Source organism: Haloferax elongans ATCC BAA-1513 (assembly GCF_000336755.1).
GTDB lineage: Archaea > Halobacteriota > Halobacteria > Halobacteriales > Haloferacaceae > Haloferax > Haloferax elongans.
On the sequence record NZ_AOLK01000015.1, the window covers coordinates 169,513 to 393,078 of the forward strand.

Below are 223,566 nucleotides of genomic sequence, written 5' to 3' on the forward strand. Positions count from 1 at the left end.
CGCCGATGACGAACCACACGAGCGCGGCGAGCATGAGTACGACGATGACTACTTGGAGGCGACCAGTCTGCTTCGCGCCGACGAGATTGACGAGCACCAAGAGTGCTGCGAGCGCCAGCGCGACCGGCGTGACGACGCTCGGAGAGACATCGAACAGCAACAGGAGATACGGAACGCCACCGACGAGGGCGAGGGCACCTTTGAACGACAGCGAGAACCACGTCCCGATGCCAGCGACGGTGCCGAGGAGCGGTCCCATACCGCGCTCGATAAAGAGATACGTCCCACCGGATTCGGGCATCGCGGTCGCCATCTCGGACTTCGAGAGCGCCGCCGGAAGGACGAGAATGCCTGCGATGACGTACGCGAGAATGACTGCGGGACCAGCGATGTCGATGGCGAGCGCCGGGAGGATGAAGATGCCGCTCCCGACCATCGCACCGATGCTGATAGCGAGTACTGAGTAGATTCCCAAGTCGCGTTCGAGTGTCTTTCCCATCTGTTATCCACCTGCCGAGTAGACCGCGGACTGCTCGGAGTGAGTCGCATGTAGCGTGTCGAGCGGTTCGACCCCAAACCGACCGAGCGTGGGGGTCGAAACGTCGTGTTCAGCGGTCGAATCGCGGCAGCCATCGAGTATCAGCGTTCGTTCGAGCATGGTTGGTAAGACGGCCGTTGACTATCGGGCCGAGTTGCTTGTCCACGTCTATAGGACGATTCAACATAATATGCTCGGTTATTTTGCGGATTCGTTTATTGTAATGGTTCTTTATGTCGGTTTGTCCTAATAGTCCGAATTCTGCGGGCAGGAGTAGTCTCTCGGCAAATTAATCTCTCGGACGAATTCGTCGAAATCTCTCGCTTCGATAACGAATCGGCAGATTGTGATCGATAAATTCGCGCACCACTATCTGATCGTCTCCCTCGGCAACTTCTATATTTGTGAAATTTCGAACAATTAGCGCCCCCGATCACTTCGAGAGCGAGTTCGTGATGAACGCGACTCGCGGAACATCGAGGTGGATTTCTAAAGATACCTTCTGCAATTCACGAAAGTGAGATGAGGGTGAAATTTATATTCTCAGACCACTACTATACGTATTAGAGCGCGACTCGCGCGTCGGGTATTATTCTGGCCCGGGACAGGGAGTCCACGAGTCACCCAGCCGGGGGCGCGCTCAGGAGTCACGTATACCGCGGCCGCGAGTCCTCACGGACCACTGGTCGGCTGTGGTGGTGGTGGTACAGTGGCTCTCGAACCTACCAGACGACCACTTCACTATCGGTGAAGCGGTCAGTTGCCATCTAGTATTGGTGTTGCAGCCAACGGCGTCCCCTCGCTTCGGTCCTCAGTGGCGGTTGTGATTGTCCTCGCGTGCGGTGCCCTCCTCGAAGCGCCCCAGGTGGACGACTTTAGGGGCGTAACTAATTTATATGCACTCTCGGAGAAATGAATCACGATGGACGGACCCGTGTCGAGCGACGACCTACTCGACATCCTCGGTGACACCGAAGGGAGGGCACTTCTCACTGCGCTCCGCCGCGAACCACAGTCAGCGAAAGAACTCGCATCGACCACTGACCTGTCTCTTCCGACCGTCTACCGCCGGCTCGACAAACTGACCACACGCGGACTCGTCGACTCGACGACCGAGGTGGAAGCAGACGGGACGCATTACCAGCGATACGAGTGTTCGTTCGACGAGGCGGTCATCACACTAACGACAGACGGGTTTTCGACCGAACTCTCGCGTGATGGTGAGGCCATCGATTCGGGAGACGTAGGCGGACAGTCCAACTAAATACGTGGACAGTCGGTGGGATTGGACAATTCTAACGCGGCCGCTGAGAGGTTTGTTCAACAGATTGAAGCAAATTTGGCCGATTCTCAGTCAGAGAAATTCCACCTCTACATTTATACTGGTTACTGACTATCAGAAATCCATGAATGGTCCAGGCGCGCGCTCCGGGCAGGGAGACGCGCAGCGTCAGGGCACGGGGGTTGAGTTATGATAATCGATCCGGCGCGGATGGCATCCGTGAACGGACCGGGACCAGACAGCGATGTCGCAATGGATGCGATTAACGAGACAGCACAAGGGGATGTCTCGTTGGTCGCCATCTATGGCGCGACGTCGTTCAACCTCTTCCACGTGGGAGAGGCCGTTCGTCAGTCGTTCGGGAGCAAACCCGAACTCATCGACCATCTGAGCGAGCTCGCCGAAGAGACACGGCGAGAGTTCATGGAGCGCGGCCTGTTCTCCGGGCTCAGTCCGGTGCAAAACAGCGTCGAGTACCAGTTTGACGAGGAGGACAGCCACGGAGTCCTCCAAGTGTACTGTGGCGGCCGCGGAATGCTACTGTTCGTAGACCCAGACGAGGAGGTCGAACCCCTCGTTCGGACGGCGTCTCAGTTGCTCGGCGGAATGTAACCCCACTGGGACCGTTTCGGTCCCAACCCAAGTTATCCTTCTGAGAGTGACAACTCTCACGTCGGCCGTCTTGTGAGAGACACGCCGCGGTTTGAGTGCCTCTAACCTCATATCTCACCGCCGGGGTGTGCGTGAGTCGATACCGTCCATCGTGGGTCGGCCTCTCCGTGACACCGCGAACCGCCACATTTTATGCCGAACACCGGGAACGGGCGTCATGGACCAGTTGCGTCAGTCCCTTCTCGACGCGCCGATCATCGAAAAAGGCGATTACGAGTACTTCGTGCATCCCATCAGCGACGGGGTTCCGATGCTCAAGCCCGGACTCCTCCGTGAAATCGTCATCAAGATTATCCGCAAGGCCAACCTCGAAGACGTCGACAAAATCGTCACGCCCGCAGCGATGGGGATTCACATCTCCACGGCCGTGTCGCTCATGACCGACATCCCGCTTGTCGTCATCCGAAAGCGCGAGTACGGTCTCGACGGTGAGGTCTCGCTCCACCAGCAGACCGGGTACTCCGAGGGTGACATGTTCATCAACGACGTCAACGAGGGCGACCGCGTCCTCGTCCTCGACGACGTGCTCTCGACGGGTGGCACGATGAAGGCCGTCCTCGACGCACTCGACCACATCGGTGCGGACGTCGTCGACACCGTGGCAATCATCAAGAAAGCCGGTCCGAACGAACTCGACGACTCCGGCCACCACGTCAAGACGCTCATCAACGTCACCGTCGAAGACGGCGAAGTCGTCATCGTCGACCAGCACGGCGACGACTGAAGCGCAGACTTTTTCCTCACTTTGTAATTACGGAATATAGATACATCTCCGATTGAAACATCGTTGTTCCGGTTGAATCGAGTTTATCACTTCTTCGGCCCCAATTAAATAGTTCATTCGTTTTCGAAGACAGCTCTGGGGTATCGTTGTCATACCATAAATAATCGAAGGATATTTACATTATTGTCTGCCAGTGACGATATGGCATCACGTAACAATGTCAGTTTAGATAGACGTTCACTCCTTCGGACGCTTGGTGCGGGCGGAATTGTTGGTCTTGCAGGATGTACTGGTGGGAACGATGACACCACGACCACTGCGAGTGATAGTGGCGAGGGTGGTGGCGGCGATTCGACCGCGACGCCCGCCGAGGACCTCGGCAACACGCTTGTCGGACCCGATGGCGAACAGGTCTCGCTGAGCATGGTCTACAGCACGGGCAGCGAGACGACCAAGACCATCGCCCAGTTCATGAAACAGGAGTACGGGAAGATGGGTATCGGCGTCGAGTTGACGGGTGTTCCGTTCAACACGATGCTGTCGAAGTACGCCCAGAACACGTACAAACCGGAAGACGGCGAAGAGCGCTCCTCGTTCAACGCTGGGCCGCGAGACAAGGCCACGAGCCAAGAGCAGTGGGACCTCATGCTCGGTATCGGCTTCAACTCCTATCCCCGAACGCCGACCTCGATTCGACCCTTCTGGACGAGCGAGAAGAAACGAAAACAATCTACGGTCAACTTCTACGGCTACCGCCCGAGCGAGGACATCGCGGGCATGCTCGACGAAGCGTCCCAAGAGACTGACGAGGCAAAGCGTCAGGAACTCCTCGCGAACGTCTTCGGCGTCCTCAGCCACGACCAGCCGGTGAACTTCTACGAGTTCTCCGTCGACCTCAACGGCTTCCAGAAGGACGTTCAAGGTATCAAGCCCGGGCAAAGCATCGGCTACAACTACCAGCAGTACTTCCGCGGCGACTCCGGCGGCTCGGGGTCGATGTCGGGCGGTTACAGTTACGGTGCGGGTACGGACGCCAAGACGCTCAATCCGATTCGAATCAACGACGAGTCGTCTTCGGACCGGCTCGCGCTCACGCTCGACGGAGCGTACTCGTTCGACAACAACAACGAAATCGTCTACCGGTGGGTCAAGTCCATCGACACCGACGACAAACAGAACTACGAGTTCACCCTCCGCGACAACCTCCAGTGGGGCGGCGACTACGGCCAGATGACCGCCGACGACTGGGTCTACTACATCAAGGAAGTCCACCAGGCCGAGGACAACTGGGCGGGCGACGTGAACCAGTCCGACTGGTTCCGCGGCGAAGAGCCAATCCCGGTCGAAAAGACTGGCAAACTGAGCTTCGAAATCCAACTTCCCGAGGTCGACCCGGCGTTCATCAAGAAGCCGATTATGTGGGGTGCGATGTGTCTGCCGAAGGGCCTCGTCGAGAAGTACCACGACATGGACGACGGCGGCAACAAGCTCAACCAATCGACGGCGATTCAGGAGATTACCTACTCCGGCAACCTCGGGCCGTACACCTTCGAGCGCTGGGACCGAGAGTCGGTGTTCGTCGCCAAGCGCAACGAGAACTACTACCTCCGCGACGCCGAGGACTACGACGGCACGCCGAACTTCGAGGAGTACAAGTTCCAGGTGTTCGGCGAGCAGTCGACTCGACTGTCGGCGTTCGAGACCGGGGAAATCGACCAGCTGATGCTTCCTTCCTCGAAGGCGAAGAAGTTCGAAGACCTCTCGTCGACGAAGGTCATTCAGACGCCCAACGCGTTCTGTTCGATTCTCGCGTACAACCAGCGTGCAAACGGTTGGGACCAACTTCGCACCCGCGAGGTCCGCAAGGCACTCTCGATGGGTGTGAACAAGAAGACCATCGTCGAGAACATCGACCGCGGCTACGCCAAGGTCGCCCACACGCACCAGCCTGAGTACTCCAACTGGTTCGACGACTCGAAGGTCGAAAAGACCGGCATCGGCGAGAACTACAGCGCTGCGAAGGCCAAACAGATGCTCGCCGACAACCTGTCGGGCGACTACAAATTCGAGTGAATCTGGAGGGTCCCCGATGAGCATGCACTGGTACGTCGCCCGCCGCGTCGCGTGGGCAGTGATTGCGACGTATCTCATCTTGAGTATCACGTTCGGCCTCCTCGCCGTCGCCCCCGGCGACGGTCAGACGGCCTTTGCGTTCAAGGCCGCCACCCAAGGTGGCGACGTGGACGAGGCACAGGAGACGTTCGACGAGATTACCGGCCGCGACGAACCGCTGTTGACGCGATACAAGAACTACATGGTGAACATGGCGACGCTCAACTGGGGGTGGTCGTTCACGCGGAACCAACCGGTGTTAGACGCCATCGCCCAGGCGTACCCCTACTCGTTGATGTACGCCCTTCCAGCGACGCTTATCTCCATCATCGCCGGGTACGCTATCGGGCTGTATTCGGCGACACACCAGTACACGCTGACCGATTACTTCGGGACGTTCACTGCCTTCTTCGGCATCAGCATCCCGAACTTCTGGTTCGGAATCATGTTGATACTGGTGTTCGCCGTGGACTTGGGGTGGTTACCCAGCTACTACCAAACAGGACGAGGTGTCTGGACGGTTGCGAACGCCAAACAACTCATCTTGCCAATCATCGTCCTCTCGACTGGAGCCATCGCCGGAAACATGCGTTACTCCCGCGCTGAAGCGCTTGAGTACGTCCACGCCGACTTCGTGAAGACAGCGCGAGCGAAGGGCGCAGACGACTGGCGCGTCCTCGTCAGGCACATCTTCAGACCGGCGCTCGTGCCACTCATGACCATCTTGGTCGCCGACATCCTCGGCCTGCTCTTCGCCGGCGCGTACATCACAGAGGTGGTCTTCCAGATTCCCGGCCTCGGGCTGTTGAGTTACAAAGCGATTATCCAACAGGACACGGCGCTCGTCATGGCGACGACGCTCATTCCGGTGTTCATCGCAATCATCGGGAACCTCGTCCAAGACATCGCCTACACCGTGTTGGACCCACGAATCAGCTACGGTGATCGATAATGGCGGCCGATACGCGCTCCGAGACGGCCGCAACCGAGCGATTCGAGGACGTCGATTGGAACGACGTTGGTGGCCTCGGCTTCACCCGGCGGACGCTGGCACTCGGTGTCTCCTCGCTGGCCTACGCCGTCGCAGTCCTCTACGACGTGTTCCTCACCGAGGATGCGCTCATCTCGGGAACGAACTGGCTGTTCCTCCTCACGCTCCTCGCGGGCGTGTTCTTCGTGGCGTGGCCGCTCGCCGATAACCGACGTCTGACGGCGTACTACTGGCGGCGATTCAAGAAGAATCGCGCGGCAGTCATCAGTGCCATCTACCTGCTCGTGGTGTTCGTCCTCGGGACGTTCGGCCCGATGCTCATCGCGAAACCCGAGTTGAACGTCCTCGCGGCGTATCAACCGCCGGTGTTCCTCAGCGTCGACTCCAGCGTCCCCACGAGTTGTGTCGGACAGGCCGCAGAGGGCCTGTGCCACGGAACGTGGAAGTACCCACTCGGGACGACAAGCGACGGGAAAGGCATCGCCAGACTCGTCGTCTTCGGCATGCGCGTGAGCATGCAGGTCGGCCTCATCACCATGCTCATCGTCATCAGCATCGGAACCGTCGTCGGCACGTCGGCGGCGTACTTCTCCGGTCTCGTCGATGAGCTATTAATGCGCTATGTCGACATCCAGCAGACGTTCCCGACGTTCTTCCTGTTCCTCATCGTGACGTACCTGTTCAAGCCGAGCCTGTTCTTACTCATCACGATTTTCGGCTTCCTCGGATGGGGCGGTATCGCCCGACTGGTTCGCTCCGAAGCGCTCCAGCGACGCGAGGAGTCGTACATTCAGGCCGCCGAAAACGCAGGGGCCTCGGACGGATGGATAATCCGCCGACACCTGATGCCGAACGTGTCGAACACGGTCATCACGGCCGCGACGCTTCTCATCCCGTCGTTCATCCTGTTCGAAGCGACGTTCGCGTTCCTCGGGCTGACCGACCCCTCGACGCCGTCGTGGGGACAGGTCATCTCCTCGGGACGCGGCGACCTCGACAGTGCGTGGTGGATTGCAACGATTCCCGGCGTGTTCCTGTTCTTCACCGTGCTGGCGTTCAACTTCGTCGGCGACGCGTTGCGTGACGCGCTTGACCCACGCTCGGAGGGAGACGCATGACCGACCCGCTTCTCTCCGTCCGCGACCTGCACGTCCAGTTCAACACCGACGAAGGCACTGTCCGCGCCGTCGACGGCGTCTCGTTCGACGTCGCCCGCGGCGAGACGGTGTGTGTCGTCGGTGAGTCCGGTTCGGGGAAGACGGTCGCCTGTGAGTCCATCACGAAACTCATCCCGATGCCGCCGGGAGAAATCGCTGGCGGCGAGATTCTGTTCGACGGTGAAGACCTCACTGAGGCATCCGAAAAGCGCCTCGAAGACATCCGTGGCGGCCGAATCGCCCACGTCTTCCAGAATCCGCAGAGTGCGCTCAACCCGGTCTATCCGGTCGGGGCGCAAATCGTCGAAGCGATTCGACTCCATAGAGACGTGTCGAAAGAGGCAGCGCGCGACCGCGCTATCGACCTCCTCGACCGCGTCGGTATCCCGGAGGCGACCGCCCGCATCGACGACTATCCACACGAGTTCTCCGGCGGCATGAAACAGCGCGTGGTCATCGCCATGGCGCTGGCCGCCGACCCGGACCTTCTTATCGCCGACGAACCGACGACGGCGCTCGACGTGACGATTCAAGCGCAGATTCTCCGACTCCTCCGCGACCTGCAAGACGAGTTCGGAATGAGCATCGTCTTTGTCACCCACGACCTCGGCGTCGTCGCCGAAATCGCAGACCGAGTCGTCGTCATGTACTCGGGCAAGGTGATGGAGACCGGTCCCGTCTACGACGTGTTCGAACAGCCGTCGCACCCATACACGAAGGCCTTGCTCGGGTGTCTCCCGGGACAAGGGAAGTCGATGGAACCCATCGGCGGCACGCTCCCCGACCCGAAGAACCCGCCCGCAGGCTGCCGATTCCACCCGCGATGCCCGCACGCGACAACCGACTGTCGCACGGGCGACCATCCCGAACTGCTCGACGTGGGGACCGACCACGAAGCCGCGTGTGTGTACTACGGGCCGGGATACGACGCCTCGGTCATTCGGGGCGACGCCGTCTCGGAGTCGACTGCGGCAGATGGGGGTTCCGAGGGCGGAACGCCTGGAGACGCAAGCAAATCTGGAGGTGACGACCGATGAGTTCTGACCCACTGTTGTCGGTTCGCGGACTGAAGAAGCACTACCCGATTACGGAGGGCGTCCTCAAGAAGGAAGTCGGCCGGGTGAAAGCGGTCGACGGCATCTCCTTCGACGTCGAATCCGGTGAGACGCTCGGACTAGTCGGCGAGTCCGGCTGTGGCAAGTCCACGGCCGCGACGTCGCTCCTTCGATTAGAAGACCCGACAGACGGTGATATCGTCTTCGACGGCGAGGACATCACCGAGTTCGACGACACGCGACTGAAGTCGTTCCGCCGACGGGCGCAGATGATGTTCCAAGACCCGTCGTCGAGTTTCGACCCGCGGATGAGCGTCGGCGAGTCGGTCGCCGAACCGCTCGAAATCCACGGGATGCGCGACCGAAGTCGTCGCCGTCGCATCGTCGAGAACCTCCTCGAACGCGTCGGACTGTCGGCGTCGGACTTCGACCGATACCCACACGAATTCTCCGGCGGACAGAAACAGCGCATCGCCCTCGCGCGGGCGCTGGTCCTGAATCCGGACATTATCGTCGCCGACGAACCAGTCTCCGCGCTGGACGTGTCCATCCAGGCCGAGATTATCTCGCTGATGCGCGACCTGCAAGACGAGTTCGACCTCGCTATCGTGTTCATCAGCCACGACCTCGGCGTGGTCCGCGAGGTGTGCGACCGCGTGGCCGTGATGTACCTCGGCGAAATCGTCGAGGTTGCGGACACGGAGACGCTGTTTACCGACCCGCAGCATCCCTACACGCGCGCACTCCTCTCGTCGATTCCGACGCCGGACCCGACCCGCCGCAACGAGCAAATAGAACTCACCGGCGACGTGCCGAGCCCGTCGAACCCGCCGTCTGGCTGTCGGTTCCACACGCGCTGTCCCGAGGTCATCCCACCCGCGGAGTTCGACCTCGACCAAGACGAGTGGCGGCACGTCCTCGACCTGCGACTCCGCGTCGATAGTGGTCTCGACGTCGAAGACGTGCGTTCGTTCCTCGTCGCCGAGGGGGTCGCAAACGACCCCGAGGCCGTTCCCGACGACGCCGTCGAGCGCGAACTCCGACGCGAGTTCGACATCCCCGAGACGCTCTCGGACGCGGCGGCGGAAACAGTCCTCTCGGAAGGACTCACGGCACTCGTCTCCGGCGACCACGACCACGCGAAACAGACGCTCGACGAAGCGTTCTCCACCGTGTGCGAACGGGACGCTCCCACTCTCGAAACGTCGGAACGAGGGTCGACCGCTGCCTGTCACCTCGTCGATGAGAGCGTGACTGTCGAATCGCCCGTGACCAACGACTAAGGACGCACTGCGCCGATTCGGCGAGAACCCACAGCGGGTTTCCGCCTCCCGGCCGCCTTTTTATCGCCAGTCCGTACCTCGCGTCGATGACGTCAGCACTCTTTATCGTAAGCGAGCATGGCTACTGGGGCGAGGAGTGTATCGAACCACTGACGACGCTGACCGACGCGGGCGTCGATATCACCGTTGCAACACCGACAGGCGGCGTTCCGGTCGTCGACGAGCGCTCTGTCGACCCCGATGCTGTCGGTGAAGAACTCGCCGAGCACGTCATGGAGGTCCACGAAACCGACGGCCGACTGCAAAATCCCGAGAAACTCGCGGCGGTCGACGCCCGCGAGTACGACGCAGTCGTGTTCCCCGGCGGCCACGGAACCGCCTGGGACATCAATCAGGACCGACACGCTCGACAGGCGCTCTTGCAGGCTGTCGCGGGCGACGAGAGTAAGGCCCTCGTCGTCTGCCACGCGGTCGGTATCCTCGCGTTCACCCGCGAAGCCGACGGCTCGTCCCTCGTCGACGGCCGCGACGTGACTGGCTTCCCGAACGAGTGGGAGGCAGACATCGTCGACGACGACCTGATGCCAGACGGTCGAAAGCTCCCGTACTGGGTCGAAGACGAGGTGAAGGCCGCAGGCGGCAACTGGGACGCTGAACTCGACAGCGAGACGAGTGTCACTGTCGACGGCGACCTGATTACTGCCCGCGGCCCGGGGTCGTCCGCGGCAGGGGCGCAGACGTTGCTGGACGAGTTGGGTCTCGCGTAGGAAAGACGACACCACGACCGGCTGTAGAAGCAATATTCTTTGACAGGTCGGTCGTTAGCGCTCTTGTGAAACTCTCTGAACTCTCGCTCGGGCCGGGTGAGAAACTTGACGGGGCGGAACTCGAGCGCCGGTTCGACCGAGGGATGACCGGCCGCGGAATCGAGATTTGTTACGACGAGGACGACCAGCGGTATCTCCGACTGTTCTCTTCGGAAACCGGTCCGTACGCCGACGACGTTACGGGAGGGCAGTTCACCTATATCGGTGAAGGGCGCACCGGAGACCAAACGCTCACCGCGGGGAACAAATACCTCGCAAATGCAATCGATGCACCGCTCCCAATCTTCTTTTTTCACCGAGGGAGCGGCGATGACAGGTGGGAATACCAAGGAAAAGTCGAAGTCCTTCGCTGCGAAAAGGGACCGTTCGATTCGAGCGACCGGGACGTGTTTCGGTTTACGCTCCAGCGACGCCGGGACGCACGCGAGCAGGTAGACCCAGTCGAAGCAGGAGCGGACTTGGCTTCTCCTGAGCGAATCGAATCGACCCGAAGCAGAATCATTCGGAACACACAGCAGGCCCTCGATTTGAAAGAGCAGTATTCCTACACCTGTCAAGTCTGCGGCGCACGTCGCCGCCGAACGGTCGACCAAGGGTATGCTGAAGCCCATCACCTCAAACCACTCGGAAAACCACACGAGGGGCCAGACGTTCGTGCGAACCTGCTCGTGCTCTGTCCGGACCACCACGCGGACTTCGATTACGGAACGATTGCAGTCGACCCGGACACACTCACAATCTCGCATGCGTACGAACAGTCACTCGACGGAACGACGTTACACCTCCGCGAGGACCACGAACTCGACGGGACGCACCTCGAGTACCACAACAGAAATATCGCGCAGTTCTGAGCGTCGCTACTCGATTTTGAACACGGCTTCTTCGATACCTTCGCTTCGGCACTCGGGACACCGCGAGGGGTAGTTCACCGGGTCGTCGAAGGCGCTGAAGCCGCAGTCTCGGCACTCCGGCGGGGCGACGAGGAATTGTTCGTCGTCGTCGCCGTGAATCGACCGCGCGACGTGCTGGAGATGGCCGTACACCGAGGAGGCAGGAACACCAACCGTCGTCGAAAGCTCGGAGGCTGTGGCGGGGTCAGAACGGAGCGCGTCGGCGATACGCTGTCGAGTCGTCGCAGAAGACTCCCGGTCGGTCATATCGACTCCTTGGGAGGCGAGGGGAAAATCCCTTCTGCCCAATCGGACTGCAAATTGTCAGCAGAATAGAGAAGATGCAAAAAGACCTTGAACTCGTGGCGGGACCTCAATGGTATGAAAGCAGTCGTCCTTGCAGGTGGGTACGCGACGCGTCTGTGGCCGATTACGAAACACCGTCCGAAGATGTTCTTGCCGGTGGGCGAAGACACCGTCATCGACACAATCTTCGAGGATCTCGAGGCCGACGACCGCGTCTCGGAGGTGTTCGTGAGTACGAACGAGCGCTTCGCCGATGCGTTCGAGGAGTATCTCGCCGACTCCCCGTTCCAAAAGCCGACGCTCTCTGTCGAAGACACGAGTGCCGAAGACGAGAAGTTCGGTGTCGTTGGTGCGCTCGCCCAACTCATCGACCGCGAGGAAGTCGACGAAGACCTCGTCGTCATCGCTGGCGACAACCTCATCAGCTTCGACGTTGGCGACTTCGTCGACTTCTTCTACGAGAAGGAAGCGCCGTGTCTAGCCGCCTACGACGTGGGGAGCCGCGAACGCGCGAAATCCTACGGGCTCGTGCAACTCGATGGCGACCGCGTCATCGACTTCCAGGAAAAGCCCGAGGACCCAAAGAGCACGCTCGTCTCGATTGCCTGCTACGCGCTCCCGGCAGACGACCTCCCGAAGTTCGACGAGTACCTCGCGGGAGACAACAACCCCGACGAACCCGGGTGGTTCATGCAGTGGCTCCAGAAGAACGGTGACCTCTTCGCGTACACCTTCGACGACGCGTGGTTCGACATCGGCACTCCCCAGAGCTACCTCGACGCAGTCGCGTGGTATCTCGGCGGCGAGAACTTCGTACACGAGAGTGCGACCGTCGAAAACTCGACACTCGGGACGAATGTCCACGTGATGGCCGACGCAGTCGTCGAGGACTCGCACCTCGAAGAGTCGGTCGTCTTCCCCGGTGCGACCATTCGGAACGCCGAACTCAAGGGCTCTATCGTCGACGAAGAGACTCGAATCGAGAACCTCGACCTCTCGAACGCGCTCATCGGCGCGCACTCGCAGTTGACGAACGGGCACAAAGAGTAAGCTGGTCGGGACTCATTTTCGTCGACGCTGGTACAGTTTTACGATAGAATAGCGCGACTTCTGGACGTAATGGCCGGCTCAGTAGACGAAATCACGTTTCCAGAGGCGCGTTCGGTACGGTTTCTGTTTCGAGGGCAGATGCTTCACGTTGCGGCCGCAGTCATTCTCGCTTCCGTCGCGTGGGCGCTTGCAGTGCCTGCACTGGGCGACGGGTCGTGGCTCGGCGTGACAGACACGGCGTGGTTCTGGGCCGGCCTCGGCATCGGCATCGTCCATCAACTGTACGTGTGGCTCACGTTTCGAGGGCAACTCGGCTGGGGAATTCTCACTCGGTGGTTTGGCGAGCGTGACCTGACTGTCCACGGACTGCTTTTCTTTCCGATGCTGATTGCTCGGCCTGTCGTCGTTGTCGCCGCAGGTCTCGCCGACCCGTTTACCCTCGCGCTTCCCCGGTGGCTCGAACTCGTCTTCGGTGTCGGGCTGCTCGTTCCGGCGCTGTACACTGGCTGGTCAATAGTCCGCTATTTCGGCCTCAAACGTGCACTCGGCGGCGACCATTTCCGAGGCACGTTCCGCGAGACGCCTCTCGTCGACGAGGGAGCGTTTCGCTGGACGCCGAACGCGATGTACACCTTCGCGTTTCTCGGGCTCTGGAGCCTCGCCTTCCTCCTCAGTTCGCACGTGGCACTCGTCGTGGCGCTGTTTCAACACGCGTTCGTGTGGGCGCACTATCTCGGCACGGAGCGACCTGACATGGAACTCATCTACGGCGATAACTGAGCCGTGCTTCGTTAGGTCGGAAACAGTCTGTCGGACTCAGCCGAGGTACGCGTCGGTAATGTCGAGGTGGCCGCGCGTCCGTTCCCACACCGTCTCGTATTCGAGTTCGATTGGGCGGTCCATATGCGGGCCGTCGGTGACGAACGTCTCGAACTCCCCGCCTTCGCCGAGGATGTGGACGCCGTAGTCGTCGTTGAGCTCAGCGAGTTCGTCGAGCGCGTCGGCGTCGAGGGTTCGGCCGAGCCACGACTCGTCGAGGCCGTGCGCCGCGACCTGAATCAGCGTGATTTCGAAGCCGGCGTCGAGCATCGCGTGACCGAGGTCCCACGGGTCTTCCTGCCACAGCGGGGCGAAGAGGTCGATTCCGAGGCGGTCACACATCCCCTGAATCCGGTTCGTCTGGAACTCGCTTTCGATAGCGCCCGCGGTGACGCCCGCAACGTCGAATTCCGACTGGAGGTCCGAGACGGCCGCTTCGAGGGGTTCGAGTTCCGCGTCGCCCTGCGCGCCGGAGTCCTCGGCGGCGGCCGCATCGAGGTCACCGGGATGGACGTTCACCTGCTCGATGCCGATGCTCTCGGCCGCGAGGGCGGTGAGGTCCGTCGCGGGGACGTGGTACATATACGAGTCGTCGCTTGGGTGGACGGTCAGGAGACGGGAGACGTTCAGTCCCTCTTCGAGCGCGCGGTAAAGCGCCCACGAGGAGTCCTTCCCGCCGGAGAAGAGGCTGACCCACTCGGATTCCATGGGGGCGATAGCGGGTTGGAGGAGATAGGCGCTACGGTGTGGAGTTTCGGCTTACTCGGGGACGCACAGAGATGTCAGTCGATTCGACCGGCCCAGTAGCAGAGCCCAACTCCAGTGAAAAAGAGGGCCATTCGGACCATGAACGGTGCGCCTTCCATGCTTCTCCGAGACGTTCTATTGTGGTGGTGGTAATACGTCCCATCGTCGGAGACGATAGCACGCGTTCGTCCCCAGCGGTCGATTCCTGTGAGTTGACGACTCGTGTGAACCGTCCCTTCTCGAACGATTCGCTGCACGCCCTGTGGGAAATCACTGGCCGGAGTGGACGCGAGTTCGAGCGCCGTGGCGTTCGAAACCGGAGTCAGCGCAACACGAACCGTGCTGTTCTCGTAGTGTGTGACGTTCGGTTTGTAGAACGCAGGGTCGGAGTCGGGAAACACGATGAGCGTGTACTCTCTGTCGAACTCCTTGGCATTCCAGTACGTCGAACTCGGGACGACGCGCGGACCACCTTCCTTGACAGTCGATGCGAGACGGCAATGGCTCACACACGAAACGGTCTTCTCCGGCCAATACAGCCACGAATCGAGGTCCGGGTCGGTCGGTTCGATGGTGTCGGCGGTGTACTCGTAAGTCCAAAAGACGGACCCGATGGGCGCGAAGATGGCCGCGAAGAGGACCGCGGCACCGAGTGAGAGGACAATGAGGCGTCGTTGTGGAGGGTCAAGCGAGGGCACGGGTGTGCCTCGTGAGTGTTTTAATGTATATATTTCTACATGTATCCCAAGTCCCGAAGCCGTCCCATCAGGTCTTCTTTGTCCTGCGCTCTGCCCTCACGCTCCTTGCTCGCTCCGAGGTCCTGCACCCACGCCGGGCGGTCTTCCGTCTTCGCCGACCCGGATTCAGTGCCGAGCGAGCGGTAGCCCTCGAAGTATTTCGGCGACACGGGAAGGTCGGAGGGAGTGATTCCCTCCGGGAGGTCGTCTGACGTTTTGGGGACGTGGCCCACCGGATATCCATCGACGGAGTCGGGGACGATGTAGTTCCAGAACGCCGCCCACACGTCCGCCTCCTCAAACTGGAGAATCGAGTGCACGCGGTCGTGTGGCGGGTATTTCTCGGACTCGTGGCGGGGGCTGAAGAACGTCTCGTCGGCGCGGGCTTCCTGTTCGTCCCAGCGGACGCCCGAGAAGATGCCGTCGAACTCGTGGTCCGAAATCACGTCGTTGAGGGCGACGGTCTTCAGGAGGTGATTCCCCTCGAAGGTATCGGCGTCGAGGACGAGCGTGTCACCTTCGTAGCCGAGGCGGTCGAGTTCGCGCCGGGTCTCTTCGCTCAGGTCTGACAGGGCGAGTTCGTCCCCTGGGTCGGCATCGAGGCGGGCGATGTCCTCGTTGCGGGCGACGATGAGGTCGAGGTCCCACTTTTCGGTCCACTCGTGGACGAACGCCTCAGTCTCGTCGAAGTGCTCGAAGTGGTCGATGAAGACGACTGGGGGGACGGGCACGCCCATGTCGGCCGCAACTTCACGGACGACGTAGAGGACGACAGTCGAATCCTTCCCACCAGTCCACATGACGGCGGGGTTTTCGTACTGTTCGAGCGCCGTCGCAGTGACTTCGGCGGCCTTTTCGAGTTTGTCTTCGAGGGTCGGATAGTCGGACGCGGTCTGGTCTCGGCCTGCGCTGTAATCGAGGTCGAGATACTCCGGGAAGGCAACAACCATAGGTCATCCATCGGGTGGAGCGGATATCTATGTTTTCGCGCTAACGAGTCGGTAAGGACCCATTATCGACTGTTAGGCAAGAAGAAACGACCGTCGAAAGAAGACTCGACCGTCGAAGAATGGTCGCCGCGTGTTACATGTAGCCGAGGTCGCGCAGGCGCTCCATCAGGTCTTCTTTGTCCTGGGCGCGGCCCGCGCGCTCGGTCGTGTTCGCCATGTCCTGTTTCCACGCCGGCTCTTCGGCGGACTTGTCCGTCGAAACCTCGCTGCCGAGGCTGCGGAAGCCGGCGAAGTACTTCGGCGAGACCGGGATGTCTTCCTGCTCGACGCCCTCGGGAAGGTCGGTGTCGCTCTCGGGGACGTAGCCGTCGTCGGGGTAGTTCTCGACAGTGTCCGGGACCGCGAAGTACCAGAAGGCGTCCCAAACGGCGCTCTCTTCGAACTGGAGGATGGGTTGAATGCGGTCGTGCGGCGGGTAGATGTCGGGGTCGTGGCGGGGGCTGAAGAACGTCTCGTCGGCACGGGCTTCCTGTTCGTCCCAGCGGACGCCGGAGATGACGCCGTCGATGTCGTACTCTTCGAGCGTGTCGTTGAGCGCGACGGTCTTCAGGAGGTGGTTGCCGACGTAAGTGTCGAGGAGGAACGGGAAGGTGTCCTCTTCGTACTCCAGAATGTTGCGGATGTGGTGCTGGTTGTGCTCGGAGAGTTCCGAGACGTCGATATCGTCGCCGGGTTCGAGACCGTGCTCGTCGACGTACTCGCCGACATCCTCGTTACGCGCCCAGATGACGTCGAGGTCCCACTCCTCGGCCCAGTGCTTGACGAAGTCCATGATTTCGTCGAAGTGCTGGTAGTGGTCGATGAAGACCGCCGGCGGGACTTCGAGGTCGTACTTCTCTGCGACTTCCTTGATGAAGTAGAGCGTAAGCGTCGAGTCCTTCCCACCAGTCCACATGACGGCGGGGTTCTCGTACTGTTCGAGGCCCTGCTTCGTGACTTCGATGGCTTTTTCGATTTTGTCCTCGATACTCGGGTAGTCGTCCGGCGTCTCCCCCTCACCGTCGGTGTAGTCGACGTCGAGGTAGTCTGGGAAGGCTTGCGACATGACTCGTAATTACATATAATTACGCGCCATAAATTCCTTTTGTCCGCGGAGGCCGTTGTCGAGTGCTACCACAAAACAAGGGTCTGGCCGCACACTCAGTTCATCGTCGGGTACGAGACGAGAGACCGAGCGAGGTCAGGAGATGAACTTGTTGTCGCGCCAGTTGACACCGCTGTCACCGGACGAGTTTTGCTGTGGGTTCTCGACGACTTCGACCGAGGCAGCACGCGTCTCGCCCTCGACGATGCGCGTGGCTTGCAGGTCGCCGTCGTCTTCCGTAATCGCGGTTAGCGTCCCCTTCTCGGACAACAGGGCAATCTCCCGAAGAACGAGGAACATGGGGTACTGAAGCGCGGTGTTCTGCAGTACGGTTTCGAGGTCGCCTTTGAAACAGGCGAACTCTACGAGTTCGGACGGAATCTCCTCTTCTTCTTCCCCCCAGGCTGGCGCACCCGCACGGGGTGGCTCCTCCTCGTACACGCGATTCTCGGTCACACTCGCTTTCAGTTGGGCCGTCGGCGTGTACTTGCTGAGGTTGTCGTCGGCGGAGACGGCCTTGATGATGAGAGTGTTGTTGCGGCGCGTGATGTCCACGTCCTCAACCTCCGGTGGGAGGTCGGGGTCGTTCTCGAAGTAATCCATTACCTCTTCGAGTGGCAGTTCCAGCGTCGAATGAAGTCGATATACGCGGCCTGACATTGTTGGCTTCGGTATCGACGATGAGCCACGGTGCGGGCACACGCGGTTTCGATACCTGTGTTGTCTTACGCAGTGAAGGCTTATATTGCCTCCCCTTTCGATTTGATGGCTATCCGTTGGAACAATCCCCCTGCAGTCGGGCGATTAGTTGGCGTTAGTGAGTGTCGCTTCGAGTTCGCCGCGCTCGTCGAGTTCTTCGAGAATGTCGCTCCCGCCAATGAACTCGCCGTCGACGAACGTTTGGGGGATGGTCTCCCAGCCACTCCGGTCGTCGAGTGCCTCACGGAAGTGGGGAAGCGCTGGGAGGACGTCGACTGTCTCGAATTCGTCGACGTACGTCGAGATGAGTTCGAGAGCCTTCGCGGAATAGCCACACTGGGGCATCAGGCGATTCCCCTTCATGAACAGGACGACGTGGTTGTTTTCGATGGCTTCCTCGACGCGGGCGTCGACCTCGTCTGGGTCGAAACTCTCCGGTTGGAACGTCATGGCACCACGTAGCGGCCGCGACGACAAATGGGTTGCGTCGTAGACTGCGTTACGTCACAGAAACCGGTGCATCACAGAAAGCGTCGCGTCACGGGAGGCCCACGTCACAGAAGGCGTTGCGGCACGGGAAGCGTCGCATCGCGGAATACGTCGCGTCGCTGCGGACGTTACTGCTCGCCGACGCGGACGACGTTGATAAGCGAGTGAACGGGGACGCCGTCGATTTCCTCGACGCCCTGTTTGTCGACGATGACGACACAGGCGAGCGGGACGCCACCCTCGGCGCGGATGGCCTCGATGGTCTCTTTCAGCGTCGTACCGCTGGTCACGGTGTCGTCGACGATGAAACACTCGCGACCTTCGACCGGCGCGAAGTTTCGAGAGAAGCCACCGCTGATGTCGTCGATGTCGCCTTCGTCCCACTGGTGCTTGGCGGGGGAGTACGACCCGAGCGAGGTCTCCAGTTCGCGGGAGACGACGGTCGCAAGGGGGACGCCAGCTTTCTCGATACCGACTGTGACCTCGGCAGGGCCGTTGGACTCGGTCAGCAAGTCGGCGAGCGCGCGACCGACGTACGTGAGGCGAGCGCCACCGCTTCCGATGGCGTTCCAGTCGACGTGAATGTCGTGCGGGCCGTCCGGCTCTTCGACGGGTTCGGGTTCGGTCGCGGTACCACTCCGCTCGACCAACCAGCTCGCCGTTTCACGCGAGACGTTGAGTTCGTCTGCAATCTCTCCTTTCGAGAGACCTCGGTCCGCCAGCTCGGCCGCGCTGGCGATGAGGTCGTCGACGTTCTTCATACAGTGCCGAATTCGATGGCCGTTTTTATAGTGGTGTCGTCGTCGTCGAACGCTTCCTCGAACTCCGAAACCGGATAGACGCCAGTGACGAGGTCGTCGAGGAACCACCGCGGAAGCTTCGTGAACGTGACTGTCGCGGCCTCGAAGTGGCGAACGTGGGAGTTGACGCTCCCGACGAGTGCCTTGTTGTGCAGCACCATCTCACGGTGGAACGCCCCGGCGTCGACTTCGAACGACCAGTCGTTCGGGACGCCGAGGAGGGCAGCCACGCCGTTCGGAGCCAGCGCCTGGACCGACTGAATCGGGTGCTTTGGGAAGCCCGTCGCCTCGTAGATGAAGTCCATATGCTCGTGTGTCTCCGGAATCTCGTCGACCGGTGTCTCTCGCGAATCGACGTATGTGCCGCCGAGCTTTTCGATGATGTCGATGGTCGGGTCGGGACGGTCGCGGCGGCCCAGACAGTAGAGCGACTCGTAGGCCTTGTCGTCAGCTTTCAGCATCGCAAGCGTCAGCAGACCGAGACTGCCGTTTCCGAGAACGAGCGCGGACGAGGGGTCCCAGTCGAACGCCGACCGGGTCGCGTAGGCGTGTTCGAGCGCCTTTTCGGTGATAGAGAGAGGTTCGATGAGAAAGCCGAGTTCTGCTTGCGAACGGGGGATACGAATCAGGTACTTCGCGGGACTGGTGAAGTATTCGGACATGTAGCCGTGCGCGCCGACGATGCCGCGTTCGACGTACGCGCCGTCGGGAGCCATGTCGGGTTGGTCCTTCTCGAAGTACTCGTTCGTTCCCGATTCGGGCGGGCGGCGGACCGTGGGCACGACGATGTCGCCTTCTTCTAACTCGGAGTCGTTGGGGTCGACCACGACACCGACTGCTTCGTGACCGATGACGAGGTGGTCTTCCCCCTCAGGAAATCCCCCATGTCCCCCAGCGATGACCTCGTGGTCAGTTCCGTCCACTCCGACACGGAGTGTCCGAACGAGTGCCTCCCCTGCCTCGGGTTCCGGTCTCGGTTTCTCGATGACGACCGGTTTTTCTTTCCCGCGCTTGACGGCGATAGCTTTCATACTCGGACAAACGCACCACCCCACCAAAAGACTTATTCTATGCTGAGTAAATAATTGATAGTACGGTGGACGCCCCGCGTCGTCCTACCAGCCCATGACGCGCCGCCTCGTGCGGACCAACTGTCCAGCCCAACCGTGTCGGCGTTCACCGAATCCCGTGCCAGTACCGCTACCGGCTGACGACCGTGCCCAGTTGGCCGGCATCCGCGGTACGTTTCTGAAGAACTAGATACTCCGCGAGAGCAGTCGCTCGCACCGCAGCATCGTAAAAAGAGGTGCCCAGTTAGTTGTCGATGTCGTCGACGAGTTCGTCGGCGAGTCCGACGTAGGTCGCAGGCGTGAGCGCCAGCAGTTCCTCGCGCGTCTCCTCGCTCACGTCGAGGTCGGCAAACAGGTCGTGGAAGTCGTCGAGGGTCACTTCGCGGCCACGAGTGAGTTCCTTCACCCGCTCGTAGGCCTGCGTGTCGCCCTCGCGTCGGAGAATCGTCTGGACCGCTTCGCCGATGATAGCGGGCGTGTCGTCGAGTTCCTCGCGCATGACGTGTTCGTTCGGGACGACCTTGCCGAGTCCGGCCAGCGTCTTCTTGTAGCCGATAAGCGAGTGGGCGAACGCGGCTCCGATGTTTCGTTTGACGGTCGAATCCGAGAGGTCGCGCTGGAGGCGCGAGGTGGTCACGTAGTCCGCGAGGAACGTGAGGTCCGAGTTCGCCTTCGAGAGGTTGCCCTCGGAGTTCTCGAAGTCGATTGGGTTGACCTTGTGCGGCATGGTCGACGAGCCGGTTTCGCCCTCGACGGCCTCCTGTCCAAGATAGCGGTCCGAGACGTAGAGCCACGCGTCGCGGTCGAGGTCGAGAATAACGTTGTTGACGCCGCGGAAGGCGTCGAACAGGGATGCGAGGTCGTCACAGGGGTTGACCTGTGTCGCCAGCGCGGTGTGTTCGAAGCCGAGCGACGAGACGAACTCGCGGGAGAATGCGCGCCAATCGACCTCGGGGTAGGCGGCGACGTGGGCCGCGTAGGTCCCCGATGCACCGGCGAGCTTGCCCGAAATCGCGTCGTTTGCGGCTTCGATGCGGGCGAGTGCGCGACCAACGCGAGCGGCGTAGACGGCCATCTCCTTGCCGAACGTCGTTGGCGTGGCGGGTTGGCCGTGGGTTCGTGCGAGCATCGGCACGTCGCGGTACTCCTGTGCGAGCGCGACGAGTTCGTCGCGGACTTCGCGGAGTTCGGGCACGAGGACTTCTTCGACGGCTCCCTTGACCATCAAGCGGTGTGAGAGGTTGTTCACGTCCTCGGAGGTCAGCCCGAAGTGAATCCACGGGTGGACCGACTCCGGCGTCTCGGTGCGGATGAAGTACTCGACGGCCTTCACGTCGTGGTTCGTCGCCGAGAACCCTTCTGCGCCCTCGACTTCGAGGCGCTTGACGAGGTCGGCGTCGTCGGCGTCGAACTCCTCGTAGAGCGCTCTGAGGTCCGCGCGCTCGGCGTCCGAAAACGAAAGCGGCGTCTCGTCGAGGTCGGCCAGCGCGAGGAGATATTCGACTTCAACGTGCACGCGAGCACGCATGAGCGCGGCCTCGCTCACGTGCGGTGCCAGCGGTGCTGTTCGGGAGGCGTAGCGCCCGTCGAGCGGCGACACCGCATACAGCGGGTCGTTCCGGTCGGCGTCGGTCATGGCTGACCTGACTCGGTGCGGAGGGTTAAACGGTGGTGGTTCGGCTCCACGCCGGAACACGAATTTAGGCATAGGTGTGAATATTTGTCGCCCATTTTGTCCGAAGTCTCCGAGTACATATACACAAACGAGGATATATTTGCCCGCTCGGACCGCAACCACTTTGAGGACTGCGACACGCCTCTTTCACATGCTCACCATCGCCGGACTCGCCAGCAACCGTGGACGAAACCTCCGCAACATCGCCGACCGCGCTCCGGGCGGGGCCGACCTCGGCGTCGTCGTCTCGAACCGCGCCGAGGCACCCATCCTCGATTGGGCTGCCGAGCACGGTATCCCGACAGAAGTCGTCGAGCGCGGCGACGACGAGTCCCGCGAATCACACGAACAGCGCATCCTCGACGCGCTCGCAGACTACGACTTCGACATCGTCTGTCTGGACGGCTACATGCGCGTTCTCACCGCGACGTTCCTCGAAGAGGCTCCGACGACACTCAACGTCCACCCCTCGCTTCTCCCCGCGTTCCCCGGGATGAACGCCCACGAGCAGGTTCTCGACGCGGGCGTCAAGACGACCGGCTGTACGGTCCACGTCGTCAACGAGGAAGTCGACGGCGGCCCAATCGTCACACAGGAGGCCGTCCCCGTCTACGGCGACGACGACGAAGACGACCTGAAGCACCGTGTCCTCTACGAGGCCGAGTTCAAGGCCTACCCGCGCGCAGTCCGCTGGTTCGCCGAGGGCCGCGTAACGGTCGAAGACGATTCGGTCACCGTCGAGGGCGACGTTGACGCCGGACTTCCCGAGCGCCGCGTTACCTCCGAAGACCGCTACGACACGCTCCGGTACGGTGAGAACCCGCATCAGGACGCCGCTGTCTACGTGGACGAGACGTGCGACGAGGCCTCTGTCGTCGGCGCACCCCAGCTCAACGAGGGCGCGAAGGGCCTGTCGTACAACAACTACAACGACGCCGACGGCGCGCTCAACCTCATCAAGGAGTTCGACGAGCCTGCCGCGGCGGTCATCAAGCACACCAACCCCGCCGGCTGTGCCACGGCCGACACCCTCGCGGAAGCCTACGCCGACGCGCTCGCCACGGACCCGATGAGCGCCTTCGGCGGCATCGTCGCCCTCAACCGCGAGTGCGACGCCGAGACGGCCGAACTCATCATCGACTCGTTCAAGGAAGTCGTCGTCGCGCCGGGCTACACCGACGACGCGCTCGACGTACTCACCGAGAAGAAGAACCTTCGCGTCCTCGATGTGGGCGAACTCGGCGAGCGCACCGAGACCTACACCGAAAAGGCGCTCGTCGGCGGGCGACTCGTTCAGGAGCGCGACATGTGGACGCCGACGCTCGAAGACCTCGAAATCGCCACCGAGAAAGAGCCGACTGACGAGCAGTTAGAGACGATGCTGTTCGCGTGGAAGGTCCTGAAGCACGTGAAGTCAAACGGTATTCTCTTCGCCAAGGGAACGGAGACGGTCGGCGTCGGTATGGGGCAGGTCTCCCGTGTCGACGCTGTCGAACTCGCGTCGATGAAGGCCGAGGAACACGCCGAGGGCAAGGACGCGCAGGGAGCAATCATGGCCTCCGACGCGTTCTTCCCGTTCCCGGACGGCGTCGAGAAGGCGGCCGATGCGGGTATCGAGGCGGTCATCCAGCCCGGTGGGTCGGTAAACGACGACGACGTTATCGAAGCCTGCAACGAGCGCGGGATTGCGATGGTGTTCACCGGACAGAGGTGCTTTAGGCACGACTGAGCGGAGCGAAAGAGGGCCTAAAGCTCGGTGCACGAGCAACGCGAGTGCACCGGTGTTTCAGGCACGATTAGTGTCTGAAACTCGTAGCCGGGTGTAACCCGGATACGGTGTTTTCGTCACGACACCACCACTGACCAACCTCGTTTTCGATACTTGACTCACCGACCACCAACGAGCGCCGCGGAAATCGAACTATAGTACTGGCGATACTGGGAACCTCTGACCCTATCAACGCGTATTCGGACCGTTGTCGCACAGAATGTCAAATTCAAATGCAATTCGAGAGATTGATAATGAGGCCGACAGACACTGTCCTATGGTGTCATTCGACTGGGGGAACGTGACCCACATTACGAAGGTCGATCCAGCGAAGGAATTTCCCGACGATGCGAGCGTGCTCGGTCACACCGACGCCGTCATCGTCGGTGGGTCGGACGGGGTGACCGAGGAGAACTGCCTCGACGCAATCGAACGGGTTCGGTCGGAGTTCCCGAACCTGCCGCTGTTTCAAGAGCCGAATAGTTCGGACCACGTCTCCAAGGAGACTATCGAGGCCGTGGACTACCTCCTCGTTCCGGCAGTCTACAACGGCGACAAGGGGAACTTCGTGGGCAAGCACGTCGACTTTTTCACCGAAATCGGAGCCAAGCCAGATGAGATGATTGGGTCGGGCGTTCCACTCGTCGGCGGACTCGTCGCGTCGAAAGGGCGCGAGGTCGTCGCGGAACTCGCAGAGAAGGTTGTCGGAGAGGGATACGTCATCCAGAATCTCGATTCGAAAGCGGCCGCGGAGACGAACGTCGAGACGACCTTCACGCCGGAAGAGGTCGCGGGCGCTGCACTGGCGACCGAGTCGTTCTATCAATTCCCGATGTTCTACATCGAGTACTCCGGGACCTACGGCGGCCCCGAGGACGTTGCGGCCGCGGCGCAGTATCTCGACGATACGGCGCTGGTCTACGGCGGCGGAATCAAGCGTCGCCAGCAGACCGACGAGATTCTCGACGCCGGTGCCGACGCCGTCATCGTGGGCGACTGCTTCCACGAAGACACAGAGCGGTACCGACAGACGATACCCGCGTGATAGTCGGCGGCCGGTGCCTACCGGTCGACGAAACGCCCTCCCCGTCCGTGAAAATCAACGCGACACTTCAAGTGGCGGCGAGTAGAATTCCGGGGTATGTACGAGGATATCTTGGTTCCGACCGATGGGAGTCCGGGAACGATGAAGGCAGTCGACCACGCGCTCGAACTCGCCGGGCCGGAGTCGACGGTTCACGTCCTCTCGGTCGTCGACCAGCGAGTCTACCTCGCCGCGGGCGGCGACCAGCAGGACGCGGTCATCCAGTCGCTTCGAGACGACGCTATCGAAGCGGTCGAAACGTGCGCCGAAGCCTGCGAAGGCGAGTGCGAGACGAAGACCGGCGTTCGTGAGGGTGTTCCGCACCGCGTTATCCTCGAATACGCAGACGAACACGACATCGACGTGGTCGTGATGGGAACTCACGGACGGACCGGCCGCGACAAACTCACTGCACTTGGAAGCGTCACCGAGCGCGTCGTCGAGAACGCCCACCGGCCGGTCCTCGTCGTCCACATCGACGAGTGACTGCGCCCGGTGTGGAGCGTTAGGCCTAAGCCCGCCCTACGGGATTTTCGCGTATGGAGTACCACGAGGCGGTGAACTTCCTTTTCGACCTCCGGCGCTTCCAAATCAAGCCGGGGACCGAGTCGATACAGCGGCTACTTTCTCACCTCGGCGACCCCCACGAGGACGTTTCGTTCGTGCAGATTGCGGGGTCGAACGGAAAGGGAAGCACCGCCCGGATGCTCGAATCGACGCTCCGCGAGAGCGGTCGCAGCGTCGGTCTGTACACCTCGCCGCACTTCGACGACGTGCGCGAACGCATTCGCGTCGACGGTCGAAAGATATCGAAATCGGCGCTCTCGGACTTTGTCGAGGAGGCGAAACCGTATCTCGTCGAGCAAGCCGCCGACGGAACGCCCCTCACGTTCTTCGAGACGATGACCGCGCTCGGAATCTGGTACTTCGCCCGCACCGACGTGGACGTGGCCGTCCTCGAAGTCGGGATGGGCGGCGAACTCGACGCGACGAGCGTCGTCGACCCCATTGCGAGTACGGTCACGAACGTCTCGCTCGAACACACCGCCATCCTCGGCGACACCGTCGAGGAGATTGCGAAGACGAAGGCCGCGGTCGCTCCGGCTGACGCACCGCTCGTAACCGGCGCGACGGGCGATGCACTGGACGTTATCCGCGATGAAGTCGGCGACGTGGTGACGGTTCATCCCTCGGATGCAGACGACGAAAGCGACGTTCGCGTCGAGTACGGCGGCCGCGTCAACCACCAAGAAGCGGCCGTCGAAATCGAGACCGACGACGACAGTCTGGACGTTCGAGTCCCACTGTTAGGCTCGTACCAAGCCCAAAACGCCGGTATCGCCGTGACCGTCGCTCGGCAGGTCGCCCCCGACATCACCGCCGAGGCGATTCGCCGCGGCCTCCGAAACGCCCACTGGCCCGGTCGATTCGAAGTCATGGGAACCGACCCGTTCGTCGTCCTCGACGGTGCACACAACCCGGCCGCATGCAGGGAACTCGCGACCGTCCTCGACGAATTCGACTACGGCGACCTGCACCTCGTCTACGGTGCGATGCACGACAAGGACCACCGCGGGATGATTTCCGAACTCCCAGATATCGCCTCGGTCGTCACCTGCGAAGCCGATATCTCCCGGGCCGAAGACGCCGACATCCTCGCGTCGGTCTTCGAATCCGCCGGGGTCGAATCGGTCTCGACTCGCGGTGCCGTGGCGTCTGCGCTCGACGCAGCACGCACCCGCGCCGACGAAGACGACCTCGTGCTCGTGGTCGGGTCGCTGTACTGCGTCGCAGAGGCCCGGACGACGTGGACGCGAGCGATAATTCCGAAGCGACATCGAACCCTCGACGACTCCGGCGAGACGCTCGAACGTGCCAACGTCACCTCGGGTGGCATCAAACACATGCGCGGCAAAGGTGTCCATCGCGTCGTCCACACTCGCGTTCAGCGCCGACAGGCGCAGTACCTCAAGGAGGGCTTCCTCGCCGAGGGCGGCGAGTGCGCCACCTCCGGCCACGACTCGGGCGGCGAACTCATCGACATCGTCCTGATGGGGACGATGAGTCAGTTCCTCCGCGTGACCGAGAAACTGCACGACCAGCAGTACGCACTCCCCCAACTGGCCGAGGAGATTCGGACGCAACTCGGCATTCGCGTCTCGTCGGACGACCACGGCTACCCGTGGGAAGACGGCACCTCTGTCATGGGCATCCTGAACGTCACGCCGGACAGCTTCCACGACGGCGGCGACTTCTACGACATCGACGACGCCGTCGAACAGGCACAGGCGATGGTGGACGCGGGCGTCGATATCATCGACGTTGGCGGCGAGAGCACCCGCCCCGGTGCCGACGAGGTTCCGGTGGACGAGGAAATTCGCCGTGTGACGCCTGTCGTCGAAGCTATCTCGGACCTCGACGCGCTCGTCTCCGTGGACACCCGGAAGGCCGCTGTCGCCGAGGCGGCCCTCGACGCCGGTGCCGACATCCTCAACGACGTGACCGGCCTCGAAGACCCCGAGATGCGGTTCCTCGCCGCCGAACGCGACGTGCCGGTTATCGTCATGCACAGCATCGACGCGCCGGTGATTCCCGACAAAGACGTGGACTACGACGACGTGGTCGAAGACGTCATCGACGAACTCACAGAGCGCATTCTCCTCGCCGAAAAAGCGGGCATTCCGCGCCGCAACATCATCGTCGATCCCGGCCTCGGCTTCGGGAAGTCGGCGGCGGAGAGCTTCGAACTCCTCGGCCGAATCGACGAGTTCCGCGCTCTCGGCTGCCCGATTCTCGTCGGCCACTCCCACAAGTCGATGTTCACGCTCGTCGGCGAGGAGACCGGCGACAACCTCGCGGCGACCATCGCCGGGACGGCCATCGCCGCGGACCGCGGGGCCGACATCGTCCGCGTCCACGACGTGCCGGAGAACGTCGCGGCCGTGAACGTCGCGCTCGCGTCGCGGGACGTGAGTCGGTTCGAAGCCGACGAATAGCCATTCTTTTTGACACGTCGTCAGAGTATCACGGGTATGGGCCTCCCCACGCAGTTTCCCGCAGTTCTCGGAATTGCCGTTCCGTTCGTGCTGGTCCTCGTTCTCGTCGGCGGTCTCGCAGTGAAGTCGGTTCTCATGGATGTCGCGACCAGATGACGACCTCGAACAGCGCGTCGAGGAGTTAGAAGCGCGGGTCGAGGAGTTGTCGGACGAGGAGTGACCGCCCCCAACGAGACACGCATTTTTGCACCACGGGACCCTACTCACTCCCGTGTGCACACTCATCCTCGCGTGGCAGGTGTTCGAAGGGACTCCAGTCGTCGTCGCCGCCAACCGCGACGAACTCCTCGACAGGCCCGCCGAACCCCCACAGCACTGGTCTGACGGTGAGGGACCCGCGATAGTCGCCCCCCGAGACGCCGAAGCGGGCGGCACGTGGGTCGGCTACAACGACGAAGGCGTCTTCGTTGGCATCACTAATCGCTGGGTGGATGTCGAGGACGGCGGTGAGCGCTCTCGCGGTCATCTCGTCCGCGACGTGCTGCGCCACGAGTCGGCCGAAGACGCTGCCCGATTCGTCGAGCACGCCATCGACGACCACACCTACGACGGATTCAATCTCGTCGTCGCCGACGAGAACGCCGCGTTCCTCTTCGAGTGGGACGGCAGCGTGTCGGTTCGGAACCTCGACCCCGGCGTCCACGTCGTCGTCAACGTCGGCACCCCAGACTCGTGGTTTATCCCCGAAGAGCGCCCCGAGGTGGGCGAACAGCAGGCCGACAACGCTCGGCGCGTCTGGGAGACGCTGCAACCGGACCCGAGCGAGGAGATGACGGCGTGGCGCGAGCGAGCGCGGTCGGTCCTCGGCGACCACGACTACGGCGTCTGTGTCCACGACCCCGAAGAGCGATTCGGCACGCGTTCGTCGTCGGTCATCACGCTCGGCGACGGCGAGCGGTCGTACGAATTCGCCGACGGGCCGCCGTGTGAGACCGCCTTCGAACCGGTCGAACGTCACCGTTAAACCACTCGCCCCACGTGTAGATTGTATGAGCGTGAGCGAAGCCGAAGCCGACCTCTCTTCTGACGAGCGCGCGGGACTGGAACTCATCCGCGAGTCTGGCGGCATCCACCAGAGCGACTTCTGGAAAGAACTCGACATCTCCTCCCGCAAAGGGAGTCGCATCGCCGAAGTCCTGGAGTCGCTCGACCTCATCAAGCGAACCTCGACCGTCTACAACGGGCACAACACCTACTATCTCGAACCCGCCGCCCGCGACCTCGACTTCTCGATGCTGATGGCCGGAGACATGCTCTCGCCCTTTATCGGCGAAGAGGAAATCAACGCCAATAGCAACGCCTTCTCGCAGTGGTTGATGAACCTCGCCTACGAAGAGTACTGAAACGCTCCGTCCGAGCGCACGACACACTGTCTACTGCGATTTTCTACGTGACGCGACTTCCCGCTGAGTGACGAGTCTGTGTCGGCCTGCAACGCTCAATCGAGGCCGACGGTGAAACAACTCCGTCGAGATGCGTCGTAACTGGTCGAGTAGTACAGAAGAAAGAACGAACCGCGGGATGCGGTCTATTCTTCGGCCGGTTCGTCGTCGTCGTCGCCGTCGTCGTCTTCCTCGGTCGCCAGCAGGTCGTTGGCGACGAGGTGTTCCTCGATGTCGTCGTTCGAGAGTTCGACGAAGCGCTCGGAGTCGGCCGAGACGGTTGCGACGTCGATGCCGTCGGGGCGGATGCCACCTTCGCTGGCGGAGGCGACGGCCTCCAGAGCCAGTGCGACACCCTCGTCGAGGGTTAGCTCGTCGGAGTAGTTCTCTTCGAGGTACTCCTGGAGGTCACCGCGGTCGGCACCGATGGAGACGGCCTTCCACTCGTAGGGCGTCCCCGAGGGATCCGTCTCGTAGAGACGCGGCGTGCCGTTTTCGACGCCGCCGATGAGGAGGGCGACACCGAACGGACGGGCCCCACCGACCTGCGTGTACTGCTGGATGTGGTCGGTGACTTCCTTCGTCAGCGTCTCGATACCGATTGGCTCGCCGTAGCGCAGGCGGTTGACCTGCGACTGGCGGCGAGCGAAGTCGATAAGCTGGCGGGCGTCGGCGACGTGGCCGGCGCTCGCGATACCGATGTGGTCGTCTGCTTTGTGAATCTTTTCGACACTCGTCGGCTCCATCAGCGGCGAGCGAGAACGCTTGTCAGCCGCGAGGACGACACCCTCGGGCGTTCGCACGCCGATACTCGCGGTGCCGCGCTTTACGGCCTCGCGAGCGTACTCGACCTGATAGAGTCGACCGTCCGGCGAGAAGATAGTAATCCCGCGGTCGTACGCCTGTTGTTGCGCTTGTCCCTGCATGGAATATCACTCGAGATCGAGTTGCGTCGCGCCCGTGAACCCGTCCGGGCCGCTCACGTCCAAGAGTGAGTCACGGACAGTTGCGGTCCGGGATTCGTTCTCGAACACGACGTCTCTCTGCTCAGAAAATCCGGCCCGGCCGTGTAAATACCTTTCCGAACAGGCACGCACCGTACCGGAGACGCCTCGCACTCTGACGCCGACTGGGTCGCCACCGATGTCGTCGATGCAGGCGAGCGCGGCCCTCGCCTCGTCGACGTGGCCGCGACGGGCGCGAACGATAGTCTCGGCGACGCAGTCGTCGGAGTCGAATCCGAGAACTGTCAGGTCGGCGTCGGCGCTTCCGGCGTCGCCGAAGAGGTTCTGTGCGGCGTACCACAGCTCTCGCTGGAACGTACCGCGATTGAGGCTCGCGTCCGGCCACGTCTCGACTTCGACCGCGAGATACCGCCAGCGCGGTCGCAGATGTTTGGGCAGGTGTTTCATTGGGTGTGTTCAGGTGCTCGTGTCGCTACTCGTCCACAGGCGGGACGCGTTCAGCGACGAGGACGCCGACCTGCTCGTGGACAGCTTCGACGGCCGTGAGGACGAATCCGGCGTCGGTGAGCGCGTCAGCGAGATAGCCCACCGTCGAGGGGTCGTCGACCTCGGGCGAGTAGAACGGTTCGTCGGGGTTGGGTTCGCCGAAGAACATCACGTCACCGAGGACGAACCGCTCGGGTTCGAGGTCGGCGATGACCTCGATGGCCTCGCGCTTTTCCTCGTCCGAGAGGTGGTGCATGGCGAAGTTCGAGACGACGATGTCGATATCCTCGGCGTCGTCCACGTTCGGGTCGCGGAACCGACCTTCGCCGAACTCGACGTTCTCGATGCCGACTTCGGCTGCTTTCGTCCGCGCTTGTTCGAGCATTCCCTCGCTGATATCGCGGCCGACGACACGCTTCGCATCGGGTGCGAGTGCGAGCGCAATAGCGCCTGTCCCGGTCCCGAGGTCGAGCACGGTGTCGTCCTCGGAGGGGTCGGCGTAGTGGACGACGAGCGAGACGCACGCGCGGTACTCCTCGCTGTCTTGGGAGTCGTCGTAGTCGGAGGCGATGTCCGAAAAGCGGTCGGCGTGTTCCTCAAGTGTCTTCTTCATATCGGCCACGTTCGACACCCGGGGCTATGAACGACTCGGACATCAGTTCGCGATTGCGCTCGGCGAGTCGGCCCCACTCGCGCAGTCCGTCGAGAATCTGCTCGCGGTCGAAGCCGATGACCTCCCCCAGCCCAGCCAACTCGCGGGGCGCGCGAAGTTGGAGGTGCGAACCCGGCCGCGCAGAGACCACGTACGGTGCGTCGTAGTACTCCACGAGTTCCCGAAGCTTTCGGAGTTTTGAGAGCGCACGAACCCGCGTGCCGCCGTCAGACCGCAACACCGGGGCGAGGTCGAACTCGACGCGAACGCCGTTGTCGCGGGCAGCTTTCGCGAGAACGTGATTGAAGTTCCCGTCGTCGGCCATCGGTTGTGTGAGCACGTCGACGCGCGGTTGCTCGACGGCGAACCGATTCAGCCCGTTCGTGCCGCCGCGAATGAGGACCAGTTCCCGCTGTGGTCGGTAGTTTCCGACCGCGCCGCTGGCGTGCTCGGGGTCGGGAGCGACGATTTCGACGCCCTCGACGATGTCTACGTCGAGTTCGTCTCGAAGGCGGTCGTAGTCTGGCGTTGCGTCCACACCCCGGACGACGATGCCATCGTAGTCGTAGCGACGGGCAGCGCTCGCGACGCGACTGGCCGTGCTCTCGCCGTCCGGGTGGGCGTAGACCGCCTCGTACATACGCGACCGAACGGGGTGGTAGAAAAAGGGCGTTGCGTTCCTGTCGCCGGGACGAGTCGGGCGCACAGCACACCCGGGACGCTTGTTGTGCGGCCGCAGCAGTTCAGTCGCGCGTCACTCGGATGATGACTCCCAGCGCGAGTATGGACCCAGCAGCCGCGAGGACTCCGAACCCGGGGATTTCGAAGCCAGATGACGAGGGCGGCGTCGTAGTCGTCGTCTCGGTCGTGGGCTCCGTCGTGGGCTCCGTCGTGGGCCGCTCCGTCGAAGTCGTCGGTGGCGATAGCGTCGACCCGTCGGGCATGTTGTTGGTGACGAGTACTCCTTCTATCGAGTGAATCTCTGATTCGTTGTGCCTTATTGACACTTCTACTGGGCCGCCGCGAAGTGGTGCCAACTCGTCGAGGTCGAACGACACGACGAAGGTTCCGTTTTCACCGACGCGGATAGCCTTCGAGACGAGAAACGGGTGTGTGTCGCCGATGGACTTGACACGAACGCCGACGATGGTTCCTTCTTCAAACGGTGTCGTCCCGTGTATCTGCTGGTCAGTCGCCGCATCGAGGACGAGTTCGTCACCGGAGTATTCGATGACGCTCCCGTTCGCTGCCGTCGCGACACCGGCAGTCACGAGAAAGAGGAGGACAAAGACGACAGTAAACTGTCGTAGCGGGTGCATCGAGCAAATTATTTCCGCCAACAAACAAGTACGTTTTGATTCCCCGACACTTAGTGGACGAGTGAGGCGACCGCTTCGGTGAGTGCGGCCGCCGCGCTCCGAACGTCGGCGGTCTGCACGTACTCGCGTTCTGCGTGTGCGACCGCCCCGTCTTCGTCTGCGAGAACACCGGGGCCGAAGACGACGACCGGCGCTGGTGAGAAGTAGGAGGCTTCGGTCGCCGCGGTAAACGGTCGGACCGCCCCATTTCCACCAGCATTCTGCGATGCGTCGGCGACCGTCGTCACGAGTTCGTGGTCGGGGTCGGTGGCGAACGCTTCGAGGAACGGGGTCGGACGTTCAGTAAGTGCGAACTCGACTTCGACATCGTCAGGAACGGCCGCTTCGAGCGCGGCTTGGAGCGTCGAGCGAAAGTCGTCTGCTGTCTCGGGCGGGACGCTCCGACGGTCGACCACCAGTTGACACTCGGCCGGGACTTGATTGGAGTTGGCTCCGCCGTCGACCAGCGTCGGCGTCAACGTCGGCGCACCGAGGTCCGGGTGAGCGTCCCTGTCGTCGTCGAACGACCGAATCACGTCGAGGACGGGCGCGAGTGCGTCGATTGCGTTGACGCCGGAATCCGGCTCTGCCGCGTGGGCCGCGACGCCGCGGAGCGTGATTGTCCCCTCGAAGCGACCCTTGGCCGCCGTACACACGTCGAGGTTCGTGGGTTCGCCGACGATGTACAGGTCGCCGTCGAGGTCGAGGGCGTCAGCGCCGGTCGAAAGCACCTCCTCGTCGGGTGTCACTGCGAGGGTAACCCGAGCTTCTGGGACTGGGTCGGCAGCGAAAAACGCCGCGAGCAAGGCTGCAAGCGGTCCCTTCGCGTCGCAGGACCCGCGGCCGTGGATGACGCCGTCCTCGCGTTCGTAGGGCACGTGCGGTGAGACGGTGTCGATGTGCGTGTTGAGAACGAGATGTCGCTCCGGGTCGGCCGCGCCCTTCGACGCGAGCGTGTTGCCCGCATCGTCGACAGTGGCTTCGACGCCGTTGGCTTCGAGCGTCTCGACGAGGAACGCCCGCATCTCGCTTACGTCGTCGTTCGACGCGATGGGAACGGCCTGTTCGAGGAACGCGACGGGGTCGAACCCCTCGCCGCTCATCGCTGACGGAAGACGACGTCCGCCTCGCCGTCACCCTCGTGGACGGCTGGACCGCCCAGAAGTGCGGTCCCTTCGTCGGGGACCGTTACGGACAGTTCGCCACCCGGCGGCGACACCGACACCGGGTCGTCGCCCTCGACGAGTCCGAGGCGCTTGGCGACGGCGACGACCGCGACAGCACCGGTTCCGCAGGACTGGGTTTCACCTTCGACACCGCGTTCGAAGGTTCGTTGTCGGAAGCCACCGTTACCGTCTGGAGATGCGATGGTGACGTTCGCTCCCTCGGGGAACAGCGGTGCGTGCCGAATCGACGGAGCGACCGATTCGAGGTCGACACCGTCCACGTCGTCGACGATTGCGACCGCGTGCGGAACGCCGGTGTTGACGGCCGTGACCGTCAGGTCGCCGACCTCGGCCTCGACGAGTTCTTCGCCGCTGTCGAGTGGGACATCTCGCGGGGCGAACGACGGCACACCCATCTCGACGGAGACGTAGTCGTCTTCGACCGTCGCGCGCCGAGTTCCGGCGGGCGTGTCTATCATGACCTCGGTCGTCTCGGCGCGCTCGGCAGCCCACGCGGCGGCGACGCGAGCGCCGTTGCCGCACATCGCGGCGACAGAGCCGTCTGGCTGGACGAGGGTCATCACGACCCGCGGCGGGTCGTAGCGGTCTTCGAGGGCGAGAAACAGGACGCCGTCAGCGCCGCGGCGGTCACTCTCGGTGAGCGAGATGCCTGCGTCTCGGTCACAGTGCGTTCGTGCGAATTCTGGTCGGTCTGGGACCGGGTCTTCGGCGTCGACGACGACGAAGTCGTTTCCGGTGCCGTGGAACTTTTCGAATGGGACGGTGTTGAGTGCGCTCATAGTTGTGTGTGCTTGGTCAGTTTGGGATGGTTTCTGAAGCGGTTCGTTCGAGGAGGGTCACGTCGTCGAGGGTTTCGCGACGGCGGGCGACGCGGGTGTCACTGCCGTCGAGGACGACTTCTGCGGGTCGCGGGCGGGAGTTGTAGGTACTCGCCATCTCGTAGCCGTACGCCCCCGCATTTCCGATTGCGAAGACGTCGCCGCGCTCGGACCGGGCGAGCCGGCGGCCGTCTGCGAACACGTCGCTCGTCTCGCAGACGGGGCCAGCGACGATGGTCGGAACCGCCTCGGCANACGACTTCTGCGGGTCGCGGGCGGGAGTTGTAGGTACTCGCCATCTCGTAGCCGTACGCCCCCGCATTTCCGATTGCGAAGACGTCGCCGCGCTCGGACCGGGCGAGCCGGCGGCCGTCTGCGAACACGTCGCTCGTCTCGCAGACGGGGCCAGCGACGATGGTCGGAACCGCCTCGGCGTCGGGCCGAGAAAGGTTCGAAATCGCGTGGTACGCGTCGTACATCGCCGGTCGGAGCAAAGTCGTCATACCAGCGTCGATGCCGACGACGGTCGTCTCGGGCGTCTCCTTCACGGTGTTGACCCGCGAGAGAAGCACGCCAGCGTCGGCGACGACGTACCGGCCGGGTTCGATGGCCAGTTGGGCGTCGGTCTCGCCGAGCGCCTCGCGGGTCGCGTCGGCGACGGCGTCGAGGTCGAGCGGCGGTTCGTCGTCGCGGTAGGGAACGCCGAAGCCGCCGCCCACGTCCACGAATTCGAGGTCGCCGACTTCGCGGGCGAGGTCGCCCATGCGACGGACGAGTTCGCGGTGCGCCGAGAGGTCGTCGCCCGAGATACCGCTACCCGCGTGGGCGTGGACGCCGACGAGGTCGAACTCGTCGCGTACGTCGGCGGCGATGTCCGGCACGCGGCCGATTGGGATGCCGAACTTCGCGTGGCCGCCAGTCGTGACCTTCTCGTGGTGGCCCGCGCCGACGCCGGGGTTCGCGCGAAGGCAGAGACGCCCGTCGAAGCCGCGTTCTCGGAGACGGTCGATAGTGTCTGCCGCGCCGACCGTGACAGTCATCTCTGGGTGTTCTTCCCAGCGCGAGACAACGTGGTCGAGGTCGGCCGCTGGCGGGTTGACCGCGGTGTACCGGATGCGGTCGCCGGGGAATCCGGCGTCGAGGGCGCGTTCGACCTCACCCGCAGCGGCGCATTCGGCGTCGATGCCGGATTCATGGACGGCTTCGAGGACGGCGCGGCCGGTGTGCGCCTTGACGGCGTAGCTGACGTGGGCGTCAGGGAACGCCGATTGGAGACGGAAACAGTTCTCGCGGACGCGCTGGAGGTCGGTCACGTACAGCGGCGAGCCGAACTCGTCGGCGAGCGACAGGAGGTGCTCGCGGTCCCAGTCGGCCAGTCGCCGAACGGCCGGCCCTCCGTCGCTCATTCGCGGAGTGCCTCCTCCCGACGGGTGGCGTCGAGGGTGTCATCTTCGATGTCGAGAGCGACGACAGCCGGCTTGTACGCGCCGCCGGCGAACAGGTCGTGGTCGCCGAGCGAGGACTCCACGAAGCGGGTGAACGCCCGACGGTTCGCGGGCAGGTGGCCGTAGTAAATCTCCTCGTCGACGAGGTCGTAGACGGGAATACGCGGCGTGAGAAGCGTGTTCTCGCCGACGATAGAGTTCTCGCCGACGACGAAGCCCGAGGTGACGCGACAGCCAGCGCCGAGTGCGGCCCCGTCTTCGACGACGACAGGGGCATCTTCGACGGGTTCGAGGACGCCGCCGATGAGCGTGTTCGCGCCAAGCTTGACGTCCGCGCCGATTTGGGCGCAGGAACCGACGGTGTCACAGGAGTCGACGAGCGTGCCGTCGCCGACGTATGCCCCGATGTTGACGAACGAGGGGCTCATCATGATGCAGTCGGAGCCGAGGTGTGCCCCGCGGCGGATGACAGTCCCGTCGGGCGTGTTGCGGGTGCCGCGCTCGCCCAGGTCGTCGGTGTCGCGGAGGGGAAGCACGTCGTGGTAGCGAACGTCGCCGTACTCGCGCGCCAGGGTCTCGCGCAGGCCGAAGTTGAGGAGAATCCCGCGCTTGACCCACTCGTTGGCCTCCCACGAGGTCACGTCGGAGCCGGTCTTCTCGGCCGCGCGAACCTCGCCCGCTTCGAGGGCGTCGAGAAACGCGTCTAACTGGTCGAGTTCGTCGACGGTCGCCGACTCGGCGTCGAGGTCGCCGTCGTCGTATCGCTGCCACAGTTCTCGTACGTCGGATTCCAGACTCATTCGAGTACCTCGGTGAAGTCGTACCACCCGGCGTCACGGCCCGAGAGCCACGCCGCGGCGTCCAGCGCGCCAGCGGCGAAGACACCTCGCGACCCCGCGCGGTGCGTTAGTGATAGTGACTCGTGATTTCCAGCCAGTAATACCTCGTGCTCACCGGCAATATCCCCCGCCCGGCGAGCGTGGACGCCGACGTCCCCCTCGCTTCGGGGTGCCTCGCCCTCGCGTCCGTGAACGCGCTCGGCCGCACCGCGAACGTCGTCGATGTCTTCGAGGATGGTGAGTGCGGTCCCGCTTGGGGCGTCGCGCTTGGCGTTGTGGTGCGTCTCGGTCAGTTCGATGTCGTAGCCATCCAGTGCGGGGACGGCCTCGCGGACGGCCCGGCGAAGTGCCGCGATACCGCGCGAGAAGTTCGAGGCGTAGAGGACGGGCACGTCCGAAGCCACGTCGCGGAGGGCGTCGAACCCGTCGTCGCCGAGTCCGGTCGTCCCGGAGACGACGGCGACACCCGCTTCGGCGCAGGCGGCCGCGTACTCGACGCAGGATTCCGGCCCCGTGAAGTCCACGAGCACGTCCGGGTCGCGCTCTGCGAGGAGTTCCGGGAGGTCGGCGGCGGCTTCGACAGCGACGCCTTCGACCGTCTCACCGGCCGAGCGACTGACTGCGAGGACGACGTCCACGTCGTCGCGGTCGGCGGCAGCCGCGAGGACCTCGCCACCCATCCTGCCGGTGGCACCGGTGACTGCGACGCGGACTGTCACGCTGTGTTCCCTCCGTCTGCGACTGCCTCTTCGGTGGCGAGTTCGTCGAGGATGCGTCGCATCTCGTCGGCGTTCTCTTCGGTCAGCCGCGTCAGTGGCGGGCGGAGCGCGGCCGGACCGTAGCCCCGAATCTCCATGGCTTCCTTGACCGGGATGGGGTTCGTCTCGACGAACAGATGGCGACACAGCGGCCCGAGTTCGTGGTGGAGGTCGCGGGCGCGCTCGTAGTCACCCTGCAGCGCCGAGTGGACCATCGCGCCCGTGCGCGCCGGTTCGATGTTCGCGACGACCGAGATGGTGCCGACGCCGCCGACCGAGAGGACCGGGAGCGTGAGTCCATCGTCGCCCGAGAGGACTGCGAAGTCCTCGTCGCGAGTGTATTCGACGACCTGCGAAATCTGACCGAGGTCGCCGCTTGCGGCCTTGTAACCGGCGATGTTCGGATGTTCGGCGAGCGTCGCGGCCGTCTCGGGCGAGATGTTGCTCCCGGTGCGACTGGGGACGTTGTAGACGATTTGCGGAACGTCGACCTCGTCGGCGATGGTCTCGTAATGTTCGACGAGTCCCGCCTGTTCGGGCTTGTTGTAGTACGGAGAGATAAGAAGGAGTGCGTCAGCGCCGGCGTCGGCAGAGCGTTGTGAGAGTTCGAGGGCTTCGTGGGTCGAATTCGACCCGGACCCGGCGATGACCGGCACGTCCTCAACGGCCTCGACGACGGCCTCGACGACTTCGATGTGTTCGTCGTGGGTCAGGGTCGCCGATTCACCGGTCGACCCGACCGGGACGAGGCCGTCGACACCTGCTGATTCGAGGCGTCGAACGTCGGACTGGAGTTGGTCGAAGTCGATACTGCCGTCCTCGTGGAACGGTGTCGTCATCGCGGGATAGACGCCGCGTAAGTCGAATGTTGTCATGGGTCGTGAGTTGATGTGGCGTGATGTGTGGTGCTGTGAAACTGGTCGTGTGACCAACAGTGCGTCAGTCGAAGGCCACCCGAAACGGGGTCGCTACCCCCGCGACGAGCGATTCAAAAGACGCGTTTTTTCGAAAAGAAAGCGGCACGCGACGCTGTCGACCGTGTGGCGGTCGCCCAGTACTGCGTCGCGCTGTTCACACAGGAGGAAGGCACTGGAGAGATAATATAACTTGTGTCGCCTGCAGGTCCTGCCACCGTCAGGATTCGACTCTCACACCCGGTCGTCTTCGATTTGGATGCTGCCGTGACAACACATGCGCTGCCCGTGCCCCCACGGTTATTACGCGGCGGCGTCCAACCGAGGGACAATGACAGAGATTCACCCCGACCAGCGCGTCGCGATTCTGGCCGACGCGCAGAACCTCTACCATACTGCTCAGAGTCTCTACTCTCGAAATATCGACTACTCCTCGTTGCTGGAGAAGGGAACCGCAGGCCGAGCGCTCACGCGCGCAATCGCGTACGTCATCCGCGCAGATTCCCCGGACGAAGAACGCTTCTTCGACGCGCTTGTCGATATCGGCTTCGAGACGAAGATAAAGGACATCAAGACCTTCGGCGACGGGTCGAAGAAAGCCGACTGGGACCTCGGAATCGCCCTCGACGCCGTCAGTCTGGCGAACCACGTCGATACCGTCGTGCTCTGTTCTGGCGACGGTGACTTCGAACGCCTCTGTTCGCACTTGCGTCACGAAGGCGTCCGCGTCGAGGTGATGTCGTTCAAAGAATCGACTGCCGAAGAGCTTGTCGACGCGTCAGACGCGTTTATCGACCTCTCCGAGCGAAAAGAGACGTTTCTTCTGTAACTATTCGAACTCAGGGATTACCGAGTCGCCGTCGATATCAGGTCCAGACGCGCCGGGCTGGTGCGCTTCGAAGAACGCCACGGCGTAGGTGAACAGGAACGGCGTGATGAACATCTGCACCGCGATCAAGATTGCCGAAAGCGCCGCGATTTCGGGAATCGAGAAGCCGGCGCCCCCCTGCATCGTCGCTGGTGCTGCTGTACTGCCAGCCTGCTGCATCTGTTGGGCGTTCTGCATCGACCGGAAGAAGATGGTCCCGGAGATAGGTGCCATGACGATGAGGTTCGCGACGAGGACGATGACCGAGTAGCCGAGCGTCGGCACGATGTTCGACCGGGCGAGCCGATAGCTCTGTTTGAACGACTCGATGGCGTCGGCGTCGTTGACGACGACAGCGACCGGGAAGAACTGAATCAGGAACAGGACGATGATGTACGCCAGGAGGAGGAGCGCGCCAGCGCCCAACAGGCCCAACACTCCAGCGCCCATCGCGAGGCCACCGCCGGTGGTGGCAGCACTGAGACCGATGGCAAAGACACCCACGACTGCCAAGATAGCGAAGGCAATGCCAAAGGGAATCATGATGCCGATTGAGACGATTTTCGCTAACAAGAACGGGACGTACTTCTCACGACCCGCGTCTGTCAGCGTCGAGAGCGACGTTTGACCCCTATTTCCTGTGGCCTCGTCGGCCATAGCGTAGAGCCCGGCAGCGAAGAACGGCATGACGAAGAACGTCACGACCTGTAGTCCGAACGGGATGAGCGGTATCTGTGCTAACTGCGTGGTGAGTTGGGGCAGCGTGACGAGTCCGAGAATGAGTCCACCGAGGAACAAGACCGGATTTCGCCTGAGTCCGTGGAGAGCTGTTTTGAGGGAACTGATGGCGGCCATACGACTCAGGTGTGTAAGTGGACATATGTAAATCGGACGGATTTTCACGCAATCGAAAGAGAACGGTGTGTCGCGCAGCGTGGGACGCGACCGAAGAGTGCGGGACGTCAGGCCGTCGGTTCGGCCACACGGAGCACCGCCGCAATCGCACCGAGTGACGCGAGAGCGGCGAGAAGGACCGGCAGACGGCTGTCGATGGCCGTCTGCATGAGGAGCGCGCTGCTGACGAGGAGCAGCGCAGTCCCAGCACCAGCCAGTCGAATATCCGCTGTCATACTCCGACGGGGGTCGTTCCGGCATTTAGGACTTTCTGTCGAGAATGCGCGTGCTACCGAAGCACAAGGCGTCGGACGGGGACCGCGAGCCACTTTACTCGGCAGGAAATAGGAAGGGTATGAGCGATTCCGACGCGGCCGACCTGAAGGACCTTCGGGTCGTCGCCGACTACCAGTTCGGGGCCGGCGCGGGCGACGCGCTGTTCCCCACCGACGCGGAGATAACCATCTCCCGTTCGCGCAGCGGGCGTCCACGACAAGTGTCTGTCGAGGGCGAGCGCGTCGTCACCTACGGAACAGACGGTCGATTCACTCTCGGCGTCGCCGGGGGCCGGCGACTCCGCGACAGCCTCGGCAACGCGGTCTATCACGTGCAGGTCGGCGACGAGTCGATTCCGTTCGTCAGCGACGGGAAGAACGCCTTCGCGAAGTTCGTTACCGACGTTGACCCGGACGTTCGCTCCGGCGACGAGGTGTCTATCGTCGGTCCCGACGGCGAACTCCTCGGCGTCGGCCGTGCCGAACTCTCGGCGGATGCGATGCTCGACTTCCAGACCGGAATGGCAGTTCGCGTCCGTGAGGGCGTCGGCGACGTCGAATAGCGGCGAAAAACAGCGACGAGACGGATTTTACAGGTACGGTGCGAGGCCGAGCGCGGACACCAGCGGGACGCCCGCCAGCACCGACCCGAGGAGATAGCCACCGATAGCGCCGCCGTTGAGTAAGGGAAGACCGGCGTGTGCGCGACCTTTCATCACGGCCCACATTAGCCCGGCAAAGCCGAGGAAGGTCCCGACCATCGCGAGGAGCGCCGGAAGATTGAGTGCCGGAAGCACAGCGACGCCCAGCGACGACGCCTCGGAGAAGAACGCCGCGGACGCGACCATCACGGTCGGCATGACGGCGTCGCCGAGGCCGATGAAGAACGCGTCGCGGTCGGCGGGGTCGGAATCGTCGTCTGAGTCGGTGTGTTCGGAGTCTTCATCGGGAGAGGGTTCGCTCTCCTCGTCGCCGATATCGTTCGCGTCGCTCGCGAAGTCGTCGTCGAGAAGCGAGTACGAGAGCGTCGTCGGGATGACCAGCACGACCGGAATACGGAGGTCCATGACGCCCTCCGCGAGGTCGAGCATGTGCTTGGTCTTGTAGACGCTGATGGCGTCGTAGATGGCGAGGACCGACAGGAGGACGAGCGCCGGAAGGAGTCCGAAACTGATGCCGAAGAGGCCCGCAGCACCCGCACCCATGAGTGCTCCGGCGGCATCAATGACGTACCACTCGGGATAGACGAGGAGGGCAAGTGCCACCGCCGCGGAGAGGCCGACGGCCACGAGTTCGATGGGGATGACGGCAGCGAAGACGTACCACGAGAGGACGCCGCTCGTGAAGACGATGATGAGTCGGACGACCTTGTCGAGGTCGTACTTGAACGCCGCGAGCATGAACGCCGTCATGCCGATGATGGCACCGATGTAGAGGAGGCTATTTGTCGGGTCCGTCGGGTCTTCGACCGTCTGGTAGCCCTGTTCGTAGAACGTGGGGACGAGGGCGAGCGCCCCGACCTGCACGACGAGGAAGATGAGGGCGGCGAGGGCGACACCCCAGTAGGCGCGACGTGTCATGGGCGGGCGTTCCCACCCGAGGGCTATGGGGGTTGCGCTCTGTGGTCGCCCGCGCCGGAGAAATCGAACCGCCCGTCAGCGGGCGTACAGCTTGTTCCCGACCAACCGCGCCGGGTTGTCGTCGTCGGCCGTGATGGCGACGTAAGGGCGCTCGACCGGGCCGAATACGTCCACGATACGGCCGACCGTCGAGAGCGATTCGTCGACGACCATCGTCCCGATGTCCGGGTGGTCGTCGTCGTCGAGGCGAACAATAGCGAGTCCCTGTGCCGTCCGCGACACGGTGCCGATGCGGCGCATCAGTCGCGGAGGATGCCGACGTAGGCGGCGACCGCCTGCACGATGTCGTTTTTCGTGGCGTCGTCGGCGTTGTTCACGAGGACGCGGCCGCGCGTCTCGAACTCGCGGGAGTAGCGTTTGTCGCGTTCGATAACCGCGTCGTAGCCGACCTGCTGGACGGCCTTCGCAATCTCGTCCACGGTCGGGTCTTCGACCGCGGCCGACTCGGCGACCCGCCGACCCTCGCTGCGCGAGAGAGAGGCGTCGAGGTAAGCGGGGTAGATGACGTTCTCGACCATACCCCTGTGTCTGCCACCCGACGGTAATACGGTTGTGGTCTCTCGGACGCGTGGAAGCCGACGCGAATCGTGTTGGAGAAACATTATTATCACGATAGGTGTACCCGAAACGGGAATGAACGTCATCGGGTACGTTGGGTTCGTCGCCGTCTCGGTCGGCATCGCCGTCTCAGTGCGGTGGGTCGACCCACCGGCGCTGTCGCATCTCTCTCGGCGAATAGGGGTAGGTAGTCAGAAAGGGTGGGCGATTGCACTTGTCGCCCTTCTGTGGGTGTTTGTCCCCATTCTCGCCGGGGCGGCCATCGACGAAGCGCTCGCGTGGGTGCTCGGGGGAGCAGTCGCGTGCGTTGGATTCTCTCTTGCCACGGTTGCGGTGAGTTCGTGGGACGAGTATCGACTCCTCGAACGCGTCCCCTACGTCTCACCCGAGGAGGTTCGCGCGAGCGGACCGAACCCACTCGTCGCGACTGCGGGCGTGCCGACGCCGCTGACGAACGAACAGATAACCGAGTTCCAGACGCCGTTTACCGGTCGTCCCGCAGTCCACACGAGGTGGCTGATTCAGCGCCGGGAGACGCTGGGCTTCCGCGACGTCTGGCGGAACAGCTTCGAAGGGACCCGAAGCGCCGAGTTCGAACTCGGGGGCGGCGTCGTTCGGGTCACGCCGGGCCGCCACCGGGTGTTCAACACAAGGGAACACACGTTCACCGTCGACCTCGACGAGCACGTGCCCGAACCGGCGGCGACGTATCTCGAAACGCACCCTGAACTCCCGTCACCGGGGTCGTCGGACGACACGCTCAGAATCGTCGAAGAGTACGTCCCGTCCGACGAAGTCGTCACAGTCGTCGGGTCTGTGGTGCAGTCGGACGACCCCAACGTCGCCAGACTCGACAGCGCACCGGTCGATGCGCTGCTGGGAACTCACGGCGGCCACTCCGAACGAGTCGATGGGAAGCCCGAAGCAGTCTTGATTCGTGGGAACCCAGACGAAGCGAGAACTGCGCTGCACCAGCGCGTCCACTGGCTCGGTCGGGTCGGAATCGCGCTGATTCTCGTCGGGCAGTTCGTGTCCTTTTGGTTCTCGTCGGCCAGTCTCGTCCTCCTCGTCGAGGATATCGTGGTCCTGTTCGTGGAATTCGTCTCTGCGGTGATGGACCTTCTCCCGCTGGTCTGAGTCGAAGTCGAAACAGACGAAAAGGCGATGCCGACAGTTACGCGCGGCGGGCGAGCAGCGCCGCGCCGGCGAGTGCGACGAGACTCACGACAGCGCCGAATCCGGGGGCGCTGGTTTCGGTCGTTTGTTCGGCCGTTGTGCTCGTGTCCGTCGTTACGGTCGTTTCGGGCGCGTCCGTGGCGGTCGTTTGGGTCGCAGTCGCGGCCGACTCGTTTTCGAGCTCCAGATAGCGCTCGTAGGCGTCGGGGTGGACAGCCTGCATGATTGCCTCACTCGCCCCGATAGCGCGCGGGGCGGGCTGCTGGAGTTTGTGCGCCTCGATGACGATGACGTTTCCTTCTTTTATCGCAGTCGTGCTGTTGTACGCCGGACTGCTCGGGCGGGGCGCGTGCGAAGGCATGACGATGTACTCGGGATTCATCTCGACGACCGCCTCGTCGTTAATCGGTGCGAAGTCGGTGATGTTGGCCTCGGCGGCCCCGTTTTGGAGCCCGCCAGTGACCATCAGGTCGGAGATAAAGGTGTTCGCACCGGAGGTGTAGCCGAAGAAGGAGTTGAGTCCGACCGGGCGCTCGGCGTCTTCGAGGGCGCGCTCCATGTGCTCGATGGAGGTGCGCATCTCGTCGGCGAGCTTCTCGCCGGCCTCACAGTTGCCGGTGAGTTTTCCGACTCGCTCAGTCTTGTCGGCGACAGCGTCGAGGGAGTCGCTGGTCTCCAAGACGACGACAGCCAGTCCTGCATCGCGGAGTTGCTTCACCCGCTCAGGGGCTGCCGAGTACGACGATTCCGGGACGAGGACGAGGTTGGGTTCGAGTCCGATGACGGCCTCGACGTTCAGGCCGCCCGACCCGGACACGTTGGCCTTCTCACTCGCGCCGTCGAGGTACGTCGCGTACTGCGAGACGCCGACGACTTCGTCTCGGGCACCGATTTCCCACATTGTCTGGGCGGCGCTCGGGTTCGTCGTGACGACGCGCTCGGGGTCTTCGGAGATGGTAACTTCAGTTCCCGTGGCGTCTGTCACCGCCATCGGGAACGTACACTGTACCGTTTGGTCTGCTGCCGCGACGGATGCCGGGACACCGGCGAACACGGTCGCGAGAACTAGCAGTGCGACGAAGATACGCTGAATCACGTTCGTGGCCTCGGCGATACCCAATATATATTTACCTAATGCAAGCGAGATTGTGTTAGATGAACGTTCGAACACGGGCGACCACGTGGGCGCTCGGTCTCTCTGTCCTCTTGGCGTTCGTCGTGGTCGTGAGCGCGGGCATCGGCCACGTCTCGATACCGCCGCGGACCGTGGCACGCATCCTTCTCGATGCACTCTCAGTCCCGGTCGGCGTCTCGTTTGGCGGGGGCATCTCCGTTCCGCTCGTGGGGACGGTGCCGACGCCGAGTCTCTCGCTCGCTTCCCCATTCGACTTCTCCGTGCCGGACACTGCACGTATTATCGTGCTCTCGGTGCGACTGCCGCGCATCCTCCTCGCATCGCTCGTTGGGTTCGCGCTGGCGACTGCCGGGGTCGTGATGCAGGGGTTCTTCCGAAATCCGATGGCCGACCCATCTATCATCGGTGTCTCCTCTGGCGCGGCTGTCGGCGCTGTCGCGACGATTGCACTCTCGCTTTCGGTTCCCTTCGGTCTCCACGGGGCCGCGTTCGCGTCCGCCGTCATCACCGCGTTCGTGGTCTACCTGCTCGCAACTGAGAACGGTCGGACGCCGGTTGCGACCCTCCTACTCGCGGGTGTCGCGGTCCAGACGTTCCTCGGCGCAGTCATCTCGTTTCTGCTCTTGCAGGCAGGCGAGAGCCTCCGACAGGTCGTCTTCTGGCTGATGGGCCATCTCGCGGGCGCGACGTGGGACGAAGTCACGCTACTGGCACTCGTGCTTCCGATTCCGGTTGGCATCCTCCTCGCGTACGCCCGCGACCTGAACGTCCTCTTGCTCGGCGAAGACGACGCGCAGTCGCTCGGCATCGAGGTGGAGCGAACTAAGCGCCTCCTGCTCGCGACGGCGAGTGTCGTCACCGCGGCGGCTGTCTCCGTCTCCGGTGTCATCGGATTCGTCGGGCTAGTCGTCCCACACATGCTTCGGCTGGTCGTCGGCCCGGACCACCGGGTTCTCCTTCCGGCGTCGGCACTGGCTGGTGCGTCGTTCCTCGTCGTCACCGACACCATCGCGCGCAACGGTGCGGCGGAGATTCCCGTCGGCGTCGTGACCGCGGCGCTCGGCGCGCCCTTCTTCCTGTATCTCCTCCGAACCCGGGAGGTGCATTCGCCATGAGCGACCCTTTCGCCATCTCGACGTCGGAAGAGCCCTTCGAGACGAAACCTGCCATCTCACTCGACGACGTGGCAGTCTCACTCGGCGGACACACCATCCTCGACGGCCTCTCTGTGGATGTTGATTCGGGGACGTTCGTCGGACTCATCGGCCCGAATGGGGCCGGGAAGACGACGCTCCTGCGGACGCTCAACGGAGCGCTCTCACCTGACCAGGGGACGGTCCACGTCGCGGGCGAGGACATCCACACCCTCTCGTCGAAAGCGGCGAGCAGGCTCGTCGCGACGGTTCCACAGACGACACAGGTATCCTTCGACTTCCCGGTTCGAGAGGTCGTTAGGATGGGACGAACCCCCCACCGTGGCCGGTTCGACGGATGGAGCGACGCCGACGAGCAGGCTGTCGATGCGGCGATGGAACGGACGACTGTCACGGACCTCGCCGAGCGCTCAGTTACGGAAGTGAGCGGCGGCGAGCGCCAGCGCGTCCTCATCGCCCGCGCCATCGCACAGGAGACGCCCGTCCTCCTCCTCGACGAACCGACCGCCAGCCTCGACATCAACCATCAGGTTCGGACGCTCGAACTCGTCAGCGACCTGGTCGGCGACGGAACGACTGCCGTCGCGGCAATCCACGACCTCAACCTCGCGGCGCACTACTGCGACGCGCTCGTACTCCTCTCGGAAGGTCGGGTTCTGGCCGCTGGCGACCCGACCGCGGTCCTCACCGAGTCGAACCTCAAGTCCGCGTTTGACGCCGAAGCCGTGGTGTCTCGCCACCCTGTCACCGGGTCGGTGTACGTCACGGCGCTCCCCACGCCCTCCGACGACGCGAGCGGGCACGTCCACGTCGTCGGTGGGGGCGGAACCGGCGCGCGAGCACTCCACGTGCTTTCTGCCGCCGGATACGCCCTCTCTGCGGGGGCGCTCAACGAGGGCGACACCGATGCCGAAGCGGCCCGCCGTGTTGGCGCGGACCTCGTGACGGTGCCGCCCTACGCCCCAGTCGACGACGCAGCACAGGCGGCGGTCGAGTCGCGGGTCGAAGCCGCCGACGTGACCGTCGTCGCCGACGTGGAAATCGGCGACGGGAACCTCGCGAACTTGGAGGCTGCGCTCGCCGCGGAGTATCTCGTCCTCGTCGAGGAACGGTCCTTCTCGGAGCGGAACTACGCGGGCGACGATGGCCGCGCCGTCTACGAGCGACTCAAAGCGCGTGCTCGGGTCGTCGAACCGGGTGAACTCCTCTCCGTGGTCGGCGAGTTAGCGTGCGAGTCGTTCGGTGACTCGGCCGACAGCGAGGTTGAGGTCTCAGCTACCGAATCCAAAGACTCGACTACCAAACCCAGCGGGCCGGCGCAGTCGAATCAATCGTAGCCACTTCGGCTGGCAGTCTTCACGCGGCGGCAGTGGTCCGGTTAGGAGAATTTTAAGGGAGAGAATACGGTCACTATGGAAGACATATTGAAGCCGCGAGAGCGCGTCTACTAGGCTGATTTCTGGGAGTAACAGATGAAACTAGCACTCATCGGCGTCGGACAGGCAGGTGGCAAGGTCGTCGACGCCCTCGTCCAATACGACCGGCTGACGCAGACCGACTTCATCGTCGACGCGCTCGCCGTCAACACCGCCCGTGCCGACCTGATGGGCCTGAAACACGTGCCGAAGTCGCGGCAGGTACTCATCGGGCTTTCGCGCGTCAAAGGCCACGGTGTTGGTGCCGACAACGACCTCGGCGCAGAGGTGACCGCCGAAGACGTCGGTGAAGTCCTCTCTGTCGTCGACGATATGGCAGTCCACGAAGTCGATGCCTTCCTCATCGTCGCAGGGCTCGGCGGTGGCACCGGGTCCGGCGGCGCGCCGGTGCTCGCCCACGAACTCGGCCATCTCTACACCGAACCCGTCTACGGGCTGGGTATCCTCCCGGCGAAAGACGAAGGTGGAATCTACACGCTGAACGCCGCGCGGTCGCTCCAGACGTTCGTCCGCGAGGTGGACAATCTGATTCTCTTCGACAACGAGGCGTGGCGCAACAGTGGCGAGTCCGTCGAGTCCGGCTACGAGTCCATCAACACCGAAATCGCGCGTCGACTCGGCGTTCTCTTCGGAGCCGGCGAGACCGACGGGTCCGGGGCTATCGCCGAATCGGTCGTCGACGCCTCGGAGATAATCAACACCCTCGGCTCCGGCGGTATCTCCACGATTGGGTACGCCTCGGTCGAACTCGACCGACCGAAGCGCGGACTCCTGTCGCGACTTGGTGGGAGCGCCGCCACGGAAGACGATGGCGACGCGATGAACCGACTCACCAGTCTCGTCAGACGTGCTGCACTCGGCAGACTCACGCTCCCGTGTGAGATTGGTGGGACCGAACGCGGCCTCGTCGTCTTCGCCGGTCCGCAAGACGTGCTCTCCCGGCGCGGAATCGAGCGAGGGAGAGCCTGGCTCGAAGACGAAACTGGAACGATGGAGATTCGGGGCGGCGACTACCCAGTCGAGTCCAACTTCGTCGCCGCCGTGGTGTTGCTCTCGGGTGTCTACGACGTGCCTCGGGTCAAAGAACTGCAAGCGGTGGCAATCGAAGCCCAGCGAGACATGTTAGCCAAGCGTGAGTCGAGTTCGACGGCGCTTGACGACCTCTTGGCCGACTCGGGGTCCGACTCGCTGGAGTCGCTGTTCTGAGACGGGGAAACGTCATAGTCTGTGGGTGCGAACTGTCGAATGATGGCCGAGTACCCGCTCAAGCAACGATTCGTGCTCGATACGTCGCTGTTTCTGTCAGAGGAGATTCGCGACGAGGACGAAACGTTCGAAGAGGGTGTCGAACGCCTGCTCGACACGATTGCCGCCGCGCGTCTCGATTTGAACATCTCCTGTTATATGCCGCCATCAATCGCGTCCGAATTAGAGCACATCCTCCGGGACCGCGGCATCTCGGAGGACGTCCTCGGCAAACTCGACACGTGGGTCATCAAGAAACACCCAGACCGTTACGAGGTGTACATCCCCGCGGAAATCGTCTACCGATTCATCGACGAGATGTCAGACCGGGTCAATCGCGGGCTTCGTGTCTCTGAAAAGGCGGTCCGAAAGGCCGAGGAGTCGAGGCGGCGCTCCGATGGTGGGTCCGAGATGTCCGACGTCGACAAAGTCATCTCGGACCTCCGCGAGGACTACCGCGGCGCGCTCCGTCAGGGCGTCCTCGACTCGCGTGAGGACTTCGACCTCCTCATTCTCGCCCGCGAACTGGACGCCGGTGTCGTGACCGAAGACACGGGTATCATCAGTTGGGCGGCCGATTTCGGCCTGCGGAACCTCCGCGGACGAGCGTTCCCCACGCTTCTCGACGAGTACCTCGTCGCGCTCGACGAACCACGACCTCAACACCGAGACGACTACTGAGAGCGGTTTCGACTACTGCATCGCCGCGAGTTCGACGAACGAGTCGCCGACGGCTGTTATCCACGTCGTCAGGAGTTCTTCAGACGTTGCATCGGCCGGATGGATGGTACACTCTGGCTCGCCGTCGTCGACGACGATTCGAGCCGTGAGACGCGGGGTTGCTTCGGGGTCACGGTCGGCCCCTGGCGTGTGTGTGGACTCGCTTCCCATCAGTCGCCTCCCAGTGCAGTGAGTTCGACCGCTTCGTCGCCGTCTAACTGCAGTGTGACGGATTCGACTTTGGCTCGATACTGGTTGGTGTGTGTGCCGGCCGCGCGTAGCTGGAGGGTCTCTTCGACGAGTCGGGCGTCCGTCAACCGTTCGAGTTTCCGGTACGTCGTCGACAGCGGGACGTCGCAGACGGCCGAAAGCTCCTGTGCAGTCATCGGGTCGCGAGACTCCCGCAGCGTCGTGAGCATCCGACGGGACGTCCGGTCTGCGAGTGCATCGAGGACGAGCGGTGCCAACGTCTCGGGCGGCGACGTGTCGGACGGCGTCCGTGAAAGGCCGGTCTGCATGCCAGTCGTCTGTTTGTCCGGGGCTGCCCTCGAACTGCACCCAGAATATGGTGGGCCTATACCTTCTGATGGGTGCTGTGCGTCGCACGACACCACCCACGATATAAAGGCCCAGACTATCGGGGGTGTTTATATCAGGGGCTGGAGGCGCTACCTGCAGGTATGACGAGCGCAGCGGGTATCAGAGCAGAGTTGAAGGTGACCGGGCCCGAGGGATGTCCCGTCGCCTCCGTCTCGGAGAACGACACCAGCGGGTACGCACTGTCGCGGAGCATGTCCCCAAACGAAAACGGCGCTGTGACAGAGGAGTTCGTCTTCGACGCCAGTGAGGGAACCACCGACGACATGGAGCAACTGTTCGATTACGGCGACGGGAGCGTCTACCGATTCGAACGTGAGGGTGGTATCGGCTGTCCGTGCGAGCGCGTCGAAGCGTTCGACTGCCCAGTCGTCGACGTACAGACGCGAGACGGAGCACTCTTCTTGACGTTCCACGCGCCGGACGTCGAGACGCTCCGCGACGTGGTCGCTGCACTCCGAGAATCGTCGGGGTCGGTGGATGTTCGCCGCCTCCTTCAGTCGTCGTCCGACGAGTCGCGCGACCTCGTGTTGGTCGAGCGCGGCCAACTCACCGACAGGCAGCGCGAGGTATTGGAGATGGCCCACGAGATGGGCTACTTCGACCACCCGCGCCGTGCCAACAAGGGAGACGTGGCGACCGAACTCGACATCACCACGTCGACGTTCTCCGAACACCTCGCGATGGCACAGAAGAAGCTCATGGGTGCCATCCTGCAGGACTGACGTGAGCACCCGCCGAATTGAGGGTGGATGCCCTCGGGTATCGCCGACGTACGACTATGTGGTGAGTTTACGATGCGCGAAATCGACGTAACCTGTCCCGAGTGTGGCGAGCATTTCCGGGTCAATCAACAAATGCTGCAGACCCTCCGAAAGACGGGATGTGTGCTGTGTCAGGCACCCATCTCGGAAGGGATGAAACAGGTCTGAGTACCTATTCGACGACGACGACGCCGACCATCCCCAGTGTCTCGTGGGGGACACAGACGTACTTGTACTCGCCTGCGTCCTCGAAGGTGTACTCGAAGGTGAAGCCCTCTTCTGCGGTGAGTTCCGACTCGAACAGTCCATTTTCGCGTTCGAGGACGTTGTGGGTGCCACCCTCGCCGGTCCACTCCCAGACGACGGTGGTTCCCGGCGACACCTTGACTGCGGCCGGTTCGAACGCGAACCCACCGCCGTTCCCTTCAGCGCCGACGGTGACTGTTACTGAATCCTGGTCGGTCTTGTCGTGGACGCCGTCGTAGTTGTCGGTTCGGTCGAACCAGCCGTCGAAGCTGGCCTGCTCCTGTTCTGCGGTCGGTGTCGATTCGGTAGTCGACTCACTGTCGTCGCCGTTTTCACTCCCACCGTCGCTTCCGGTATCTCCACCGGAGCCAGAACAGCCAGCAAGGAGGGAAATTGTCGCGGTAGCCGCGGTCGAACGGAGGAACGTCCGTCGAGAGAACATCTCAACCATGTTGCCTTCGTAGTACGCCGAGGGTCATGTCTAATCCTTCGATTCCCACGCGGTGAAAACGTGCGAAACGAGCGTATCTCTGTGTTCCAAAGACGCTCGCATGGCCTCGGACGACGACCCGCGACGGAAACCGAGAATCGACGGGAGCCGACAGTGGGAGATATTCCTCCGCGAGCGTAGTGCGGAGCCGATGCGTCACGTCGGCAGCGTGACCGCTCCCTCGGCCGACATCGCGACCGAACAGGCGACGACGCTCTTCGACTACGCCGCGTCGGCCCTGTGGCTCTGTCCGGCCGACGAAGTCCGGCGACTCGGCGGCAACGACCTCGCAGAGAAGGGCCGAACCGAATCGACCGGTGGCGCGAAGACGGGAGTCTCACAACGATGATTTCTATCAGCAAACTGCTCTGCGGGCAGACTGCCGAAGGCGACGGACTCCGATACGACGACCCCGACGCCGACATCGAACAGATTCGCGAGGAAAAACAGAAACGCCCGGTCGTGGTCTGGAACACGACCCGTCGGTGTAACCTCTACTGTGAGCACTGCTATGCGGGTGCGGACCTCGACCCGGCACAGGGCGAACTCAGCACGGCGGAAGCGAAGGGGCTCATCGACGACCTCGCCGACTACGACGTTCCAGTCCTCCTGTTTTCGGGGGGCGAACCCCTCGTTCGCGAGGACCTCGTCGAACTCGTCGATTACGCGACCGACCGGGGAATCCGCTCGGTCCTCTCGACCAACGGGACGCTCATCACCGAGGAGAAAGCGCAGGCGCTCAAGGACGCCGGACTCTCCTACGCCGGGGTTTCGGTAGACGGCTTGCAGGAACGAAACGACAGATTCCGCGGACAGGACGGTGCGTTCGAGGCTGCCGTGCGCGGTATCGAGAACTGCCTCTCGGTGGACCTCAAGACCGGCCTTCGGTACACGATTACCGAGCACAACGCCGCCGACATGGAGGACGTGGTCGACCTCCTGTACGACGTCGGCGTCGATAGATTCTGTTTCTATCACCTCGACTACGGCGGCCGCGGCGGCGACATCGCCGACGCCGACCTGGATGACGAAGCCCAGCGCCGCGCGGTCAACCGTCTGTTCGACATGACCCGCGAGTACCACGCCGAGGGCGAAGAAATCGAGACGCTACTGGTCGGAAACTACGCCGACTCCGCGTACGTCGTCGAATACGCCGAAAAAGAACTCGGCGAAGAACACGCAGAGGATATTCACCAGTACCTCCGCGTCAACGGTGGCGACCCGACTGGCGAGCGCGTCGCGGACGTGGACTACCGCGGCGACGTGCACCTGACGCAGTTCTGGCAGAGTTACAGCCTCGGCAACGTTCGGGACCGACCGTTCGGCGACATCTGGGACGACGAGTGGAACCCACTTCTCGCCCGCCTCCGCGAGCGCGAGAAGCACCTCACCGGGAAGTGTGCTTCGTGCCAGTATCAGGACGTGTGCCGCGGGTCGTCGCGGTTGCGCGCCCTCGCCGGGTCAGGCGACCTGTTCGGGCCGGACCCGCAGTGTTATCTCACGGCTGAAGAGCGCGGTGTGAGTGCGGAACCCGCCGACTGAGGCGGACGTCGCTCACAGTCGAATTTCGAACCGCGCACCGCCTTCGGTTCCCTCGACTATCGAGAGGTCCCACTCGTGTGCCTCGACGATTTGTCCGATACTCGCCAGCCCAATTCCAGAGCCGCCGGACTTGGTCGAATAGCCCCAGCTAAAGACGTTTTGGCGTTCATCCTCTGGAATTCCTGGCCCGTCGTCTTCGATGAAGAAGCCGGCGTCGTCCGCGAGTCGGCCGACACGAATTTGAACGGCCGTGCCGCCGTGTTCGATGGCGTTTCGGAAGAGGTTGGTGAGCAGCCGTTCGAGACGGACTGGGTCCGCTTCGATAGTGATTCCCGGTTCGATAGTCGCTTCTGAAGTCCCCTGCCTGACTCGTTTCCAGACGGTCTCTGCGACCTCCGAGAACTCGACTGTCGTCAACAACTCCCCTTCGCCGTCGGCGTTGGACATCGTGAGAACGTCGTCGATGACGAGCCCGATGCGCTCGACGGCCTCCATCGCAATCTCCAGTGACTCTCTCGCCGAGGCAGAGTCGATATCGGACTGGAGGAGTTCGAGGTGACCAGACGCCAATTGGACCGGGTTCTTCAGGTCGTGGGAGAGAACGGACGCGAACTCTTTCAATCGCTCTTTCTCGAAGAACAACTGCTGTTTGGACTCGTACTGTTCTGTGACGTCACGAAGCACCGAGAGGTGGACGCCCGGAAGGACGTTCGTGTTGGCGACGTACTCTGCGATTCTGATAGACCCGTCGGGGCGCTCGACAGCGAACAGGCCGCGCTCTTCTGAGGTCCGTAAAAACGAGTTCCAAGCGGTATCGAAGTCGAAGTGTTCGGACGTGAAGTCGCTGGGCTTCTTCCCGAGGAGCGCTGATTCCGGCCGTCCAAAGAGACGGGTCGCTGTGGGGTTCACACGGAGGTACTCGCCGTCGTTGTTTGCGAGAATCATCGCGTCTGACGACCGTTCGAACACGGCAGCGAACCGACCTCGTTCGGCCTCGGCCAGTTGGTTCGCACGGTGGCGCTGGACAGAAAGCAAAATTCGGTTCGCGAGAACGGCGTACTGTTCGGACCCGCTTTCTTTTTGCATGTACTCCGTCACGCCCTTCGCGATTGCCTCCCCCGCGATTTCCTCGCTGCCGTGGCCGGTGTACAGAATGAACGGCAGGTCGAAACGGCCCTCTCGAATCTGTTCGAGTAACTGGAGTCCGTTTTGCTCCGGCATCTGGTAGTCACTCACGATGCAATCGATGTCCTGCTCGTCGAGCACCGTCAAGGCGTCTTCGGCGGTAGTGACCCCCGTGACAGAGATGGTTTCGTTTTGACTTTCCAGAAACAGCGTAACGAGGTCGACCAAGTCGTGGTCGTCATCAACGTAGAGGACGTGAACCGGTGAACCGTCGGTCGATGGCTCGGTCGCGCTGACGTGTAACTCCGAGGCGTTAGTCGTCATCGTCGGAGTCGAAGCGTCCCGTTGCTGGAGACCGTCACTTCGAACGCCTCGTAGGTGAACGTGAGACGACGGCCCTGTGGACCGAGCGGCGAGTCTCGAAAGAGTTGATTCAGGGCGTCAGGGTCGACGGTCTCTGCGAGTGGAGGGATGTCGCATGCGTCTTTACCCAGGATGCTCGCCACCGAGTCAGCGATTGCGTGTGTGACCGATGGACAATCGACGCTCACTTTCGCGCGGTATTCGCCCATCACTTCGTCGTAATCGAGGGACGAGAGCATCGGGCCGTGAGCAATCGGTATGGGACTGTTTGACCCCGGAAGCATCACGTCGTTGCCTTCCTTAGTGGGTGGGGACATGAACTGTAGGTACACTGCTAGTGTGTATCAGTGAAGCTTCTGACTAAGTAGGCCATTTAAATATAGTTGTGCAAACCTTATGAAACACCCCTAAATTAAGGGTATGACTGAGGGGGCTAGTCTGCGATGGTGCTCTCGATAAGATGCTTGGTTCCACGGCGTAGCCGAGACGAGAGAGACTGCCGTGAGATACCGAGTTCGTCGGCGATTTGGACCAAGTTCGACTCTCGTGGCGAGTCGTAGTAGCCCCGTTCGTAGGCGAGGTGCAACGCGTCTCGTTGTTTATCAGTCAGGTTATAATTTGGGTTGTGGGGTGCCCCCATTGCGTGGATGGACACCAACTGAACCGGCACTGCGTTCTCTTGGAGACTCTGGAAGAACGTCGAGAGCGATTCACGGTCTTTACCGCGGACGTGGAACCGCCAGCCATCAACGTCTCCCTGAGCAGAGATGAGTTCGACCGAACTGTCTAGGAGCTCCCGGAGAATACCGTCAGATGTATCGATGTCCCATTTTGCCTTGAACAAATACGTGTGGTTGAGAACGTCGACAGGTTCGATCGTGATTTCAGGGAGGGATTCGAACGCGTCTTCGAGTGCTGGATAATCGACGCCACGAATCCAAACGTACGGGATGACTTGGTTGTGAATTGGAACGATACGGTCGAGTTCGAGGGACACTTCCGGAAGTCTCTCGATAAGTCGGCCGAGGGGAAACACGTGGACTTGCGTCGTGAACTCGGCGAGAGTTGCCATGCTAATTGTTATCACTTACATGCACATAATCATTCGTCAAAACCACACGGCAGTATCACCGACGTTCTGAGACTGGGTTTGGCCAAAAAGCCACACACCGAAAATAAGACGACTGCTGAGACGCCGACTCGCGTTATTCTGCCGCGCTCGCCGCGGCCTGCTTTTCTTCGCGTTCGAGTTCTTCGAGGTAGTCGTCGGCGTCGAGCGCGGCCTTCACGCCCATCCCGCCGGCGGTCGCGGCCTGCTGGTAGTGGTAGTCCACGACGTCGCCCGCGGCGAAGATACCGGGTTCGTCGGTCGCGGTCTGGTTGCCGCCGGAGCCTCCCTTGGCGATGATGTAGCCGTCGTCGTCGCGCTGGACGGCCGTCCCTTCGAGGTAGTCGGCGTTCGGCGTGTGGCCGATGGCGTAGAACACTGCGCCCACGTCGAAGTCGAACTCCTCGGTCTCGGGGTCGTCGAGCTTGGCCGTCGGATGACCCTCGGGATGTTCGACGAGCGTCACGTGGTCGACGCCCTCTTCGGGCGTGCCGTGGAGTTCGGTTGCTTCGGTGTTGAGCATCAGTTCGATTTCGTCGTCGTCGACCTTCTCCATCAGGCGGTCGACCCAGTAGTCCTCGGCGCGGAACTCCTCGCGGCGGTGGACGAGGTAGACCTTCGACGCGAACTTCGTGAGGAAGTTGGCCTCCTCGACTGCGGCGTCGCCGCCACCGATGACCATAATCTTCTCGCCGCGGAAGAACGCGCCGTCACAGGTCGCACACGTCGAAAGGCCGTAGCCCATGAGTTCGTCTTCGCCGGGAATACCGAGCGTCCGCGCAGACGCGCCGGAGGCAGAGATAATCGCGTCGGCGGTGTACACGTCGCCGTTCTTCAGCGTGACCGTGAACGGGCGGTCCGACGCGTCCACGTCCTCGATGATACCGTGGCGAACCTCGGTCCCGAAGCGCTTGGCCTGCTCTTTCATGTTGTTGATGAGTTCGGGGCCGGAGATTCCCTCAGGGAAGCCGGGGTAGTTTTCGACCTCCGTCGTGAGGGTGAGTTGGCCACCCGGTTCGTCGCCTTCGAGGACGAGTGGGTCGTTGTTAGAGCGGGCAGCGTAGATGGCAGCAGAGAGCCCAGAGATACCGGAACCAGCGATAATCAACTTTCTGTGCTCCACGAACGAGTCGGCGTCTTCTGTCATGGGTCGTAGTTCGCTATAGCGGTGTCTTAAGGTTTCGCTGTATTGCGAGCAGTACTACACTACTGCCATGTTATCACATACCTAGACTATTGAGCGAAAACAGAGAGCGAAAGACCAGTATCCGTCGATGACCCAGGACACGGTATGTCTGCTGACCTCCACGAGAAGACGAATCGATACGAAGGAATGCTCGCCGACGCGCTCGACGAAGCGGTCCAGGCCGTCCCCGACAACACCCATCTCGGTCACGCCGCCGCAGACTGCTTAGAGATGGCCGAATCGTACCTCGACGACGGCCGTCACTTCAAAGACGCCGACGACTGGGTCAACGCACTGGCGTCGTTCTCCTACGGATACGGGTGGCTAGATGCGGGCGTTCGGATGGGTCTCTTCGACGTTCCTGATGACTCACATCTCTTCACAATGTAGTGTGTGACGTATGACAGCACGGATAACCATTATAACACGGGTCCGACTGTATTTTCACGATGGAAGGTGCGTGGCAGTTCCACCCTGTCTTTATTCTCCTCTTGGCATCTGTGGTACTGTCTGGGGGAATCGCCACGTACTCGTTCCGAAATCGTGAGACCTCGGGTGCGACGGCGCTCGGCTTCCTCTCGTTGTCGGCGGGATGGTGGTCTGCAGCGTACTTGCTCCAACTCACTGGGGCCACGCTCGACTGGCAGTTCGCGTGGCTCCGGGTATCGTACCTCGGCTCGAGCTTTCTCGCACCGTCGTTGTTCGTGTTCGCCGCCGAATACGTCGATGCTCGCATCGAAATCACGCCCAGACTGGTCGCAGTAATCAGCCTACCGATAGTCGGCCTCTCGCTACTCGCAGTCACCAATCCACTGCACGGATTTATGTGGACAGTCACCGGCATCAGCGAGACACCGCTCGCGGTCATTCAACGCGACTTCCACACCGGCTACTACGTACTCATTGCATACTCGTACCTCATCGTACTCCTGGGAACCGGCTTGCTGCTCCGTCAGGTACTCCGCTCGCGTCGAATCCTTCGACTGCAGAGTCTCGCCATCTTCGTCGGTGTCTCGATTCCGTTTTTCTCCAACGTCTACTGGGTGCTCGGAGAGTCAGTGATAGACTACACATCTATCGTCTTCGCTGTGTCCAGTTCCCTCCTTGCGGTCGCACTCTTTCGATACCAGCTTTTGGATCTCGTTCCGATTGCCCGCGACACCGTCGTCGAAGAGATGCGCGAGGCGTACGTCGTTCTCGACAGCGAACAGCGAATCGTCGACCTCAACCCGGCAGCTCGTCGCCTGTTTTCGCCACCGGGGGATGCGATTGGCCGCCAGTTCTCGGCCGTCGTTCCGGCTGTCGCTGCGGAACTCGGCGACCTCGACGACAGCGAGAGACGCGACACGTCGGTCGTCATCGAGTCCGGCGACGGGGTGAGACACCAGTATCTCGAAGTCAGGGCGTCTCCACTGGAGAACGGTGAAGGTGGGACCGTCGTGACGGTCCGTGACGCGACCCAGCGACAGCGGGCCAGACGGCGATTTCAGTCCTCTATCGAGCACGCGTCGGATATCGTGATGATTGTCGACGATACGGGAGAAATCGAGTACGTGAGCCCGCCAATCAGGGGACTCACTGGGACGCCCGCCAGCAAGCTCGTCGGTGAGCGGTGTTTTGAACTCGTAGACGCCAAAGACCAACCACTGGTCGAAGAAACGTTTGGAGACCTGTGTGACCGTCCGGGGGCGGTCGAGCGGTTCGAAGTGTGTGTCAGTCCACCGGACGACGACACCGTCGTCCTCGAAGGAATTGGTCGCAACCTCCTGGACGAACCGTTCGTCGAGGGAGTCGTCATCAACTTCCGAGACATCACCACGCGGAAGCGGCGAGAACGACGGCTGACTCGGACGAACGAACGACTGGAGCGCTTCGCGAGCGTCGTCTCGCACGACCTTCGGAACCCGCTGAACGTGGCCGTCGGAAACGTCGAGTTGGCACACGAGACGGGCGACCAGAAGTACACGCAGAACGCACAGCGCGCACTCTCACGGATGGACGTTATCATTCAGGATGCGCTGCAACTGGCCCGAAACGGGCAACTCGTCGAGGACACCGAGGTCGTTCGCCTCGAAACCGTCGTCTCGCTGGCGTGGGACGCCGTCGTGACCGACGACGCGGAACTCACTATCGAATCCGACGGCACGCTCGCCGCCGATGCCGACCGACTCCAGCGACTCTTCGAAAACCTCGTTCGGAACGCGCTCGAACACGGCGGTGACGACGTGACGGTCCGGGTCGGCACGACCGACGACGGCTTCTACGTCGAAGACACTGGCACGGGAATCGAACCGGACCGACGCGACGAGGTGTTCGAAGCGGGCGTTTCGACCAACGACGGTGGAACCGGACTTGGGTTGGTCATCGTCTCGGAAATCGTCGATGCCCACGGCTGGGACATCCACGTCGAAAGCGGTCGAGACGGCGGTGCTCGGTTCGTCGTGAGCGGCGTTTCGGTCGGCGTCGGCGAAGAACAGATATCGCAGTCGTAAGCCAGTCGGCAGTCCACAGCCGTCGGCCGTCAGCAGTTTGCAGTCCGCAGCCGTCAGCAGTCCGCAGTCAGCAACCGCCGACCGTCGTCCCGGTCGGTCGCCACTCCTTATTCGAATCTGAACGTCGCGCCGTCGCCGCTGTCTTCGACTTCGACGCCGAGTGCAGCCAGGTCGTCGCGGAGCGCGTCGGCGCGGTCGTAGTTGCCAGCTTCGCGCTCTGCTTCGCGGACGTCCAAGACGAGTTGGACGAGGTCTTCCGCTACCGACACGTCGCCGCCCTCGCCAGAGTCACCGAACGAGAGACCGAACACTTCGCCGCCGATTGCTTCGAACGCCTCGATAGCCTCGCGGAGGGCGCGGTAGTCGTACTCGTCGGCCTCGTCGAGATGTTTGTTGACGGCGCGGGCGAGACCGAGCAGTTCGGCCATCGCCTCGCGGACGTTGAAGTCGTCGTTCATCGCAGCACGGACGTTCTCGTATAGCTCGGCCGTGGTCTCACGGAGTCCGGCAGCTTCGACTTTCGTCCGCGCGTCCGGGCTGTCGCAGGCGTCGATGGCGGCCTCGTAGGCCCGTTCGAGACGGTTCCAGCGCTCTTCGGCCTCGGAGACGGTCTTTTCGGAGAACGTCTGTTCGGACCCGTAGGCCGTCGAGAGGTAGAACGTCCGAATCACGTCGACGCCGAACTCGTCGAGCGCGTCCGTGACGGTGAAGAAGTTTCCGAGGCTGGAACTCATCTTGTCGCCCTCGGTCTGGAGCAGTCCGACGTGAAGCCAGTAGCGGGCGAACTGCTCGCCGGTCGCCGCCTCCGACTGGGCGATTTCGTTTTCGTGGTGCGGGAACACGAGGTCACGGCCGCCGACGTGGATGTCGATGGTGTCGTCGAGGTGGGTCATCGACATGGCCGAGCACTCGATGTGCCAGCCGGGTCGACCCTCTCCCCACGGCGACTCCCACGTCTGGCCGCACGGTTCCGTGAGGGGTTCGAGGTCCGGGTCGCGGTGTTCGGCGGCCGTCTCGGGCGCGACCGCACCGGCCTTCCAGAGCGCGAAGTCCGCGGGGTTGCGTTTCTCGGAGCGCTCCGATTCGTTCCCCTGTGCTTCGAGTTCCTCGACCTGCTGGTTCGAGAGTTTGCCGTAGTCGTCGAACGTCGAGACGTCGAAGTAGACCGAGCCGTTCGATTCGTAGGCGTGGCCGCGCTCGACGAGCGTCTCAATCAGGTCGATAATCTCGGGTAGGTGTTCCGAGACACGGGGGTACACCTCGGCGCGCATGAGGTTCAGCCCGCGCATGTCTCGGATTACGTCGCCGACGAAATGCTCGGCAACGTCAGCCTCGTCGTCGCCGAGGTCGTCCTCGCCGATACGGGCGGCAATCTTCTCGTTCACGTCGGTGAAGTTCTCGACGTGGTGGACGTCGTAGCCCTCGTACGCCAGCCAGCGGTGCATGATGTCTGCGTGCATCCACAGGCGAGCGTGGCCGAGGTGCGCGTCGTCCGAGACCGTGAGCCCACAGACGTAGAGCAGCACGTCGTCGCCTCGCGCCTCGAAGTCCTCGCGCTCTCCCGTCAGCGTGTTGGTCACGGACAGTGTCATCGACACGGGCTACTCGTGGCACCATTTTCAACCCGTCGGAACGGGTGTCGTCACGGCGGCGGCCGCTTGCACTGTCGCACTCAGGGTCGAGAGTTCGGACGCAAAATCTCTTCGGTCGCGGACACCCGCTTGTTCGCGGGGACTCCGATAGTAAGTCCGAATACCGACACCACTGAGGAGAGCCGAATGTCAGGCGTATATAGTGCTGACGGCCGATTCGACGACTTGGAGCGCGGCCGCACCTTGTCGCCGAGGAACAACGACAGCGAGCGTGTCACCTGCGACACCGGCGGCGTCGACGACGACAGATTCGGCGTCGAGTCGGCCGAGCACTGTGGCGAGCGCGGTCGTATCGACCTCACCCTCAGCGATGATAGCAGTGAGCGGCCCGCCCGACGCGAGTTCGACACCGGCGACCGAAAGAACCGGCTCGTCGTCAGACTCGTCGATATCTTCACCGACGAGTCCGACGCCACTTCGCATCGTGACAGTCACGTCGCGCGATTCGGGTTCGAACTCGGAGAGGTCGTCGGCGAACCGGCGAAGCGCGGCCGCGACTGCCTCGTCATCTCCGAGGTCGAGGAAGGCCGCGGCGGCGGCGTAGTTGACCACCCCGGCGCGGAGTGCGTCGAGAAGGAACGGTCGGTCGCGGACGGCGTCGCGGGCGTCGGCAGCGAGAGACATACCCGAGGCGTCGCGGGCAGCGAGGAAAAATCCGCCGCCAATCGCCGAAGACGACGTTCGTCCCGCCCCGACCACTTCGAACGTGACGCAAAGGGGAGTTACCGGAACGCGAAGATTCCTTTCGTAGATGCGAAGTCCATAAGTCAGCCCCGTCGTAACCCCCGGACATGCAAGCGCTGGTCATCGTGGCGCACGGGTCACACCTGAACCCGGATTCGAGCACGCCGACCTACGACCACGCGGACACCATCCGCGAGGTGGGTGCGTTCGACGAGGTTCGAACCGGCTTCTGGAAGGAAGAGCCGTCCATCCGTGAGGTCCTTCGAACCGTCGAATCGGACGAGGTGTACGTCGTCCCGCTGTTTATCAGCGAGGGCTATTTCACGGAACAGGTCATCCCGCGCGAACTCCGCCTCGACGGGTGGGACGTCGCCGACTGGGACTCAGACGGCCTCTCTGCGACGCACGTCACGCTCCCCGCCGGAGATGTCCCCGAGAAGACGGTCCACTACTGCGGTCCGGTCGGCACGCACGAGGCGATGACCGACGTCATCGTCCGCCGCGCCGAGTCCGTGACCGAGGACCCGGACGTCGGCGACGGGTTCGGGCTGGCCGTCGTCGGCCACGGGACCGAGCGCAACGAGAACTCCGCGAAAGCAATCGAGTACCACGCCCAGCGGGTCCGCGACATGGACCGCTTCGACGAGGTACAGGCACTCTACATGGACGAAGACCCGGAGGTCGACGACGTGACCGATTACTTCGACGCCGACGACATCGTCGTCGTTCCACTGTTTGTCGCCGATGGCTTCCACACGCAGGAAGACATTCCCGAGGACATGGGCCTCACTGACGACTACCGAACGGGGTACGACGTGCCCACCGAGGTAGACGGCCACCGTATCTGGTACGCCGGCGCTGTCGGAACCGAGGGCCTGATGGCCGACGTGGTGCTCGAACGCGCCGCCGACGCCGGGGCCGACATCGGCGACGCCCTCGAAGTCGTCCGTGAACGAACCCGAAAGACGCCGATGGCGGGTGACTAACCGTGGCAGACTACATCGACGCGCTCGTCGACGCCGCGGCAGACGGTGACGGCGTCTCGCTCGACGGTCTGCACGTCGCCCGGACCGGCGACGGCTACCGACTGGAGACGCCGAGTGCGGAACGCGATGGCCTCTCCGAGTCGGCGCTCTCCGACGCGCTTTCCGACTTCGACGAGTACGCGACGAACTGGTTCTTCTGGAGCCGAGTCGTCGGTGAATCCAGCCCGCAGCGACGGGCGTTCCTCCGGTGGGTCGAAGGCGCGGACGCCGAGGACCAGTCAGTTCCGGCGCGATACGACGCACTCCGAGACGGCATCGAGCGCGAGTGGGGGCAACTCCACGTCACTGTAACCCTCGACGACGATGGCCAGCGGCACTACGAACTCCGCCACGTCAACGAAGCCGACCGCGAGCACGACGACCTCGACACGTACCACGAACCACTTGCCGCCCGGCAACTGGCGACCTACGACGAGAAAGGTCGGTACCGACCACTCAAGTCCGGCAACAACCTCGCCGGGGGATGGGTCTTCCCGGACCTCGACGGCCGTGACCTCGTTGAGACGGTCGAGACGTTCTACCCGGCGTCGGTGCCGAACTGGTACCGCGAACGCGAGGGTACGCTCGACGTTGAACACTGGGTTGACACCATCGGTCGCCAGACTGGGATGTACAGCGTCGTCAAGACGTGGAACCGCGGCGACGGCCACGAACACGTGGACTGGGTCGCAGAGTCCTGCTGTGACGACTCGCAGTGTGTCAAACGCCGCGAGTGGCAGTACGACGACGAGACCGACCTCGACGTGGACGGCGGCGACGGCGCGTTTCCCTGCCGAGAACCCTGTTCGCTCGTCATCGCGGCCTCTCGAAAGTGGACGCGTCTGGAGGGTGAGAACACCCAGACCTACGAGTTCGAACTCACGCCGTCCGAAAAAGAACAACTCGAAGCCATCGTCGACGCCGTCGCGGACGACCGCACCGACGATATTCGCGAAGCCGACGTGTACGAGGGAGCGAATCGCTACCGGGCGCGGTTCCTGCGCGCGAAGTTATTCGACGATGATGGGAACCTCTGTGGCGTTCCCACCGAAGACGAGTCGTAGTCGGTCCCGGTTTTTCTACTCAAGTACGGATATTCCCAGCGCGACGAGTACGCCGCCGACGACGACGCCCGCGCCGAGTGTGATGGCGAAGCTATTGAACACCGTCGCGATACCCACTGCGAGCGCGAGCGCGAAGGCACCAAGGAGAAACAGCGGGATCGAATTCGGGTCGACGTCGGGAAACACGTCGGAGAGTCCTTCAGTGACCGACGGTTCTGCCTCCTTCTTTGCGGGTTTCGAGAACGCGCCGTCGACGTCGACCTGACGTGTCTCTGGTGCCGGATTGATAGTCACGTCGACGTAGGCCGTCTCCGACCCGTATCCAGTCACAATCTTCAGCTTTCCCGTCACTGGGTCGTCTTTCGGGGTGACAAACACCTCGACGCCGAGCGACTGACCGCCGTCGACGTAGTGGTTCCCACCTGAGAGTCGCGCGACTTGCGAGAGTTCGTCGTCGATGTTGAGGTGGACGTGGACCGCCTGTCCGAGGTTGTCGAGTTCGATTTCGAACGGGCTATCCGCCGAAAACGACGGCGCAACCGACAGGTCGTGGGGGCGCTCCTCGTTTAGCTCGACGGAAAGCGACTCGCTCGACATGGTCGCAGGGTCTATACGAAAACAGAAAAGCGTTCAGTTCCACCGAGCTTGTGAGACCGTCTCAGTCGTCGCGCATGTCCGGCGGCAGGAGGTTTGGAATGCCGTCTTCGATGGGGTACACCTCGCCGGTGACCGTGCCGATGAGTCTCCCTTCGACGATCTCGTCGCCGTCCCGTTCGTCGACTTCGAGTTCGAGTTCGCTCTTGTCGAGTGGGTCACAGAGGATGTCCATCAGGGATTCTTTCATTGACGTGACCGTCGGTTGCGCGAAGTAAAAGCGTACGGGTTCGTCGCCGGGAGCAGTCCCACGGTTTCCGTCTCGACTGCCGACGAGAAAAACGAGCTGTCGGCCGAATGTCGGCCGACGAAACAGAGATAGTCGATTACTTGTCGAACGGGTTTTCGAGGTGGACCGTCTGCTCGCGGTCCGGGCCGATACCGACCGCGTAGACGGGCACGTCGAGTTCGTCGGAGATGTACTCGAGGTAGTCCTGTGCCGCGTCAGGAAGTGCCTCGTAGCCTTCCTCGGCGACTTCGCTCCAATCGACCTCGGGCCACGTCTCGAACTCCTTGAGGACGGGTTCGCACTCGGCCCATCGCTCGGTCGTCGCGGGCATGGTCAGACGCTCTTCGCCATCCAGTTCGTAGGCGTGGCCGACCTTCACTTCGTCCAGCCCGGCGAGCACGTCAAGGTGGTTGACGGCGATGCCCGTGAAGCCGCTCACGCGTGCTGCGTGACGGAGCATCGGGAGGTCGAGCCAGCCGATACGGCGCGGGCGACCGGTGACAGTACCGAACTCGCCACCCTTCTCGCGGATGAAGTCAGCGAGTTCCTCGTCGCGGTCGTCGTCTTTCAGCTCGGTCGGCATCGGGCCTTCGCCGACGCGCGAGAGGTACGCCTTGACAATGCCGACGACTTCGCCCTGACCGACGACGGTCGGGCCGAGACCGGTGCCGGTCGATGCGCCGCCAGCGGTCGGGTTCGAGGAGGTCACGTACGGGTAGCTCCCGTGGTCGATGTCGATGAGCGTTCCCTGTGCACCTTCGAACATCACGTTCTCACCGGCGTCGCGTCGCTCGGCGAGGAAGTCGCCACAGTTGACGACCATGTCTTCCTCGCTGAGTCGGCGGCCGAACTCGGTGAACTCCTCGACGAGCGCTTCGATGTCGCACTCCTCGCCGGCTTCGAGACCGTAGACATCCTCGATGAGGGCGCGCTTCTGCGGAACGACGTACTCCAGTCGCTGCCGGAGGACTTCGGGGTCGAGGAGGTCGCCGACGCGGATACCGCGACGGCCAGCTTTGTCCTCGTAGGTCGGGCCGATGCCACGCCCGGTCGTGCCGACCGTCAGGTCGGAGTCGGCCTTCGCCTCTTCTTCGATGTTGTCGAGGCGACGGTGATACGGCATGATGACGTGCGCGCGCTTCGCGAGACGCACGTCGGGTTCCAGACCGCGCTCACGGAGGTCGTCGAGTTCCGAAAAGAGCGTTCGCGGGTTGATTACACAGCCGTTTCCGAGCACGCCCACTTTGTCGCGGACGGCCCCGCTGGGCACGAGCGAGAGCTTGTACTCCTCACCGTCTTCGACGACGGTGTGGCCGGCGTTGTCGCCGCCCTGATATCGGACGACGATGTCAGCGTCGCCGCCCCACAGGTCGACGAGAGCACCCTTGCCCTCGTCGCCGAGTTGCGAACCGACGATGGTAACAGTCATACGTCGGCCGTTCCCCGCGACACACTAAACACATTACGGTACTGTTCGGAGACGGATGCATATTCGTGTACATTTACTTCGATTACACTTCCGGTGAATGCCACGAATACGCATTATCGTGGCAATCGAGAACACAACCGTTAACTAGTGCCCTTGGTTAGTTCTGGTAATAGCTGGCAATTCGTCGGTTCCACTTATTCTGCCCGCCGCGGAGGGTAAGGCTTAAAGTCTCCCAAGAAGAGTTAACAAATGGCATGATAGACCGACTTGAGAAGGAAGTCGATATGTTGGAACGCCATCTCCAGGTCCTGAAGATGGTCATCGAGAGCGAGCCCATCGGCATCGTCAAGATGTCGAACGAGACGGGCTACCCGCACCACAAGGTTCGCTATTCGCTCCGTGTTCTCGAAGAAGAGAACCTTATCGAGCCCTCCAGCCAAGGCGCAATTACGACCGAGCGCACACAGGAATTCGTGGACGAACTCGACGACAAGCTCGACGAAATCGTCACGAAGCTCGAATCGATGAAGATCGAAGAAGCAGCCGAAGTCGAGAACTAACCTCCGTTCACACAGTCGTTTTGTCCTGTTTCCGAAGAAACGAATCAGTTTCTACAGAAACGTGGATTGACGGGGCATTCTCGACAGTTTGAGTACCATCTGGCGTCACTGCCCTCCGGTCGATGCCGGTTGGTCCTCGTTTTCTCTCTGACTATGTGTTGAGCGTAGCTTGTGTGACTCTCTGGCGCGCGGAATACCACTGAACCATATGGCCGATTGGTTGATTGAACATGGATATCAGAAGGCAGGAGCTGCGTAAGCAACCTCTACTCACTTCATTTAATCAACAAACAATAGGTAAATATCAACACTTTGTCTATATGGGATTTCGCTCTGCGAGTGAGAAGACGAGCGAGGGCCAACGGTCCTCGGTCGTCCCGTCGATTCAAGAACTAACGGGTGGTTCCGACCGCAGTCAGCGCGGCGGTGGGTCGCCGACCGCACAGGACGCTGCGGCTCAGTTCGGTCTGGAACTGTATCGCCCCGGAATGGACGTTCAGATTCAACGCCTCGTCGAGAGTCACGGCGCGAGCCAGGTTCGGCAGTGGGCCGACGAAGGCATGACCGTCGAGATGATGGGCAAACCGCGGGATATGCGACAGTTCCGCGAGCGTCAGGAAGAACGCCCAGCCGAGGTTCCGAAAGATATCGAGCGCCGGAATGCCAAGTCAGTCCAGCGCAGTCGCAACGCGCACCACGAGGCGTCGAAAGCCGGTGACGCGCAAGTCCCCGATAGCGTTCGGGACGTGATTTCCTCGCCCGGCCAGCAGCTCGACACGAGCATCCAGCGCGCGATGGAAGAGCGCATGGGTGACAATCTTGGTGACGTACGGGTTCACACCGGCCCGAGTGCTGCGAAAGCGTGTGACGACATCAACGCCCGGGCGTTCACCGTGGGCAACCACATCGCGTTCAACCACGGCGAGTATGACCCGTCGTCGCCGGAGGGACAGCACGTGCTGGCCCACGAGTTGGCGCACGTTCGCCAGCAGACCGGTGGGGCGGTGTCGATGCTGCCGCAGCAAGGTGAATTAGAGATTGACCCTGACCCACGCTTAGAGCGTGAGGCCGAGGAGACTGCCGAGCGCGTGATGCGTGGCGGTAAAATCGGTATTCACCGCATGAGGGACGCGGACGTACATATTCAATGGACTTCTCGCATCTCCGAGAGAGAAACGAGTTCGAATCACAGCGAAGCAATCGAGTTGCAGCGCCTTCCAGACGATGAACGCTTGAATGTTGCTGCCGAGGGTGTGGAAGCGGCAATTAGTTGGGTCACAAAACAAACGGAGTTGTCTCAGTCCTCGGCGAGAGTGATGGTGAGCGAGGCAAACGGTTCGGACGAGCTGGCGATGTTTCAAAGGAATGTCGCTGCGCTCCATACGACCGCCGCGATTGACAACCTCCCCGAAAAACGCCAGCGACAGGTCGCACGGAATCTTCTCAGCAAGGACCCGTTGGCGTTGGATGGAAACGATACCAAGGCCACCAGAGGGATTCCAGAAGGGATTAGGCGAGATATCAATGCCGTCTTTGGGTACTCTCCGACTGAAAGCGATGAGGTTCCGGATTTTGGGGTGAACTGGACCGACCCCGACCACGTAATTCCTGCGAGAGAAACACGAGAGGAGTACGTCAATAACAAAAAGAGGCTGAGACAGGAGGCAGAAGAGCTGAGGAAGAAAAGTCATACAGTAGAGCAAGTAGCGCGGAAGGCAGTTCTCGAACGAAATGTAGACCGTATAATGAGCTACATTACGGAAGGAGATAGAGAAAAAATACAATTGGTTGTCAGCGGTAAACATCCTAGTCGGATTGGAGGACATATAGATGATGTATTTGAAGAATTTCAACCGACAATACGAGTACACCTGCTTTGACAAATCGACCGGGGAGGGAAGTGAATTTAAGAGATTGGACGAGCAGACAACCCGTGGATATTGTCAAGAATTTGATTTTGGCTGGGTCGCGGTCTACTTTGATTCTGATAAACAAACGCTGATCGTTCAAATTGACAACAATGTATGGGACCTGAATGATTCGAATACTACTGTCACGTATGAGCACCAGCGTCAAAACGATAAGACGTACTTCAATGTAGAGAGCGACCAGAATCAGTTCGAAATCACCTACGATGCTTGGTGGACGGAGTTGCCACAACCATCTTCAGCTACTATGACCACTGTCAGAGAGATGTATAATGACGAAGAAGAAGACATATTCGCATACATCAAATATGTATCGGAAGAAGGGTTGGAAAATAATCTGAGAGAGTCATAGCGAAGACGGCCATAATAAATCAGAGTCAAGAAAAATGTGCGCTTGAAAAACTTCGACCGGCGGACAATGTACACGTGTTTCGACCCTTCCAGTGGTTCAGGAAGCGAGTTTGAGGAGATTGGCGGCTACGAAACCTCGGGATATTGCAAGGCTGGCGATTTTGGATGGGTTGCAGTCTATCCCGAGCCTGATAGACAAACACTCATTGTTCAGATAAATGAAATCAAATGGGATTTGTATGCATCTGGAACCACAGTCATTTACAACCATAATTACAATGATGAAAAAACACACTTTAAAATATCTGATAAAGAAAACACATTCGACATTACCTATGAGGCGTGGTGGAAAGATGTTCCACATTTTGAAGCCAATAAGTGGGCCGCCAGTCGGGAAGAAGAGAACTCCCATGAGGATATATTCGGGTACATATTGATGCTATGGCAGAATGAGGACAAGAAGGAAAATTGGATTGAACTGTGGTCTGAACATCTGCCGGACTAGCGAATCTACAGACAGACACTTTCTAGATAGTAGCCTCCTCAGCCCGTGTTCGTCCGCGGGCGCTTGGTGAGGCCCCTGAAAATTGTAACGTTGCACGAATTGTGTTATTCAGTCGCAACTGGTCATACCTCGACAGACCAACCGAACGCCCGGCCAGGCTTTAGATGTCCGGGACGTTCAGGTGGAAGTCACCGCTGCGGCCTTCGACCAGACAGAGGTGATAGCCGTTTTTGCGCGAGAGCTTCACGTAGCTCTTGCGCTTGGAGCGGCTGAGCAGTCCGCCGCCGGTCTTTTCGGCGGTCACTTCGAGGGCTTCGGGCTCGAAGAAGCTGGCCGTGACGACGAACGCAGAACCGAGGGTCTCGTTCGCCTCTGCGATGGCTTTGGAGTCTTTGGCGAGTTGCGCGACCATCGGCTTGGTCGCGGGGTCCCGCGAGTCGTTCATGTTGGCGACGAACAGAGGGTCGCCCATCTGGTCGCGGAAGATGATATCGAAGTTCCGGGGCTCGGTCTCGTCCTCTCCGATGGGGACCGAGACGGTACCATAGAGCTCGATGCGGTCGATTTCTGGAATCGCATCGAAGACGCCCGCGAGACTCGACCGGTTGCCGGTCTCGCCGATTTCGTAGAGGAGTTCGGTGACCACCCAGGTGGCGAAGCCGTACTCGGGCGTGTCTTCGAGGAACTCCTCGTAGGGGCGTCCCTCGACGCCGAGACCGTCAGTGTCGAACGTCGTGTGGTGTTCGAGGCGCAGGTTCTCGACGACATCCTCGCGTTTGGCCTGTCCGGCGTGGGCCTTTTCGAGCGTCGCTTCCCCCTTTCTGGCATAGCGGACGAAGAGGTTCGTCCCGCGGAGCGCCTCGTCGGGCGACATCGAGTGGTCGGTGTCGTGGACGCCGACCTCGTCCAATTTTGACTGGAACCGTTCGACTTCGGCTTCGAGTTCCTCGACGCGCGCGTCGAGTTCTTCTGCCCGGCTTCGGTATTCGTCGCGTTCGTCCTTCAGCGAGTCACGCTCCGAGGCGAGTTGGTCGCGCTCCGATTCGAGCTCGGAGACCTTCGCCTTGAGTTCCTTGACGGCCCCCGCGTCGGCCGCCGACTGCTTCGGTGTCGACTTTGGTGCCGACTTTGGTGCCGATTTCGACGACGCTCGCTTCTTCGGCCGCTTTTTGCTCTGCTTCGACTTCGCAGCACGACTCTTGGCCTTTCGGGAGCGCTCCTTGCTCTGCGGCGGGGTCCGCTTCGGTGCGGTCTCGTATTTCGACTTTCCGGGGTCGAGTGATGGAATCGACCGCGCGTTGCGCCACTGCGCCTCGGCTGAGAAGACGTCGTCGCCCGAGCCACTCGGTTCGGCTGCCGACTCGGATGCTTCCGTGCCGCTGCTGACGCCGTTTTTCGCCGAGGAACTGTCTGTAGTCGCCGCCGAGGAGGCGTGTGCCCCCGCGGAAGTCGAGGCCGAGCCAGTCTTCGGCCCGTCGTCCGAACCCTTCTTTTTGGCCGGTTTGGGGTCCGATGCGGTCGAGTGAGACTCTGTGTCCGTTGTCGCTGCCTGCGTGGTATCCGTGGTCGAGGTGTCAGCCGCAGACGGTGACTCGCTGGAGGGTGCGGGCTCGTCTGGGGCTGGCGTCTCGATATCGGATTTTGTCTCGGTATCGGGGCTCGGGGTCGTGTCGCCCGGTTCTGTTGGCGATTCGCTGGCCGTGTCGCTCTCTGCAGCAGCCGACGCCGGAGTGTCGCCGGACGACTCGTCTTCGGCGTCGTCAGTCACAGGCGCGCCTGCAGACGGGACAGTCTCGTCTTCGTCGTCCCCCTCAGGGATTTCGACGAGTTCGATGTCGACGTCGTAGACTTTGTAGATGCCAATCTCGTCGCTCGCTCGCTCGAAGGCATCGTCGCCCGTGATGAGACGCTTGCTGTTGCCGACGTACGCGGCGCTCATCGACTTGCCACCGTGGTAGACGACGTAGTAGTCTCCAGAGAGAACGTTCTCGGAGAGTTCGACGTAGCCGGTAAAGCCCCCCGCAGAGAGTGTTCCATCTGCGTCTTCCAGCGGCGTCTCTTCGGTGTAATACTGCGCACGGACGTCGCCGCCGGTCTCTTGCATCGCATACAACAACGGAAGAGACGGGTCGGGTGCGCGGTACGATTCGAACGATTCGTCCTCGAAGTCCTCGATTTGTCCGTCGAAGACCCCGAGCAGACGACCGTTGAGCATGAACCCCCAGGTCATGCCCGCAACGACCGCGCCCGTGAAGTCGTCGTTCGCGAGCGACCGGAGACCTCTGTACCCGCTCTCCGCAGGTGCAGAGTCCCACCCAGTCACCGCGTCGATAATCTCGCTATCCATTTGAAGGTAAATCACGGGAAGCGAATCAAATACTTTCCGGGCGATTCATTGGCATGTTTCACGCACGACACCCCGTCGCTTATCCGACCAGCGACCCACATCGACCCCGTGAGCGCCCGTCCTAGCCACCCAAAACACGAGAGTGCGCTCGAAGTTGCCGCAGCGTATCTCCAACGAGTCCGCGGTGGCGACGAGACTGACGCGATTCGAACCGCCCTTGCCGACCTCGACAGCGACGCCCTCGCATCTGAACTCGACTCCGACTCGCGTCGCCGGGCGTTCTGGACCAATATCTACAACGCCGCCATCCAAGAGACGCTCTCGTCTGACCCCTCGATGTACGACGGTCGATACAGCTTCTTTCGGAAGCATATCATCGTCATCGCGGGCGAACCACTCAGCCCAGACGACATCGAACACGGTATCCTCCGGGGCTCGATGCTCGGGTGGGGATTCGGCTACATCCCGAATCCGTTCCCCGGGTCGTTCGAGCGAACTCATCGCGTCGACGAACTCGACCCGCGAATCCACTTCGCGTTGAACTGCGGCGCGACGAGTTGCCCACCAATCGCTGTGTACGACCACGAACGACTGGACGAGCAACTTGACGTGGCGAGCGCGAGCTACCTCGAACAGGAAGTCGTGTACAACTTCGATACCGAGCACGCAGTCATTCCGAGACTGTTCTTGTGGTTCCGTGGGGACTTTGGCGGTCGCTCGGGCATCCGGGAACTGCTCCAGCAGTACGGCATCGTCCCAGAGAATGCGTCTCCCTCTTTTTCGTATGACGACTACGACTGGTCGCTCTCGCTCGGCGAGTTCGCGAACAGAACGTAATCTTGGACGAACGTCTCGGGTCGAGACTGGTCGCTTCGGGAGAACGGTTATAGTTTCTCGCCTCGATTAGGTGTCCGTGACAAGACACGACGAGCGGTTCGTCCGGTACCTCGAGTCGAAAGAGGCCGTCGACGACCGTGCACTCCACCGGCCGACGCTTTCGACGCTCGTCGACGAGCTTTCGGACCGAGCGGAGGCACGACCCGGAGAACCGCTTCGCGTCGTCTCGGTCGGTGCGGGAACCGGTGCGATGTGCCGACGGCTCCTCTCTTGGGGTGTCTTCGACGCGTACGACGATATCAAGTACATCATGATAGACCGCCGAAAGGGGATGTCCGACCAAGCCTCGGCGGCGTTCGCGGAGTGGTCGCACGGAGCCGGATGGGAGGCGTCGCCGACCGTCGACGGCTTCCAAATCGAACGACATGGTCGGCGCGTCGCGCTGACATACGTGACTGGCGACCTGTTCGACGCGACGGTCGAAATCCCGCAGGCAATCGACCTCGTGGTCGCACACGCTGTCCTCGACGTGCTTCCGCTACAACGGGCGCTCGACGCGCTTATCACCCGACTCACGGACGGCGGACTCTTCTACGCGCCGATTACGTTCGACGGCCGGACCGCCTTCCGTCCGGCGCACAACGCCGACAGCGAGGTGCTCGATGCGTTCCACGAGACGATGGGTGGCGACAACGCCTCGGGGCCGGAAACCGGCTCGAACCTGCTGTCAGCGCTCCCGCAGTCCGACGCGTCAATCGTCTCAGCAGGAGGGTCCGGCTGGGTCGTCACCCCCCCGTACGACGATGGCGAGCGCTTCTTCATCTCGCGCATTCTCCAGTTCGTCGAAGAGTCGGTCGGCGCCCACGGTGGCGTCGGCGAAGCCACACTCCGCGGGTGGCTCGATACTCGGCACAAGCAGTTGGAGGCTGGAGGACTCAGCTACGTCGCGCACAACCTCGACATCTTGGCGAAACTCGACTGAGCCGAGCGCGATTTTCCACACGACTCAGGACTCGTCAGACCTCGACGACTGAGACTGGCGCGTGGCCGATTCCGATTCGAGGCGGCCCGAAACGTACAGCCAATCGCGGGCGAATCCCAGAAGCAACGCTCCAGCGGCGACGCCAGCCAGCGTCGGGACCCACGCGTCGGCGACGCCAGGTGCCAACGCGAACGGGACGAACGCCATCTGAATCCCGGCGAGAACGCGTCGGGACGCCCGTGGCGGCAGGTCGTACGTCGGCCGGTCAGTCCGAGTTCGCCACCACAGGCCCGCGACGAACACGTATCTGGCAGCCCCCGCAGAGAGGTACCACCACGGGAGTTGGCCGAGAAAGACACCAGCCAGCGGTGCCAAAAGCAGGCCCAGTGCGTCGACTGTGGTGTCGAGCCGAGACCCGAGCACGGTGACGCGTCCGAGACGCCGAGCAAGGGTTCCATCGAGTGAGTCGAGTGCGGCAGCGACTCCGTACCCGACTGCTGCGGTCCACGCCCACGCGGCTGGTGGTGTCCCTGTTTCGACCCACGTGACGGCACTGATGGCACCCACACCACCTACGCCCGCCACGAGGGTGGCGCGAAAGAGCGTCACTGCGGTGGGGAGTCCGAGCGAGGTGTACCGGTGGGGTGGGTTTCCAGAGTCCGCTGGCGACACCTCCGCAGTGTGCGTGTCGCGCTGTGCTGCGTGTGTCGCGTTCTCTGCGGCATAGCGAGCTGTGTATGCCCACACGCCCGCGACCACGAGCGTCGTCACAGCAGTCCATAGTGCCGCGTCTGTCGCCGTCGTGGTCCCGGACGACGCGAGGAGGGCACCCCCACTGGCGACCAGTGCGACCGCAACCCCACCGCTCGTGCGAACGCTCTGTCGTGTCTGTCGGGTGGAACGTGTCATCGCGGGCGAGTCGGTCATGTCGTGGCTGAGTCAATCATGTTGTGGCTGGGCCACTCGTGTCGTGGCTGAGTCGGTCAGGTCGTCGGTCGCGCTACTTAGAGAATCACGCTACGTGGAGAACTCCGTTACGGCCCGCGCACCCACAGCAGCGAGGGTCGGAAGCGCGAATCCGGCACCGATGGTGAGCACGAACAGGATACCGGTCGCAAACTGGGCGTCGAGTGCGCCGTGCCACCACACGAACCCGACGTGAATCGCGAGGACCACGCCCCCGAACGTGAGTCCCTGGACGACTGCGCGCGGAACTGAGGTGGCGAGGAGACCGACCAACACGCCGCCGATGACGAGTCCAGTCCAGTGGACCGACGCGGCGGCAATCCCGACCACAGTCGCGGCGAACAGTGCGAGGTCGGCCCGCGGTCCTGCCCGAAGTTCAGAGAGCACGCTCATTGTGCACCCCCGAAGACGATGTCTGGTTTTCCGGTCGGTCTGTCCAGCGTGAGCGGTTTGTACTCGCCCGCGGCCCACTCGTCGAGTTGGTCGTGGTAGCGGTCGGACCAGAAGACACCGCGCTGGCCACCGGGGATGACACCGACGGACTTGTCTTCCTCAGAGAAGTCGACGACCATCCGCCAACTACTCCCGGCCTGCGTCGATTGCGACCCTCGGAAGTTGAACACGGTGTACCGCGACCCGTCCATCGGGCGCTCGGGGTAGTTGAGGAAGTTGCGGTCGAACGCGTGGTCGATGTCGAGTCTGTTGAAGTCGCCGTAGGTCTCCCAGCCCTCGCGGTCGATGCGCTCGGCGGTTCGGTTCATGGCCAACGCAGCGATGTCGGCCCGGTTTTCAGCCGTCTCGCGCGTGGTTCCGTCGTCGTACCACGTCGCGTCGGCATCGAGCGTCTGTAAGACGTACAGCCCCGGGTAGTACGACTCGTCGAGGCCCGCGGCGTCGAACTCGTCGGCGAACGTCGCGTTGCGGAACTCGTCGACCCAGATTCGGTAGACGAGCGCCGCACGCGACTCGGCGCGCATGCGGTTGTCCCAGCCGTCGAGGTCGGACGCGAGCGACTGCGCTTCGGGCGACATCTTTCGGACCGCGGCATCGTCCACCGCGTACGGTGACAGTCCGACCGCAGCCACGGACCGAACGTCTCGCTGGACGCGCATCATGTCCTCGGTGGTCATCCCACCCTCGGCGGCCGCCTCGTCGAGCATGTCGTAGATTCGCTCGCCGCGGTAGGGGTCTGCGTAGGTCATCGACGTGCCCATGTAGAAGTCCGGGTCGTCGATGGTCCGCTGATTCGCCGTGGCGAGGACAGACGGGTCGTTCACGTGCGGAATCGACTCGAAGGGGGCGAACCCGTCCCACGACGACTCGCCGTACGGGTCGTATCCGAGCCACTCGCCTTCGCCCTGCGACCCGTTGAAGATGGTGTCTCCGCGGACGACCTCACCGTCTGTCACCCGGAGCGGGTAGCGACCGGCGGGGTAATACAGCGTGTTACCAGCGCGGTCTGCGGCGACGAAGTTCTGTGCGGGCACGTCCCAGATACGCAGCGCGTTTCGAACGTCGGCGACCGACTCGGCGTGGTTGAGTCGGTAGACACCGAGTGATTCGTTCGTCGCCGAGAACCCAGGCCACGCGACGCCGACGGTTTTCCCACCGCGGTCGATGACCGCACCGTGGACCGACTTGCGGACCGTGATTTGCACGTCCTCGCCGTCCGCGACTTCGATAGTCTGGGCTTCTGTCTCGAAGGCGCGAACCTCGCCGTCGTAGACGTAGCCGCCGTCTCGTCGCTCGTAGGTGTAGATGTCTGTGAAGTCACCGCCGACGTTCGTCACACCCCACGCGGCGTCGGCTGTGCGTCCGATGACGACCATCGGAATTCCGGGGAACGCAGCGCCGCGAACGTCCATCTCGGTGGTCGAGAGGTGCATCTCGTACCAGACGGGCGGCGCGGTGAGAGAGAGGTGTGGGTCGTTTGCGAGCAACGGTTTGCCGGAGGCTGTGTGCTCGCCGGAGACGACCCAGTTGTTCGACCCGAACGCCGGGTCCTTGTCGTAGGCGTCGGTCCACGAGGCGAGTGCCTCGAAGTCGCCAGCGACCGATTCTGTCGTCCCGTTCTCTGCTTCACCGACGACGGACTCGGGCGAGAACGACGCCGCATCCGAGTTCTCGGAGTTGCGGACGATAGGCACGTCGTGGCCGAGTTGCGCCGGATAGAGTTCAGAGGCGTTCGGGCCGAGCCGAGAAACCGCCGTCGACCGCCGAAGGTCGGCGAACGACCCCGAGAGTCGCCACGAGATGAGTTTGCCGACGAGAAGCGTGTCGGTCGGTGTCCACGTCTCGAACTCGGCGTCGAGAAGGGCGTACTCTGGCGGCAGTGCTCCGGCGTCGGCGTAGTGGTTCACCCCGTCGCTGTACGCCTCGATTGCTGGTCCGACCTCGGTGTCGCGCACGGAGTTCCACGAGGCCTCCGCGGCGGCCTCGAAGTCGAGACTGCGGTAGAAGCGGTCGGATTCGACGGTCTGGTTGCCGACGACTTCCGAGAGACGCCCGCCGACAAGTCGGCGCTGGAGGTCCATCTGGAACAAGCGGTCGCGGGCCTGCACGTAGCCGACGGCGAAATACAACGCTCGCTCGTTTTCGGCCTCGATGTGCGGGACGCCTTGCTCGTCGTACCAGACGCTCGCCGGTCCGTACGGGCTGTCGACCTGCGTCGCTCCGCGGGGCGTCACGGAGTCGTACACGTCACCAGACAGCGGCGCGGCGAGTCCGAGATACGACCCTCCGAGAATCGCGGTTGCGACCAGCGCCGCAGTACAGACGACTGCGACGACGGCGCGGGTCGTGGTATTCATACACACATTGGAGGGAGGCCGTCGGATAAATATTCCTCAAGTGACGTTTGTGAACGGTTCAGGAGTTGTCCTGATATCTGCCGAGTCGTGCGGCGGACTCGGCGACGGCGAGGACGACCAAATAGGTCACGAGCCCGGAGCCGAGAGCGACGAGCAACTCGGGTTCGACGAGGAGGCTGGCGGCCGCGACGCCGACGACACCTAGCACTGAGAGGGTCTGTACTCCCGGTCGCTCCCAGTAGTCACGGACTCGGTCTCTGGCTGCGAGTGACGCGGCCTCCAGCACGAGTGCGCCGACGACGCCGAGAACGACCATCTGTAACCGCAATGGCGGTCGGGTTAGCGCCAACGTCAGTGCTATCGGCACCACGACGAGGAGTGTGAGCACGGCGTCCCGGCGTCGCCCCATACCGAGTCTCGGGCGGGGGATTCCTTTTAGACACCGGAGGCGAAAGCGGGTGTATGTCGATTACGGGTGACGGCCCCGGACTGTCGAAGGCGAAGCGTCGCCTCGGTCGCTATCTCGCGGGTGCAGCTGTGCTCATCGTCACCTACGCATTCATCTACCAGTGGGCGGCGGGACAGTACGCCGGCGAGGACGTCACGTTCATTCAAGCACTCCACGTCGTCGTCGAGACGTTCACGACGACCGGATACGGCGAGCAGACTGGGTTCTGGGAGGACACGCCGCCGCTTCTCGCACTCTCAATCTTGATGCAACTCACCGGGGTCACCACCGTCTTTCTCACCTTGCCGCTGTTCCTCGTTCCGCTCGTGGAAGATGCGCTCCGAACCGACCCACCGACCACGTCGGACCTAACCGACCACGTTATCGTCTGTACGTTCACGCCACGGGGGGACGCGCTCGTCGACGAACTCGACGCGATGGGCATGCCCTACATCGTCCTCGAATCGGACCGTGAGTTGGCGGAGGAACTGTATTCGGATGGGTACACTGTCGCTCACGGCGACCCCGAGTCGGTCGAAGACCTCAAAGCGGTGAACGCCGAGTCCGCCTTCGCTATCGTCGCCGACGACGACGACGAGACGAACGCGAGTATCATCCTCGCAGCGAAGCAAGTAGCCCCTGACTCGCGCGTCGTGAGCGTCATCGAAGACCCGCACGTCCGCGACTATCACCGGTTCGCCGGGGCTGACGAGGTCGTCTCGCCGCGGCGACTCCTAGGCGAGAGCCTCGCAGGAAAGGCGACGACAGCCATCTCGTCAGCCGTGGGTGACGCTATCGAAATCGGCGAGGACTTCGAAGTCGCGGAACTGCTCGTCCAGCGCGGCAGTCCCGTCGAGGGCGAGACGATTGCCGAAAGCGGTATCGGCCGCCTGACTGGTGCGAACGTCATCGGTGCGTGGTTCACCGGGGAGTTCGTCTCGCCGCCCTCTCCCGACGCCGTCATCGACGAGCACACCGTCTTGCTCGTCGTCGGCCGCGAGCGACAACTCGAAAAGCTCCACGGACTCACGCTCTCGTCCGCGCGCCGCTTCCGGCGCGGCACGGTTATCATCGCCGGCTACGGCGAAGTTGGGTCGACGGCCGCCGAGACGCTGGCAAGCGCTGGCGTCCCGCACCGCGTCGTCGACAAACAGGAGAAACCCGGCGTCGATGTCGTCGGCGACGTGACGAATCCGCAGACCTTGCTCGAAGCAGGTGTCGACGAAGCCCGAAGCGTCCTTCTCGCCCTCGACGACGACACGACAGCTATCTTCACCACGCTCGTCTCAGAGCGCGTCTCCGAGGAGACTGAGGTCATCGCGCGCGCCAACGAAACCGAGAGCATCGCGAAACTCTACCGCGCCGGAGCGGACTACGTCCTCGCGCTCTCGACGGTCGCCGGACGCATGCTCGCGTCGCGCGTCCTCGACGAGGAGGTCATCGCACCCGAATCACAAATCGAAATCGTCCGAACCAACGCGCCCGGACTCGTCGGCCGGACGCTCGCCCAGGCGGATGTCCGTGCCCGGACCAACTGTACGATTATCGCAGTCGAGCGCAACGGCGACCTGCTCACGGAACTCGGCCCCGACTTCCGCGTGCAAAAGGGCGACGACGTGCTCGTCGCTGGTATCGACGAAGACATCTACCACTTCAACGAGCAGTTTGGGTAAGTCGCGTCAGGCGGCTCTCCACACTGGGCGGGCTCGCTTCCCTAGACCTAATAGTCCTGTTGAACTGATGTCGAGAAAACGACACCACGGCCTGTGAACTAACTATTGCACCAGACATATCTGTGAAAGACAATACATTACGGCATGACAACTCAGGTCACAGGGAGACCACTCGACGACGACGGAGAGCCGACTGACGGCCCAGCGCTCGAAATCGATCCGGACGGGCCTGCGATGGAGTTGTTTACGGAGTCACCCCACGCGCTTGCGTCGTGTCCGGGGATGCGGATGTGGTCGACGATACTGGAGTATCCCGATTCGAGCGAAGCGGCCACGCCGTCTATGCTCGTGTGGGTCGACCCAGATGCGACCGAGCTGCCACCGCACGTACACAAAAGCACTTCAGAGGTCTTTCGAGCCGTCGAAGGCGAACTGACTGTCGTCGTCGACGGCGACCCGCACCGACTGTCGCCGGGGTCGCAACTCACCGTCGAGGCGGGAGACTCACACTACTTCCGAAACGATACCGACGAGTTCGTCGCGTTCCACGTCGACGTTCCGTGGACCAGGACAATCGACACACAGTACATGTCTGGCGGGCTCGACCACGAGGGAGCGTTCGGTGCTGATGGAGCATACGGAGAGCCGGACCTGGTGCAGGGGCTATTGATGGCCGAGTACGTCGCACCCGAGACGCATATCACGGGTGCTCCGCACGTCGTTCAACGAGCACTGTGGGCAACCATCGGTCGACTTGCACGGCTGACTGGGCGGCAAGCGATGGACGAGACGTACTTGCGCGACCAGTTCTGGGAGTCGAACGTCGAGCAGCCGGATTTCGGAGCCTGAACGACTCGCGTGAGGACCGTCCAAGACGCGACCTGTGGCTCACCGGACAGCGGTCGAAAAAGGGTCGTTGAGGAGCGTCCGATTACGCGCCGACTTCCGCGCCGACGTACAGGACGACGACGAGGAAAATCCAGACGACGTCGACGAAGTGCCAGTACATGGACGCCGTGCTTACCGAGACGTGGCGTTCGGCGGAGTACTGCCCTCGGAGTGCGCGGATGAAGACGATGCCGAGGAGGACTGCACCGAGACTCACGTGGAGCCCGTGCAGTCCGGTGAGGCCGTAGAACGCCGACCCGAAGATGCCGGAGGAGAAGGTGAACTCGGAGTGGACGATGAACTCGTAGTACTCGTAGACCTGCCCGCCGATGAACACGGTCCCGAGGAGCAGGGTCACTGCGAGGCCGAGCAGGAAGTTCTGGCGGTTACCCTTCTGGAGCGCGCCTTCCGCCCAGTGGAGCGTGAAACTCGACAGGACGAGCAGCCCGGTGTTGATGAGTACGAGCGACCCGACGAGATGCGGAAGCTCCTGTGGCGGCCACGTTCCTGCGCGGATGAAGAAGTAGTAGCCGAAGAGGGCACCGAAGGTACCGAGTTCGGACCCGAGGAAGGCGAGCATTCCCCAGCGGAGTTTGTTTTCGTCGTGTTCGCTCCGGTCGCGGTCCCAGAAGCCCTTGACGAACGCGTGATAGAGCCAGCCGACGATACCGAGGACGAAGAGCGCGATGCTGCCGCCCGCCACGCCGAGAGCAGTCGTTTGGCCGATACCCATGATGTACAGCGCTGCGCCGACGTAGATGCCTGCGCCGCCGACTGCTGTGACGAACGGCCACCAACTCGCCTCACCGAAGCCCCGTGGCCAGTCCTCCACCGCGGGTAAGTGGTGTCCGTGGTCGTCGTGTCCTTCTTCCGAAGTCATAAGCCACCGTTATTCTTCGGTTACTAAAAATCCTCCCAACCGCGTTCGAGGCCCGGGTGTGCGCAGTCCAGCCAGACCTGTCGGCGACCCAGCAACGTCACAGACCCATCGTCGACCCAACAGCGTCACGACTCATCGCCGACGCCGTGGCTGCCGGGGGTGAGCCAGCGGAAGAAACCGTAGTGAGTCGGAAAGCGGAGAGAACGGACCGCAGATGAACGCGTGCCCGGCTGAAACTCCTCAGTCAGCCTCAGTCGATTTCAGTCGGTGTTGGTGGTCGCGCGATGGAACGGCTGTTGCGAGATGACTTCGCGCATCTCGGAGAGCGTCTCGGCGCTCGTGCCGTTCAACGCGGCGACGACGGCGAACACCTCTTGGCGCGAAATCTTGACTCCCTCTCCGGTCACCGCTCGCTCGGGGTTGGCGACGAGTTCGCGGAGCGTGCCGACGGCGAGCAGGAACGGAATTCCCCACGCGGCAAGCGTGTTGCCGTCGCGGAGCGGAACCGTCTCTAGGTAGGTCTGTGCGTCGTCGAGGAACGACTTGGCGTGGGTGGCAGTCCGGCGGACGACCGACGCGGTTTGCGCTTCGTGCTGGGGCGCGGTGACTTCCTCTTGGGGGACGCCAGCGTCTTCGAGCCACTCTGCTGGCAGGTAGACGTTGTTCTCGGAGTCGTAGTCGTCGTGGACGTCCTTCGCGATGTTGACGAGTTGGAGGAGCAACCCGAACTCCTCGGCGGTGTCGTACAGAAGCGAGTGGCGTTCGCGGTCGATGTTCCCGCGCGTCACGAGATTCGTGATGAGGTTGCCGACGGTCCCAGCAGCGTAGTAACAGTACTCTTCGAGTTCCTCGCGCGACTGAATGCGGAGTCCGCCGGTGTGTGAGTACCGCTCGACGAACATCGCCATCCCGGAGACGAGTTCGCGAACGGGCGGCGTCACCGCCTCGCGAACATCGACCGGAAGCGCCTCGAACGTGCGGAGCACGCGCGGGGCGTTGGCGACGACGTCCCAGTCGTCGGAACGGTCGGCTGCGGGCGGGAGGTGCGGCTCGGCGGCAACGACGAACTCGTCGATAGCGGTGTCGTCGTCGGGGTCGAGCGCGCTGTCGTAGAGTCTGAGGAGGTGTGCCTGCTCGTCCGGCGCAATCGACGACGAGTCCTCGATAGTGTCGGGGATTCGACAGAGTAGATATCCGATACAGATGTACGAGGACATCGGTTCGTCGAGAACGTCCACGGTGAGGGCGAAGGTTCGTGAGACGCCCTGGACTGCATCGTGACACCAATTGAGGTCGTCATCGGTTGCCGGTGGCCGGGCATCGGCGTGTCGAGACATTCGAAGTGTCCCGTTATAGGGAAGGGGGGATAAAAAGTGTCGTGGGGCGGACCGTACAGGCCGTAGCAGAAAATCATAAGCATAGTCAATGAAAGAATCAGGCATGGACTTTGCGCTCACTGCCGAGCAGAAGCAAATCAAGGATATGGTCTCAGAGTTCGTCGACGAGGAAGTGAAGCCTCGTGCGGCGGAGATAGACGAGACAGACGAGTTCCCCGCGGACCTCGTCGCGGAGATGGGCGAACTCGGACTGATGGGCATGCCGTTCCCGGAAGAGTACGGTGGTGCGGGCCTCGACTACCACTCCTACGCCATCGGTCTCGAAGAGATTTCTCGCGGCTCCGGCGGTCTCGGAACCATCGTCGCCGCGCACACGAGCCTCGCGGGCAACATGCTCTACGAGTTCGGTAACGAAGAGCAAAAACAGGAGTACCTGACCCCTGTCAACGAGGGTACCGACATCGGCGCGTTCGCGCTCTCCGAGCCGGGCGCGGGCAGCGACGTGCCTGCGATGGAGACAACTGCGAAGAAAGACGGCGACGAGTACGTCGTCAACGGCGGTAAGCTCTGGATTTCGAACGGCTCTGTCGCCGACACCGTCATTCTGTTCGCCAAGACCGACCCCGACGCAGGTAACAAAGGCATCTCCTCGTTCGTCGTCCGCCCGGAGGAAGACGACGGCTTCGTCGTCGAAGGCACCGAGCACAAACTCGGTGACAAAGGCTGTCCGACTGCAGAACTCAGATTCGACGACATGCGCATCCCCGAAGACCGTCTCCTCGGCGACGAGGGCGAGGGCTTCGTCCACGCGCTGAAGACGCTCAACGGCGGGCGCATCACTATCGCCGCTCGTTCTATCGGTATCGCGCGCGCCGCGCTCGACGACGCCGTGAAGTACGCTGGCGAGCGCGAGCAGTTCGACCAGCCGATTGGCGACTTCCAGGCAATCAAGCACAAACTCGCCGACATGGACACGAAAGTGCAGGCGGCGAAGCTCCTCATGCACAAGGCGGCCGACCTAAAGATGCGCGACGAGACGTTCATCAAGGAGGCCGCGCAGGCGAAGCTCTACGCCAGCGAGATTAGCCGTGAAGTCGCAAACGAGGGCATCCAGATTCACGGCGGCTACGGCTACACCAAGGACTTCGCGGCAGAGCGCTACTACCGCGACGCCAAGCTGAACGAAATCTACGAGGGCACGAGCGAAATCCTCCGCAACACCATCGGCGACTGGCTCCAGAAGTAGTCGTCGCCGGTCGGCGATTCACTCGTTCGCTTCGGCTGGCTGTTTCTCGCCAATCTGCTGTTCGTTGGGCTGTTCCTTGCCGGATTCCACGCGGTCGGTGAGCCACGCGTAGTACGATTCGACGCGACTCGCTCCCGCGTCGGTGAGTCCGTACACGTCGTATATCCCCTCGGTTCGCCGTTCGAGATGCCCGGCATCGACGAGCGCCTGGAGCGTCCCGTAGAACGATTGCGGGTCGATTCGGACATCGTAGTAGCGCTCCAACCGCGTCTTGAGCTTCTGGCCTCTGAGTTCCCCCGCGTCGTAGAGAATCGCACAGAGGTCACGGCGACGGCCGCTCTGAAACCACATACTCGCTCCTCGAAGGAGAGACACACGTCACTTTCGTTCCAAACCACACGGCTCGTCGGGCTTCGATACGCCGCCCCCGAGAGAACCGGTACTTTAGACACCACCCGCTTCCTAGCGAGGGACATGAGCGAACAGGAGGCTACGGCAAACGGCATCTCCGCGCGGTACTACGTCACCGACTCCGAACGCGTCCTCGAATTCGACCGCGACGGGCGAACCGCCGCGATTGCACAAAACATCGACGGCTACGCCATGCTCAAAGTGCGGCCGACCGTCGATGGCGACGAATTAGAACGGTACTACGGATTCGACATGGCGCTCGACCACGCCGCGGAACTCCTCGGTACCTCTCCACACGACCTCCCGGTACCTGAGGACGCCGCCGACATGGGAATGTAATCAGGTCGCCAGCGACCCACTTCAGCCCCAGTAAAACCGCGGCCCCAAGAACAGATATCCGAGCGCCAAGAACAACAACCCGAACGCGAACCCTTCTCCCAGCCGTCCCGTGAGAACGATTGCGAGCCCCTGCACGATACCCATCACGAGGGCGTCCTGCGCGTGCAGGTCAGGGTACACCACGTCGGAGAGCATGAGCGCGGCCATGACCGCCGAGAGTGCGACGAGCAACATCGGGTCGACGAAGCCGACGAGAACGCCGGCAGAGAGGATGGTCGCTGCGAGCGTCGTCGGCACGCCCACCGTCTCGTCACTGCCACTGTCGTAGGCCGTGTAGAGTGCCAGCCGAATCACCGCGGCCGCGACGAACAGCGCGGCGATGGCGACTCCGGCGACGACGCGGAGGCGGTCGAATCCCCACATCTCGCGCACGACGGAGACGACGAGCAGTGCCGGAGCGACGCCGAAGGAGGCCACGTCGGCGAGCGAGTCGAGATACGGACCCGCGTCGGTTCCCCCGTATCGTCGGGCAACGACCCCGTCGAGACCGTCGGCCATCGCGGCCAAGAGGATGGCCTTGGCGGCGAGCCGGACGTCCACGGCAGTCAACACCGCCGCGACGAACCCGAGTGCCGCGTTGCCGGCGGTGACCACGTCGGCAGCACCCAACCGGCCGACGAATCGGGGTTTCATACCGTTGCGATTGCGGACCGGGCCTTTCCCTTTTACGTTCCTCTCGTGGCTGCGCCCGATTTTGCTTTCCTCGCCGCGTCGTTCGCGAGCCGAACCATGCGACATTTATCCGTCGCGTCCCGAGGTTCGGCCATGCCAGACGAAGGGTCTTCGAGCGGGTTGCGGACGCGACGCGGGTTTCTCGCTGCGGTCGGCGCGGCAACGACGACCAGCCTCGCCGGGTGCGCGACGTCGCTGGCGTCTGACGGCGACTTCGACGTCGGAATGACCGCCGTCGCGTTCGACCCGCCGACGGTGACCATCGAAGTCGGCGACGAAGTCGTGTGGCGAAACACGAGTTCGCGCGGCCACACGGTCACCGCCTACGAGGCCGTCCTTCCCGACGGGGCCGACTTCTTCGCCAGTGGTGGCTTCGAGGACGAGGAGACGGCGCGCACGGCGTACTCGAACTCGCTCGGCGGCCTCATCGACAGCGGTGACGAGTACACCTACACCTTCGACGTCCCCGGCGAGTACGAGTATCTCTGTATCCCGCACGAACAAGCCGGGATGGTCGGGACTGTCGTCGTCGAAGAGTAGCCGTCCGAGCGTTCTGCCTGTTTTTCTCCGGTCGCGCCGCTCTCTGGCGACGAGCGGCCTGAAAAAGTCGAAATTGAGTCGCGCTGCTTACTCTTCGTCGACGGCGATGTCTTCTTCGTCGACGCTGACAGCGGCTTCCTCTTCGGCCTCGACCTCTTCGGGGTGGGCTTCGAGGGAGGTCTTCTTGACCTCGACGCGGCGCAGCGGGTAAATCTGCTTTGCCTCGCTGTAGATAGCCGACGAGAGACGGCCACCGGTGACGCCGTCGATGAGGTCGTCGAAGGTGCGCTCGGTGATGGCCTCGCGCGTGAGCTTCGTCATGATGCGACGAATCTCGTGTTCCTGACTGCGGTCTGCCTTCTTCGTCGTGAAGGCGACAGGCTGGACCTGCACGCGGTAGTCGTCCTTCGTCAGGGCCGTGACGTTGGCCTCGATTTTCGAGGCACCACGGCGGACGAGACTACGGAGGTAGTCTCGGGTGAGTTCCTGCTGTGTGAACTCGGTGTAGGCAGCGTCGCTGCCGACGTCGGTCACCTGGAAGGTGAGCTTGACGTTGTTCGCACCCTGGTCGTTGTTGAGTTCGCCGAGGGTGACTTCGACGGTGCGTCCGTAGACCTTCTCGGGTTCGTCGGCCATCGTCTCGCCGAGTTCCTTACGGTCGAAATTCTCGGGAGCGATGACGGTGTACCATCGCTTTCCGCGCTTCTGCTTGGAGACTGATCGTTCACTCATGGTTAGTGTCTGTGTGCGTTCGTGTAGCGTCGATAACGGTCTCTGCGACCGTTACGTTGACGACGTAATCGTCGACCGTGGACTGGAGTCCGCCGGTCGAGTCGCGTTCGATTGTCGTGACGAGTTCGTCCCCTTCGACTGTCGTGTGCATCGAATCCGTGTTGTCCGGGTCGAGCGCAGCTGCGATGACCGCAGGGTCGTCGTGGCTGGTCCGTAGGGTCGCACGCCGGGTCATCGGCGCACCTCCCTGATGGCCGCGACGACATCCGCGGGGTCCGCAGGGTCGACTGTCATCGTTGCTTCCCGCTCTGACCCTGTCGCGGACGCATCGCCCAGTTCGGTCGCTGCCGCAGCGAGTTCGTCGGCCAGTCCGGCTGGACCGGTCGAGACGAGTGCCGCAGCGCCAGTTCCGACCGCAAGCACGGTTGGTTCCGGTGACCGAAAGTCGCGGGCGAGACGCGCGACGGTTGCGAGTCGCCCCGGAGACGACAGGTCACACGAGAGCACGTAGAGGCTCTCGTAGCGCCCTGTGGATGCCTCGCGGAGCGCCGCGTGCGTCACTTGCGCGTGGTCACGCCACGCATCCAGCGCCGCCTCACGCACGTCGTGTCCGAGTGCAAGTGCGACGGCGACACCCGGTGCTTCCTTGACGGTCGCATCGAGCACGTCGGCGAAGCCGCCGACAGTTTCGAATGGCCCGTCTGGAGTCGCACGCGGCTGTAGGATGCGCTCGACGGCGGTCGTCGCGCGCGGTGTCGCCTCGCCATCCGTCGCTTCGAGAGCGACGAGCGAGGCGACCCGGCGGTGTGCGTCCGCGTCGAGTTCGGCCGGAAGCGACAGTTCGGCGAGCATCGCCTGTGCTGCCTCTCGGTCGGCCGAGAATGGTGCGTGAACCAGTGTCGAGTGCGCGAGCCCGTTTGCGAGGTCGCCCGTCGGGACGGCCACGCCGGGGCGCGACTCGATGCCCGCGTCGGCCGCCGCGTCTGCGAGTTCGGAATCGTCCTCCGGGGACACACCGGCGGCGTGGAAGCCAGCCAGCGCGACCACCGGGTCGGGGTCGACACCGAGTTCGCGAGTGACGGCGACGGCGTCTCGCGGGTCGAGTTCGAAGTCACGATTGGGTGCCGACAGCCCCACTGCAACCGCAACGTCGTCGTTTGCGGTCGGTTCGGGGGTGTCGGTCGCCCGGATACGGAAGGGGACGTCGAGTGTCCTGAGTGCCCGCCCGAGGACGCCTGCGGCGGCGACGGCAGCACCGCTGGCATGGGCGCGGAGGCGAACGAACGTCGCCTCGCGGAGTGCCGCGGCAGCGTCGGCAGCAGGCGTCTGTTCGGCGGGACTCATGGACATCTAGTTACTCTTCGAGGAGTTCGACGGCGACGTCGTAGTTGTACGTGAAGTCTTCGTCGAGCTTGTTGCCGCGGTAGTAGGCGACCAGACGGCGAATCTTGGACTCCGTGTTCTGGAGTGCGCGACGGTTGGACTTGTCCTGACGGTTGGTCTCCATGTGGTCACGGAGACGGACGGCGCGCTCCATCAGGTTCTTGAGGTCCTCGGGGAGTTCGGGGTCGGCGTCGTTCTCCTCGAGGATGGTGGTTACTTTCTTGCCGGTGGCGAGCTTGACGTCCGGAATCGGAACGCCCTTGACGCCTTCGTCACGCAGGGCAAGCCCAATCTGGCTCGGGTCCTTCCCCTGTTCGGCAAGTTCGACGACGCGTGCTTCGATGTCTGCTGCGTCGACGTCACTCCACTCCGGTGCTTCGTCTGCCACGGGCTTGTCCGAACCGGACGAGCCGCGTCGGCGGGTGTGCATTCGTGCCATTGTTGCGGGTTGGAACCGCACTGACCGCAGAAACGAGTACCCCGCAGTCGCACTCGCGACTGCTGGGGCACTACCGCAATCCCAAGCCCAAATTGGGCGAGTCAGATTTACGGCCGTGCTGGATTCCCATGCGTCACTCCTCGTGCCGAGACTTAAACGGTTTCGACTCGCTGCGCGGTCGAATCGAAGGGCTTCTAAACGGGTGACGACTACGAGGGAGTGCGGGCTCGTAGATCAGGGGTAGATCACTCCCTTGGCATGGGAGAGGCCCCGGGTTCAAATCCCGGCGAGTCCATAATTTTCCCACTCAGTTGGAAACCGACAGACAGCGAGCCGATTTCTGCTATATCACCTGTGTCGTCCGTCCAGTGTGAGTGGGCCCGAAGCGGACTGCAAGTGTGAGCGGACAAGTCTAAGTGTGAGTGGTAGCCACTAAAACCTTTTCCCGGCGTCTTAGCCCCTCTACTGCTCGATACGAGTACTTTCGTGGCAGCCGATCTGTAGGGAAAACACTGCCATGCGCACCTCGGAAACTCGATGACCACGAACAAGCGTTCTAATTGTGCGGGCAACAACTATTCGGCATATCGTCCGAGTCGTCCGCGCCCCTGACGTGGTTAGACGCAAAGACTCTGATTGTGCCCGGAATACACGCCAGAAAACACAGTGGATTTTATCAACCCAAAGTACTCGTATCTTCGAGTATCCTGAACTAACGCATGAGTAATAATGATTTCATCGTGGCTCGGGCAGAGCCAAACAAGTATATCATTGAGGCAACAGACCTTTCGTTTGAAGAAGCAGGCGAGAAGGTAATTGAATTGGATTCAGAGAATCCTCAAGAAGAGTACCATATCCTTGAGAAACACTAATGGCACCGTCAGACTCGATGTTTAACCACTGAGTTCGTCGTACTTCTCCAGCACCAGATCAAAGTATTCGTCAGTCATCATACGAGGATTCTGCACTTGGTAGAAGTCATCAAGTACGAACTCTGTTTCCTCGTGGTCCAGTCCGTAAGCGTGGAAGGCAGCAGCATCGATTTCTGCGTGTAACTCGGTTCGTGTCTCCTCATCCGTCGCTGGCTCAATGTCGTCCAGTCGCTCGCGCATCTCCTCAAACTGTTCACCGTAACAATTCAAACGGGCTGACCTTCGCCAGATAAACTCGAACCAGTCATCACCTTCGGTAAGATGGGGCGCTTGTGCCTCTACCAGTTTGTAGATGACAACGTTCTCTTCGGTCTTGGTTCTCATCAGGTAGTCGAATGGGAGACTGTTCAGCAGCCCGAGAGCCACAAACAGTTCTTGGTCAGTGAAGATCCGTTCGTAGATACTGTGGAGAGGGTCTTCTTCCAGATCTGCCTCTGATGGTTCTATCTTGTAGGGCCGAATAGTGTTGAGAGCGTGGTGACAGACAATGCCCTTCGGAATGGCCGAACTGATAATCGTTCTCTCGTTGGTTGACTGCGTGATGTTCCGGAATGCGAGTCGATATTCGGTGCAATCCAGAAGTACATCATCCATCGAGAGGGGGTCCCCACGACGTTCGTTCAGCAGTTCATTTACGAACCCTTTCTGAGAACCAGATCCATCGAAGGCTTGGTAGATAGCCTTCTTTGGACTGACCATCGCATCTCGTGACCGGAAGCACTTCTCCCGAATCCGCCGTTTTGCGCTCTTCTCTGGATCTTTGTCTTCGTCTACGCTCCAGAGGTCAGGGGAATCTATGTCATCAACGAAGTCTGGCGTGTAAGTGTATTGGTAGATGTTGCTTCCGCCATACACTGGATAATCACCGGCAGACTCGTCCTCGATAAACCGGTCAGAATCATTTGCGCGGTCAAGTTCTCGATACGGGTGAACAAACCAAGAATCACCAGTCTCAACTCCAATTGGTGGGAACTGTATGATCTTTCGGAGAATGTCAACCTGCTCCTTAGATTCGACATACGGGAAACTACGAGCCTCGGGAGAGAACTGTACCAGAACGTCATCTGGAATGGTGACTGCTTCGGAGTCAATCGATTTGAAGATCTCAGTATCACCTCGAACAAACTTCCCTTTGAGTTGGTCTGTCGAACCGGAATTTCGGAAAACAATCACTCCGAATTTCGCCTGACCATGAAGACCGGGGAAAATGCCGTTGTTCTCCAGCATGACTAACCGCTCCATAGAGGTATTCTCCAGAAGGTGCATGCGCAGGCCCTTCGTCGCTCCACCGTTGAAGATGAATCCCGGTAGAATCTGAGCGACATACCCATCTTCCCGAGTCAGAGAGAAGATCCGCTCCAAGAACAGTACGGACAGATCGTTTTCCCGAGACATCGTGTTACCCGCGACCGTCGAACTCTGGAGCACGTAGTCCGGGCTGTTGTTGAAGTACTCGGCCCTCAGATCGAAATTCCTCTGGTACCTCTCGTAAGCCCCGGAGATCGAGTCCTGTTCAAGAAGTTCAGCCTCCCTATCATTCTTCACTTCCGGCCCGTACGAGCGGAACTGTTCGTCGTATCGAGAGAAAAACTCCTCGCGGTTTGCAGAGAGCACGTCCCACGGTGGATTCCCGACAATGACGTCAAATCCACCGTCTGCGTAGACTGACGGGAACTCAAGCATCCAGTGGAACGGACGTTGATCAGATAGATCATCTTCGGTTGCATCGTCAACAGCAACCTGAAACTCGTGGAGAAAGTCCTTGTCTAACGACTTCCGGTGCTTCTGTTGAAGTTCCTTTGCCTTTTCTCGGTGCTTTTCAGCCTTCTCAGGGAACGCAGCACTCTCCTCATACAGTTCGATCTGCTCAATGATTTCGTCGTAGCGATCTCGGACACTGTTATCGTTGAAGTTCTCAAAGGTCTGATCTCCGTTATCGGTTTCTTCGGGGAAATCGACGTATCCGACGAGGCTGTTTCCTCGTTGAACGTTGAACCCGATGTTCGGGAGGGCGATTTCTTCGAGGTCCAGATCTTCTCTGTCTTCCTCGCGGAGTTCGGAAATAATCGACAGCCAGAGTCGGAGTTTCCCGATTTCGACTGCCGGTTCCATGATATCCACACCATAGATGTTGTTCTGGATAGTCGTCTTCTTGAGCCGATGACGGCTCGGATAGTTTTCTGGCTCCTGCCGAGTGTAGAGTGATTGCCGGACGTTCACGATCTCCTCTACTACTGACGTCAGGAAGTGTCCGCTCCCCATACTCGGGTCGATTACGTAGAGCTCATCAACTTCGGAAAGCAGCGAGGTGATAAGAGGACCTGAACCCGGTACTCCGTCAATCAGTTCATAGAGCGCATCGTATTGCTGGAGTTCGGCTTCGGGCCAGTCACGCTCCTCACGGAGTACCGTTTTGAACCGCTCCAAGAGGGCTGGTCGAACAGTTTCTTCGGCACAGAACCGCGTGATTTCACTTGGGGTATAGTACGCGCCGAGTTCCTTGTTCTGGTCGCCCGGATCGGTTGTCAGATAGTTAATTGTCTTCTCGAAGACACTCCCCAGTACACTCGGATCGATGTCGGTTGGTCCACCATCAGTCGAAAAGCGATACCGTTCGAGTAAGTCAATAATCGATTCAAGGACGCTATCGCTCACGTCGAAGTCTCGCTCATTTATCGTCGAGGAGCCATTCAGTTCTGGCCGGAACAGTCCACCGTTGAGGTATGGAATGTCAGAAAAGACGTCGATATTCTCGATTTGCGGATCACGCTCGGGTTTCTCGTTGAAGACGTCATAGAATAGCGGATCGAGGAAGGTTTTGTAGAATGACTGTGGGTATATGCCCTGCTCGTAGGTTTCTACCAACGTGTCGAGTAAGTCTTGTCGAACAATTCGCTTGTCTTCGAGGAACTTGACGAAGATCAATCGATTCATCAACTCTACGGCAAACAACCGAACGTCATCCCCATTTGCCTCCTCAGGCGATTCGATACCACCTTCTCCGATGAGACTTCGAGCACGTCGCTCATCACTTCCTCCAGAGACGCCGAATACGATCTGTATGTAGTCTTCATAGAATTCATCAGTGATCGCTTCCTTCTTTTCACTGAGTACAGTCTGAGCATCACCGATAATCGAGACAAAGTTCTCGTAGTTGAATGTGCGGAGTAGAGTCGAGATGAGTTCACGCTGCTCCTCGGTTACGACAGAGGTGGGTGCCTCCGGGCTCACCGCTGTAGCATTCTCGAACAGAGTGAGGAAAACAGGGCGAAGATCTACTTCACCAATGATGTTGTGAGTGTATGAATCGGGATCGTACCGGACGAATATCCACCGAACGCCATCCGTCGCAAATCCGAAATCAGACTCGAACTCTCGCTGACTAAGCCAACTCTCGACTTGATCAAGCCCGTGACCGCGATCTTGTAGAGGTTTGTTGACTGGCTCCGCTTCAATCAGTAATCGGGTCGAATCTACTGTAGCGATGTCTCGAAGGGAAACTGCGTAGTCGGCTTGTTCACCTCTTTCTTCAGCAAAACTCCCGGCCTCATAGCCATAGTCTTCGTATCCGAGCGTATCGAGGAGTGGTTCAATTACTCGGTTCTTCGTCAAAGGTTCCGGGTCAAGTTGATCCGTTGTGTGTTGTGATTTTAAAATATACCGACCAGACTCATGCTGAAACATCCCGTGGAGAAAGTCGTCATCAATTTGATCTCGGAGACGTCCGATGCTGTCCGCAATTGTCTCGATAATCCGGTTTTCGTCGGCTTCCGTTACTTCTGTCTCGAACTCAGAAAAGTCGAATTCGGTTTGGGTCCCTTCAGTAGACATTCGTGAGATAGCCAGTCATTCTTATCATGGCCTAATCAAAGTGACCGTTTTTTATACAGCAGACTCCACCCACTCGGAAGCACAGGGCGGGTGTTGCGAGAAAATTCGTGGTTGGTTGAACACTGGTATGCTCTTTCCAACTACGACATAGGGTCCCAGAACTGTAGTTGACTGTCGTAGGAATCCGAAAACATGTATCTCGCAAACAATCCCATGGAAGGTCTGAAAACCCTTTGATAGGGGTTATTAGAGGGTGAACGCGGTGGTTTTGATTAACTACCGCACTGTCTTCACAACTCGTCAAGTCTCCCCTCAATTATTTCTGAATCCTGTTTGAATGGCTGACCATGACTTCCCGCAACCGCTACTACCTTGATCTTGAACGGACAGAAGAAGACGAAAAGCAGAAAGGAAGGGCTGCTCTCCAGTGGTTACTTCAGCAGATGGAAGAGGGGCCATACGAAGACGGGATCATTGCAGCACATAGGCAGAATATGGCTGAAACAGTCGCTAAGGGGTTGGGCGAAGATCTTGTGGATGGAATTACACAACCATCTGACCACTCGGTAGACACCGAACATGGAACTCTCCACCTTGTGACGAACCGAATCGATCCTCCAGTCCCACCCGCTCGGATGGAAGGACCAGCAATCATTGTAGACCCTGACGAAAAGATCATCACCAAGATCGAGGATGACTCCTATGTCGAGGAAATCTGTGTCATCAACTGGCCCCTTTCAGATGCCACAACAGAATGGATAGAGGAACATTCCCCCAGTCGGTTGACTGTGCAAAAATAGCCTCATTGAATAGACGACTGTTGGTACACAGAGCCGAGAGTATACCTACCTGATATTATGCAGATGGGAGCGTAGGGCGAGGTTCTCCCGGACTCTACAGCGAGAAAACACGGGTTGGTTGTTGAAGGATGTCGTATCTACTCACTCACGAATCAGTAGAGGTCGGGAAGAGATAGACCATCAACCAGCGTATCACGTTTCTTCGGACATCTGTACCCATGTTCGGCCACACACCAGCCTTCGGTTCGGGCCAGACTGGGGCGTTCCGGTGGGTCCCCCACGGGGCCTTCCAGTTGTACACTATACACATCGTGGTTCGGGGAGTAGAAGGCCTGATACGCCGTTTTCGCCCTATTCAGAACCCGATTCGGACTGCTTTTTTAAGCAGGGTGGGATGTACACTTCCGACTGCGTATCGCTCTCGGTGAAGTCGGACAGTTTCGCTTGTTCTGTCTCCACCATCTCCGTCTTCACCATCACAGGCTCAGGATCACCGTTGGTTCGGATGGCGTACTTGACCACTTCGACCCTCGGTGGTGAGTATCCCCGAGTCATCGGTGCTGGACGTAGTGACCCGAGAACGTATCGTAGTTCGTCCGGACGGCTGTCTGGATGGTTCCGTCCCCGTACGTCCGTCCGTCAGCGTAGTGAACCTCATCCCACTTCTCTCGCATCCGGTTCGATGCGCGGAAACAGTCGTCGATCAAAGGTGCGTCTTCCTGACACCAGAATGCGAGATCTGCTACCAGTGCCATGTCTGCTTCCGATGCCGAGGGGAATCCGGCGTCGGAGCCAGCAGGTGAGTCCCACCGACCCAGTGCCCGTTGTGCTTCCGGATGACCGTCCTTCGCATACTCCTCCAGCGTCCGACGGACGTCTTCGGCTCGGACACTGACTGAGTCACGTGAAACCGATTTCAAATCGAACCGTGACTGTTTCGTCACTGTCTCGACTGAATCAGATCGTGTCGGTAGGTACTCCCGCTGGATGTCACTTGGCGCGCCCTCGACGTCGTCTCCGGTCCGATGACCGTCTCTGACGGTATCGTAGGGACCGATCTGATTGCCTGTCAGTACGACGTACTGGCCCGCATCGTACACCTCGATAGAGTCTTGAACATGATTTGTATGCTTATTTGGAATGAAATTAACTGTAAAATGGACGAATAAAATAAGGATTGATGAGAAAAGGTTTCTACAAGGATTCTTCGCAAATCAGTCTATATTTTCAGAGATACAGGTTCTTGAACCTCCCATCAACAGATGTCTCGTCCATGGACGATCTATACAATGCCAAATATATTTCTAATTCTAACGACTGGAACTCATTGCCATCTGCGAGACCACGTATATGAGGTGGACGGCGAACCACAACTCCAAGACTCGATGCCCATCCGTGCCGAGGTTCGACACCAACCTCGGCGTTGGTTCTGACCGATGCCCCGGAGTCGAGTCGTACCATGGTTGTCGCCGCCACCCGATTGACTGATAGCCACTCGACACCCGCCGCACGCACTCGTGCGTGTGACGGGTCGGAATCCACCTCACTCCGAACGGTTGGTTGTCGTTCGCTCCGACTGGGCATCGCCCAGTCCGGTTCTCCCGAAACAGACGCTACAGCGGCGTGTGTCTGTGGTTCGGTGGTTCGGTTTCGACTACGCCAGTGTCTCGCAGCCGTCCGACGATTCGAAGCCCTTATTTATTCGACCGGGAAATGAGAAGATGCGTTAGCGGGCTCGTAGATCAGGGGTAGATCACTCCCTTGGCATGGGAGAGGCCCCGGGTTCAAATCCCGGCGAGTCCATTTCTGAACGAAGTGAAGAAATTGACGAGCCGAGCGCTCGCCACTGCGAGCGCGTGGATTTGAAGCCCTGAAAGTCGCGCGCAGCGAACGGAGTGAGCGAGCACGTCTTTCTCCGGGTTCAAATCCCGGCGAGTCCACTCACTTCCTTTCGGTCGTTTCACTCCCTCCAGTCGTTCGTGGACTCGCCGACGTCCTACTCGCGTACGCTCGCGGGACTCCCGGCGAGTCCACTATTCTCCGCGACACCTGACTCGTCGGACCAACCCGGTGGTCTATGTAGGACCAACTGAATAGCCCGTAAACCGTTCTGTCAGTCTCTGTGACACTCTTTGACGGCAGATTTAACCCATTCTCTGTGTTATGTGCTGCAAATGACCGGGCTTCGAACTGACGTTCGTGCAGCGTCGGAAGTCCTTGGGTACGTTCTCCTCTTGGGGATGGTGTTCGCTGGGATGACGACGGTGCTCGTTGTCGGTGGGAGCCTGCTCGACGACGTGACGTCGCAGAACGAAGGACAGTCAGTCTCGATGGCCTTCTCCGAGCTTGACGTTCAGATGACCTCACTGACCAGGGGTGAGGCCGCAACCCGGGGCGAACTTCGAATCGGGACCGAAGTTGGACAGCACGCGCGCGTCGAACGAAATGGGAGTTTGGCCGTCAGTATCAACGACCAGTGTACTGCGACAGTGCCACTTTCGTCTATCCGATACGAAACCGAAGACGGGCGAACGGTTGCGTACGAAGGCGGCGGTATCCTCGAAGTGTCGGGTGGCGGCACTGCTGCGGTCCTCTCTCCTCCGGACGTGACCTACGCCAACGGAACAGTCGATATCTCGGTCGTGAACGTCACCGGACGAGTCACGGGAGCGGAGACGAAAGTGGCGAAGAACCTCGACACATCTGCGGCGACGTCCGCAAACATCACCGACACGCTGTTCGACACCAGCCACGACTGTGGCCGACCGAACAATGTCACCATCACCGTCGAGAGCGACTTCGCGAGAGCGTGGGAACAACACCTCCGAACCGAATTCGACCCCGAAGAAAGCGCACTGGAACGGACCGGTCGAACTGTCGAGTTGCAACTCGGCGCGAACGACCTCCCACCAGAAGCAAACGACAGCCGAAACGAGATCGTCCCGGCGAGTGCATTGGAAGTCGACGACACGAGCAAGACTATTCGCGTCCAGAAGGACGGTGCACAGAACGTCACTTACAGTGTCTACGTCACCCCGTTAGGTGGCGGCCCGCAAGTGAGCCAAATCGAATCCGTACCTGGTGACGTCACCTTCAGAGAGCCAATCGATGTGGTGTTCGTCATCGACGAGTCCGGGTCGATGGCGGGATCGAAGATGCAAAACACGAAGCTGGCTGCGAAGTCGTTCGTCGGGTTGATGAACGACAGTCGAGACAGCGCAGGTGTCGTGGGCTACAACTGGAGTGCCACGTACCACTCAGAACCGTCGCAGTCGACCTACATGACGAGTGATTTCTCCAACACGAACACGAGCATCGACGGGCTCCAGACGGATGGCGGAACGAACCTCGAAGACGGGCTCCGCCGCGGCCACGCCATGCTCGACCTCGAAGCAAATCCCTCGAACGAACGCGTCATTGTCCTCCTCAGTGACGGTCAACCGACGGTCGACCAAGACCCGGATGCGACACCAGTCGACATCGCAGACGAGATCGGTGACGATGGTATCACGGTGTACACCGTCGGGGCTGGCTCAGAGTCGAATTTCGACCCACAACTACTGAAGGACATCGCCAACGAAACAGGCGGCACCTATAGTCACGCAGAGGACCCCGAGGACCTCGACGACGTATTCAACGAGATCTTCAAGACCATCGCAGAGTCGAATCAAATCGTCCGCAAGCCCGTGTCTGTCGCGTACAACGTCGGTGGCGGGACCTACTATCCGCGAATCGTCGGGGAAAGTAGTCACGTCGCGAGCACTACGACCAACAATACGACGGTTCTCAACGTCAACGACCCCGCCGCTCCGGGCCAGTTCAGCTACTCGCAGGATGTCCAAGACGGTGAGGTGACGACCCTCAAGCCCGTCACGATGGAGTGCGAACCGGAGGCGCTCGAACTCACGAACGTCGTCCACTCGAACGACACGCGAACTTACCGCGAAGTTCGCTGTACCGACTTGGTGAACAGCTCGGTCGACACCATTGACGAACCATCGAATATCACACTCTACCGAGACGGATATAACGTCTCGTCACTGCTCGACCGCAAATCTGCGTGGTGGCAAGACGACCTGCGAAACGACACGTTCGACGGTCTGTTGCACGCGAACGACACGCTCGACCTCAAGAGCAACGAGGTCGTCGTCGTCTTAGAGTATCCCAACGGGGACCAAACGTACAACCGAATCGTCGCACTCTACCGAATCGGCCTGCCGGACGAAGAGACTCGCCTCGATTACATCGTCGATGTGACAGTCACCGACGTCGAACTCGGTGAATAAACCGCGTTAGACGCGGAATTCGACCGAAATCGTTGTTTTCCGAACGACGACTCGGTCGACGTTTTCACACGACGCTGTCTCCGTCCCGGAGTCGTAGACCCAGTCGCCTCCAGCGAAATGCCGCGCTAACGCATCGGAACTATCTCCTTGCACAGAGACGTTGACAGTGACCGTTCCTATTGGAATTCGACTGGAAGGGTAGAGTAGCCTACTCGACTGTCGACGGGTGATAACACGGACAGAACTTCCCGAGATACTGGACGAGTCAGTCGTCTCAATATCGACCAGAGAGACGATCGCCGCCCCGTCTCGACACGTGAAGTCTGGCGGCGCAATCATCACGGCATCGTCCTCGGACTGGCGGACGACTGCTCCGCTTTCGTACGAGACACGTGCGTCGTCACTGTGGAAAAACACTGACCCCGAAGCGTTCCACGTCTGCCCGTCGATGGTGACGACGACCGTCTCGTTCGGATTCACCCCGAGAGACCCGTCACTCGTCCCGACATCAGCACTCTGTGTCTCGGCCCGCCCCGATTCGATGGCGTCTATGTCGGCCGCGAGGACTTCGAACGCCAGCGCCCCGTTGTCTGCCTGTTGGGCGGATTGCAAGTCAGAGAGCGTGACGTACCCGAGGGAAGAGACCAGTCCGACTGACGTCGTAACGAGCGCGAACACGAGGACGAACGAGACGACCTCGCTCACACCGCGGTCGCGAGTCATGGCGTCACCTCGACTCGCGTCACGAAGTTGGTCCCACTGTACTCGTACCGAACCGTGACGACGATGGGTTCGCCCGACATATCGACGTCACCGTTCTCGTCGGCGAACTCGTTGAAGTACAGCGTGATGTCGTCGCCGTCGTCGACTTCTATCGAGCCCTCGTCATCGTCGTCTTCCTTCGCCTCTAAGTCGATGATAAGACCAGCACGGGGGATAGACTCTCCACCGCCGTAGTCCACTCGACGGTCCTCGCCACTGGCGGTCGTGTAGAACTCGACACCTTCCGGTGGCGGGTCGTACAGCCTGTCGGTCAGGAGTGTCACGTCGTCACTCGTGTTCACTTGAATCTGCTTCACTGTCACTGCCGTCCCGAAAGTGTTCGTGAAACTCATCTGCACCCCTGCATCGGTGCCGTCGCCTTCGAGGTCCGTCGTAGTCACGTCGTTGTTGTACACAAGGCCAGTGACTCGAACAGATTTCTCGATACTGTCGGACCGGCCGTCGTCGTCGCTGACGGTGAGGTTCACCGGGTGAACCCCCGGGGTCGCAAACGAGTGAGAGATGGTCTCTCCTGATTTCGGTGTCCCGCCGTCGAACGTCCAATCGTAGTCACTCAGCGTGGTTCCGAGCCCTTCAGACGTGGATGCGCTAAACGAGATTGACTCACCAGGTTCGGGTGCAGTTGGGTCAAAGACGAAGCCCGCAATCGGCCGAGGCTGTTCGGCAGGCTCTTGAGCCACTATCGAGCGTGTGACGCCGGCACCGACACCGATGTTCGGCGACACATCCGACCGCTCGTTCAGGTTGCGTGGTTCAATCTCACGAGTCGTTGGTTCTGTCTGGAGATGGAACCGGCCAGGCGCTCGTTCCTCGATAGAGACGGGCGTCTGATTCATTACTGGCACCAGGATGGTCTCCTCGCCAGACGCTGTTCGCAATGAGAGACACGAGTCAGCCCCGAGTGCCTCCTCGGAACACGCACTTCCATCTTGCAGCGAGACGGTGTACGATTCGCCCCCGATTTTTCTGGAAAGTCGGAGTTCCAGCGAGACTGTCCCCCCCGTCTCCGAGACGGAGTCGAGGCTAGCGATGCCAGCGGCGATTCGATTACCAACCGTGTTCAGTTCTTGTCTGGTGGCTCGTTCTTGTTCTTCTTGGAGGGCACCACTGGCGCTCACGACCAGCCCACTGAGTAAGACCGTGACGATGGCGATTGCGAGCACGTGAGTAACAGTCGTGGAAACAGCACGATCGTCTCGGACGACCATCAGACGCCACCTCCGTACACGCTCACGTTCTGTGCGCGCTCGTACGAGACACGCGACCGGTCGTACTCGGTTACGACGTGCGCAGTCCAGACAGCGTCCGACCGGCAGGGGATAGTGGGGTCACCGACCACAGAACAGTCGGAAGCACCCACGCCAGTTCCCGTTCCGTTCACGACGAGTTCGTACCGAAGGCTGGTCTCGTCAGTTCCTCCGTCGAACGTCACGTCGTACGGTCCGGTGAGTTCTTCTTGGAACGACGGGAACGTGCAATTGCCTCGGAACGTCGACCCGGAGACGAGGTCGAAGAGAACGCGGTCGCCCGTCTGCTGGCACGTCACTGTCGGTTGCGGAGCGTATCCACTCGTAGTTATGTTTAGCCCCGGGCCGCGGCTGTTCCGTTCGATATCGTACGTCAGGCTGTTACTTTGATTGTCGACAGTGACTTCGAACGACTCGGTTTCTGAGGCGTTGACGTTGAGCGTGAACCAGCCGATAGCGCGGTCTGTGACGCTCGATGTCGGGTCAATAGAGCCGTCCGAACGCTGCACGACCCGACTCCCAAGTGTACTGTTCACCTCGTCGTAGGTGACGTTCACCGACACCGGAGACGAGTCACCGTACGATTCGGCGAGGAGGACGTTGTATCGGCTCGTGTTGTTCTGTACCGCATCGTGGATTGCACTCGAATCGTTGTAGACGGACGCGTGGTTGATACGTATCAATAGCTCGGATGTCGTCTCTCGAACCTCGTGGTTGAACAGTGTTGCACCACTCGCAGCGACGTCGGCGTCGCCACCGGTTCGTTGTTCTGTAAAGACGACACTGTTGAAAACGACCGAAAACGAGACGATGAAAACCGCGACAGTGATGGCAGCGACGAGCAACAACTGCCCACGTTCGTCCGTCACCATACTGTCAATCGCACCTCCACGACGTTGTACACGGGCCCGTCGACCGCGTTCGGTATCGGGTAGTACCCTCGGCTCGACCCGGGGTCAGTGTGGCTGTAGGTGTGTAACTCGGTGGTTGGTGACTGATTACTCGTCAGTGTCATGTTGTCGTACAATGTCAGTCTGTAGCTCGCCGTCACTGCGGTCTGACCCGGCGGCCCACGCCAGACGAGTGGCTCTGTGACCTGCCCCCCATTTTCTCCACGTGCGACTAACACGACGTTGTACGACCGGCCGCGGGCCCCGAAGACGGAGACGAGTAACTCCCCGAGTTCTCCCTCCGGAACGCCGTCACCGTAGCCTGCCTGTCGGTTTGTCGCGTTGATGAACGCTGCACGGTCCGGATTCCACCGGCGAACGGTGTACGAGAGGTCCTCTGTCTCCGCACTGGATGCGGTCAAGAGAACGTCTTGTGCCTGGTGCCGGAGTTGCGTCTGCGTCTCGGCGTCGACGGTCCCACCAGTCGACGGTGAAAGAACCAACGACTGGTGCGCAAAGAGCAGCGCGGTGAGGAGGAACGCGGACGCGACGAATCCTTCCAGCGTGAACGCCTGCCCGCGGAGTCGGTCCGTCACCAGACACGCACCTCCAGTCGGTAGGTCTCGCTGCCGTGTCGGACGAGACGTGTCGTCCGTGCGGCGGGTTGGCCGGTGTATCGCTCACCACCCGAGAACGTCGTTCCGTCGAGCACGACGACTGTTTCGTTACTGTCGCGAATGGTAACGTTGACTCTGGCGCTCTCCGGAAGCGACAGGCGAGTGCGCAACATGTTTCCAGTGGGGGTCGGCGCGAAGAACGCATCTGCCGCAGTCTGGTCGAGTTTGTTTTCGTACCCTGCGACCGTGATGTTCGTGTGAATCGTGGTCGCTACCCGACCAGCCTGTGCCGACTCAGACGCTGTGGGACCTGCCTCGAACGGCGTCAAAACTCCTGGGAGGAAGGCAAAGAGAAAGGCGACTGTCAAGAGGAACACACTCACGCCGACTGCGAAGTCTTGTGTCGTCTGTCCGCGGTGTGACATCAGCCGACCACCGTCCACACGGCCAACGCGAGCGTCTGGAGGATGACGACGAACTTGACTCCCGCCAGCAGGTCGGCGTTGCGAATGTACCCGCTGATGAACCCAGAGAGCACTGCTTGCAGCGTGACTCCGTGGAAGAACAGCAGTGAGAGCAAGTCGGAGTCGATAGCGCCGCCGAAGCTCGGACCACCACTGACGCCACCGCTATTTCCCGATGCCTGCGAAGTGAGCCCCGACATCACGTCGAGGAACTGTGTCTTCAGAATCGCCATCACGGCCAAGAGCGTCACGTAGGTCATGAGGATGATGGCGACCTGCATGCGAGTCCGCGCGATGCGCTCGCGCTCGATGTCGTCTTGGTTCTCGGAGGTTTGTGCGGCGGTCGTCAGTACCTCCGTAATCTGGCTCGACGCCTCCTGTGCCTTCGTGATGAGCTTCACCGTCCGGGCGAGTCGCGGGATGTGGTACTTGTTGTTGAACTCGATAAGCGCCTCCCTGAGGCTCATCCCGTAGTGGACTTTCGCGTGCATCACGTCGAACTCGTCGGCGAGCTTCCCGGACGACGTATCGGAGACGGTCTTAATCGATTCGAGGAGGGTCTGGCCCGTGTCGTTCGCGCTCGAAAGCTTTCGAAGGTTGTCCGAGAGCTTTCCGGTGATGGCCGTCCGCGAGTGGACGTTCCAGCCGTGGAAGATGGCCAACGGAGTCGCGACGAGGTACACCGGGACGTAGAACCAGATGAACGTCCCCCAGACGGGCCGGTTGACCATTCCCTCCCACGACGTCGGCGCAGACCCACCGAGGGCCGCAACGGTAACGATGACTGTCGCGGTGGGGACCGTGAGTACGAGCGTGAAAAGCGGGTTTTGCTTGAAGAAGATGTGCGGTCGCCGCAGCAACTGCTTCGTCTTGAACGTCCCCTCGCGGTTCTTGATGCGCGAGAAGATGCTGAACTCACCGATGTACGATTCGACGAGGCCCATGTGGACGAGCCCTTCCCGCTGTGACCCTTCGAGCCGGTCGCTCCCGTCTCCCGGCGAGAGGTAGCCGTCGCCGATTTCGTCCTGCTTGACCGTCGAGACGAGTACGAGGAACCCGACGCCGGTCAGTGGAATGAGACCGTACACGGTCGCATAGAGGAGTTCCTGCTGTGCCTTCCCGAGCATGCTCATGATGACGAGGATGATGATGAGAAGCAGCGGGAACAGAGAGAGCGTCATGTACATCTCTCCGAACAGTTCCATCGTATCCAGCGTCTGTTCTTGTTGCTGTTTCGCCGTCCGCAGGTGCTTGTCTTTCTTGTCGTCGAGGAACCCCTCCATGTCACCGCCGGAGTTGACGATAGAGAGCATGTCCGTCAGGAACTGCGAGAGTTCGTGTGACGGCGTGATGAGTGCCTGCTGGCGAATCGCGTTTCGGTAGTCGGTGCCGAAGTACTCCGTCTCTTGGACGATACTCTGGAACTCGCGGGCGACCTCTCCGTAGGTGTCGTCCGCCTTGGCCATCGCCTCCAGAATCTCGAGTTGGTTGAGCCCACCGACCGAGAGGGCGTACATGAACGAGATAGCGTCCGAGAGAAGCATGTTTATCTCGCGTTTCCGCGCGGACGCCGTCGAGTACGGAATCGCAACGAGCGTCCCGAAGCCCATCCCGAATCCGAGGAAGCCGAAGACGAGACCCGAGATGACGACTGCGGCAGGCATCGCAAGCGAGCGGAGCAGGTTCGCAGTCGATTCGCTCGCAACGGGGATGCCGAGGCTCAGCTCCGACGCGGAGAGGATGCCCAGCGCGAAGATACCGTAGCCGACGAGCATCCCGACGAGCCACAAAAACAGGCCGACGAGGACGCCGACCGCGAGCGCTCGCGAGAGATACAGTTCGACAGTGTCCGGCATTCGAGCTTGTTTGAGCTTCTCTTCGACGTCGGCGACGAACTCTCCATCCTCGTCGAACAGTATCTTGAAAAGCGGATAGAACGCGTCACCGAGGGTGTCGGTGTCCCGGTCGAGCCCTGACGAAGAGTTTGCGTCGAGACTGCTCATCTACTCACCTTCACCGGGTTTGTCGTCTGACCCAGACTCCGATTCTGACTCAGTCTCAGACGCTACTTCTGACTCAGTCTCTGTCTCTGCTTCATCCGACGAAGAACTGGTCTCCGCGAATTCGAACTCGCCGAACGCGTCGTCGCTCTCGTCGCCAGCAGATTCGTCGGGGGTGGCGCCGTCTGCATCGTCGGTGTCCGGCGTCGAGGGCGACTCGCTCGCGTCGGTGACTGTCTCCCCACCATCGGCATCGACAGGCGTGTCTGTGTTGTCTCCGGTCGCCTGCGACCCACCACTACTTGCGGATGGCTGATTCACGTCGAACGTACCCAAGAAGTCCCCGAGGTCGACGTCGTCGGTGTCGAGGTCCGGGAAGTGTGCACCGTCCGAGATGTCGATTCCGGCTTCGCCAGCAGCGTCTTCCAACTCGTCGCTCGTGAGTGCGTCGAACAGGTCTGCTGGGCCATCGCTGTCGTCTGGAACACTGCTGTCGGCCGGGCTATCGCTGTCCTCGTCGTCACTGTCGGCCCCCGCTTCGAGAGCGGGCGTCTCCGACTCGCCTTCGAGAGAGGACGGCCCGTCGTCTTCGTCGAGCGCTGGCGTCTCGTCGCCACGTTCGAGTTCGTTTCGGTCGGTGCCCTCGTCGAGCGCTGGCGCGTCGAGACGGTCATCGAGCGTGTCGGCTTCGGGCCGGTCGCCCGGTTCCGCCTCGATGTCGGGTTCGCTCCGCATGTGTGAGAGCGCTTCTGCGACGTCGCCCACGTCGCGCCCGCGGTAGTCGGGGAAGAGCTCCTCTTCGGCTCGTTTGAGAATCTCCTTGGCGAGCTTTCGGACGTGTTCCGGTGGGTCGGGCCGCGGAACCATCTCCTCGCTTTCGGGGTCGATGTTGATGTGGACCGACTCCATCTCGCGGAGGTCTTCGAGACTGCGTTCGAGGTCGTCGGTCGCCATCAGGCCGAGGATGGTATCTTGGTCGTTGATGAACGCCTGGAACGTCGCGGCGACCTGGGTGTAGGTGTTGAGGCCGCGGTCGATGAGGTACGCGAGGACGACCTGCCGCTTGAACATCTCCAAGTCGAGCGTCTCTTGGTCCCACCCCCGGTCGAACTTGATTTCTTCGAGCGTATTCGACGACCCCATCTGGAGGAACTCGTCGGCCTCCGCTTGCCACTGGTAGATATCCTGAACGTTGATTTCGTCGTTTTCGGGGTCGTAGTGGTTGATTTCGGTGAGCGACTTGTTCCGGCGAACCTTGTTGCCGCCGACCCGCGTCGACGTCTGAATCGACACGAGGTCGAGCGCCGTGAACATCGTCTTCGAGACGTTGATGGGAGCCGTCGTGAAGCGCTTGAGGACCTCGCCGACGGAGTCCGCGTGGAACGTCGTGTAGGTGGTGTGCCCCGTGGACATGACCTGAAAGAGCGTCCGCCCTTCCTCACCGCGAATCTCACCCATGACGATGTAGTCGGGGCGTTGGCGGAGCGCCGCTTCGAGCAGGTCGAACTCGTCGACGTCGCCTTTGTCGTCGTCAGCGAACGAGGGTCGCGTGACCGACGCAATCCAGTTTCGCTGCGGGAGTTCGACCTCGCGGGTGTCCTCGATGGAGACGATTTTCGTGTTCGACGGGATGAAAAGCGACACGGCGTTGAGCGACGTGGTCTTCCCGGACGCAGTCCCCCCGGCGAAGATGAGGCTCTTGTCGTTCTCGATACAAAGCCAGAGGAACGCCATCTCTTCGAGCGAGAACGTCGACCAGTTGATGAGGTCGATTGGCGTAAAGGGAACGTCCTTGAACTGCCGGATGGTGTAGTTCGTCCCGTGGTCGGACACCTCGCGGCCGAGGGTCAACTGCGCGCGTGACCCGTCGGGGAGCGTCGCGTCGACCTGCGGGCGTCGCTTCGAGATGCCCTTCCCGGAGCGTTGGGCGAGTTTGACGACGAAGTCGTCGAGTTCGGTCTCGCCGTGATAGACGTTCGAGATAATCTGCTCGTAGTCGGAGTGGTAGACGAACACCGGCGAGTTGTAGCCGTCACACGAGATGTCCTCGACGTTGATGTCGTGTTTGACACCGTCGATTCGTTCGTAGCCGATGAAGTCGCGCCGAAGGTAGTACTGGAGCTTCTTGACTTGATAGTCGTTGAGTTCTGCCGTATCGTCGGCGAGGACCGCCGGTTCGGGACGGGCGGCGATACCCTCGATTCCGCCGAGTGGTTCTCCAGCACCCCGTTGTTCGGGATGACTTCCGAACAGTCCGCCGAGACCAAGGCGGTCTGCGACGCCGCCGAGAAGTGGTGAACCGGAGTCCTTACTCGGCTTTGCGTTGGCGGGCGTGTCGTCGGCTTCCGCCGCACGGTCGCCTTCATCACTCCCGCCCGCATCACGCTCGCCTTCCTGCGATTCGTCTGTATCTTCCGAGGATTCCCCCACCTCAGAGGAGTCATCCGTGTTGTTCCCGCCGAAAAGCCCACCCAATCCGAGTCGTTCAGTGAGGCTCTCGGCACCGTCGTTGACGCCATCGGTTGCAGCAGCACGCTCGGTCGCCGGCGCGTCGTAGAGGTCGTACCGCGACAGCAACTCGTACGTCTGGGCTTCGATGACTCGCCCGCGGTTGTCTTCGCCGCCTTCGCCACTGACGAGTCCCTCGTCGCCGTATTTGATTGCAGTCCGAAGCTTTCCAGTGAGGAACTCCGTCAGGTCGTCTTCGATGCGGTTGAGGTAGGGTTCGACGACGTAGTACTTCTTCTCGTTTTCCTTGATGGAGTGGAAGATGATGACGAACGAGTAGGGCTTGTTCACCCAGTAGCGTTCGACCTCTCTGAAGTGCGTCTTCTTCTCCATCGGAACGGACTTTTCGAGGTCGTATCGATTCGCGAACGTGGTGGTTCCGTCCACGCTGGTGAAGAACTCGTCCTCGTCGAAGTCCTGCTTGACGTCGACGGTCCGTTCCTCGACGACCTCGTCGAGTTCGCTCGCTCGCTTTCCGCCGCGTGCCAGTGCGTTCTCGATGACCGAGGGGTCGAATCCGAGGGCGTCTTCGCTGTCGAAGCGCTCGATGTTACCCTCGGCGTCGCGCGGGCGAGAACCGTCGTCCTCGTAGTAATACTCGCGCTTGTAGTGTTCCCACATCCACTCGTCTTTGACGACGGGTGTGGTTTCGGGGTCACAGAACGCCTCAAACTGCTCGTGAATGTCTTTCGCGTGCGCACCTCGCTTGCCGACGAATTCGCTGACCTCGACCGGGTGGAAGTCGAGGTACGTCTCGGGGTCGAGACTGACTTCGGTCCAGTCGTCGCGGTCAGGAGTTGGGATTTCTCGCTCTTCGCCGTCTTCCCAGCGAGAACTTCCCGGAACGTCGGCACGGGTGCGAGGGTCGAACCCATAGAGAGCTTCGACATCGCCATCGTCACCGAACTCGTCGAGGAAGTCGGCCCACGTGTACTCACCGACGCGGGCGTTCGACCCCTCCTGCGTTGAATCGGCGTCGCTCTCGATAGGCGACTCCGCGTCCCCCTCCAACGCCTTGGGTTCGGTTCCATCGGCGTCCTCGGTTGCCATTGTGCTCCGGTATCCGGGGTGATGGAAAAGCTTTTTCTCAAATAATTCACAATTTAAGTTTATTTAAGTGTCTTTTTTATAACCATTTATTAATAGCCGAGTCGCTCGAAGACGGATATTTCAGTTGTTTAATTGGATATTTACTGTGGGAAACCGGGAGACCGAACCACGAATGAACAGCAATCAATTCCCTTTGGGTTGTTACTTCGGTCGAACTCGCTGTCAACCCTTGTCGCACGTTCTGTTGAGTGGGTGGCTCATCACTTTCGAGCCGGTGCGAATAACTATGATATCCCTCTGAGATAATTCAGCCATGGATCACCTCACACTCGTCGTCCTGCAGCAGACGCCAATCGCGCCACCAACGGACCCCAGTGCATTCACCCGCTTTTTCGGCTCCACAATATCCGCCGCAGGGACGTTCCTCGGAACGCTCATCCTCGGTGCACTCTTGCTCGTACTCGCGCCGGATTTCACCGAGAACGTAATCGACACAATCGAAGAGAAGCCCGGGCCATCGTTCCTCTGGGGACTCGGTGTCTTCGTCGCGTTCATCTTCGTCATCATCGCGCTCGTCATCACCTTGATCGGCATCTTCCTCGCCATCCCGCTCGTCATCGTGATGATATTCGTCTCGTTGTTCGGCGGCGCAATCGTGTTCATCTTCGTCGGTGAGCGACTCCTCGAAGCCGCAAACGTCGACACGTCCCGCTGGGGTCACCTCGGTGTTGGTGCGTTCGCCGCGACTGTGCTCGCTGCCATCCCCGTCGTCGGCGGCATCACGAACTTCGTCGTCAACACTGTCGGTGTCGGTGCACTTGTCTACTACTGGCGCAACAGCTAATTCGAGACTGTTCACCCACTCAGTTCCGAACGAATCGCGTTCCGCTTTACGAGCAGGAACCCGACGACGATAATCGCAAACCCAACTGCGACCGAGGGTGCGAGCGCCTCGTCGAGTGCTGCCCAGCCGACGACCGCCGCGAAGACCGGTGAGACGTAGCCGACGAGGTTGATCTCTATCGGACCGAGTCGGTCAAGCAACTCGAAGTAAAGCAGGTAGCCCGCTGCCCCTGCGAAGGGGACGAGATACACGTACGCAGCGACGACTGTCGGCGTCAGGTCGACGTGCTGTGGTTCGCCTCGAACGAGGCTCATCACGTGGAGCAGTCCGCCCCCGAGCAACATCAGCCAGCCCTGGTACGCCGCTACCGGAAGCGTCGTTCGGAGCGGGCGGGTGACGACCCCTCCGAGAGCGAACGCCGACGCCGAGAGCACCAGAATTCCGACTCCGAGCGGGTTCGGTGAACTCACGGCGTTGGGGTTGGGGTTGGCGACGACGACCACGCCGACCAGCCCGAGCAGGATGCCTGCGAGCGCAACCGGACTGAGTCGTTCGTCGGGGAGCACTGGACGGGCGAATCCAGCAGAGAGTACCGGAATCGAACTCAGGACCACGGCGCTGACGGCAGAGGTGACGTACCCCTGTCCGATGAACAGGAGGCCGTTGTGGACGGCGATAAAGAGCGTCCCGCCCGCGACGACACTCGGAAGGTCAGAGCGGCTGAGTCGCCACCGCTGTTTTCGAGCCGCACCGTATCCGAGGACCAACAGCCCGACGAGGTCGAATCGAAGTGCGGCAAAGAGCAACGGTGGAATGCCGGCTAAGCCAGCTTTGACCGCCGGATACGATGCACCCCAGAGAGCGGCGAGAAGGAGAAAGGCAGCAGCGTTTCGGTACCGGGTCACACAAGGTGTCGTCGGGTGTGGGTGGTGAGCGTATCGGTTCGGGCAGTTGCGACCGGTTCGTCAACCCTCTGTTCGTCACGGTTGCGAGACTAAACGGGCGTGGCGGGACTCTCGTGAGCAGAGCGAACGAGAGTCAGGAACGCCCGTGAAGGAACGAAGTGACTGAACGGGTGTGACGAGATTCGAACCTCGGTCGCTCACTTCGTTCGCTCCCTGATTCGAATCCCGCGTGCCCGTCACTACTGCTCGCTGCCGCTCGCAGAAGATGACGGGCGTGACGGGACTCTCGTGAGCAGAGCGAACGAGAGTCAGGAACGCCCGTGAAGGAACGAAGTGACTGAACGGGCGTGACGGGATTCGAACCCGCGATCGAGAGGTTAGGAACCTCTCGCCCTGTCCACTAGGCCACACGCCCTCCCGTGATTTCTCTCGGGGGTGGACAAAAATCGCGTGATCAACCCCCCGTGGGGGGTTGGACGGAGAAGACGAAGAAGAGCTGCAGTGACTACTCAGACGTGGTAGTCGACTCGGTCGCCGTCTCGGTCGACGTTTCGGTCGTCGTTTCGGTGGCGTCCTCGTCGTCGTCGCCGTTCATCTGCTGCAGTTCTTCTTCGATTTCGTTGCGTCCGCGTCGGAACTCGCCCATGGCCTGCCCGGTAGAGCGCGCAAGTTTCGGAATCTTGTTCGCGCCGAACAGCAGGATGAGCACGAGGAGGACGACGATCAGCTCCGGCCCACCCGGGAGTCCCGGGAACAGGGGGGTGATGGTCTCGAACATCGCTGTTTCTGCCTAACCCTGTGTTAATTATAGGCTTTTTGCCTTCACTGACCTCACGAACGGACGAATGTCGGGCATTCGGACGTACCGTGTGCCGTGGGCTAACGGCCGAGCGACCGCGAAATACGTAAAATATCTTCTGGCCGGGGGCTACTGTGACTGATGGTAGCATATGGCACAAATAAGTCACGATTAATCAGCCCCGAAGACCGCATGCCGTAGCTGTAAAGTAGGTGCCGTCAATCCCCTCTATTGTATGGTATCTGTCGGCGACACTGCACCTGACTTTACGGCACCGAAAACGGACATCGACGGCGACATCGAGGAGTTCACGCTCTCTGAAAACCTCGACGACGCTCCCATCGTCCTCGCGTTCTTCCCCGCCGCGTTCACCGGGGTCTGCACCACGGAGATGTGCACCTTCCGCGACCAGATGGCGAACTTCGACGACGTTGGTGCCACGGTCTACGGCATCAGCATCGACACGCCCTTTACCCTCTCCGAGTTCGCGGAGAAGAACGACCTCAACTTCGACCTCATCAGCGACACCAACCGCAACATCATCGATGCGTTCGGCATCGACATGGACTTCGCGGACCTCGGCGTCTACAACGTCGCAAAGCGCGCTGTCTTCGTCGTGAACGCGGACGGCGAAGTCACCTACGAGTGGGTCAGCGACGACCCCGGCGTCGAGCCGGACTACGACGAAGTCGAAGCGGCGGCATCTAAGGCAGAGGTCGAAGCCCCCGCTGACTCGGCGTAAGCTCCCCTGAGATACGCTGTCGTACGTATTTCACAGCCCAAGTCCTTTTTTGGTCGTAGCGCTATCGTAGGGCGCATGAGTCATTCTGAAGAGGCCATCAATGGCGGCCGGGTATACGACCCTGATGCAGACCACGCGTTCCCCGACGAGAAACTCAACCAAGTTCTTCCTGTACTCCTCGAAGACGAAGAGGTAAACGCGCTTCTCGAAGCCCAGAACGTCAACGCAGTCACGCGGAAGGGCTACAACGACCACGGACCCAAGCACATCGAAATCGTTCTGAATCGCGCACTTCGGCTCTACGACCTACTCAAACGTGGTGGCTGTGAGTTCAACGGCGCAGCCGACCACGGACTCGATGAAGCAGACGAGGCGGTCATCGTCGCACTCGCTGCTCGCCTCCACGACATCGGCCACATCGTCCACCGCGACAATCATGCGTACTACTCCATCCCACTGGCCTCGGACGTTCTCGACCGCTTCCTCCCGCAGTTTTACGACACTGTCGACGCCGTTCGGATGAAATCGGAGGTGCTTCATGCGATTCTCTGTCACCACCGCGAGGAAGACCCACTCACGCTCGAAGCGGGCGTCATCCGCGTCGCCGACGCGCTCGACATGGAACACGGTCGGTCGCGTATCCCGTACGAGAAGGGAGGTCGCGGCATCAACACGCTCTCCAGTCAGGCAATCAGCAACGTCACGCTGAAGGAAGGTGACAAGTCGCCAGTGCTCGTCGAAATCGAGATGGTCAACGCCGCCGGTGTCTACCAGGTCGACAACCTACTGAAAGCAAAGCTCGACGGCTCCGGGCTCGAGGAGCACGTGAGAATCGTCGCCGTCAACACGCGGTCTGAGGACCAACTGGTCGAACGTATCGAACTGTAGCCGGGGACTGCTGTACCGGAAAAAGATTCGACCGATTGAGTGTCGCGCCGACGGGAGCGTCTCAGTCGTTCGACTGCGCGACTCGGTCCATCCCGGCGACGGAGAGTTCGCCGCTGAGGGTTCGGTTCGGGTAGGGGAAGTCGATGCCCTCTTCGTCGAACCGCTTTTTCACTGTCGTCACGTACTCGCCGCGCGTCTTGACGAAGTCTGCACGGCTCGGGTTTGCAATCCAGATTCTGGACTTCAGGACCACAGCCGAGTCCCCGAGTTCCGTCAGGCGGACCGACGGTTCAGGGTCGTCCATGATGCCGTCGTGTGCCTGTGCTTCTTCGAGGATGATGTCGGTCGCCTGCTGGATGTCGTCGTCGTAGCCGATGCCGAATGGCACCTGCAGACGAAGCTTGTCCTTGGCGACGGGGTTCTTGATGACTCCATCGGTGAGCTGCGAGTTCGGGACCGTGAGCAGTTCGTTGTCGAAGGTCCGAACACGGGTCACGCGGAAGGAGATGTCCTCGACGATACCGGAATGGCCGTCCCATTCAATCCAGTCGTTGATGCGGAAGGGTCGGTCGGTGAAGATGAAGATACCGGCGACGAAGTTCGAGATGGTATCCTGCATCGCAAAGCCAATCGCCAGCGTTCCGGCCGCCGCAATCGTTGCGAGCGACTGGAGGATGTTGGGGAAGCCCGCCATTCTGAACCCGGCCGCGAGAGCGATGAACGCGACCACGACGGTGACGAGCTTCATCAGTGGCTTCTTGGCGTGTTCGTCGGCTCCGCGTCGGTCGAGATACCGAGAAACGACCGACGAGAGGATAGCCTTCCCGACGATGTAGACGGCGAGGAAGGTGACAAAAAAGCCTAGAACCGAGCCGAGGAGCTGTGCGTACGGGATGTTAGCCTCCGCGAGGAAGCGACCGATAGCGCCACCGCCTCCCTGAAGTTGGAGTGGAAGCGCAGCCAGACTCATCGGTGGAAGACGGCCGTCTTCCCTCGTGTCTCGATAAGGTCAGCATTCACTCGCTCTGCGAGGTCCGCGGCGGCGTCGTCGATAGTCGTGCCACCGAGGGCCGCGCGGAGGAACTTCGCCTTGACGAGGTTCCGTTCGGCCAGTTGGTCGTTCAGTTCGCCGACGACGGCTTCGATTCCACTCTTCCCGACCCAGACGGTGACGTCGAGGTCGTGAGCTTCTTTCCGCAGCTCTTGGGTGTCCATTGTGGACTCTACTACGTGTGAGAGGCCTTCAATAGTAAGGCTTTGATGGCCGTGTGGGTATCCGAACCACGATTTGCGAACCGTTCGGCCGATTTGGGGGCTGCTCGGTCGGGGTCGATATCAGTACGGATAGCGTTTCGTCGCCCCGCAGTGTTCACATCGGATGACGACGTGGCCACCGGCTCGCGTTCGAACGCGGGCGTCGACGCCCGGCCGGAGGTAGGCGTCGCACTCGTCGCAGGTGAACCGGCGGAACTCCGTGGGAAGGCCGCATCGGTTGCGCTCTGCGACGCGGCGAGCGAGACGCACGTACTCGCGCGCGAGGTCGGTGTCGCGCTCGGCGGCCGCCTCGCTGGCGAGTTGGTGGAGTCTCTCGATGCGCTCTTCCGCGATGGTCATGATAGGTGGGGAGAGGGGGCGAGACAAAGACGTTCCGAACTCCGGGAGTGAATCAGACGACCGAGAAGCCGGTAGCGTCAAATCCCACCCGGAAGAAACGCCGACCGTGCGCGTACTGAACTACCTCGAATTCGCCTCGCAGCTCGACCGGAGCGGTATCGGCACCGCGACCGACCAACAGCGAGCGGCGTTGGCGACCACCGATGTCGAGGTTGTCACCTCGCCGTGGCCGGACTCACCAGTCGATGCAGCCACAGCGCTGGCCAACGGTGGCGGCGTCTTCCGCAACTACGACATCGCCCACTGCAACCTCATCGGTCCCGGCTCAGTCGCCGTCGCGCGGCACGCCAAGCGAAACGATATCCCGCTCGTTCTCCACTCGCACGTCACCCGCGAGGACTTCGCGGAGAGTTTCCGCGGGTCGACTGCCGTCGCTCCCGCGCTCGGGAAGTACCTCAAGTGGTTCTACTCCCAGGCCGACGTGGTTCTCTGCCCCTCCGAGTACACGAAGCGCATCCTCGAATCGTACCCCGTCGACGCCCCGATTCGGCCGATGTCAAACGGCGTCGACACCGATTCCTTGGACGGCTTCGAGGAGCTACGCGACGAGTATCGCGAGAAGTACGACTTGGACGGAATGACAGTGTTCGCAGTCGGAAACGTCTTCGAACGCAAGGGCCTGACGACCTTCTGTCGGCTCGCCCAAGAGACTGACTTCGACTTCGCGTGGTTCGGCCCGTACGACACCGGCCCGCACGCCTCGAAGACGGTGAAACACTGGGTCGAGAACCCACCTGAGAACGTCACGTTCACCGGCTGGATAGACGACATCCGCGGCGCGTTCGGCGCAGGCGACGTCTATCTCTTCCCGACGAAAAACGAGAATCAGGGAATCGCCGTCCTCGAAGCGATGGCGTGCGGGAAAGCGGTCGTCATCCGCGACATCCCCGTGTTCGAGGAGTTCTACACCCACGGACACGACTGCCTGAAGTGCTCGACGAAAGAGGAGTTCCGGCGGGCGCTGGAACTGCTCGAACGCGACCCGGACCTCCGTCGCCGTCTCGGAGACAACGCCAAGGAGACGGCCGCAGAACACAGCCTCGACCGCGTCGGCGACCGCCTCGTCGAGACGTACGAGGAGCTTCTCGACGGCACTCTCACGAACTGATTCGCTGTCGGCAGTCGTTTTCAGAACACTATGACATAGTTTGACACACTGGCGAGAAGTCACAACGGTTTATCCCGTTCGGGTAGCAGAACCCGCTATGCAGTCGGTCGCCGCGTTCACCGACACGTACCTGCCGACCGTCAATGGCGTCACCTACACCATTCAGACGTGGCGCGAGCGGTGGCACCGTCGCGGCGGTCGGATGGACGTCGTCTTCCCGCGCGACGACGAGTACACGCCGGAATCAGGCGAGTACGGGGTCCGAAGCCTCCCGTTCCCGTTCTACGAAGGACTCCGAATCGGTGCGCCGCGAGTCCCGAAGGCCGTCGAGGACGCCGATATCGTACACGCCCACACGCCATTCGGACTCGGACTGGCAGGCCTGCGACTCGCTCGCCGCACGAACATCCCGCTCGTTGCGACGTATCACACGCCCACCGCCGAGTACGCCGAGTATCTCAGCTCCATCGGCGCTATCGAGCGCAGTGTCGAACGGACCGCAGAGCGCTACGAGCGCTGGTTCTTCGACCGCGCGGATGCCGTCATCGTCCCGAGTGAGGACGCGAAGCGCCGCCTCCGTCACGTCCTCGGCGTCGATTCGGACGTCATCGTCCTCTCGAACGGCATCGACATCGAACAGTTCTCGCCGGTCGTTGGCAACGACTTCCGCGAGCGATACGACCTCGGAAGTGGCCCACTCGTCGGGTACACCGGCCGACACGGCTACGAGAAGGAACTCGACGAACTCATCCGCGCAGCAGCCGACCTCGACGCGACGCTCGTGTTTGGCGGCGACGGCCCCGCCCGCGACGACCTCGAAGCGTTGGCCGCGGACCTCGACGTAGACGCGCGGTTCCTCGGCTTCCTCGACCGCGAGGAACTCCCGGCGTTCTACTCCGCGCTCGACGTGTTCGGCTTCCCGAGCCCGGTCGAGACACAGGGGCTCGTCGCGCTGGAGGCCAACGCCTGCGGCACACCTGTCGTCGGCGTCGACGCCGGTGCACTCGAAGATACAGTCGTGGATGGACGGACTGGCTACCACTACGACCGGGGAGACACAGACGGATTCAGTCGCGCGATTCGGCGTGCACTCGACGAGCGCGACACGCTCAGTTCGAACTGTCTGGAACGGCGCGACGAGGTGAGCGTCGAACACTCGGTCGACCGATTGGCGACGCTCTACGATCGATTGACGGCGAATAAGAAGACGCGTCGGACGCGTTAGTCGCGGTCTTCGAGCGCGTCGGCGATGCGGCGCAGTTCGCGGTTCACGTCACGAACTTCGTCTCGGAGCTGTCGAACCTCGCGAACGAGCTGTTCGTCGCTGCCGCTTCCCTGTTCTGGGTCGCGCGGGCCGGCGCTCGGACCGCCACCCATGCCACCTGGGCCGCCGCCCATGCCGCCGGGGCCGCCACCGCCGCCCATCATACCGCTCATCATCTGTGCGAAGGGGTTGCCGCCGCCACCCATGCCACCGGGGCCGCCACCGCCCATCATCTCTTCGGGGCTCGGTCGGTCGCCCTCTTCTCGCTCCTTCTCGCGGCGCTTGCGAATCTCTTCGACCCGCTCGCGGAACGACTTTTCTTCTTCTCCGCCCTCTTCACCCTCGTCGGGAGCCTGCGTCTCGTCTGCGGGTTCGTCGTCTGCCATGGGGGCGGATTGGCCGTCCACGCGGAAAGTGCTGACGGTCTCTGAAGATTCCGAGACGAGAGTCCATGGTGGGTCATCCGACCGGCGTCTGCCGGTCTGTCACCCGAACGACCCGAGACTCGACTGTAGTGCTCGTTCGGTCCCGCCCTCGGCGAGTTCGTAGCCGACGAGGTCGCGCATGTCGACCGCGTAGGTTGTCCCTCCATTGTCGAGCAAGAGGACGCGACCTTTGACCCCGCGGACGGTCCCGGTGGCGATGGTTTCGGCGACCGGTGCCTCCCGGAGGTCGAACCCGTAGTCGAAGTCGTAGGTCTCGATGGGGTCGAACTCCGTGAGGAGCGCGTCCCACGCTTGGGCATCGACGCGCCGACCGAGCCCATCGATTTTGGTCGGGACGCGGATTCGGTCGGGAATCTCCGACGCGAGTTCGGCTTCGTACTCCCGGGCGACGCGACCGTCCGAGAAGGTTCGAATGTGGGCACCGCTGTCTGCGCCCTGCTCGCGGAGTCGTGTTTCCAGACGCCACTCGCGGGTGACGCCGACTTTGAACGTGTCAGGAGCGAAGGCCGCGAGGTACACGGCGTGGTCCTCGAAACAGTCCATCTCGTCTTTCAGACACGTCCCGGTACACTTCGCACAGACCCACGTGCTTCGGTGGTCAGGACAGTACGGCGCGCCCTCGTTCTCGCAGGCGACATGGCGGTCGTCGTGAATCGTCCCCGCGCAGTGGCGGTCTTCGAGGCGGTACTCGAGGTCGGTCCCCGATTCGAGCGTCACCGAACCGAGACCGTCGCTCGTGCTCACGAACAGCGCGGGAGTTCCGGTATCGTAGCCGACGACCTGCACGACACGGGATAGGAATTGGTGGTAAAAAGGTGGCTCGCTCGCGGCCGATTCGAGTGCGGACTACTCGTATTCGGCTTGCAGTTCCGCGTAGAGTTCTTCGGCGGCCCGGCGAACCGCATCGTCGCTGGAGGCGGTCGGTTCCCACCCGAGGGCGGAGAGTTTCTCGATAGAGAGGCGCATCTTCGGTACGTCGCCGGTCCAGCCGCGGTCGCCGCCGGTGTACTCGTAGTCGGGGTCGAGACCCATCACGTCGGCGACGATGTTCGCGATGGTTGTCACCGAGGTGGTCGTCCGCGTGCCGAGATTGTAGACGTTGTACTCGCGGTCGGCGTTCTCGACGACGTGGCACATCGCGTCCACGCAGTCTTCGACGTGGAGATAGGACTTCTCCTGTCGGCCGTTACCGAGGATTTCGAGCGTGTCTGGGTTCTCCAGCAACTTCTCGATGAAGTCCGGGATGACGTTGCCGCGCTGTTTCGGGCCGACGATGTTGGCGAAGCGGTACATGTAGACCGTGAAGTCGTAGGAGTGGGCGAACGTCGAGAGGAGGCCTTCGTCTGCGAGTTTCGACGACCCGTAGATGCTGATGGGTTCGAGTGGGGCGTAATCCTCCGGCGTCGGGCGCGGGGCCTCGCCGTAAATCGTCGAAGAGGAGGTGAAGGCGATTTCGTCGACGCCGGCTTCCTGCATCCGTTCGAGGACGTTGTACGTCATCTCGGTGTTCTCCTCGAACAGTTGGCGGGGGTTCCCGTAGTTCGTGTCCGTGTAGGCGGCGAAGTGGAAGACGATATCGAGGTCTTCGGTGACGACGTCGGCCACGTCGTCGGGGTCGCACATGTCCGCCTGCGCGAACTCGACGCCCTCGGGGACGCGCTCACGTGTCCCTTTCGAGAGGTCGTCCGCGACGAGAACGTCGTTGTCGGCGGCGAGTCGGCCCGCGAGGTGAGAGCCGACCAGACCTGCACCCCCGGTCACGAGGATGCGTTTGTCGGAAAGTTCCAGAGACATACCCCAGATAAGTCTGCCGAGTGGTAAGTCCGTTTCCCCATCTTCTCGCTCACACTGACTCGAAGCTCAGGGCCACGAGAGACCAGTCACTTCCTCGCTCAACTCCCAGAGGTTCCGAGCAAGTTTGTCGTCGCGGGCGGTCGAAGACGGCTCGGCCCGCTCGCAGTCTGAGAAGTACGCACCCTGCACGGCAGCGACTTCGGGAGACGCCGCGAGACAGACCGACGTCTCTGCGCCCTCCGAAGGGGAATTTACGAAGCCGCTGGTGAGGAACCGAGGCAACCGGGCAAGCACACCGACGCCCAACCGAACCCGAAGCGACGCGTCGCGCCAGAGACCACTCGACGGAACGAACCCGGGGTGGCAGCAGTTCGCCGTCGGGCCGTCGAGTCTGCGGGCGAGTTCCCTCGTGAAGAGAATATTCGCCACCTTCGACCGGGCGTACGCACCGAGGCCGTCGTAGTTACCGATTTCGGTCACGTCGAACGCTCCGTCAGCGCGGCGGTGGACTTCCGAAGCGACGGTGACGACGCGACCATCGCTCGGAAGCAGGTCGTGGAGGTCGTGTGTGAGGACGAACGGCGCGAGGTGGTTGACGGCGAAGGTCTTCTCGACGCCGTCGCCGGTCAGTTCTCCGGTCGGAAAATGCCCACCGGCGTTGTTGACGAGGATATCGAGACTATCGGTCCGGTCGCGGACCTCGTCGGCGAGCCGGTGAACTCGCTCCATTTCGGCGAGGTCGGCGCTGAAGAACACCGATTCACCGCCTGAATCGTCTATTTCGGTGGCGACATCCCGACCCGCGTCGCGGTCGCGCCCGTGGACGAAGACAGTCGCTCCGAGTCGTCCGAGCGCGAGTGCCGTCTCGCGGCCGACGCCCGAGGTTGCACCGGTAACGAGAACCGTTTGCCCCGTGAGGTCGCGGTCTTCGACTCCGGCTTCGACTTCCGGTCTGTGACCCATGGAAGATGCTGGAGCGTCGTCGGTGATAAACTTCAGTAGGATGAAACACCGCGCCCGCGTTCCGAAAGCACCACTTTCCTCGACCATCTCCGAGACAGTATGCAAGACGAACCCGAAGTCGCCGTCCTCCGGTACGGGCACCGGCCGGGACGCGACGACCGGATGACGACGCACGTCGGCTTGACTGCGCGCGCGCTCGGTGCCGACCGGGTCATCTTCCCGGACAACGCCGGCCACTCACAGGAGACCGTCGAAGACATCACCGGGCGATTCGGCGGCCCGTTCGACGTCGAACTCACCGAGGGCCTCAACGGCGTCATCAGAAACTGGACGGGCAAAATCGTCCACCTGACGATGTACGGCGAGCGCGTGCAGGATGTCGAGGAGGACATCCGCGAGGCTCACACCGAGGAACCAATTCTCGTCGTCGTCGGTGGCGAGAAAGTCCCCTTCGAGGTGTACGACGAAGCAGATTGGAACGTTGGCGTCACGAATCAACCACATTCGGAGGTCGCGGGCCTCGCAGTCTTCCTCGACCGCCTGTTCGACGGCCGCGAACTCGACCGTGAGTGGGAGGACGCCGAGAACCGAGTCGTTCCGATGGAGACAGGGAAGAAAGTCGTTCCCGCCGAAGACGAGTAGACGGGGACGTCGCAAGTGGGTGCCACACGGCGCGAACTGTCTGCGTGCCAGCGCGTTCGACGCGGCACGACTCGTCGGCGTATTGGCACACGGCGCGGGCCCCACGCGTGCGGGGGAGTGATAAGACTTAATGGCGTTCCTGACGCCAATTTCGACAATGGCTTTTGAGGAGCTGCTGAACGACCCTGTCATCCAAAAGTACCTCCACGAGTTGGTCGGACCGACGGGGATGCCTGTTGCTGCGGCACCCCCGGACGGTGAGGTAACCGACGAGGAACTCGCCGAAGAGCTCGGTCTCGAGCTCAACGACGTTCGTCGCGCGCTCTTTATTCTCTACGAGAACGACCTCGCGTCCTACCGACGCGTTCGTGACGAGGACTCTGGATGGCTCACCTATCTCTGGACCTTCCACTACGAGAACATCCCGGAGAACCTCGAAGAGGAGATGTACCGCCTGCTGGAGGCGCTCGAAGACCGCCTCGAATACGAACGGAACCACGAGTTCTACCTCTCCGAACCGGCGGGTATCCGCTTTGAGTTCTCCGAGGCAATGGAACTCGGTTTCCAGTGTCCTGAAACTGGTGCACCGCTCGAACCGATGGACAACGACGACCTCGTCGACGCGATGGAGCACCGAATCACGGAACTCCGAGACGAGCTCAACGTCGAAGTGACGGGTACAAACTAATCGATGGTTGTACTCGCAACGAAATGCTACATCGACGGCGACGCACGTAACCGCGCGCTCGACAGTCTCCAATCGCTCGTCGCCAACGACATCGGCGACCTCGACGTGGACTACGACATCGGCGTGCGCGACGACGACTTCATCTCGGTCACTATCACGGGCGACGACGCAACTGTCGCGCGGAACGTCCTGCGTGAGACGTGGGGCGAGGTGACGCCACACCTGTCTGCAGGTGAGGAGTACGTCGGAACGCTCGAACACTGGGACGACGACGGTATCGTCCTCGACGCGGGCCAAGAGGTTCGCGTCCCGACCGACGAACTCGGTCTCGGACGCGGGTCCGCGACACAGGTTCGTGACCGGTTCGGACTCGTCCAGCACGTCCCGCTTCGGTTCGTCTACGGCGGCGAGGACGAACCCTCGCGGCTCGCTGACGACGAAATCGACCGCCTCTACGAGTGGACACGCGGCAGTGACCGCGTCAACGTCAACAGTGCCACCCGCGGCGAGGTTCGCGCCACGGTGAACCGCGCCGGCCACGCGAACGACATCGTGACCGTCGAGCGACTCGGACTGCTCGAACAGAGCATCATCTGCCGCGACGAGACCGACGGGCCGGGACTCCTCGCGAGCATCGGCTCGTACCTGCCGGCAGAACTCAAGTGCGTCATCGGCCAGTAGGACGATGAACAAGCGACTCCTCGTCGGTTTCGCCGGGTTTGCCCTCCTCCTCGTCACCGCCGGGTGTCTCGGGGGAACGAGTAGCGTCGCGAGCGACCGCCTCGACGCAGACCCGGCCGAGACCTACGCGTGGGAATCTGACGCCGACGCGCACATCACCGTCCAAGACAACGGCCGCTTCCGCGCCGTCTACGACGTGAACTCCTCGTCGCTCGAACTGTACCGGTTCGACGGCTTCGGTAGTCGAACGCCGCTTTCTGTCGAGGCGCTCCGATACAGATACGAAAACGGGACCGTCGTCAACGGGACAGAGCTTCGCGCCCGCGGCGGCGACGTGACGCGAAACAACCGAATCACGAACGTCACGCTTCCGGCCGAGGCGAACGGCGACGGAAAGCTCGCGTTTACCTCGTCGTCCACGCCGAAGCGGTTCGCGCTCCCGGTGCTCGTCGAGGGGTCCTACGAGGTGGTCTTACCGCCAAACCGCCGCGTCGACTTCCCAATCTTCGGCTCCGTCCAACCGGGCGGCTACGAGACTGAGGTCGTCGGCGACCAACTCCACATCGAGTGGACGAACGTCACCGAACGGAACGTCGTCGTGCAGTTCTACCTGCAGCGTGACCTCGGTATCTTCGCGGTCATCGCCGCCGTCTCGATACTCGTCGGCGGGGCTGGGATGCTCTACTACCGCCGACAGATAGAGGCGCTTCGCGAACGGCGCGAAGAACTCGGTCTCGACGTCGAAGTCGACGACGACGACCGGCGCGGGCCGCCGCCGGGAATGGGCTGAGACGACTCGATTTCTCCACCCCTCGCCGGGGCGGACGCCTTTTTGCTCGTCACTCCCTTACCCCGGGGTATGAAGGCTGCTGTGGTTACCGTCGGAGACGAACTCCTCGCCGGTGACACCGTCAACACGAACGCGACGTGGCTGTGTACGCAGTTGACCGAACGCGGCGTCACCGTCGAGCGCGTGACAACGCTGCCCGACCGCGTCGACGATATCGCCCGCGTCGTCAACGAATATCACGCCGAGTACGACGCTGTCATCGTCACCGGCGGCCTCGGACCGACACACGACGACGTGACCATGGACGCTGTCGCTGCCGCATTCGGGCGGGAGTTGGAACCACACGAGGAAGCAGCGACGTGGCTGGAGACGAACGGTGGCTACTCTGCGGCAGACCTCGTGAAGGGGACGACAGACCTCCCCGCGGGAGCTCGGATGCTTCCGAACGAGACGGGTGTCGCGCCGGGCGCTGTCGTCGGCTCAGTCTACGTTCTGCCGGGCGTTCCAGACGAGATGAAGACGATGTTCGGCCGTATCGCCGACGAGTTCGCCGGCGAAACCAACCACGTCCGGTTCGTCCACACGTCGGAGCCCGAGAGTTCACTCATCGAGCGATTCGAAGCGCTGCAGTCCGAGTTCGACGTGCGGGTCGGGAGCTACCCCGGCGACCACGTCCGAGTGAAGCTTGCAGCCACCGACGAATCGACGGTGGAAGCGGCAGTCGCGTGGCTCGAAGAACGTGTAGAGCCTCACGAAGAGTAGTCGGCAGAGTGGTCCGTCGCGAAAATTGGGCGCCTGTGTTAGCGCTGGAGGTACCAGAGCCACCCAGCGGTCAAGAGAACACTCGCAAGGAGGACGACACCTGCCGTCTCCGAGGTCGGTAACACCTGCTCGGCAGTTTCTAACGGAATCATACGTGACAGTTGCCGCTGCAGCCCCCTTAAACGGTGAGGTTCCGGCGACAGTCGACTTCGAGTGAATGTACCGACAGCGCAGACCACCGTGCATCGCGGTACTTTTCTCTGCCCCGCCGTTGGGTCCGGTATGCGAATCGGTGTCGTCGTCAACCCCGTGGCAGGCATGGGCGGTCGAGTCGGACTAAAGGGGACCGACGGGAAGGTCGACGAGGCCCGCGCCCGCGGTGCCGAGCCCAGAGCGCCCGAACGGGCAGGTCGCGCTCTTTCTCGCCTCGCTGAGCTCGCCCCCGAAACGAGCCTCCTCGCTTGGGGTGACCCGATGGGTGCATCACTCGCGCGCGAGGCGGGCTTCGACCCCGACGTGCTCGGCGAGCCAGCGGGTGCGGAGACGACCGCCGACGACACCATGGCGGCTGTCGAAGCCTTCGTCGATGCCGGTGTCGACCTCGTCCTGTTCGTCGGCGGCGACGGAACCGCAGCAGATGTCGCAGACGCACTCGACGGCCACGACGTGCCGATGCTCGGCGTCCCCGCAGGGGTGAAAGTCTACTCGTCGGTCTTCGCTGTCTCACCTGAGGACGCCGCCGTCGCGGCCACGACGTTCGAGCGAACCGAAGCGCGAGAGGTCATGGACATCGACGAAGACGACTACCGCTCGGGCGAGGTTCAGCCAGAACTCCGGGCTGTCGCGCACGTCCCGGTCGCCGAAGACCTCCAATCGTCGAAACAGACTGGCGGCGGGACAGTCGAGGCACTCGCCGCGGGCGTCGCAGATGACATTCGAGGGAGCGACGGTGTCACCTACGTCCTCGGTCCCGGGAGCACCGTTGGCGCGGTAAAAGCCGAACTCGGAATCGACGGCTCGGCGTTGGGCGTCGACCTCTACCGCGACGGTGAGGTGCTCGTCCGCGACGCCACCGAGGCCGAGATTCTGGCGAACCTCGGCGAGGAGAACGTCATCGTCGTCACGCCAATTGGCGGGCAGGGGTTCGTTTTCGGTCGCGGAAACCCACAACTCTCACCGGACGTGATTCGACGCTGCGACGTGCGAGTCGTCGCCTCGCGGTCGAAACTCGATACGATACCCGTGCTCCGCGTCGACACCGACGACCCCGACCTCGACGAGGAACTCCGCGGGTGGACCAAAGTTCGCGTCGGCCGAGTCGAGCGCCGGATGATGAAAATCGTGTGAGTTCCGGGCGAAGAGTGAATCTTCGTGTGGCCAATCGGAATAAAAGAGAACAATTTCACGCTAACCAATCTCACCCCCATACATTATTCATCTCAGTTGGCGTATAGTGGGGTTTAAGGTCATAGAAAGGGTGATGACTCGCATGGAGACAAGGAAAGTCCAGCGTCTCGGGCCGTCGACGCTGGCGATGACACTCCCAGCGGAGTGGGCACGGGAACACGACGTCGAGAAAGGCGACGAAGTTTCCATACGAACGAGCGGAAAAGGAACGCTGACCGTTCTTCCCGAGTCGGTGAGCACCGAAGATTCGACCGCGACGATTCGAGCGGACAAACTCAACGCAGAGGCGCTCGAACGGGCTATCGTCGCACAGTACGTACTCGGACGCCGCGTCATTCACATCGAAAAGAGCGAGGGCGCGCTCGACTCAGACCACATCAACGCCGTCTACAAAGCCGAGACACAGCTTATGGGACTCGGCGTTATCGAGGAGACGCCTGAGCGAATCGCCATCCGGTGTTCGGTCGATGCGGAGGACTTCACGCTCGACAACCTGCTCGAACGACTGGAGAACACGGGCAGTACGATGCGCGGCGAGGCCGTGAAGGCACTCGCCCACGGCAACCCCGACCTCGCACAACGCGCACTCAACCGCGAGCGACAGGCGAACAAGATTTTCGTCCTGTTGCTCCGTCTCATCTTCACCTCGTACCAAAACCCCAATCTCGCGCGAGCGGTCGGTCTCCATTCCGGATTCCCGCTCATCGGGTACCGGTCTGTGGCGAAGAACCTCGAACTGACCGCCGACAACGCCGAGGACATCGCCAACATCGTCATGGACGCCGAGGGCCACAGCATCGACGTGGACCAGTCGACGATGCGGCGCATCCGCGAGTTCACAGACCACGTGGACGAAATCACGACCACCGCCGTTCGCGCGGTCGTCGAACGCGACTACGACCTCACCATCGAATGTCGCGAGCTCTTCCGCGAGATTCGAGACCGCGAGCGCGACATCCTCAACGACCTCCCCGAGATGGAAAACCAGAAACTCCTCCAGATTCGGGAGGTCCTCGTCAGTCTCCAGCAGACTGCACAGTACGCGATGCGGAACGCCGAAATCGCGGCGAACCTGTCGCTCAACAAAGAGTCTGAGCACGTAACGCTTCACTGAGTCGGTCGCGGGTCGCCGAGTCGGTCATCGACTCGGCCGCCGCAGACTCAGTCAGCGACTAACTCGACTTCGGTATTTTGCTCCGGCGACTCCTTCTCGCCGGTCAGGGGATTTCGACGGGCAATTCGGCAGTCGAACGCCGGGTGTTCGCCGAAGTGTCTGATTATCATGTGCCGCCGCGACCCGGTGATACCGGTTCGACCGACGTCTTCGGCCGTAAACGTCTCCGGCAGTCGGTCGTACAGACGGCGCAGTTCCTCGAAACTCGCAAACACCTTCGCGTTGCCGGTCGAGTCGGCACCGCGCCGAGAGACGACGTAGCTGCCGTCCTGTCGGTACTCGCCAGCAGTTCGGAAGAACTCTCGTTTCTCTGTCAACGCCGAGCCGATAGCGTCTTGCAAGTCAGCAGCGGCGTCTCGGGACAATTCACAGGTCTGACCATCGATGGAGACGACGATGCGTTCGTCGTCGCTTTCGACGGTTACGGGGTTCTCATCACGGGAGAAGAACTCGATCAGGAGCGTGGGTACTCCGCGTCATACACACTGCTATTGCGGCCCACTGTAAAGAACTATCGACCGGGACAGGATTGGCCGACGAATAGTAGGCAAATCGCAGATAGTGGTGAGAGAGTGACGATACGAGGTGAGTTACAACAACCCGTCGTCAGTCGTGGTCGTTCCCGAGTCGGACTCCGTGGTCGTCGCCGTAGGCGTCGGTTCGGTGGTTGGGGTTGGAGTCGCAGTTGGCGAGTCGGTCGGTGACGACGTGGTCTGCCCCTCGGCCGTCGTCGTTTGTGTATCTGCCTCCGATGCGGTCGTCGTCTGTTCCGAGTCGCCCGTCTCGGTCGTCTCCGAGTCAGCCGTCGCCGACTCGCCAGACTCAGAGGCTGCCTTGTTGCCGAAGATGTCGGTCTCGAACGTCTTCTCGTAGGTTAGCGCGTCGAGCGGGACAGAGAACGTCGTGCCCGCGGCGTCAATCTTCGCGTCGAACTCGATGCGGAGGTCGGTCGTCTGGTTGCGCTCGATGTGGGTCACCCACCAATCGTCGAGGTTCTCGTTGTCGATGTAGGTGGTCGCCTCGATTGTCTTGGTCGATTCGGGCGGGATGACGTACTCGGACTCGGTCGTTCCGTTTCCGACTTTCACGTCGTTCATCGAGATTCCGTAGCCGAGTTCGGAGATTGCGACAGGGTACGACTTGGGGTTGTGGACGACGAACGTGAGGTCGAGTGCGGTCTGCTCTTCGGTCGTCTCGCCCCATTCGGCGCGTGTCTCGTTGATGTAGAGCACCGGGTCAGAAACGACAGGCGCGCTCGCATTCACCTCGCGCGTCTCCGTGGAGTTGAACGCCGAGAGCAGGTCGGTGTCGATAGACCGGGTTATCTCGGGGGCCTCGAACGACTGGCCGAGCGTCGAGGACGTGACCGTGGCGTTCACCGCGAGGTCCGTGTGCTCGCCGTTCTGGATGTGCGACACCCACCAGTCGGGGATGCGCTCGTTCGAGAGTGCGGTCCGGAGGGGCACTGCGGTCGTTCCCTGCCCGATAGAGACGCCGTCTTTCGAGCCGTCGGCCATCCGAATACCGTTCATCGAGACGGCGTAGTCGACCGAAATCCCCGAGAGATTGGCCGAAATCGGGTTCGGATTCGAGACGCGCACGTCGGTCTCGATGATGGTCGCCGTCTCGTTGACGCCGGCGAATCGGTTGTCGACGCCGTCGACGCTCGGTGCACCGATGATTCCCATCGCGTACGCGCCGCCGATGCCACCGGCGACGACAAGAAGTGCGACGAGGACGATACGAATGCGCCCGCCGAGTACTGCTGACACAAGTCCCATTGTACTGTTCCACGCGGACGGTGGTACAAAGGTCGAACGGCCGACGACGTATTTGCTCTGTGCCCGCACGACGCACGGAGTGTCGAATGAACTAAGTGGGCACCAACGAACGTCGGGATTATGGAGACGAAGACGGTGCAATCGGACAAATCCATCGGCTTTGCAGCACTCTTCAGCGTTCTCACGCTCGTCGGTGCTGGGCTGATGGTCGCTGGACCCGACCAACTGACCAAAGCAGCCGGATTCGCTGTGGCTATCGTCGCCGCCTCGCTCGCGGTGGCGGGAGCCCACATGTTCCAGTAAGCGCAGTCAGGCGGTCGGTCGCTCTGACGGGTAATCGTTAAGAAGTCACGTTCCCTAGGCGAGTCGAGGATGAACGAGTTCACCGACGAGGAAAAGCGCATTCTCACGTACCTCCAAGAGAGTGTTAGTCGCGGAGAGAGCTACTTCCGTGCAAAGAACATCGCAGAAGCCATCGGGCTGACGGCTAAACAGGTCGGTGTTCGGCTGCCGCGACTCGCAGAGAAGTCCGAAGACGTCGAAATCGAAAAGTGGGGTCGCGCCCGCTCGACGACGTGGCGCGTCACCCTCAGCTAGGTCGATTCCGCGGTTTTTTACTTTGGAGTAACGAGGTTAGCTCATGACCGTCCGCGTGAAACGAACGTTCGAGTTCGACGCCCCCGGTGAGCGCGTGTGGGAATTCATCTCCGACCCCGCGAAGCGAGCAGGCTCGATAAGTGTCGTCGACCGGTACGACATCTCCGACGACGGCCGACGTGCGACGTGGTATCTCGAACTTCCGATTCCGCTCGTTCGCTCGACGGTGACGGTCGAGACCGAAGACGTCGACGTCGAACCACCGACCCACGTCCGGTTCGTCGGACGGTCGCGGGTCATGCACGTCTCCGGTGAGCACACTATCGAGTCCGACAGCGACGACAGCTGCCGGTTAGTCAACGAGTTCGTCGTCGACGGCCGTCTGCCGGGCGTCGAGACGTTCTTCGAGCGGAACCTAGACCGCGAGCTACAGAACCTCGAAGCGGCGCTCCGCGAGGAACTCGAAGCGACCGCCTGAGACCGGACGACGCCCAAAATTCACGCGGTACGGATTCGCATGCGGCACGTGATGGGGTGTTGCGGTGGGTTTATCAACATTCACTCCCAACCGATATTCGCCGACGCAATAGGCGCTTTTCTCGCCAGACGTCGGCGACTCCACATCCGCCGCACCCGCCGCAACGTATCGGGGTCCGTTGTGGCACCCAACGACGTGGCCACGTCGTTTCGCGCCCCCAAGCCCGGTGGGGGCGTTCCCACCCCTCGTCTCTCCTCACCTCGCCAACGGGTGACCTGAGACCACAGGGCTTCCTCCTCCGCCCTTTCGATGTCGTCTCTGTCGTTTTCGATGCTGACTCTGCGGTGAGCGACGCCTCTCGTGTGTGAGTTGACGTTCCGGTCGAGTCGTCACTCGCCGTCGAGCGTCGAAGAAAGAAAGTGCGGGGCCGCGAGTAAACGCCGTGTTAGTCGTCTTTGGTCTTGATGTCCGCAGAGAGGCCCTGTGCCATGCGGATCTCCTTGGAGTTGTTGAGCGTCCACGCGGTGCGCTCGGTGACCGCTTCGATGATTTCGCGGGCCGACGGGTAGCCGTTGCCGGACTTCTTGACGCCACCGAACGGGAGGTGGACCTCGGCACCGATACACGGGAGGTTCCCGTAGGCGAGACCGACTTCCGCGTTGTCGCGGAAGTAGTTGATCTGGCGGTAATCCTCGGAGATGATGGCACCGGCGAGACCGTAGTCGGTGTCGTTCTGAATCTCGACGGCCTCTTCGATGTCACCGGAGTACTTCAGGAGCGCGACGTGCGGACCGAAGACTTCCTCGTGCGTACAGCGGAGGTCTTCCTTGGCGTCGGCTTCGTAGACGAACGGGCCGACCCAGTGACCGTCTTCGTGACCTTCGGGAATCTCGTCGTCGTCGAGTTCCGTGCGGTCGACGAGGACGTTCACGTCTTCCTTCTGTGCGAGTTCGGCGTAGCTGCGGACCTTTTCGAGGTGGCCCTCCTCGATGAGGGGACCCATGAAGGTGTCTTCGCGGAGCGGGTCGCCGACAGAGACGTCCTTCGCGAGTTCGACGAAGCGCTCTTTGAACTCGTCGTAGACGTCCTCGTGAACGACGAGGCGCTCGGAGGAGACACAGCGCTGGCCGGTCGTCTTGAACGACGACATGACCGCGGAGTGGACCGCGATGTCGAGGTCTGCCTTCTCGGTGATGACGATGTTGTTCTTGCCACCCATCTCACACGCGGCGAGGGTGCCGGGCTGTTGGGCGACCTTCGAGGCGACTTCGTGGCCGACTTCGGCGGACCCCGTAAAGAGGACCGTGTCGGTGCGCTCGTCGTCGACGATGGAGGCACCGGTGTCGCCGAAGCCCTGGACCATGTTGAACACGCCGTCCGGGATGCCAGCGTCTTCGAACATCTCGGCGATAATCTGGCCACACCACGGCGTCTGCTCGGCGGGCTTCCAGACGACGGTGTTCCCCTCGACGAGCGCGACGGCCATGTGCCAGAACGGAATTGCGACCGGGAAGTTCCACGGGGTGATACAGCCGACGACGCCGCGGGGCTTGCGGCGCATGTAGGCGTCCTTGCTCGGGATTTCACTCGGGATGACGTCGCCCTTAGGGTGGCGGGCGTCGCCTGCGGCCCACTCGACCATGTGGTAGGCCTCGATAACGTCGGCGCGGCCTTCGGAAATCTCCTTGCCACACTCTTTGGTCACGATTTCGGCGAGTTCCTCGGTTCGCTCTCGCAGTTCGTGGTAGATGTCCCACAGGTACTCCGCACGGTCGATGTGCGAGAGTTCGCGCCACTCTTCGAAGGCTTCGTCGGCTGCCTCCATGGCAACGTCGATGTCTTCTGGTGTGCCTCGTCGGAACGTCGCCAGCGTCTCTCCGGTCGCCGGGTTCTCGCTTTCGAACGTCTCCTCCCCGGAGCCGTCTACCCATTCGCCGTCGATATAGTGTTGATATACGTCCTGCGCCATAGTGGTGTTATTTGCGGAACTTACATTAATAACCCCGTCACCGTCCATGGGAGGGAAGTGTTTTCTACTATGATGTATTATCGTCATAGTTCGACGAGCATCCTGTTTGTTTAGAAACCATTCTTCCGTCGTGAGCATAGACAACGTCTTACATCCTCGTCTACAATGCCGCCATATGAGCGAGCGCATGGCTGGGCAGGGCACGCGCCTGACGCTCGACCTCTGGCATCCGAACTGTTGGGCGATAGAGGCCACAGACGAGCACAGAGGCGGCATACTGGCACACGCAATCTACGACGCGCCGACGGCAGGAATCGAACGGGCAAACGGACTCTTTACGGCCTACGGCGAATCTATCGACGAGGTCGAGACGCTCTTGGATACGATTGCCGATTCGGAATTGACCGGCGACGTTCTCGAGCTCCAAGAGCGGTTCGACCCCCGCGGCCGACGGGTCGCACCCGGGTCGGTCGCGCGCGAGTTCTTCCTCGAATACGACCCGAGCGACATGATTTGCCCGCGACTCCTCGAACAGGGGTTCGTTCACAGCGCACCTACACAAATCGAAGGCGGTCGCGAGAAGTGGCAGGTCTGGTTCGCCGGCGAGCGCACCGAGATACAGGGTCGCATCGACAAGGTGATGGACTGCACGAACGCCGACATCCGCGTCGACTCCATCTCCTCGACAGAAGGCGCAGAGCCCGAGCGGGGTCGGCGGTTAGACACGCTCACCCGGAGTCAACGTGAGGCGTTCGAACTGGCCAGAGAGGAGGGGTACTACCGGTGGCCCCGCGAGATATCGACCAGAGAACTCGCGTCCAAGATGGACATCTCGAAGACCACGCTACTCGAACATCTCAGGAAAGCGGAAGCGAAGTTGCTGGATCCTCAGTAAAGCTGAATCGCCCGCTTAGATACCGGTAACTGCGCGCAGCGCGAACAGCGCGTTTTCCTTGCGCTCGCGCACGCGACGGTAGAAGTACTGGAACCACTTGTCACCGTAGGGGACGTACTGCCACATCTCGACGTCGTCGGCGACGAGGTCACGCTGTGCGTCTTCGCGGACGCCCATCAGCATCTGAACCTCGTACGGCGTCCCGTACTGTCCGTGGAGGTCGTGTGCGTGCGACAACATCGATGGGTCGTGGCTGCCGACGGCGATGCCGTTGTCGAACTCGGTGAACATGTATTCGAGCAGTTCTTTGTACACCTCGTCGACCTTCGCTTTCTTCTTGTAGGCGACCGACGCCGGTTCGTTGTACGCACCTTTGACGAGACGGACCTTTCCAGGGACGTCCGCGAGGCGTTCGAGGTCGTCGGGCGTTCGCTTCAGGTTCGCCTGCACACAGACGCCGACGTTGCCGTCGGTCTGGTGTCCGAGGTCGTCGACTGCGTCGAGCGTTACGTCAGTCGTCGTATAATCTTCCATGTCGACCCAGACGAATACGTCGTCCTCTGCGGCGGCACCGACGATGCGGTCGAGGTTTTCGCGGAACACGTCGTCGCCGACGTCCAGTCCAATCTGCGATGGCTTGACGGAGATACAGCCATCGAGGCCGGACGCTGCAAGTTGTTCGACGAGCGAGACGTACGCGGCTGCGTCTTCGTCGGCTCCTTGGCGAGCACTGTAGTGCTCTCCGAGGAGGTTCAGTATTCCACAGATGCCGTCACGGTTCAGCGACTCGACGTGCGAGAGCGCGTCGTCAGCCGTCTCACCCGCCACGAAATTGTTCGCGATGGGGGGAATCATCGAATCGGTCTACTTTGAGTGTGTGCCTAAAGGGTATCCCTACCAAATTATTCTGCCCGGAAATTATCGAATCAAAACACGTAATCGGTCGACAGAGCTTGGATCAAGCTATCACCGACCATGGGCGGTTACAGGTATATCTACGACAATCGTTGAGGATTCCTTGTTATGATACCGCAAGACAGGATCGTAGAACACTGCTGAAGCTGTCAGGTCTTTCACTCGTCGGGGCAACCGCGGGCTGTCTCGAAAGCGACGAGGAATCGACACCCACCGACTCGAACGGTGGCGGTGGCGGTAGTGACGGCGGCGACGGCGAGGACACCACAACCGCAAGCGACGACGGTGGAAGCATGTCTTCCTACACCATCGGGATGGTCGACTCGCTCACAGGGTCGCTCGCGCCGTATGGTGAACGGAACACGCGCGGTCGCAAGCTGGCAGTCGAAGCAATCAACGAAGTCGGTATCGGCGAAGACGAGACGCCACTCAACATCGCCGTCGAGGACGACGAGAGTACGAATCAGGGCGGCGTCAACGCGGCGCAGAAGCTCGTCAATCAAGACGGCGTCCCACTGCTCATCGGGTCTGTCGGGTCCGGTGTCTCCATCGCCATCCACGACAGTGTCGTGAAGGGCTCCGGTGTCGTCCAAATCAGCCAGAACAGTACGAGTCCCGAACTGACGTCGCGCCCGGAACTGCTCCGTATGAGCCCGTCCGGTGCAGCCAAGGGGAAGGCACTCGCCAACCTCGTCAACGATGACGGCCACGACACCGTCGCCGTGACGTGGATTAACAACGACTACGGGACCGGCCTCTCCGACGTGTTCGCCGAGACGTTCGAATCCGAACTCGACGGGACCGTCGAATACAACCAACCCCACGACCAGGGGCAGTCGTCGTACAGTGGGATTCTCACCGAGATGGCCTCGACGGACGCCTCTGCGTGGGTGTTCATCACCTACGCGAACGAGTTCACCGTGATGGCCAACGAAGGGTTCGACCAGGGCTACAACACGCAAGTCGACTACTACGGTGCCGAGTCGACCATCGCCGACTCCATCATCGAGAACACCCCGGCAGGCAGCATGGATGGCATGAAGGGTATCACCGAGAGCGCCCCGAGTGACCAAGACAACTACCAGAACTTCGTCTCCGAGTTCGAATCGGCCTACGACGCGTCGCCGACAGTGTGGTCTGCGTACGCCTACGACGCTGTCACCGTCGCCGCACTCGCCATCGAGGCCGCTGGCGAATTCTCGAGTGACGCCCTCGCGGAAGTCGTCCGCGACGTGACTCGGCCAGATGGCGAGGAAGTCTTCAACTTCGCCGAGGCTGTCGAGATACTCCGCGACGGAGGCTCGGCGAGCGACATCAACTATCAGGGCGTCAGCGGTCCTGTCGACCTCGACGAGAACGGCGACCCGCCGGGCTTCTACCAAGTCTACAGCGTCGCGGACCACAGCTACGAATTCGGCGACTACATCACCAGCTAGACATGCACGTAGGGACCGAGCGCCAACTGACCGATTTCGGAGGGGTGGCGCAGTGATACCACTTCAAATCAGCCCCTTCCAATATATCGTCAACGGCGTGGTGTTTTCGAGCATCATCGTGCTCGCGGCCATCGGCCTGTCGTTAGTCTACAGCATCGCCGACTTCGCGAACTTCGCTCACGGAGACCTGATGACCGTCGGGGCATTCTCAGGGTTGTTCTCGGTGGCCATCTTCCGCCCCATGCTCGGCGATGTAGGCCTGTTCGGCCTCCCGCTGTGGTTCTTCCTCGCGCTCGCATTCGGGATGGTCGCCGCAGCAGTCATCGCCGTCGTCACCGACCGCATCATCTACCAACCGATGGAAGACTCGGGGTCTATCGGACTACTCATCACGAGTATCGGTGTGGCGCTCGTCTACCGGGCGTCGATATTCCTGTCGTTCGGGTCTGACTCCGAGCGCTACGGCGTCGCCCGACAGGGACCGATTCCGTGGATTCGCGAGTCGTTCGGCGTCGCGATCACGCCGCGGAACTTCGTCGTCGTCATCCTCGCGACGGTGCTCGTAACCGGACTCCACCTGACCCTGACGCGAACCACGTTGGGACGGAAGATGCGCGCGACCGCCGACAACGCGGACCTCGCACGAGTTAGTGGGATTCGAACCGACGAGGTCATCATCGCGATGTGGCTCATCGGCGGCGCACTCGCCGCCGCGGGCGGCGTCTTCCTCGGATTGGAAGAACTCGTCCGGCCGCGCATGGGCTTCGACATCCTGCTCATCGTGTTCGCGGCCGTCATCCTCGGCGGCATCGGGTCGGTCTACGGCGCGATGCTCGGCGGCCTCGTCATCGGGATGGTTCACGAACTCGTTCCGCTGTTCAATCAGTGGGGCATCATCCCAGTCGGGTCGCGGTACGCCGCTGCAGTTGCATTCGTCATCATGGTCGCAATCTTGCTCGTCAAACCGAGCGGAATCGTGGGTGAGAGCGGATGAGCGTCGCAACCTGGGTGAACGACACACTGGTTCGCGACCCGACAGAGCGGCGTATATTCGCGACGCTCGCTATCATTACGGCACTGCTCGTCGTCGGCGTCTTCGCCGGCGTCATCGGCCCGCGGTTCCTGTTGTTCCAGGTCGCACTGGTCGGCATGTATGCACTGCTCTCGTTGGGCCTCAACGTCCAGTGGGGGTACGCGGGTCTCATTAACTTCAGTGTCGCCGCGTTCTGGGGGCTCGGTGCCTACAGCGCCGCGCTCTTGACCGCGCCAAACTCGCCGCTCGGAATGGGACTCCACCCCATCTTCGGCTTCCTCGCGGCAATCGTCGTGAGTGCGCTCGTCGCGATACTCATCGGTATCCCGACGCTCCGCCTGCGCGAGGACTACCTCGCTATCGCCAGTCTCGGACTGGCGGAGGTCATCCGCCTCATCATCCTGAACGAGCGTCAGTGGACCGCGGGGTCCAGCGGTATCAGCGGCATCCCGTCGCTGCTTGAGTGGCTCCCGCTGACCAGCGCCGCGACGACGGCGAGCATCGTCGTCGTCCTCCTCGCGCTGACGTACCTGTTCCTCCGGCGCATCCACCGGTCGCCGTGGGGGCGCGTCCTCAGGACCATCCGGTCCGACGAAGACCTCGCGAAGGCGCTCGGCAAGGACACCTACCGGTTCAAGATGCAGGCGTTCGTCGTCGGCAGCGTCGTCATGGCCATCGCTGGCGCGTTCTATGCGCATCTGAACCTCTACATCGACCCCTCCGACCTCGTTCCCCTGACGACGTTCTACATCTGGATTGCCGTCATCCTCGGCGGGACCGGGTCGAACCGCGGGGCAGTCGTCGGCGCAGCCGTCGTCATCGCCATCCGTGAGGGGTCGCGCTTCCTCAACGACATCGCCTTCATCGGCAACTTGGGACTCGACGTGGCACCGCTTCGGTTGCTGTTCGTCGGCATCCTCATCATCCTCATCATGCGCTACCGGCAGGATGGACTCCTTCCACCGAAGGACGAGCTCATCTGGCCGTCGGCGCAGAAGGAATCGAGTGCCGCCAGCCGCGGTGCTGCAGCCTCTGACGGAGGTGTCGTCACAGACGGCACCACGTCGGGCGGACCGTCCGACGGAGGTGAGAACCAATGAGCAACGACGGCGTCTACGAGGGCGCACATCTCGACAAAGACGACCCGGTATTGAAGACGAGAGGACTTGAGAAAGCGTTCGGTGGGCTCGTCGCCACCGACGACGTCTCCATCGAAATCGAGCGCGGAACCATCACGGGGATGATTGGCCCGAACGGCGCGGGGAAGTCCACGCTGTTCAACCTCATCTCCGGGTTCTACGAGGCCGACGCAGGGAGCGTGTTCGTCAACCAGACTGACGTGAGCGACATGACGCCGCCCGAGCGCGCCCACGAAGGACTCGTTCGGACGTTCCAGACGCCACGTCGCCTCGAAGGGATGAGCGTCCGCGAAGCGATGCTCGTCGGCCCCGGTCCACAGACCGGTGAGTCGATTTTCCCGCTTTTCTTCTCGGCGGACGACGTGACCCGAGAAGAGCGCGCGAACCTCGAACAGGCAGAAGAGCTGCTCGAACGCTTCGAAATCTCCCACCTCATCGACCAACCGTCGACTGACCTCTCCGGTGGGCAGTTGAAGCTCGTCGAGTTGGCGCGGGCCTTCACGACGAATCCCGACATCCTGCTCCTCGACGAGCCTGTCGCCGGTGTCAACCCGACACTCGCAAACGACATCAAGCGGTTCATCCGCGAACTCAACGAGGAGGGTCAGACCTTCCTCATCATCGAACACGACATGCCATTTATCATGGACCTCGCCGACCCCATCATCGTCCTCGACCAGGGGCGCGTACTGATGGAAGGCTCGCCGAAGGAAGTTCGTACGGACGACCGCGTTATCGAGGCGTACCTCGGAGGTGCTGGCCCATGACGGAACGAGCACTCGACGTGAGCGGCGTCGACAGCGGGTACGGAGAAGTGCAGGTCCTCCGCGACCTCAATCTCCACCTCAACGACGACGAAATCGTCTGTATCATCGGCCCGAACGGTGCCGGGAAGTCGACGGTCCTCAAGACCGTCTTCGGCCTCCTGAAGCCGTGGACCGGCTCGGTGGACCTCTCCGGAAAAGACATCACCGGCGAAGACCCTGCTGACCTCGTCCGAACCGGCATGGGATACGTCCCGCAGGTTGACAACGTGTTCTCGTCGCTCACTATCGAGGAGAACCTCCGCATGGGCGGTGTCGCCCGTTCCGGAGGACTCGACGAGCGAATCGAGGAACTGTACGACCAGTTCCCGATTATCGACGAAAAGCGGACCGCGAAGGCGAAGACGCTCTCGGGTGGTCAACGACAGGTGCTCGCGTTCGCGCGTGCGCTCGTCATGGAACCCGAAGTGCTCCTCATCGACGAGCCGTCCGCTGGCCTCGCACCGAACATCGTGCAGTCGGTGTTCGAAGACGTACAGAAGGTGAACGAACTCGGAACGGCGGTCCTCATGGTCGAGCAGAACGCTCGCGAGGGCCTCGCCATCTCCGACCGCGGCTACGTCCTCGACCAGGGGACAGTCGCCTACGAGGGCGACGCCGACGGACTCCTCGACGACCCCGAAGTCTCGCGCCTCTACATGGGTGGTGCGGACTACGAGGGCGTCGAAGACCTGTAAGGAACGTCTCCGCCGCGACCATTTTTTCGCACGAAACGGGCGTGCTGTCTCCGTCGAGTCGTCAGGACGCGCGCGTCTCTATCTGCCCTTTGAGCGCCGCGGCGTCGAAGTCGTGGTCGGGGCGGATGTTGACGAAATCGAGGAAGTCGACCGCATCGAGCAGCGCGTCTGTTCCGTACGATTCGACGGCCGCATCGACTGCTTCCTTCGGGCCGATAAGCGGTTCCAGCGCGGCGAGCGCGCACGCAAGGTCGTACGACCGCGCGTCGTGCATCCCCTCGTCGTTGACGTTCGTCGCGTCGATGAAGTAGATACCATCGTCGCGGACGAGGACGTTCTCGGCTCGAAGGTCGCCGTGGGCCAAGTGGTTGTCGTGCATCTGGCGGAGCGACGCAAACAGCTCAGGGGCCAACGAGACAATCTCGCTTCGCGGGGCCGAATCGAGGGTGTGGAAGTTCGGGAGATATTCGAGGACGAGAACGCCCAGCCCCTCGACTTCGAAGGCTTCGACCGGTGCCGGTGCCTGTAGGCCGATGTCTCTGAGGTGCTTCGTCGCTTCGAGTTCGTGTTCGGCCATCTGCAGAGGCGTCCCGAAGTGCTCGAAGAAGCCTTCTGTCCCGCTGGAGAACGCACCGAGATTCCGCCCCGTGGTGAAAAGCGAGTGAACGAGCGAGTTCTGTCGTGAGATAACCTTCACGAACCACTCGTCGTTGACGACCATCGGGGTCGAAAGCCAGTTGTCCGCCTCCAGAAAGCGGATGGAGAGGGTGTCTCGGTCGTACCGCCGTGCGAGTTCGCGGGCGACCGCCTCGAGACGGGGCCACCCCACACGGCCGCGGACGAGCCGGCGGAGGTCCATGCACCCTCGTAAGACGAGGGGTGGCTTAAGAGCGTGGGCTATTCGTCGGCTTGTCTCACCGTCAACACGGGGACCGAAGATCCTCTGACGACACGCTCGGCGACGCTGCCCAGCAAGTACCGGTCGAGTCCGCTCCGGCCGTGGGTTCCCATCACAACGAGGTCAACCTCGTCGCGCTCGGTGTGTTCGAGGATGACGCTGGCCGGTGTCCCCTCGGCGATGGTTGTCTCGATGTCCACGCCCTCGGCTCGCGCCTTGCTCGCGACGTCTTCGAGAACGTTGTTCGCAGTGTCGAACAGCGCGTCTTTGATTCGGTCGGGCGAAAGTGCGGGTGCGGTGTGGCCGACCTCGCGAACGTCGGCGACGTAGAGTGCGTGCAACGTTGCATCGTACTGGAGTGCGTGCTCGATGGCGTGTTCGAGCGCCGCGTCGGCACAGTCACTCCCGTCTGTCGGAAAGAGGATATGGTCGTACATACGAGTATATCCGAGAGTGATTCAAAAGAGCCATTTGGCCGTTCCCATGGTGTGGGACTCGCGGTCCGACTGGCTCGAAGCGCCTTAGCACCGGGCGCGGACGTGCCCAGAATTCTACATGGTCGTTCGATTACTTTATGTCTCGGACGCGAAAATTGCCACCATGGATTTCGACATTCCGGACGAGCACCGGATGATTCGTGACACCGTCCGCGAGTTCTGTGAGGAGGAGATTGCCCCAATCGCACAGGATATTGAGGACGAACACCGGTTCCCCCAGGAGATTTTCGACCAGTTGGCCGAACTGGACGTCATGGGTGTCCCCGTCGACGCTGAGTATGGTGGTCTCGGCGGCGACCAGTTGATGTACGCGCTCGTCGTCGAGGAACTGGGCCGCGTCTCCGGCGGTATCGGTCTCTCCTACGCTGCTCACGTCAGCCTCGCGTCGAAGCCACTCGACATGTTCGGGACGCCAGAACAGAAAGAAAAGTGGCTCCGCCCCCTCGCGACGGGCGAGCACATGGGTGCATGGGCACTCACCGAACCCGGTTCCGGCAGCGACGCGAGCAACATGGACACCATCGCCGAGCGCGAGGGTGACGGCTACGTCCTCAACGGAACGAAGCAGTTCATCACGAACGCGAACGTCGCGGGCTCGGTGCTCGTGAAGGCGGTCACCGAACCCGGCGCAGGGTACGACGGTATCTCGACGTTCATCGTCGACCCAGAGAACGACGACGGCTTCGAAGTGACGACCGTCTGGGACAAACTGGGTCTGAACTGCTCGCCGACCTGTGAACTGTCGTTCGACGACTGCTGGATTCCCGAAGACAGACTCCTCGGCGAGGAAGGCGAAGGCTGGAAGCAGACGATGAAGACGCTCGACGGCGGCCGTATCTCTATCGCGGCGCTCTCGGTCGGACTCGCACAAGGAGCGTACGACCACGCAAAGGAGTACGCCGGAGAGCGCGAGCAGTTCGGGCAGTCTATCTCCGAGTTCGACGCCATCCGCGACAAACTCGTCTCGATGTACCGAAAGACCGAGCGCGCCCGCCTGCTCACACACAAGGCTGCGACGAAGTACGACCAGGGCGAGCGCGTCTCACTCGAATCCGCGCTCGCAAAGCTCGACGGGAGTGAGGCGGCACGAGAAGTCGCCGAAGACGCAGTGCAAGTCCTTGGCGGCTACGGGTACACCACGGACTTCGCCCCGCAGCGGTTCTACCGCGACGCGAAGCTCATGGAGATTGGAGAGGGAACGAGCGAGATACAACATCTGGTCATCGGCCGAAATCTCGGCCTTTAGGCCCCGCGGCCCGCACGTCTCGTTTTACTCGTCGTCCATCGACGACAAGCGAACCACGTACGAGAGACTCTGTACGTGGTCTTCTTCTGTCGGTGCGTCCTCGAAATCTGTCGGAGTCGTAAACGAGAGAATGCGCTCTCGAATCGTATCGTGGGCGTCGTCGCCGACCCACCCGATATCTCGGTAGTACGAGACCATCTCGAGTGAGCCGCGCCCACCGAGTCGTTCGACGAGGTGGACACACCAATCGAGGAGTACCTGCTCCGCACTCGGGGTGTGCGGTACCGAATCGAGATACGGACGACCGTCAGATGCGACCTCTGCCGTCGCTGCGAGAAGTCGTTGGTACGCGACGTCGTTCCACTCCTTGTCGACTGGTGCGTCGACCCAATCGAACTCCGCTGGGTTCCGACCGTGAGCGGCGTGACGGAGTTCGTTGACATTATATTGACGCGGGTCGAGCGGCATACAGGTCGATGTGCGTTTCTCCGAATTAAGCGTTCGGGCTACCGCGAGTGGCAGTTTCGACGCTTCGTTGACGGTTTTCACGTCCGAACACGGCCGAAAGTGGTTCGAAACCGACGCAGTTTGTCGAATAAGACGATATCAACTTTGATACCAGAGGCGAACCGCTTAAGTCACACTCTAGAGACAGCTTCGATATCGTCCCGGTGTGAGGTACACCGGATTATCGAAATCGCATCAGACACTGCTATGCATCGCACGACCCACCCATGACCTACTTCGAACAGTCGCCATTTTTGTACGCACTGTTCACCTCTGGCGTCCTCGCTGGGGTGGTCACTATCGTCGTGTTGGGGCGGTTCCGTCTGTACTCTCGTCGCGTTAGAATACCGTTTGCCCTCCTCTCTCTTTCCGGTGCGCTTTGGGTGACTGCGTACGGATTCCAGTTGCTTTCGACGTCACCGGCAGGTGAACTCTTCTACGCGCGAATCGCCTGGGTCGGCGCAGCGACGCTTCCGACGTTTTGGCTCGTGTTCTCGCTCGTCTACGCGGGCGAAGACCAACTGCTCACGCGTCGGGTCATCGCCTTCCTAGCAGTCGAACCAGCACTCGCTATCGCGCTCACCTTGACGAGCGACTCACACGGGCTGTTCGTTCCGCCCGAGTTGCTTCGCACGGGCATGCTGGTCAGGCTCACGACCGATGCAGACCCACTGTTGGTCGGACACGTCAGCTACGTCGCTGCGGCCTCCATCATCGGCGTCAGTGTCATCGGAAAGACCTTCCTGAGCAGCGACGGCGTCCACCAACGCCAAGCAGCGATTCTCGTGGGGACAGGCGTGATTCCGCTCCTCGCGTTGGCGTGGAAACTGTTCTGGGACCCAGCGCTGCCAATCGATCCGGTTCCACTGTCACTCGGCGTCAGCGCTGGCATCATCCTGTGGGCGCTGTATCGGTACCGTCTCTTCGACGTGACGCCCATCGCACGGGATGCCATCATCTCCGAGATGCGTGACGCCGTCGTCGTCCTCGATGACCACGATAGGGTCGTCGAATCAAACGGGTCCGCGGCGTCGGTCCTCGAACACCCCGCAGCCGAATGCATCGGCCAACCCGTCCTCGACGTCATCAAGAGCCCCGACGTGGTCCAAAAGGTCCTCCACGGGCGTGACCGACTCGAAGCCGCCGTCGGCGACGGGGCAGATAAGCGATACTTCGAGGTTCGCTCCGGGTCAGTGAGCGAACAGTCGCAAAACCGGGCGAAGCTTCTGGTCTTCCACGACGTGACCGAACGGCGGCAGACCGAAGAGGAGTTCCGCGCACTCATCGAAAACTCGCGAGACATCATCACAGTTCTCGACGAGGATGGTGTTCGACAGTACACGAGCCCGTCTATGGAAGATGTCCTCGGATTCTGTCCGGAGTCACTCGTCGGTGAGTCGGTGTTCTCTCTGGTCCACCCCGACGACCGAGAACAGGTCCGAGCGGACTTCGAGCAAGTAATGGAAGGCGACTCACCCGTCCGCTCCGAGTTCCGTATTCGCCACAAAAACGGCACGTGGCGACGGTTCGAGACAGTCAGCGTCAACCTCCTCGACGACCCCTCGGTCAACGGAATCGTTCTCAATTCGCGGGACGTGACGAACCGGTATCGATACGAACAGCGCCTTCGCGTGCTCAACCGCGTGCTTCGCCACGACCTGCGGAACGACATGAACGTCATTCTCGGCCACGCCGACTTGCTGCTTGACGAGCGCATCCCCGCCGAGTCGAAAGACCACGCCCGAACCATAAAGCGGAAGGCGTCGTCACTGGTCGAGCTCGGCGAGCAGACGCGGCACATCGACACGACACTCGACCGTGGAACCGCTGAGCTCGAACAAGTCGAGGTCATCCAACGAATCGAGAAGGAACTCGACGGCATCGACGCCAACTATCCACGGGCAATCGTACATCGTGACCTCCCGGACGAGCAGTGGGTCTACGCTGATGACCTCATCGAGTCGGCTATCAAGAACCTCATCGACAACGCCATCGAACACAACGACAGGGTGCTCCCGGAAGTGAGTGTCTCCGTCGAGATGGCAGCGCCGTCAGACGACTTCGTCGAAATTCACATCGAAGACAACGGACCAGGTATTCCCGACGCCGAGCTCTCGGTGCTCGAGTCAGGAATCGAGACGCCGCTTCAGCACATCAGCGGCCTCGGCCTGTGGCTCGTTCGCTGGATTGTCGACCGGTCACACGGGCGACTCAGGTTCGTCGAGAACGAACCCAGAGGGACTGTCGCTATCGTTAGTCTCCGGTGCGTCGACGGCAAGGCAACGGTACAGGAAACGGCGTCGGTCGAGTCTGATTAGTGAAAAATCGGGACCTTAGATACGAAGTCTCAGAGGTTCCGAGCCAGCTGCCCCGCGATACGGTACGCGCCTTCAGCCGCAGCGAGGTCGGGACGCTCCGCGGTGGTCGCGTCGATGTCACGGCCCAGTTCCTCGCTCAGGCGCGTCTCGAACTCTTCGACGAGGCCGGGGATACACGTCATCCCGCCCGTGAGGACGATTGGGCGAGAGAGCGCAAGTTGGTACGGCTTCATGTGGGTGTTGGCGAGTTCGGACAGGAAGTTGTTGGCGAGTTCGTCGACCACCTGGTCGAGGTAGTCGTCGAGCGGCTCCATGACACTCCGTTCGATAGTGAACTCGTGAGAGCCGCCACCGGGCTGCTGGATGATGTCGGTGAACGCCTCAAACGAGTTGAAGTCGGCGTGTTCTTCTTTGTACTCCCGTGCCGTGGTGCGGTCGATGTTGACGCGACCTTGCGTCTCTTCTTCGACTGCATTCGCGATTTGACGGTCAACCTCGTTTCCAGTCGCCGCCCCGGAGACGAAGGGAGACAACTGTTCACCGTGTCGGTACGCGCACGCTTCGAGGTTGGTCGAACCCAGGTTGACGGAGATGAAGATTTCGTCGACCGCTTCGAGGTCGTCGCCCATCGCGGGGATGGCCCCACAGAGCGACTCGGGGAAGCTTCGGACGAGCGCGCCACCGATACTGCTCCCCTCGATGACGTCGTTGAGGTTCGAGAGGCCGCGCGCGTTGTCGATGGTTGGAATCGCGTACACGACCGCGCTGTCTTCTGGGAGGTCCCGACTGCGACAGAGTTCTTCGAAGAACTGTTTCGTGAGTTCCGCCCGGTCGGCGTCCTCTGGGAGTCCAGACCGGAGCATGAACTGGACACGGTCTGGGTACTGTCGTGCCGCCTCCTCGCCGTACAGGACGCGCTCGTCGCCGGTGAGCGCATCTTCGTACGTCGCGAGACAGGTGAGTGTCCGAACTGTCTCGACGCCCCCGTCTTCGTCGGGGTACGCGAGCACAGTTCGCGTGCTTCCAAGTTTTACACCGATTGGGACTGGTCCCGATTCGGTGTCGAATGCATCAGATTGTTCGGATTCCTCTGGCATACGTTATCACCCAGACGCAACTGTCAAAGATGTATCGGTGAGTCGAAAAATGATAGATTGCTATCTATTTGGACGAGGGAACACACTGGGCCCGGTCCAGTAACTCAGACCATCGACGCGAGCCGTGCGACGTACACCAGGCTGAGAAGGTGGTCGTCGACGTCGAGTTCGGTGGGGTCTTCGACCTCCGCAGAGAACCCAAGGAGGTAGTCACGGAGCCGTTCTTCGACGTCGTCGGTGAGCCACCCGACAGTCTGGTAGTACTGCAACGCGTCCATCGCGCGCTTGAACCCGCCTTTGAGAACGAGGAACTCCAGCCAGTCGAAGACGACGCGCTCTGCGCCGTATTTGTCTGGCAGGGACTTCAGGTAGGGTTTCGTGACGCTGTCGTCTTCCCCACGCGATTGGTGGAGAAGCAATTGTTCGAGTTGACTCGAACGAAGTGCCTCCGACGCCGGTCGTCGCCCCTTGTCGAAGAGCGGGTTGTCGAATCGGAATGGGCTACGGTCCTCTAGGTGACCGTTGGTCCGATCACGGGAGCGTTGCGTATCACGGGCGATGCGTCGGAGTTCGTGTGCGTCGTAGTCGTCCGGGTCCAGATACATAGATTACCTCGTACGGCGACGGTACGACCCCCCAAGTCCCCCGACTTGGGTTGGAAGGCGCAGCGCGCCGTCCGTGGTGTCACACGCGTTCGTCGTACCGTGTCGTTTACCCGATTCGAAGGCGGCGATATAAAATTACCCAATCTGGTATCAATTATGATAGTGGGTTCAGAAATTCTTTTTCGAAGGACAGTCTCCGCGAGACGAGATATGAGAGCGACGTGGCTCCCTATCGCTCCCTCTGTGTCCACAGCCTCGTCAGTCCGTGCAAGTACTGTGTCGCTACAACGTGACTGACGGCTGAAAATGAGCGTTCGGGTGCCCGGACGATACCTTACAGCGTCTGGTCGCCAGTCTTGGCGCTTCGGACTCGAAGGTCACCCGTCTTCCCGTCGAGTTCGAGTGAGCGTCCGTGTGAGCCACCGACGTCTTCCGCGACGATGTCGATATCGTGTTTTTCCAATGTCTTCCGTGCCGCTTCGACATTTCGCTCTCCAATCGACTTCCCGCCGTCGCTCGAATCGAAATCGAACATTGCGCTCCCTCCTGCGAGTTTGGCAATGATGCGAGATGTGTCGGCACCTGCGTCTCGCATCTCGGCCAGAAGTGCCTCGATACCCGTGTCAGCGAACTTCGCCGGGTCGCCATCAGGGTCTGCTTCCGGAAGCATCGCGTGTGCGAGTCCGGAAACGCCCGCCTCAGCGTCGTAAAGTGCGACGCCAATACAGGAACCGAGGCCGCTCGTGGTCAACGTATTACCGTCAGTACCAAAGGCGTAATCCGCGATTCCCACTTTGATTCGGGCCGAGTGGGTGGACGTCGTGTCCGTGGTGTATACTTGCATAACTTGGGGGTGCCTCCGCGGCAGTTCAGACCGCGGGTGAGAGTTGTTCGAGCGCCTTCCTGAGTTCTTCCTCGTTCGGAAGCGCGTAGATGTCGCAGGTGAACTCGTCGTCGTCCGTTCGGATGGTCGAATCGATGAGGAACGCGTACTCTTGTGACTGTGCGAGTTCGGTTGCCAGCGGGTCGACGATAGCCGAACCGATGTCGTGGACGTGCTTCGGGGGCGAGATGTCTATCGTCGTCCCCAGCGTGTTCGCCCACCCGTCGAGGAAGCCTGACGTCACGATGTTCCCAATCTCTTGGATTGCACTCTGTCGCATCGCTTCGTCGCCTTCCATGCCGGGGAGAAGCGAACTCGCGATGTTATCGGCAGAGGGTTCGTCGAACAGGATGGCGATGTAGCCACTCGGCGTTCCGAAGAACTCCAAGACGACACCACGACGGACTGAATCCGTCAACGACATTGGTACACCCTCGATTGGGACGAAACTCATCCGACTCACCTCGACAGTCGTGTCGATGCCAGTCATCGCGGTGATGTCGGCCGACGCCTGATCTGCACCGTCGGCGATCATGTCGGAGAACGCAGCGAACGACTGAACCGGCAACGCGCCGTGCTGTCCGCTGGCATCGGTGATGGTCTTGATGGAGTCGGGCGACGGGACCATGTAGAGGTCGAACTCGATTGCGTCGTCGGCGGCTTCGAGTTGGTTTCGGAACACGAGGATGTGTTCGTTGTCGCTTTCGTGTTCGAAGCCGTCAGACTCGAGATTTTCGAGCGGGCTGTTGCTGTCGTCGTCGACGTACGTGGGCGTCGTGATGTCGACAGTCGTATCGAGGTAGTCGGCCCACCCGTCGATGAACCCACCGAGCATGATGTTTGCGACCTCTTTCAGACTGCTAGTCGCGAGTTCGGACCCAGTCTCGGCACCGTCCATCCCAGGCATCAGTGCGTCGACGAGACGCTCGGCTGATTCGGGGGAGAACGCCAACACGGTCCGACCATCTAATCCACCGCTGAAGCCGATGTGTACGCTCACGAGGTCGCGTTCGGCGAACTCCTGTTCGACGTCTGTCTTCGTTCCAAGTTCGACCTTGGTGACGTTGACGTACGTGTCGATACCGGCGAGCGTCGTCAACGAGCCAGCGGCTTTTTCAGCGCCCGAGTGGGCAAGACGACTAAACGTTCGAAGCGAACGTACGTCGAGATTCATGCCTCAGCCTGGATGACGTCTGCGATAGCCTGGAGGACGTTCGGCTTCTGGAACGGTTTGGTGATGTATCCATCAGCACCTGCCTCGACGGCTTCGCGCATCTTCTCTTCTTGTCCAACTGACGTGCACATGATCACCGACGCGTTCGAGTCCAGAGACTTGATTTCGGAAGTCGCTTCGATGCCGTTACGAATCGGCATGACGACGTCCATCGTGACGACGTCGGGTTCGAGTTCACGGTAGAGTTCGACCGCCTCGACGCCGTTTTCGGCCTCGCCGACGACTTCGTGTTCGCCCTCAAGAAGCTGTTTCAGGAGGTTCCGCATGAACGCAGAGTCGTCCACGACCAGTACCTTGCTTGCCATACCTCCATTTTTCCAAAAATCACACCATAAACCCTTCCACCCCATTATCATCCCTGATACGAAACGAGGAAATCCAGTGGACGATACCCCATCTCGTCGGGTGGTTGGCAGGTGTCGACTGTCGCCAGCGAGCGAGACAGGGGGGACGTTGTCAGGGAGGGAACGACGCACCAGATTCGTCGACGGCGTCGAGGAGATCTCCGATAGAGTCAGTTCGTTTGAGTCCGTTCGCAGCAGCGAGGGCTTCGATTGCCCGCCCGGGGTATGTCACCTGCACCTCCGATGCGAGAAGAAGGATACCGAGTACTTCGTCCAGTGGTGTACTGTCGTCGCCGACAACCTCGGCGTACCACAACAAGAGAGACCTGAACACGTCGGTCACTTCGTTCGAAACGGATTCGTGCTGTTCGACCGACCCGTCGACGAGCGCGGTGACGGCGAATGCGTGGTCGGCGTTTGCCGCGCCGACTCGCTCGGCAATTAGCTTGCGCGCGACGATTGCGCGCTTGCGCGGGTCCTTCGGCAGCTTGATTGTCGGTTTATCTTGCTCGTCCGCGACAGGAGCAGCGTCGTCATCAGTCTCGGGTTCGTCTTCCGGTCGGTCACCTTCGGTATCACGTTCGGACGCTGCGTCCGAGTCAGACTCCGTCTCTGATTCGAGTTCAGCGGGGTCTGGTGCTGTAGCGTCCCCAGTGGCGATGACGTATCTCCCCGATTCGATCCGAGCAACCCGCTCGTCGCGGTCGATATCCAACTCTTCCGCGGCGACGACTCCTTGCTCGCGTGGGTGTCTTTGCGGACGCTCGTCGTCGGCCATCGGTGGAATGACGATGCGGCGAAATATAATCCCATCGCCACACCCGACGAGACCCAGTACTGGTACTGAGAATCTGCCAACTCAGTAACCAACACATTGACAAGCCGTGCGTACCGATAAATTTCTATCTATGGAGTCTGACAGGACCCTCTCTGCACTGGGAAACGAGTACAACCCAGATATCCTCCGGGCAGCCGACGAGCCGCACTCGGCACAAGAGTTCAGTGAAATGCTCGACATTCCTATCGCGACGTGCTACCGTCGCATCGAGGAACTAACGGCGGCGGGGCTACTCGAACTCCACGACAGGGTTCTCTCTGACGAGCATCGGCGTACGAACGTCTACCGGCGGGAAGTCGACGAGATTGTGGTTCGATTCGAAGGAGACGACTACACCGTGAGCGTCACCGAGCGCCCCGAAGTGAAGAACAAGCTCGACGACGTCTGGCGGAAGATCACGCAGGACTGATTCACTTTTTCTGACTCCGTATTCGGGTATCCGTTGCGGACATCTCAGTAGTCCACCCGTGTGAGAGTCCGCCGTACGTACCTATCGAGACACTGGTACGCAGACACACAATTCTCGTGCGTGCGTGTGCGAAGAATTAGAATATTAGCCTCATACCAACTACCAATATCAGCTCTGATATTGTGGTCCGTACCGTTATGTACCACCTGCCCAAGTGATTGGACGAAGGTCATCCCTCTCTTGCGAGAGGGGGACCGCCCACGACAACCCATGTTCGAAAATATCACTGAAGACCGGGGTCAGGTCGGTATCGGGACCCTCATCGTCTTCATCGCGATGGTTTTGGTCGCCGCAATCGCGGCGGGTGTCCTCGTGAACACGGCTGGCTTCTTGCAAGCCACCGCCGAGGACGCCGGACAGCAATCTGTGAACAAGGTCACCAACCGCGTTGACGTCGTCAGCGTTCACGGTGTCGTCAACGCCTCGTCCCCGTCGACGGTCGACAACGTGAACCTGACCGTCCGCCTGGCGGCCGGTTCCGGTTCTGTTTCACTGAATAACACGAGTATCAAGTACCTCAGCGCTGACACGGCGACGACGCTGACTAACAACAACTCTGTCACGGCTGACAACATCAACTGGGAGAACGCCACGACGGACGAGTTCGCAGTCCGCAAGATTGCCGACGACGACACCTCGTTCCCGATCCTCAACGGTCAGGCTGACCGCTTCGAGGTCGTCATCAACACGTCCGTCGTCGAGGGGACCTCGAAGAACGGTCTCCAGACCGGCGAATCCGTCACGCTCGAAATCACGTCCCGCAACGGCGGCACGTCGCAAGTCATCCTGACCATGCCGCAGCAGCTGGCTGGTAAGGAAGACGGCGACCCGGTTGCACTCTAAGGAGAATTAATGTTCGAAAATATTACTAACGACAAGCGCGGTCAGGTCGGTATCGGGACCCTCATCGTCTTCATCGCGATGGTCCTCGTTGCGGCTATCGCAGCCGGTGTGCTCGTCAACACTGCAGGCTTCCTGCAGGCGACGGCAGAAGACGCTGGACAGGAGTCCGTCGACAAGGTCACGAACCGCGTCGAAGTGCTCAACAGCCACGGTGTGGTCGGCAACAACAGCACGATCAAGTACATCAACATGTCCGTTCGCCTCGCCGCTGGTTCGAGCAGCGTCGACATGAACGAGACCTCGATCAAGTACCTCAGTGGTAGCGAAGTCCAGCAGTTGACGAACAACTCCTCGGGCGCGACGTCCACTGGGTCTGAGTTCGCTCTCAAAGAGATCACCGACGACGACGGTTCGTTCGGTGTCCTCAACAGCATGAGTGACCGCTACGAAGTCGTCATCAACGCTGGCGCTATCGAAGCAGAAACGCCAGCTGACGACAACGACGGTCTCGAAACGGGCGAAACGGTTCGTCTCGAAATTACCTCGCGCACCGGCGGCACCACCACGGTCATCCTGACCATGCCGCAGCAGCTGGCTGGCAAGCAGACCGACAAGCCGGTCAAGCTCTAAGCGCGACTGACAAACCTCCGTTCGAATTTTCCTATTTTCACACCGACTAGCGGCAGCACTCAGCTGTACGCTGAACCACGCTGGTTCGGTGGCGGAACTAAGTGAGCGAACGCACACGAGTGCCACAGCTTGCGAGTGAGCCAGCGTCGCTGCTCACCGACAGACGTGTCCCCCCTGAACGCATCCCAGCAGTGAGTCACGCTGAGCAATCGCTGCCGTTGTCGCGCGGTGAGGATACAAAAAGAAGGGTCGCTACGTTATTCGGTCTCTTCGCCGAACCACGGCGGGGACTCCCCGACCATCGAGAAGCCTGCCGCCTGCTCGAAGACTTTGATGCCACCCTGTGCGATTTCGAGGGGGAACATCGAGTTTTTAATGCTCTGTTTACGCATCTTCGCGACCCAGATGTACCGGTTGCTCGTCGCACCAGCCGGACTCTGAATGAGGTAGATGTTCCCGTCGGTCAGGAAGTTCTCGAGACCGATGTCCGTCTCCGGGAAGATAGCCGATTGCTCGGTGGTCAGAAGCGACGTGAGGCCGCTGTCCTTCAGGATGTCGATGAACTTCAGGAGGTATTGGCGCTGGTCCTTCTCGTCTTCGAAGAAGAGCTGGAACATCGTAAGCGAGTCGAGCACGAGTCGGTCGTAGTTGGTGTCCCTCAGGTCGTCGAGAATGCGGTCGAGCGTCGAGGAGAAGTCGCCGTCTCGGAGGAGCGCGTGCTTGTCGTAGACAGTGATTCGCCCCGATTCCACGTACTCCTGCCAGCGGTCGAAGCCAATGGATTCAGCCGCCTGCTGGATGTCGTCTTCCGTCTCTTCGAACGTCAGGTAGATGCCTCCCTCGTCGAACTGGTCGACGCCGTTATACAGGTACTGCAGCCCCAGGATACTTTTCCCGGTACCGGGGTTGCCGCTGATGAGTACCGCGGCATTCTTCACGATCCCGCCGTTCAGGATGGAGTCGAGTCCTTCAACACCGGTTTTGACTAGTTCTGTCATGGTTGTGTTATGGCGAGTGTTGGTTGTCGAACGACCATCCGTTCCGACGCCGGATAATTCTTCTCACCGTTCGTTTGTTCGCCGCAGGATTTATTACAAATCCACTGAGACAGAAATACACAAGAAGAAAATATCTCGACTGATAACGGGACGGGAACTTTCTTGTACCAACTCACGTAGGTTGGACTAATGTTACCTGCTCCCCCGAGTGTGTCGGACCGTCCCGGCCTGTCCGACGACCGGAAGGGTGACAGCTCCCTGCTGGTGCGGGTCACCCAGCCCCCAACGCGGAGGTGCGGCACCCACCACAATCGAGTAGGTGGACGAAGACGAGGCGAACGCCGGGGACCACACGGACACCGAGGAGGAAACTATGTCATCAGATGATGGACTTGGATTTGAGGACGATATAGACGATCTCTCCGACGAGTTTGGTGACTTCGGCGACGACCTCGACGACGGATTCGAAGACGACGAATTCGGCGGCTTCGACGACGGAAACAACAACGAGGAAATCGCAGAACTCGAGGACCGAATCGGCGAACTCGAGAACGAAGTTAGCGCCATCTCGTCCGGGATGAACACAGTTCGCGAAGAGAACAAACAAATCGGCGAGACCGTCGAGGAGCTAGACGATACGATTCGGAAGCTTCTCGACATTTATGAGATGGTCACTCGCGGAATCAACCCGTTTGTCGACGACGCCCGAGAGATGGGCGGACTCGACGCGGGCGGAGCCTTCGGGCTGTTCGAAGGCGAAGAAGAAGACGACGAACACCTCGACCCAGAGGTTGCGAGTGCCGACGCCGAGACGTTCTTCGACGACGATTTCGGCGAACTCGATGCGGAAGCCGAAGCAGAAGAAGCCGAACGTGCTGCCGAAGACGAACTGGCTGAATCCGAGCGGATGAGCCCGGCAGAGGCACTCGAAGACGATGCGATGGGCGGCGGAATGCCAGAGGGCGACGAAGAGGAAGAAGACGATGCTGGCGGCGGTGCGGGCGGCGCAAGCTTCGACGACCTCAAAGAGCAGTACGAAGAGGAAGGCAGTTGGGACGACGAAGAGGAAGAAGTCGAGGCAGAGGCGGAAGAAGACGAACTCGACGTTGCGGACGAACCGGAACTCGACGAAGTCGAAGACGACCCCCTCGAAGACGACTCCCTCGAAGAGGATGTCGTCGAAGAAGTCGACGAGGAACCCGAAGAAGAAGCAGAACTCGTCGACGAGGAACTGGTTCCCGAGCCGGAAGACGAAGAGGAAGAAACAGAAGCAGAGTCCGACGACGACGCCGACGACATCGGCGACGTCAAAAAGACGCTCGACGAGCTGGAAGCGGAGTACGCCTCCGCTGCGATGGCGAAAGAGGAACTCGATCCCGAGCCGGAACCAGAGCCAGAGCCGGAGCCCACGGCTGCCGACGTGGCAGCGTCCGATGCGTACCTGCCCCGTCTGCCAGCGAACTACGTCTCGGAAGTACTCGTCCTCGAGTGGGTCGAGACGCTTGTCGAATCAGGTGGCGCACTCGGTGCGTCGCGCGCGCTTCGCCAGTACAGGGAGCAGGACTGGATTTCGCGCGCTGTCGAGAACGAACTCAATACCCACGTCGCCCAGCTCGCGGCGTCTATCGACGACGTCGAAGAGACCGACCTTCACATCGAGGACCACCAGACGAGTCTCGCCTACATCAGCCGACTTGCCGACGACGGTCCGGACGGACAACTGTTCGAAGAGTTGGTCGCCTACGGAGGGGGTCTGGATGGGATTCGGTGTTAGCGGTTCGACGGCGATTATCTTCCTCGGCGTCCTCATCGCCACGGGGACCCTCTACACGGCGACGTCTAACGCCGCAGAGAACGTCCTCGACGCGCGGGACGCCGAATCTGAACGCGCCCTCGAGCGGACGAACACCGAAGTCACCATCGCAAATGCGACGTACAACTCGACGAGCGATGTGCTCTCGGTCAACGTCACGAACGATGGTGCGACGACGCTCGACGTCAATGAGACGACGTTACTCGTCGATAACACGCACACGACCCCGAATACCACGAGCGTCGATGGCGACCAGACGACGAGCCTGTGGTACGCCGGACAGAACCTGACGATGAACTACACGACCACCACGACACCGTCTCGAGTCAAAATCGTCACTGGGAGCGGTGTCGCTGCAACGGCAGATACGGTGGTGGTGAGCTAGATGGCAGACATCTCCGTGCCGAGTCTCATCTTGTTCATCGCCAGTATCGTCGTCGCCGCCGGTGTTGCCGGTGTCCTTATCGACACCGTCACTGGTATCAGTAGCTCGCTTGACGAGCGCGGTGGCGACGTGAGCAAAGACATCAGAACCGACATCGAAGTCATCAGCGACCCGGAGGGCGGTGGTATCTACGACGACGGCAACGACAACCTCTCCGTGTACGTCAAGAACACCGGTGTCCGGTCGCTCCCCGCGACCAGCGAAGGCTTCGACGTCATCGTGGACGCAGAGTACCAAACCGACGTCACTGTCACGGTCGTCGATGGAGCCGAGTGGCGTCCGAGCAACGTAGTGCGAGTCGACATCGGCGTCGCACTCAACTCGGGCGACCACCGTCTGAAACTCATCGTCGACGGTGACGAGGAGGTGTTTGAATTCCGAACATGAGCAGTAATCAATTCTCTCTCGGACTGAACGAGCACGACCGTCTCGAAAAGGAGCTTGGCGGCGGCATTCCAAGCGGCGCTATCGTCCTCATCGAGGGCGACTACGGTGCCGGAAAGAGCGTGCTGTCGCAACGATTTAGCTACGGCTTCTGTGAAGAGGATGCCATCGTGACGCTCATCTCTACTGAGTTGGGTGTCAAAGGGTTCCTCGACCAGATGCACTCGCTGTCGTACGACATCGTCAAACACCTGCTGAACGAACAAATCGTGTTCCTGCAGGCAGAAATCGACAGCGGCGGGACGCTCTCCGGCAAGAGCGACAAGGAGCGCAAGCAGTTGCTCCGCCGGCTGATGGACGCAGAGACGATGTGGGAAGCGGACGTCATCATCATCGACACGTTCGATGCGATTCTCCGCAACGACCCGCAGTTCGAAGCGCTCGTCCGTCAGAACGAAGAGCGGCAGGCAGCCCTCGAAATCATCTCCTTCTTCCGGGAGCTGACGACGAAGGGCAAAACGATTATCCTGACCGTCGACCCTTCGTCGGTCGACGACAGTTCAATCGGCCCGTTCCGGTCGATTGCCGACGTCTACTTCGAACTCGAGATGGTCGAGGTCGGAAACGACGTTCGCCGGAACATCTTCGTGAAGCGCTTCGCGGGGATGGGCCAGCAGGTCGGTGACCGCGTTGGTTTCTCCGTCCGCTCTGGAATCGGCATCGTCATCGAATCGAGGAGTGTTGCATAAATGGCGACTGAACACGGCTCCGCCAAACTCTCGGACGACCTCAAGCGGCTGGCGATGCAGTGGCCGCACCTGCGGGACCACCTGAAGCGGTTCCGCCAGATTACGGGTGAGTTCCCCATGCTCGTCGACGAGCCGGGAGACTACGAGTCACGGCGCCCCAACATCATCTACCACCTCGGTGGGCCCGTGTTCTGCCAGATATACGGCAACTTCGGTGAGACGACGAAGTACTACACCATCGAACCGGAGATGGAGGACGACGAACTCGAACTCTTCAACCGGGTCAAAGACAAGCTCCTCGAACGGAGTGTGTCGAAGCCGGCTCCCGAGGAGAACGCAGACTACGAGGAGCGAATCGACGAACTCCTCGAAGAAATCGTCCACATCGAGGGCGAAGACCGTGGCCCGCTCGGGTCGGTCGCCAAGCGCCTCGACGTCGGTGGCATCGAAGTCACCGAGCACGTCTACGACAAGATACGATACCGCCTCGTCCGCGACATCGTCGGGCTTGGGCCGCTCGAACCTATCATGCGCGACCCGGAGAACGAGGACATTCACGTTATCGGACCCCGCCAGGTCGACGTCGACCACGGGACGTTCGGGTTGCTCGAAACGAGCGTCGAGTTCGACAACGAAGAGCAGTTCGACAACTGGCTTCGCAATATGGGTGAGCGGATGGGTGACCCCGTCTCCGACGCTCACCCCATCGTCGACTCGACGCTGCCGGACGGGTCGCGTATTAACATCATCTACTCCGACGACGTGTCGCTGAAAGGCTCGTCGCTCACCATCCGTCAGGGTGACGACATCCCGCTTTCCATCTTCCAGATTACGAAGTGGGGCACGCTGTCGCCCGAACTCGCGGCGTATCTCTGGATTGCACTGGAGAACGAGCGTACGGTGTTCGTGGTCGGTGAGACGGCGTCGGGGAAGACGACGACGCTCAACGCCATCCTCTCGTTCATCCCGCAGGACTCGAAGATATACACGGCGGAGGACACTGCAGAAGTGCTGCCGCCGCACGACACGTGGCAGCAACTCCTCACGCGCGAGGGGCGCGGTTCGGACTCCGAGGTCGACATGTTCGACCTCGTGGCTGCAGCACTGCGTTCTCGCCCCGATTACATCATCGTGGGGGAGGTTCGTGGTGAAGAAGGTCGGATGGCGTTCCAGGCGGCACAGACCGGTCACCCGGTCATGCTGACGTTCCACGCATCCGACATCGTCTCCATGATTCAGCGTTTCACCGGAGACCCCATCAACGTCCCCGAGACGTTCATGAGTAACTGTGACATCGCACTCTTCCAGAACCGGGTGAAACGCGGTGACCAGATTCTGCGCCGTGTGACGAGTGTGCAGGAAATCGAAGGGTACTCCAAGGAGATGGGTGGTGTTGTTACTCGTGAGACGTTCTACTGGGACCCGGTCAACGACGACATCGTCTTCCAGGGGATGAACAACTCCTTCATCATGGAACAGAAGGTTGCGACGCTCCTGGGATACGACGATACGCGGAAAATCTACGACGACATCAAGTTCCGGGCTGAACTCATCCGTCGTGCGATTCAGGAGAACGTCCTCGGGTACCACGAAGTGAACGAACTCATCGAGGACTTCCAGCGCGACGGCGTGGAAGGACTCCCATTCGACATGGCGAGGGTGTAACGATATGTCAGAGGAGATGGGCGCAACGGTGCAGGCGATTCAGGTCCGCGACTTCGTTCGCGAGATCATCGAGTCGTACGAAAAGATGCCGATGGAGCTGTCTCGGTACATGCTTTTCGTCCTCGGGCCCGCCGTGCTGTTCTTCCTCCTCTCCATCGTCGGAGCGATTGCGCTACCGCTTCCCATTCTGGTTCGGATTCCAATCTTCCTCCTCGGCGCGTTGCTGCTCGGGGCTGCGGTGCTCTACCCGCGACTCCTCGTCGAGCAGACCCGTCGTGGGCTCGAAAACCAACTACACCTACTCATCACCCACATGACGGTGCTGTCGACGACCAACATCGACCGCGTGGCCGTCTTCCGGACGCTGGCGCACGAAGAGGAGTACGGAGAATTGGCGACCGAAATGAATCGCATCGTCCAACTCGTCGACGCGTGGAACCAGTCGCTCGACGACGCGTGTCAGCGGCGGGCGCGCGAAGTTCCGTCGAAGCCGCTTGCGGACTTCCTCGACCGGTTGGCGTACTCCATCAACGCCGGGCAGAGTATCGATGACTTCCTGCTCGGTGAGCAGAACGCGATGATTCAGAAGTATATCACGGTCTACGAGAGTGCACTCGGGAACCTGGAGGTCATGAAAGACCTGTACCTCTCGATGATTCTCTCGATGACCTTCGCTATCATCAACGCCATCGTGCTTCCCATCCTCACCGGGACGGACGCGACGATGACTATCGGTGCGGTCATCGTGCTTTTCGTCTTCGTGCAGTTGGGTTTCTACTTCGTCATCCGGACGATGTCGCCGTACGACCCACTGTGGTACCAGCAAGGCGAGTACCGGACCAAAGCGGACCGGCAGATAGACATCACGCTCTATGGGGCAGTCGGTCTCTCCGTCGTGATGGTGCTCGTCCTCGCGTTAGGGACGTTCAACCTGACTGTAGTCGGTGAGATTATCCGGCCAATCATGCTCGACCTCCCGATTCCGCTCCTCATTTCGACGCCGCTGACGCCGCTTGCAGTTCCCGGCATCGTCGCTCGACGACACGAGAAGAAGATTCACGAACGCGACGAGGAGTACCCGGGATTCATCCGCGCGCTGGGTGCCTCCGAGACGGCGAAGCAGAGCACGACGACGGACGTGCTGGAGACGCTCCGTACCAAAGACTTCGGCGTTCTTACGCGGGAAATCGACCGGCTGTACACTCGGCTCCGGATGCGTCTCGACCCCGACCTGTCGTGGTTCTTCTTCACTGCCGAGTCGAGTTCGTACCTCATCCAGAAGTTCAGTGAGATGTACAACGCCGGTCGGTCGATGGGTGGGAAGCCAAAGCAACTGGGCGAACTCATCAGCCGGAACATGGCGGAGGTCATCAAACTCCGCCGGCAGCGCAAACAGTCGACGGTCACCCTCATCGGTGTCCTCTACGGCATCACCGCGTCTGCGTCGTTCGCGTTCTTCATCGGGCTCGAAGTCGTCGAGATTCTCGCGTCCTTTTCGACGCAGATGAACCTCGACAGCCTTCAGTTCGGGACGCTCATCTACGCAGGCGTCTACGACGTCCCGTTCATCGAGTACATGCTTACGCTTATCATCCTGTTCAACGCACTCCTCTCGTCGTTGATGATACGGATGGTTGACGGTGGTCACAAAGCGAACGCGTACCTCCACTTCGTGATGCTGGTTTGGGTGGGTTCGATGATGGCCGTTGCGACGTCGTCGCTCGCAGGAGCTCTGATCAGTGTATGACGGACAAACAAAGGCAGGCAGGACAATCTAACTCGGGCGAATCGGACGATAAAATGGTCCAAAGTGCGCGTTCTCGCGCGCCAGAAGGCGGCGACGTCGCGAAGAGCGACCTCCTTCAAGCGTACCGACGGCAGAAGTCGGAACCCGAGAACGACGAACAGAACAAGGGACAAAAGAAAGGAAAGAAGAAGCCGAAGCGAACGTCGAGCGGCGAGTCTATCGTCGTCGACTTCGTCGCGAACTTCGTCGCTGGCGGGAACGCCTCGTTCGAACCGGTCAAAGGCCGGGTGTTGATGAGCGAGCAGCGGCTCATCCTCGCGACGTCGGAGGCGAAGACCAACATTCCCATCGTCTCGATATTCGACATCGCCGTGGGGCAGGTCCCACAAGAAGTCGAAGAGTTCTTCGACTACACGGTGATGGTCGGCTACACCAACGGTCAACGCCGGGCGACGACCGTCATCGGCGGTGACCGCGACACGATAGAGAAGTTCTCGTTGCTGTTGTTCCGTGCAGTACTCAACGGGTCGCGCGCGATGGTCAGACATCCCGCCCGTATCGGTGGGCGCGTCCTCGACACCGACCGCAAGCCGACCGGGCTGCATCTGGATTACGAGGCCGTCACCTTCCCGGACGACGACGGGGCACTCACCGAGAACGGCGAGCCGTTCCACATCGACCTCGCAAGCGTCATCTTCTTCGAGGTGTTGGAGCGCACCGTCGAAGACGAGTCACGACTCGTCCTCTCGGTGCAACACGTCAGGGACGGACAGACCGTCACCTCCGAGATCTCACTCAAGTCACGCCGGAAGATGAACATCCTCGGTCGGTACCTCCGGTTGGTCTACCACTGGATCAAATCCGAGGTGCGCAACATCGAAATCACCGAGGAGGGCCTCGAAGTGCTGGTCGGTCTCTACTCGACCGGCGAGATGGCTGCACAGGTGGACTTCAGCGAACTGCTCGACGTCGACCAGGCCGTTCTCGACGAGAAGCTGGAGAAACTCTACGACGAGGACCTCATCGACGACGACACGCTGCCGGCGTCGCTCACGCCGCAAGGTCGGTTTATCGTCAACGAGGAAATCGAAGACGTCAACGTCTGACGGCTTCGAAGCCTGCCTGCTGCCGCTCTCCTGGTTTTCCGTTCTGTCTGTGAGGGTTTCCGACTGCGCTGTTTGTGTTCTCTGTACTGTCTGTGCTCGGCCTGAAACGACGAAGGCGTCGTCACTCCCGATACGAAACACGAACACGAGAAACCGATGACCGAGTGAGTGGTTACTGCTCGTTGATGGCGTCAGACGCGATACTGCGGCCACGTGCGTTGAGTTGCACTTCGCGGCGGACACGAATCTCGTCGACCACGTTGTGGTCGATGAGTCGCTGAAAGAGTTCTTCGACCTCGTCCACGTCGAGGCCAAGGAAATCTGGAATGTCGAACGGCGAGACGCCGGAGTAGAGTGCGGTGAGAACCTGCTTGTCGGTCTCGCTCAGCTCGATGGACGTCTCTGAGAGCTCTTCACCTTCTCGGAGAAGCGTATAGAGGAACGTAACCGCTCGTTCGGACCCGGAGATGTACGTTTGGAGACTCGTCCCCTCGTCGTCTGAGTGCTCAACTTCGATGACGCTTCGAGACTGGTCGATAATCGTACGCTCGCCGGTCTTGATGTCGCCGATGTCGTCGAGCCGAATCTCGACGAACTTGCCACCGACAGTCGCCATGCTCACTGCTTCTTCTTCGACTTTCAGCCGAGACTTCTCCCACTCGGTATTTTGGACCACACCACCAGCGACCGCTGGGTGCCGGGCGAGGAACTGCTCCGAGTTCAAAAGCGCCCCGAAGAAGTCCACCTCGAACTCGTCGTAATCGACGGGGGCGAGGAGTAAGACCCCAGAGGGGATGTGGATGCTGAAGTAGTCCGAGACGGTTGCGATGCGCTGGTTCACGTCGAACCGTCCACCGAGCTTTTCGATTTTCGGGAGGGGTATCGTCCGCTTCCCGCCGGTCCCTGCCAATATCAGTCGTTTATTTGACAAGAGAATCCGGCCGCTCGTCCAGTTCACGTCGTGCATCTCCCGGCCGTCTTTTATCACCTGGAGGAAGCGGCCGCGCGTGTCTCCAAGTTTTTGTTCACCGGGTTTCATCAGTCACCTCTCCTGGTCGTCTCGTGCGCGGTAGATGCGCAAGCGCTTTTCTACCGGTTCGAACTGGCCGCGACAGCTGGGTGGAATCGTCTCCGTCATGCCGATGGTGAGGTAGCCGTCCTCTTTGAGTGCCGACCCGAGCGTCTCGAACACTGCACGTTTTGACTCGGCATTGATGTAAATAAAGAGGTTACGACAGACGACCAAATCGAAGGTCCCCGGCGGGTCCTGCCGAATGAGGTCGTGGCGTTTGAACTCCACCATGTCGGTGACGGCGTCGGCGACACGGAACACGTCGTCGTCGCGTTCGACGTAGCGCTCCCAGTTTCCGATGGGGTCGAGTTGCTCGGCGACGTCGTTCGTCTCCGACGCTCGGTACTCCGCCGCTCTGGCGGCGCGGAGTATCTCACGCTTGATGTCCGTCCCGGTGATTTCGATGCGACGCTCGTCTATCTGGCTGTCGTCGTGGGCGAGCATGCCCAGCGAGTACGCCTCGCGGCCGTCGGAACAGGCGGCGCTCCAGATTTTTATCGGGTCGCGTCTGCTCCCCTTTTTGCTCAACTCACGGAGCACGTCTCTGAGCGCTTCCCAGACCTCGGGGTTGCGGAAGAAACTCGTGACGTTCACCGAGAGCGCGTCGAGGAGTTCCTGCTGTTCGTCTTCGTCTTCTTGCAGCAGTTCGTGGTACTCGTCGTACTCGTCGACGCGCCGACGCCGCATCCGCGCGGAGATGCGCCGGTCGAGGTACGCGTCGTTGTACGAACTCGTCTGGAAGTGCAGCGAGTTCTCGACGTACTCGAGAAGCGGTTCGAACGACGGGTCGTCCTCACGTGGAGACGGCATTAGTCCGCTGCCTCCTCGGAACTACCGGGGAGTTCGGTGGGGTCGACTTCGTACATCGCTCGTTTGCCTTCGTCTGGCATCTCCAGTGTGGAGACGTCGAGAATCGGAATGACGTTCCCGTCACCGATTACCGCCGTGCCGGAGAGCCCGTCGACGCCCGAAAGCGGCCCCTGAAGCGGCGTCACGACGACTTCCTCTTGCTTCGTCACGCCGTCGCAGTGAAGCGCCACCTGTCTGTCGTCGGGACGGATTCGGACGACCATCCCACGGTCGGGGTCGGGAGAGTCGATTTCCAGCGCTTCGCGGAGACGGATAAGCGGGAAGATAGTGTCCTCGTGGACGATGACTTCCGCGCCGTTGACCGTCTGCACGCGGTCGCGGCGGCTGATTTCGTCGATGTACTTGATTGGGACGCCGAACTCGCGGTCGTCGACCTGCACGAACAGGACCTTGATGATAGCGACCGAGACGGGGAGCCGAATCTTGACCGTGCTCCCTTCGCCCGGTTCGCTCTCGACCGACACCGACCCGTCGAGCGATTCGACGGTCGTCTTGACGACGTCCATCCCGACACCGCGGCCGGAGACGTCGGTAATCTCGTCGTTGGTCGACAGCCCGGGGTGGAAGATGTAGTCGAAGACCTCCGAGTCGGGCATCGCGTTCATCTCTTCGCGCGTCTCGACGCCCTCGGAGACGACCTTGTCGCGGACGGCGTCGGCGTCGATACCGCTGCCGTCGTCTTCGACCGTCACGATGACCGTGTCGTGTTGCCGCCGGGCGGAGAGCTTGATAGTCCCCGTTCGCGACTTCCCGTTTGCCTCACGCACGTCCGGTTCTTCGATGCCGTGGTCGACGGCGTTCCGAAGGACGTGCATCAGAGGGTCCGAAATCTCGTCGAGGATGGTGCGGTCGAGTTCGATGTCCTCGCCCTCCACCTTGAACGAGACCCGCTTGTCCTGCTCGCGAGCGAGGTCGCGGACGAGACGTGGGAACTTGTCGAACACCTTCTTCAGCGGGATGAGCCGCATGTCCATCACGGTGTTCTGGAGGTTCGAGGATATCTTGTCCAGTTCGTCGAGGGTGTCGAGCGCCGTGTGTTGCTCCTCGTCGATAGCGTTTCGGAGCTTGATTCGGCTCGTCACCAGTTGTTCGACGAGTTCGTGGAGTTCGTCGAGTTGGTCGACGTCGACGCGGACGGACTTGACAGCGGATATCGACCGCGTCTCTTCTTTCTCGTCGCCGTCGTCGTCGGACGTCTCCGTCTTCGAACCGCTCGTCGTGGAGGGAGACGAGGACCCCGACTCGTCGGTAGAATCGCTCTCCGCCGAGCCGCCGTCGTCGTCTGCGCTCTCGTCGCTTGCGTCTTCGGGCGAGTCGGTCGTGTCCTGTTCTGTCTCACTCGCGTCTGCACCCGTGTCGGCCTCGACTTCGACGTCACCGTCGAGCGCCTCTGAAACGTCCGTCGCTTCGATAGCGGAGAGCTTCCAGAGTCCCTGGAAGTCGCTCTCGACGCTCTCTGGCGAGTCGCCAGCGATGAACAGGTCGAATCCGTCGTCGAACTCGCCGTTTTCGATAGCGTCACGCGGGGGGTTCATCCCGGCGACGTCGATTTCTTCCGGGATACCGCTGAGGAAGATACCGGCGTCGACACCAGCCATGTCGCCCGCGTCGAGTTCGATTCGGGCATGGGTTAGCTGTGCAGCCTCGACAGCATCGACATCGACGGTTTCGGCGGCGAGTGCAACGAGGTCGACTTCGGTATCGTCGTCGGCTTCGTCAGGACTCGCCGCGTTCGAGTTTCCCTCCTCAGCTCCCGATTCGACGGCCGCTCGAATCTCGTCGACCGTGTCGGTCGGGTCGATGGTAGATTCGCCGTTTTCTTCGATATCGTGGAGAATCTCGACGATGAGGTCCATCCCGTCGAAGACGAGGTCCATCCGCTCGGGCGTCACGTCGAGTCGCCCCTGGCGAATCTCGTCGAGGAGGTCCTCGACGGCGTGTGCGACCGTCGCGGCGTTGTCGAAGCCCATCGCGCCGAAGTTGCCCTTCAGCGTGTGGGCCTGCCGGAAGATGTCGTCTATCGCTTCCGTGTCGTCCGGGTTCGACTCCAGCGACAGAAGCGAGTTGTTCAGTTGCGTGATGCTCTCTTCGCTTTCCGTGATGAATGCTTGGTAGAGTTCTTCGTCCATGGTCAGGTAGTAAGGCCTCGGAGTGCTTCTTCGGTGATACGCTCGTCAGGTGCGACAGTGTCGACACACCCTGCCTCGATGGCGCGCTTCGGCATCCCGAAGATAGCTGACGTTTCTTCGTCCTGTGCGACCGTGTGGCCGCCCGCGCTGCTGATGCGGGACATGCCTTCGACACCGTCGCGGCCCATCCCCGTCAGGAGGACGCCCGCGAGTGGCGCGTCGACCACCTCTGCGGCCGACGACATCGTGAGGTCGATTGCTGGCTTGACACCGTGAAGTGGGTCATCGTCGGTGAGCTCGAGTTTCAGGCGGCCGGCGCGGTCTCCCGTCACGAGGAGGTGCGACCCGCCGGGCGCAATTCGGATTTCGCCCGGGCCGATTCGCTCGCCGTCGCTCGCCTCTTCGACGTTGTATTCACATCGCGCGTCGAGGCGAGCCGCGAATCGCTTCGTGAATCCCGCGGGCATGTGCTGGACTACGATTGCGCGCAGTCCGGCCTCCTTCGGGAGCGCGGCGAGGACGCGCTCGACGACGTTCGGCCCGCCGGTCGATGCACCGATGATGAGTGTCGAACCCTCTTCGGGAAGCTGGTCTGTGTCCCCCTTCGACGACGCCGGTGACGCACTGGTTGCAGTCGACGTCGACGCCGATGCCGACGCCGACGCGGATGCTGTCGTCGTCGGAGATGGCCGCGACTTGTTGGCGGCCGAGAGGTCCACTGCCGCAGCGGACTGAATCTTCTCGACGAGCTCGCGCTTGACACGCGGCATCTCGGAGGTAACTTCACCACCTGGTTTCGTTACGAAGTCGACCGCGCCTCGGTCGAGTGCTTCGAACGTCACGTCCGCGTCCTCCTCGGCGTGTGCCGAGAGCATCAAGATGGGAGTCGGACATTTGTCCATGATGGCCTCGACGGCGTCGAGACCGTTCATCTCCGGCATCTCGATGTCCATCGTCACGACATCGGGGCTGTGCTCTTGGACGACGTCGATAGCCTCGCGTCCGTTTCCGGCCTCGGCGATTACCTCGACGTTAGCGTCTTCGAGGAGCGTCCGAATCAGCGTCCGCATGAATCGTGAGTCGTCGACGACGACAGCGCGCGTCGTCTCGTCGGTGGACGCACTCATCGGTGCCACCCAGTAGAACACACCCGGTAACCCGCAGCACGCACTGCTACAGGGCGCTGTCGATGGCTCGGAGGAGTCGTCAGTATGCCGTTTCGTTCACCGCTCATCTATCTCCGAGGTTCGGAAATCGGATATATAAACGCTCGGCGAGAAGAATCACGGCTGATAATCGGGTACGTACCTTTATGGCCTAAATCCGTGGATTCCTGGATAGACAGGGGGCGGCGCGTGTCGCCGCCGGATTCCACCATGCGACAGGATTCAATCACGACGGACGTGGCAGAAGAGGACGTCGAGGAAGACTCTGGAAAAGAAGTCCAAGTACTGGAATTCAAGTTGGGTCCCGAGACGTACTGTGTCGACATCGAATACGTGAGCGAAATCGTCGACAAGGGGCAACTCACGGGCGTCCCGAACGCACCGAACTACGTCGACGGGGTCATGGACCTCCGCGGTCGGACGACCTCCATCATCAACCCGAAGACGCTACTCAACATCGACGACGACGGTGAGTCGAAGCGCATCGTCATCTTCGACCCCGGCAAGTTCGAAGACGAAGCAGCGACTGGCTGGCTCGTCGACGAGGTTTACCAGGTCGTTCGCGTCTCGGAAAACGAAGTCGAGGACCCGCCGATGGAGAAAGACGACTCTATCGAGGGCATCATCAAGCGCGACGGCGACCTCGTCGTCTGGATTTCGCCGGTCCACGCCATCGAGTAAGTCGCCGACGCGACACCCCACCTCGTTCTCCCATTTCTGTTTTCTGACACGTAGTTGTAACTGTAGTAACAGCTTCTCAGACCCCTAAGTGACGACGCTGAGTGACGACGGCGCCGTGGTGAAAAGGAGGACATATATATTTTCAGTAGAATGCTGGAACAACCATGCTCGGAAGATATCCACCGTGTACGGGGGGATGGTCGTGACTGACGACTCATCCTCTTCGTTCGTGCAGTACGGTATCGACGACAAACCACCCCTTCCAACCTCTCTCCTTCTCGGCGTGCAACACTACCTCACGATGGTGGGCGCCAACATCGCTGTTCCCCTGATTCTCGCTGGTGTCCTCGGAATGCCCGACGAGGTCGTGCCGCGTTTCGTCGGCACGTTCTTCGTCGTCTCCGGTATCGCCACGCTGATGCAGACGACGTTCGGGAATCGCTACCCCATCGTGCAGGGTGCGCCCTTCTCGATGCTGGCACCCGCAATCGCCGTTATCGGCGTCGTGAAAGCGACCGACCCGGCAGGGGTCGCGTGGCAGACGGCGCTGTTGCAACTCCAAGGCGCAATCATCGTCGCCGCGGCGGTCGAAGTGCTCGTCGGCTACTTTGGACTCCTCGGGCGGCTTCGAAAGTTCATCTCGCCGGTGGTCATCGCGCCGACCATCGCCCTCATCGGGCTCTCGTTGTTCGACGTTCCACAGGTCACGTCGGCGACCAACAACTGGTGGCTGCTCGGCCTCACGCTCGCGCTCATCGTCCTCTTCTCGCAGTACCTCGACACCACCCATCCGGCGTTCAAGCTCTTCCCGGTGCTTCTCGGCGTCTTCGTCTCGTACGTCATCGCCGCGGCGCTCTCGCTGACGGGCTACATCGCGCCGGGTGCACCCGGATTCGTCGACCTCGGGCAGGTCGCTTCCGCCCCGGCACTGATGCCAATCTACCCGCTCCAGTGGGGCTTCGCGGGCGGCGCGGGCACGACGACTGTCGCACTTCCCGTCGTCGGAACCGTCGCGTTCGGTATCCCGCAGTTTACGACCTCGTTCATCATCGGCATGCTTGCGGGCGTCGCCGCCTCGATGGTCGAGTCCTTCGGCGACTACCACGCTGTTGCTCGTCTCTCGGGTGTCGGCGCACCCTCTGAGCGCCGTATCAACCACGGCATCGGTATGGAAGGGCTGATGAACATCTTCTCGGCGGTCATGGGCGGGAGTGGCTCGACCTCCTACTCCGAGAACATCGGCGCAATCGGCCTGACTGGCGTCGCCTCCCGCTACGTCGTGCAGGTCGGCGCTGGCGTCATGCTTCTCATGGGCTTCGTCGGCTACTTCGGTCAACTCATCGCGACGATTCCGGGGCCAATCGTCGGTGGCCTCTACATCGCCATGTTCGGCCAAATCGTCGCTGTCGGCCTCTCGAACCTGAAGTACGTCGACCTCGACTCGTCGCGCAACATCTTCGTCATCGGCGTGGCGATGTTCGCCGGGCTGGCGATTCCGGCGTACATGGGTAACGTCGGCAGTGCCGAGACGTTCAGACAGGGCATGAGCCAAGTCGCCGTCCTCGGTCCCATCCTCGGGAGCCAAATCATCGCAGATACGGTCTTCGTCATCGGTTCGACCGGCATGGCGGTCGGCGGGCTGTTCGCGTTCTTCTTCGACAACACCATCGAGGGAACCCGCGTCGAGCGCGGCCTCGAAGAGTGGGAAGACACCGTCGAAGAAGACGGTGAGTTCACGTCTGCTATCGACCGACTTCGCGACGACGCGCCGTCGACGGCCGACTAAGTCGCGACTCTCTTTGCGTCTCTTTTGGCGGTGGCCTCGACCGGAGTGTTCAGAGACACGAACCAGTAGTGACCAGCGGTCAGGTTGTCTAACGAACCGAATACTTCACTGATTTTTTAGGACACCCAAAAATAGCGGGTAACGGGCGAGTTGACACTCCTTACCACAGTTTTTGGCTCACCTAAACTTCGAAGGCCTTTTACTTGTTTAGGCGAGCCTAAAGATAGATGACGTACTCACGACGGACACTATTGAAGACGACAGGGCTGGCAGTCGCGACTGCTGGCCTCGCAGGATGTAGCGGCCAGAACGACGCGTCGGCCGAAACGAAAACCACGACCGGCGCGTCGGAGACAGAGACCGACGAAGCCGAGACGACAGCGCAGGCCGATGTGACGGTCGACGCGTCCGTCGCCGTCGCCGCCGAGTGGAACGTGATGCGTGCTCGTCTGTACGATTCCATCGCGCTTGCGACCGCTGGCCATCTCGGAAGCGCCGGGCAGGTCGCACAGGACGTGTTCAAGCGGTTCGAAGGTGCGTCGGGCGAGTGGGGTGCCCACGAACAGCTCGAAGCGACGAACAAGGAGAACTACGAGACGTTCGAGGAGCACCTCGGCGGGGCACAGAAGGCCTTCTCGAACGGAAACGCCGATGAGGGAACGGACCTCGCACAGCAGGCGTCCAACAACCTGCTCGCCGCACAGCGCGGGAGCGTCGACGCCGCCGTCGTCGATGCACTCGACGTCCTCCTGTTCGGTGCTCGCGCTCGCGACGTGGAGATGCTCGCCGCCGCTGGCGAGGTCGAGGCCGCCGCGACGCTCGCACACGACGTGTACGAGTCCTTCGAATCGGCGTCCGCACACGATGCGCTCGAAGAAGCGTCTGGTGAGCTGTACGAGGCCTTCGAAGGCGGTATCGAAGGTGCTTCCGACGCAAGCGATGCGGATTCGATTCAGCAGTCCGCTCGCGCCGCCGCCGACGCGACGGTCGAAGCGAGCTACGAACTCGCTCCCAAGAGCGTCGCCGGCGCGAGTCACCTCGCGCTCATGCAGTCTGTCGGCTTTGACGCCGAGGTTCTCTCTGGTCTCGGCGGTCCCGGCGACGACTACGCTCACGCCGCATCGCTCACGCTCTACCGTGCCCGCGCGGCCGACGTCGCGTGGCTCGTCGCACAGGGTAAGACCGAGTTCGCCGCGACGCTCGCAGGCGATGTCTTTGCTCACTTCGAAGGCGCACGCGCACACGAAGCGCTCGAAGAGGCCGACCACGACGCCTACGAAGGCTTCGAAGGCGGTCTCGAATCGCTGAAGTCGGCCGCGGAGTCGGGCGACGCCGAGGCGACCGCCGACGCACTCGCCACGGTCGACGAGAACCTGCTCACCGGCGTCTCGGCACTCGCTGGCGAGGGCGCGACCACGCTCGAATCGGCGTTCTTCCGCGCTCGTCTCGCCGACGCCCGCGAACTCGTCGAACTCGGCGCGACCGACCGCGCCGCGTCCATCGCCGAAGGTCTCTTCGGCCGGTTCGAAGAGAACGAGGCCGACATCCACGAGGCCGTCGAGCACGAGTCTGAGGACCTCTACCACCGCTTCGAGGAAGAGCACCTCGCAGGTCTCGTCGACGCCGCGTCGGCAGGAAACGCTGAGAAAGCAATCTCGCACGCCGAAGGCGCGATGGACGCGCTCTTCGAGTTCGAAACAGCCGTCAGCACGACCGCGGAAGTCTCGGCCGCCGAAGCAGCGTTCTTCGGCGCTCGCGGCTTCGACGCTGCCGGGCTCGCGACGCTCAACTCCTCGGCTCGTGCTTCGGACGTCGTCTCGTCCACCTTCGAATTCTTCGAGACGGGGGCTGGCGGCTACCACGAGGCCCTCGAAGAGGCCGACCACGACCTCTACGAGTCGTTCGAAGGCGCACTCGGCGAGGTTCGGACCGCGGCCAAAGAGGGTGGCGACACCTACGGCGCGGCGAAGACGTACAACCAGAAGGCGGTCGATTCGATGTACGCCGTCGTCGCGAACGCTGCCGCGGACGCCGGCCTCGCGGCCGCCGCGTCTGGGCTCATGAGTGGCGTCTTCCAGACCTTCGAGGGCGCTCGCGTCCACGAAACGCTGGAGGAATCCGACCACGGTGCGTACGAAGGCTTCGAAGAGAAGCTCGGTGCGTACGTCTCGGTACTCGAAGACGGCGGCGACGTCGACGCCGCTACAGAAGCCTACGCGACTGCGACGCTCCGCGCCCAGTTCGCCGTCGTCGGTGCAATCGACAAGGCACCGTCGGCCGACTCGTCGTCACACAGCCACGACCACGGAAGCGAAGAGACCGAACTGTCCGGTGGTCCGAACGTCGTCGAGGGCGTCCCCGAAGACGCCGACCACGTCGTGAAGATGACGGCCGTCGCGTTCGAGCCTGCCGAACTGACCGTGAAGGTCGGCGACACGGTCGCATTCGAACACGCGGGCGGTGAAGCCCACTCGGTGACCGCCTACAGCGACAAGATTCCGGAAGGTGCCGCGTACTGGGCATCTGGCGGGTTCGAGTCGCAGGACGCCGCAGAGACCGGCTGGGATGAAGGCAAAGGCGCCGTCCAGTCTGGTCAGTCCTACGTCCACACCTTCGAGACGGCGGGCGAACACGGCTACTACTGCGTCCCGCACGAAGCAGCGGGCATGACGGGAATGGTGATTGTCGAAGAATAGGCTGACTTTCCCACGGCCCCGCACGTCCCTACAACGAAGTGTCTGGCATGCTTCGTTTTGTTTCTTTTACCCGCGTCCGAGCGCGACGATGACGAGATAGCCGATAGCTCCTGCGACGAACAACAAGACTGGAATCGCAAAGGGACCGAACAGTCCGATGAGCGTGTCGAGAGGGCCGAGTTGGAGCATACGCGACCAATGGATGGACGACGGTTAACGTTCTCGCCAGGTGGCAGCCGATGGTGTCGCGTTCGTCACTCGTCGCCCACGTCGCCCACGTCGTCACCCACGAGGTCGTCGTAGGTGTCGTCCTCGGCGTCGGTCTCGTCGAACTCGGCGTCCCGATTGCGAGCGACGCCCCCGTTCGTTGCCTCCGCCGGTGCCGACTGCGGCGCGGGTGGTGCCCCGGAAGACGAGTAGACGTGCACGTCGCGCTGCGGGAACGGAATGCCGATATCGGCGTCGTTCAGCCTCTTGTACATCGTCCGGTTGATGTTGTGGGTCGCCTTCGCGCGCTTGAGGGGGCTGTTGACCCAACAGAGGAGTTCGTATTCGAGCGCGTCGGGGCCGAACTGGCGGAAGCGTGCCCGGGGGCGCGGCGAATCGAGAACTAACGGTTCGTCGAGTGCGATGTCGATGAGTAGTTCCTCGAACTCGTCGATGTCGGTCCCGTAGGCGACGCCGATGGGGACTTTCACCCGGCGGCGACGGTTCGGAGCCGACTCGTTGATGATTTTCGCGGCGTTGAGCACCGAGTTCGGCACCGTGACGAGGAGTTCGTCGCGCGTGAGAAGCGTCGTCGAGCGAATGCCGACTTTGACGACGGTGCCTGCCTCGCCGGAGTCGAGGACGACGTAGTCACCAATCTTGTACGTGTCGTCGAAGTACAGCGCGATGCCGCCGAAGAAGTTGGCGACGGTGTCTTTTGCGGCGAACCCGACCGCGATACCGGCGATACCCGCACCGGCGAAAAGCGGCGTAATCTCGATTCCCCAGAGGAACAACAGCGCGCCGATAGTCCCGATAGAGACGAGAAGCGTCCAGATGTTCGAAAAGACGGGCGCGAAGTCGAATCTGCTACCTTTGTCTTTGACCGCCTCGACCAGTCGGTTGACGAGTCGGTTGAGCGCCCACGCCCAGACGATGATACCGACCGAGACCGACGGTCGGCCGAAGAACGTGTTGAGGTCCTCTGAACTCACCACGAGTGCGTCGGCGACCGCCGGCGTCTGGGCGAACAGATAGACGCCCGTGAGCGAGACGGTGACGACGATTGGCCAGCGCAGTTCCTGTACGACGATGTTGTCGAGGCCCGTCTCGGTCCGTCGGGTGTACTGAAACAGCAGTCTGAGCACCACCGCCTCCATCACGAACGCGCCGACGATGGAGACGAGCACCACGAGTAGCGTCGCCTCAATCGCCGACAGACCGGAGAGCAGTTCGGAGAGGTGCTGACTCATGGCGCGACAGTCGCGGCCGCGAGGGATAACGATTGCTCCGCTGTCACTCCCGCAGATGATGTGGGGACGACGCCCAGCGAACCCACCGGCCAGTCGAGAGGCGGCGGGCTGACAGACCAGTCGAAAGGTTTTGTGTACCGCGTGGGTGAGGACACACCAGATGTACCGATTCGGTCACTGGGGCGTCTCGCTGCTCGTGTTCGCGCCGTTCGGGTTCGCGCTCGTACAGACGGGACACCCGGAACTGGCGTTCGTGCTGGGTGCCGTGATGTGTTGGCTCGCGATGCTTCCCGACTACGACCACCGCGTTCCCGGCCTGTCGCACCGCGGGCCGACGCACACGATCCTCTTTGCCCTCCTCGTCGGGGGTGTCGGAGGCGGTGCTGCGAAGTTGCTCGCTTCGACCGGCGGCCTCGCCGACTCGGGCGCGACGACACTGACCGGATTCGGATTCGCCGCCGGTGCGCTCACGATTCTCGCACACCTCCTCGCCGACGCGCTCACGCCCGCGGGAATCCGCCCGTTTTGGCCTCTCTCGTCGCGGAAGGTGACGTTCTCGCTGTGGACCGCCGACAACACCGTCGCCAACTACGGCCTCTTCGGACTCGGCGTGTTCGCGGTGGCAGCGACGGCCTACCTGTCGCTCGTCGTCTGATTTCGCCCCGAGTTCTGAGGAATCGTTAAGGTCTGTCCGGGCGAGCACCGACCCATGGACGACGATGCGATGCGCCGATTCCCAGTCCCGGACCTCGATGACCTCCCGGAAGACCTCCGCGAGCGAATCGAAGAAGAGACCGAACGCGCGGGCTTTACGCCCAACGTCTTCGCCGGGTTCGCCTACAAGCCGTCGCACTGGCGGGCCTTCTTCGACTATCACGACGCCCTCGTCGACGACACCACGCTCGAACGTCACGAAGTCGAGATGATTATCGTCGCCGTCTCGGGCGTCAACCACTGCTACTACTGCAACGTCGCTCACGGCGCACTCCTTCGAATCTACGCGAAAGACCCACTTCTCGCGGACCAACTCGTCGCCAACTACCGGACCGCAGACATCCCGGAGAAGCACAAGACGATGCTCGACGTGGCGGTCAAACTCACCGAAACGCCAGTCGAGGTCGGCGAGGACGACCTGCAGAAACTCCGCGACGCCGGGTTCTCTGAAGAGGAAGTGTGGGACATCGGTGCGGTTTCCTCCTTTTTCAACCTGAGCAACCGAATGGCGATGTTCGCCGATATGCGCCCGAACGAAGAATTTCACACGTTGGGTCGAGAACCTCACGACGACTAACTGGGTGGGCGAGGCTCCCGCGGCGACTAACTGGGTGGGCGAGGCTCCCGCGGCGACTAACTGGGTGGGCGAGAGCCCCCAACAACTAACCGCTGAACAGCGGGAGTTCGACAAAAAACCGTTTTCACCGATTCAAGCCGCCGTACCGTCTGTATAGGGGATGAATGCGACTACAACCCACACGAATTGTTATCAATCGGCGGAAACCTTATGACTTCGACGAGCGACAAACGACACGAGATGGCGAAAGGTAAGGTAGCTTTCTTCAAGTCCTCCGGTGGATACGGATTCATCGAGACAGACGACGCAGACGACGACGTGTTCTTCCACATGGAAGACATCGGCGGCCCGGACCTCGAGGAGGGACAGGAAGTGGAGTTCGACATCGAACAGGCCGACAAAGGCCCGCGGGCGGTCAACGTGACGCGGCTCTAAGTCTGCGAGCGATTCGACCAACGCGACAGTACAGACGAACAGGCACTTCTATTTTCGACCGCCGAGCGACAGCACTGTCTCGTGACGTGAGTCTCAGGGGTGGGGTCGGACGCATGTCGCGTCAGCGACCGCGACTCACAACGCCCCGTCTCGACCCAGCTTTCGAACCTCGGTTGCTCGCGCGCGAATCGCGTCCCACTCCTCGTCGTCCTTCCGGTCCACGTGGGAGTACATCAGCCCCATGCGACCCGTGCCGCGAAGGACTGACTCGTTTTCCTTCAGGAAATCCCAGTAGAGCGCATTGAACGGACAGGCGTTCTCACCGGTCGTCTTGGACACCGCGTACTCGCAGTCGGCGCAGTAGTCGGACATCTTGTTCACGTAGTTGCCCGAGGAGGCGTACGGTTTCGACGAGAGCACGTCGGTCGCGAACGACCCCATTCCGACGACGTTCGGCGTCGTCACCCAGTCGTAGGCGTCGACGAATCCGAGGTGGAACCATCGGTCGAGTTCCTGCGGGTCGACGCCGTAGATGAGGGCGAAGTTGGCCAAAATCATCAGACGCTCGATGTGGTGGGCGTAGCCGTGGTCGTAGACGTGGCCGACCGCTTCCGAGAGGCAGTTCATGTCCGTCTCGCCGGTCCAGTAGGCCTCCGGTAGTGACTCGGTCTGGTCGAGTTGGTTTGCCTGTGCTAACTCGGGCATCGACCGCCGGTAGACGTGGCGCGTGAACTCCCGCCAGCCGACGACCTGCCGGACGAATCCCTCGACGCTGTTGATGGGTGCGTCGCCGCGGCGGTAGGCGTCTTCGGCCGCATCGACCACTTCTCTGGGTCCGAGGAGACCGAGGTTGATCGCCGCCGAGAGAAGCGAGTGACACAGCGCCCACTCACCTTCGACCATCGCGTCTTGATACGCGCCGAATTCGGGCAGTCGGACCTCGACGAAGTGGTCGAGCGCCGTTACCGCCTGCTCGCGAGTCACAGGCCAGACACACGAGTCGTCGGCTATCGACCCCCACGCGTCCGGGTAGCGCTCGCGGACGAACGCGATGACTTCCCGCGTCTCCTCGTCCGGTTCGAACTGCGGCACCTCAGGAGGAGACCAGTCGTCCGGCGGCGTCTCCCGGTTCTCGTCGTCGTAGTTCCACTCGCCGCCCGCAGGTTCGTGTCCGTCCATCAGAATCCCTGTCTCGCGGCGGACGTGTCGGTACCAGTTCTCTTGCCGGTAGGTGTCGGCGTCGCCGGCCCACTCGTCGAACTCGTCCGGCGTGGTGAGAAACAGGTCGTTCTCGACGAGCGTCAGCGACCCGCCGCGTTCGGCGACGAGTTCGCGGAGTCGCTCGCCTGCGCCGTGACTCGGTGGGTCCATCAGGACAAGGTCGGTTCCGGGTGCGGCGTCGTAGAACTGGTCGAGCCCCTCGCCAAACGTCTCGGCTTCGATGTACGTGACTTCGTACCCGCACTCGCGGAGTTCGTCCCGAAAGTGCCGCATCGCAGCGAACACGAGGGCGAGCTTTTGAGGGTGATACCTGTCTCTTATACACATCTCTGAGCNCTTCGTACCCGCACTCGCGGAGTTCGTCCCGAAAGTGCCGCATCGCAGCGAACACGAGGGCGAGCTTTTGAGGGTGATACGGCAGGCGCTCGCCGAACGCGTGGGCCTCTATCATGAGCACGTGGTCGTCGTGCTGAAGCGGGACCGACTCGTGGGAGAGTTGGTCGCCGAGAATCCAGACGGTCATCGGTGGCGACGCGACCCCGGCTGTGGGTCGACGTGCGCCGGAGCCATCAGGTCGTCGAACGGTTGGTCGTCGAGCCACTCGACGAGTTGTACCAGTTGGTCGGTCGCCGCCTCGAATAGCTTGGCTCCAGCCTCGGGCGTCGCGGCCGTCTGGTCGCCGAAGACCCCGTTGTCGGAGTTTTCGATGGCGTCGTAGAAGGTTCGGGCACCGTGCTCGCGGTAGTCGCGTCCGGCAAACGTCCGTCGCCCGCCGTCACGAGCGTCTTCGAGGCGGTCTTCTCGGACGAGGTCGCGGGCGATGTGCATAATCATCGCCGTCTCTTTCGGGCCGCCGTGTGGGCCGAGGTGGTCGAATAGCTCTCGTACGAGGTCCGGTATCGACTCGTCCCACATCCACTCGATGGCGTACATGGTGCCGTCGTCGCGGAGTCGCCGACCGACCTCGCGGAGGTGCTGGATGTTGCCCCCGTGGGCGTTGACGTACACGACGCGGTCGATACCGTGGTACGCGAGGTTCCGCGTCATCGACTCCACGTAGTCGCGGAACTGCGGCGCGTCGACCCACATCGTCCCGTGGAACTGCCGGTGGTGCGGGCTGACGCCGACGTTCACGGTGGGCGTACAGAGAAACCCAGTTCGGTCGGCGGCCTCGCGCGCCAACGCCTCGGCGATGAGGTGGTCAGTCGCAAGCGGCAGGTGTGGGCCGTGCTGTTCTGTCGACCCGAGCGGGACGAGCGCCAGCGACGATTCCGCGACGTACTCCCCGAGTTCCGGCCACGTCTGGTCGGCGACGTACATGAGAGTCACAACGGAACGACAGGTAAAGAAAGTAAAGTGGCCAGCAGGTGGCTCTATTCGCGTTCCTGCTCGCGGAGTTCGACGCGACGAATCTTCCCGGAGGAGGTCTTCGGGAGTTCCGCCACGAATTTGATTTCGCGCGGATACTTGTACGGCGCAGTCTGTTCTTTCATGAATTCCTGTAGTTCGGTCACGAGTTCGCCGGAGCCGTCGAACCCGTCTGTCAGAACGACGTACGCCTTGACGATGTTGCCGCGTTCTTCGTGTGGACTTCCGACCGCCGCGGCCTCGGCGACTGCCTCGTGCGACACGAGCGCGTCTTCGACCTCGAAGGGACCGATGCGGTAGCCCGACGAGATGATGATGTCGTCGGCGCGGCCTTCGAAGAAGAAGTAGCCGTCTTCGTCGCGGGAGGCGAGGTCACCGGTGCGGTAGTAGTCGCCAGCGAACGTCTGTTCGTCGAGATGGGGCTTCTCGTAGTAGCCGTCGAAGATGCCGGGACAGTCGACTGGAACGGCAATCTCACCGATTTCGTCGACGCCGACTTCCTCGCCGTCCTCGTCGATGATGGTCGTTCCGAGGCCGGGCGTCGGCTTCCCCATGCTCCCGGGTTTCACGTCGATACCGGGGTAGTTCGTCAGGAGCGCGACCGTCTCGGTCTGGCCGTAGCCGTCGCGCGGAGTGATACCGAATGCGTCGCGGAACGCCTCGATGGGTTCGCGATTGAGTGGTTCGCCAGCCGAGAGCACTTCTTTCAGGTCGAGGTCGTAGGAGGCGAGGTCGCGCTGGGCGAACATCCGATACTGCGTCGGCACGGCGCAGAGGCGCGTGACACCCTCGTCTTCCATGAGTTCGAGGAAGGTGTCGGGTTCGAAGTCACCGCGATAGACGAACTGCGTCGCGCCGGTGGTGAGGCCCACACCGACCGGACTCCAGAACCACTTCGCCCAGCCGGTTCCGGTCGTTGCCCAGAGGAGTTCGTCCGAGAGGTCGTCGTCTGCGGTGACGCCCCACCAGTAGGGTGCGTTGACGAGTTCGAAACAGCGCATCCAGCGGTGACGGTGACGAACCGGCTTTGGCTTCCCCGTCGTCCCCGAGGTGTAGTTGATAGACATCGGGTCTTCGGCGTTCAGTTCCGGGCCGTCGTGTTCGGTCGATTCGTCCGCGACGAGGCTGTCGAAGTCTGTCCAGCCCTCGGGCGCGCCGCCGAGCGAGATGAAGTTCTCCAGTGGCGTCTCGTCGCGCACCTCGTCGACCATCTCGACCAGTTCTTCGTGGACGACTGCTGTCGTCGCCTTGCAGTCAGTGGCGCGGAACTCGATGTCTTTCGGCTTGAGCATCGACGAACTCGGCACGAGTAGTGCGCCGCGCTTCAGTGCGCCGAGTTGAATCGCGAACACGTCGGGGTCGCGCGGAAGCAGGTGAATGACGCGGTCGCCCTTATCGACGCCGAGCGATTCGAGGGCGTTGGCGAATCGATTCATGTCGCGGCGAAGGTCCTCGTACGTCCGTTCTGTCCGCCCTCCCTCGTCGTCACGGAACTTCAGTGCGACACGGTCACCGAAAGAGTCGGCGTGCGATTCGATGACCGCAGGGATGTTGTACCCCTCCGGGATGTCCCACTCGAACGACTCCAACTCGTCTTCATAATTGATTGCCATGTCTCACCAGACAGAGACATCCATAATAATTGTTCGTCCAGTATTTGGCAGGTAATCGCGCCGCAGTCAGGCCATTGGAGTGCCTTCCTGCGGACCTTCGTCCGTGGCGCTCACGCCGTCGTCACCCTCGTCACCGGATTCACCGCGGATTGCGAGTGCGAACGCACCCAATCCGACCAGCACGACCACGAACTCGACGATGCCACCGAGCGGGACGAAGTCGAGCACGGCGAGGACGAACAGGCCGAGCGCGAGCGCCGCCCAGCGATTCGCGTAGTCGGCGAGCGACAGGAGCCACGTCCCGAGGACGAGCGCCCCGTAGATGCTTGCTACCCAGAGGGCGAGGAGGAAACCCACGCCCCCGGCGAACGAGAGCGGAATCCCGATAATCGTCAGCAGTAACAACAGCAGAACGATTGGTACTGCGACGACGAGGAGCAGTCCCGTCCCGCCACTGCGGACGGCCTTCTTGGTTCCAAGGCCGGTCACGCGCTGGGCGAACTGCGGGGCAACGAGGACGACGATAGCCCCGAGGACGAGATTAGCGAGGAGCCAGTAGCCAGCGAACACCCACTGCGGGATGACTGGGGCCTCGAACCCACCATCTTGGAACGGAGCGCCGAAGATAGTCGGACCCGAGAATCCGATGTCGTTGACGCGAGTCGCTCCACCGACGATAGCCGCGTCGGAGTCGATTGTCGCTGTCGCGGCATCGTATTCGAGCGCGCCGCCGATGTCAGCGTTCGGACCGACGAGGAGTTCTTCGGCACCTACACGCACGTCACCAGCGATGGTGCCGTCGATTCGAACGTCGCCACCTGCGGCTTCCATCTCGCCACCGACGACGGCGGTATCACGAACCAGAATCGCACCCGCGGCGATGCTCACGTCGTCGCCGACCGCCCCTTCGAGGGTGACGCTTCCGGCGACGCCCTCGAGCGTGCCGCCAATCTCACCCGTTTCGGTCACGACGACGCTCCCCGCCGTGACCGAGACGTCTCCAGTTACTGTGCCCGCGATGACGACCGACCCGCCGACCGCTTCGAGGTCACCTGTGTAGGTCTCCCCTTCGTCGATGACCACGGCACCGCCGGCGGACGGTCCCTGTTGTGCAGTCGCGACTCCCGCGACGGACCCCAGTACGAGGACCGCGAGGAAGACGGCGACTAGTTGTCGTGTATTGAACATCGGAATCACCGAGGCTACGCCTCGGTTCGATGATACGACTCCGAAGAGCATAAACCGAGGCTTCGGGACTCAGATACCGAGAATTACACAGTATCGGTGACTGTCAGGTACTCGTCCCCAGATGCCGGTTCGTCCACCTTTTTGCCCGCTCCCACCGACATCGAGCGCATGGAGTACACGACGCTCGGAAACACCGGTATGGAAGTCTCGCGTATCTGTCTCGGCTGTATGAGCTTCGGCACGCCCGACTGGCGCGAGTGGGTCCTCGACGAGGAGGCGGGTCTCGAACTCGTCGAGCGCGCTATCGACCTCGGAATCAACTTCTTCGACACCGCCAACATGTACTCCGACGGCGAGTCCGAACGCATCCTCGGGAAGGCGCTGGAGGGCCGCCGCGACGAGATGGTCGTCGCCTCGAAAGTGTACTTCCAGATGGACGACGACGACCCGAACTCCGGTGGCCTCTCGCGGAAAGCCATCGAGCAGGAACTCGACAACTCGCTCGACCGCCTCGGGATGGACACACTCGACCTCCTGCAAATCCACCGCTGGGATTACGACACACCCATCGAGACGACCATGCGCGCCCTCGACGACGCGATTCGACGCGAGAAGACACGGTACATCGGCGCGTCGTCGATGTGGGCACACCAGTTCGCAGAAGCGCAGTACACCGCCGACTCGCTCGGATTGGACCGCTTTGCGACCATGCAGAACCACTACAACCTGCTGTACCGCGAGGAAGAACGCGAGATGCTACCCCTCTGTGAAAAACAGGGTGTGGGCGTCATGCCGTGGTCGCCGCTGGCTCGTGGGTATCTCACGCGCCCACACGATGAATTCGACGCGACGACCCGCGGCGAGACCGACGAACTCGCCAAGGGACACCCCTACTTCGAAGGAAACGGCCGCGAAGTGAACGAGCGTGTGCAGGAACTCGCCGACGAGAAAGGCGTGAAGATGGCGCAAATCGCTCTCTCGTGGGTGCTGCACAAGGACTGGGTCGATGCGCCAATCGTCGGCACGACGAGTATCGAACACCTCGAAGACGCCGTCGAAGCACTCGACATCAAACTCTCCGACTCCGATGTCGAGTACCTCGAAGAGCCGTACCAGCCGGTTCGCGTCTCCGGCCACGATTAGGCCGGTCCCGTCACCTAGTTCGGCCCCGGGGTCAGAGTTCGGCCTCGGCGTCCGCGTTTGGCTCCGATTCAGCCCCGACTCGTCTCGAAGAGGGTAAAACACTTTGCGCCGTGCCGAGAGGGAAAGTCGTGCACAGCCGACTCGTCCGTGAGGTACGTTCCGACGTGGGGACTGCTCTGTTCGCCACTGAGGTACTCCTCTCGGCAGTCGTCCTCGTGAGCGTCGGACTGACGCTCGTGTCGCCGCTCGTCCCCACGATTCCGCTTTCCGACATCGGATTCTCGGCAGCGGCGGCCACCATCCTCATTCTCACCGGAACCTCGCTGTTCGCGGCATCCCGCCGAATCGTCCGGTTTCTCACCGGTCGCGGCGGCGTCGAGATGGAGTCGTTCTGGCGGATGCTCGAACTGATGCTCGCATTCTTCGTCGCCGGTATCGTCGCGTTCACCTTTCGACTCGGCGAGTTCTCGGTGACAGTTCCTCACCGCACCGGCAACGAGGTTTTCGTCGGGCTCTTCTTCGCGTACGTCCTCGCGGGCGTCGGCCTCGCGGTCATCGTCTTTCTGCGGGCGACGTGGCGCGTCGTCGAAGCCGAGATTCAGTCGGCACTCGACAGCGCCTGAGCCGACTGTTCGGGGTCGAGTCGGCGGACCGCACGGAACGCGACGAGCGCGATTGCGACCTCCGCGAGTCCGACGACGAGGAACGACTCAAAGTAGCCGACCACTTCTGCGACGCTCCCGCCAATGATGAACCCGGCGAGGAATCCCAGACTGCCGAAGACGTTGAACCCGCCGAGTGCGGCCCCGCGCTCGCCCGGTTCGGCGAGGTCGGTGACGAGCGCCATCGTCGCGGGGGCGACCATCGCCCCGAAGACACCGACGACCAGCATCGCGGCAGCGGCGGGGATGAGTGTCGGTGCAACGCCGACGCCGACGATAGAGAGGCCGAACAGCACCGACCCGCCGACAACCGGGATGAACCGTCCGATTCGGTCCGAGAGCGCGCCCATCGGGTACTGGAGGAGGGCAAACGGGACGAAAAAGAGCGCGAGAATCCCGCCTGCGAGAGCGGCGTCGACGCCGAACTCCTGACGGAAGTAGAAGACGCCGACGAGCGAGAAGAACCCGGCTGTCATCCGGTCGATAAAGCCGAAGGCGAAGGGAATTCCGAAGACGGGCTTCGCCGCGAGACGGCGCAGAATCGTTCCGAACTTGACCCGTGTGGTGTCGGGAGCGCGGTCGGTGACGGTCGTCACGAGAATCGCGACCGCGACGAGGACGGCCGCGGCGGCGTACAGTGGGGCAAGCGGGTCGAACGTCGAAAGCCGACCGCCCACGACTGAGCCGAGTGCAGCGCCGAGGCCGATGGCGATACCGGCCGCACCCATGTTCCGACCGTTACCGCCAGTGAGGTCTGCGAGCATCGTGATTGCCAGCGAGAACGCGCCGATGGTCATCGCCCCGCCGACGAGGCGGACGCCGAGTGCGACGACGAATGGTGCACCGAGACTCGGCAGCGTGGCGAGCGTGAGATAGCTCGCTGCACCACCGAGTGCGCCAGCGACGATGAGCGGCGTGCGTTTGCCGAGGGTGTCGGACAGGGCACCCCAGACGCTCGCGAACGCGACGAACGCGGCGAACTCGGCGACCAGAAAGAGCATCCCGCCGGTGAGGTCTCCCTTCCCGCCGAGCGCCGTGACGAGGTCGGCGACGCCCGGATAGAGGAACACCTGCGAGACGAGCACGCCCCAGACGGCGAGTGCGAGCGCCAGTCGGTCACGACGCGTCACTTCCATACCGGGAGGGTCGTTCTCGGCGAAAATAGACCTGTCTACGTGGGACGAGTGGATGCGCTACGACAAGGTGGTCGTGTCGAACTCCAAGAAGGCCGTTTCGTACCCCTCGTGGCGGGCGACCTGCGGTGGAACGTCAACCGAGAGTTCGATGTCGTCTTCGGGCGAGAGTTCGGGGACGGTCGCTCCGTAGTGGAACCCGAGTTCGGGGTCGAGTCCGGGGTCGAGGCGGCCGTCGAATCGGACGTGCCCGCCGCCGGAGACAGTCGCAGAGAGGCCTGTTCGCGGAACGACTAGCTTGTTGTACGGTGTCTGTGCCGAGACAGCGAGGTAGGTGTCGTCGCCGAATCGCGAGTCCGAGATGGCCGTCCCGACCAGTCGGAGGTCACTTGCGACCCCGCTTCCGAGGGCGTCACCGGGAAGTGACGCGGGTGCGCGCCCGAGGGGTGTCATCTCCATCTGCATCGGCTTGGCTGCACCGCGGTCACCTTTCTTGTCGTCGAGCCGAGTGAACGGGATGTCGTTTCTGTCTCGGGCGCTGAACTCGAAGTCGAGACGCGCAGCAGCGGCGGATTGGAACTTCCCGTCCAACTCGCCGAACAGGTTCAGTGTCGCCGCCCCGACGCTCACGCGAATCTCGTAGGTTCCGTCGCCGTCGAGCCCGAAGTTCGCGCCGTAGTGAAAGCCCATCTGTTGGGAGAGCATCGAGTAGATGACCTCCTCGCCCACGAGCGAGCCGTCCTGAAAGAGTTCGACCGACAGCCCGGTGTCGGGGACGACGACACCCGTCTCGGGGTCCCAGACCGTCGCCATGAGATGGACGTCGTCGCTTCGGGCGGGACGGGTCAGGTTGGTTCCGAAGTCGCCGTCTTCGTCGTCCATCACCCAGAAGCGATGCGGATAGCCGTAGAAGACCCCCACGCGGTAGTCGCCCGCGTCGGCGGTGCCGACCATCTTCATCCCCTCGACGTGGGTCGGAATGTACGGTTCGTCGGGTCGGTTCGACAGCACCGGCGGTTCGTTCGACGTGTAGATGCGGCCGAGTTCTGCCAGACAGCCGGAGAGACCGAACGTTGCGGCAGTTCCCGTCGCCGCGAGGAACCGACGCCGTCGCATCACGCCTCCCGAAGTGCAGTCAGGTCGTCGATGAGGGTCTGTTCGTCCGGTTCGTTCCCGCGGTAGGTGCGCTCGACGTAGCCGTCACCGTTGACGAGCATGACGAGGCCGAGGTGCGTGAACATGTAGTTCCCGTCTTCCATCGGTTCGTTCTGGTCGAAGAAGACGCCGAACTGCTCTTCGACGACCGACTTCGTCTCCGCTTCGTCTTCGGCGCGGAGGAAGTGCCAGTTACCCGCGTCCATGTCGACGTTCATGTCGTCTGCCTCCTTGCGGAAGGCGGCCGCGTCGTCGCGTGCGGGGTCGAAGGTAATCGGATAGAAGCCGACTTTGTCGGCATAGCCTTCGGAGACGGAGTGAATCTGCACCTCGCGAAGGGCGCTGATGAGGACCGGACAGACGGTCATGCAGTTGGTGAAAAAGAACGTGTGGAAGTGCGGCACGTCGATGTCGCGGACGGCGACGTCGGTCCCACTGAGCGGGTCTCGGAGCGTGACGTCAGGAACCTGCTGTCCCCACGCGGGGTACGGGAGTTGCTCGCTGGTCACGTCGTTTTCGCGGTCGGGTTTCGAAAGCGAGACGTTCGGGTTCCCGCCACCGCCCAGACAGCCAGCGAGCCCGAGAGCCGCACCAGTACCCACGGTGCGGAGGTAGGTTCGTCGATTCATTACCGACTCTATCGGTCCGAGAGCTAAATGCCGTTTGGTGTGCGTTTCGAACGCCAAGCCGCCGGTTTGGATTCGAGAGGCGAACCAATTTCAGGCGCACACCAGAACCCACTTGCGTTCGAGGACCAAATCCAGGGTATGTTCGATGGGGAGTCATCTCGCAGAGCGTTCCTGAAAGCCGCCGTCGCAGCAGGCGGTGCAGCGGCGCTTTCAGCGTGCCTCGACAGGGCACCCGACGAGCCGGTCCCGTCGGGAACCGACGACCCAGCCGCCCTCCCGACTCGACAGCACGCCTGGAACGACGCGTGTCGGACTGACGAATACGGAAACGTCGAGATACCGTTCCATCAGATTCTGCTCTATTTGACCCTCGACGGCGACGGCCCACCGACGAAATCGGACCGTGAGACCACCGAGAACGCCTTCCGCGTGCTCGACCGCGCATACGAACGCAGCCACGACGGACTGCTCTGGTCTGTCGCCTACTCGCCGCGGTACTTCTCTCGCTTCGACGACTCGCTCCCTGAGTCTCTCGACCTGCCCGAACCGCGAGCACTGTCGCCGTTCGAGACGCCTGAGTTCGACCGACAGGACGCACTCGTCCACCTCGCGTCTGACAGGGCGGACGTCGTCTTGGAAGCAGAGCAGGCGCTCACGGGCGAGGTGGACGAAGCAAACGGTGTTGCGGTCGAGACCGACCTCTCGGGCGTCTTTTCGGTCGATGCCAGACGAACCGGATTCGTCGGCTCCGGCCTACCGGCGAAACACCAGTCAGACGTCAACGGCATCCCTGACGGCAATCCCGTCCCGAAGGCGGCTCCGCTATTCATGGGCTTCAAAGCCGGATTCGCCAAGAATCAGGCCACGGAGGACTACGTCACGCTCGACGACGGGCCATTCGCGGGCGGCACGACGAAACACGTCGCCAACGTCCGGCAGCGACTCTCCGACTGGTACGACGAAGAAGACCAGTATCACCGCGTGATGAAGTTGTTCTCGCCCGACCACGCCGAGGGCGAACTGGTCGACGGAATCGGCGCGAACCTCGGCGACGACAGTGGTATCGACGACATGCTCGACCGCATCCGCGACGATGCCGAACAGTTCGGCCATGTCGGCCACGCCCAGAAAGCCGCCCGCGCCAACCGCGACGAGGATGGAAACGTCAAACTCCTCCGGCGGCACTTCGAGTCGGCAGACGACGGCGTCGCGAGCCTGCACTTCCCCTCGCTTCAGCGCGGCATCTCGGATTTCGAGGCAGTCCGCGAGGCGATGAACGGAACCGACCTCACCGACATTCCGACCATCCGCCAGCGCGTGAACAACGGAATTTTGGAGTACATCTTCGTCAAGCACCGCGGGAACTTCCTCGTTCCGCCGCGAGAGATTCGGGCGTTGCCCACGCCGACGGGCGACGCGCCGTAACTGTCTTCGGGCCGCTTCGAGAACCATCCTGAAAGAGACCGATGACGCTCGTCCAACTCAGCCTCGAAAACCCGGGGCGACTCGTCCAGTTCGCCGTCGGGGTCGTCTTCTTGTTCGGTGTGTTTCCCGCGGTCTACGTCCTCGGACGACTGTTCGACCGAGTGGTCTAATCGGTACGTCGGTACGCCGTCTCAGACGTATCCGAGGAACCCGAGCGCCAGCCAAATCTGCCAGCCACCGGCCAGTACCATCACGACGGCCGCGACTTTCTGCACCGACCCGATGTACTGCGACAGCGACCTGATTCGGCCGCTACCGAGCGCGGCCAGTACGGTCACGATAGCTAACGGGAGCGCCGCCGCCAGCGCGTACGCACCGAGCGAAATCACGGCCTGTGGCGTCGGCAGGGCGAGCGACTGCGCGACCACGCCGAGGAAAATCGGAACGACACAGCCCGCCGCGGCGAGGCCGTAGACCGCTCCGAAGATACCGAACCCGGCGACCGAAGACCGGTACTCGGGCAGGACAACGTGGAGATTCGGCGCTCGGCCGGTGTACAGGAGGACGCCGAAGACGACGAGCGCCCCGCCGACAATTGGCTCGAAGAGGGCGATTTGGGAGGTGATTCGACCGCCGACGAGGACGAGGACGCCCCCGATAGCCGCGAGGACGACGAGGGCGGCGAGCGAGGCGACGGACCCACGGGTGACGGCCCCGCCGAGGTCGGCCTCCTCACGCGAGAGGTAGTAGCCGACGTAGCCCGGAAGCAGCGGGTAGGCACACGGCGCGAAGAACGTCGCGACACCCGCACTCACTGCGAACGCGAGCGTCCCGGCGAAGGCGGGGTCGAGGTCGAGCATCAGCGCACGTCCTCGAGCGCCTCCCGGATGTTCGACTCGCTGGCGAGTCCGCGGTGGGTCCACGTTTTGGTGCCATTCTCGTCGAAGACGACGAGGTACGGAAGGCCGTTTGCGCGTACAGCGCGCATGAGTTCGCTCTCGGGGTCGTGACCGACGGTCCACGACCCGTCGTGTTCGGCCCACCACGACCGGATATCGTCCATGGTGAGGCCGCCGCCGAGTCGTTCGTTCGTGACCGAAACGAACGCCACGTCGTCGCCGAACTCGTCGTGGAGCGTTCGAAGCGACTCCATCTGCGCGACACACGGCGCACACCACGTGGCGAAGAGGTCGAGGATGGTCGGCGTCCCCGCGACTGGGACGCTGAGCTCGCCCGCTTCCGAACCCTGTGCGTCGATGGTATCGACGACTAACGGGAGGTCGCCGCTGGCGGCGGACTCGGTGGAGTCAGTGGCCGTTTCGGCCGTGTCGGTGGAACCGGCGGCATCGTCGGTTCCGCCGGACGAACCGCCACCGAGACACCCGGCGATTCCCGAGAGGCCGACGCCCGCGAGTGCGCCGAGAAGTCGACGGCGTCTCACAGGCCGTCACCTCGGCGTCGCAGCATCGCCAATCGCGTCGCGTTCATACGCATGGCTAGTTCGTTTCCCCCTAAAGAACCGCTGGTGTCGTGCGCGAATCACGCGTCAGAGGTGGTGTGGCAGTCGAATTTGCGCTATCGGGCGTTCTCGATGGCGGATTTCAGGTCTTCCCACCGCGGGGGTACCTGCTTACCGTTCACGAGGACCGTCGGCGTGCCCTGGAAGCCACGGTTCTCCACCGCGTCCGTTCGCTGGGATTCGAGGAGTGGTCGATAGCGGTCCCGAGAGGCAGCGGCGGCGACCGAACACCCGTCGAGACCGGCGTCGTTCGCGAGGTCCCGAAGCGTCGAGAGCGAGGCCTGGGTGTCGTCGCCACCGAACGTCGACTGGTTCTCGAACAGCGTGTGTGCGAAGGCGAAGAACGTCTCGTCGTCGGCTTCGTCCTGTGCCGCACGGGCGGCGGAGGCACCTTTCCACGACCACCACTCTTTGACCGGGAGCGGGAAGTCGTGGTGGCGGTACTGGACGACACCGTCGGCGACGTACTCGGACTCGACTTGCGGAAGAATCTCCAGCGAGAAGGTCGCACAGTGAGGGCAGGCGAAGTCTTCCCACGCATCGACGACGACAGGCGCATCGTCGGGACCCATCGTGGGCGTCGGGAGGGAATCGACTGGGTCGCGCTCGTCGATGCTACAGCCGAGCGAAGCGATGGGGTCCTCTCCGTCGCTCTGGCTGTCACCACCGTTTCCGAGACACCCGGCGGTGCCGAGCACCGCCGACCCGGCCGTTGCTGCGAGGAACCTGCGTCGGGTCTGTTGCATAGCCGTTGTGAAGGGTGTCCCGTACTTAGGCCCACCGAGGTCTGTCGTTGGTATCGACCTGGGCGTCGAGGGCGGCGCGTTCGAGTCAGACATCGAGAACGGCACGCTGAGTCCGCTGTCGAGAACGACACGTCTTAACGCGCTCGTCGCATCTCTGCAGTCGTGCCAACCGTCCACTTCCGCGGGCGTGAAATCGAATGTAACCGCGGTGCAGTCCTTCGGGACGTCCTCCGTGAGGCTGGTGAGTCCCCGTACAACGGGAGCGCATCGTGGGCCAACTGCCGCGGTGTCGGCTGTTGTGGGACGTGTGCGGTCTCCGTCGAAGGTCCGGTCACCCACCGGACGAAGATGGAGGGCTGGCGTCTGAACTTCCCGCCGCACGACGGGAAACTCGGCGTCCGACTGTCGTGTCAAACGCTCGTCTTGGGTGACCTCTGGGTCGAGAAGTACCCCGGCTTCTGGGGACAAGAGATGCCCGAGGTCGAGTGTGACGGGCCTGACGAGACGGAAGACGGGGAGTAGCGCCTCACAGCGCCGCTCCACCCCAACACGAGTCTGACACCATCGCCATCCCATCGCAACACGAGGGACTGCATCACTCTCGCCAGAGTGGGTCGCCGTGGGCAATCATCGTTCTTTTATTCGGTGACGCGGAAGTGAGGGGTATGAGCTTCGAGAAGGACGACAAGGTCGTTCTGCACGACAAACACAGCGAGTTCGACGGCGAAACTGGAACGGTCACGCAGGTCATCGAGAGCATGTTCGGCGAGCCGACCTACACCATCAGCTTCGACGAGGGGCAGGAAGTCGGTATCCCGCAGGACCAGCTCGCCGCCGCCGACGAAGGCGAAGACGCCGAAGAAGACGAAGAGTAACCTTCCGCACCGCCTCACCCGCGACATTTCTAATACGAATACACACGATGGCACGCGTTCCCTTTCACTACATCGACCTCCGCACGTTCTGCTACGAGACGGAAGACGACAAACGGGTCGAGGCGGCCCTCCGGACGTTCCTCCCCGAAGACTTCGAGATAGAGCGAATGGAGAGCACCGGCCACCACGGCGACCGCATCATCGTCTTCTCCGCGCGAGTCGAGCGCGCAGACGAGTTGCGCTACGTGCTCTCGAAGATTCGCGACCTTCCCGAATTCGAGGGACTGCTGGACGAACTGGATGACCGCGTGACCGACAACACCGAGTTCTTCCTCCGACTCGACAAGCAGGCCGCGTTCAAGGGTGAACCTCGACGCGGGAACGGACTCACGCTCCGAGCCAAAGTCGAGGCATACCCAGCGAAAAAGGAAGCAGCAGTCGAGAACGCCCGCGAGGCGCTTCTCGGCGACGAGTAGCGAGAACCGGCAGGCGATTTTACGGCAGCGTTCCTCTCTTCAGCCTCGTCTCAGTCGTCGGTCCACTTGATAGAACAGCCCTGTGACGGGTACTCTTCGACGGGAATGTCGTCACCGGAGAGAAGCGCTTCGACCGCGTCGCGCATCTCGTAGTCGGTCACCTCGTCGTCGGGACTCATCGCGTCGTCGATGCGGGAGTGGAACGCGAGTTCGAACGCGTCGCCAGTGTTCTCGAAGAGGAACGGGTCGGGCGTACAGACTGCACCGTAAGCTCTCGCCACATCTTGACGCTCGTCGCGGAGGTACGCGGTGTAGTCGATAGTGCCGTCGGCGACGAGTTCCTGCATCCGTTCGAACGAGTCGTCCGGGTAGTCTTCGTCGTCGTTCGGGTTGATGCCGACGACCGCGAGGTCGTCGTACGCGTCGGCGAGATAGTTCAGTTCGTCGAACTTCGCCTTCGCGTACGGGCAGTGGTTGCAGGTGAACACGACGAGAAGCGCGTCGTAGTCGGCAAACGAGTCCAGCGAGTACGTCTCGCCGTCGGCTCCGGGGAGTTCGAAGTCGGGTGCTTCGTCGCCGTGTTCCAGTTCCGAATCGGATTCCATCAAGACCATACCACGGGATTGGAACGCGGGAGACTAAAGCCGTTGGCCCCCTCCGGAATGTCTGCCCGATTGAATCACTCCACAGAGACGAGAAAAACGGCGACGACGGCGAAGGCGATTCCGGCGGCTTTTCGCGCTGTGACGGGTTCGCCGAGTGCGATGATGCCCACGACCGAGGAGACGGCGAGGAACATCCCGAAGATAGGGGCGACGATAGAGACGGGGCCGAGCGCGAGCGCCCGGTAGTACGAGAGGATACCGACTGCCAGACAGACACCGGCGAAGACGACGTAGGGGAGTTTCGAACTGACGATAGAGTCCGAGACGTTCTGCCCGGAGACGACGATAACGCCGAGCGTGGCGGTGACGAGAATACCGTTCGCGACGAGGGCGGCCACGTCGCTCGGAATCTTCCCTTGCCCGGTCGTCGCGACCTTCATCAGCGGTGCAACGAGCGAATACGCACCGAGTGCGATGACAGCCCACGAGAGATAGTTCACTGAATAATCACCGTTCGGGTACGGGGTCTCCGTGAGGTATAGGGTTACGATTCACCGAAACGGGCGTGACGCTGTGACAAATTGTGCCGAGTCGCGAGCAGGATTTAATAGAGAGTACTGATCCCAGATAGAAGTTGAATTAAGCGAGACAATTTTGAGAATTGGAAAACATTTATCTAGTATTGTGGTGTATAGATAGACATGTCCCAGGAAGTATCCCCCTCGGTCACCGCACACACGTGGGACGACCCGACCCGCTGCCCGTTTTGCCTCGCACAACTAGAAAGCGAAGGTGCAGGATTCATCGACCACCTCGACGAGAGCCCAATCTGCCAACAAGGATTCGGCATGTGGCGAGACGCCGTCGTGGACGACGTCGGCGGCGAGTGGTCCGGGTAAGCGACCGTCACACCCTTTTTCCAAAAATAGTCGACGACGAGTACGCAGTTACTCGGACAGCGTGCCGAGTTGCTTCATCATCTCCATGGTGTCTGCGCTGTTCCACTGCTCGACGACGAGGCCGCCTTCGAAGCGTACCTCGAACATTCCCCAGGTGTCTATCCGCCGGTTCGTCGCGGGAATGTCTCCTTGTGGACTTTCGAGCGTTCCGTCGTGCGTCCCTGTGAGTCGGTAGCGGCCGTAGACGAACTCGTCTCTCGCAATCACGTCGAAGACCTCGATGTGGAAATCAGAGAACGCGTCGTGGTACTTCTTCGCCCAGTCCTTGACGCCTTGCGTTCCGATGATTTCTTCGGGCTCTGTGACCGCGTGCGTCTCGGCTAACGGGTCGTACTCCTCGTCGACGATTTCGTAGTTACCCTTGTTCCACAACTCTTCGGCAATCCGAATCGCTGTCTCTCGGTTCTGTTGCTCCTGTTCGGTCGTTGCTGACATCTCTTCTCCCCCCATGCTGAGAGACGACGGGTGACGACTTAGTAATGGATTATTGCTGTCACGAACGTCCAGAGAGAATTCAACGAACGGCGTTGTACGGGATTAATCTGCGACGGACTCAGAAGTCAAGAAATATCAGTTTCAAAATAGTAATTGTGTTCGTGCCCGGAACAGTCTCACCAGTCGCGGTCTTCGTCCCCGCTATCGTCTTCGGCGGCATCGGTCTCTTCGTGTTCGAGACACTCGGTGCCGGTATCGGCGTCGTGCTCGGCGTCGCACTCGGCGTCCTCATGAGTCGCAGCGAGGGCCCACGTGAGAACGCTGGGTAGTCGCCTCTCGAAGTACAAGTAGCCGGTTAGTCACTGGTCGCAACGTGTGGGTCGCGCGCCGACCCATCGACCCGGCCGAGTAGCCACCGCGTCAGTCCCAGCGAGACGAACCCGAGGACTGCGACGACACCGAAGGCGACACGAACACTCGCGATGTCGATGAGCGCGCCGAACGCCGGTGGTGCGACTGCGCCACCGAGAGAGATACCGATTGTCACGACGGCGAACGTCTTGCCGAGGTCCGAGCGCTCGGAGAGGCGGTCTGCGAGCGTCGAGCGCGCGGGCCGCGAGACGCTAATCGTCCCGCTGAAGGGTAAGACGAGGACGAGCAAGACGAGTGGGAGTGCGCCGGTCGCCAGCACCGCGGCGAGAATTCCGAGGGCCGCGTAGCCGCCGAGTGCGACGTTCCCGGGGCCGATGCGGTCCGTGAGCGCGCCGCCGAGTAGGATGGTTCCCGCCCCAGTCACGAGCATGCCCGAGACGAGGAGGTTCGCCGTTCCGGGGTCGAGTGGATAGGCTACAGAGAGGAGTTGCGGGGAGTACGTCCGAATACACCACGCGGCCGCCGAGGTCAGAAACGAGAGGAGCGCGAGTCCCATCAGCCCCGACGAGGAGAGGAGGCCACGAGCACCTTCCCGAACGCCTGCCAGCGTCGGCCGCGAGTCGGGGCGGTCGTCGGGCGCTGGCTTCGCCACCTCGGGCCGAAGCGTACGAGCGACGAGAAGCGCAACGAGCGCGTACGCACCGCCGAGAATGGCGACGATGCCGATGACCCAGCGCCACTCCAGCCCGGCCGCGTCGGTGGCCGCGGCGATAGCGTAGGGTGCTGCGAAGCCGATTGACCCGCCGAGGGCGTGAATCGAGTACGCACGGCCGCGGTTCGCTTCCGCAGTCGCCGCCGCGAGAAGCGGGTAGTGTGCGGGGTGGTGCCCCGCGATGCCGACGCCGAGAAGCGCCTGCGAGACGAGTAGCCACTCGTAGGTGGGCGCGAGTGCGGTAGCGACGATACCGAGCGTCCCGACCACGAGCGAAATGGCGAACACGAGCGTCCGGCTTCGAGTGTCCGAGAGATAGCCGAAGGGGAGTTGCAGGAGCGTGACGACGGCACCTTGAACGCCGATTGCGAGGCCGATAGCCGCGATGCTCACCTCGAACTCACTGGCGACGGTGCCGATGACGGGCGCGAGCGCGACCAGATAGGCGTGGTTGACGACGTGCGACCCGGCGACGAGGCCGACGACACGCTTTCCCTGCGTCTCTGTCACGGGAGAGTGGTCGCTGGCGGCAGTGAAAAGTGACTCGTCCGCGGTGATACCGACCGCTGAGTCTTACCGTTTCGCTCGTTCCTGGCCGACTCGCATCCCCAACCAGAGGTTCGCGAAGGTGTCGAAGAAGTCCGCCCCCGTGTTCACCAGTTCGTGTTCGACGCCGAGCGACCGACACCGGTCGTCTACGTCCTCGATGTGACGCTGGAGGCGCTCGTCGTACCGCTGTGCGGCCGACCCGCCGAAGTAGACGCGCTGTGTCTCGTCGGATTCGGGGTCTTCGAAGACGGCGTCGCCGGCGGTCTCAGGCCCGAGTTCTTCCGGCGTCAACACCTGTGCGACAAGTACGTCGTTGCGGGCGAGTGCGGCGAGACCCGCGGCCACGTCGTCGACATCGAACAGCGCGTCGGTGACGACGAGGACGAGCGACCGCGAGTGGATGGTGTCGGCGTACGATTCGAGCGCCGTCTGGACATCACCGTCACCCGACGGAGTGGTCTCGTTGAGGTGGTCGACGAGGCGCAGTATCTCCCCTCGGCTCGACCCGCCAGTGTCGATTCGCTCGGCCGAGTCGCCGACGAGCGAGAACCTGAAGTCGTTGTTCTCCTCGGACGTGAGGTGGCAGAACCCGAGACCGAGCTTCGCCCCATATTCGAACTTGTGCGTCTCTCCCTCGCCGAAGTCCATCGAGGCCGTGGCGTCGAGGAGGACGTGAACGGTCAGGTTTCGCTCCGCCTCGTAGCGCTTGATAAACAGCTCCTCGGTACGAGCGTAGACTTTCCAGTCGATGAGACGCGGGTCGTCGCCAGCGACGTACCGGCGGTGGTCGCTGAAGGTCAGCCCCTCGCCGACGTCTCGCGACTGCTGCTCGCCTTGGAGCGGCGCGTTCGACAGTCGCTTCAGCGAGGTGTCGAACCGGTCGAGTTCGTCGAGGAAGCCGGGGTCTATCATTCAATCAGGCGCTGGATGGCGTCGTCGGGAGTGAGTCCCTCACGTTCGGCACGGAAGTCGAGGATGATGCGGTGGCGGATAACCGGAGGGGCCATCTCGGCCACGTCCTCCCACGAGACGTGGGTACGGCCGTGGATGAACGCACGCGCCTTGGCCGCGAGGACGAGCGCCATGCTCGCGCGGGGACTGGCCCCGAACTCGATGGCGTCGTCGTTTCGCGTCTTTCTGACCAGTTCGATGGCTCTGTCGCGGATGTCATCGGCGATAGGAACCTGCCGGACGAGTTGCTGTGCCGCCATCAGATGCTTCCGGGGGAGGACGCGCTCGACTTCGGGGACAGTTCCGCCTTCGGCGTACTGCTGAACGATAGTTCGCTCCTCGTCGAACTCCGGGTAAGTGACGAGAATCTTCATCAGGAAGCGGTCGGTCTGCGCCTCCGGAAGCGGGTAGGTCCCGCCCTGGTCGATGGGGTTCTGCGTCGCGAGGACGAAGAATGGTTTCGGGAGTTGGTAGGTCTCGCCTGCAGCAGTGACCTGCTTTTCCTGCATCGCTTCGAGCAGGGCGGCCTGCGTCTTCGGCGTCGCCCGGTTTATCTCGTCGGCGAGAACGACGTTGGCGAAGATAGGGCCGCGTTCGAAGACGAACTCGCGGCCGTCGGACGTCTCGCGGATAATCTCGGTGCCGGTGATGTCAGACGGCATCAGGTCGGGCGTGTTCTGGATACGGGAGAACTGCAGGTCCGTCGCCTCGGTCAGTGCTCTGACGAGCGTCGTCTTCCCGAGTCCGGGGTTCGATTCGAGCAGTGCGTTGCCGTCACAGAGGATACAGACGAGCAGTCGCTCGACGACCTCGTGTTGGCCGATGATTCGCTTTCCGACCTCTGATTTGACGGCCGCGACGCTCGATTGGAGGTCTTCGAGACTCATCTCCGAGAGCGCTCCGCCCGAGGCGGCGGACGTGTCGGTTCCTGTCTGTACGTCGGTGTCGTCGGGGGTATCCCAATTCCAGTCTTGTTCGTCACTCATCGTCTTGGTCGCGTATCTTGAGCGTGTAGTCGCGAATCAGTGCAGCATCGTCGAGGGCGTCGTCGGCGAGATAGCCCGCCCGCTGACTCTCGACATCGGCGTCGCTACTGTAGCCTGTCGAGTCGTAGGCTGTCGCCGATGACGACGGGGAGTCGTCTCCTTGACCGGTCCCGCCGAGCGTCGCGTTCAGTTCGTCGGACCCCGCGGAGACGTCCTCGGGGTCACCGAGAATCGAACTGCCGTTTTCCAGTTGGCTCTGGCGGTAACTCCCGTCTCTGTCGCTGTCGGCGAGTTGGCCACTCCCGCCGTCGAGTCCTGCCACTTCGATGTCGGCGATGGCGACGTGGATGCTCGCCGCCGAGAGGGCGATGACGACGACCACCGCGAGAGCGACGCGACGAGTTGGAAGCAACTCGACAGAGGAAGCCGAGCGTAACCGTGAGAGCACGTCTTCGTAGAGTGCGACGACCATTCGAGAGTCACTGTCGTCGCCGAGCGTGTCGCGTGCTGTCCGAAGCGCCTCAGCCACGTTCGGGTTCACCGATTCGAACTGCTCGACCGGTGGCCGTCGCATTCGGAACACGTACTCGCCGACTGCGACGAGGATGCCGACGAGGAGGGCAATCGGAACGGCGGGGTGAATCGAGACAGCGGAGTCGATGCCGGGGAGGCGCGCGAGCGAGAGTTCGTTCGGAAGCGCCGAGATGCTGATAGTCCGGAGCGCGACGTTGGTCAGAAGCGCCGCGACAGCACCATCGGCGACACTCGGAACGATGGCGGCTTTCTTCGCCTCCCGACGGACAGCTCGAACGGCTCTTTTCATCTGCATCGAGAGGTCGTCCGCCGACGAGTCAGATGCAGAAGCGCGTTCGTCACTCGTGGGGGGGCTATCGGCCTCGTCGGGTGTGGAGTCGTCAGATGACATTACGTACACACATCCGGTTTGTCACCCTCGATTTCGGCACAGGCGGTGTCGAGGTCGTCTTGGAGGTCGTCGATTTGGTCTTCGAGTTGGTTGATTTCGACTTCGAGGTCGTCTATCTGGTCGTTGAGCTTCTCGTTCGTCTCGGAGAGGTCTTCGTTGCCCGCTTCGAGGTCGTTGATGCGGTTCTGTAACTTATTTTTGTCCGCCTGAAGCTGTTCGATACTGCTGCGGGCGTCACGAAGTTCAGCCCGTGCTTGCAGGAGTTCGTCTTTGGTCTCGAAGAGTTCCTCTTCCGTCGTCGACAGTTCTTGTCTGGACGATTCGAGCTGTTCTTCGGTCTCTTCGAGGTCTTTCGAGACCTGCGAGACGTCACCCCGCGTTCGGGAGAGGCTCTCGTTTAACTCTCTGAGGTCTGTTCTGACTGCAGAGAGGTTTTCCCGCGTCTGCGAGAGCTCCGTTTCGAGCGCCTCGTTTCGGTCCCGAAGCTGGTCGTTCTGTTGGTCGAGAGAGTCGACAGAGTGTTGATAATACATCGTTGCCCCGACTGTCCCGGTCGTCAGAAGGACGACGAGGGCAACGAGACTGAGGTTCAGGGACCGGCCGATGAAACTCATATCAATCCACCTTCACTTCGCGTTCGGCCCCGATACACTTGAACTCGCCGGAGGAGCACCTCGCCGAGGTAGAGGAGGAACGCTGCGAGGACGAACGCCCTGGCCCAGTCGTCGCGCACGGGTCGCACACCCGATGCATTGTCGCGAGCGGACCTGGCTATTTCGGCTGCCTGGTCCGACGAGTACAGTTGCCCGCCGGTGTCAGAGACGGCGGCTTTGAGCTGTGGTGACAGCCCGAATCCGGCGTACTCGGCTTGGTAGTTCGCAGCGAACGACGTGTCGAGCACGCTGTGGAAGCCTTGCTCGGTAGGCGTTGCAGTCGCGTGGTAGACGCCGGGGTTGACCGACGAGAACGTGAGGTTTCCGCCGCTCGGTCGCGAATCACCGCGATAGACGACTGTTACGGGCGTCCCGACGCGAGTGTCACTGACGGTGGTGACACCGGTGGCCTTCCGGTCCGGGTCGCCGACGACGTAATTCGTGGACTTCGTGAGCAACAGCGAGTCGGGGCGGCTGAGCAGGCCATCGAGCGAGCCGTCAGCCCCGTAGGTCGTGATGGTTGCAACCCGCCCGAGTCCGTACCGCCACGACGCCACGGCGGGTGTTCCGTCGTCCGACGCGACGAGGAAGTTCGCACCGCTTCGGATAGAGACGTCGTTGGTGTTTCCGGGGTTCGCGGTCAGCTTCACGCCAGAGGTGATGAAATCGTTCTGGTCGACGATAGTCAGTCCGCTCCCCGCGTACTGCCTGTTTGCGCCGCCGAAGAGGATTCTGAGTCGGCTCGTTTCGTCGGCGCGCAAGTAGTTTCCACCGGAGGCTTGCGCAATCGACCGCAAGGTCCGTTCGTTCGGATTCGGCCCGGTGCCGATGGTCACGACGCGGACTCCCTCTCGGCCGAGTTGCTCCGCGATGACCGATGCATCTTCGAACCGGTCGTGGCCGTCACTGATGAGGATGATAGTGCCGCGCTGGTCGTCGAGGAGTTGCGACGCGCCATCGAGTCCGACGGCGATGTCCGTCGCCCCACCCGAGGAGAGACGGCGGATGAGGTCGGCCGTGGCTTCACGGTTCGGGCCAAGTGGGCGAAGCGGAGCGACCTCGTAGGCGCGGTAGTTGAACCCGACGATGCCGATTTTGTTGTCGTCGCCGAGTTGGTCGAGCGCGTCGAGTGCGACGGCCTTCTGGACGCGCATTCCCGACTCCGCGCTGCCGGAGACGTCGATTGCGAAGACGAGATTCGTACTCTGGCCGGTGCTCTCGCCGGTCGTGACGGGAAGGGTCGACGCGAGTTGTGACCCTTTGTAGGCACCATTCTCGAAGGAGTTCGCTCCGCCTGCGACGAGCAGTCCGCCGCCGTCGATGACGAACCGCTGAAGCGCGTCGACGTTGCCGACGTCACGGGCGTGCATATCCTGCAAGACGACAGCGTGGTACGACGAGAGGTCGTCTGGAACCGCCGACGCGACCTCTAAATCGTACAACTCCGCGAGGTAGTCGCGGAAGGGGTACGTCCCCCGCGAGACGTACAGCACCTTCGGCGGTTCGACGACGCGAACCGTCTTGTGGAAGACGTCGTTGCTGTCGAACTGGTCGTCGGCATCGATGCGCGCGGTCAGTTGGTACGTGCCGACGCTGTCGAACGTCTGCGTGAATTCGACCGCGCCGGGCGATTCGACCGTCTCACGCCGAATCTCCTGTCCGTCGACTTCGACGATGAGTTCGACGCTTTGGGTCTCGTCCGGTGAGACGCCGCCGACCTGCGCGAGGAAGGCGTTTTCGACGCCGACGCTCGTCTTCGCCGGGCCGTTGAGCGAGACGTACTGCTCGGCGGAGTCCGGTTCGGGAGCGACGGCACTCACCGTCGCGTTCATACTCCGAGCCAACTCGGTCGCGGAGGCGAGGGTGCGTCCGCTCGTCACGCGACCATCCGATAGCAGAACGACAGTGCCATCGGGTCGCGTGTTCGCTGCAAGGGCGTTTCCGAGCGGGGATTTGTCACCCTGAGCCACCGTCGAGACAGTCGCGGGCACTCCCTCGTCTTCGATTCGGCTAGCGAGGCCCGACGCCATCTCGGGTGAGACGGCCATACTGTCAGATTCGTCGACCAGAAGCGTCACGTGGGGTTCGCCCTCGGTCTGTCTGGTCTCGATAGTGTACGGCCCTGCCGCGGCGACGACGAGCAACACGACGACGAGGATGCGCGAGGCGAGGAGCAACCGGCGAGACCGTTCACCTGCGGTGCCCGCTGTGCGCCTGAAGATGATGCCCCAGGCGAGGATGACCGCCACTGGAATCACGAGCAAGAACAGCGGTCGTTCGAGGCCGAGGGTGCGCCCGGCAATCTCCGTCGTCCACGCGAGTAGCGGAAGCACAGCCATCAGAGGTCACCCCGCTTTCGAAGATACGCGAGTTCGACGAACGTGATTGCGAGTGCGACCATCGCGGCCCACTCCGTCAGTGGGTCGGGAACCAACCGTTCTTCGACCCGCGTCGGAGTGTCCGACGACCGCTCTTGGTCGTCGAGTGACTCGGCGGCGACGTCCGACTCAGACTCGCTGAGCAGTCCCGCGGCGTACGTGTTCTCACCCGCGCTGTAGAAGCCGGACTCGTCGAGTAGGACCTCCGGGCCGGTCGCGGTCCCACTCGGTGTCTGTACCGATTCATTCGGCCCGACTCTGAGCGTCCCGCCGGTCTGCCGGTTCAGTTCGGCCAATGTCGGCCGCCCGGCGAGGTGAAACACCGCCCGCTTCCAGAAGACCGGGTACTGGTAGTTGTACTTGAACGCGGAGTCGTCTTCCATGAAGCCGTAGTAGAGAATCCGGCCCGCACCGCGGTCGGCGGTGGCGACGAGAGGCGACCCGTCTTCTGCGGTGACGTGTGCGGTCCCCTCTCGTAACTGGCCGACGTGGTACTTGTTCGGCGGCGGGAACGTGATATCTCGAGTGAGGTCGTGGTCCGAGATGGTCCCGATAGTCGGGTTCGCTTTCATGCCCTCTGATTCGACCAGGAGTAAGTTCCCGTAGCTCGGCAGTTCCGACTGGGCCTGTATCGCGACGCCGCCACCGTCTTCGACGACTTCACGCCCTGCGTCGATGTTCCCTCTGAGGATGCGTTCTTTGTTGACGTTGCTGTAGACGATGACGTCGTAGTCCGGGGTGACGCTCGTCGGTGGGTTGTCGACCGTCAACGTCACTTCGGGGATGACGGAGAGTGCGGCCGTGAGGAACCGGTTCTCGTCGTTGGTGAGGACGAGTACGTCGATGGACTCGTCTGTCGGCGCGGCGATTGCCAGTTGGTCGTCGGTCGAGAAGTCGTCACCCGGCGAGAGGGAGACTTGGCCGCCGCCGGACGGAACCGGGAACGTGGCCGTTCCCACGTCGCCCGCGCCGAGTGTGACCTGTCGGGAAGTCCCCGAAAGCGACACCGTTCGCGTCACCTCGGCGTCGCCGTAGTTCTTCACCGTCACCGTGACGTTCTTCCCGGAGAAGCGCCGGTCGACGATACCCACGTTCGCGTCGCCACCGCCTGCGAACTGACGCAGTTCGACGACGATTTCGCGGGCGCGCGCCTCACGAACTGCATCCTGCCACGGCGAGTCGTCTGCGAAGTCGCTGAGGACCACGATTCGAGCGTCTTTTCCGGCGACTGCGGCGGCGGTCGTGATTGCCGCTCTGAGGTCGCCCGACGCGGCAGTCACAGAGATACCGTCGAGGGTCGACCGAGCGTCGGTCGCACTGCCGCGGCGGAGTGCGACACTATCGGTCGGCCCGGAGACGACCACCGACGTCGTGCCGCTCACTTCGTCGCGGGCGGCATCGAGTGCCCGCTGAAAGCGCGTTCCACCGCCGTCCGAGACGCCCATACTCGCGCTGGCGTCGACGACGAGCACTGTCTCGGAGACGGTCTCCGACTCCGGCACGAGCACGTATGGAGTCGCGAGCGACCCGACCAGCGCCAAGATGGCCAACAGTTGCACGAGCAAGAGAACACTTCGGAGGAGTCTGTCAAATATCGGATTCGATGCGTTTCGCCCCGCGGAATCTGCGAGGAACCGAAACGTCGGGAGCGTGCGACGAACCGGCTCCGGCCGCAGAAAGTAGAGGATGATGAGGGGTACAGCCCCGAGCAGGGCGACCAACCCCAGTGGAAATAAGAAGAACTCTTCGAGGACCATGCGGGAGTCGTGGCACGCTTCAGTGAAGGATGTTTCCCTCTGAGTGACACGTTCTCAGAATCCGAACAGTCCATTCCTGCTTCCGGAATAAAATATTCCCCACACGCATTTAGTTGTCAGATTAGAATACGACAATGCATAACAATGCACTCAATTCATATTACGACAACATTTTATGCTCTAAAGTAATTCTTTGAGCTACGATGGTAACTGACAGATACACGCCGCGGTCGTACGACGACCTCGAACCCGAGACGCGCCCGAGTTTTGCACAGGCACTCGTCCCGGTTCTCGGGCTCGTCTTGTTCCTCGGCATCGGGTCGACGCTGTTGAAACTCGACCCACACATCCCTCTCATCTGGAGTATCGCGCTCGTCGGGCTTCTCGGCCGATACGTCTGGGGCTACTCGTGGGACGACCTCTACGCCGGTATCGACCGCAGTCTCTCGATGGGGCTGCAAGCACTCCTGATTCTGTTTACTATCTACGGCGTCGTCGCGACGTGGGTCGCCGCGGGGACGATTCCGACGCTGATGTCCTTCGGGCTCGACCTGCTGTCGCCGCAGGTGTTCCTCCCGGCGACCGCCGTGCTCGTCGGCGTCGCCACGTTCGCAATCGGGTCGTCGTGGACGGCAGTCGGGACGCTCGGCGTCGCTTTCATCGGCATCGGCTCGGGACTCGGCGTTCCCGCACCGATGACTGCCGGTGCCATCCTCACCGGCGCGTACGCAGGTGACAAGCAGTCGCCGCTCTCGGACACGACGAACCTCGCGGCGGCCGTCACCAACACCGACCTCTACGACCACATCCATGCGATGCGGACCGGGACGCTCGTCGCGTTCGGCCTCTCTGTCGCCGGGTTTACGGTACTCGGGCTGGGCGTCTCCGGTACTATCCCCGCGGGCCAAATCGCCGACATCCAGACCGCGCTCGCATCCACTTACGACATCACGCTCCTCGCGTTCCTCCCGCTCGTCGTCACGTTCGGCCTCGCTGCCGCTGGCTTCCCCGCACTGACAGTCCTCCTCGCGGGGGCGTTTGCGGGAGCCTTCACGAGCATTCTCGTGCAGGGCGCGTCCTTCGTCGACGCGTGGCAGGTCTTCATGAGCGGAACGTCCCCGGAGACGGGCTCTGAACTCGTCAACAGTCTGCTCGCGGCCGGTGGCGTCTCCGGGTCCGCGTGGACCATCGCCATCGTCGTCGCAGCACTGGCGCTCGGTGGTCTCCTCGAACAGACGGGGGTTCTCGCCGTCCTCGCCCACCGCCTCGAACAGGGCGTGAAAAACACCGGGTCGCTGGTCGCTGCGACCGGCGTCTCTGCAATCCTGACCAACGCGCTGACCGCGCAACAGTACATGAGCATCGTCGTCCCCGGCATGACGCTCCGCAACACCTACGACGAGTTCGGACTCGACAACTCGGACCTCTCGCAGGCCATCGAATCCGCCGGGACGCCGACCGGTGCGCTGTTCCCGTGGCACGCTGGCGGCGCGTACATGTCCGGCGTTCTCGGGGTTGCGACGCTCTCGTACGCGCCGTACTACTTGTTCGGCTACCTCTCGCCGCTCGTGTTGTTCGCCTTCGTGGTCGCAGGAATTGGGTTCGCCGGGGACGCCTCGCCGCAGTCTGAGCGCCCGTCGACGAGTCCTGCGGACGACTGAGCTACAGACATTTTCGAGCCAGCGAAACGACAAAAACGGCGGTGACGATGCTCCACGTCGCCAAAGGCCGTTATCAAAATAGATGATTTTCCCGAAAAGTATTACTGGTGATTCTCCGGTACTTCGAGCTAGCCACACGGCGACTAGTCATGGACACTCCCCGAGAGCGCCAGATACACTTCGACCAAGCCCAGGAAATTGCCGACATCGGGAGTTGGCACCTGGACCTCCGTGAAGATACGTTTCACTGGTCGAAGAACTGCTATCGAATCTTCGGGGTTCCGCAAAACGTGTCGATGACGTTCGAGCGATTTCTGAGCCGAGTCCATCCCGACGACCGAAGCGAGGTCGAAGCGGCGTGGAACGCCGCCCTCAACGGAGACCCGTACGATATCGAACACCGAATCGTGGTCGATGGTGAGACGAGGTGGGTCCGCGAACGGGGGGAACTAGAGTACGATTCCACCGGCGAGCCAGTACGCGCTATCGGCGTCGTCATGGACATCACCACCCGAAAAGCCCGCGAGCGGGAGATTCAACTGCGGAAGCGACGGTACCAATCGCTCTTCAACAGCATCCAAGACACCATTCTCGTCGCCGACGCCGACCGGACAATCATCGACGGCAACCCCGCGTTCACCGACCTCTTCGGGTACGAACTCGACGACGTAATCGGAGAGTCAGTTCGCCTCATCTACGCGAACGAGGCGGAGTTCCGCGAGGTCGGCCAGCGACTCAAGAATAGCTCTGACAAGCACACCACGATCACGATGCAGTGCCAGAAGCGCTCGGGACAGGTCTTCCCGGCCGAGACAACTATCGTCAGACGCAACGACGCCAGTGGGAAGACACTCGGATTCGTCGGCGTCATTCGGGACGTTTCGGAGCGTGAAGACCGGCGCCAGCAGATGAAAGTCATCGACCGCGTCCTTCGACACAACCTGCGGAACGACCTGAATCTCGTTCAGGGCTCCGCCGAGATGATTCTCGAATCGTCCGCGAAGTGTCCCGACCGCACTGCCCAGACGATTCTCGACACGAGCCGGCGATTGCTCGATACGGCACAGAAGTGGCGTCGAATCACGACGTTCCTCGCGGACCCACCGGCGGATGACGTTATCGACGTCGGGTCCGTCGTGGACTCAGTCGTCTCTCGGGTTCGACAACGGCACCCCGACGCGACCGTTGCGGCCGACCGGCCAGACGACTGCCGTGCCGATGCCACGCAGGCCATCGGAGAAGCAATCGAAGAACTCCTCGAAAATGCGGTCGTCCACTCGGGAGAGACGCCGGCGAACGTGGCACTTCTCGTGAGCCACAGAGACGCTGTCGTCGAGATTCGCGTCGTCGACGACGGGCCACGAATCCCCGAGATGGAGCGAAAGGTACTGACACGAGAAGAAGAGATAGAGCCGCTGTACCACGGGAGCGGACTCGGACTGTGGCTGGTCAATCTCATCGTTCGGCAGTCGGGCGGGATGTTAGAGTTCGACGAAAACGAACCCCACGGCAACATCGTGACCATCTTGCTCCCAACCGCCTGACCAGTGTTCGGCAGACACGCGGTGAGTCTGGTGACTATTCGACTGCCGCGCGGAGCGCCCGAACTTCTTCGAGCACGGCGGTCCACTGTTCGACTGTCCCCGGAATCTCGTCGCGGTCGAGGTGTCGGTCAATTTCGCCCCGGACCTCGTGAGGGTCGTTCACTTTCTCGAAGCGAATCGCACCACCGCCAGCCGCTTCGGCCGAGATAGTGCCGTAGCCGAACAGTGACCCGGTGATGTCCTGGGACAGCATGCTGTTTTGGATACGGTCGAGCGAGACGCGCCGGACGTTCCGAGAGAGGATGCCCGTCTTCTTGTAGAGCGCTTCGGTGGTGACGACGTAGCGGGTGTTGACTACTTGGAGGTACGACCAGACCGGCGCGACTACTCCGAGGACGCCGACCAGAGCGAAGAGCGGTTGGTTCACCTGCACGGCGACGAGCGCAGCGCCCGCGAGGATGACCACGGCGGCGACGACTGCGGGGATGACCGTCTGGATGCGCGGGCAGCCATCCCAGACGACGGCCTCGTCCGTCTCGCCGAGCCACTCGATGTCGCTCATCGGTCGTCAGTCACCGACGCGTCGAACTCGAATTCGGTCGGCTCCAGTGGGTCCAGTGAGCTTTCCGTCTGGTCCAAGTCTGAATCAGGCTGGCCTGTGTTCGAACCGGGTGTCGAGTTGGGTGTTGAACCGGGTGTCGAGTTGGGTGTTGAACCGGGTGTCGAGTCGGATGTCGAATCAGACGTCAGGTCGAAGTCGTTCTCGGTCGTCTTGGTCGACGACGTGTCGGGTGAGTCCCCCATCGAGTGGCTGGCGTCGCCTTCGATTGCTTCTCGAATTGCACGGAGTTCGGTGACGATGTCGTCGAGGACAGCCTCTTTCCCCTTCCCGCCGGCATCGCTGCTCCGACCGCGCTTGAGTCGCTCGTTGACCAGACTCTGAAGCGACTGTGGCTCGGCCACGTTCTGGAAGCTCATCTCCACGCCGCTCCCACCAGCGGTACTGATGTCGACGGTTCCGTAGCCGAACTGCGCGCCGAAGAACGTCTGGCTGTAGGACGTATCTTGGACTTTGTCGAATTCGATGCGCTGGACGCTCCGAGAGAGGACGCCCGTCTTCTTGTAGAGCGCTTCGGTGGTGACGACGTAGTTCGTATTCTTGAACGAGAGATACGACCCCACGAGAAGCGGGATACCGACGATAACCAGCGAGAGTGGCACACCCACGATGAGCGCGGGGACGAGACTGTACGGATGCGGTGTATCCGCCCAGAGAACCTCCTCCTCCTCGTCGAGGGTCAGCCAATCGAATTCTGTCTCCATAGTTGAAACGTTTCTCGAAGGAGATGGATAGGTTTTCCGCAGGCCATTCGGAGGGGTGGTGGGCCACACTACGACAAGAGATGACAGACGAAGATAGGACAACTGGTTGCCACGACACGTCCGCTTGCTTGGGTAAACCATTTCAATGATGCCTGCAACGGAGTGGCCATGGACAAGCGGTCACTGCTCGACCTGCTGCGTCGCGATGCTCGAGAGAGTGTAGACGACATTGCCCGACAACTGGGCGCAGACGCCGAGGCAGTGGCAGCAGCGCTCGAGGAACTCGAAGCCGACGGGGTCGTCCGGGGCTACCAGGCCGTCGTGGACTGGGACCGCGTCTCGGACGAGCACGTCCGCGCGCAAGTCGAAGTCGACGTCGAACTCGACCGCGAGACGGGGTACGAAGAGATTGCGACCCGTATCGCGCGGTTCCCCGAAGTCGCCACGCTCAGACTCGTCTCCGGCGACTATGACTTCTTCATCGAGGTCGAAGGCGAGTCGATGCACGACGTGTCGAACTTCGTCTCCGAGCGCATCGCCCCCATCCCGGAAGTCACCAAGACGGTGACGCACTTCGTGATGGACTCCTACAAGGAGGAGGGCATCGAACTCGGTGACGGCGACGACGACGACCGTCTCTCCGTGTCACCATGACGTTCGGCGACCACCTCTCGGAGCGCGTCGAACAGGTGCCACCGTCGGGAATCCGGCGATTCTTCGAACTCGCCGAGGAAGTAGACGACGTCATCTCTCTCGGTGTCGGTGAACCGGACTTCTCGGCCCCGTGGGCCGCCCGAACTGCCGCCATCGACTCGCTCGAACGCGGCAAAACCTCTTACACGTCCAACCGGGGGATGCGCGAACTCCGTGAAGCCATCTCGGAGCGCGTCACTCGCTACGGACAGGAGTACGACCCCGAAGACGAGATTATCGTCACGACCGGCGCGAGCGAAGCGGTCGACCTCGCCTTCCGGGCGTTCGTCGACCAGGGAGACATCGTCGCCATCCCACAACCGTCGTACATCTCGTACACACCGGGAGCGCTCTTCGCCGGTGGCGAGCCACTTCCGGTACCGACCCACGCCGAAGACGAGTTCAAACTGACGCCAGAGGCGCTGGAAGCCGCCGGTGCCGACGAGGCCGACGTGTTGGTGCTCTGCTACCCAAACAATCCGACTGGCGCGGTGATGACCGACGATGAACTGGCCGGCGTCGCCGAGTTCGTCCGAGAACACGACCTCATCGTCCTCTCGGACGAAATCTACGCCGACCTCCGGTACGAAGACGACCACGCCTCCATCGCGACCCATCCAGGGATGCGCGAGCGAACCATCGTGTTCAACGGTTTTTCGAAGGCGTACGCCATGACTGGCCTGCGCCTCGGCTACGCGATGGGACCGTCGGAGGCTATCGACGCGATGAACAAGGTCCACCAGTACGCGATGCTGTCGGCACCGACGACCGCGCAGTACGCCGCGCTCGAAGCGTTGCGGTCCTGTGACGACGCTGTCGAGGAGATGGTAAACGAGTACGACCGTCGCCGTCGGTTCGTTCTCGCCCGGTTCGAAGAGATGGGCATGGACTGCTTCGAAGCCAAAGGCGCATTCTACGTCTTCCCCGAGGTTCCCGACGGCGACGACGAAGCGTTCGCCGAGGGTCTCCTCGAAGAGCAGAACGTCGCTCTCGTGCCGGGAAGCGTCTTCGGCTCGGGCGGAGAGGGCCATCTGCGCGTCTCCTACGCGACGAGCATGAAGGAACTTCGCGTGGCGATGAACCGCATCGAAGCGTACGTCAGGGACACCTAACCGAGGCCTCGGTTACAGACACTAACTCGGCTTTAGAACCCGATTTTCTCTCGTGTGCGAAGGGTTGACACTCTTCGGGCACGTACGTTCAGGTATGTACGACGAGATACTGCTGCCAGTCGATGGGAGTCCGGCGTCTGAACAAGCGATTCCCCACGTGTTCGGGTTCGCGGAGATGTACGGCGCGACAGTCCACGTGTTGTTTGTCGCCGACACCGAACACGACGGCGTGGGCGGCATCGTTGGCGGTGAAGTCCTCACAAGACTCGAAAATGAAGGACAGAAACTCGTCGATGGCATCGTCAACCGAGCACACGAACGCGACATCGACGCGGTGGGTGTCGTCGAAAAGGGGTCGCCACACGAGGCGATACTCGAATACGCCACTGACCACGACATCGACGTCATCGTGATGGCCACCCACGGACGGACGGGTATCGAACGTGTATTGCTCGGAAGCGTGACCGAACGTATCGTCAGAAAAGCCTCTGTGCCGGTGTTGACGGTCCGGGAAGCGACGTAAGCGACATAAACGACGGACGCAGCGTAAGCGGGAATCGTTGAAGGAAAACACGACACTCTCGTCGTACTATTGGTCAGGGAACTCAGAGGGTCACTGCCCCAGGAGGTATGTGAGCAATAGTCGCGCGTCATAGGTCGGTGCAATAATTGTGTTAATTGCCACCATTGTTCGAGAGACCAACACGCAAAGTATTATTAAATATGGTTTCGTCAACCAACATGAATGGCGTCGGGAGGAAATACGGAGACGACTATCACCGACAAGAAGTCCGAGTTCCAACTCGGGTTAGAAGCACTCAAACAACGCGGAAGTGCACTTCTTGTCGTTGGTTCCGTCCCGACTGAACTGTACGCGAGGGCCTCAAAACAGATGCTCGGGGCCCCCGACGAGTCGCGACGCCGTCTCCTCGTGTTGAACAGTACGACATCCGTAGAGAACCGTCTCGACCCGTCCATCGAACGCTCGACAGAGTGTACTCGGACGATTCGGTATACGGCACTCGCTCGCGGGGCGGCCGCAGCCACCCCGCAAGAGCCGTCGCTGATATCCGATTCCTGTGAGCGGCACGTCACTGGAGAGATGGGCCAACTCGGTGCCGAGATTACGACAGACATCACGGAATTCGACAGACTCGCAAACGGCCTCGACCCGGCCGAACTTCGCGTCGCATTCGACTGCCTTCCAACACTGCTCGAAGAGTACGACAAAGAGCACGTCTTTCGGTTCTTGCACGTGCTGACGACGCACGTTCGTTCGAGACAGGGGATGATTCACGTGTGGTCTCCCGGCGAACGAGACGACGTGGTCAACAGAACACTGGAACCGCTTTTCGACGCTGTCGTCGAGCTAACAGTCGATGGAACCGAAGCCAAGCAGCGGTGGCACCTCAACACCGTCGACGTGTCGTCCGGCTGGTTTGTCCTCGAACCCTGAAACTCACCCTACCAATACGCTTTTCACTCGAATCACGACATATACTAACAATGGAACAGTCCGGTCTGGGTGAAGAGTCCGACGCCTCCATGGGTCTGGAGGTTGGGTTTTCACTCCCGTCAGACAGTGCTGGCCTCCTCGTTCGAGACCAAATCGAACGACATCAATTCAGATTGGAAACGCCCGCACCAGTCACTCCCAAACCGGTAGACGAGACCCGATTTTGGTTCCCGACAGACGCTGCAGTCTGCATCGAAACCGACCGCATCGACATCGCGGCCAACACGGTTGTCTGCGTCCGCGACGATGCTGGCTCGATGCTTGCACAGGTCGACCAGCGCCGTGCCGAGCAGTTCGGACCAGGTACGTACAGTCTCGAACTGTTCGGGCCCGTGAAGACGTATCTCAAAGTCGAGGGACCATTCACCATCGATGCCAAACCGCTGGAGACCAGCATCTCTCTCGACGAATCGCAGGGTGTTCTCGTCGGTGCTCGCTCGTCGCACGAATCACCGGCCGCGACTATCACGACGACGGACGACCCCGCAGACGTGATGAAAGCCGTCTCGGCGTTCAGTTCGGCACTCAAGACGACGAGCGTCGAGCGGTCCTACCCTACACTCAGAGGCCATCCGCCGCTTTTGGAACTCGGAGACGAACTCGACATTCCGGAGGGGATGGAGGCCGCAGACACCGGCATCCGGCTCGAAATCCCGCCGGACCTCCGGCACATCTTCGTCGTGGCACCCCTCGCGTACTATCTCGGTGCCGAACTCGTCTCGGGGGTCCGCCCACGACTCGTCGCTGACAGCGGCTTCGTTCACGAGTTCGACGGCCCGCGCGCATTCGAAGACGACGTTGCACGCGCGCTCAAACAGACGTTTTTCCTCGACTGCGTCGTCCGAACAGAGGGAATCTACGCCGTCGACCTCCACGAACGCGAAGTGGTCGAGTCCCGCCTCGACATCGATGTCGAAGCACTGTACGATGCACCGCTCGGAGAGCGACTCAAGACCTATTTCGAAGTTCCGTACGAGCAAATCAAGGACCTCGTTCCCGAGTGGAAGTTGACCACACACGTCGCTCCACAGCCGAGCAACGTCGAACTGCTTCCCTTCGTGACGAACGACCTTGCCGTGGTTCGGACACCAGACGGAACGGAAGTCCCCCACTCGGAAGTCGAGGCGTCGGCCGTCGACGACTTCCTACGAGACGATATCGTGCGGAGTACGGGGGCGACGACCGGACGAGAAACCTACGTCAAACCGCAATCGACCGACTCGGTCGAACAGGCGTGGATTAGCGACGGAACGCCTGTCGGCGCGAGTAAGACGACACCGGCGGCGTATCAGAACAGACTCCAGCGCAAACCAGCGGACGGCGACATCGGTATTACCGTCGTCTGCAACGACCAGGAGATGTTGGCCGAAAGCGACGTCGTCGACGAGGTGTACGGGTCGCGTGAGGAACTCGCGTTCGACGTTGACGCCCACTACGACCTCTCTCGCGAAGAGTTACGCTCGGTCCTTGCGGAACCAACTGACTTCCTGCACTATATCGGTCACATCGACGGCGATGGTTTCCAATGCCGTGATGGGAAAGTCGACGCCGAGACGCTAGACCACGTCGGAACCGGGGCGTTCTTCCTCAACGCTTGTCAGTCGTACGACCAGGGACTAGCGCTCGTCGAAGCAGGGGCTATCGGCGGTATCGTCACGTTCAGCGACGTGATCAACAGTCAAGCGGTCGGCGTGGGTCGAACGCTTGCGCGATTGTTGAATGGCGGGTTCCCATTGCAGACTTCTCTTGATGTCGTCAAGAGAGACAGCGATGTTGCACATCAGTATGGCGTTGTTGGTGATGGTGGTATCTCTGTCGTGCAAACTGAAAATGGAACTGCGGTCCTATGCGAAGTAACCCAATTAGATAGTGATGCGTATCATCTCTCGTACCAAGTGTATCCAACCTCGCGGTGTGGCCTTGGGTCCCTGATTCGCCCCGCCTTCCCAAACAATGATAGTTACTATCTGGGCTCTCAGCGAATAAATGATGTTAAGATGACACAGAATGAGCTTCGTGATTTTCTCTCCCTAGAGAATATGCCAATTATCTATAATGACTCGATACACTGGGATGATAGATTTTTGACTTAGTTACGGACCATAAATGACACTTGCACTCCCTCCTGCCGCTGCACTCCCTGCCTGCGAGAGCAGGAGGGTGAGCGTGAACAGGACGCCCATCATACGCGGATTCTGACGAAGGTACGAAACCATCGAGTTGGTGTTGTCGGACATGTACACTTCCATCGAGGACCGCCCATCAATTATAAATTTTCGTGTAGTTCTGACAAGTAATTAACTTAATTAAGTTGTATCAATAACACATAAAACGAAGAATAGTTAGCGTATCTCTCTGTCGGCGAAAATCGGTAGAGAAAGCCGCGGAACAGTTCCCGGATCGTTATCGGTGCGACCGGTCTACGAATCTTGGGAGTCAGACGACTCACCGATGTCTCGGTATACTGCCGTGACTCCTTTGGTCTCGTCGAGTTGTCCAAGTGTTTCGTCTAAGTCAGCGCGCAGTTCGTTCAGCTGCGCGGTGAGCTCTTGGTACTCTTCGTTGTCCTTGAGCGTCGCTTCGTCTTTCTCTGATTCGAGCAGGGCTTTCTTGGACGCGAGAGAAAAGAGGTCCTGAATCCCTGTATCGTAGTCGTTTCGCAACAGGAGGTTCGAGACGGTTTCGGTCAACGCCTCGCGAGAGACCGGTTTCACGAGGTAGTCGTCGAAGCCCATGGCGATGATGTCGAAGTCAGGTTCGACGGCTGTCACCATCGCGACGCGGCACTCGAAGCCGCGGTCGCGGATTTCGGCGAGGGCCTCGTCTCCCGAGAGGTCGGGCATCCGACGGTCGAGGAGAACAACGTTGACCTCGTTGTCCAGTTTCTCAAGGGCTTCGCGACCACCGTAAGCGACACGAATACGGTAGTCTTTCCGAAGCCAGGTTGCGTACAGATCGGCGAGGTCCGGCTCATCTTCGACGATGAGCACGAGTGGCTGTTCATCACTCATTGGTAGTTCAGTGGTGTTCCGGGAACACTCACGAAATTGAATGTCGTGCGGTGGTATATCAAAATACCCCTTGTCAGTCGTGGTGTCCTGAACAGGTTTGTACAAAATATGCGGCCTACGTATTGTTATACATTTCGGCGATGATGAGTGTTCAAGAAATCACCTCGATGGTAATTCTGTTCGCTTCGACCTCCTCGAGAACTGCGCCCCACCCACCGACTGAATATGTCTCGTCTTCGGTTTCGACGGTCAAGCAGACCTGTCCTGCGAGTTCTGAAAATGACAGTGAGTCGTCCGGTGCCGAGACTGCCGTGTAATAGAGGTCGGTTAGCTCTCCGGTGAACTCGATTGACTCACCACTTTCTGTCTTGTGTCCGACAATATTTGTGACGATGCGCTTGCCCTCGTCGAGCAGGGGCTTCGCATCCTGAACGAAGTTTCTGATATCAGAGTAGATAATCGGCGGGTCGTTAGATTGCGTGCAGTAGATGACGTCCCAGACCTCCCAGAGAGCCGTCTGGAAGTACCAGTGGAACACGTACGTCATCGTGTAGTCGTCGACGAGAACCCCATACTGGTTGACCGAGTCCGCGTGCGGGGCGAAGCACGCCCCAGTCCTATCGACGATGGCGATAAACGGTGTCGGGAGCGTCCGACGGCGGACTTCTGTCGCCACTCCCTCGAACAAGCGCTCGTCTACCGAGTCGAGTGTGTCTCCCTGTTCGGGGTGTAGAGAGACTTTCACCAGTGCGCCGTTTTCGTACGCCCGCGACAACGCCGGCCTGAGTGCTTCGAGTTGCTCCGGCGTCACAGAGACCTGCACCTCGCTCGTCGCGTCCCGGATCAACTCCTCAGCCCGACCGAACACGGTTTCGAATCGCTTGACGATACTCAGCATGTGCCGGTCGACGGCCGGCTCCTGCCAGCGCGTCTCGATCTCGGACGCCGCCTCGTCGAGTTGGTTTGCCCTATTCTTGAGATCCTCCATCACCGTCTGGGGGTTGCACGCCCGTGCGTGGAGGCTGTCCTGTTCGTACGTTTCGATATACCCGTTTGCTTCGAGGTCACGGAGAACGTCGTATATTCGTGCCGTTGGAACGGCACACGCGTCGGCTAATTCCGTTGCACTCGCCGCCCCGAGCTGAAGAAGTGCAACGTACGCCTCCGCTTGATACTGTGATAATCCAGCGTTTCGAAGCGCGGTACGCAGCTCCGCGGAATCCATCGCTCTGTAGATGCAGGGTATGCTTCCCTATTAATCATCCTCTATGACTTCGGTTGCGTGCAGAGCGCACAGGCAACAGATAATGATAGTTGAAGTCGTCGCGTTCGGTGGACAGGCCGTTCTCGTCCCGTAAGTCCACGATTCACCGCAATAGTGTCGATTAGAAATGTATATAAAAATTCAATAAGGGGGTTCATACATGAGCACCCCACCGGCGACGACCATCCTCCTTCCGACGATTCGGTGGACAGATGCATGCGAGGAGGTCGCCGACCAACTCGTACCGGGGGACGAACTGCTACTCGTCTGTGACGACGAGTCCGACCCCATCACAAGCCGGGAGGGTGGGCTGCCGGACGGGGTTCGAATCGTGAAAGCCGGGGAACCGGCGAGGTGCTCCGGGAAGGCGAACGCGATTATCGCGGGGATGCGCGAAGCCAAACACGACCGCATCGTCTGGACGGACGACGATTTTCACCACCCGTCCGATTGGCTTGCCGAGCTCCACGCCGCCTACGAGGAACACGGGCCGGTCACCGAGCTCCCGTTCTTTATCGGCCGCGACCCCCTCTCGATGCTCCTCGAACCGGTTTACGCTGTCGGCGGGACGCTCGGCGTCTACGCGGACGACATCGTCTGGGGCGGCGCGGTGATGTTCGAGCGGTCGGACCTCGACGTTGAGGCGTTCTTCGCCGACCTTCAGCGCACCGTGAGCGACGACGGAATTCTCACCGAACACCTCGACGTAACACCGCTTCGACGCACGCGGCGCGTTCCAGTCGGCGGGTCGATTCGTGACACGCTCGAACGGCACGCTCGATTCGCACAAATCGTCCGGTATCACGACCCGAAAGGGAAGGTCGTGATGCTCCTCCTCGCAACGCTCGTCTCGGTTGGGGCGGTCGCATTCCCGCTTCCCGCCCTCGTGCTCTTGACGCTCTTCCAACTGGGTCTCTACGCCGCCGTCGGCGAGTTGCGGTGGACGTTCCTGCTGGCGTACCCCGCGGCACTTGCCCAAGTTCCTCTGTTCCTGTACGGGCTGGCGCGCCGGACCTTCGTCTGGGGCGGGCGTCGCTACCGCTGGCGCGACAAGTTCGACGTGGAGGTCGTCTCCTGAAGATGACGTTCCTCGATGGAATTTCGAACGCCGAGGTGTTCCGAGAAATCGAACGCGAGATGCGTGCGTGGATTGGTGACGACTCGTCGGGTCACGACCTCGACCACGCGTGGCGTGTCTTCAACGTGGGCGTGAAGATTTCCGAACAGGAAGACGCAGATATCGAAGTCGTCGGCGCGGCAGTACTCACACACGACATCCACCGGTCGATGGGCGAAGAGGGGGAATACACCCCGCCCGAAGACTCGCTTTCTGCGGTCCGGTCGGTCCTCGAAGCGACCGCATTTCCCGATAAGAAAATACCCGACGTGCTCCACTGCGTCGCGGTTCACGAGGAATACGAGTTCGATGGCGGCGAGAATCCCGCGGAGACGACGGAGGCGCTCGTTCTGCAGGATGCCGACAATCTCGATGCCATCGGTGCGGTCGGTATCGCACGCAACTTCGCCTTCACGGGCGTCGTCGGGAATCGCCTGTGGGCACCCGACACAGACGAGTATTCGGGTCTCGGCCACTTCGACGATAAGCTGCTTCACCTCAAAGACGAGATGAACACGGAGGCCGCGCGGGCGGTTGCCGAAGAGCGGCACGCCTTCCTTGTGGAATTCGCAGAGCGATTTACAGAAGAGTGGTACGGAGAGCAGTAGTTGACGGACGCCACCGAGAGCGGTAGTACCGGGTGCTACGGAGAACGATAGCTACCGGTCCGAAAGCAGTGTAGAGAGCGTTCTGAGCGTCGAATCCAACAAAAGATGACGAACGCGAACGCGTTCCCGCGGAGTTACTCGGTCGGGCTGTAGTTCGGCGCTTCGTCGGTAATCATCACGTCGTGGGGGTGGCCTTCGGTCTGGCCAGCGGCGGAGACGCGAACGAAGCGAGCGCGTTCCTTGACGGCCGGAATCGTCTCGGCACCGACGTAGCCCATGCCGGACTGCATGCCACCGACGAGCTGGTGGAGTTCAGACGCGAGCGAGCCCTTGTACGGCGTCGCGGCCTCGACGCCCTCGGGGACGTACTCTTCGTCTTCGTTGTCTTCCTTGAGGTAGCGGTCGGCACCGCCGGACTGCATCGCACCGACAGAGCCCATGCCGCGGTACTGCTTGTACTTCTTGCCGTTCATCGTGATGACGCGGCCGGGGGCCTCGTCCGTGCCTGCGAAGTACGAACCGAGCATGACGGCGTCGGCACCGGCGGCGATGGCCTTGATGGCGTCGCCGGAGTAGCGGATGCCACCGTCGGCGATGACGGGGACGTCGTATTCTGCGGCCACGTCAGCGACTTCCGCGACGGCCGTAATCTGGGGCATCCCAGAGCCGGAGACGACGCGGGTCGTACAGATGGAACCGGGGCCGATACCGACCTTGAGGCCGTCGGCGAAGTCGACGATTTCCGCGGCTGCTTCGCGGGTCCCGACGTTGCCGACGACGACGTCAGCTTCGACGGTCTCCTTGATTTCGCGGGCGGCGTCGATGACGTTGAGGTTGTGCGCGTGGGCGCAGTCGATGAAGATGACGTCCGCACCGGCCTCGTCGGCCATCTGGGCGCGCTCGTCGTCGAACGGGCCGACGGCGACACCGCAGACGAGGCGACCGTCATCGTCACGGGCGGCGTTCTCGTGTTCGCGGCGCTGAAGGATACCCTGCATCGTGACGAGGCCGACGAGTCGGCTGTCTTCGTCGACGATGGGGACGCGCTCGATTTTGTGGTCGTACATGAGTTCGAGGGCGTCGCGGGCGCTCACGTCGCGCGTGGCCGTGATGACCTCGTCCGTCATGGCTTCGCGGACTTCGTCGGCCTCGCCGACTTCGAGGTAGGGACGGATGTCCGTGCCTGAAATGATGCCGAGGACGACGTCGTCCTCGCCGACGACGGGTGCACCGGAGACGCCAGCACGCTCCATCATCTCGTCGACGGCACTGATGGTCTGGTCGGGGCGTGCCGTGACCACGTCGTCGCGGCGGATGACCAGTTCGTCGGCGCGCTTGACGCGCTCTATCTCTTGGACCATCGCCTCTGCGTCCATGTTGCGGTGCAGAACACCGAGGCCACCCTCACGGGCCATCCCGATAGCCATCCGGCTCTCGGTGACAGTGTCCATCGCAGCAGAGAGAATCGGAATATTGAGTTCGACGTTCTTCGAGACGCGCGTCGAGACGTCCGCGTCATCTGGCTCGACCCGGCTTTCCATGGGTCGGAGCAGTACGTCGTCGAATGTGAGGGATTCGGGTACCCGAAGCTTCTCGGTGAAGGGTTCTTGGTCAGGAACGTCGTTCGCCATATCAAGCGTGGTTTCGGGGGCAACAAAAGGGTTGCGAGATGGCATAGGCGTGCCGATGTTTGGCAAGCCTGGCGGGGAAGATATACACGGAAGTGGTTACATTCGCGCGACCTGACGGATTCACTCGTGTGCAAGTGTCACAGACTATCGTAACGCAAGTCGGTCGTGAATAATCATCATGTTCGCGAACGTGTACCACAGCATCATAGGCCATAAGGGAAATAACCGAAGATTCCACACCTCAATTTAAAAAAGAACCAAATAAGTCTGTGTTCCATGCGGTCGTATCCCACACAACGTTTAATACTCCTGTCCGAAATTCGTTGTGTATGGACTCCACGTGTCCCGTTGCATCGCGTATTGCCGGTCAGATGAACCTCGACTCCGGCATTCTCTTTACACCGATGTGGCAGACATTTAAACGGGAGTTCAAACCAGGACACAATGGACGAAACGTACGAACCTCTCGTACGCCCCTGTCTGAATTGCGTCCTTATCGCCGCTTGGGCCATGGTCAAGGCCAATAACACGTAATGAGTGTCTCACGTCACCCAGTCGCCCTTCGTCTCGAGCAACAGGTAGGTGGTGCGACCCGGCTTCTCGCCACCGTCATGGCGCTCCCCCTCGTCGACGGAATCTTCCCCGCGCTCATCATCGCAGGCGCGTTGAACTCCGTCACGGGTATCTTACAGACTGGTCTCCTCATCTTCGGTGGGTCGGCAACGGTCGCCGTCATCCTCGCAGAGATGGAAGGCTCGCGCCGCGAGCAGCTCACGTCTATCCTGCTCCTCGGCGCGTTCCTCATCCCCGTGGCAGTCACCGAGGCTGCCATCGCGGAGACCATCGAGACGCTACTCAACTTCGAGGTCTTCCACCGCTTCGCCGGGTTGGTCATCCTGGCCGTCGCCGCGAAGACGGCTTCCTCGAAGGTCGGCGAATATCTCCCGTCACCAAGTGTCATCATCGGTCTCGGTCTCGTTGCCAGCTTCAACCCCGCAGGCGCTGAACTCGTCGTCAGCCCCGACCCGTCCCGGCTCATCAATGCCGGTGCGGCCGCCGGAACCGGCGTCGGCTTCGCCGGGGCTGTCGCCATCTTCGCGCCCCGTCTGCGCGGTAACGTCGACATCGACCTCTTCCGCTTCGGGAGTTCGGTCGCGCTCGGCATGCTCGCGCTCGACGTCCTCGGCCTGATGCCGACGCAGGCACCCGTCGCGCTCGGCGTCCTCGGCGTCACGGCGCTTTTCGCCTTCGACCCCGGGTCGGCAGCCGACCCCGAATCCGACGTCGCGGCCGACGCTTCGTCTGCCGGTGCCGAATTCGACGACGCACCCACGGTCGGGTCCCCGTCATCCCGCTCGGTCGACGACGCGGTCGCTGACGGTGGTGACGACGTTTCGGACGCCGTCGCGGCCGAAAACGGTGCTGGTGAGGCGGTCGTCGCCGACGCCGACGACGCAACCGACGCAGCCGTCGAAGACACGGACGACGACTCGCCCGAACCGGGCTACGGATATCCCGGTGAGGGGGAGTCACGCGCGCCGTGGCTGTAATTCGAGCGCCTGTTCTTTCGCATCGCGAGCCGTCTTTTTCCACCTGCACCCCGAACGCGCTGTATGCGCCGAACCTTCGACATCCAGACCGACCGGCGTCTCCAAGCTATCGACGTTACTCGGCAGGTCTCTAGGGTGCTCCCGTCGGACGCAGACGGCGTCTGTACCGTCTTTTCGCGTCACACGACGACGGGCGTCTGCGTCAACGAGGCGGAGTCACGGCTCTTGGGAGATATCGAGACGATGCTCGCCGATAGCGTCCCCGACGACGGCTGGGACCACGACGCACTCGACGGAAACGCCGACTCACACCTTCGTGCGCTTCTCGTCGGCAACGGCGTCTCGATACCTGTCGTCGACGGTGAGTTAGACCTCGGTCGCTGGCAGTCGGTACTCCTCGTCGAGTGCGATGGCCCGCGAACGAGAACCGTGATCGTGGCGATGCCGTAACTCGGGTCCAGTGCCGGAGGGCTTACTTACCTCGGTGCGTTTCGTCGGGACATGAGCAACCGCGTCGTACAAGGGCGGATGGTCACTCCAGAGACGCTGGCCGAACTCGTCGAAGGCGAGCGCCCGATGGAGGCCGAAGCGATTCAGGACGCCGACTTCGACTGCCCCGAATGCGGAGAGAACGTCATTTCGGTCGGGTACATGCCGAGTATCACTGAATTCGTGACCGCCTACAAGTGCCAAGAGTGCGACTGGGCAGACGACGACCGCGACGAGTAGAATCGAAACCCCTTTAAGAAAAATCGCCATACGAAAGAGTGCACACAAATCGGGGCTGTGGCCAAGCCCGGCATGGCGACTGACTCCAGAGGCTTGGCGCCCGGGACGACACTCCAGCTGATATACAGAGCGGCCGACTGATCATCGGTCGTGTTGAAGACCCTCTGGAGTTCCGAGGCGCACACCGGAGATATCAGTCGATCGGGGGTTCAAATCCCTCCGGCCCCATTTTCTCTCAAAAACCACCGTCTTAGCGGGTACTCTGTCCCTCGCGGACAGCGTGATTTTGTGTCTACTACACTCGGAGGAGTTGCGCCAAGGAGCGCGGCGAACGAAGTGAGCAAAGCGACCGTGGCTCACGAGAGATTGAGAAACTCAAGTCAACAAACAACGAAACGTCCCGCATGGATGCCTGACCTCCGACCAGGCATATGGGCCCCATCGTTCCATCGTATGAGCGGAGCTTACAGCACAAACGCAAACACCGGGTAGGAGGCGACAACCGCCAGCGAGGGCGTTAATACCCACATCGTGACAATACGCTTAGCAGCCGCTGGGTCGAAGAGACTCCGCTCGTCGAGATCCGCCGGTCCCTCTGAGCCGACATCCGGTACGTCCGGAATCCTTTCAGGTGCTTCGGGCGGTTCTTCGTGTCGTGCGATATCTCCGATCGTCGGGCTAGCAGGAGCCTCCTCGACACGTGAAGTAACTAATGCACCCGTCCCGATGTCCAAATCCGGACGCTCGGGTGTCGGCGTCGCTAACTCTGCAAGTGTCGCTGCCCGACTTGCCCGGCCCCACCCGAGCCCGATAATTGCAGATGTCGTACTTACTGCGAGACTTGCGGGAATTCCGAGGTACGAGAGAATCGTGATAATCGTTCCCCCGATTACGGAGACGATCAGTGAGGCGAGAATCGGGAGCTCCGTGATATCGTCGCCAACCGTCTCCAGGGTTCGTCGGGCGATAGTGAAACTGCCCAAACCGAAGGCCACCACCGCGAGTAGAACCCCCTGGTCGACGGTGAGTGCTCCCCCTTCGCCGACGAGGGGAGCCACAGCGTTCGCGGCGTTCGACGCCCCCGCCGAGAATGCCATGTAGCAGGCGATGACGACCACCGAAATCGATCCGACGATGTCCTGGAGCGACGCGTTCGGGTTTATGTACGGACGTGGAACCCTCCCCGAGCGGTCGAGCTGGATAAAGTGGAGGTCGAACCTGGTAAACGCGACGTAGCGGTCGAGATACGGGTAGATGTAGCGTCCGATCACAATCCCAATAGCGAAGCTCAGAAGCGGGGCGACGATCCACGCCGAGACGATAACGAACATCAGCGCCTGATTGAGCGTATCCGACGCGAGACCCAGCCCGACGATGGCCCCAACAGCCGTCATCGAGGTTGAGGCTGGAACGCCGTAGAGATTCGAAACGAGTAGCGACAGCCCGGTGAAAAACAAGACTGTGACGCTCGCAACAGGAGTGAACTGGGTTGCTGGTACGATACTGCTGCTCATCGTGGCGATGACGTTTCGACCGACGGTCCACGCACCGAGGAAGCCAAACCCGACAAACAGGGTCGCGGCAGTCGCCTTCCGAACGAGGCGTGAGCCAACGGCCGGACCGAACGCCACGCCCGTCGACGAGCCTCCAATGTTGAACCCGACGAATACGGCGACAGCGACACCAGCGACGGTTAGCAGTGACACCATCTTGTCGTAGCTACCTCAACGTCACATGTCTTGCAGATATAATTTCTGAGTAGATTCTGGTCTACGTGTATCGTAAATATCTACGTGCCTGTGTATCAGATCTCGTTGTCTATCGTTGAGCTCAGCGCTTCGAATGCGGTGGATACACCCTCTGTCTGTGTCGCGCGGTTCGTGTTCGATTCTGAGGTATTCGCCATCGGCCTCTTACAAAACGTCTGTGCTGTCAGTGGTGCTCACTCGTCTCCGTCAGGGCCACTATCGAGAGTCGGGGGCCTGATATCGAAGGAAAGATCGAAGTGGAGAATTGACACGTCCCGTGCCCACCTGTCTCACGGAAAACATAATATACTCGGCTACGAGTTACTATTTGCTGCCGTCAGAGGCACGCCCCCTGCGACGACATTGCCGACAACCCTCTTGCAGGTCTTCAATTCACGAAAGCGCAGGTATCGACGGACGTCGTCACCGACTCGCCGCCACGAGAGCGCACCGGGCTTCACGCGCTCACCGGGACGTGGAGGCGTCATCGACGTCCGAACCGTGCGTACATTGATACGATTATCGTCCTTACCGACCGGCGATGGGTTCCTCTCTCGACAGTCGAATCCTCGCTCTCGCGATGGCACGAATGGTCGATGCGCTCGCCAACTCGTTTCTGGTCGTCGTGCTGCCGCTGTATATCGGGAGCCAACTCGTCGAACTCCCGTCGTTCGTCGGGACGACTGTCGCACTCGGCGTCGCCGAGTTCACGGTGACAGCTGAACTCCTCATCGGCGTCGTCCTCTCGCTTTTCGGCTTCCTCAACAGTTTCAGCCAACCGGTCACGGGGTCGATATCGGACAAGACCGGCCGTCGGAAAGTGTTTCTCCTGACTGGGCTGGCGCTCGTCGCAATCGGGAGCGCCGGGTACATCGTCTTCACTGATTACCTCTCGATACTGCTGATGCGCGGGCTTCAAGGCATCGGCGCGGCGTTCACCATTCCGGTCACTGTCGCGCTGGTGAACGAACTCTCGGCCGCGGACGAACGCGGCGGGAACTTCGGCCTATTCAACACGTTCCGACTGCTCGGGTTCGGCGTCGGCCCGCTGGTGGCTGGAGGCGTCGTCGCCGCCGGACCCTACACGCTGTTCGCGATACCGATATCCGGCTTCGAAGCCGCGTTTCTCGTCGCGGTCATCGGGGCGGTCCTCAGCTTTGCACTCATCGTCGTCCTCATCGACGACCCGGAGCGGACCGAAAGCGAGGCGGCCGACGACATCTCGCTCACGATTCGGAATCCCGACGGTTCGGGACTCGACCCGGTGTTCGCACTCGGTCTCGCGACTATCGTGATGGCCCTGAGCCTCGCTATCTTCGCCCCGTTGGCCAACCTCGTCAACGCCCGCCTCGACCAAGGAACGTTTCTCTTCGCCGTCCAGTTCGGAGCGACAGTGCTGGCGAACGTCATATTCCAGTACCCAATCGGTCGGCTCAGCGACCGCTACGGTCGACGGCCGTTCCTGCTCGGTGGCTTCGTCCTCCTCTTGCCGACCACGCTCGCACAGGGGTTCGTACAGGAACCACTGTTGATGATTCTCGCGCGGTTCTTGCAGGGAATCGCCGTCGCGGCTGTGTTCGCTCCCTCGCTCGCGCTCGCGGGGGACCTCGCCAAAGAGGGCCAGTCGGGGTCGACGCTCTCGATTTTGACGATGGGATTCGGACTCGGAGTTGCCTTCGGGACGCTGTTTTCCGGCATCCTCGTTGGGTTTGGGTTTGCGGTGCCGTTCGTCGTCGCGACACTCCTCGGTAGCGTGGGTCTCGTTGTCGTGTACACCCAAGTCGGAGAGACAATTGGTGAGTCGACGGCGACGCCGATGGCGGGTGACTAACTGGGGATAGCCGACTGTCGGTGCGACTTACACTCGACGCGACGCTGGTTTGCGAAGCTGCTTTCCTACATAGAATGCGAGATAAACTCACGCATACTTTTGCTGTAAGGAGACCAACACGCTAGCTAATGAGCACGCAAACAGTCCGTGGAACAATCGGAGGAATGGCACAGCGGGCGAATCCGTCGTTCGCAGGGGGCGTCGTCACCATCTCAGTTGTTGCTCTCACGTACGTCCTTACCGTCGGGTCGGTGCAGATACACACCTACGTCCACGTAATGGCGGGCGTCCTCTGGACGGGGACGGACCTGTTTATCGGGGCAATCCTCGGCCCGGTGCTCGGCGGTCTCGACGCGGACGACAGCGCGGCAGTCTTCGAGCGATTGACGCCGAAGACGTCGTTTTTCTTGCCGTCGATGGCGTTTCTCACCATCGCGACCGGACTGACTCTCGCGCTCCGTGTCGGACTGTTCCCGAACCCGGACCCGTGGCTCGCGCTCTTCACCGCGATCAACCTCGTTCCGATACTCTTGCTGTTAGGATGGCGGTTGAACGCGTGGTCTGATTGGCGGTGGCGGATTCCCTTCGCCGTCGTGACCATCGGGTCGCTCGTCTGGGTCGGCTTGACCATCGGAAACCTGCAAATGACGACGCCCGCTGTCGTCGTGGCGCTGGCTATCGTGACGATTCTCTCCGTTCAGGGGTTCGGCTTCTTGATGCCCGGCGAAGTCAGAATCTATCTGGAGATGACCTCGCCGACTCCCGATTCCGAAGTAATCGCCGCGGTCGGACAGCAAAACGCGATGCTCGGCGGCGTGCAGGGGCTGTTCCAACTCATCCTCATCGTCGATATGGTCTACCTGCGATACGGTGGGCTTCCGCTTTGAGTCGCCTGCCGTGATTCGGCGGCCGAACATGGCCCCGCAAGCAGAGACAGCAATTCGTCCCGAACTCGTTTCAACGAAACTGACTGTCTCAGTTGCTTACTAATTTAACCTAGTTGACAATTTTATAGTGTCCCAGGTAGTACTGTACTGATAGAATGCCCCTCCACTCACGTCGTTCGTTCCTCGCCGGAGCAGCGGCACTCGGGACGTTGGCTCTCGCGGGGTGTGGTGGACGCGCCACCGAGGAGACGGTCACGACGGAGACAGCAGCCACGCCCACGCGAACGCGAACGGACCCGGTGACAGAGACGCCCGAGCCAAACGTTGTCGACCCCGAAGATGCGGAGAACGTCTACTACGTCGACCCGAGGGCTGGGTCGGACAGCAACAGTGGTGACTCACTCGACTCGGCGTTCGAAACCCTTCGGCCCGTGATGTACGACGCCGAATTCGAACTCGGTGCGGGTGACGTCGTCTACCTCCGCGGCGGTGTCCACAAACTCCGAGGAGACGGCAGTATCAACCTCTCGTACCTCACGGGAACCGAAGAGAAACCCATTACCATTCAGGCACTCCCCGGCGAGCGGCCCGTCATCGACGTCAACATGAAGGGGTCGAACGGGATTTCGATGTTCGGAAGCGAGCACATCCATCTCCGGGGGTTCGAACTCAAGAACGTCAAGCGAAACGGCATCGCGTGCAGCGAGTCGAACGATGGGCCCGCGAAGTCGTGTGTGTTCGAAGATTTAGAGATTCACCATTATGGGCAGGGAGACGAGCGAAACGGTAACGGAATCAGTTTCTACGGGCGCTCGTTCGACCACTTCGTTCGGCGAGTCACGGCCCACCACGGCGGGTCGAAAAACAGCTCCGACGGCTTCTACATCGGCGGCGAAGGTGACCGCTTGAGCGGGGACCACCGCTTCGAAGAGTGTGTCGCGTATCTGAACGCCGACGACGGCTTCGATTTCTACCGCTCGGACCCGACACGTGGCAGTCTCGTCGTTAACTGCGTCGCCTACAAGAACGGAACCGACGGCAACGGCACCACGGGAGACGGAAACGGCTTCAAGATGGGTGGCGGGTGGGAGACCGGCGGCAACCGCTGTTATCGCTGCGTCGCCTACGACAACACCGCCTACGGATTCGATAACAACGGTGCGAGCGTCGCCAACACCTACGACCACTGCACCTCGTTCCGAAACGGAACCTTCGGGTTCAGCTTCACCGGCAACACCGAACCGGATAACATCGCGCGCAACTCGCTGGCGTGGCTCAACGGCGAAGGAGCGGTGTTTCAGGCATTCAACGTCCGAAGTGAGCGGAATTCGTGGGACCTCGACATCGACGACCCCGAGTTCGCGAAGACGGTGACCGGCGACGACTTCCTCCGCCTGACGAAAGGCTCGCCGTGTATCGATGCCGGTGTCGATATCGGCGAACCATATCTCGGTGCAGCGCCCGACCTCGGTGCGTTCGAGTACACATAGCTACGGGTCGAAAAAGGCCGCTGGTCACTTCACAGACCGAGTCGTGCTATTCGTGGCTGTCGCGTCTGTCGCGCCCATCGAGCCAGTCGCAGTTCCCTCGGCGACCGCACGCACGAACTCGCGGACTGTCGCTGCCGTCTCGTCCCACGTCACGTGGTCGAGATACCGCTGTCTGGCGGCCAAGGAGTGGGCGACGAGGCGCTCGGAGTCCCGACAGAGCGGCGCGATAGCATCTGTAATCTCGGATGGGTCCGTCGGGTCGACGAGATAGCCGTCTTCGCGGTGCGTGACGAGTTCGCTCCCACCGCCAGCGGTCGAAACGATAGCTGGGAGCCCGAATCCCATCGCTTCGAGCGCGGCGATGCCGAAGCCCTCGTAGTGAGAGGGGAGTGCGAACACGTGCGACTCACGCAGTGTTGCAGCGAGGTCGGCATCGGGGAGTCGGCCGGTGAAAGTGACGTAGTCCTCGATACCGAGGTCAGACACGAGCGTTCGAAGCCGACGTTCGTATCTGGCGTCGACCGCTGCGCCGACCACCGTCAACTCCCACTCCCACCGGACGCGAGAGAGCCCGCGGAGCAGTCCATCGACGTTTTTCCGCGGTTCGAGGTTGCCGACGGTGACGACTTGGAGTGGGCCGTCGGTCGCCCGCTCGCCAATCGCTTCGGGCGTCACCGGGGCACCGAACTCGGAAAACCGGTCGCCAGCAGGATACGCGACGACGCTCGGCTCGGTCGTCGTCAAGTCTGCGACGCTCTCCCGAGTGGTCTCGCTGTTGAACACGAACGCGTCGACCGAGTCGAGATAGCGTGCTTCGACGAGTTGGCGGAGTCGGCGTCGCCACGGGTGGAAGTTCTCTCGGGAGTTGAGGTGGTGGACGACCGAGACGAGCGGCGTATCGTCGTCGAGACCAGCGTTTGCGGCGGCGAGCGACGGGTGACACAACTCGTCTTGGAGCAGCACGTCGACGTCCAGCT

228 protein-coding genes, 4 tRNA genes and 4 pseudogenes (2 of these 236 cut by a window edge) are annotated in these 223,566 nt (G+C 61.5%); 113 read left to right on the forward strand and 123 right to left on the reverse strand.

Annotated elements, in window-relative coordinates:
* Together C453_RS07505 and C453_RS20165 are read right to left on the reverse strand one after the other, a co-directional pair.
* Positions 1-499 carry the 5' end (the start) of an amino acid permease gene (locus C453_RS07505; RefSeq protein ID WP_008323664.1) on the reverse strand. Its footprint begins 1,706 nt before the window's first position, so the window shows 499 of its 2,205 coding nt (coding positions 1-499); it begins with the start codon at positions 497-499; its stop codon lies off the left edge, out of view.
* Between the two features lie 3 nt (positions 500-502).
* Positions 503-658 carry a hypothetical protein gene (locus C453_RS20165; RefSeq protein ID WP_160163390.1) on the reverse strand — a complete coding sequence of 52 codons (156 nt, stop codon included), beginning with the start codon at positions 656-658 and terminating at the stop codon, positions 503-505.
* An 802-nt stretch (positions 659-1,460) separates the two neighbouring features.
* Here C453_RS20165 and C453_RS07510 point away from each other — a divergent pair.
* From C453_RS07510 to C453_RS07555, 10 genes are all read left to right on the forward strand, one after another.
* The gene (locus tag C453_RS07510) at positions 1,461-1,802 is read left to right on the forward strand and encodes an ArsR/SmtB family transcription factor (protein WP_008323665.1); all 342 of its coding nucleotides are present in this window, start codon (positions 1,461-1,463) and stop codon (positions 1,800-1,802) included.
* Between the two features lie 228 nt (positions 1,803-2,030).
* Positions 2,031-2,432: a hypothetical protein gene (locus C453_RS07515; protein ID WP_049907572.1), complete on the forward strand. Its 402-nt coding sequence runs from the start codon at positions 2,031-2,033 to the stop codon at positions 2,430-2,432.
* A 217-nt stretch (positions 2,433-2,649) separates the two neighbouring features.
* Positions 2,650-3,216 carry a hypoxanthine/guanine phosphoribosyltransferase gene (hpt, locus tag C453_RS07520; RefSeq protein ID WP_007539242.1) on the forward strand — a complete coding sequence of 189 codons (567 nt, stop codon included), beginning with the start codon at positions 2,650-2,652 and terminating at the stop codon, positions 3,214-3,216.
* A 201-nt stretch (positions 3,217-3,417) separates the two neighbouring features.
* Positions 3,418-5,289: an ABC transporter substrate-binding protein gene (locus C453_RS07525; RefSeq protein ID WP_008323668.1), complete on the forward strand. Its 1,872-nt coding sequence runs from the start codon at positions 3,418-3,420 to the stop codon at positions 5,287-5,289.
* 16 nt (positions 5,290-5,305) lie between these two features.
* A complete protein-coding gene (locus C453_RS07530) occupies positions 5,306-6,280 on the forward strand; it encodes an ABC transporter permease (protein ID WP_008323669.1) in 975 nt (324 codons plus the stop codon).
* A complete protein-coding gene (locus C453_RS07535) occupies positions 6,280-7,437 on the forward strand; it encodes an ABC transporter permease (protein WP_008323670.1) in 1,158 nt (385 codons plus the stop codon). Before C453_RS07530 ends, C453_RS07535 begins: the two co-directional genes overlap by 1 nt.
* On the forward strand, positions 7,434-8,513 hold the full coding sequence (locus C453_RS07540) for an ABC transporter ATP-binding protein (RefSeq protein ID WP_008323671.1): 1,080 nt from the start codon (positions 7,434-7,436) through the stop codon (positions 8,511-8,513). Before C453_RS07535 ends, C453_RS07540 begins: the two co-directional genes overlap by 4 nt.
* On the forward strand, positions 8,510-9,814 hold the full coding sequence (locus C453_RS07545) for an ABC transporter ATP-binding protein (RefSeq protein ID WP_008323672.1): 1,305 nt from the start codon (positions 8,510-8,512) through the stop codon (positions 9,812-9,814). Before C453_RS07540 ends, C453_RS07545 begins: the two co-directional genes overlap by 4 nt.
* 86 nt (positions 9,815-9,900) lie before the next feature.
* A complete protein-coding gene (locus C453_RS07550) occupies positions 9,901-10,581 on the forward strand; it encodes a type 1 glutamine amidotransferase domain-containing protein (protein WP_008323674.1) in 681 nt (226 codons plus the stop codon).
* A 65-nt stretch (positions 10,582-10,646) separates the two neighbouring features.
* Positions 10,647-11,492, forward strand: a complete 846-nt coding sequence (locus C453_RS07555) for an HNH endonuclease (protein ID WP_008323675.1) — start codon at positions 10,647-10,649, stop codon at positions 11,490-11,492.
* Positions 11,493-11,498: 6 nt separating this feature from the next.
* Here C453_RS07555 and C453_RS07560 read toward each other — a convergent pair whose 3' ends face one another.
* Positions 11,499-11,798 carry a transcriptional regulator gene (locus C453_RS07560; RefSeq protein WP_007539256.1) on the reverse strand — a complete coding sequence of 100 codons (300 nt, stop codon included), beginning with the start codon at positions 11,796-11,798 and terminating at the stop codon, positions 11,499-11,501.
* Between the two features lie 114 nt (positions 11,799-11,912).
* On the opposite strand from C453_RS07560, the gene C453_RS07565 reads away from it, so the two are divergent.
* Both C453_RS07565 and C453_RS07570 read left to right on the forward strand, forming a co-directional pair.
* Positions 11,913-12,887 carry a sugar phosphate nucleotidyltransferase gene (locus C453_RS07565; protein ID WP_008323676.1) on the forward strand — a complete coding sequence of 325 codons (975 nt, stop codon included), beginning with the start codon at positions 11,913-11,915 and terminating at the stop codon, positions 12,885-12,887.
* Between the two features lie 138 nt (positions 12,888-13,025).
* Positions 13,026-13,667 carry a methyltransferase gene (locus C453_RS07570; protein WP_008323677.1) on the forward strand — a complete coding sequence of 214 codons (642 nt, stop codon included), beginning with the start codon at positions 13,026-13,028 and terminating at the stop codon, positions 13,665-13,667.
* Positions 13,668-13,703: 36 nt separating this feature from the next.
* Here the strand turns inward: C453_RS07570 and C453_RS07575 are convergent, their stop codons facing one another.
* The 9 genes from C453_RS07575 to purB all read right to left on the reverse strand — a co-directional run bounded on the left by C453_RS07575 (position 13,704) and on the right by purB (position 21,978).
* Positions 13,704-14,414: a diphthine--ammonia ligase gene (locus C453_RS07575; protein WP_008323678.1), complete on the reverse strand. Its 711-nt coding sequence runs from the start codon at positions 14,412-14,414 to the stop codon at positions 13,704-13,706.
* A 74-nt stretch (positions 14,415-14,488) separates the two neighbouring features.
* A complete protein-coding gene (locus C453_RS07580) occupies positions 14,489-15,151 on the reverse strand; it encodes a hypothetical protein (RefSeq protein ID WP_008323679.1) in 663 nt (220 codons plus the stop codon).
* A 35-nt stretch (positions 15,152-15,186) separates the two neighbouring features.
* Positions 15,187-16,140 carry a phosphoadenosine phosphosulfate reductase family protein gene (locus C453_RS07585; protein ID WP_008323680.1) on the reverse strand — a complete coding sequence of 318 codons (954 nt, stop codon included), beginning with the start codon at positions 16,138-16,140 and terminating at the stop codon, positions 15,187-15,189.
* A 133-nt stretch (positions 16,141-16,273) separates the two neighbouring features.
* Positions 16,274-17,245: a phosphoadenosine phosphosulfate reductase family protein gene (locus C453_RS07590; RefSeq protein WP_008323681.1), complete on the reverse strand. Its 972-nt coding sequence runs from the start codon at positions 17,243-17,245 to the stop codon at positions 16,274-16,276.
* Between the two features lie 135 nt (positions 17,246-17,380).
* Positions 17,381-17,944 (reverse strand): DUF7110 family protein, encoded by a 564-nt coding sequence (locus C453_RS07595; protein ID WP_008323682.1) that lies wholly within the window; start codon positions 17,942-17,944, stop codon positions 17,381-17,383.
* Positions 17,945-18,088: 144 nt separating this feature from the next.
* A complete protein-coding gene (locus C453_RS07600) occupies positions 18,089-18,433 on the reverse strand; it encodes a glutaredoxin family protein (protein ID WP_008323683.1) in 345 nt (114 codons plus the stop codon).
* A 167-nt stretch (positions 18,434-18,600) separates the two neighbouring features.
* Positions 18,601-19,233 carry a transcriptional regulator GfcR gene (gfcR, locus tag C453_RS07605; protein WP_008323684.1) on the reverse strand — a complete coding sequence of 211 codons (633 nt, stop codon included), beginning with the start codon at positions 19,231-19,233 and terminating at the stop codon, positions 18,601-18,603.
* The gene (locus C453_RS07610) at positions 19,230-20,303 is read right to left on the reverse strand and encodes a glucose 1-dehydrogenase (protein WP_008323685.1); all 1,074 of its coding nucleotides are present in this window, start codon (positions 20,301-20,303) and stop codon (positions 19,230-19,232) included. Before C453_RS07610 ends, gfcR begins: the two co-directional genes overlap by 4 nt.
* Positions 20,304-20,586: 283 nt before the next feature.
* Positions 20,587-21,978 carry an adenylosuccinate lyase gene (gene purB, locus C453_RS07615; protein WP_008323686.1) on the reverse strand — a complete coding sequence of 464 codons (1,392 nt, stop codon included), beginning with the start codon at positions 21,976-21,978 and terminating at the stop codon, positions 20,587-20,589.
* A gap of 190 nt (positions 21,979-22,168) precedes the next feature.
* Here purB and purH point away from each other — a divergent pair, with 190 nt between their 5' ends.
* The 6 genes from purH (at position 22,169) to C453_RS07645 (ending at position 29,268) form a co-directional block, all read left to right on the forward strand.
* Entirely contained in the window at positions 22,169-23,746 is a 1,578-nt protein-coding gene (gene purH, locus C453_RS07620) for a bifunctional phosphoribosylaminoimidazolecarboxamide formyltransferase/IMP cyclohydrolase (protein ID WP_008323687.1), read from the forward strand.
* A 319-nt stretch (positions 23,747-24,065) separates the two neighbouring features.
* Complete coding sequence (locus C453_RS07625; protein WP_008323689.1) at positions 24,066-24,830, forward strand: heptaprenylglyceryl phosphate synthase; 765 nt, start codon at positions 24,066-24,068, stop codon at positions 24,828-24,830.
* Between the two features lie 96 nt (positions 24,831-24,926).
* Positions 24,927-25,355: a universal stress protein gene (locus C453_RS07630; RefSeq protein ID WP_008323690.1), complete on the forward strand. Its 429-nt coding sequence runs from the start codon at positions 24,927-24,929 to the stop codon at positions 25,353-25,355.
* A gap of 53 nt (positions 25,356-25,408) precedes the next feature.
* Complete coding sequence (folP, locus tag C453_RS07635) at positions 25,409-27,865, forward strand: dihydropteroate synthase (RefSeq protein ID WP_008323691.1); 2,457 nt, start codon at positions 25,409-25,411, stop codon at positions 27,863-27,865.
* Between the two features lie 271 nt (positions 27,866-28,136).
* Positions 28,137-28,889 (forward strand): NRDE family protein, encoded by a 753-nt coding sequence (locus tag C453_RS07640; protein WP_008323692.1) that lies wholly within the window; start codon positions 28,137-28,139, stop codon positions 28,887-28,889.
* 25 nt (positions 28,890-28,914) lie between these two features.
* Positions 28,915-29,268: a helix-turn-helix transcriptional regulator gene (locus tag C453_RS07645; RefSeq protein WP_008323694.1), complete on the forward strand. Its 354-nt coding sequence runs from the start codon at positions 28,915-28,917 to the stop codon at positions 29,266-29,268.
* 185 nt (positions 29,269-29,453) lie between these two features.
* Here C453_RS07645 and psmA read toward each other — a convergent pair whose 3' ends face one another.
* From psmA to dapA, 12 genes and pseudogenes are all read right to left on the reverse strand, one after another.
* Complete coding sequence (gene psmA / locus C453_RS07650) at positions 29,454-30,233, reverse strand: archaeal proteasome endopeptidase complex subunit alpha (RefSeq protein ID WP_008323698.1); 780 nt, start codon at positions 30,231-30,233, stop codon at positions 29,454-29,456.
* A 6-nt stretch (positions 30,234-30,239) separates the two neighbouring features.
* Positions 30,240-30,719 (reverse strand): Rpp14/Pop5 family protein, encoded by a 480-nt coding sequence (locus tag C453_RS07655; protein ID WP_008323699.1) that lies wholly within the window; start codon positions 30,717-30,719, stop codon positions 30,240-30,242.
* 25 nt (positions 30,720-30,744) lie between these two features.
* Positions 30,745-31,371 (reverse strand): class I SAM-dependent methyltransferase, encoded by a 627-nt coding sequence (locus C453_RS07660; RefSeq protein WP_008323700.1) that lies wholly within the window; start codon positions 31,369-31,371, stop codon positions 30,745-30,747.
* Positions 31,355-32,050, reverse strand: a complete 696-nt coding sequence (locus tag C453_RS07665) for an RNase P subunit p30 family protein (RefSeq protein WP_008323701.1) — start codon at positions 32,048-32,050, stop codon at positions 31,355-31,357. The genes C453_RS07660 and C453_RS07665 overlap by 17 nt, the downstream gene beginning before the upstream one ends.
* 103 nt (positions 32,051-32,153) lie before the next feature.
* Positions 32,154-32,729 carry a BGTF surface domain-containing protein gene (locus C453_RS07670; protein ID WP_008323702.1) on the reverse strand — a complete coding sequence of 192 codons (576 nt, stop codon included), beginning with the start codon at positions 32,727-32,729 and terminating at the stop codon, positions 32,154-32,156.
* A gap of 50 nt (positions 32,730-32,779) precedes the next feature.
* A complete protein-coding gene (locus C453_RS07675; protein ID WP_008323703.1) occupies positions 32,780-33,871 on the reverse strand; it encodes a M20 family metallopeptidase in 1,092 nt (363 codons plus the stop codon).
* A complete protein-coding gene (gene dapF / locus C453_RS07680; protein WP_008323704.1) occupies positions 33,868-34,734 on the reverse strand; it encodes a diaminopimelate epimerase in 867 nt (288 codons plus the stop codon). Before dapF ends, C453_RS07675 begins: the two co-directional genes overlap by 4 nt.
* Positions 34,735-34,750: 16 nt before the next feature.
* Positions 34,751-35,026 (reverse strand): annotated as a pseudogene (locus tag C453_RS19535) (diaminopimelate decarboxylase); the annotation flags it as partial.
* Between the two features lie 4 nt (positions 35,027-35,030).
* Positions 35,031-36,179, reverse strand: a pseudogene (lysA, locus tag C453_RS07685) (diaminopimelate decarboxylase); the annotation flags it as partial.
* Entirely contained in the window at positions 36,176-37,018 is an 843-nt protein-coding gene (locus C453_RS07690; protein ID WP_008323705.1) for a 2,3,4,5-tetrahydropyridine-2,6-dicarboxylate N-succinyltransferase, read from the reverse strand. The pseudogene lysA and the gene C453_RS07690, both read right to left, overlap by 4 nt.
* Positions 37,015-37,776, reverse strand: coding sequence for a 4-hydroxy-tetrahydrodipicolinate reductase (gene dapB, locus C453_RS07695; RefSeq protein ID WP_049907575.1), 762 nt, complete (start codon positions 37,774-37,776; stop codon positions 37,015-37,017). The genes C453_RS07690 and dapB overlap by 4 nt, the downstream gene beginning before the upstream one ends.
* Positions 37,773-38,690, reverse strand: a complete 918-nt coding sequence (gene dapA, locus C453_RS07700) for a 4-hydroxy-tetrahydrodipicolinate synthase (protein WP_049907576.1) — start codon at positions 38,688-38,690, stop codon at positions 37,773-37,775. The genes dapB and dapA overlap by 4 nt, the downstream gene beginning before the upstream one ends.
* Positions 38,691-39,060: 370 nt before the next feature.
* On the opposite strand from dapA, the gene C453_RS07705 reads away from it, so the two are divergent.
* Complete coding sequence (locus tag C453_RS07705) at positions 39,061-39,558, forward strand: LabA-like NYN domain-containing protein (RefSeq protein ID WP_008323708.1); 498 nt, start codon at positions 39,061-39,063, stop codon at positions 39,556-39,558.
* On the opposite strand, the gene C453_RS07710 is transcribed toward C453_RS07705, so the two are convergent.
* Together C453_RS07710 and C453_RS20395 are read right to left on the reverse strand one after the other, a co-directional pair.
* Positions 39,559-40,452 (reverse strand): DUF7847 domain-containing protein, encoded by an 894-nt coding sequence (locus C453_RS07710; RefSeq protein WP_008323709.1) that lies wholly within the window; start codon positions 40,450-40,452, stop codon positions 39,559-39,561.
* Between the two features lie 107 nt (positions 40,453-40,559).
* A complete protein-coding gene (locus C453_RS20395) occupies positions 40,560-40,727 on the reverse strand; it encodes a hypothetical protein (protein WP_169316546.1) in 168 nt (55 codons plus the stop codon).
* 119 nt (positions 40,728-40,846) lie between these two features.
* Here C453_RS20395 and C453_RS07715 point away from each other — a divergent pair, with 119 nt between their 5' ends.
* Positions 40,847-41,329: a PUA domain-containing protein gene (locus C453_RS07715; RefSeq protein WP_008323710.1), complete on the forward strand. Its 483-nt coding sequence runs from the start codon at positions 40,847-40,849 to the stop codon at positions 41,327-41,329.
* 27 nt (positions 41,330-41,356) lie between these two features.
* On the opposite strand, the gene C453_RS07720 is transcribed toward C453_RS07715, so the two are convergent.
* The 3 genes from C453_RS07720 to srp19 form a co-directional block, all read right to left on the reverse strand.
* Complete coding sequence (locus C453_RS07720) at positions 41,357-42,346, reverse strand: presenilin family intramembrane aspartyl protease PSH (RefSeq protein WP_008323711.1); 990 nt, start codon at positions 42,344-42,346, stop codon at positions 41,357-41,359.
* Between the two features lie 75 nt (positions 42,347-42,421).
* The gene (locus tag C453_RS07725; protein WP_007539359.1) at positions 42,422-42,646 is read right to left on the reverse strand and encodes an H/ACA ribonucleoprotein complex subunit GAR1; all 225 of its coding nucleotides are present in this window, start codon (positions 42,644-42,646) and stop codon (positions 42,422-42,424) included.
* Positions 42,646-42,924 carry a signal recognition particle subunit SRP19 gene (srp19, locus tag C453_RS07730; protein WP_007539360.1) on the reverse strand — a complete coding sequence of 93 codons (279 nt, stop codon included), beginning with the start codon at positions 42,922-42,924 and terminating at the stop codon, positions 42,646-42,648. Before srp19 ends, C453_RS07725 begins: the two co-directional genes overlap by 1 nt.
* A gap of 115 nt (positions 42,925-43,039) precedes the next feature.
* Here srp19 and C453_RS07735 point away from each other — a divergent pair, with 115 nt between their 5' ends.
* A complete protein-coding gene (locus C453_RS07735) occupies positions 43,040-44,101 on the forward strand; it encodes a hypothetical protein (protein ID WP_008323712.1) in 1,062 nt (353 codons plus the stop codon).
* A 37-nt stretch (positions 44,102-44,138) separates the two neighbouring features.
* Here the strand turns inward: C453_RS07735 and C453_RS07740 are convergent, their stop codons facing one another.
* Complete coding sequence (locus tag C453_RS07740; RefSeq protein WP_049907604.1) at positions 44,139-45,236, reverse strand: PGF-CTERM-anchored ABC transporter substrate-binding protein; 1,098 nt, start codon at positions 45,234-45,236, stop codon at positions 44,139-44,141.
* Between the two features lie 59 nt (positions 45,237-45,295).
* Here C453_RS07740 and btuC point away from each other — a divergent pair, with 59 nt between their 5' ends.
* The 4 genes from btuC (at position 45,296) to C453_RS07760 (ending at position 49,791) form a co-directional block, all read left to right on the forward strand.
* On the forward strand, positions 45,296-46,390 hold the full coding sequence (gene btuC, locus C453_RS07745) for a vitamin B12 ABC transporter permease BtuC (RefSeq protein WP_008323714.1): 1,095 nt from the start codon (positions 45,296-45,298) through the stop codon (positions 46,388-46,390).
* Positions 46,387-47,766: a heme ABC transporter ATP-binding protein gene (locus tag C453_RS07750; protein ID WP_008323715.1), complete on the forward strand. Its 1,380-nt coding sequence runs from the start codon at positions 46,387-46,389 to the stop codon at positions 47,764-47,766. Before btuC ends, C453_RS07750 begins: the two co-directional genes overlap by 4 nt.
* Positions 47,767-47,901: 135 nt before the next feature.
* Entirely contained in the window at positions 47,902-49,071 is a 1,170-nt protein-coding gene (locus C453_RS07755) for a tubulin/FtsZ family protein (protein WP_008323716.1), read from the forward strand.
* A 42-nt stretch (positions 49,072-49,113) separates the two neighbouring features.
* Entirely contained in the window at positions 49,114-49,791 is a 678-nt protein-coding gene (locus C453_RS07760; RefSeq protein ID WP_008323719.1) for an RNA ligase partner protein, read from the forward strand.
* Positions 49,792-49,803: 12 nt separating this feature from the next.
* Here C453_RS07760 and C453_RS07765 read toward each other — a convergent pair whose 3' ends face one another.
* Positions 49,804-50,001: a DUF7511 domain-containing protein gene (locus tag C453_RS07765; RefSeq protein WP_008323721.1), complete on the reverse strand. Its 198-nt coding sequence runs from the start codon at positions 49,999-50,001 to the stop codon at positions 49,804-49,806.
* Positions 50,001-50,348: an ArsR/SmtB family transcription factor gene (locus tag C453_RS07770; protein ID WP_008323722.1), complete on the reverse strand. Its 348-nt coding sequence runs from the start codon at positions 50,346-50,348 to the stop codon at positions 50,001-50,003. Before C453_RS07770 ends, C453_RS07765 begins: the two co-directional genes overlap by 1 nt.
* 162 nt (positions 50,349-50,510) lie before the next feature.
* Between C453_RS07770 and C453_RS07775 the strand changes: the two genes are divergently transcribed.
* A complete protein-coding gene (locus C453_RS07775; protein WP_008323723.1) occupies positions 50,511-51,152 on the forward strand; it encodes a helix-turn-helix domain-containing protein in 642 nt (213 codons plus the stop codon).
* 72 nt (positions 51,153-51,224) lie between these two features.
* Positions 51,225-51,359, forward strand: a complete 135-nt coding sequence (locus tag C453_RS21110) for a DUF7560 family zinc ribbon protein (RefSeq protein ID WP_449404886.1) — start codon at positions 51,225-51,227, stop codon at positions 51,357-51,359.
* A gap of 4 nt (positions 51,360-51,363) precedes the next feature.
* On the opposite strand, the gene C453_RS07780 is transcribed toward C453_RS21110, so the two are convergent.
* A complete protein-coding gene (locus C453_RS07780) occupies positions 51,364-51,888 on the reverse strand; it encodes a halocyanin domain-containing protein (protein WP_008323724.1) in 525 nt (174 codons plus the stop codon).
* A 100-nt stretch (positions 51,889-51,988) separates the two neighbouring features.
* Between C453_RS07780 and C453_RS07785 the strand changes: the two genes are divergently transcribed.
* Together C453_RS07785 and C453_RS07790 are read left to right on the forward strand one after the other, a co-directional pair.
* Positions 51,989-52,276 (forward strand): Htur_1727 family rSAM-partnered candidate RiPP, encoded by a 288-nt coding sequence (locus C453_RS07785; protein WP_008323725.1) that lies wholly within the window; start codon positions 51,989-51,991, stop codon positions 52,274-52,276.
* Positions 52,273-53,469, forward strand: coding sequence for a TIGR04347 family pseudo-SAM/SPASM protein (locus C453_RS07790; RefSeq protein ID WP_008323726.1), 1,197 nt, complete (start codon positions 52,273-52,275; stop codon positions 53,467-53,469). Before C453_RS07785 ends, C453_RS07790 begins: the two co-directional genes overlap by 4 nt.
* Positions 53,470-53,481: 12 nt before the next feature.
* On the opposite strand, the gene C453_RS07795 is transcribed toward C453_RS07790, so the two are convergent.
* From C453_RS07795 to C453_RS07810, 4 genes are all read right to left on the reverse strand, one after another.
* Entirely contained in the window at positions 53,482-54,918 is a 1,437-nt protein-coding gene (locus C453_RS07795; RefSeq protein WP_008323727.1) for a response regulator, read from the reverse strand.
* Positions 54,915-55,274 carry a HalOD1 output domain-containing protein gene (locus C453_RS07800; protein WP_152418028.1) on the reverse strand — a complete coding sequence of 120 codons (360 nt, stop codon included), beginning with the start codon at positions 55,272-55,274 and terminating at the stop codon, positions 54,915-54,917. The genes C453_RS07795 and C453_RS07800 overlap by 4 nt, the downstream gene beginning before the upstream one ends.
* A 116-nt stretch (positions 55,275-55,390) precedes the next feature.
* Positions 55,391-56,029, reverse strand: coding sequence for a helix-turn-helix domain-containing protein (locus C453_RS07805; protein WP_008323729.1), 639 nt, complete (start codon positions 56,027-56,029; stop codon positions 55,391-55,393).
* A gap of 133 nt (positions 56,030-56,162) precedes the next feature.
* Positions 56,163-57,212 (reverse strand): NAD(P)/FAD-dependent oxidoreductase, encoded by a 1,050-nt coding sequence (locus tag C453_RS07810; protein ID WP_008323730.1) that lies wholly within the window; start codon positions 57,210-57,212, stop codon positions 56,163-56,165.
* Positions 57,213-57,356: 144 nt separating this feature from the next.
* On the opposite strand from C453_RS07810, the gene C453_RS07815 reads away from it, so the two are divergent.
* Together C453_RS07815 and C453_RS07820 are read left to right on the forward strand one after the other, a co-directional pair.
* Positions 57,357-57,641: a DUF357 domain-containing protein gene (locus C453_RS07815; RefSeq protein ID WP_008323731.1), complete on the forward strand. Its 285-nt coding sequence runs from the start codon at positions 57,357-57,359 to the stop codon at positions 57,639-57,641.
* A gap of 59 nt (positions 57,642-57,700) precedes the next feature.
* Positions 57,701-59,743 (forward strand): histidine kinase N-terminal 7TM domain-containing protein, encoded by a 2,043-nt coding sequence (locus C453_RS07820; protein ID WP_008323733.1) that lies wholly within the window; start codon positions 57,701-57,703, stop codon positions 59,741-59,743.
* Positions 59,744-59,850: 107 nt separating this feature from the next.
* On the opposite strand, the gene cysS is transcribed toward C453_RS07820, so the two are convergent.
* Positions 59,851-61,335, reverse strand: a complete 1,485-nt coding sequence (cysS, locus tag C453_RS07825) for a cysteine--tRNA ligase (RefSeq protein WP_008323734.1) — start codon at positions 61,333-61,335, stop codon at positions 59,851-59,853.
* Between the two features lie 189 nt (positions 61,336-61,524).
* Complete coding sequence (locus tag C453_RS07830; RefSeq protein WP_049907577.1) at positions 61,525-62,019, reverse strand: DUF7523 family protein; 495 nt, start codon at positions 62,017-62,019, stop codon at positions 61,525-61,527.
* A gap of 167 nt (positions 62,020-62,186) precedes the next feature.
* Here C453_RS07830 and C453_RS07835 point away from each other — a divergent pair, with 167 nt between their 5' ends.
* A complete protein-coding gene (locus tag C453_RS07835) occupies positions 62,187-63,065 on the forward strand; it encodes a CbiX/SirB N-terminal domain-containing protein (RefSeq protein WP_008323736.1) in 879 nt (292 codons plus the stop codon).
* A 2-nt stretch (positions 63,066-63,067) separates the two neighbouring features.
* On the forward strand, positions 63,068-64,168 hold the full coding sequence (locus tag C453_RS07840) for a DR2241 family protein (protein WP_008323737.1): 1,101 nt from the start codon (positions 63,068-63,070) through the stop codon (positions 64,166-64,168).
* A 15-nt stretch (positions 64,169-64,183) separates the two neighbouring features.
* On the opposite strand, the gene C453_RS07845 is transcribed toward C453_RS07840, so the two are convergent.
* From C453_RS07845 to C453_RS07855, 3 genes are all read right to left on the reverse strand, one after another.
* On the reverse strand, positions 64,184-64,765 hold the full coding sequence (locus C453_RS07845) for a DUF7524 family protein (protein ID WP_008323738.1): 582 nt from the start codon (positions 64,763-64,765) through the stop codon (positions 64,184-64,186).
* 61 nt (positions 64,766-64,826) lie between these two features.
* Positions 64,827-65,012 carry a methytransferase partner Trm112 gene (locus C453_RS07850; protein ID WP_008323739.1) on the reverse strand — a complete coding sequence of 62 codons (186 nt, stop codon included), beginning with the start codon at positions 65,010-65,012 and terminating at the stop codon, positions 64,827-64,829.
* A 136-nt stretch (positions 65,013-65,148) separates the two neighbouring features.
* The gene (locus C453_RS07855; protein WP_008323740.1) at positions 65,149-66,480 is read right to left on the reverse strand and encodes an adenylosuccinate synthase; all 1,332 of its coding nucleotides are present in this window, start codon (positions 66,478-66,480) and stop codon (positions 65,149-65,151) included.
* Positions 66,481-66,734: 254 nt separating this feature from the next.
* On the opposite strand from C453_RS07855, the gene C453_RS07860 reads away from it, so the two are divergent.
* The 4 genes from C453_RS07860 (at position 66,735) to C453_RS07875 (ending at position 69,824) form a co-directional block, all read left to right on the forward strand.
* Positions 66,735-67,040, forward strand: coding sequence for a hypothetical protein (locus tag C453_RS07860; RefSeq protein ID WP_007539411.1), 306 nt, complete (start codon positions 66,735-66,737; stop codon positions 67,038-67,040).
* A 320-nt stretch (positions 67,041-67,360) separates the two neighbouring features.
* Complete coding sequence (locus tag C453_RS20670) at positions 67,361-68,920, forward strand: eCIS core domain-containing protein (RefSeq protein ID WP_241430712.1); 1,560 nt, start codon at positions 67,361-67,363, stop codon at positions 68,918-68,920.
* The gene (locus C453_RS20525; RefSeq protein WP_193788058.1) at positions 68,871-69,320 is read left to right on the forward strand and encodes a hypothetical protein; all 450 of its coding nucleotides are present in this window, start codon (positions 68,871-68,873) and stop codon (positions 69,318-69,320) included. The genes C453_RS20670 and C453_RS20525 overlap by 50 nt, the downstream gene beginning before the upstream one ends.
* 66 nt (positions 69,321-69,386) lie before the next feature.
* Positions 69,387-69,824 carry a hypothetical protein gene (locus C453_RS07875; RefSeq protein ID WP_008323743.1) on the forward strand — a complete coding sequence of 146 codons (438 nt, stop codon included), beginning with the start codon at positions 69,387-69,389 and terminating at the stop codon, positions 69,822-69,824.
* Between the two features lie 160 nt (positions 69,825-69,984).
* On the opposite strand, the gene C453_RS07880 is transcribed toward C453_RS07875, so the two are convergent.
* A complete protein-coding gene (locus tag C453_RS07880) occupies positions 69,985-72,171 on the reverse strand; it encodes a DUF7527 domain-containing protein (RefSeq protein WP_008323744.1) in 2,187 nt (728 codons plus the stop codon).
* 108 nt (positions 72,172-72,279) lie between these two features.
* Here C453_RS07880 and C453_RS07885 point away from each other — a divergent pair, with 108 nt between their 5' ends.
* Both C453_RS07885 and C453_RS07890 read left to right on the forward strand, forming a co-directional pair.
* Positions 72,280-73,008 carry a DUF547 domain-containing protein gene (locus tag C453_RS07885; RefSeq protein WP_008323745.1) on the forward strand — a complete coding sequence of 243 codons (729 nt, stop codon included), beginning with the start codon at positions 72,280-72,282 and terminating at the stop codon, positions 73,006-73,008.
* A 76-nt stretch (positions 73,009-73,084) separates the two neighbouring features.
* Positions 73,085-73,990, forward strand: coding sequence for an SAM-dependent methyltransferase (locus tag C453_RS07890; protein WP_008323746.1), 906 nt, complete (start codon positions 73,085-73,087; stop codon positions 73,988-73,990).
* Positions 73,991-74,014: 24 nt separating this feature from the next.
* On the opposite strand, the gene C453_RS07895 is transcribed toward C453_RS07890, so the two are convergent.
* From C453_RS07895 to C453_RS07910, 4 genes are all read right to left on the reverse strand, one after another.
* Complete coding sequence (locus tag C453_RS07895) at positions 74,015-74,917, reverse strand: CDP-alcohol phosphatidyltransferase family protein (RefSeq protein ID WP_008323748.1); 903 nt, start codon at positions 74,915-74,917, stop codon at positions 74,015-74,017.
* A 90-nt stretch (positions 74,918-75,007) separates the two neighbouring features.
* On the reverse strand, positions 75,008-75,349 hold the full coding sequence (locus C453_RS07900; RefSeq protein WP_008323749.1) for a hypothetical protein: 342 nt from the start codon (positions 75,347-75,349) through the stop codon (positions 75,008-75,010).
* A complete protein-coding gene (locus C453_RS07905; protein WP_008323750.1) occupies positions 75,346-77,766 on the reverse strand; it encodes a penicillin acylase family protein in 2,421 nt (806 codons plus the stop codon). The genes C453_RS07900 and C453_RS07905 overlap by 4 nt, the downstream gene beginning before the upstream one ends.
* A gap of 58 nt (positions 77,767-77,824) precedes the next feature.
* Positions 77,825-78,175, reverse strand: a complete 351-nt coding sequence (locus C453_RS07910) for a hypothetical protein (protein ID WP_241430704.1) — start codon at positions 78,173-78,175, stop codon at positions 77,825-77,827.
* A gap of 53 nt (positions 78,176-78,228) precedes the next feature.
* Here C453_RS07910 and C453_RS07915 point away from each other — a divergent pair, with 53 nt between their 5' ends.
* Together C453_RS07915 and C453_RS07920 are read left to right on the forward strand one after the other, a co-directional pair.
* Entirely contained in the window at positions 78,229-79,887 is a 1,659-nt protein-coding gene (locus C453_RS07915; RefSeq protein ID WP_008323752.1) for a potassium channel family protein, read from the forward strand.
* A gap of 144 nt (positions 79,888-80,031) precedes the next feature.
* On the forward strand, positions 80,032-80,736 hold the full coding sequence (locus tag C453_RS07920) for a cupin domain-containing protein (RefSeq protein WP_008323753.1): 705 nt from the start codon (positions 80,032-80,034) through the stop codon (positions 80,734-80,736).
* Between the two features lie 82 nt (positions 80,737-80,818).
* Here C453_RS07920 and C453_RS07925 read toward each other — a convergent pair whose 3' ends face one another.
* Both C453_RS07925 and C453_RS07930 read right to left on the reverse strand, forming a co-directional pair.
* On the reverse strand, positions 80,819-81,655 hold the full coding sequence (locus tag C453_RS07925; RefSeq protein ID WP_008323755.1) for a cytochrome c oxidase subunit 3: 837 nt from the start codon (positions 81,653-81,655) through the stop codon (positions 80,819-80,821).
* A 260-nt stretch (positions 81,656-81,915) separates the two neighbouring features.
* Positions 81,916-82,992, reverse strand: coding sequence for a phytoene/squalene synthase family protein (locus C453_RS07930; RefSeq protein ID WP_008323756.1), 1,077 nt, complete (start codon positions 82,990-82,992; stop codon positions 81,916-81,918).
* A 103-nt stretch (positions 82,993-83,095) separates the two neighbouring features.
* Between C453_RS07930 and C453_RS07935 the strand changes: the two genes are divergently transcribed.
* Positions 83,096-84,238, forward strand: a complete 1,143-nt coding sequence (locus tag C453_RS07935; protein ID WP_008323757.1) for an acyl-CoA dehydrogenase — start codon at positions 83,096-83,098, stop codon at positions 84,236-84,238.
* 18 nt (positions 84,239-84,256) lie between these two features.
* Here the strand turns inward: C453_RS07935 and C453_RS07940 are convergent, their stop codons facing one another.
* Positions 84,257-84,589: a DNA-binding putative transcriptional regulator gene (locus C453_RS07940; protein WP_008323758.1), complete on the reverse strand. Its 333-nt coding sequence runs from the start codon at positions 84,587-84,589 to the stop codon at positions 84,257-84,259.
* 123 nt (positions 84,590-84,712) lie between these two features.
* On the opposite strand from C453_RS07940, the gene C453_RS07945 reads away from it, so the two are divergent.
* Positions 84,713-84,988 carry a DUF7111 family protein gene (locus C453_RS07945; RefSeq protein ID WP_008323759.1) on the forward strand — a complete coding sequence of 92 codons (276 nt, stop codon included), beginning with the start codon at positions 84,713-84,715 and terminating at the stop codon, positions 84,986-84,988.
* A gap of 21 nt (positions 84,989-85,009) precedes the next feature.
* On the opposite strand, the gene C453_RS07950 is transcribed toward C453_RS07945, so the two are convergent.
* Positions 85,010-85,681 carry a protein sorting system archaetidylserine synthase gene (locus C453_RS07950; protein ID WP_049907580.1) on the reverse strand — a complete coding sequence of 224 codons (672 nt, stop codon included), beginning with the start codon at positions 85,679-85,681 and terminating at the stop codon, positions 85,010-85,012.
* Between the two features lie 132 nt (positions 85,682-85,813).
* Between C453_RS07950 and C453_RS07955 the strand changes: the two genes are divergently transcribed.
* On the forward strand, positions 85,814-86,260 hold the full coding sequence (locus tag C453_RS07955) for a cupredoxin domain-containing protein (RefSeq protein WP_008323761.1): 447 nt from the start codon (positions 85,814-85,816) through the stop codon (positions 86,258-86,260).
* An 87-nt stretch (positions 86,261-86,347) separates the two neighbouring features.
* Here the strand turns inward: C453_RS07955 and C453_RS07960 are convergent, their stop codons facing one another.
* From C453_RS07960 to C453_RS07975, 4 genes are read right to left on the reverse strand one after another with little or no spacing between them, the layout of a single operon-like run.
* Positions 86,348-86,992 (reverse strand): 30S ribosomal protein S3ae, encoded by a 645-nt coding sequence (locus C453_RS07960; RefSeq protein WP_008323762.1) that lies wholly within the window; start codon positions 86,990-86,992, stop codon positions 86,348-86,350.
* The gene (locus C453_RS07965; protein WP_007539457.1) at positions 86,985-87,227 is read right to left on the reverse strand and encodes a KEOPS complex subunit Pcc1; all 243 of its coding nucleotides are present in this window, start codon (positions 87,225-87,227) and stop codon (positions 86,985-86,987) included. Before C453_RS07965 ends, C453_RS07960 begins: the two co-directional genes overlap by 8 nt.
* Positions 87,224-88,342: a hypothetical protein gene (locus C453_RS07970; protein WP_008323763.1), complete on the reverse strand. Its 1,119-nt coding sequence runs from the start codon at positions 88,340-88,342 to the stop codon at positions 87,224-87,226. The genes C453_RS07965 and C453_RS07970 overlap by 4 nt, the downstream gene beginning before the upstream one ends.
* 4 nt (positions 88,343-88,346) lie before the next feature.
* Positions 88,347-88,814: a 30S ribosomal protein S15 gene (locus C453_RS07975; RefSeq protein WP_008323764.1), complete on the reverse strand. Its 468-nt coding sequence runs from the start codon at positions 88,812-88,814 to the stop codon at positions 88,347-88,349.
* A gap of 223 nt (positions 88,815-89,037) precedes the next feature.
* Between C453_RS07975 and C453_RS07980 the strand changes: the two genes are divergently transcribed.
* Both C453_RS07980 and C453_RS20170 read left to right on the forward strand, forming a co-directional pair.
* Positions 89,038-89,109: transfer RNA gene (locus C453_RS07980), tRNA-Ala, on the forward strand.
* Positions 89,110-89,533: 424 nt separating this feature from the next.
* Entirely contained in the window at positions 89,534-89,686 is a 153-nt protein-coding gene (locus C453_RS20170; protein ID WP_160163391.1) for a hypothetical protein, read from the forward strand.
* Positions 89,687-89,707: 21 nt separating this feature from the next.
* On the opposite strand, the gene C453_RS07985 is transcribed toward C453_RS20170, so the two are convergent.
* Positions 89,708-93,577 carry an Eco57I restriction-modification methylase domain-containing protein gene (locus tag C453_RS07985; protein ID WP_008323765.1) on the reverse strand — a complete coding sequence of 1,290 codons (3,870 nt, stop codon included), beginning with the start codon at positions 93,575-93,577 and terminating at the stop codon, positions 89,708-89,710.
* Positions 93,578-93,924: 347 nt separating this feature from the next.
* Between C453_RS07985 and C453_RS07990 the strand changes: the two genes are divergently transcribed.
* A complete protein-coding gene (locus C453_RS07990) occupies positions 93,925-94,377 on the forward strand; it encodes a hypothetical protein (RefSeq protein ID WP_008323766.1) in 453 nt (150 codons plus the stop codon).
* Positions 94,378-94,928: 551 nt separating this feature from the next.
* On the opposite strand, the gene C453_RS08000 is transcribed toward C453_RS07990, so the two are convergent.
* A complete protein-coding gene (locus C453_RS08000) occupies positions 94,929-95,477 on the reverse strand; it encodes a phage NrS-1 polymerase family protein (protein ID WP_008323769.1) in 549 nt (182 codons plus the stop codon).
* A gap of 631 nt (positions 95,478-96,108) precedes the next feature.
* On the opposite strand from C453_RS08000, the gene C453_RS08005 reads away from it, so the two are divergent.
* Both C453_RS08005 and C453_RS08010 read left to right on the forward strand, forming a co-directional pair.
* A tRNA-Ala gene (locus C453_RS08005) sits at positions 96,109-96,180 on the forward strand.
* Between the two features lie 371 nt (positions 96,181-96,551).
* Positions 96,552-98,663 carry a vWA domain-containing protein gene (locus C453_RS08010; protein ID WP_008323770.1) on the forward strand — a complete coding sequence of 704 codons (2,112 nt, stop codon included), beginning with the start codon at positions 96,552-96,554 and terminating at the stop codon, positions 98,661-98,663.
* Positions 98,664-98,669: 6 nt separating this feature from the next.
* Here the strand turns inward: C453_RS08010 and C453_RS08015 are convergent, their stop codons facing one another.
* From C453_RS08015 to C453_RS08045, 7 genes are read right to left on the reverse strand one after another with little or no spacing between them, the layout of a single operon-like run.
* Positions 98,670-99,386, reverse strand: coding sequence for a DUF7289 family protein (locus C453_RS08015; RefSeq protein ID WP_008323771.1), 717 nt, complete (start codon positions 99,384-99,386; stop codon positions 98,670-98,672).
* Positions 99,383-100,654 carry a DUF7266 family protein gene (locus tag C453_RS08020; protein ID WP_008323772.1) on the reverse strand — a complete coding sequence of 424 codons (1,272 nt, stop codon included), beginning with the start codon at positions 100,652-100,654 and terminating at the stop codon, positions 99,383-99,385. Before C453_RS08020 ends, C453_RS08015 begins: the two co-directional genes overlap by 4 nt.
* Positions 100,654-101,565, reverse strand: coding sequence for a hypothetical protein (locus C453_RS08025; RefSeq protein WP_008323773.1), 912 nt, complete (start codon positions 101,563-101,565; stop codon positions 100,654-100,656). The genes C453_RS08020 and C453_RS08025 overlap by 1 nt, the downstream gene beginning before the upstream one ends.
* Positions 101,559-102,179: a DUF7288 family protein gene (locus C453_RS08030; protein ID WP_008323774.1), complete on the reverse strand. Its 621-nt coding sequence runs from the start codon at positions 102,177-102,179 to the stop codon at positions 101,559-101,561. The genes C453_RS08025 and C453_RS08030 overlap by 7 nt, the downstream gene beginning before the upstream one ends.
* Complete coding sequence (locus C453_RS08035) at positions 102,176-102,625, reverse strand: DUF7287 family protein (RefSeq protein WP_008323775.1); 450 nt, start codon at positions 102,623-102,625, stop codon at positions 102,176-102,178. Before C453_RS08035 ends, C453_RS08030 begins: the two co-directional genes overlap by 4 nt.
* Positions 102,625-104,667: a type II secretion system F family protein gene (locus C453_RS08040; RefSeq protein ID WP_008323776.1), complete on the reverse strand. Its 2,043-nt coding sequence runs from the start codon at positions 104,665-104,667 to the stop codon at positions 102,625-102,627. The genes C453_RS08035 and C453_RS08040 overlap by 1 nt, the downstream gene beginning before the upstream one ends.
* A complete protein-coding gene (locus tag C453_RS08045; RefSeq protein WP_008323777.1) occupies positions 104,668-108,222 on the reverse strand; it encodes a type II/IV secretion system ATPase subunit in 3,555 nt (1,184 codons plus the stop codon).
* Positions 108,223-108,535: 313 nt separating this feature from the next.
* Here C453_RS08045 and C453_RS08050 point away from each other — a divergent pair, with 313 nt between their 5' ends.
* A complete protein-coding gene (locus C453_RS08050; RefSeq protein ID WP_008323778.1) occupies positions 108,536-109,066 on the forward strand; it encodes a hypothetical protein in 531 nt (176 codons plus the stop codon).
* Between the two features lie 11 nt (positions 109,067-109,077).
* Here C453_RS08050 and C453_RS08055 read toward each other — a convergent pair whose 3' ends face one another.
* The 3 genes from C453_RS08055 to C453_RS08065 form a co-directional block, all read right to left on the reverse strand.
* Positions 109,078-109,971, reverse strand: a complete 894-nt coding sequence (locus tag C453_RS08055; protein ID WP_008323783.1) for a DMT family transporter — start codon at positions 109,969-109,971, stop codon at positions 109,078-109,080.
* 342 nt (positions 109,972-110,313) lie between these two features.
* A tRNA-Arg gene (locus C453_RS08060) sits at positions 110,314-110,386 on the reverse strand.
* A 90-nt stretch (positions 110,387-110,476) separates the two neighbouring features.
* The gene (locus tag C453_RS08065; protein WP_008323785.1) at positions 110,477-110,749 is read right to left on the reverse strand and encodes a Sec-independent protein translocase subunit TatA/TatB; all 273 of its coding nucleotides are present in this window, start codon (positions 110,747-110,749) and stop codon (positions 110,477-110,479) included.
* A gap of 256 nt (positions 110,750-111,005) precedes the next feature.
* On the opposite strand from C453_RS08065, the gene C453_RS08070 reads away from it, so the two are divergent.
* Both C453_RS08070 and C453_RS08075 read left to right on the forward strand, forming a co-directional pair.
* Entirely contained in the window at positions 111,006-111,512 is a 507-nt protein-coding gene (locus C453_RS08070) for a redoxin domain-containing protein (protein WP_008323786.1), read from the forward strand.
* Between the two features lie 75 nt (positions 111,513-111,587).
* On the forward strand, positions 111,588-112,400 hold the full coding sequence (locus tag C453_RS08075; protein WP_008323787.1) for an HD domain-containing protein: 813 nt from the start codon (positions 111,588-111,590) through the stop codon (positions 112,398-112,400).
* Between the two features lie 61 nt (positions 112,401-112,461).
* Here C453_RS08075 and C453_RS08080 read toward each other — a convergent pair whose 3' ends face one another.
* From C453_RS08080 to C453_RS08090, 3 genes are all read right to left on the reverse strand, one after another.
* On the reverse strand, positions 112,462-113,370 hold the full coding sequence (locus C453_RS08080; protein ID WP_008323789.1) for a mechanosensitive ion channel family protein: 909 nt from the start codon (positions 113,368-113,370) through the stop codon (positions 112,462-112,464).
* Positions 113,367-113,615 carry a YhbY family RNA-binding protein gene (locus C453_RS08085; protein ID WP_008323790.1) on the reverse strand — a complete coding sequence of 83 codons (249 nt, stop codon included), beginning with the start codon at positions 113,613-113,615 and terminating at the stop codon, positions 113,367-113,369. Before C453_RS08085 ends, C453_RS08080 begins: the two co-directional genes overlap by 4 nt.
* A gap of 120 nt (positions 113,616-113,735) precedes the next feature.
* Positions 113,736-114,014 carry a ribonuclease P protein component 4 gene (locus C453_RS08090; RefSeq protein WP_007539501.1) on the reverse strand — a complete coding sequence of 93 codons (279 nt, stop codon included), beginning with the start codon at positions 114,012-114,014 and terminating at the stop codon, positions 113,736-113,738.
* A 106-nt stretch (positions 114,015-114,120) separates the two neighbouring features.
* On the opposite strand from C453_RS08090, the gene C453_RS08095 reads away from it, so the two are divergent.
* Together C453_RS08095 and C453_RS08100 are read left to right on the forward strand one after the other, a co-directional pair.
* On the forward strand, positions 114,121-115,182 hold the full coding sequence (locus C453_RS08095; protein WP_049907605.1) for a glycosyltransferase family 4 protein: 1,062 nt from the start codon (positions 114,121-114,123) through the stop codon (positions 115,180-115,182).
* Positions 115,183-115,279: 97 nt separating this feature from the next.
* Complete coding sequence (locus C453_RS08100) at positions 115,280-116,407, forward strand: glycosyltransferase family 4 protein (protein ID WP_008323792.1); 1,128 nt, start codon at positions 115,280-115,282, stop codon at positions 116,405-116,407.
* Here C453_RS08100 and C453_RS08105 read toward each other — a convergent pair.
* The 4 genes from C453_RS08105 to C453_RS08120 all read right to left on the reverse strand — a co-directional run bounded on the left by C453_RS08105 (position 116,404) and on the right by C453_RS08120 (position 119,649).
* Positions 116,404-116,832, reverse strand: a complete 429-nt coding sequence (locus C453_RS08105; RefSeq protein ID WP_008323793.1) for a hypothetical protein — start codon at positions 116,830-116,832, stop codon at positions 116,404-116,406. The genes C453_RS08100 and C453_RS08105 overlap by 4 nt on opposite strands.
* Before the next feature lie 99 nt (positions 116,833-116,931).
* Positions 116,932-117,678: a DUF2797 domain-containing protein gene (locus C453_RS08110; RefSeq protein WP_008323794.1), complete on the reverse strand. Its 747-nt coding sequence runs from the start codon at positions 117,676-117,678 to the stop codon at positions 116,932-116,934.
* 60 nt (positions 117,679-117,738) lie between these two features.
* Positions 117,739-118,686: an NAD-dependent epimerase/dehydratase family protein gene (locus tag C453_RS08115; RefSeq protein WP_008323795.1), complete on the reverse strand. Its 948-nt coding sequence runs from the start codon at positions 118,684-118,686 to the stop codon at positions 117,739-117,741.
* A 66-nt stretch (positions 118,687-118,752) separates the two neighbouring features.
* Positions 118,753-119,649 (reverse strand): SDR family oxidoreductase, encoded by an 897-nt coding sequence (locus C453_RS08120; protein WP_193788059.1) that lies wholly within the window; start codon positions 119,647-119,649, stop codon positions 118,753-118,755.
* Positions 119,650-119,748: 99 nt separating this feature from the next.
* Between C453_RS08120 and C453_RS08125 the strand changes: the two genes are divergently transcribed.
* The 7 genes from C453_RS08125 to C453_RS08155 all read left to right on the forward strand — a co-directional run bounded on the left by C453_RS08125 (position 119,749) and on the right by C453_RS08155 (position 125,733).
* Complete coding sequence (locus C453_RS08125) at positions 119,749-120,291, forward strand: tRNA (cytidine(56)-2'-O)-methyltransferase (RefSeq protein ID WP_008323797.1); 543 nt, start codon at positions 119,749-119,751, stop codon at positions 120,289-120,291.
* A 157-nt stretch (positions 120,292-120,448) separates the two neighbouring features.
* Positions 120,449-120,979 (forward strand): transcription factor TFIIE subunit alpha, encoded by a 531-nt coding sequence (locus tag C453_RS08130; protein WP_007539517.1) that lies wholly within the window; start codon positions 120,449-120,451, stop codon positions 120,977-120,979.
* 3 nt (positions 120,980-120,982) lie between these two features.
* Positions 120,983-121,660 carry a DUF2110 family protein gene (locus tag C453_RS08135; protein ID WP_008323798.1) on the forward strand — a complete coding sequence of 226 codons (678 nt, stop codon included), beginning with the start codon at positions 120,983-120,985 and terminating at the stop codon, positions 121,658-121,660.
* Positions 121,661-121,664: 4 nt separating this feature from the next.
* Positions 121,665-122,450: a DUF5803 family protein gene (locus C453_RS08140; protein WP_008323799.1), complete on the forward strand. Its 786-nt coding sequence runs from the start codon at positions 121,665-121,667 to the stop codon at positions 122,448-122,450.
* 69 nt (positions 122,451-122,519) lie between these two features.
* A complete protein-coding gene (locus C453_RS08145; protein ID WP_008323800.1) occupies positions 122,520-123,212 on the forward strand; it encodes a competence/damage-inducible protein A in 693 nt (230 codons plus the stop codon).
* Positions 123,213-123,494: 282 nt separating this feature from the next.
* On the forward strand, positions 123,495-124,559 hold the full coding sequence (locus C453_RS08150; protein ID WP_008323802.1) for an ATP-NAD kinase family protein: 1,065 nt from the start codon (positions 123,495-123,497) through the stop codon (positions 124,557-124,559).
* Between the two features lie 142 nt (positions 124,560-124,701).
* Entirely contained in the window at positions 124,702-125,733 is a 1,032-nt protein-coding gene (locus tag C453_RS08155) for a phosphate signaling complex PhoU family protein (RefSeq protein ID WP_007539530.1), read from the forward strand.
* A 47-nt stretch (positions 125,734-125,780) separates the two neighbouring features.
* Here C453_RS08155 and C453_RS08160 read toward each other — a convergent pair whose 3' ends face one another.
* Together C453_RS08160 and C453_RS08165 are read right to left on the reverse strand one after the other, a co-directional pair.
* Complete coding sequence (locus C453_RS08160) at positions 125,781-126,158, reverse strand: DUF7528 family protein (protein WP_007539532.1); 378 nt, start codon at positions 126,156-126,158, stop codon at positions 125,781-125,783.
* Positions 126,159-126,383: 225 nt separating this feature from the next.
* Positions 126,384-127,574: an LEA type 2 family protein gene (locus tag C453_RS08165; protein WP_008323804.1), complete on the reverse strand. Its 1,191-nt coding sequence runs from the start codon at positions 127,572-127,574 to the stop codon at positions 126,384-126,386.
* Between the two features lie 120 nt (positions 127,575-127,694).
* Between C453_RS08165 and C453_RS08170 the strand changes: the two genes are divergently transcribed.
* The 3 genes from C453_RS08170 (at position 127,695) to C453_RS08180 (ending at position 128,649) form a co-directional block, all read left to right on the forward strand.
* Positions 127,695-127,877 carry a DUF7525 family protein gene (locus tag C453_RS08170; RefSeq protein ID WP_008323805.1) on the forward strand — a complete coding sequence of 61 codons (183 nt, stop codon included), beginning with the start codon at positions 127,695-127,697 and terminating at the stop codon, positions 127,875-127,877.
* 69 nt (positions 127,878-127,946) lie between these two features.
* Positions 127,947-128,171, forward strand: coding sequence for a DUF7123 family protein (locus C453_RS08175; protein WP_007539538.1), 225 nt, complete (start codon positions 127,947-127,949; stop codon positions 128,169-128,171).
* Between the two features lie 43 nt (positions 128,172-128,214).
* On the forward strand, positions 128,215-128,649 hold the full coding sequence (locus tag C453_RS08180) for an SRPBCC family protein (RefSeq protein WP_008323806.1): 435 nt from the start codon (positions 128,215-128,217) through the stop codon (positions 128,647-128,649).
* 445 nt (positions 128,650-129,094) lie between these two features.
* On the opposite strand, the gene C453_RS08185 is transcribed toward C453_RS08180, so the two are convergent.
* Positions 129,095-130,618, reverse strand: coding sequence for an aldehyde dehydrogenase family protein (locus C453_RS08185; protein ID WP_008323807.1), 1,524 nt, complete (start codon positions 130,616-130,618; stop codon positions 129,095-129,097).
* A 175-nt stretch (positions 130,619-130,793) separates the two neighbouring features.
* Here C453_RS08185 and C453_RS08190 point away from each other — a divergent pair, with 175 nt between their 5' ends.
* Complete coding sequence (locus tag C453_RS08190; protein WP_008323808.1) at positions 130,794-131,513, forward strand: helix-turn-helix domain-containing protein; 720 nt, start codon at positions 130,794-130,796, stop codon at positions 131,511-131,513.
* A 15-nt stretch (positions 131,514-131,528) separates the two neighbouring features.
* Here C453_RS08190 and C453_RS08195 read toward each other — a convergent pair whose 3' ends face one another.
* Positions 131,529-132,368 (reverse strand): proline dehydrogenase family protein, encoded by an 840-nt coding sequence (locus C453_RS08195; protein ID WP_008323810.1) that lies wholly within the window; start codon positions 132,366-132,368, stop codon positions 131,529-131,531.
* 353 nt (positions 132,369-132,721) lie between these two features.
* Between C453_RS08195 and C453_RS08200 the strand changes: the two genes are divergently transcribed.
* From C453_RS08200 to C453_RS08220, 5 genes are read left to right on the forward strand one after another with little or no spacing between them, the layout of a single operon-like run.
* Entirely contained in the window at positions 132,722-133,864 is a 1,143-nt protein-coding gene (locus C453_RS08200; RefSeq protein ID WP_008323811.1) for an ABC transporter substrate-binding protein, read from the forward strand.
* 52 nt (positions 133,865-133,916) lie between these two features.
* The gene (locus C453_RS08205) at positions 133,917-134,858 is read left to right on the forward strand and encodes a branched-chain amino acid ABC transporter permease (protein WP_049907581.1); all 942 of its coding nucleotides are present in this window, start codon (positions 133,917-133,919) and stop codon (positions 134,856-134,858) included.
* Positions 134,855-135,997, forward strand: a complete 1,143-nt coding sequence (locus C453_RS08210) for a branched-chain amino acid ABC transporter permease (RefSeq protein WP_008323813.1) — start codon at positions 134,855-134,857, stop codon at positions 135,995-135,997. Before C453_RS08205 ends, C453_RS08210 begins: the two co-directional genes overlap by 4 nt.
* On the forward strand, positions 135,994-136,803 hold the full coding sequence (locus C453_RS08215; protein ID WP_008323814.1) for an ABC transporter ATP-binding protein: 810 nt from the start codon (positions 135,994-135,996) through the stop codon (positions 136,801-136,803). Before C453_RS08210 ends, C453_RS08215 begins: the two co-directional genes overlap by 4 nt.
* Positions 136,800-137,537 (forward strand): ABC transporter ATP-binding protein, encoded by a 738-nt coding sequence (locus tag C453_RS08220; protein ID WP_008323815.1) that lies wholly within the window; start codon positions 136,800-136,802, stop codon positions 137,535-137,537. Before C453_RS08215 ends, C453_RS08220 begins: the two co-directional genes overlap by 4 nt.
* A 61-nt stretch (positions 137,538-137,598) precedes the next feature.
* Here the strand turns inward: C453_RS08220 and C453_RS08225 are convergent, their stop codons facing one another.
* On the reverse strand, positions 137,599-138,396 hold the full coding sequence (locus tag C453_RS08225; RefSeq protein ID WP_008323816.1) for an RIO1 family regulatory kinase/ATPase domain-containing protein: 798 nt from the start codon (positions 138,394-138,396) through the stop codon (positions 137,599-137,601).
* Between the two features lie 38 nt (positions 138,397-138,434).
* Positions 138,435-138,872: a universal stress protein gene (locus C453_RS08230; RefSeq protein WP_008323817.1), complete on the reverse strand. Its 438-nt coding sequence runs from the start codon at positions 138,870-138,872 to the stop codon at positions 138,435-138,437.
* Positions 138,873-139,035: 163 nt separating this feature from the next.
* On the opposite strand from C453_RS08230, the gene C453_RS08235 reads away from it, so the two are divergent.
* Positions 139,036-140,178: an acyl-CoA dehydrogenase family protein gene (locus C453_RS08235; protein WP_008323818.1), complete on the forward strand. Its 1,143-nt coding sequence runs from the start codon at positions 139,036-139,038 to the stop codon at positions 140,176-140,178.
* Positions 140,179-140,202: 24 nt separating this feature from the next.
* Here C453_RS08235 and C453_RS08240 read toward each other — a convergent pair whose 3' ends face one another.
* On the reverse strand, positions 140,203-140,646 hold the full coding sequence (locus C453_RS08240) for a FlaD/FlaE family flagellar protein (RefSeq protein ID WP_049907608.1): 444 nt from the start codon (positions 140,644-140,646) through the stop codon (positions 140,203-140,205).
* 266 nt (positions 140,647-140,912) lie between these two features.
* Here C453_RS08240 and C453_RS08245 point away from each other — a divergent pair, with 266 nt between their 5' ends.
* Positions 140,913-143,003 (forward strand): histidine kinase N-terminal 7TM domain-containing protein, encoded by a 2,091-nt coding sequence (locus tag C453_RS08245; RefSeq protein WP_008323820.1) that lies wholly within the window; start codon positions 140,913-140,915, stop codon positions 143,001-143,003.
* A gap of 29 nt (positions 143,004-143,032) precedes the next feature.
* Here the strand turns inward: C453_RS08245 and C453_RS08250 are convergent, their stop codons facing one another.
* From C453_RS08250 to C453_RS08275, 6 genes are all read right to left on the reverse strand, one after another.
* Positions 143,033-144,100: an acetate and sugar kinases/Hsc70/actin family protein gene (locus C453_RS08250; RefSeq protein WP_008323823.1), complete on the reverse strand. Its 1,068-nt coding sequence runs from the start codon at positions 144,098-144,100 to the stop codon at positions 143,033-143,035.
* Between the two features lie 104 nt (positions 144,101-144,204).
* A complete protein-coding gene (locus tag C453_RS08255) occupies positions 144,205-144,705 on the reverse strand; it encodes a FlaD/FlaE family flagellar protein (protein ID WP_008323824.1) in 501 nt (166 codons plus the stop codon).
* Between the two features lie 334 nt (positions 144,706-145,039).
* Positions 145,040-145,549 (reverse strand): chemotaxis protein CheD, encoded by a 510-nt coding sequence (locus C453_RS08260; protein ID WP_008323825.1) that lies wholly within the window; start codon positions 145,547-145,549, stop codon positions 145,040-145,042.
* A 25-nt stretch (positions 145,550-145,574) separates the two neighbouring features.
* On the reverse strand, positions 145,575-146,762 hold the full coding sequence (locus C453_RS08265; RefSeq protein WP_008323826.1) for a chemotaxis protein CheC: 1,188 nt from the start codon (positions 146,760-146,762) through the stop codon (positions 145,575-145,577).
* Entirely contained in the window at positions 146,759-147,127 is a 369-nt protein-coding gene (gene cheY, locus C453_RS08270) for a chemotaxis protein CheY (RefSeq protein WP_007539578.1), read from the reverse strand. Before cheY ends, C453_RS08265 begins: the two co-directional genes overlap by 4 nt.
* Positions 147,128-147,278: 151 nt before the next feature.
* Entirely contained in the window at positions 147,279-147,944 is a 666-nt protein-coding gene (locus C453_RS08275) for a DUF7500 family protein (RefSeq protein ID WP_008323827.1), read from the reverse strand.
* Between the two features lie 130 nt (positions 147,945-148,074).
* Between C453_RS08275 and C453_RS08280 the strand changes: the two genes are divergently transcribed.
* From C453_RS08280 to C453_RS08290, 3 genes are all read left to right on the forward strand, one after another.
* Positions 148,075-148,413 carry an ArsR/SmtB family transcription factor gene (locus C453_RS08280; protein ID WP_004043733.1) on the forward strand — a complete coding sequence of 113 codons (339 nt, stop codon included), beginning with the start codon at positions 148,075-148,077 and terminating at the stop codon, positions 148,411-148,413.
* A 270-nt stretch (positions 148,414-148,683) separates the two neighbouring features.
* Positions 148,684-149,316 carry an archaellin/type IV pilin N-terminal domain-containing protein gene (locus C453_RS08285; RefSeq protein ID WP_008323828.1) on the forward strand — a complete coding sequence of 211 codons (633 nt, stop codon included), beginning with the start codon at positions 148,684-148,686 and terminating at the stop codon, positions 149,314-149,316.
* Positions 149,317-149,325: 9 nt separating this feature from the next.
* Complete coding sequence (locus tag C453_RS08290; RefSeq protein WP_008323829.1) at positions 149,326-149,946, forward strand: archaellin/type IV pilin N-terminal domain-containing protein; 621 nt, start codon at positions 149,326-149,328, stop codon at positions 149,944-149,946.
* Between the two features lie 257 nt (positions 149,947-150,203).
* On the opposite strand, the gene C453_RS08295 is transcribed toward C453_RS08290, so the two are convergent.
* Positions 150,204-150,944, reverse strand: coding sequence for an RAD55 family ATPase (locus tag C453_RS08295; RefSeq protein ID WP_008323830.1), 741 nt, complete (start codon positions 150,942-150,944; stop codon positions 150,204-150,206).
* A 373-nt stretch (positions 150,945-151,317) separates the two neighbouring features.
* Here C453_RS08295 and C453_RS08300 point away from each other — a divergent pair, with 373 nt between their 5' ends.
* The 7 genes from C453_RS08300 to C453_RS08330 are packed head-to-tail and all read left to right on the forward strand — an operon-like array spanning position 151,318 to position 158,853.
* A complete protein-coding gene (locus C453_RS08300; protein ID WP_049907609.1) occupies positions 151,318-152,718 on the forward strand; it encodes a flagella accessory protein C in 1,401 nt (466 codons plus the stop codon).
* Positions 152,702-153,142 (forward strand): fla cluster protein flaF, encoded by a 441-nt coding sequence (locus C453_RS08305; RefSeq protein WP_008323834.1) that lies wholly within the window; start codon positions 152,702-152,704, stop codon positions 153,140-153,142. Before C453_RS08300 ends, C453_RS08305 begins: the two co-directional genes overlap by 17 nt.
* A complete protein-coding gene (locus C453_RS08310) occupies positions 153,143-153,589 on the forward strand; it encodes a fla cluster protein flaG (protein ID WP_008323835.1) in 447 nt (148 codons plus the stop codon).
* The gene (locus tag C453_RS08315; protein ID WP_008323836.1) at positions 153,586-154,335 is read left to right on the forward strand and encodes an ATPase domain-containing protein; all 750 of its coding nucleotides are present in this window, start codon (positions 153,586-153,588) and stop codon (positions 154,333-154,335) included. Before C453_RS08310 ends, C453_RS08315 begins: the two co-directional genes overlap by 4 nt.
* On the forward strand, positions 154,336-156,000 hold the full coding sequence (locus C453_RS08320) for a type II/IV secretion system ATPase subunit (protein ID WP_008323837.1): 1,665 nt from the start codon (positions 154,336-154,338) through the stop codon (positions 155,998-156,000).
* Between the two features lie 4 nt (positions 156,001-156,004).
* Positions 156,005-157,747 (forward strand): archaellar assembly protein FlaJ, encoded by a 1,743-nt coding sequence (flaJ, locus tag C453_RS08325; RefSeq protein WP_008323838.1) that lies wholly within the window; start codon positions 156,005-156,007, stop codon positions 157,745-157,747.
* Between the two features lie 53 nt (positions 157,748-157,800).
* The gene (locus C453_RS08330; protein WP_008323839.1) at positions 157,801-158,853 is read left to right on the forward strand and encodes a CheF family chemotaxis protein; all 1,053 of its coding nucleotides are present in this window, start codon (positions 157,801-157,803) and stop codon (positions 158,851-158,853) included.
* 172 nt (positions 158,854-159,025) lie between these two features.
* On the opposite strand, the gene C453_RS08335 is transcribed toward C453_RS08330, so the two are convergent.
* From C453_RS08335 to cheB, 4 genes are read right to left on the reverse strand one after another with little or no spacing between them, the layout of a single operon-like run.
* Positions 159,026-159,892: a CheF family chemotaxis protein gene (locus tag C453_RS08335; protein ID WP_008323840.1), complete on the reverse strand. Its 867-nt coding sequence runs from the start codon at positions 159,890-159,892 to the stop codon at positions 159,026-159,028.
* Positions 159,893-159,895: 3 nt separating this feature from the next.
* The gene (locus C453_RS08340; protein ID WP_008323841.1) at positions 159,896-160,735 is read right to left on the reverse strand and encodes a CheR family methyltransferase; all 840 of its coding nucleotides are present in this window, start codon (positions 160,733-160,735) and stop codon (positions 159,896-159,898) included.
* Positions 160,735-162,924 (reverse strand): chemotaxis protein CheA, encoded by a 2,190-nt coding sequence (locus C453_RS08345; RefSeq protein ID WP_008323843.1) that lies wholly within the window; start codon positions 162,922-162,924, stop codon positions 160,735-160,737. The genes C453_RS08340 and C453_RS08345 overlap by 1 nt, the downstream gene beginning before the upstream one ends.
* A 2-nt stretch (positions 162,925-162,926) precedes the next feature.
* Entirely contained in the window at positions 162,927-164,051 is a 1,125-nt protein-coding gene (cheB, locus tag C453_RS08350) for a chemotaxis-specific protein-glutamate methyltransferase CheB (protein ID WP_008323844.1), read from the reverse strand.
* A gap of 249 nt (positions 164,052-164,300) precedes the next feature.
* On the opposite strand from cheB, the gene C453_RS08355 reads away from it, so the two are divergent.
* The 3 genes from C453_RS08355 to C453_RS08365 all read left to right on the forward strand — a co-directional run bounded on the left by C453_RS08355 (position 164,301) and on the right by C453_RS08365 (position 169,253).
* Positions 164,301-164,771: a chemotaxis protein CheW gene (locus C453_RS08355; RefSeq protein WP_007539611.1), complete on the forward strand. Its 471-nt coding sequence runs from the start codon at positions 164,301-164,303 to the stop codon at positions 164,769-164,771.
* A gap of 196 nt (positions 164,772-164,967) precedes the next feature.
* On the forward strand, positions 164,968-166,557 hold the full coding sequence (locus C453_RS08360) for a uracil-xanthine permease family protein (RefSeq protein ID WP_008323846.1): 1,590 nt from the start codon (positions 164,968-164,970) through the stop codon (positions 166,555-166,557).
* Positions 166,558-166,784: 227 nt separating this feature from the next.
* Positions 166,785-169,253 carry a DUF5059 domain-containing protein gene (locus C453_RS08365; protein WP_049907583.1) on the forward strand — a complete coding sequence of 823 codons (2,469 nt, stop codon included), beginning with the start codon at positions 166,785-166,787 and terminating at the stop codon, positions 169,251-169,253.
* Between the two features lie 66 nt (positions 169,254-169,319).
* On the opposite strand, the gene C453_RS20805 is transcribed toward C453_RS08365, so the two are convergent.
* On the reverse strand, positions 169,320-169,442 hold the full coding sequence (locus C453_RS20805) for a hypothetical protein (RefSeq protein WP_008323848.1): 123 nt from the start codon (positions 169,440-169,442) through the stop codon (positions 169,320-169,322).
* A gap of 65 nt (positions 169,443-169,507) precedes the next feature.
* Complete coding sequence (locus C453_RS08370) at positions 169,508-170,713, reverse strand: mechanosensitive ion channel family protein (protein ID WP_008323849.1); 1,206 nt, start codon at positions 170,711-170,713, stop codon at positions 169,508-169,510.
* A 160-nt stretch (positions 170,714-170,873) separates the two neighbouring features.
* Here C453_RS08370 and C453_RS08375 point away from each other — a divergent pair, with 160 nt between their 5' ends.
* The 3 genes from C453_RS08375 (at position 170,874) to C453_RS08385 (ending at position 172,439) form a co-directional block, all read left to right on the forward strand.
* Entirely contained in the window at positions 170,874-171,368 is a 495-nt protein-coding gene (locus C453_RS08375) for a metal-dependent hydrolase (protein WP_008323850.1), read from the forward strand.
* Between the two features lie 54 nt (positions 171,369-171,422).
* Positions 171,423-172,004, forward strand: coding sequence for a peroxidase-related enzyme (locus tag C453_RS08380; RefSeq protein ID WP_008323851.1), 582 nt, complete (start codon positions 171,423-171,425; stop codon positions 172,002-172,004).
* Between the two features lie 240 nt (positions 172,005-172,244).
* Positions 172,245-172,439 carry a cold-shock protein gene (locus C453_RS08385; protein ID WP_008323852.1) on the forward strand — a complete coding sequence of 65 codons (195 nt, stop codon included), beginning with the start codon at positions 172,245-172,247 and terminating at the stop codon, positions 172,437-172,439.
* Between the two features lie 135 nt (positions 172,440-172,574).
* On the opposite strand, the pseudogene C453_RS08390 reads toward C453_RS08385, so the two are convergent.
* The 5 genes and pseudogenes from C453_RS08390 to C453_RS08405 all read right to left on the reverse strand — a co-directional run.
* Positions 172,575-173,969: pseudogene (locus tag C453_RS08390) on the reverse strand (cryptochrome/photolyase family protein); the annotation flags it as partial.
* Positions 173,970-174,057: 88 nt separating this feature from the next.
* Positions 174,058-174,183: pseudogene (locus tag C453_RS20995) on the reverse strand (cryptochrome/photolyase family protein); the annotation flags it as partial.
* A complete protein-coding gene (locus C453_RS08395) occupies positions 174,180-174,980 on the reverse strand; it encodes a creatininase family protein (protein ID WP_008323856.1) in 801 nt (266 codons plus the stop codon). The pseudogene C453_RS20995 and the gene C453_RS08395, both read right to left, overlap by 4 nt.
* Before the next feature lie 53 nt (positions 174,981-175,033).
* Positions 175,034-176,641, reverse strand: a complete 1,608-nt coding sequence (locus C453_RS08400) for an acyl-CoA synthetase (protein ID WP_008323857.1) — start codon at positions 176,639-176,641, stop codon at positions 175,034-175,036.
* Between the two features lie 66 nt (positions 176,642-176,707).
* Positions 176,708-177,829, reverse strand: coding sequence for a bactofilin family protein (locus C453_RS08405; RefSeq protein ID WP_049907610.1), 1,122 nt, complete (start codon positions 177,827-177,829; stop codon positions 176,708-176,710).
* Between the two features lie 168 nt (positions 177,830-177,997).
* Here C453_RS08405 and C453_RS08410 point away from each other — a divergent pair, with 168 nt between their 5' ends.
* Together C453_RS08410 and C453_RS08415 are read left to right on the forward strand one after the other, a co-directional pair.
* On the forward strand, positions 177,998-178,972 hold the full coding sequence (locus tag C453_RS08410) for an aldo/keto reductase (RefSeq protein WP_008323859.1): 975 nt from the start codon (positions 177,998-178,000) through the stop codon (positions 178,970-178,972).
* A 128-nt stretch (positions 178,973-179,100) separates the two neighbouring features.
* A complete protein-coding gene (locus C453_RS08415) occupies positions 179,101-179,595 on the forward strand; it encodes a hypothetical protein (protein ID WP_008323860.1) in 495 nt (164 codons plus the stop codon).
* Here C453_RS08415 and C453_RS08420 read toward each other — a convergent pair.
* Genes C453_RS08420 through C453_RS08430 form a run of 3 tightly spaced genes read right to left on the reverse strand, consistent with a single transcriptional unit; the run spans position 179,571 to position 182,551 of the window.
* Positions 179,571-180,770, reverse strand: a complete 1,200-nt coding sequence (locus C453_RS08420) for an MFS transporter (protein ID WP_008323861.1) — start codon at positions 180,768-180,770, stop codon at positions 179,571-179,573. The two genes, C453_RS08415 and C453_RS08420, sit on opposite strands and share 25 nt — an antisense overlap.
* Positions 180,771-180,827: 57 nt before the next feature.
* Complete coding sequence (locus tag C453_RS08425; protein WP_008323865.1) at positions 180,828-181,883, reverse strand: DUF7350 domain-containing protein; 1,056 nt, start codon at positions 181,881-181,883, stop codon at positions 180,828-180,830.
* Complete coding sequence (locus C453_RS08430) at positions 181,883-182,551, reverse strand: SCO family protein (protein WP_008323866.1); 669 nt, start codon at positions 182,549-182,551, stop codon at positions 181,883-181,885. The genes C453_RS08425 and C453_RS08430 overlap by 1 nt, the downstream gene beginning before the upstream one ends.
* Before the next feature lie 138 nt (positions 182,552-182,689).
* Between C453_RS08430 and C453_RS08435 the strand changes: the two genes are divergently transcribed.
* Complete coding sequence (locus C453_RS08435) at positions 182,690-183,976, forward strand: DUF7405 family protein (RefSeq protein ID WP_049907611.1); 1,287 nt, start codon at positions 182,690-182,692, stop codon at positions 183,974-183,976.
* A 41-nt stretch (positions 183,977-184,017) separates the two neighbouring features.
* A complete protein-coding gene (locus C453_RS20810) occupies positions 184,018-184,146 on the forward strand; it encodes a hypothetical protein (protein WP_275039766.1) in 129 nt (42 codons plus the stop codon).
* A 21-nt stretch (positions 184,147-184,167) separates the two neighbouring features.
* Here the strand turns inward: C453_RS20810 and C453_RS08440 are convergent, their stop codons facing one another.
* The 3 genes from C453_RS08440 to C453_RS08450 form a co-directional block, all read right to left on the reverse strand.
* On the reverse strand, positions 184,168-184,836 hold the full coding sequence (locus C453_RS08440; protein WP_008323868.1) for a cytochrome c biogenesis CcdA family protein: 669 nt from the start codon (positions 184,834-184,836) through the stop codon (positions 184,168-184,170).
* Entirely contained in the window at positions 184,836-185,417 is a 582-nt protein-coding gene (locus C453_RS08445) for a TlpA family protein disulfide reductase (protein ID WP_008323869.1), read from the reverse strand. The genes C453_RS08440 and C453_RS08445 overlap by 1 nt, the downstream gene beginning before the upstream one ends.
* A gap of 134 nt (positions 185,418-185,551) precedes the next feature.
* Positions 185,552-186,241, reverse strand: a complete 690-nt coding sequence (locus C453_RS08450) for a DsbA family protein (protein ID WP_008323870.1) — start codon at positions 186,239-186,241, stop codon at positions 185,552-185,554.
* A gap of 162 nt (positions 186,242-186,403) precedes the next feature.
* Between C453_RS08450 and C453_RS08455 the strand changes: the two genes are divergently transcribed.
* The 3 genes from C453_RS08455 (at position 186,404) to C453_RS08465 (ending at position 187,592) form a co-directional block, all read left to right on the forward strand.
* The gene (locus C453_RS08455) at positions 186,404-186,763 is read left to right on the forward strand and encodes a 2Fe-2S iron-sulfur cluster-binding protein (protein WP_008323871.1); all 360 of its coding nucleotides are present in this window, start codon (positions 186,404-186,406) and stop codon (positions 186,761-186,763) included.
* A gap of 143 nt (positions 186,764-186,906) precedes the next feature.
* Entirely contained in the window at positions 186,907-187,116 is a 210-nt protein-coding gene (locus tag C453_RS08460) for a hypothetical protein (protein WP_008323872.1), read from the forward strand.
* A gap of 47 nt (positions 187,117-187,163) precedes the next feature.
* A complete protein-coding gene (locus C453_RS08465) occupies positions 187,164-187,592 on the forward strand; it encodes an RNA-binding protein (RefSeq protein ID WP_008323874.1) in 429 nt (142 codons plus the stop codon).
* Positions 187,593-187,642: 50 nt separating this feature from the next.
* Here the strand turns inward: C453_RS08465 and C453_RS08470 are convergent, their stop codons facing one another.
* Positions 187,643-188,206, reverse strand: coding sequence for a thioredoxin family protein (locus C453_RS08470; RefSeq protein WP_008323875.1), 564 nt, complete (start codon positions 188,204-188,206; stop codon positions 187,643-187,645).
* Positions 188,207-188,271: 65 nt separating this feature from the next.
* Positions 188,272-188,697, reverse strand: coding sequence for an EamA family transporter (locus C453_RS08475; RefSeq protein WP_008323876.1), 426 nt, complete (start codon positions 188,695-188,697; stop codon positions 188,272-188,274).
* A gap of 201 nt (positions 188,698-188,898) precedes the next feature.
* Here C453_RS08475 and C453_RS08480 point away from each other — a divergent pair, with 201 nt between their 5' ends.
* Entirely contained in the window at positions 188,899-189,096 is a 198-nt protein-coding gene (locus tag C453_RS08480; protein WP_008323877.1) for a DUF7501 family protein, read from the forward strand.
* A gap of 48 nt (positions 189,097-189,144) precedes the next feature.
* Here C453_RS08480 and C453_RS08485 read toward each other — a convergent pair whose 3' ends face one another.
* The gene (locus C453_RS08485; RefSeq protein ID WP_049907612.1) at positions 189,145-189,591 is read right to left on the reverse strand and encodes an ester cyclase; all 447 of its coding nucleotides are present in this window, start codon (positions 189,589-189,591) and stop codon (positions 189,145-189,147) included.
* 161 nt (positions 189,592-189,752) lie between these two features.
* Between C453_RS08485 and C453_RS20400 the strand changes: the two genes are divergently transcribed.
* Positions 189,753-189,920: a hypothetical protein gene (locus tag C453_RS20400; RefSeq protein ID WP_169316544.1), complete on the forward strand. Its 168-nt coding sequence runs from the start codon at positions 189,753-189,755 to the stop codon at positions 189,918-189,920.
* A 26-nt stretch (positions 189,921-189,946) separates the two neighbouring features.
* On the opposite strand, the gene C453_RS08490 is transcribed toward C453_RS20400, so the two are convergent.
* The 7 genes from C453_RS08490 to C453_RS08520 all read right to left on the reverse strand — a co-directional run bounded on the left by C453_RS08490 (position 189,947) and on the right by C453_RS08520 (position 198,874).
* Positions 189,947-191,185, reverse strand: coding sequence for an MFS transporter (locus C453_RS08490; RefSeq protein WP_008323880.1), 1,239 nt, complete (start codon positions 191,183-191,185; stop codon positions 189,947-189,949).
* Between the two features lie 63 nt (positions 191,186-191,248).
* Entirely contained in the window at positions 191,249-192,136 is an 888-nt protein-coding gene (locus tag C453_RS08495; RefSeq protein ID WP_008323881.1) for a DUF58 domain-containing protein, read from the reverse strand.
* Positions 192,133-193,161, reverse strand: a complete 1,029-nt coding sequence (locus C453_RS08500; RefSeq protein WP_008323882.1) for an AAA family ATPase — start codon at positions 193,159-193,161, stop codon at positions 192,133-192,135. Before C453_RS08500 ends, C453_RS08495 begins: the two co-directional genes overlap by 4 nt.
* Positions 193,154-194,086, reverse strand: coding sequence for a DUF7502 family protein (locus C453_RS08505; protein WP_008323883.1), 933 nt, complete (start codon positions 194,084-194,086; stop codon positions 193,154-193,156). Before C453_RS08505 ends, C453_RS08500 begins: the two co-directional genes overlap by 8 nt.
* Positions 194,086-194,700 (reverse strand): chromosome partition protein, encoded by a 615-nt coding sequence (locus C453_RS08510; protein WP_008323884.1) that lies wholly within the window; start codon positions 194,698-194,700, stop codon positions 194,086-194,088. The genes C453_RS08505 and C453_RS08510 overlap by 1 nt, the downstream gene beginning before the upstream one ends.
* Positions 194,697-197,078 carry a vWA domain-containing protein gene (locus C453_RS08515; protein WP_008323885.1) on the reverse strand — a complete coding sequence of 794 codons (2,382 nt, stop codon included), beginning with the start codon at positions 197,076-197,078 and terminating at the stop codon, positions 194,697-194,699. The genes C453_RS08510 and C453_RS08515 overlap by 4 nt, the downstream gene beginning before the upstream one ends.
* Positions 197,078-198,874 carry a DUF7408 domain-containing protein gene (locus tag C453_RS08520; protein WP_008323886.1) on the reverse strand — a complete coding sequence of 599 codons (1,797 nt, stop codon included), beginning with the start codon at positions 198,872-198,874 and terminating at the stop codon, positions 197,078-197,080. The genes C453_RS08515 and C453_RS08520 overlap by 1 nt, the downstream gene beginning before the upstream one ends.
* A 203-nt stretch (positions 198,875-199,077) precedes the next feature.
* Here C453_RS08520 and arcD point away from each other — a divergent pair, with 203 nt between their 5' ends.
* The gene (arcD, locus tag C453_RS08525) at positions 199,078-200,535 is read left to right on the forward strand and encodes an arginine/ornithine antiporter ArcD (protein ID WP_008323887.1); all 1,458 of its coding nucleotides are present in this window, start codon (positions 199,078-199,080) and stop codon (positions 200,533-200,535) included.
* 149 nt (positions 200,536-200,684) lie between these two features.
* Positions 200,685-202,079 (forward strand): sensor histidine kinase, encoded by a 1,395-nt coding sequence (locus C453_RS08530; RefSeq protein WP_008323888.1) that lies wholly within the window; start codon positions 200,685-200,687, stop codon positions 202,077-202,079.
* A 34-nt stretch (positions 202,080-202,113) separates the two neighbouring features.
* Here C453_RS08530 and C453_RS08535 read toward each other — a convergent pair whose 3' ends face one another.
* Together C453_RS08535 and C453_RS08540 are read right to left on the reverse strand one after the other, a co-directional pair.
* Complete coding sequence (locus C453_RS08535; protein WP_008323889.1) at positions 202,114-202,641, reverse strand: PH domain-containing protein; 528 nt, start codon at positions 202,639-202,641, stop codon at positions 202,114-202,116.
* Positions 202,638-203,402, reverse strand: a complete 765-nt coding sequence (locus C453_RS08540) for a PH domain-containing protein (protein ID WP_008323890.1) — start codon at positions 203,400-203,402, stop codon at positions 202,638-202,640. The genes C453_RS08535 and C453_RS08540 overlap by 4 nt, the downstream gene beginning before the upstream one ends.
* Positions 203,403-203,570: 168 nt before the next feature.
* Between C453_RS08540 and C453_RS08545 the strand changes: the two genes are divergently transcribed.
* From C453_RS08545 to C453_RS08565, 5 genes are all read left to right on the forward strand, one after another.
* Positions 203,571-204,056, forward strand: coding sequence for an Lrp/AsnC family transcriptional regulator (locus C453_RS08545; RefSeq protein ID WP_008323891.1), 486 nt, complete (start codon positions 203,571-203,573; stop codon positions 204,054-204,056).
* On the forward strand, positions 204,053-205,207 hold the full coding sequence (locus tag C453_RS08550; protein WP_008323892.1) for a pyridoxal phosphate-dependent aminotransferase: 1,155 nt from the start codon (positions 204,053-204,055) through the stop codon (positions 205,205-205,207). Before C453_RS08545 ends, C453_RS08550 begins: the two co-directional genes overlap by 4 nt.
* Before the next feature lie 94 nt (positions 205,208-205,301).
* Entirely contained in the window at positions 205,302-205,730 is a 429-nt protein-coding gene (locus C453_RS08555) for a universal stress protein (RefSeq protein WP_008323893.1), read from the forward strand.
* A 222-nt stretch (positions 205,731-205,952) separates the two neighbouring features.
* Positions 205,953-206,663 carry a DUF7504 family protein gene (locus C453_RS08560; protein ID WP_008323894.1) on the forward strand — a complete coding sequence of 237 codons (711 nt, stop codon included), beginning with the start codon at positions 205,953-205,955 and terminating at the stop codon, positions 206,661-206,663.
* A 50-nt stretch (positions 206,664-206,713) separates the two neighbouring features.
* Positions 206,714-208,816: a hypothetical protein gene (locus C453_RS08565; RefSeq protein ID WP_008323895.1), complete on the forward strand. Its 2,103-nt coding sequence runs from the start codon at positions 206,714-206,716 to the stop codon at positions 208,814-208,816.
* Here C453_RS08565 and C453_RS20405 read toward each other — a convergent pair whose 3' ends face one another.
* From C453_RS20405 to C453_RS08575, 3 genes are all read right to left on the reverse strand, one after another.
* Positions 208,817-208,960 (reverse strand): DUF7503 family protein, encoded by a 144-nt coding sequence (locus tag C453_RS20405; RefSeq protein WP_169316547.1) that lies wholly within the window; start codon positions 208,958-208,960, stop codon positions 208,817-208,819.
* Between the two features lie 183 nt (positions 208,961-209,143).
* Positions 209,144-209,734 (reverse strand): response regulator transcription factor, encoded by a 591-nt coding sequence (locus tag C453_RS08570; protein WP_008323897.1) that lies wholly within the window; start codon positions 209,732-209,734, stop codon positions 209,144-209,146.
* A 151-nt stretch (positions 209,735-209,885) separates the two neighbouring features.
* A complete protein-coding gene (locus C453_RS08575) occupies positions 209,886-210,959 on the reverse strand; it encodes a TrmB family transcriptional regulator (RefSeq protein WP_008323898.1) in 1,074 nt (357 codons plus the stop codon).
* A gap of 199 nt (positions 210,960-211,158) precedes the next feature.
* Between C453_RS08575 and C453_RS08580 the strand changes: the two genes are divergently transcribed.
* Together C453_RS08580 and C453_RS08585 are read left to right on the forward strand one after the other, a co-directional pair.
* A complete protein-coding gene (locus tag C453_RS08580) occupies positions 211,159-212,076 on the forward strand; it encodes a glycosyltransferase (protein WP_008323899.1) in 918 nt (305 codons plus the stop codon).
* A gap of 2 nt (positions 212,077-212,078) precedes the next feature.
* The gene (locus tag C453_RS08585) at positions 212,079-212,723 is read left to right on the forward strand and encodes an HD domain-containing protein (RefSeq protein WP_008323900.1); all 645 of its coding nucleotides are present in this window, start codon (positions 212,079-212,081) and stop codon (positions 212,721-212,723) included.
* Between the two features lie 134 nt (positions 212,724-212,857).
* On the opposite strand, the gene guaB is transcribed toward C453_RS08585, so the two are convergent.
* Positions 212,858-214,354 carry an IMP dehydrogenase gene (gene guaB, locus C453_RS08590; protein WP_008323901.1) on the reverse strand — a complete coding sequence of 499 codons (1,497 nt, stop codon included), beginning with the start codon at positions 214,352-214,354 and terminating at the stop codon, positions 212,858-212,860.
* Positions 214,355-214,965: 611 nt separating this feature from the next.
* Here guaB and C453_RS08595 point away from each other — a divergent pair.
* The 4 genes from C453_RS08595 (at position 214,966) to C453_RS08610 (ending at position 216,861) form a co-directional block, all read left to right on the forward strand.
* Positions 214,966-215,904, forward strand: a complete 939-nt coding sequence (locus C453_RS08595; RefSeq protein ID WP_049907585.1) for a DUF5794 domain-containing protein — start codon at positions 214,966-214,968, stop codon at positions 215,902-215,904.
* Positions 215,905-215,967: 63 nt separating this feature from the next.
* Positions 215,968-216,354 (forward strand): secondary thiamine-phosphate synthase enzyme YjbQ, encoded by a 387-nt coding sequence (locus C453_RS08600; RefSeq protein WP_008323903.1) that lies wholly within the window; start codon positions 215,968-215,970, stop codon positions 216,352-216,354.
* A gap of 51 nt (positions 216,355-216,405) precedes the next feature.
* Complete coding sequence (locus C453_RS08605) at positions 216,406-216,633, forward strand: DUF5795 family protein (RefSeq protein WP_275039230.1); 228 nt, start codon at positions 216,406-216,408, stop codon at positions 216,631-216,633.
* A gap of 51 nt (positions 216,634-216,684) precedes the next feature.
* Positions 216,685-216,861: transfer RNA gene (locus C453_RS08610), tRNA-Trp, on the forward strand.
* Between the two features lie 236 nt (positions 216,862-217,097).
* Here the strand turns inward: C453_RS08610 and C453_RS08615 are convergent.
* On the reverse strand, positions 217,098-218,342 hold the full coding sequence (locus C453_RS08615; RefSeq protein WP_008323904.1) for an inorganic phosphate transporter: 1,245 nt from the start codon (positions 218,340-218,342) through the stop codon (positions 217,098-217,100).
* Between the two features lie 580 nt (positions 218,343-218,922).
* On the opposite strand from C453_RS08615, the gene C453_RS08620 reads away from it, so the two are divergent.
* The 3 genes from C453_RS08620 to C453_RS08630 all read left to right on the forward strand — a co-directional run bounded on the left by C453_RS08620 (position 218,923) and on the right by C453_RS08630 (position 222,589).
* Positions 218,923-220,212: an MFS transporter gene (locus tag C453_RS08620; protein WP_008323905.1), complete on the forward strand. Its 1,290-nt coding sequence runs from the start codon at positions 218,923-218,925 to the stop codon at positions 220,210-220,212.
* Positions 220,213-220,376: 164 nt separating this feature from the next.
* Positions 220,377-221,099, forward strand: a complete 723-nt coding sequence (locus C453_RS08625) for a hypothetical protein (RefSeq protein WP_008323906.1) — start codon at positions 220,377-220,379, stop codon at positions 221,097-221,099.
* A 155-nt stretch (positions 221,100-221,254) separates the two neighbouring features.
* On the forward strand, positions 221,255-222,589 hold the full coding sequence (locus tag C453_RS08630; RefSeq protein WP_008323907.1) for a right-handed parallel beta-helix repeat-containing protein: 1,335 nt from the start codon (positions 221,255-221,257) through the stop codon (positions 222,587-222,589).
* 24 nt (positions 222,590-222,613) lie between these two features.
* Here the strand turns inward: C453_RS08630 and C453_RS08635 are convergent, their stop codons facing one another.
* Positions 222,614-223,566: the 3' portion of a glycosyltransferase family 4 protein gene (locus C453_RS08635; protein WP_008323908.1), read on the reverse strand. 181 nt of this gene lie beyond the right edge of the window; 953 of the gene's 1,134 nt are visible here — the last part of the coding sequence; its start codon lies beyond the right edge, outside the window; its stop codon occupies positions 222,614-222,616.

Coding starts and splice junctions, on each gene's coding strand:
- C453_RS07960 (WP_008323762.1), bottom strand. CDS start 86,992: ATGAGTGAACGATCAGTCTCCAAGCAGAAGCGCGGAAAGCGATGGTAC.
- C453_RS08085 (WP_008323790.1), bottom strand. CDS start 113,615: ATGGACACCCAAGAGCTGCGGAAAGAAGCTCACGACCTCGACGTCACC.
- C453_RS07655 (WP_008323699.1), bottom strand. CDS start 30,719: ATGAAACACCTGCCCAAACATCTGCGACCGCGCTGGCGGTATCTCGCG.
- C453_RS07585 (WP_008323680.1), bottom strand. CDS start 16,140: ATGGTTGTTGCCTTCCCGGAGTATCTCGACCTCGATTACAGCGCAGGC.
- C453_RS07720 (WP_008323711.1), bottom strand. CDS start 42,346: ATGACACGTCGCGCCTACTGGGGTGTCGCCCTCGCCGCCCTCATCTTC.
- C453_RS07710 (WP_008323709.1), bottom strand. CDS start 40,452: ATGGCCGCCATCAGTTCCCTCAAAACAGCTCTCCACGGACTCAGGCGA.
- C453_RS07770 (WP_008323722.1), bottom strand. CDS start 50,348: ATGCAGACCGGCCTTTCACGGACGCCGTCCGACACGTCGCCGCCCGAG.
- C453_RS07715 (WP_008323710.1), top strand. CDS start 40,847: ATGAGCGATTCCGACGCGGCCGACCTGAAGGACCTTCGGGTCGTCGCC.
- C453_RS07985 (WP_008323765.1), bottom strand. CDS start 93,577: ATGTCTACTGAAGGGACCCAAACCGAATTCGACTTTTCTGAGTTCGAG.
- C453_RS07550 (WP_008323674.1), top strand. CDS start 9,901: ATGACGTCAGCACTCTTTATCGTAAGCGAGCATGGCTACTGGGGCGAG.
- C453_RS08300 (WP_049907609.1), top strand. CDS start 151,318: ATGTCATCAGATGATGGACTTGGATTTGAGGACGATATAGACGATCTC.
- C453_RS07565 (WP_008323676.1), top strand. CDS start 11,913: ATGAAAGCAGTCGTCCTTGCAGGTGGGTACGCGACGCGTCTGTGGCCG.
- C453_RS07575 (WP_008323678.1), bottom strand. CDS start 14,414: ATGGAATCCGAGTGGGTCAGCCTCTTCTCCGGCGGGAAGGACTCCTCG.
- C453_RS08330 (WP_008323839.1), top strand. CDS start 157,801: ATGGTCCAAAGTGCGCGTTCTCGCGCGCCAGAAGGCGGCGACGTCGCG.
- C453_RS08370 (WP_008323849.1), bottom strand. CDS start 170,713: ATGAGTCAGCACCTCTCCGAACTGCTCTCCGGTCTGTCGGCGATTGAG.
- C453_RS08295 (WP_008323830.1), bottom strand. CDS start 150,944: ATGACAGAACTAGTCAAAACCGGTGTTGAAGGACTCGACTCCATCCTG.
- C453_RS07905 (WP_008323750.1), bottom strand. CDS start 77,766: ATGAATACCACGACCCGCGCCGTCGTCGCAGTCGTCTGTACTGCGGCG.
- C453_RS08285 (WP_008323828.1), top strand. CDS start 148,684: ATGTTCGAAAATATCACTGAAGACCGGGGTCAGGTCGGTATCGGGACC.
- C453_RS08025 (WP_008323773.1), bottom strand. CDS start 101,565: ATGGTGACGGACGAACGTGGGCAGTTGTTGCTCGTCGCTGCCATCACT.
- C453_RS08530 (WP_008323888.1), top strand. CDS start 200,685: ATGGACACTCCCCGAGAGCGCCAGATACACTTCGACCAAGCCCAGGAA.
- C453_RS07775 (WP_008323723.1), top strand. CDS start 50,511: ATGACGAGCGCAGCGGGTATCAGAGCAGAGTTGAAGGTGACCGGGCCC.
- folP (WP_008323691.1), top strand. CDS start 25,409: ATGGAGTACCACGAGGCGGTGAACTTCCTTTTCGACCTCCGGCGCTTC.
- C453_RS07970 (WP_008323763.1), bottom strand. CDS start 88,342: ATGTCCATGAGTCCCGCCGAACAGACGCCTGCTGCCGACGCTGCCGCG.
- C453_RS08130 (WP_007539517.1), top strand. CDS start 120,449: ATGGCTTTTGAGGAGCTGCTGAACGACCCTGTCATCCAAAAGTACCTC.
- C453_RS07810 (WP_008323730.1), bottom strand. CDS start 57,212: ATGACAGAAGACGCCGACTCGTTCGTGGAGCACAGAAAGTTGATTATC.
- C453_RS07525 (WP_008323668.1), top strand. CDS start 3,418: ATGGCATCACGTAACAATGTCAGTTTAGATAGACGTTCACTCCTTCGG.
- C453_RS07790 (WP_008323726.1), top strand. CDS start 52,273: ATGATTTCTATCAGCAAACTGCTCTGCGGGCAGACTGCCGAAGGCGAC.
- C453_RS08320 (WP_008323837.1), top strand. CDS start 154,336: ATGGCGACTGAACACGGCTCCGCCAAACTCTCGGACGACCTCAAGCGG.
- purH (WP_008323687.1), top strand. CDS start 22,169: ATGCTCACCATCGCCGGACTCGCCAGCAACCGTGGACGAAACCTCCGC.
- C453_RS08200 (WP_008323811.1), top strand. CDS start 132,722: ATGTCTTCCTACACCATCGGGATGGTCGACTCGCTCACAGGGTCGCTC.
- C453_RS08225 (WP_008323816.1), bottom strand. CDS start 138,396: ATGGACCTCCGCCGGCTCGTCCGCGGCCGTGTGGGGTGGCCCCGTCTC.
- C453_RS08355 (WP_007539611.1), top strand. CDS start 164,301: ATGCGACAGGATTCAATCACGACGGACGTGGCAGAAGAGGACGTCGAG.
- C453_RS07785 (WP_008323725.1), top strand. CDS start 51,989: ATGGCCTCGGACGACGACCCGCGACGGAAACCGAGAATCGACGGGAGC.
- C453_RS08135 (WP_008323798.1), top strand. CDS start 120,983: ATGGTTGTACTCGCAACGAAATGCTACATCGACGGCGACGCACGTAAC.
- C453_RS08175 (WP_007539538.1), top strand. CDS start 127,947: ATGAACGAGTTCACCGACGAGGAAAAGCGCATTCTCACGTACCTCCAA.
- C453_RS08485 (WP_049907612.1), bottom strand. CDS start 189,591: ATGTCAGCAACGACCGAACAGGAGCAACAGAACCGAGAGACAGCGATT.
- C453_RS08420 (WP_008323861.1), bottom strand. CDS start 180,770: ATGGAAGTGACGCGTCGTGACCGACTGGCGCTCGCACTCGCCGTCTGG.
- C453_RS08020 (WP_008323772.1), bottom strand. CDS start 100,654: ATGGTCGTCCGAGACGATCGTGCTGTTTCCACGACTGTTACTCACGTG.
- C453_RS08365 (WP_049907583.1), top strand. CDS start 166,785: ATGACGTACTCACGACGGACACTATTGAAGACGACAGGGCTGGCAGTC.
- C453_RS08480 (WP_008323877.1), top strand. CDS start 188,899: ATGTCCCAGGAAGTATCCCCCTCGGTCACCGCACACACGTGGGACGAC.
- C453_RS07630 (WP_008323690.1), top strand. CDS start 24,927: ATGTACGAGGATATCTTGGTTCCGACCGATGGGAGTCCGGGAACGATG.
- C453_RS08255 (WP_008323824.1), bottom strand. CDS start 144,705: ATGTATCTGGACCCGGACGACTACGACGCACACGAACTCCGACGCATC.
- C453_RS07880 (WP_008323744.1), bottom strand. CDS start 72,171: ATGGATAGCGAGATTATCGACGCGGTGACTGGGTGGGACTCTGCACCT.
- C453_RS08440 (WP_008323868.1), bottom strand. CDS start 184,836: ATGCTCGACCTCGACCCCGCCTTCGCCGGGACGCTCGCGTTCGCAGTG.
- C453_RS08070 (WP_008323786.1), top strand. CDS start 111,006: ATGGTATCTGTCGGCGACACTGCACCTGACTTTACGGCACCGAAAACG.
- C453_RS08170 (WP_008323805.1), top strand. CDS start 127,695: ATGGAGACGAAGACGGTGCAATCGGACAAATCCATCGGCTTTGCAGCA.
- C453_RS08190 (WP_008323808.1), top strand. CDS start 130,794: ATGAGCGAGCGCATGGCTGGGCAGGGCACGCGCCTGACGCTCGACCTC.
- C453_RS07915 (WP_008323752.1), top strand. CDS start 78,229: ATGTCGATTACGGGTGACGGCCCCGGACTGTCGAAGGCGAAGCGTCGC.
- C453_RS07930 (WP_008323756.1), bottom strand. CDS start 82,992: ATGTCTCGACACGCCGATGCCCGGCCACCGGCAACCGATGACGACCTC.
- srp19 (WP_007539360.1), bottom strand. CDS start 42,924: ATGGTCGAGAACGTCATCTACCCCGCTTACCTCGACGCCTCTCTCTCG.
- C453_RS08235 (WP_008323818.1), top strand. CDS start 139,036: ATGGATTTCGACATTCCGGACGAGCACCGGATGATTCGTGACACCGTC.
- C453_RS07835 (WP_008323736.1), top strand. CDS start 62,187: ATGCAAGCGCTGGTCATCGTGGCGCACGGGTCACACCTGAACCCGGAT.
- btuC (WP_008323714.1), top strand. CDS start 45,296: ATGAACGTTCGAACACGGGCGACCACGTGGGCGCTCGGTCTCTCTGTC.
- C453_RS08220 (WP_008323815.1), top strand. CDS start 136,800: ATGACGGAACGAGCACTCGACGTGAGCGGCGTCGACAGCGGGTACGGA.
- C453_RS08090 (WP_007539501.1), bottom strand. CDS start 114,014: ATGACCATCGCGGAAGAGCGCATCGAGAGACTCCACCAACTCGCCAGC.
- C453_RS08595 (WP_049907585.1), top strand. CDS start 214,966: ATGGCGCTCCCCCTCGTCGACGGAATCTTCCCCGCGCTCATCATCGCA.
- purB (WP_008323686.1), bottom strand. CDS start 21,978: ATGACCGACGCCGACCGGAACGACCCGCTGTATGCGGTGTCGCCGCTC.
- arcD (WP_008323887.1), top strand. CDS start 199,078: ATGGTAACTGACAGATACACGCCGCGGTCGTACGACGACCTCGAACCC.
- C453_RS07935 (WP_008323757.1), top strand. CDS start 83,096: ATGGACTTTGCGCTCACTGCCGAGCAGAAGCAAATCAAGGATATGGTC.
- C453_RS20810 (WP_275039766.1), top strand. CDS start 184,018: ATGACGCTCGTCCAACTCAGCCTCGAAAACCCGGGGCGACTCGTCCAG.
- C453_RS08075 (WP_008323787.1), top strand. CDS start 111,588: ATGAGTCATTCTGAAGAGGCCATCAATGGCGGCCGGGTATACGACCCT.
- C453_RS20670 (WP_241430712.1), top strand. CDS start 67,361: ATGGGATTTCGCTCTGCGAGTGAGAAGACGAGCGAGGGCCAACGGTCC.
- C453_RS07515 (WP_049907572.1), top strand. CDS start 2,031: ATGGCATCCGTGAACGGACCGGGACCAGACAGCGATGTCGCAATGGAT.
- C453_RS07570 (WP_008323677.1), top strand. CDS start 13,026: ATGCTTCACGTTGCGGCCGCAGTCATTCTCGCTTCCGTCGCGTGGGCG.
- C453_RS08050 (WP_008323778.1), top strand. CDS start 108,536: ATGGATCACCTCACACTCGTCGTCCTGCAGCAGACGCCAATCGCGCCA.
- C453_RS08545 (WP_008323891.1), top strand. CDS start 203,571: ATGGACAAGCGGTCACTGCTCGACCTGCTGCGTCGCGATGCTCGAGAG.
- dapA (WP_049907576.1), bottom strand. CDS start 38,690: ATGACAACATTCGACTTACGCGGCGTCTATCCCGCGATGACGACACCG.
- C453_RS07975 (WP_008323764.1), bottom strand. CDS start 88,814: ATGGCACGAATGCACACCCGCCGACGCGGCTCGTCCGGTTCGGACAAG.
- C453_RS07965 (WP_007539457.1), bottom strand. CDS start 87,227: ATGACCCGGCGTGCGACCCTACGGACCAGCCACGACGACCCTGCGGTC.
- C453_RS08165 (WP_008323804.1), bottom strand. CDS start 127,574: ATGGGACTTGTGTCAGCAGTACTCGGCGGGCGCATTCGTATCGTCCTC.
- C453_RS20395 (WP_169316546.1), bottom strand. CDS start 40,727: ATGACAGCGGATATTCGACTGGCTGGTGCTGGGACTGCGCTGCTCCTC.
- C453_RS08570 (WP_008323897.1), bottom strand. CDS start 209,734: ATGAGTGATGAACAGCCACTCGTGCTCATCGTCGAAGATGAGCCGGAC.
- C453_RS08310 (WP_008323835.1), top strand. CDS start 153,143: ATGGCAGACATCTCCGTGCCGAGTCTCATCTTGTTCATCGCCAGTATC.
- C453_RS08150 (WP_008323802.1), top strand. CDS start 123,495: ATGCGAATCGGTGTCGTCGTCAACCCCGTGGCAGGCATGGGCGGTCGA.
- C453_RS07665 (WP_008323701.1), bottom strand. CDS start 32,050: ATGTACGAGGCGGTCTACGCCCACCCGGACGGCGAGAGCACGGCCAGT.
- C453_RS08245 (WP_008323820.1), top strand. CDS start 140,913: ATGACCTACTTCGAACAGTCGCCATTTTTGTACGCACTGTTCACCTCT.
- C453_RS07535 (WP_008323670.1), top strand. CDS start 6,280: ATGGCGGCCGATACGCGCTCCGAGACGGCCGCAACCGAGCGATTCGAG.
- C453_RS07780 (WP_008323724.1), bottom strand. CDS start 51,888: ATGGTTGAGATGTTCTCTCGACGGACGTTCCTCCGTTCGACCGCGGCT.
- C453_RS07750 (WP_008323715.1), top strand. CDS start 46,387: ATGAGCGACCCTTTCGCCATCTCGACGTCGGAAGAGCCCTTCGAGACG.
- C453_RS07755 (WP_008323716.1), top strand. CDS start 47,902: ATGAAACTAGCACTCATCGGCGTCGGACAGGCAGGTGGCAAGGTCGTC.
- psmA (WP_008323698.1), bottom strand. CDS start 30,233: ATGCAGGGACAAGCGCAACAACAGGCGTACGACCGCGGGATTACTATC.
- C453_RS07990 (WP_008323766.1), top strand. CDS start 93,925: ATGACTTCCCGCAACCGCTACTACCTTGATCTTGAACGGACAGAAGAA.
- C453_RS08375 (WP_008323850.1), top strand. CDS start 170,874: ATGTACCGATTCGGTCACTGGGGCGTCTCGCTGCTCGTGTTCGCGCCG.
- C453_RS08515 (WP_008323885.1), bottom strand. CDS start 197,078: ATGGCTGTGCTTCCGCTACTCGCGTGGACGACGGAGATTGCCGGGCGC.
- C453_RS08265 (WP_008323826.1), bottom strand. CDS start 146,762: ATGAATCTCGACGTACGTTCGCTTCGAACGTTTAGTCGTCTTGCCCAC.
- C453_RS07875 (WP_008323743.1), top strand. CDS start 69,387: ATGTACACGTGTTTCGACCCTTCCAGTGGTTCAGGAAGCGAGTTTGAG.
- C453_RS08550 (WP_008323892.1), top strand. CDS start 204,053: ATGACGTTCGGCGACCACCTCTCGGAGCGCGTCGAACAGGTGCCACCG.
- C453_RS07645 (WP_008323694.1), top strand. CDS start 28,915: ATGAGCGTGAGCGAAGCCGAAGCCGACCTCTCTTCTGACGAGCGCGCG.
- C453_RS08425 (WP_008323865.1), bottom strand. CDS start 181,883: ATGCGACGGCGTCGGTTCCTCGCGGCGACGGGAACTGCCGCAACGTTC.
- C453_RS08470 (WP_008323875.1), bottom strand. CDS start 188,206: ATGGTCTTGATGGAATCCGATTCGGAACTGGAACACGGCGACGAAGCA.
- C453_RS08340 (WP_008323841.1), bottom strand. CDS start 160,735: ATGCCGTCTCCACGTGAGGACGACCCGTCGTTCGAACCGCTTCTCGAG.
- cheB (WP_008323844.1), bottom strand. CDS start 164,051: ATGAGTGCGTCCACCGACGAGACGACGCGCGCTGTCGTCGTCGACGAC.
- C453_RS08305 (WP_008323834.1), top strand. CDS start 152,702: ATGGGATTCGGTGTTAGCGGTTCGACGGCGATTATCTTCCTCGGCGTC.
- C453_RS08035 (WP_008323775.1), bottom strand. CDS start 102,625: ATGTCACACCGCGGACAGACGACACAAGACTTCGCAGTCGGCGTGAGT.
- C453_RS07910 (WP_241430704.1), bottom strand. CDS start 78,175: ATGGGGCGACGCCGGGACGCCGTGCTCACACTCCTCGTCGTGGTGCCG.
- C453_RS07735 (WP_008323712.1), top strand. CDS start 43,040: ATGAACGTCATCGGGTACGTTGGGTTCGTCGCCGTCTCGGTCGGCATC.
- C453_RS07920 (WP_008323753.1), top strand. CDS start 80,032: ATGACAACTCAGGTCACAGGGAGACCACTCGACGACGACGGAGAGCCG.
- C453_RS08240 (WP_049907608.1), bottom strand. CDS start 140,646: ATGCCGCTCGACCCGCGTCAATATAATGTCAACGAACTCCGTCACGCC.
- C453_RS08585 (WP_008323900.1), top strand. CDS start 212,079: ATGACGTTCCTCGATGGAATTTCGAACGCCGAGGTGTTCCGAGAAATC.
- C453_RS07510 (WP_008323665.1), top strand. CDS start 1,461: ATGGACGGACCCGTGTCGAGCGACGACCTACTCGACATCCTCGGTGAC.
- C453_RS08540 (WP_008323890.1), bottom strand. CDS start 203,402: ATGGAGACAGAATTCGATTGGCTGACCCTCGACGAGGAGGAGGAGGTT.
- C453_RS08115 (WP_008323795.1), bottom strand. CDS start 118,686: ATGTCTCTGGAACTTTCCGACAAACGCATCCTCGTGACCGGGGGTGCA.
- C453_RS08065 (WP_008323785.1), bottom strand. CDS start 110,749: ATGTTCGAGACCATCACCCCCCTGTTCCCGGGACTCCCGGGTGGGCCG.
- C453_RS07805 (WP_008323729.1), bottom strand. CDS start 56,029: ATGGCAACTCTCGCCGAGTTCACGACGCAAGTCCACGTGTTTCCCCTC.
- C453_RS07600 (WP_008323683.1), bottom strand. CDS start 18,433: ATGACGTTCCAACCGGAGAGTTTCGACCCAGACGAGGTCGACGCCCGC.
- C453_RS07660 (WP_008323700.1), bottom strand. CDS start 31,371: ATGAAGAAGACACTTGAGGAACACGCCGACCGCTTTTCGGACATCGCC.
- C453_RS07855 (WP_008323740.1), bottom strand. CDS start 66,480: ATGACTGTTACCATCGTCGGTTCGCAACTCGGCGACGAGGGCAAGGGT.
- C453_RS08120 (WP_193788059.1), bottom strand. CDS start 119,649: ATGGGTCACAGACCGGAAGTCGAAGCCGGAGTCGAAGACCGCGACCTC.
- C453_RS08600 (WP_008323903.1), top strand. CDS start 215,968: ATGCGCCGAACCTTCGACATCCAGACCGACCGGCGTCTCCAAGCTATC.
- C453_RS08535 (WP_008323889.1), bottom strand. CDS start 202,641: ATGAGCGACATCGAGTGGCTCGGCGAGACGGACGAGGCCGTCGTCTGG.
- C453_RS08460 (WP_008323872.1), top strand. CDS start 186,907: ATGAGCTTCGAGAAGGACGACAAGGTCGTTCTGCACGACAAACACAGC.
- C453_RS08505 (WP_008323883.1), bottom strand. CDS start 194,086: ATGTCATCTGACGACTCCACACCCGACGAGGCCGATAGCCCCCCCACG.
- C453_RS07705 (WP_008323708.1), top strand. CDS start 39,061: ATGACAGAGATTCACCCCGACCAGCGCGTCGCGATTCTGGCCGACGCG.
- C453_RS08180 (WP_008323806.1), top strand. CDS start 128,215: ATGACCGTCCGCGTGAAACGAACGTTCGAGTTCGACGCCCCCGGTGAG.
- C453_RS08465 (WP_008323874.1), top strand. CDS start 187,164: ATGGCACGCGTTCCCTTTCACTACATCGACCTCCGCACGTTCTGCTAC.
- C453_RS08565 (WP_008323895.1), top strand. CDS start 206,714: ATGGAACAGTCCGGTCTGGGTGAAGAGTCCGACGCCTCCATGGGTCTG.
- guaB (WP_008323901.1), bottom strand. CDS start 214,354: ATGGCGAACGACGTTCCTGACCAAGAACCCTTCACCGAGAAGCTTCGG.
- C453_RS07795 (WP_008323727.1), bottom strand. CDS start 54,918: ATGACGACTAACGCCTCGGAGTTACACGTCAGCGCGACCGAGCCATCG.
- C453_RS08510 (WP_008323884.1), bottom strand. CDS start 194,700: ATGAGTTTCATCGGCCGGTCCCTGAACCTCAGTCTCGTTGCCCTCGTC.
- C453_RS08155 (WP_007539530.1), top strand. CDS start 124,702: ATGGAGACAAGGAAAGTCCAGCGTCTCGGGCCGTCGACGCTGGCGATG.
- C453_RS08450 (WP_008323870.1), bottom strand. CDS start 186,241: ATGCAACAGACCCGACGCAGGTTCCTCGCAGCAACGGCCGGGTCGGCG.
- C453_RS08140 (WP_008323799.1), top strand. CDS start 121,665: ATGAACAAGCGACTCCTCGTCGGTTTCGCCGGGTTTGCCCTCCTCCTC.
- C453_RS07610 (WP_008323685.1), bottom strand. CDS start 20,303: ATGAAAGCTATCGCCGTCAAGCGCGGGAAAGAAAAACCGGTCGTCATC.
- C453_RS07725 (WP_007539359.1), bottom strand. CDS start 42,646: ATGCGCCGCATCGGCACCGTGTCGCGGACGGCACAGGGACTCGCTATT.
- C453_RS20170 (WP_160163391.1), top strand. CDS start 89,534: ATGAGTAATAATGATTTCATCGTGGCTCGGGCAGAGCCAAACAAGTAT.
- C453_RS08500 (WP_008323882.1), bottom strand. CDS start 193,161: ATGAGTGACGAACAAGACTGGAATTGGGATACCCCCGACGACACCGAC.
- hpt (WP_007539242.1), top strand. CDS start 2,650: ATGGACCAGTTGCGTCAGTCCCTTCTCGACGCGCCGATCATCGAAAAA.
- C453_RS08555 (WP_008323893.1), top strand. CDS start 205,302: ATGTACGACGAGATACTGCTGCCAGTCGATGGGAGTCCGGCGTCTGAA.
- C453_RS08125 (WP_008323797.1), top strand. CDS start 119,749: ATGCAAGACGAACCCGAAGTCGCCGTCCTCCGGTACGGGCACCGGCCG.
- C453_RS07760 (WP_008323719.1), top strand. CDS start 49,114: ATGGCCGAGTACCCGCTCAAGCAACGATTCGTGCTCGATACGTCGCTG.
- C453_RS07675 (WP_008323703.1), bottom strand. CDS start 33,871: ATGAGCGGCGAGGGGTTCGACCCCGTCGCGTTCCTCGAACAGGCCGTT.
- flaJ (WP_008323838.1), top strand. CDS start 156,005: ATGTCAGAGGAGATGGGCGCAACGGTGCAGGCGATTCAGGTCCGCGAC.
- C453_RS08360 (WP_008323846.1), top strand. CDS start 164,968: ATGGTCGTGACTGACGACTCATCCTCTTCGTTCGTGCAGTACGGTATC.
- C453_RS08015 (WP_008323771.1), bottom strand. CDS start 99,386: ATGACTCGCGACCGCGGTGTGAGCGAGGTCGTCTCGTTCGTCCTCGTG.
- C453_RS08630 (WP_008323907.1), top strand. CDS start 221,255: ATGCCCCTCCACTCACGTCGTTCGTTCCTCGCCGGAGCAGCGGCACTC.
- C453_RS08250 (WP_008323823.1), bottom strand. CDS start 144,100: ATGCCAGAGGAATCCGAACAATCTGATGCATTCGACACCGAATCGGGA.
- C453_RS08560 (WP_008323894.1), top strand. CDS start 205,953: ATGGCGTCGGGAGGAAATACGGAGACGACTATCACCGACAAGAAGTCC.
- C453_RS07955 (WP_008323761.1), top strand. CDS start 85,814: ATGCCAGACGAAGGGTCTTCGAGCGGGTTGCGGACGCGACGCGGGTTT.
- C453_RS08580 (WP_008323899.1), top strand. CDS start 211,159: ATGAGCACCCCACCGGCGACGACCATCCTCCTTCCGACGATTCGGTGG.
- C453_RS08100 (WP_008323792.1), top strand. CDS start 115,280: ATGCAGTCGGTCGCCGCGTTCACCGACACGTACCTGCCGACCGTCAAT.
- C453_RS07860 (WP_007539411.1), top strand. CDS start 66,735: ATGATAGACCGACTTGAGAAGGAAGTCGATATGTTGGAACGCCATCTC.
- C453_RS07900 (WP_008323749.1), bottom strand. CDS start 75,349: ATGAGCGTGCTCTCTGAACTTCGGGCAGGACCGCGGGCCGACCTCGCA.
- C453_RS08215 (WP_008323814.1), top strand. CDS start 135,994: ATGAGCAACGACGGCGTCTACGAGGGCGCACATCTCGACAAAGACGAC.
- C453_RS07670 (WP_008323702.1), bottom strand. CDS start 32,729: ATGCACCCGCTACGACAGTTTACTGTCGTCTTTGTCCTCCTCTTTCTC.
- C453_RS07540 (WP_008323671.1), top strand. CDS start 7,434: ATGACCGACCCGCTTCTCTCCGTCCGCGACCTGCACGTCCAGTTCAAC.
- C453_RS08605 (WP_275039230.1), top strand. CDS start 216,406: ATGAGCAACCGCGTCGTACAAGGGCGGATGGTCACTCCAGAGACGCTG.
- C453_RS07845 (WP_008323738.1), bottom strand. CDS start 64,765: ATGTCGAGCGAGTCGCTTTCCGTCGAGCTAAACGAGGAGCGCCCCCAC.
- C453_RS07950 (WP_049907580.1), bottom strand. CDS start 85,681: ATGAAACCCCGATTCGTCGGCCGGTTGGGTGCTGCCGACGTGGTCACC.
- C453_RS07590 (WP_008323681.1), bottom strand. CDS start 17,245: ATGTCGCAAGCCTTCCCAGACTACCTCGACGTCGACTACACCGACGGT.
- C453_RS08335 (WP_008323840.1), bottom strand. CDS start 159,892: ATGAAACCCGGTGAACAAAAACTTGGAGACACGCGCGGCCGCTTCCTC.
- C453_RS08195 (WP_008323810.1), bottom strand. CDS start 132,368: ATGATTCCCCCCATCGCGAACAATTTCGTGGCGGGTGAGACGGCTGAC.
- C453_RS08280 (WP_004043733.1), top strand. CDS start 148,075: ATGGAGTCTGACAGGACCCTCTCTGCACTGGGAAACGAGTACAACCCA.
- C453_RS08435 (WP_049907611.1), top strand. CDS start 182,690: ATGTTCGATGGGGAGTCATCTCGCAGAGCGTTCCTGAAAGCCGCCGTC.
- C453_RS08405 (WP_049907610.1), bottom strand. CDS start 177,829: ATGTTCAATACACGACAACTAGTCGCCGTCTTCCTCGCGGTCCTCGTA.
- C453_RS07560 (WP_007539256.1), bottom strand. CDS start 11,798: ATGACCGACCGGGAGTCTTCTGCGACGACTCGACAGCGTATCGCCGAC.
- C453_RS20165 (WP_160163390.1), bottom strand. CDS start 658: ATGCTCGAACGAACGCTGATACTCGATGGCTGCCGCGATTCGACCGCT.
- C453_RS08010 (WP_008323770.1), top strand. CDS start 96,552: ATGACCGGGCTTCGAACTGACGTTCGTGCAGCGTCGGAAGTCCTTGGG.
- C453_RS08410 (WP_008323859.1), top strand. CDS start 177,998: ATGGAGTACACGACGCTCGGAAACACCGGTATGGAAGTCTCGCGTATC.
- C453_RS08575 (WP_008323898.1), bottom strand. CDS start 210,959: ATGGATTCCGCGGAGCTGCGTACCGCGCTTCGAAACGCTGGATTATCA.
- C453_RS07830 (WP_049907577.1), bottom strand. CDS start 62,019: ATGTCTCTCGCTGCCGACGCCCGCGACGCCGTCCGCGACCGACCGTTC.
- C453_RS20525 (WP_193788058.1), top strand. CDS start 68,871: ATGATGTATTTGAAGAATTTCAACCGACAATACGAGTACACCTGCTTT.
- C453_RS07545 (WP_008323672.1), top strand. CDS start 8,510: ATGAGTTCTGACCCACTGTTGTCGGTTCGCGGACTGAAGAAGCACTAC.
- C453_RS20405 (WP_169316547.1), bottom strand. CDS start 208,960: ATGTCCGACAACACCAACTCGATGGTTTCGTACCTTCGTCAGAATCCG.
- C453_RS08620 (WP_008323905.1), top strand. CDS start 218,923: ATGGGTTCCTCTCTCGACAGTCGAATCCTCGCTCTCGCGATGGCACGA.
- C453_RS21110 (WP_449404886.1), top strand. CDS start 51,225: ATGCGCGAAATCGACGTAACCTGTCCCGAGTGTGGCGAGCATTTCCGG.
- C453_RS08395 (WP_008323856.1), bottom strand. CDS start 174,980: ATGTACGTCGCCGACCAGACGTGGCCGGAACTCGGGGAGTACGTCGCG.
- C453_RS20805 (WP_008323848.1), bottom strand. CDS start 169,442: ATGCTCCAACTCGGCCCTCTCGACACGCTCATCGGACTGTTCGGTCCC.
- C453_RS08430 (WP_008323866.1), bottom strand. CDS start 182,551: ATGAATCGACGAACCTACCTCCGCACCGTGGGTACTGGTGCGGCTCTC.
- C453_RS08520 (WP_008323886.1), bottom strand. CDS start 198,874: ATGGTCCTCGAAGAGTTCTTCTTATTTCCACTGGGGTTGGTCGCCCTG.
- C453_RS07815 (WP_008323731.1), top strand. CDS start 57,357: ATGTCTGCTGACCTCCACGAGAAGACGAATCGATACGAAGGAATGCTC.
- C453_RS08615 (WP_008323904.1), bottom strand. CDS start 218,342: ATGGTGTCACTGCTAACCGTCGCTGGTGTCGCTGTCGCCGTATTCGTC.
- C453_RS07690 (WP_008323705.1), bottom strand. CDS start 37,018: ATGAGTCTGGAATCCGACGTACGAGAACTGTGGCAGCGATACGACGAC.
- C453_RS07800 (WP_152418028.1), bottom strand. CDS start 55,274: ATGTCCCCACCCACTAAGGAAGGCAACGACGTGATGCTTCCGGGGTCA.
- C453_RS07530 (WP_008323669.1), top strand. CDS start 5,306: ATGAGCATGCACTGGTACGTCGCCCGCCGCGTCGCGTGGGCAGTGATT.
- C453_RS08040 (WP_008323776.1), bottom strand. CDS start 104,667: ATGAGCAGTCTCGACGCAAACTCTTCGTCAGGGCTCGACCGGGACACC.
- C453_RS08345 (WP_008323843.1), bottom strand. CDS start 162,924: ATGGACGAAGAACTCTACCAAGCATTCATCACGGAAAGCGAAGAGAGC.
- C453_RS07925 (WP_008323755.1), bottom strand. CDS start 81,655: ATGACTTCGGAAGAAGGACACGACGACCACGGACACCACTTACCCGCG.
- C453_RS08230 (WP_008323817.1), bottom strand. CDS start 138,872: ATGTACGACCATATCCTCTTTCCGACAGACGGGAGTGACTGTGCCGAC.
- C453_RS08185 (WP_008323807.1), bottom strand. CDS start 130,618: ATGGCGCAGGACGTATATCAACACTATATCGACGGCGAATGGGTAGAC.
- C453_RS07895 (WP_008323748.1), bottom strand. CDS start 74,917: ATGACCGACTCGCCCGCGATGACACGTTCCACCCGACAGACACGACAG.
- C453_RS08380 (WP_008323851.1), top strand. CDS start 171,423: ATGGACGACGATGCGATGCGCCGATTCCCAGTCCCGGACCTCGATGAC.
- cysS (WP_008323734.1), bottom strand. CDS start 61,335: ATGACACTGTCCGTGACCAACACGCTGACGGGAGAGCGCGAGGACTTC.
- C453_RS08275 (WP_008323827.1), bottom strand. CDS start 147,944: ATGGCCGACGACGAGCGTCCGCAAAGACACCCACGCGAGCAAGGAGTC.
- C453_RS08290 (WP_008323829.1), top strand. CDS start 149,326: ATGTTCGAAAATATTACTAACGACAAGCGCGGTCAGGTCGGTATCGGG.
- C453_RS08495 (WP_008323881.1), bottom strand. CDS start 192,136: ATGATAGACCCCGGCTTCCTCGACGAACTCGACCGGTTCGACACCTCG.
- C453_RS07945 (WP_008323759.1), top strand. CDS start 84,713: ATGAGCGAACAGGAGGCTACGGCAAACGGCATCTCCGCGCGGTACTAC.
- C453_RS08400 (WP_008323857.1), bottom strand. CDS start 176,641: ATGGCAATCAATTATGAAGACGAGTTGGAGTCGTTCGAGTGGGACATC.
- C453_RS07595 (WP_008323682.1), bottom strand. CDS start 17,944: ATGTCAGGCCGCGTATATCGACTTCATTCGACGCTGGAACTGCCACTC.
- C453_RS08145 (WP_008323800.1), top strand. CDS start 122,520: ATGAAGGCTGCTGTGGTTACCGTCGGAGACGAACTCCTCGCCGGTGAC.
- C453_RS08105 (WP_008323793.1), bottom strand. CDS start 116,832: ATGGCAGACGACGAACCCGCAGACGAGACGCAGGCTCCCGACGAGGGT.
- C453_RS08080 (WP_008323789.1), bottom strand. CDS start 113,370: ATGAGTCTGGCTGCGCTTCCACTCCAACTTCAGGGAGGCGGTGGCGCT.
- C453_RS07850 (WP_008323739.1), bottom strand. CDS start 65,012: ATGAAAGAATCCCTGATGGACATCCTCTGTGACCCACTCGACAAGAGC.
- C453_RS07765 (WP_008323721.1), bottom strand. CDS start 50,001: ATGGGAAGCGAGTCCACACACACGCCAGGGGCCGACCGTGACCCCGAA.
- cheY (WP_007539578.1), bottom strand. CDS start 147,127: ATGGCAAGCAAGGTACTGGTCGTGGACGACTCTGCGTTCATGCGGAAC.
- C453_RS08045 (WP_008323777.1), bottom strand. CDS start 108,222: ATGGCAACCGAGGACGCCGATGGAACCGAACCCAAGGCGTTGGAGGGG.
- C453_RS08315 (WP_008323836.1), top strand. CDS start 153,586: ATGAGCAGTAATCAATTCTCTCTCGGACTGAACGAGCACGACCGTCTC.
- C453_RS07940 (WP_008323758.1), bottom strand. CDS start 84,589: ATGTGGTTTCAGAGCGGCCGTCGCCGTGACCTCTGTGCGATTCTCTAC.
- C453_RS08260 (WP_008323825.1), bottom strand. CDS start 145,549: ATGCAAGTATACACCACGGACACGACGTCCACCCACTCGGCCCGAATC.
- C453_RS08625 (WP_008323906.1), top strand. CDS start 220,377: ATGGCACAGCGGGCGAATCCGTCGTTCGCAGGGGGCGTCGTCACCATC.
- C453_RS08385 (WP_008323852.1), top strand. CDS start 172,245: ATGGCGAAAGGTAAGGTAGCTTTCTTCAAGTCCTCCGGTGGATACGGA.
- C453_RS08210 (WP_008323813.1), top strand. CDS start 134,855: ATGAGCGTCGCAACCTGGGTGAACGACACACTGGTTCGCGACCCGACA.
- dapF (WP_008323704.1), bottom strand. CDS start 34,734: ATGAGCGCACTCAACACCGTCCCATTCGAAAAGTTCCACGGCACCGGA.
- gfcR (WP_008323684.1), bottom strand. CDS start 19,233: ATGAAGAACGTCGACGACCTCATCGCCAGCGCGGCCGAGCTGGCGGAC.
- C453_RS07820 (WP_008323733.1), top strand. CDS start 57,701: ATGGAAGGTGCGTGGCAGTTCCACCCTGTCTTTATTCTCCTCTTGGCA.